The following is a 226021-nucleotide window of genomic DNA, read 5'->3' as shown; positions in this document are numbered from 1 at the left end:
CCGCCTGATCCTGCCCAATGCGACGGTGATCGATGCGCGGCGCCATCCGCTCGGCTGCTGCTTTTCGGGGTGGAAGCAGTATTTCGCCCGCGGCCAGGTGTTCAGTTATGACCTGAGCGAGATCGGGCACTACTATGCCGCCTATGTGCGGCAGATGGCCGCGTTCGATCGCGCGATACCGGGCGCGGTGCACCCTGTGATTTATGAAGCAATGGTGGCCGATACGCCGGGCCAGGTGCGCGCGCTGCTGGGCGCCGTGGGGGTGCCGTTCGAAGAGGGCTGCCTGACGTTCTGGCAAAACCGCCGCGCGGTGCGTACCGCCAGTTCGGAGCAGGTGCGCCAGCCGATCTATACCGATGCGGTGGAGCACTGGAAGCGGTTCGAGCCCTGGCTCGATCCGCTGCGCGCGGCGCTTGGCCCGGTGCTCGACAGTTATCCCGACGTGCCGGCGGGGTGGTGACCCCGCCGGCCGCCGTGCGCATCAGGCGACGCTGAGCGTCACATCGATGTTGCCGCGCGTGGCGTGGCTGTAGGGGCAGATTTCGTCAGCCTTGGCCACCAGCGCTTCGGCTGCGGCACGATCGACACCGGGCAGATGCACGGTCAGGGCCACAGTCAGGCCAAAGCCGCCATCGCTGCGCGGGCCGATGCCGACGGCCGAATCCACCGCGATGTCAGCCGGAACGCGGGGCAGGGCCTTGTCCTGGCTGGCGGCGAACTTCATCGCGCCGATAAAGCAGGCGGCATAGCCGGCGGCGAACAGCTGTTCGGGGTTGTTGCCGGCGCCATTGCCACCCAGTTCCTTGGGCGTGGCCAGCGTGATGTCCAGGCGATTGTTCACGCCGTCTTCGGCAATCGTGGCGCGGCCATCGCGGCCACCAGTGGCCTTGGCATGGGCGGTGTAAAGCGGCTTGATCGACATGACAGAGTTCCTTTCGCGGTTTAATATCGAAAACGATTAAATCGTGTGCGATCTAAATAGGTGAGTCGCGCGGAAAGGTCAAGCACTTGCGATTTGATCGCACGCGATTTATCTTGTCGATATGGAACAGACCCCGTCAGACCCGCTCGATACCGCGCTTTCCGGCCCCCAGGCGGCTGCCGAGCTGGCGGCGCAGATGGCGGCCGGCGGACCACCCTTGGCCACCGGCACGGCTGACAAACCCTTTGCCAACATGCTGTGCTTTTCGGTCTATGCGGCGCAACTGGCGTTCAACCGGCTCTACAAGCAGCTGCTGGCGCCCCACGGCCTCACTTATCTGCAATACCTGGTGCTGGTGGCCCTGGCCCAGGCGGAAGACCGCACCGTGGGCGAACTGGGCGAAGTCCTGTTCCTGGAATCCAACACGCTGACCCCGCTGCTCAAGCGGATGGAGGCTGCCGGGCTGGTGGTGCGCCGGCGCGACGCGGAGGACGAGCGCGTGGTTCGCGTGGCGCTCGCCCCGGCCGGCGCAGCGGTGGTGGCCCAGGTGGAATGCGTGCCGCTCGATGTGCTGTCCGCGCTCGACATGCCCTTGGGCGATTTGCAGCAGATGAAGGCGGCGATCGACCGGCTGGGTAGCGAGCTGCGCAAGTCCACCACCTGAAATCGCCGGCCGGTGTTGGCATGGCCAGAGCCGCACGATCACGCGTGGCTCTGGCCGGAATGCAGATTACGCAGGCAAGCCGCTGATCGCCTTCATTTCCATGAAGTCCTTCAGGCCATAGAGCCCGCCTTCACGGCCATTGCCCGATTGCTTGTATCCGCCGAACGGGGCGCCGGGGGTGGGGCCCCAGTTGTTGATCGCCACCATACCGGCGCGCAGGGCCGGAACCACGTCTGCCGCCTTGGCCGGATCGCCGGTGATGCAGGCCGAAAGGCCATAGCTGGTGTCGTTGGCGATCTCGATCGCCTCGTCCAGGCTGTCATAGGGGATGATCGTGGCCACCGGGCCAAAGATCTCTTCCTTGGCAATGCGCATGTCCGGCGTGACATTGGAAAACAGCGTGGGCGCAATGTAATAGCCACGGTTGACCTCGGCCGGCAGGTCAGGGCCGCCGCATTCCAGCGTGGCGCCTTCGTCGATCGCCGACTGGATCAGGTCGCGGATCTTGTCGTGCTGCGCCTTGTTGACCACCGGGCCGAGGTGGCTGCCTTCCTCCAGTGGGTTGCCGACCTTGGCGGCGGAATACATTGCCTTGACGAACGCGGCGGCCTCGGCCTGGCGTTCACGCGGGACAAGGATGCGCGTGGGGGAGATGCAGCTTTGCCCCGAATTGACCAGCGGGCCAGAGGCGGTCGCCGGCAGCTGGCTGGCAAAATCGGCATCGGGCAGCACGAGGTTGGGCGACTTGCCACCCAGTTCCTGGTGCACGCGCTTGACCGTGTCGGCCGCCGCCTTGGCCACCATGATGCCGGCGCGGGTTGAGCCGGTGAAGCTGACCATGTCGATATCGGGATGGCTGCTGATCGCCGTGCCCACACCGGGGCCATCGCCCTGAACCAGGTTGAACACGCCTGCCGGCACGCCGGCGGCGTCCATGATTTCAGCGAGAATGGCGGCGCAGGTGGGGCATTCTTCCGAAGGCTTGAGCACCATGGTGTTGCCGGCGGCCAGAGCTGGCGCCACTTTGAGCGCGATCTGGTTAAGCGGCCAGTTCCATGGGGTGATCAGGCCGACCACGCCGATCGGCTCGTGGGCCACCTTGAAGGCGCCATTGTCTTCCACGAACTGGAAGTTCTTGAGGGCCGCGATGGTCCCCATGAAGCCACCGACGCCGGCGCCAACCTGGGCCGTGCTGGCAAAGCTCAACGGCGCGCCCATTTCCTCGGCCATGGCGTGGGCCAGATCGGGAATGCGCTTCTTGTATTCCGCAACGACGCGGTCGAGCAGCGCAAGGCGCTCTTCGCGAGTCGTCCGGCTGAAGGTCTTGAAGGCGCGGCGCGCGGCAGCCACGGCAGCGTCAACGTCTGCAGCAGTGCCGAGCGTGATCGCGGCGCAGGGTTCTTCCGTCGCCGGGTTGATCACCTCGTGGCGGCGGCCGCCTTGGCTGTTGACCCATTGGCCATCGATATAATGCTGAAGGCGTTCGCGCATCGCGCTTCTCCAATCAATAAGTTAGGTAAGCTAACTTTTAGGGAGCGCAGGCGGCGATGGCAAGTGGAGGTATTGTGCAGAATGGATAGGGTTTCGCGCCGTGCACCACCAAACGACGATGCACGGCGCCTTATCCGGAAACGCGCGTCTGTTAGACGGTTCGGCGGCCGGTAAACAGCTGCACCAGACCGATGATCAGCGCGAGCACCAGCAGAATGTGGATGACGCCGGCGGTCACCTTGAAGGCGAAGACGCCCAGCGCCCAGAGCACGAGCAGAACGAGAGCGATGGTCAAAAGCATGGCGGGGCTCCTGGAACGGGTGGCGCCCCGCCTGTGGCGGTGGCGCGGATTGGCATCCTTGTGTGGCTGGTAAACGGTGCACCAAAGGGCTGGTTCCCGAATTTGAAAATCGTCGGGAATAGGCGATTCACCGTAGGCTTGGGGCGGGCGCTAACCATTTATTGGTAATATTCCTCCACGCTTCCCAAGTGGTTGGTGCGTGACGCGCCAGATCCACGGGCCGGGGGACACGAGGTTGAGCGAGGAACAGCGCACGGGCTGGATTGTCGGTGCCACGTTCGCGGCACTGCTGGCCCTGTCGGGCGCGCTAATGGCAGCGCTCAATCATTCCATCCATGTGGCCGATGCCTTTACCCGCAAGGATGAGCGCGAGATGGTCGCGCGCTATCTCGATACGCGGGTGCGTACGGTAATCATCGGCCAGACCGGGCAACTGGTGTGGGATGATTCGGTCCAGCATGCCGTGCGGCACACTGATCTGCCATGGATGGACCGCGAACTGGGCGTGTTCCCGTGGACTAACCAGGGCGCCGAAGAGACCATGCTGGTCGAACCCAACGGCACGCTGGTGCGCGGCTGGCGGCACGGCCAGGTGATGCCCGACTATCCCTATGCCAAGGCGCGCTGGCAGGTGGAATCGGTTTTGTCCCAGGCGCGCAGCAACCGCCGCGTCTATGGCCAGGTGGCGCAGTTTCGCCGCGTGGGCGGGGCGCTGTGGCCGTTCGATGCGCGCGGCGCGCCGCTTTCGCGGTGGGGGTCGTCGCTGGTTTGGCATGACGGCCGGCTGATGCTGTTGACCGCCGCGGCCATCGTACCCGATCGGAACTATGCGTTGCTCACGACCGAGCCGCGCTATCTCGTTTCGCTGCGCCTGGTCGATGATCGCGTGCTGCACGCGCTGGCGGCCGATCTGCTGCTGCCCGATTTTCACTTCGTGCGCACGCTGCCGCCGCTGAGCACGGTCAATTCCCTGCCGCGCTTCAGCGCCGATGGCACGCGGGTGGGCTTCTTCGTGTGGACGCCGCAATTGCCCGGGCCAGCCATCTGGCGCGGCACGGCGCCGCTGCTCGCCACCTGGATTTTCCTGTTCCTGGCGGTGTTGGCCGGTGGCGTGATGATCGTGCGGCGTATGCGCGCCACCACGCAGCATCTGCAGTTGAGCGAAGCCCAGGCGCAATACAACGCGCTGCATGATCCCATGTCTGGCCTGGCCAATCGCCTGCACTTTGCCGAACGCCTGCGCGAGGAACTGGCCGATGCCAACCGCCAGCGTCAGGCAGGCGGCCAGGGCGATGTGTTCGTGGGCTATATCGATCTCGATGCGTTCAAGACCGTGAACGACACGATGGGGCACCATGTGGGCGACGAACTGGTCACCCAAGTGGCGCAGCGCCTGCGCGGCGGATTGCTGCAGACTGACCTCATCGCACGGTTTGGCGGCGACGAGTTCGTGGTCCTGCGGCGCACCACGGGCGGGCTGGGTGCGGCCAATGCGCTGGGGCGTCAGATCGTGGGCCTGATGGCCGAGCCGTTCATCATCGCTGGGCACAGCCTGGGCGTGACATGCTCATGCGGGATCAGCTGGGGGCCGGGGCAAACCGACGATGCCGCCGAACTGCTGCGCCGTGCCGACATTGCGCTCTATCGGGCCAAGCAGGGCGGCCGCGCGCGCTATCGCTGCTATACCAACGGCATGGACGCTACCGAGCGGCTGGCGCGCGAACTGGAGCTGGAACTGCGCCGCGCCATCGCCAACGACGAACTGGAGGCGCACTTCCAGCCGATCGTCGATCTCGCCACGTGGCAGATCGAAGGGTTCGAGGCGCTGTTGCGCTGGCCGCACCCCGAGCGCGGCGATATCGGGCCGGGCGTGTTCGTGCCGATTGCCGAACAATCCGGGCTGATGGTGCCGCTGGGCACCTGGATGCTGCGCCGTGTGTTCATGCAGTGCCGGCACTGGCCTGCCGCCGATATCTCGATCAATCTTTCGCCGATCCAGATCATGGCCCAGGGCTTTATCGAAACGATCGCGGCGTTGGTGCAGGAAACCGGCATCTCGCCGCAGCGGGTGATCCTGGAAGTGACCGAGGGCGTAATGCTCGATCGCAGCGATCATGTGGCGCAAACGCTCACGACGCTTCAGGACATGGGCTTCCGCATCGCGCTGGATGATTTCGGCATCGGCTATTCCTCGCTGAGCTACCTGCGCTCGTTCCAGTTCGACCGCATCAAGATCGACCGCTCGTTCGTGCAGAACATCGAAAGCGACCTCGATGCGCAATCGATCCTGGGGGCAATCGTCGCGCTGGGGCAGACCCTGCGCATGAAAGTGGTGGCCGAAGGGGTGGAAACCGAGCTGCAACGCCGCCTGGTCCACGCCGCCGGGTGCGAGTTTGTGCAAGGGCACCTGTTCTGGCCCGCGCTGCCGGCCGATCAGGCCTGCGCTCTTTTGGCCCGCAACGCCGCCCAGCACATGCAGCAGGCGATCTGACACCCAGAATCCTCCCCCACACCGTGGGGGAGAGGTGGCGGACCGCAGGTCCATCGGAGGGGGAGTGCAGACTATGCGCTTTTCTGGGCCAGGGGCCAGTTGCTGGCGTAGAATAGCGGGACCCCGGATCAAGTCCGGGGTGACGAAATTCACATAGGCGCTAGACACTTACAGTCACCCCGGACTTGATCCGGGGTCCCGCTTCCTGATCGCGCCAACCCAAATACCCCGGCCAACAAAAAACCGCCCGAAACGGGCGGCTCTGTTGCTTCGGCGTAGCGTGGAGCGTTCAGCCCTGCGCCTTGTCCACCATGGCCAGTTCGATCGCAGCGGTCTGGGTGACCGGGGCGGCGCTGGCCGGTGCGCCGTGGGGATAGATGAAGCCAAAGGCGGGCGATGGGCGCATGCCGAGCGATTGGGTCGGGCCGTACCACACGCGCACTTCCGACCAGTCACCAGCGGCCGACACGTCAACCGCCATCACGCCGCGTTCGACCATGCCAGGGCGCGACCAGTTGGCATGGTTGATCATCACGTGGCGGGCATCGACCACCTTGCTGACCACGGCGACATGGCCATAGGGCATCGCGTGCGAGGCGCGGAACGCGAGGACGGCACCGGCCTTGGGCTCTTGCCCGCGGGCATAGGTGCCCGCAGCATTGCCCCACCAATCGCGCGCATTGCCCGAAAGCTGAACGTCGGAAACCTGGCGGGCATAGGTCACGCACTGGAGCCGGGCATGGGCCACGTTCGGCAGTGCAGCAAGCGAAGCGAAGGCGGCCAGGGCGGTGAGTGCGGTGCGAAGCATGGCCTGCACCTTAGGGTTTGCGGCGGATTCTGGAACCGGGGGTTCCCACGCTTCACCGCTCGCGACGGGCCGTTTATCCTGCATTCATCCTGGCTGTGGATAACTTTCGCAATGCAGCATGGCGGACACGAAAAACGCCCGGACCGCTTGGGTCCGGGCGTCTGTCTTTCGTGCCTGCCGCATCGCTGCGGCAAGGCCAGCTCGCTTACGAGCTGTAGTACATGTCGAATTCGACGGCCGAAGGCGTGGTTTCCCAACGGAACACTTCGGGCCACTTGAGTTCGATGTAGCTTTCGATCTGGTCCTTGGTGAACACGCCGCCATCGAGCAGGAAGTCGTGGTCAGCGGCCAGCGAGTCCAGCGCTTCGCGCAGCGAACCGCACACGGTCGGCACGGCGGCGAGTTCGGCTGGCGGCAGATCGTAGAGGTTCTTGTCCATGGCTTCGCCCGGGTGGATCTTGTTCTTGATCCCGTCGAGGCCAGCCATCAGCAGCGCGGCATAGGCGAGGTAGGGGTTGGCCATCGCGTCGGGGAAACGGAATTCCACGCGCTTGGCCTTGGCGCCGGCGCCATAGGGGATGCGGCACGAGGCCGAACGGTTGCGGGCCGAATAGGCCAGCAGCACCGGCGCTTCATAACCCGGCACCAGGCGCTTGTAGCTGTTGGTGGTGGGGTTGGTGAACGCGTTCAGCGCCTTGGCGTGCTTGATCACGCCACCGATGAAGTACAGGCACATGTCCGACAGGCCAGCATAGCCATTGCCAGCGAACAGGGGCTTGCCCGAATCCCAGATCGAGATGTGGGTGTGCATGCCCGAGCCGTTGTCCTTCATGATCGGCTTGGGCATGAACGTGGCCGTCTTGCCATAGGCCTGCGCGACCTGCTGCACGACGTACTTGTAGATCTGCATGCGGTCGGCCGTCTGCACCAGGGTGCCGAAGGTCAGGCCCAGTTCGTGCTGCGCGGCGGCCACTTCGTGGTGGTGCTTGTCGCAGGGCAGGCCCATTTCGAGCATGGTCGAAACCATTTCGCCGCGGATGTCGACGCAGCTGTCGACCGGGGCAACGGGGAAGTAGCCACCCTTGGCACGCGGACGGTGCGCCAGGTTGCCGGCTTCGTAGTCCTTGTTCGAGTTGGTCGGCAGCTCGATGTCGTCGATCTTGAAGCCGTTGCCGTCATAGCCGTCATAGAACTTGACGTCGTCGAACAGGAAGAATTCCGCTTCCGGGCCGACATAGACGGTGTCACCGATGCCGGTCGACTTGAGGAACGCTTCGGCGCGCTTGGCGGTCGAACGCGGATCGCGCGAATAGAGTTCGCCGGTCGACGGTTCGACGATGTCGCAGTTGATGATCAGCATCGGCGTGGCCGAGAACGGATCGACATAGACCGAGTCGAGGTCGGGCTTGAGGATCATGTCCGACTCGTTGATGGCCTTCCAGCCTTCGATCGACGAGCCGTCGAACATCAGGCCGTCTTCCAGTTCGTCTTCGCCCAGGACCGACGACACCATGGTGAGGTGCTGCCACTTGCCCTTGGGGTCGGTGAAGCGGAGATCAACCCACTCGATTTCCTCTTCCTTGATACGGGCGAGGATGTCCTTTGCACTTGCCATCGCTGGTCCTTCTGTTTGCCCGCTGGATAAAGACGCGGGCTTCAGGGGTGGTTGGAAAAGGAGGCCGCCCGTCCCAAGGCCACCCCCGCTTCACCCGCCGCACCGCCGGTCTGCCCTCCACCCAGGGTGGAGACCAGGCGCACGCTGCGGCGAAATTCGTTCAGATCGCGTCGTTGTCGCGTTCGCCGGTGCGGATGCGCAGGGCGCTTTCGATGGGGATCACGAAGATCTTGCCATCGCCGATGCGGCCGGTCTGTGCAGCAGCCGCCACGGCTTCCACCACGCGCTCCACCAGGGCGTCGGCCACGACGACCTCGAGCTTCACCTTGGGCAGGAAATCGACGACGTATTCCGCGCCGCGATAGAGCTCGGTATGGCCCTTCTGGCGGCCGAAACCCTTGGCTTCGGTCACGGTGATGCCCGAAACGCCGATTTCGTGCAGCGCTTCCTTCACTTCGTCGAGCTTGAAGGGTTTGATGATCGCTTCGATCTTCTTCACCGGTTCCTGACCCCTGCACCTGATGCCGCGCTGCACCACGAAAGTGTGGGCAGGCGCATGTTCCTCGTGTCCGCAGACCCGATCCTAACAAGAATCGTGCCACTGTTAAGCACAGTGCCCTAGGCCATTGCCGCCCGGTGCGAAAGCGGGAAATTCAGGGGGAAAGAAAGAATGCAACCCAACCCTGTGCAAAATCATGCGGGTTGTTGCGCAGATGCGACGGAAAAGTGCTTAAATAAAAGGCAGGGGCTGCCTGTTTTTTGGGCAGCCCCTGCCTGGGCAGAGCGTGAGATCAGGCGGCGTAAGGCGGCTTGTGCAGGCCTTTGGGGCTGGTGGTGAAAATCTCGCAGCCGTCTTCGGTGATGCCGATCGAATGCTCGAACTGAGCAGACAGCGAACGGTCGCGCGTGACGGCCGTCCAGCCATCGTCGAGGATCTTCACGGCGGGCTTGCCCAGATTGATCATCGGTTCGATCGTGAAGAACATGCCGGGCTTGAGCACCGGGCCAGTGCCGGCGCGCGCGGCGTGCACCACTTCGGGCGCATCGTGGAACAGGCGGCCCAGGCCGTGCCCGCAGAAATCGCGAACCACGCCATAGCGCTGCTTTTCGGCATGGGCCTGGATCGCCGCGCCGATATCGCCCAGCCGCGCACCGGGCTTGGCCTGCTCGATGCCGATCATCAGGCACTCATAGGTAACGTCGACCAGGCGGCGCGCCTTCAACGGCACGTCACCAACCAGATACATCCGGCTGGTATCGCCGTGCCAGCCATCGAGCAGCGGCGTCACGTCGATATTGACGATATCGCCGTCCTTGAAGGTCTTGTCCGACGGAATGCCGTGGCACACCACATGGTTGATCGAGATGCAGCACGAATGCGCATAGCCGCGATAGCCCAGCGTCGCCGGCACCGCGCCAGCGTCCAGCGTCATCTGCCGCACGACATCGTCGATGGCGGCAGTGGTCACGCCGGGCTGCACCAGCGGCGCCACGGCATCAAGGATTTCGGCCGCCAGGCGCCCGGCCTTGCGCATGCCCTCGAACCCGGCGGGCCCATGGAGCTTGATCGTTCCGTCGCGCAGGACGGTTTCGGTGTCGTCTACGGTCACATATTCGGTCATCGCCACGATATAGCGGGGCGCGCGCGAAATTGCGAGGTTGGATCGTGCGGCGCAGGCTGCCCAGCTGGCAGGATATCTTCACACGAAGCCACGAAGGCACGAAGATGGCATTTCGCTACGTGGCTTTGTGCGCGAAGATCGCATGAGGCTGGCAAAGCAGATAGCTGGACCCCGGATCAAGTCCGGGGTGACGAAGAAAAAATCACCATAAAGACTATCGTCACCCCGGACTTGATCCGGGGTCCAGCTTCTTTGTCGGCGCGACAAACCCCGTAGTCGCGAGCCGCACTTTACTGCACAGCAAAAGCCCCGCGCCATTCCGGCTTCACGGCCGCCAGCACCGCCGGCGTGACCGGCAGCGTCACTTCATACGATCCCTCGGCATAAGGCCCGGCTTCATAGGGCGCGATCAGGAAGCCGATGCGGTCGAACGCCTTCTTGCCGCGCGAGCCCAGGATCACCGTCTGCGCCAAGGGATCGACGCAGGCGTCAAAGCCACTGTCGCCGCCCAGGCTGGCATGGCTGCCGCGCTTCTTGGCGCGTTGCGCGTCCAGTGCCTTGCAGAAATCGGCGTGGATCGCGCCGGTGAGCGCGGCGCGGGCGGTGAACAGGTCTAGCGCATTGCGGGCCTGGCCGGCGCGCTTGTCCCACAGGATCGCGGCATAGCCATAGTTGGGATGGGCGCCGCCGCTGTCGTTGCCGACCAGGCTCGACAGGCTGAGCCAATCGGGCAAGTCGGCGACAACCTGCCATTCCTGCCAATGGCCAAAGGCATGGAACGGATACTTGTCGCGCGCCGCTTCCTTCTGCCCCTGCTCGGCATCGTGCTTGAGCGTGGCGCGCTGGGCGGCCTCGTCTGCCGCCAGCCGGGCACGCAGGGCGGGCTGGGCATCGGCCGCAGCAGGCCAGGAATAGCTGAATTCATAGGCATCGGTGCTTTCCTTCACCGCATGCCCGGCGGTGGAAGATTGCGTCGCCTGGGCGCTGGCGTGGCTGGTGGTGGCGCTGGCCGTGGTCGTGGTCGTGTCAGGCGGCGCGGCCTGGCTGGCCGGGGCGGGCGTTGCCGGCTGGCGGTTGCAGGCGGCAAGCATGGCCAGTGTCATCAGGGCAGGCAGCAGGGCAGAGTGGCGGGGGGGTGGCATAAGGGGCATCGCGGGGCATTTTCCTCTCGATCTTGGCGCCGTCCTGCGCCAAGGTCTGGTCCAAGATGACCGACAAGAACGCGTTGATCCAGCCCGATCGCGACCAGAGCGCGATTGCCCTGCACATTGTCGACAAGGCAGGCCTGCCCGATTGGCTGCGCGCCCGCAGCGGCCAGGCGCGTGCCCTGCTGACGGCACAAGCCTTTGCTGGCGCTGCCGGCGAGGTGGCCGTCGTGCCCGAGGGGGATGGCGATGGCTGGATCGCGGTGGCGGGCGTCGCCGATCGCGCCAAGCTTGGCACCTGGTGCCTGGCCCGCGCGGCAGAGCGGCTGCCTGCCGGCACCTATCGCCTGGTCGGCGCGGGCGATGCCGCCCCCGCGCTGCATGGGTGGATCACCGCGCAATACCGGTTCGATCGCTATCGCAGCCAGGGCAGCGAGCCCGGCCCGCGCGTGCTGCTGACCAGCGCGGTGCGCGCCCTGCCGCTGGCCCTGGCCGAAGCGGCGGCGGTCACCATGGTGCGTGATCTGGTCAATACCCCCGCCGAAGACATGGGCCCGGCGCAACTGGAGGCGGAAGCCCGCGCGCTGGCCAAGGCGCACCACGCCACGATCCATGTGATTGCCGGCGATATGCTGGAGCGGGACTATCCGATGGTCCATGCGGTGGGTCGCGCCGCCGCGCGAAGCCATGCCCCGCGCCTGATCGAGCTGGAATGGGGGAACCCCAGCCATCCCCGCGTGGCCGTGGTGGGCAAGGGCGTGTGCTTTGATTCCGGCGGCCTCGATATCAAGCCGGCCTCGGGCATGGCGCTGATGAAAAAGGACATGGGCGGCGCGGCCCATGCCCTGGCGCTGGCCGGGCTGATCATGGGGCAAAACCTGCCGGTGCGGTTGCATCTGCTGGTCCCGGCAGTGGAAAATGCCATTTCCGGCAACGCTTTCCGCCCAGGAGACATTCTGCGCACGCGCCAGGGCTTGAGCGTGGAAGTGACCAACACCGATGCCGAAGGGCGCCTGGTGCTGGGCGACGCGCTGACCCGTGCGAGCGAGGCCAAGCCCGAACTGGTGATCGACTTTGCCACGCTGACCGGCGCGGCGCGGGTGGCACTGGGCCCCGATCTGCCGGCGATGTTTGCCCGGCGCGACGAGACGGCGCAGGCTCTGCTCGCCGCCGGGATCGGGCGCGATGATCCGTGCTGGCAGTTGCCGCTGCACGATGCCTATCGCGAATGGCTGAAATCCGATGTCGCCGATCTGCAGAATTCGCCCAGCAATGGTTTTGCCGGGGCTAGCGTGGCGGCGCTGTTCCTCGATCGCTTTGTCGGCGAGGGAATCGATTGGCTGCATTTCGATACCTTTGCCTGGCGCCCGGTGGGCAAGCCGGGCCGGCCCAAGGGTGGTGAAGCGCTGGGGCTGCGCGCGGCCTGGGGCCTACTGCAGGGGCGCTACGCGGCGGGCTGAACGCGGCGCGGATGGCGCAAAACTTGAATCCCGGGGCAAGGGCGGCTAAGCGCGCGCCTTTGCGAATGTCCGGGAACCCGCCTTGTCTGCCGAATCCGATCTTGCCCTTGTCGTTTCCCCGGCCGTAGCGCCCGAGGGAGAACTGGCTCTTTCCGGCCCTTCGGCCAAGGTCGATCCGCTGCGCCTGCCGGTTCGTGGCGATCTGGCGCATGTCCGCCTGGCTGGCCGCGTCTTCGTGCCGCACTATGCCGTGCCGATGCTGCACCGCGTGGTCGCTGAAACGGCTTTGCTCAAGGCCGGGCGCAGCGATGCCGAGGCCATCGCGCAACTGCCGGCGGGTGAAACCTTTGCCGTGCTCGACATGGCCGGCGGCTGGGCCTGGGGCCAGGCATCGGATGAAGGCGGCCTGGTGGGCTATGTGCCGCTTTCTGCGCTGGAGTTGGTAGCATGACCACGCAGGTTTTCATCGATGGCGCTGCCGGCACGACCGGCCTGGAAATTGCCGAGCGGCTGGCTGGCCGCAGCGAATTTGCGCTGATCACGCTGGACGAAGCCCGCCGCAAGGATGATGGCGCCCGGGCCGAGGCGATCAACGCCGCCGACGTGGTGATCCTGTGCCTGCCCGACGATGCCGCGCGCGCGGCCGTGGCGATGGTCGCCAACGATACCACGCGCGTGATCGATGCCTCCACCGCGCACCGCGTGGCCGAAGGCTGGACTTATGGCCTGCCCGAAGTGGTCGGTCGCGATGCCGTGGCCAATGCGCGCCGCGTATCCAATCCCGGCTGCTATCCCACCGGGTTCATCGCCCTGGTTGCGCCACTGGTGCGCGCTGGCCTGCTGCCGGCCAACTGGCCCTATGTCGTGCATGCGGTGTCGGGCTATTCCGGCGGCGGCAAGGCGCTGATCGCCCGGTTCGAAGACGATACCGACATTGCCTGGCGCGGCTATGGCCTGGCCTTCGGGCACAAGCACGTGCCGGAAATGACTGCCTATGCCGGTCTTTCGGTCGCTCCGCTGTTCAGCCCGGCGGTGGTGCCGGCGCTGCGCGGCATGGTGGTGGAAGTGCCACTGTCATTGCAAGCGATGCCCGGCGCCGGTTCGGCAGAGGCGATGTTCGCGGCGCTGGACGCGTTCTATGCCGGCAGCCCGATCGTCAGCGTCAAGCACGGCGCGCCGGCCGAGGGCGAGTTCCTGATGCGCCGCAGCGCCCAGGCGTGGGACGGCCTCGCGCTGAGCGTGATTGGCAGCAAGGATGGCACCCAGGTGCGCCTCGTCGCCCAGCTCGACAATCTGGGCAAGGGCGCCAGCGGCGCGGCGGTGCAGACGCTCAATCTGATGGCAGGCCTACCGGAAACCGCGGGTCTGTCGCTGTAATTCGCGATCCTCATCCGCAAAAAAAGGCGCCGGAGCGATGCCCCGGCGCCTTTTTTTGCGTCAACGCGCGAAAGATCAGTCTTCCGGCGCGATGGTGACCTTGAGGCCATCGACGACCGGCAGCTGGCACGACAGGCGCGACGTGGCGGTGCGGTGGTCCGAGCTGTCGAGCAGGTCGTTCTCGTCTTCGCTCATCGCCGGCAGCGCGTCGGCGCCATCATCGACATAGACATGGCACGTGGCGCACGAGCAGCACCCGCCGCACAGGGCAAGCAATTCGTCAAAGCCGTTATCGCGGATGGCTTCCATCACGGTAAGGCCGCTATCCACTTCGATGGCCTTTTCGGCACCGGCACGATCGACGACAACAAGCTTCGGCATTGTCTAAAGCTCCTCATGGTGGGCGGGATTCGCATCGATCTCTGTTCGCCCTTCGTCCCGGCTGCTAATGCCCTGGGAAAATATTGGCCAGAAAAATTTGAGCATGTGCGAAGGGATGCAGCGCCGAATGGGACTTTCTAACCAGGCGATCACGGCGGGACTGGATCATCTCGCCGCGCAGAACCCGGCTTTTGCCGCAGCTTTGGCCAAAGTCGGCTATCCCGAACCGCGCATTCGCGAAACCGGCTACCGTACGCTGCTGCGCACCATCGTCGGGCAGCAGGTGAGCGTGGCGGCGGCCGCATCGGTGTGGGCGCGGCTCGAAGCGCTGCTGGGGCCCGACATGCCGCCGGCCGATCTGCTCGCGGCCGATTTCGATGCGCTGCGCAGCTGTGGCCTGTCTCGCCAGAAGCAGGGCTATGCCCGCTCGCTGTGCGAACTGGTGGTATCGGGCGCGCTCGATCTGGCGGCCTTGCCCGATGATGATGAGGCGGCCATTGCCCAACTGGTGCAGATCAAGGGCGTGGGCCGCTGGTCTGCCGAAATCTATTTGCTGTTTGCCGAAGGGCGGCCCGATATCTGGCCAGCAGGAGACCTTGCCGTGCAGGTTGGCCTGGGCAAGTTGCTGGGCCTGCCGGAACGGCCGAGCGAGAAGGAAACGCGCGCTCTGGCCGAGCCCTGGCGCCCGCATCGCGGCGCCCTCGCGCTGTTTACCTGGCATTGCTATGCCAATCCCGCGCTATGACGAAATGCATCTTCGTCACCGGTGGCGCGTCGGGCATCGGCCGGGCCATCGCCATCCGCTTTGCCCGGGAAGGCTGGTTTGTGGCGCTGGCCGATGTCGATAGCGCCGGCATGGCACAGACCGGTGCGCTGCTGCCGGCCGGGCGCTGGTCAGCTCACCTGCTCGACGTGCGCGATGCCGCTGGGTGGGACATTGCCTTGGGCTTGGCCGCAGCGGCAGGGGGCGGCGTGATCCATGTCGTCGCCAACAACGCCGGCGTGCCGCTGGGCGGCGCCCTGGCGCAGTGCGCGGTGGACGAAATCGAACGGGTGATCGCGATCAACCTGACCGGCGCCACGCTGGGCGCACGGGCGGCCTATCCCTGGCTCAAGGCGACCGCGGGGCAGGGCGCCTGCCTGCTCAACACCGCCAGCGCGGCTGCGCTCTATGGCACGCCGGGCACGTCGGTCTATGCCGCCACCAAGGCGGGCCTGCGCGCGCTGACCGAGGCGCTCGACGCCGAATGGGCGGGCGATGGGATTGCCGTGCGCAGCCTCATGCCTGGCTTCATCGCCACGCCGCTGCTCGAACACGCACCCAATGCCGCCACGCCCGGCACGATCACAGACGCAGTGGTGCGCCAGGGGTTGGAGATCGGCACGCCCGATGCCGTGGCTGAGGCGGCGTGGCAGGCGGTGCATGGGCCGCGCCTGCATATGCTGGTCGGCCCCACGGCGCGGCGCCTGGCCTTTGCCGCGCGCTGGCTGCCGGGCACGCTGCGCCGCCGGTTGCGGCGGGGCGGTGGCACGGCTACGGCTTGATCACATGACCGCGCCCCATCTTGCCGCCCATGACCTTGCCTGTCGGCGTGGCGATCGCGTGCTGTTTCGCGGCGTGGGCTTTGCGCTGGAAGCGGGACAGGCGCTGCATCTGGCCGGCGCCAATGGCATCGGTAAATCCAGCTTGATCCGCATCCTGGCGGGCCTGATGCGGCCCTTTGCCGGTAGCGTGGAGCGCGCCGGCGCCGTGGCTCTGGTCGACGAGCGGCTCGCGCTCGATCCGCATCAGCCGCTGGGCCAGGCGCTGGCGTTCTGGCACGCGATCGATGGCACCGTGCCTACGCCGGATGATCCCTTTGGCCTGGCTGATCTGGCCGATGTGCCGGTGCGCTATCTTTCCACCGGGCAGAAGAAGCGCGCCGCGCTGGCGCGCCTGGCTGCAGCGCAGGCGCCGATCTGGCTGCTCGACGAACCGCTCAATGGCCTCGACACGGCCTGGGCGGCCAAGGCCCAAGCCGCGATCGAGGCGCACCGCGCCGCAGGGGGCCTGGTGGTCATCGCCTCGCACCAGCCGCTGGCGCTGGCCGGGGTGCAGACCCTGACCATGGCCGATCACGTCCCCGCGCCGCAAAACGATGATGGCGATGGCGATGGAGACTGGGCATGATCGCGCGCATCTGGCCGATCTTCCGCCGCGATCTGGCGCTGCTGCTGCGCGGCGCGCAGGGACGGGGCGGGGCGGCGCTGCCGCTGCTGTTCTTCCTTGCCGTGGCGATGCTCTATCCCTTTGCGGTGGGGCCGGATGCGCGCCTGCTGGCTCGCACCGGGGCGGGCGTGATCTGGGTCGCGGCGCTGCTGGCCGCGATCCTGCCGCTCGATCGGCTGGTGGAGCCTGACGTGGAGGCCGGGCTGTTCGATCAGTGGGCGTTGCGCGGCCTGTCGGAAGAAGTGCTGCTGATGGTACGGATCGTGGCCCACTGGATCAGCTTTGGCGTGCCGCTGCTGCTAGCCGCGCCGATTGCTGCCGGGCTGCTCTCGCTCGATGCCGGGCAATTGGCCATGGTCGAATGGGGGCTGCTGCTCGGCACGCCGGGGCTTGCCGCGATTGGCGTGACGATCGCCGCGCTCACTGCCGGCCTGCGCGCCGGTGCGGCGCTGGGCGGGCTGTTGGCCATTCCACTGACTGTTCCGCTGCTGATTTTCGGGGCCGGTTCGCTGCAACCGGGGGGCGAGGGCGGCCTGGGCCTGTTGGCCGCATGCAGCCTGGTGGCCTTGGCCGTGGCGCCGTTTGCCGGGGCAGCGGCGATCCGGGCGGCGCGCGAATAGCTTTGCCGGCCCCAAGCGCAATTGGGTTGCCGTTTGCGTCATGGCGCCTTACCTCGCAAGGCATGACTGCTTCCGCGATCGTCCCTGACAGCCTCTCCCTGATCGGCAATACCCCGCTCGTGCGCCTGGCCGGCCCGAGCGAGGCGGCTGGCGCCGAAATCTATGGCAAGTGCGAATTTGCCAACCCCGGTGCCTCGGTCAAGGATCGCGCCGCGTTGTGGATCGTGCGCGATGCCGAGGAACGCGGCGCGCTGCAGCCGGGCGGCACCATCGTCGAAGGTACGGCGGGCAACACCGGCATCGGCCTGGCGCTGGTCGCCAATGCGCTGGGCTACAAAAGCGTGATCGTCATGCCCGAGACGCAGTCGCGCGAAAAGATGGACACGCTGCGCGCGCTGCGGGCAGAGCTTGTGCTGGTGCCGGCCGCACCCTTTTCCAATCCCAACCACTTCGTCCACACCTCGCGCCGCATTGCCGAGGAAACCGAAGGCGCGATCTGGGCGAACCAGTTCGACAACATTGCCAACCGCCGCGCCCATATCGAAAGCACTGCGCCCGAAATCTGGGCGCAGATGGATGGCCGCGTCGATGGGTTCATTTGCGCGGCGGGCACCGGTGGCACGATCGCCGGCACCGGCATGGGCCTCAAGGCCTTTGACGAAAAGATCACCGTGGGCCTTGCCGATCCTCATGGCGCCGCGCTCTACAACTATTACGCCCATGGCGAACTCAAGGCCGAAGGATCTTCTGTCGCCGAAGGCATCGGCCAGGGGCGCATCACCGCCAACCTGGAAGGCGCGCCGATCGATACCCAGTTCCGCATTTCCGACCAGGAAGGGCTTTATTGGGTCGAGCGCCTCTTGGCCGAGGAAGGGCTGTGCCTGGGCCTGTCGAGCGGAATCAACGTGGCAGGCGCAGTGGCGCTGGCCAAGCAACTCGGCCCTGGCGCGCGGGTAGCCACGATCCTGTGCGATACCGGCTTCCGCTATCTCTCGTCGCTCTACAATCCCGAATGGCTGCGCGCCAAGGGGCTGCCCATCTTCCCGTGGCTTGAGCAATAAGCTATAGCCGCGCGATGGCGCTGTTCCGATTGCATCGCGAACGCAAGTTGACTCCGTTCGGGGCCGCATCGGCTGCGCCGATCGCGCCGGTGCATCATGTCCCGCTTTCGCCCCGTGAACTGCGCGCGCAGGCGGTCTATCGCCTGCAAGTGGGGCTGTTTGGCCTGGGCGGGATCATCCTGCTGATCAGCCTGGCCAATGTCGTCATGGAGCGGGTGACCCTGGCCAACCGCGCGGCCGCACTCGATCCCACGGTGGAAGCGAGCGCCACGGCCGCCAACGACCCGCTGGTCGACATGGGCGTGGCCCCCGAACTGCCGGTGGGCGCCGCCCCCGCGCAGCAGAACCCCAGCCAGCAGCACTGATCCGCCGCACTGCGGATTGCCCCCAGGTGGCAAATCCGCCCTGTTCGGGGAAAGCACGGGCCAACCCGCCGATCATTCCCGTTCATTCACGGGAAAGCGCGGGAAAAAGCATCTCCGAAACGGGCGTGATTCGGAAACTGGCGGGATTCCAAGGGCTTCAATGTGAAACATAAAGTGAACATATCTATGGTTAAGCGTAAAATACCATAAAAAACCTCAATCGAATCAGCTTCTGACCGTTCTTTCCCGCAATTTCCCCTTTTCGCCCGGGGCGTCCCGCGATAGCATGGCGCCATCGGGACAAGCTTTCATGTCGCATCCGTGGGGGATGGTTCGGCTGGTGTGCGCACATCAGCCGTCGACGGGGAGCTTTTGTCCGGCGGGCAAGGTGGTGACGGGACGTGGCGGGAGCACCGTCAAACTATTGGGGGCAGGGCTTCTCGCCGCGTGGCGAGAAGAACCGCTTCGTCCTGCCCGCAGACTTCCGCGCCACCGTGAAAGACGCTTCGCAGGGCCAGCGCCTGCTTTGCCTCGATCGCCATCACAAGTTCCCCTGCCTCACCGGTTTCGGGCTGTCCCGCGTGGAAACCTTTCCCGCCCGCATTGCCCGGGAAGAGGAAATGGCCTTCAAGCGCGGCGACGACTTTGACCCTGACACCCGTGCCGCCCAGCTTTATGGTTTCCTGCGTGCCAGCTTTGACGAATCCGGTCGTTTCATCCTGCCCGATCACCTGGGGGAGCAGGCCAGCGTGAACGACGCGCTTTATTTTCATGGCGGCGGGGAATTCTTCACCATCTGGGCACCCGACGTGCTGTTCACGATGGACAGCGGCTGGGACAGCGCCAAGGCGACCTGCCGCGCGCTGATGGCCGAAGCGGCGCAAAAGGCGAAGCGCAAGTGAGCGCGCAATTGCCCACCGACCTGCCGCCCTCGGCAGCTGTGCCGGCGCAGGCCCCGCACATTCCCGTGCTGCTCGATGAAGTGATCGCCGCGCTGGCACCCCAGCCGGGCGAGGTGATCGTCGACGGCACGTTCGGTGCGGGCGGCTATACCCGCGCGATCCTGGCGCAGGGCGCCACCGTCCATGCCTTTGATCGCGATCCCGATGCGATCGCTGCTGGCCGCCTCTGGCCCGAAACCCAGGGTGACGCGCCCACCCTCGTGCTCCATCCGCGCCGTTTTTCGGAAATGGCCACCGCCCTGGCCGAAGCCGGGGTTGGCCAGGTGCAGGGCGTGGTGCTCGATATCGGGGTCAGCTCGATGCAGCTTGACCAGCGCGAGCGTGGCTTTGCCTTTTCCAGCGATGGTCCGCTCGACATGCGCATGTCGCAGGATGGGATGAGTGCGGCCGATTTCCTGAACGAGGCCGACGAGGCCGAGATCGCCGATGTGCTTTATATCTACGGTGAAGAGCGGCAATCGCGCCGCGTCGCGCGCGCGGTGGTGGCCGCGCGCCCGCTGACCACCACTGGGCAATTCGCCGCCGTGGTGCGCAAGGCGCTGGGGTATCGCCCTGGGGCGGCCAAGGACCCGGCCACGCGCAGCTTCCAGGCGGTGCGCATTCACGTGAACGGCGAACTGGATGAGTTGCGCGCCGCGCTTGATGCGGCTGAGCGCCTGCTGGCGCCGGGCGGACGGCTGGCCGTGGTCAGCTTCCACAGCCTGGAAGACCGTATCGTCAAGCAGTTCCTGCGCGAGGCGGCGGGCGCCACGCCTGCGGGCTCGCGCCATCTGCCGCCCCAGGCGCAAGCCTTTGCGGCCGTGTTCGAAAAGCCATCGGCGGCGATCCGCCCTGGCCCTGAAGAAGAGGCGCGCAATCCGCGCGCCAGGTCTGCCACCTTGCGCTGGGCGGTGCGAACCGCTGCCCCAGCGCGCGCGCTTGCGGGGAACCTGTCGGCATGATCCTGTCTGCTCAACGCCTGCGTTCGATCGGTTGGCTCGCCCTGCTTGCAGTGTGCGGCGCACTGGTCATGATCCTGTCGTTCCGGGTCAATGCCCTGCGCAGCCAGGTGCATCGGGCCGAGGGCCAGATCGTGGCGCTCAAGCAGCAGAAGATGTACCTGGAAACCGAGTTCGAAACGCGCGCCAACCAGCAGCAGCTCAAGGCGTGGAACGATCTTGAATTCGGCTATGTCGCCCCGGTTGCCGGGCAATATCTGGAAAATGAACGCCAACTCGCGGTGTTGAGCAAGCCGGCCGAACCTGATGCGCCCGCGCCGATCCGCGTGGCCACGGTGGATGACAGCGTGATTGCCGCTGCCGCGTTCCCGGCGCTGTCGGGCGATCACCCGGCGGTGCGGCCGCTGTCGGAAACGCACGAGGCGGAAAGCGATGATGCTGGCGCCGGCAAGCCGCGCAGCCGCCCGCTCGACCATGCCCAGGCAACCGCCACGCTGGCCGAAAAGCTCGGCACGCTGCATGCGGCCACCAACCATACGGTGGCGGCGCGCGACGAAAAGCGCGAAAAGCACGACAAGACCACAGCCAAGCACACGGCAGGTGTGGAGAAGACCGCGTCCAAGGCTTCCCGCGAGACCGCCGCGCGGACTAAGGCTGGCACCAAGTCTGCCCGGGCAGACGCCAGGGATGGTAAAGGCGGCAAGGACAAGGCGAAGGCCAAGGCCAAGCCGCCGGTCAAGACTGCGCAAAAGAGTGCCCGCGGGGATCGCAAGACAGGAGTGAAGACGAGCCGGTGAACCAGCTTACCGCCTCGGCCGCCATCGCCACCGGCCGCGTCCAGCTGGCCAGCGTGCGCCAGCGTTCGCTGGTCACTGCCAAGGTTCGCGTCCTGGTGGTCGCGGTGGGCTTTGTCTTCCTGACGCTGACGGCGCTGGTGCGCCTGACGCAGCTGGGCCTGTTCGAACAGGCGCCCGATCGCCGCTCGCTGGCCGAGGCATTGCTGCCCCCGCGCGGCGAGATCACCGATCGCAACGGCGTGCCGCTGGCCCGCGCGTTCCCGTCCTATTCGCTGTGGTTCAATCCCAAGGCGCTGGGCGAAAAGGGCAATCCCCTGGTCAAGACGCCCGAGGAAGTGGCCCGCGCCTTGATGCAGATCTTTCCCGATGCCGATTACAAGGATCTGGTTGCCCGGCTGAAATCGGGCAAGGGCAGCTATCTGCGCAAGCGCGTGCTGCCCGAGGAAGCCAACCGCGTGTTCGCGCTGGGCGAACCGGCGCTGGAATTCCCGCGCGAGAATCAGCGCTATTATCCGCAAGGCTCGCTCGCGGCCAACGTGCTGGGCTACGTCGATGAAGAGGGCAAGGGCCACGTCGGGATGGAGCAGGTGCTCGAACCCCGCCTGCTCGATCCGGCGCAGCGCGGCACCCCGGTGGAACTCTCGCTCGATTCGCGCGCCCAGGGTGCGCTGGAAGACGAGCTGCTGCGCGGCATGCAGGAAAGCAACGCCAAGGGCGCGGCCGGCATCGTGCTCGATGTCGATAGCGGCGAAGTGATCGCGCTCGCCTCGCTCCCTTCGTTCAACCCCAATCGGTCAGACCGCGCGTTCAACGACCTGGTGTTCAACCGCGTATCGAACCAGGTGTACGAGCTTGGCTCCACCTTCAAGCCGATCACCATTGCGGCCGCGATCGATGCCGGCGTCGTGACCGATCTGTCGGTGCGCTATCCAACCGCGCCGCTGCACATTGCCGGGCGCACCATTCATGACAGCCACAACTTCGGCGCCTCGCTCAACGTGCCCGAGGCGCTGATCCACTCGTCGAACATCGTCACCGCGCAAGTGGCCGACAAGCTGGGCGGCCCGCTGCTGAGGCAGACGATGATGGCGCTGCACATGAACCAGCGCCCCACGATCGAGCTGCCGGCGCGCGGTTTCCCGCTGTGGCCGCATGGCGAAAACAAGGCTGGCGACTGGAGCCGGATCACCACCATGACGGTCAGCTATGGTCACGGCATCGCCGTCACGCCGCTGCATCTGGCCTGCGCCTATGCCGCGCTGGTCAATGGCGGCATCTGGCGCCCGGCCACGCTGTTCAAGGTCGATCCGGCGCACATTCCCGCCGGCACCCGGGTGTTCAAGGCATCGACCAGCGCGCGCATCCGCCAGTTGCTGCGCATGATCGTGGCCGATGGCACGGGCCGCAAGGCCGATGCCTCGGGCTTCCGCGTGGGCGGCAAGACCGGCTCGGCCGAAAAGCCCGGCAATGGCGGTTATCGCAAGACGTCGCTGGTCGCGACCTTTGCCGCCGCGTTCCCGATGGACAAGCCGCGCTATGTGGTCATCGCCATGCTCGATGAACCGCAAGGCACGGCGGCCACCTCGGGCCAGCGCACGGCGGCCTGGAACGCGGCGCCGATTGTGGGCCGCGTGGTGCCGCGCATCGGGCCGCTGCTGGGCGTGGTGCCCGACGGCAGCCGCGACGTGGATATTTCGGATCTTTCGCCGTTGATCGGCAGTGGAGAAGGTGAATGAAGCTGGGTGTGCTGGCACGGTCTGCCGGCGTGGCGCTGCCCGAGGCAGCCGCTGACATCAACGTAACCGGCTTTGCCATCGACAACCGCAAGGTGGCGCCGGGCACGGTGTTTGGCGCCTTTGCCGGCGCGCAGGTGAATGGTGAAGACTTCATTCCCGCCGCCATCGCCGCTGGCGCCGTCGCGGTGGTCGCCCGGCCCGAAGCGCGCGTGGAAGGCGCCGTGCACATCGCCGACGCCAATCCGCGCCGCCTGTTCGCGCATCTCGCCGCGCCGTTCTTTGCCCCGGTGCCGGAAACCGTGGTGGCTGTGACCGGCACCAACGGCAAGACCTCGACCGTGGAAATGACGCGCCAGCTGTGGCGCATGGCCGGCCATGCCGCCGCTTCGATCGGCACGCTGGGCGTGACCACGGCTGATGAAAGCGTATCGACCGGGCTGACCACGCCCGATATCGTGACGTTCCTGGCCAACATGCATGGCCTGGCCCGCGAAGGGGTGAGCCATGTTGCCTATGAAGCATCAAGCCATGGCCTTTCGCAGTTCCGCAATGAAGGGCTGCGTGTGGTGGCTGGCGGCTTTACCAACCTGAGCCGCGACCATCTCGATTATCACGAGACCATGGACGCCTATTTCACGGCCAAGATGCGCCTGTTTGACGAAGTGGTCGCCGAGGGCGGCACGGCGGTGGTCTGGGCCGACGACGCCTGGAGCGACAAGGCCCTGGCCCATGTCACCGCGCGCGGCCTCAAGGCGCTGACCGTGGGTGAAAAGGGTGAGGCGATCCGCCTGGCTGGCCGCACGCCGACCCAACTGGGCCAGGTGCTGGAACTGGTGCACGATGGCGCCACGCGCAAGGTTACGCTGCCGCTGATTGGCGCCTATCAGGCGGCCAACGCGCTGGTGGCGGCGGGGCTGGTCATCGCCAGCGGCGGCGCGGCGGCGGCAACGCTCGATGCACTGGCCCGCCTGCAGCCGGTGCGCGGGCGGCTGGAACGCGCGGCGATCAACCGCGCCGGGGCGCCGGTCTATGTCGACTATGCCCACACGCCCGACGCGATCGAGGCGGCGATTGCCGCGCTGCGCCCGCATGTCGGCGCGCGGCTGATCACCGTCATCGGTGCGGGCGGCGATCGCGATACCGGCAAGCGCGCGCCGATGGGCGCGGCGGCCTGCGCCGGGTCTGATCTGGTGATCGTGACCGATGACAATCCCCGTGGCGAAGACCCGGCCGCGATCCGCGCTGCCGTGATGGCCGGGTGCGATGGCCGCGCCGTGGAAGTGGCCGATCGCCGCGCCGCGATTGCCCATGCCGTGGGCCAGGCGGGCAAGGGGGATATCGTGCTGGTGGCCGGCAAGGGCCACGAACAGGGACAGATCGTGGGGCGTGGTGAAGCCATGCGGGTGCTGCCGTTCGATGACGTGCAGGTGGCCCGTGAATGCGTGGGAGAGATAACCGGATGACCGCAGCCGCCGCCCTGATCGACTGGCCGCTTGAGGCCGAGGACGACACCCCGCTGGCCCTGTGGACAGCGCAGGAGATCGCGGCGGCAACCGGCGGCAAGGCCTCTGTCGCGTTTGCCGTGGGCGGGGTGGCGTTTGACAGCCGCGAGGTGATGGAGGGCGACCTGTTCCTCGCGCTGCGCGGCGAAAGCGCGGATGGCCACCGCTTTGTCACCGGCGCATTCGGCAAGGGTGCTGCCGCTGCGGTGGTGGAGCATTCGGTGCTGCATCCGCATGTGCTGGTTGACGATACCACCGCCGCGCTCGATGCCCTGGGCCGTGCGGCGCGTGCGCGTCTGGCGCCCGAAGCGCGGGTGATCGGGGTGACCGGATCGGCCGGCAAGACCTCGGTCAAGGAAGCGCTGTTTGCCGCGCTCGATCGCGGCAGCCGGGGGCGGGCGCATCGCTCGGTCAAAAGCTACAACAACCACGTCGGCGTGCCGCTCAGCCTGGCGCGCATGCCCGCGCGCACTCAGTTCGGCGTGTTCGAGATGGGCATGAACCATGCCGGAGAGCTTTCGGCGCTCACCCGGCTGGTGCGCCCGCATGTGGCCATCGTCACCACCATCGCGCCCGCGCACATCGGCCACTTTAGCGGCGAGGAAGCCATCGCCGATGCCAAGGGCGAAATCTTCGAAGGGCTGGAGGCGGGCGGCATCGCGATCATCCCGGCCGACAGCCCGCATTATGAACGCCTGCGCGCCAAGGCGGCCCAGCATGCCGGCGTGATCATCGCCTTCGGCCGTGCGGCCCATGCCGATGTGCGCCTGCTCGATGTGGTGCCGGCGCCTGGCGGTGGCTCGCTCGTCACGGCCGACCTGGGTGGTTTCGGCGAAGGCGGCGGTAAGTTGTGCTATACCGTGGCGCAGCCGGGCGATCACTGGGTGATCAATTCGCTGGCGGTGATGGCCGCCGTGCGCGCCGTGGGTGGAGACCTGGGTGCGGCCGGCCTAGCGCTGGCTGAAATGGCCGGGCTGGCCGGGCGTGGCGCACGCCATCAGGTGGCTGTCGATGGCGGCGATGGCAGCGGCACCGCGCTGGTGATCGACGAAAGCTATAATGCCAATCCTGCCTCGATGGCCGTAACGCTCGCGGGCCTGGGCGCCACGCCTGCGGCGCGGCGCATCGCGGTGCTGGGCGCAATGCGCGAACTGGGCGCCGATGAAGATCGCTATCACGCCGAACTGGCTGGGTCCGTGCTGGCCGCCGGCATTGCCCATGCCGTGCTCGTTGGCCCCGAAATGGCGGCATTGGCCGCCGCATTGGGGAAAAGCGACGGGGCCGCGCTTGCAGCGCCCCTGCAAGTCGATCATGTGCAAACGAGTGCCGAGGCAGCAGACGTGCTGGCGCGGATCGGCATTGCGGGCGGGGACGCCATCCTCGTAAAAGGTTCGAATTCGGTTGGTCTGGGCGCGCTGGTTGACCTGTTGGGGTCAGGGCGCTGGCCTGACAAGGAACGGTGAATGCTCTATCTCCTGGCTCACTGGCTGCATTATGAAGGCCTGACCAATCTCTTTCGCTATCAGTCGTTCCGGGCCGGGGCGTCGCTGCTGACCGCGCTGTTGATCGGGCTGCTGATCGGGCCGCGCTTCATCAACATGCTGCGCATGCGCCAGGGCAAGGGCCAGCCGATCCGCGAGGATGGGCCGCAAAGCCACCTGGCCAAGCGCGGCACGCCGACGATGGGCGGATTGATGATCGTGACGGCGCTGGTGCTGGGCCTGCTGCTGTGGATGGACCTGTCGAGCCGCTATGTCTGGGCCTGTCTGATCGTCACGCTCGGCTTTGGCCTGATCGGCTTCATGGACGATTACGACAAGGTCACCAAATATGCCCACCAGGGCGTGCCGGCCAAGGTGCGCCTGCTGCTGGAATTCGTGATCGCCGGGATCGCCGCGTGGCTGGTGGTGACCGAAACCAATCTCTACGTCCCGGTGTTCAGCAACCTCTATATCCCGCTGGGGCCGTTCTATTTCGTGTTCGCCGCCTTCGTCATCGTGGGCGCGGGCAATGCCGTGAACCTGACCGACGGGCTCGATGGGCTGGCGATCATGCCGGTGATCATCGCCTGCGGCACCTTTGCGATCATCGCCTATCTGGCGGGCCGCGCCGACTATGCCCATTACCTGGGCATTCCCCATGTGCCGGGTGCGGGTGAACTGGCGATCTATTGCGCTGCCGTGATGGGCGCGGGCCTGGCGTTCCTGTGGTTCAACGCGCCGCCGGCGGCGGTGTTCATGGGCGACACCGGCAGCCTGGCGCTGGGCGGCACGCTGGGCGTGATCGCGGTGGCCGCGCACCATGAAATCGTGCTGGCGATCGTCGGCGGGCTGTTCGTGATGGAAGCCGTTTCGGTGATCGTCCAGGTCTTCGTCTACAAGCGCACGGGCAAGCGGGTGTTCCGCATGGCCCCGATCCACCACCATTTCGAGCAGCTCGGCTGGAAGGAATCGACCGTGGTGATCCGCTTCTGGATCGTCTCGATCGTGCTGGCGCTGCTTGGCCTTGCCACGCTGAAGGTGCGATGATCGTCTCGCCTGCCTTTGCTGGAAAAAAGTATGCCGTGCTCGGCCTGGCGCGCTCGGGCATGGCCACGGTGGAATGCCTGCTGGCCAGCGGCGCACTGGTCACCGCGTGGGACGCGCGCGAGGAACCGCGCGCCGCGCTGGAAGGGCGCGTGACCCTGGCTGATCCGCTGGCGATCGATCTGGCCGGTTTTGCCGGGATCGTGGTTTCCCCCGGCGTGCCGCTCAACCGCCATCCGATCGCCGCCCATGCCCGCGCCGCTGGCGTGCCGGTGATCGGCGATATCGAACTGTTTGCCCAGGCGCGCGGCGATCTGCCGCCCCATCGCGTGGTGGCGATTACCGGCACCAACGGCAAGTCCACCACCACGGCGCTGACCCATCATCTGTTGCAGCAGGCGGGCGTGCCCACCTTGATGGGCGGCAATATCGGCAAGCCGATCCTCGAACAGCAGCCGCTACCCGCTGGCGGCGTCTATGTGCTGGAACTGTCGAGCTATCAGATCGATCTGACGCAGCGGCTCGATGCCGATGTGGCGATCCTGCTCAACCTCAGCCCCGATCACCTTGATCGTTACGACGGCTACGATGGTTATGTCGCGTCCAAGGCGCGGCTGTTTGGCATGCAGGCGCCGGGCCACCTCGCGCTGGTGGACATGCGGGCAGAGCTTGACGACGACGTGCTGCGCTTTGCCCCGGAAGGCGCCAACTTCACTTTCATCAACGCGATCGATCTGCCCGGTGATCCGGCGCAGTGGCCATCGCTACAGGGCCCGCACAACCGCGCCAATGCGGCGGCGGCGGTGGGCGCGGCGCGCTATCTTGGACTGGACGAGGCGACGATCGAGGCGGGCCTCGCCAGCTTCGTGGGGCTGCCCCACCGCATGGAACGCGTGGCGCAAAAGGATGGTGTGCTGTTCGTGAACGACAGCAAGGCCACCAATCCGGCTTCCACCGCGCCGGCGCTGGCCGCCTTTCCGCGCATCCACTGGATCGTTGGCGGCCTGCCCAAGGGCGATGATCTTGACGAGTGCGCGCCGCATTTCAGCCATGTCGTGCACGCTTATACCATTGGTGAGGCGGGCCCGCGCTTTGCCGAAATCCTGGAGCCGGTACTGCCGGTGACGCGCGCCGAGATGCTGGGCGATGCCGTGCGTGCCGCCATGGCGCAGGCCGTGCCGGGCGATGTGATCATGCTGTCGCCGGCCTGTGCCAGTTTCGACCAGTTCCGCGATTTCGAGGCGCGCGGCGAATGCTTCCGCCAGATCGTCGCCGCCCTCACGGCAGGGAACTGACCGGCATGGCTTCCGGCGGCCCCGTTCTGCCCCCGGCATCGGGCACCGCGCCTGCCGCCACGGCGGCTTCGGCCTCGGCGATGCAGCGCTTCCGGCGCACGCGGCGCAGCGAACTGGTGATCTGGTGGCGCGAGATCGATCGCGTGCTGCTGGGCCTGATCCTGGTCTTGATGATCGTGGGCGCGATTGCCGTGGCCGCGGCCTCTCCGGCCAGCGCGCATCGCCTCTCCACCCATCAAAAGGCGCTGGGCGATCTCTATTTCTTCTGGCGCCAGCTGGAAATGCAGGGGCTTGGCCTGCTCGGCATGTTTGCAGTGTCGCTGCTGCCCAAGGATACCGCGCGGCGCGCAGCGATCATGCTGGCCGGCGTGATGGTCGTGGCCCTTATCCTGGTGCCGATCATGGGCACCGAGGTAAAGGGCGCCAAACGCTGGGTGCTGGGCATCCAGCCATCCGAATTCCTCAAGCCTGGCTTTGCCATTGCCGTCGCGTGGATCCTGTCGTGGAAAGTGCGCGATCCGCACATGCCGGTGATCCGCCTGTCGATGGTGCCGATGCTGGTGGTGGCGGTGCTGCTGATGGCGCAGCCCGATTTCGGCTCTACCGTGCTGTTTGCCGGGGTGTGGTTCGTGCTCGTGCTGCTGTCGGGCCTACCGCTGGCGCGGGTGGGCTGGGCGATGGGCGGGGCAATCGTGGCGGTGATCCTGGCCTATCTCTTCTATCCCAACGCCACGCACCGCATCGACAACTTCCTGTCGGGCGGGGCAGAGTTCGACCAGGTGGACCTGGCCATGCGCACGCTGGTGGCCGGCGGGTGGAGCGGCACTGGCCTGTGGCTGGGTGCGCGCAAGAACGCGCTGCCCGAGGCGCACACCGACTATATCTTTTCGGTGATTGGGGAAGAGTTCGGCCTGATCTCCTGCGCGATCGTGGTGATCCTCTATTGCGCCATCGTGCTGCGGGTGCTGCTGCGCCTGGTGGACGAGGAAGACCTGTTCACCGTGCTGGCAGCCACCGGCCTGACCGCGCAATTGGCGGGGCAGGCGTTCATCAACATCCTGGTCAACCTGCAACTGTTCCCGTCCAAGGGGATGACGCTGCCACTGATCAGCTATGGCGGTTCGTCCACCATCGCGCTGTTGCTGGGTGTCGGTTTCCTGCTCGCCATCACGCGCCGCAACCCCTATCTGACGCGCGAAACCTTCCATCTGGGCGAATTGACGCGCAAATGACTGCACAACCTCAACCCGGCGTATCGCGCCACTTCGTGCTGGCCGCTGGCGGTACGGGCGGCCACCTGATTCCCGCCTTTGCCCTGGCCACCGAACTGCACGCGCGCGGCCATCACGTGGCGCTGATCACCGATGCGCGCGGCGCCAAGATTCCCGGCAAGCCCGATTTCCTAACTGCTCATGTGCTGCCCGCCGGGCGCCTGGGCAAGAACCCGGTTGCCCTGCTCAAGGGCCTGCGCGCGATCTGGCAGGGCCGCTCGATGGCGCTGCGCTTGTTCGAAAGCTTTGCGCCGTCGTGCGTGATCGGCTTTGGCGGCTACCCGGCGCTGCCCGCCCTGCTGGCGGCGCGTGCGGCGCGCATTCCCACGGTGATCCACGAACAGAACGCCGTGCTGGGCCGGGTTAACCGCTACCTGGCCAAGGGCGTCGATGCCATCGCCACCGCCTATCCCGAGGTGGATCGCCTCGATCCGCGCTGGTGGGGTAAGGTACACCTGGTGGGCAATCCGGTGCGCCCTGAAGTGCTGGCTCTGCGCGGCGAGCCGTTCCCGGAATTTTCCGAAGACAGCCTGTTCCGCGTGCTGGTGACCGGGGGCAGCCAGGGCGCGTCGGTGCTGGCTCAGGTCGTGCCCGATGGCCTGGCCATGCTGCCGCCCGCGCTGCGCCACCGCCTGCAAGTGACGCAGCAGTGCCGCCCCGAAGACCTGGAAGCCGTGCGCGCGCGCTATGCCGCGCATGAAATTCCCGCCGAACTGGGCACCTATTTCGAAGACATGGCGAGCCGGCTCGCCGGCGCCCACCTGTTCGTCGGCCGCGCTGGCGCATCGACCATTGCCGAGCTTACCGCCGTGGGCCGCCCGGCGATCCTGGTGCCGCTGCCGATCGCCACGGACGATCACCAGGCCGCCAACACCCGCGAAATGGTCAAGGCCGGCGGCGCCCGCGCGATCCGCCAGCCCGGCTTCACGCCCAAGGAACTGGCCAAGCAGATTCAGGCCATGGCGATGAATCCTACTGGGCTGGCCAATGCCGCCCATGCCGCGCGGAACTGCGGCTTGCCGCGCGCGGTCGAAGACCTCGCTGATCTGGTCGAAGGGTTTGGCGGTGCGCCGCTGATGGATGTGATCCGGGTTGACGGCAAGGCGGCCGCCCCGGCAACGGCTGGCGGCGAAGCGCTGGCTTTGGAGAATGAAGCATGAAGGGTGTCGGCGTCGAAATCGGCACGATCCATTTCGTCGGCATCGGCGGCATCGGCATGTCGGGCATTGCCGAAGTGATGCACAACATGGGCTATGCCGTGCAGGGGTCAGACATGGCGGAAAGCTATGTCGTTGAAGGGCTGCGCGCACGCGGCATCCCGGTGATGATCGGCCAGTGCACGGAAAACGTCGCCAATGCCCAGGTGGTGGTGACCTCCACTGCGGTGAAGCGCGACAATCCCGAAGTGGTGGCCGCGCTGGAAGCGCGCATTCCCGTGGTGCGCCGCGCGGAAATGCTGGCTGAACTGATGCGCCTGAAAAACACCGTCGCGGTGGCGGGCACGCATGGCAAGACCACGACTACGTCGCTGGTGGCCTGCCTGCTCGATGCTGGCGGCGTCGATCCCACGGTGATCAACGGCGGCATCATCAACTCCTACGGCTCCAACGCCCGCCTGGGTGACAGCGACTGGATGGTGGTGGAGGCCGACGAGAGCGATGGCTCGTTCTTGCGGCTCGATGGCACGATCGCGGTGGTCACCAACATCGATCCCGAGCATCTCGATCACTATGGCTCGTTCGAGAAGGTCAAGCGTGCCTTTGTCGAATTCATCGAGAACGTGCCGTTCTATGGCGCGGCGATGCTGTGCATCGACCATCCCGAAGTGCAGGCGATCATCCCGCAGGTGCGCGATCGCCGCGTGGTGACCTATGGCTTTTCCGCCCAGGCCGACGTGCGCGGCGAAGGCGTGACTCCCGAACCGGGCGGCAACCGCTTCACCGCCGTGCTGCGCCAGCGCGATGGCTCGTTCCAGCGGATCGAAGACATTCACCTGCCGATGCCCGGCCGCCACAACGTGCAGAACGCGCTGGCCGCGATTGCCGTGGCGGTGGAAATGGGCGTGCCGCACGATCTGGTGCGCACGGGCTTTGCCAAGTTCGGCGGGGTCAAGCGCCGCTTTACCAAGGTGGGCGAGGTTGCCGTGCCCGGTGGCGAGGTGGCGGTGATTGATGACTATGGCCATCACCCGGTGGAAATCCGCGCCGTGCTGGCTGCCGCGCGTGAAGGCGTGCGTGGCCGGGTGATCGCCGTGGTCCAGCCGCACCGCTTCACCCGCCTGCGTGACCACATGGAAGATTTCCAGGGCGCGTTCAACGATGCCGACGTGGTCTATGCCGCGCCGGTCTATCCCGCTGGCGAACAGCCGATCGAGGGCGTGGACAGCGCCGCCATGGTCGAAGGCGTCAAGGCGCGCGGCCACCGCAGCGCGCATCTGATCGCCGGGCCGGAAGCCTTGGCCGCCGAACTGGCGCCGCAGCTTCAGGCTGGCGACATGGTCGTGTGCCTGGGGGCTGGCGATATTACCAAGTGGGCGGCCGGCCTGGCGCCGGCGATCGTGGCGTTGCGGGGTGAGGGGTGATGGAAACGTCGCAACACCACCCCCAAACCCCCTCCTCTAAAGAGGAGGGGGCTTCCAATGCCAATCCCCCCCTCCTCTTCAGAGGAGGGGGTCAGGGGGTGGTGGAAGCCACGCCCGAGCTTCGCGGCAAGCTCACCCCCAACGCCCCGCTTGCCCCGCTGGTCTGGTTCAAGTCGGGCGGCACCGCCGACTGGCTCTATGAACCCAAGGACGTGGCCGATCTGCAGGCGTTCCTGGCAGCGCTCGATCCGCAATTGCCGGTCATGGCGCTGGGACTGGGGTCCAACCTCATCGTGCGCGATGGCGGCGTGCCGGGCGTGGTGGTGCGGCTGGGCAAGCCCTTCGCCAAAGTCAGGGCGGTCGATGCCGTCACGCTCGATTGCGGGGGTGGCGCCTCGGGCATCCTGGTGTCGTCCACCGCGCGCGATGCGGGGATTGCTGGGCTGGAATTCCTGCGCTCGATCCCCGGCACAGTCGGCGGCTTCGTGCGCATGAACGGTGGCGCCTATGGCCGCGAGGTCAAGGACATCCTGGTCGATTGCGACGTGGTGATGCGCACTGGCGAACTGGCGCGTCTGTCGGTGGCAGAACTGGGCTATGCCTATCGCCATTCCGAGCTGACCGATGGCAGCATCGTGGTCTCCGCGCGTTTTCGCGGGCAACCGGGAGAGCCCGAGGCGATCCAGGCCGAGATGGACCGCATTTCCGCCGCGCGCGAGGCAAGCCAGCCGCTGCGCAGCAAGACCGGCGGTTCCACGTTCAAGAACCCCGATGGGCACAAGGCCTGGGCGCTGGTCGATGCCGCCGGGTGCCGTGGCCTGACCCTGGGCGGCGCACAGGTGAGCGAAAAGCACACCAACTTCCTGATCAACACCGGTACCGCCACCAGCGCCGAGATCGAGGCGCTGGGCGAAGATGTGCGGGCCCGTGTGAAACAGACACAAGGCGTGGAGTTGCAGTGGGAAATCAAGCGGGTGGGCCGAATCAAGCACGAGAATCTGCCATGACAGATCTGCCCCGGCTTCATGTGGCGATTTTGATGGGCGGCTGGTCGAGCGAGCGACCGGTCTCGCTGACCAGCGGCGAAGGCGTGGCCTGCGCGCTTGAGGCGCGCGGGCACACCGTCACGCGGATCGACATGGGCCGTGACGTGGCGCTGCGCCTGGCAGAGGCCGCGCCCGACGTGGTGTTCAACGCGCTGCACGGCACGCCCGGTGAAGACGGCACGGTGCAGGGCATGATGGACCTGATGGGGCTGACCTATACCCATTCGGGCTTGGCCACCTCGGTCATCGCCATCGACAAGGAACTGACCAAGCAGGCGCTCGTGCCCCACGGCATTCCCATGCCCGGCGGCCGCGTGGTCAAGACCGCAGAACTCTACAGCCACGATCCGCTGCCGCGGCCCTATGTGTTGAAGCCGGTCAACGAAGGATCGTCGGTGGGCGTGGCGATCGTCAGCGCCGAAGGCAACTATGGCAATCCGATCAGCCCGGATGCGCGCGGCCCCTGGCAGGAATTCGACGAACTGCTGGCCGAGCCGTTCATCCGTGGCCGCGAACTGACCACGGCGGTGCTGGGCGACCAGGCGCTGATGGTCACCGAGCTCAAGCCCAAGACCGGCTTTTACGATTTCGATGCCAAGTATACCGACGGGTTGACCGAGCATGTCTGCCCCGCCGAAATCCCCGATGATATCGCCCAGGCGTGCAAGGACATTGCCTTGCGCGCGCACAAGCTGCTGGGCTGCAAGGGCACCAGCCGTTCCGATTTCCGCTGGGACGACGAGCGCGGGGTGGAGGGGCTGTTCCTGCTCGAGGTGAACACCCAGCCGGGCATGACCCCGCTCAGCCTCGTGCCCGAACAGGCGCGCCACCTGGGCATGGACTATCCCGACCTGGTCGAGGCGATCCTGGCCGAGGCGATCAAGGATGCGGCCGCCGCCAAGACCAGGAAGGGGGCTGGCTGACCATGGCGCAGACGATCCGGCGTGGTGGCAAGGGCGTGCGGCGGGTGGCCGCGCAGCGCGGGGCCAAGGCCAAGGTGCAGACGGCGCGCAAGCAGACCGGCTCTGCCATCGGCCATGTCATGCGCGTGCAGCCGTTCAGCGAGGAAACGCTGCACCGGATCCTGTTGACCGTGATCCTGGGCACCGCGGCCGTCGCGGTGTGGACCGTGGCCAATATCGCCGGGGTTCCAGCGCTGATGGAAAGCGAAGTGGCGCGCCTTTCCCATGGCGCGGGTTTCGATGTGAAGCGGGTGGAAGTGCGCGGGGTCAAGCGCATGAACGAGCTGACCATCTATGAAAAGGTGCTGGGCCAGCGCGACCAGGCGATGTCGCGGGTGGACGTGGCGGCCCTGCGCGAAACGCTGCTCGGCCTGCCGTGGGTCAAGGATGCGCGCGTCTCGCGGCAATTGCCCGATACGCTGGTGGTCGACGTGGTGGAGCGCACCCCGCATGGCGTGCTGCGCAAGGGCGACCAGCTGATGCTGATCGACGAAACCGGGCATGAGCTGGAGCCGGTGAGCCCGGCCCGGGCCAAGGGCATGTTCGTGCTGTCGGGCGATGGCGCCGCGGCGCGGGTGCCCGATCTCAACCACCTGCTCGATGCCGCGCCCGCGCTCAAGCCGCAGGTGGCCGAGGCGGAATGGATCGGCAACCGCCGCTGGAACCTGACGTTCAAGACAGGCCAGGTGCTGGCCCTGCCCGAAGGCGCCGACGAATCGGCCGCCGCGCTGCTCGAATTTGCGCGGATGGACGGGGTCAATCGACTGCTCGGCGGCAAGGTGGCGAGCTTTGACATGCGCGCCAAGGACCGCACCTATCTGCTGGTGCCCGGCCATGCTGACGAGCTGGCCCAGGAACAGCGCGACAAGGCCAAGGCCAAGGCCGCCGCCAAGGCGAAGGACTGAACCGCCCGTGGCTGCACCCCGCATCACCAAGGTCTTTGCCGCCGTCAATCTTGGCTCGTTCCGCACCTCGGCGATGATCGCTGGCCTGTCCGAAGCGGGCGAACTGGTCGTGCTCGGCTCGGGCCACCGCGCCTCGCAAGGGATCAAGCGCGGCTATGTGGTCGATATGCTGGCCGCGACCCATTCGGTGCGCGACGCGATCGAGCGCGCCGAAAAGATGGCCAATACTTCGGTCACCCAGGTATTGGTCGGCTGTGCCGGCGCGGGCTTGGCCAGTTCCACCGCGCAGGTCGAGGTGGAGATCGGCGGCCGGCGGATCGAGGATGATGACATCCAGCACCTGCTGGTGGCCGCGCGTGATGTGATCCAGCCCGATGGTCGCACCGTGCTGCATGCCCAGCCGGCGCATTATACGCTCGATGGCGCGCATGGCGTGCCCAATCCCAAAGGGTTGCATGCCGATCGCCTGGCGGTGGATATCCACGTCATGCTCGCCGATGGCGCACCGATCCGCAACATCCGCGAAACGGTGGAGAACGCGCACCTCAAGGTGGATGGCGTGGTGGCAGCGCCGGTCGCGGCCGGGCTTGCCTGCCTGATGCCGGAAGAGCGTGATCTGGGCGTGGCTCTCGTCGATTTCGGTGCCGAGGTGACCACCGTGTCGGTCCATGCCGGGGGCATGCTGCTGGGCATGCAGGTGCTGCCGTTCGGCTCGGGCGATATCACCGATGCCGTCGCCTCGGCCTTTGGCATTCGCCGTTATCAGGCAGAGCGCCTCAAGTGCATGTCGGGTTCGGCCATTGCCAGCCCGGCCGACCATCGCGAGATGATTCCCGTCAATGCCCCCGGCGATCCGGAAGGGGCAGGGCCAGTGGCGCGCCATGCCGATGACAAGAACCGGATTCCCCGTGCCGAGCTGATTTCGGTGATCACCCAGCAACTTGGTCATTTTACCGACGAGTTGGGCCGCTGCCTCAAGGCCATGGGCTTTACCGGCACGCGGGGCCAGCAGGTCGTGCTCACCGGCGGGGGTGCACAGTTGCCGGGGCTGGCCGACTATGCCCAGTCGGCGCTGGGGCGGCCGGTGCGCATCGGCGCGCCGCCGGCCATGCTGGGCCTGCCGCAGGGCCATGCCACGCCCAGTTCGTCCACGCTGGTGGGCCTGGTGCTGCATGCTGCGTCCGATCCGATCGATATCCGCAAGTTGACGATGGCAGCGCAAGGCGGCGGCTCGACCACGCTGTGGGGCTGGGGGCGGCGGATCGTGCGCGCGCTCAAGGAATATTTTTAACGGTTATGGCACCGATCCCGGCCTTTCGTCGCACGAAGCAACCGGATCGGCCGATTTCGGCGCGAAATAGGAGATCGATCTTGTGGAAAAGCGCCGATCGCCTTTGATTCGATGAAACGTTCCGTGCCAAAGCTGGATAATCCGCATTTCGGCCGTTCCGGCCTTCGACCCGTCCCAACCGCCCGACCCGCAAGGGCCAACCCGTAAGGGAGACCGACATGAGCATCAACATCGGACCGCCGGCCATCGACGAGCTTCGGCCCCGTATCACGGTGATCGGGGTGGGCGGCGCAGGCGGCAACGCCATCGCCAACATGATCGGCGCCAATATCGAAGGCGTCGACTTCGTCGTGTGCAACACCGACGCGCAGGCGCTGAACAATTCGATCGCGGAAAACCGCATCCAGCTTGGGCCGGCGATCACGCAGGGCCTTGGTGCCGGTGCCCGCCCCGAAGTGGGCCGCGCCGCCGCCGAAGAAACCCTGCCCGAGCTTGAGCGCATTCTCGATGGCGTGCACATGGTGTTCATCGCCGCTGGCATGGGCGGCGGCACGGGCACCGGCGCTGCGCCGGTGATTGCCGAGGCAGCGCGCCGCAAGGGCGTGCTCACCGTGGGCGTGGTCAGCAAGCCGTTCCTGTTTGAAGGCACGCGCCGCATGCGCTCGGCCGAAACCGGCATCGAGGAACTGCAAAAGCACGTCGATACGCTGATCGTCATTCCCAACCAGAACCTGTTCCTGGTGGCCAAGGCGGAGACGACCTTCAAGGAAGCGTTCCAGCTGGCCGACGAAGTGCTCCAGCAGGGTGTGCGCTCGATCACCGACCTGATGATCATGCCCGGCCTGATCAACCTCGACTTTGCCGACGTGCGCTCGGTCATGGGCGAAATGGGCAAGGCGATGATGGGCACGGGTGAGGGCGAAGGCCCCAACCGCGCGCTCGAAGCGGCCGAACGCGCCATTGCCAATCCGCTGCTCGATGGCGTGTCGATGCAGGGCGCCAAGGGCGTGATCATCTCGATCATCGGCGGCGACGACATGAAGCTGCTGGAAGTGGACGAAGCGGCCAACCACATCCGCGAACTGGTCGATCCCAATGCCAACATCATCTGGGGTTCGGCGTTCAATCCCGATCTCAACGGCAAGATCCGCGTTTCGGTGGTGGCCACCGGCATCGAACAGAGCATGGAGCAGGCCGAACAGGCTGCCCGCCCGGTGAATCTGCCCGGCGGCACGCGTGGCCCGGCCTTTACCCCGGCCGCCGCGCCGCGTCCGGCGATCGCCATGCCCAGTGCGCCACAGGCACCTGCCGCCGCCACGCCGCCGCCTGCGGCCCCGGCCACGCCGCCGGCTGCCCCGGCCCAGGCCTGGGCGCCCGAGCCGGAAGCAACGCCGCCGGCCGATGATCCGCTGGACCTGACGTTCGATCTCGGTGCCGATCCGGCCCAGGACTATACCATCGATCCGGCGCCGGCTGCGCCCACGCCGCGCCTGGGCCTTGGCGCCGGGGCCGAGCCGGAACGCCCGACCCCGCGTGTTGGCGGTGGGGCAGGTGGCAGCACGCTGTTCGAACGCATGGCCAATCTCTCGCGCGGGGCGGCCCGCACGGAAGACGCGGAAGAGAGCGAGGATTCCGCTTCGCTCAGCATCCCGCGCTTCCTGGGTCGCCAGAACAACCAGTGATCGGCGCGGGCGGTCGTCGGTGATGACCGCCCGCTGCCCTGCCATTTTTACGATGCCATCTTCCCGATGCCGTCATCAGGCCGCCACTTTCCCCAGCGAGAGTGGCGGCTTGTTGTTCTGGCTTAAGACGCAATAGACTAAGGCGGCGCCACGATGACATTCCAGACTTTCCCCGCTCGCCCGAATCAGCTTCGTGGCGCCGCGCGCACCGCCTTGGCGCTTGCCCTGCTGGTCGGCGCAACCGCGCCGGTGCTGGCGCAGGATCTTTCGCAGATGCCGCAGCAATCGGTGCTCGATACGCCGGGCAGCCGCACTGCCCGCCCGGTCGCGCGCCCGGTGGCGCCGCTGCCAATGGTATCGAGCCCGGTGGTGCAGCCGCTGCCCACCACCAGCGCCGCCCCGATCGAGACCGGCAGCGTGTCGCGCCCGGTGGTGCAGCCGGTGCCAACCGGCGACGGGCAGACGCTCGATGCCGCGCTTGCCCGCCTGGCGCGCGATCCGCGCAATCCCGATGCGCTGCTCGATGCCGGCAATGCCGCGATGGCGCTGGGTGATGTCGATGCCGCACTCGGCTTCCTGCGCCGCGCTGACGAGGTTTCGCCGGGCAATGGCCGCATCAAGGCGCAGATCGGCAAGGCGGTGCTGCGCCACAACGATCCGGTTGCCGCGATCCGCGCCTTTGATGATGCAGAGCGTGCCGGGGCCGATCAGGCCGCCATGGCCGGCGATCGCGGCCTGGCGCACGATCTGGTGGGCGATAACGCCGTGGCGCAGCGCTATTACCAGCAGGCCCTGGCCCGCGCGCCCGATGCCGAGGTTACCCGCCGCCTGGCCTTGAGCCTGGCCATCGGCGGCGATCGTGCCGGTGCCGAGCGGGTGCTGGCGCCCCAGATCGCGCAGTCCGATCGCGCCGCCTGGCGTGTGCGCACCTTCATCCTCGCCATTGCCGGCCAGCCTGATGAGGCGGTGACGGTCGCCAATGCCTCCATGCCGCCGCAACTGGCCGCCGGCATCGCGCCCTATCTGCGCTATCTGACGCGGCTGACCCCGGCGCAGCAGGCCGCCGCCGCCAATTTCGGGCGCTTCCCGCGTGCCGCCGATATCGGCCGCGATGATCCGCAGATCGTGCAATACGCGCAAAGCCATCCGCGCCAGGCGCCGGTCTTGCTGGCCCAGGCCGCCCCGACCACGCCGGCTGCCGCTACGCCGGTGATCCGCCGTGATCGTCGCGGACGCATTATCCCGACACCTGCGCCAAGCATTCCGGCGCCGACCCGCACTGCGCCGACCCGCACTGCGCCGACCCAACTGGCGCAGAACAGCGTGGCGCAGCCCTTGCCGAGCATTCCCACGGCGACCCGCCCTGCCGCCGCGCCGGTGACATCTGCGCCAGCCCCGGCGCCCAGCTATCCGCCAGCGCCCACGCCCAGCTATTCGCCGGCGCCTGCGCCCACACCGGCCATTGTCCTGCCGCCGGTTCCCGCGGCCCGGCCCGTGCCCAGCGCACCGGCCTATACCCCGCCCGCACCGGTGCAGACGGCCATGGCGCAGCCCGCCGCATCGCCGCTGCCCGCGCCGCAAACCCTGGCGCAAGCGCAACCGCAGCCCCAGCCGACCTCGCCAGCACCGGCCCAACTGGCGCCTACTCCCGCGCCGCAGCCAGTGCCGGCTGGCGCGGCGCCTTCGCCCGATGGCTTTGCCACGCTCTTTGCCGGCTTTACCGCCCCCGCCGAAGAACAGCAGCGCCCCACCGTGGCGGTCGATATCGCCGCGATCCAGGCGGCCAACGAACGTGCGGCGGCCGAACGCGCCGCGATCGAGGCGCGCAAGGCGGCCGAGGCCAAGAAGCTGGCCGACGCCAGGAAGGCCGCTGCCGAAAAGAAGGCGGCCGCTGAAAAGAAGCTGGCCGATGCCAAGAAGGCCGAGGAAGCGCGCAAGGCCAAGGAAGAGGCCAAGCGCCTCGCTGCCAATCCGGCACGCACCTGGGTGCAGGTCCTGACCGGCGGCAACCGCGCCAAGATGGGCAAGGAATGGGCCGGGCTTCAGGCCAAGGCGCCCGAACTGCACGGGCGCAAGGCATACGTCACATCGTGGAACCGGGTCTATCGCCTGGTCACCGGGCCGTTTCCGAGCGATGCCGCTGCGCAGGAATTCGTGGCCAAGCTCAAGGCCAAGGGCGTCGGCGCGTTCCAGTTCGACAGCCCCGCCGGCCAGGCGATGGACAGCGTTTCGGCCAAGTGATTCTGCCGCGCCTGCCCCAAAGCGTGATGCCGGGGTGGGCGTGGCGGCGCTTGTCCACAAGTTTTGCACAGCGTTGTCGAGTTTTGCCCAAGGCTGGGCTAACGGTCGATTGTCGGCGGCCAATCGCTCCGCGATGGAACGAATGGAAACCACGGTCGCTGGTTAAGGCGCTGGCATTCTCGCTGGCATGGGCACCGTGTGAGGGGGCGTGATGATGCGAACCGGCCACGACGACAGCGACCGCGACGACGCCGCGCCGGTAGACATGCTCGCCTCGCTGTTCGAAGCGCGCGGCTGGCCCTGCGAATTCGTGTCGGACGACGAGATCCATGGCGAAGTGCAGGGCTCCTGGGCCACGTACCAGTTGCGCTGCATCTGGCGCCCCGAAGACCATGTGCTGCAAATCCTCTCGCTGCCCGATATCCGCGTGCCCGATGACAAGCGTGGCGCGATGTTCGAGGTCATGGCCCTGATTAACGAGCAGGTCTGGCTGGGGCACTTCGATATCTGGTCCAACGGCAGCGTGCTGCTTTACCGCCACGGGCTGATGCTGGGCGACGACGGCCTGCTCAGCCTGCACCAGGCGCAGGTGGCGATCGAAGCGGCCGTGGACGAATGCGACCGTTTCTATCCCGCCTTCCAGTTCATCCTGTGGGGTGACAAGAGCCCGGCCGATGCGCTGGCCAGCGCGCTGGTCGATGCCGCCGGCGAAGCCTGAATTCGGAGCCATTTGCTGATGACCTATTCCTTCCTCCAGTTCGGCTGTGGCAACATGGGCGGCGCGATGCTGACCGGCTGGCTCGCCAGCGGCATTGCCCCGGCGGCCTTTACCGTGGTCGATCCGCATCTGCCCCAGGCGCCGGCTGGCGTGCGCCTGCTGCGCACCGCGCCGACCGGCGAAGCGCCGCCCCGTTTCGTGCTGCTGGGCTTCAAGCCGCAGGGCCTTGCCGCCGCCACGCCGGCGATTGCGCCGCTGGTGGGGCAGGGCACGATCGTGCTGTCGATCCTGGCGGGGGTTGACCTCGCCACCTTGCGCGCGCGGTTTCCGCAGGCTGGCGCGGTGGTGCGGGTCATGCCCAACCTGGCCGCGGCCCTGGGCAAGTCGCCCATCGCGCTGGTGGGTGATGGCGATGCGGCGATCAATGCCGAAGTCACGCAGCTGATGGCCCCGCTCGGCACGGCCGAATGGCTTTCTGAAGAGGCGGAGATGGACCTGGTTACCGCGCTGGCTGGTTCGGGCCCGGCGTTCATCTATCGCGTCATCGATGCCCTGGCGGCCGGTGCTGCCGATCTCGGCCTGCCGCGTGCGCAGGCCGATCGCCTGGCATTGGCCATGGTCGATGGCGCCGCGGCGCTGGCCGCTGCGTCGGAGCATGGCCCGGGCGAACTGGCCCGCCGCGTTGCCAGTCCGGGTGGCACCACGCAAAAGGGGCTCGACGTGCTCGATGCCGATGATCGGCTTGCCAGCCTGATGCGCGATACGCTGCGCGCGGCCCGCGATCGCAGCGCGGAAATGACCGAGGAAGCCCGCGCCGCCGGCTGATCGGCGGGCACTGCCCGGGAATACATTTTGTCACATTTTCCGGGCACCGGTTTCGCTTGAAAGCGGGGCGCGGAAGGCCGATATTGCCGGCATGGGCGATTTTTGCCCGCAATGGAGAAAGTGCAAGCACATGGCAAACTGGAACGATCCTCGGCCCTCGCAGACGGGCTTCGGCGCGTCTCCGAGCCTGTCGGGCGCCTATGGCCGTGGCGACGTGTTTGACGCCGGCCTGCGCCGCTACATGCTTTCGATCTACAACTACATGGCCTCGGGCGTCTTGCTCTCGGGCATCGTCGCACTGGTGTTCGCCACCAGCGGCATGGCCGCCGCCGTGTTCGGCACCCCGCTGCGCTGGGTTGTCGCACTGGCGCCGCTCGCGTTCGTCATGGTCATGAGCTTTGGCATCAACAAGATTTCCACCGGGACGCTCAAGGCGCTGTTCTGGGCGTTCAGCGTGGCGATGGGTCTGTCGCTGTCGTCGATCTTCTTCGTCTATACTGGCGCATCGATCGCGGCCACGTTCTTTGCCACCGCCGGCGCTTTTGCGGGTCTGAGCCTGTTTGGCTACACCACGCGCAAGAGCCTGTCGGGCATGGGCACGTTCCTGATCATGGGCCTGTTCGGCCTGATCATCGCCTCGGTGATCAATCTGTTCCTGGCCTCGCCGGGCCTCGCTTGGGGCATCAGCTTCCTGGGCGTGCTGATCTTTGCCGGTCTGACGGCGTATGACACGCAGCGCCTCAAGGAACAGTATGCCTATGTGGCGGGTACGGCCATGGCCGAAAAGGTCGTGGTGATGGGCGCGCTGACGCTCTACCTCGACTTCATCAACATGTTCACCTCGCTTTTGCAACTGATGGGCGATCGTCGCTGATCACCCCATTGCCTGCACGGCGGGGAATACGGTAGATTGCGTGCCCGGCAACCTTTTTGGTTGTCGGGCATTTTCCTTTCTGGGAAAGCAGGTTACCAATTTCAGTCAGCTTTCAGAAAGGTTTGGCGCTCCACCAAAGGGCGCCACGCACGTGATCCGGGGTCTATCCATGGTGGGAATGCCGCGCGCCAGCGCCAATAACGTTTCGAAAATTCATGAGGGGGATATGGCCATGTCGCATGCGCGCCACTCTGCGCGGCCCACGCGGGCGCTTGCCTATGCATTGACTGCCGCGCTCGGCCTGGTCCTTGCTGGGTGTGCGGCCAAGGCCCCGCCGCCACCCCCGCCGCCGCCCCCGCCACCGCCGCCCAAGGTCGTGATCGTGCCGGCGCGGCCGATGCCGCCCAATGGCGCCAGCGCCAACCTGACGGTGCCGCCGCTGGCCGCCACCGGCCTGCGGGAATCGGTCAATCGCAACATCACGCCCGCGCAGATGGTTTGGAACCTGCGCTCGGCCTACAACGTTGCCGCGCTCAACTGCACTGGCCCGCGCCATGTCGAGCTGTTGCCGCTCTATCGCACGTTCCTCAAGTCGCAGGCCAAGGGGCTCGACAAGGCCAATCGCACTGTCGACCAGGAATTCAAGGCCAAGTTCGGCAGCAAGTTCATCGCCCCGCGCGAGCAGTACATGACCGCAGTTTACAATCATTACGCCCTTCCGGCGACGATGGGTGATTTTTGCGATGCAACGCTGGCGGTGGCGCGCGATGGCGCCGCTGTGCCCGCTGCCGAACTCGAGGCCTTTGCGGTGCGCAGCCTGCCCAACATCGAAATCGTGTTCGATGCGTTCTATCGCCGATATGACCAGTATCGTACCGATCTGGCTATCTGGCAGGCACAATATGGTGGTGCCCAGCCTGGCTCCACTATCGTGATTCCGACCGTTGCCAGCGACAACTCGACCAGTGGGACACCAACTACGCAGGCCACCGGCGCGCTCTAAAAAATATCACTTTTGCTCTTGGCGCCGCCATGGCTCTGCGCTAATGGCGGCGCTCCCGAAGCACGGGGCGCCTAGGCGGCCCTGCTTTGGACGATACTGGAACGGGGCCGTAGCTCAGCTGGGAGAGCGCGTCGTTCGCAATGACGAGGTCAGGGGTTCGATCCCCCTCGGCTCCACCAGTATAAAATTGAACGGATCGGTTCCATTTCCGGTCCCCATGCTCGCCAGCCTGCTGCCAGCCTGAATTCCGACGCGCCATCAGCCGACGGGCCGGGTGGGCAAAGCGGGCCTTGGCGCAATCGGCGTTTGCTGCAAAGGCGCCGGCTGCGCCCATTCAGGACTGCCGGACGCCAACGCCATGCACTTTCTCGATCAGGCCAAGATCTTCATCCGCTCAGGGCAGGGTGGCCCCGGCGCGGTCAGCTTCCGGCGCGAGAAGTATGTCGAATATGGCGGCCCCGATGGCGGCGATGGCGGCAAGGGTGGCGACATCATTTTCGAGGCGGTGACCGGCCTCAATACGCTGATCGATTTCCGCTATACCCAGCACTTCAAGGCCCAGCGCGGCCACGGCGGCGCGGGCAAGAACCGCACCGGTGCCGGTGGCAACGATCTGGTGATCAAGGTGCCGCTCGGCACCCAGGTGCTGGACGATGACCGCGAGACTGTGCTGGCCGACCTGACTGAAGTGGGCCAGCGCGTCGTCCTGCTGCGCGGCGGCGACGGCGGGCGCGGCAACCTGTCGTTCAAATCCTCGACGAACCGCGCGCCGCGCCAGTGCGGGCCGGGCTGGCCGGGTGACGAGATGTATGTCTGGCTGCGGCTCAAGCTGCTGGCCGATGCCGGGCTGGTGGGCCTGCCCAATGCCGGCAAGTCTACCTTCATCAACCAGATCACCAATACCAAGGCCAAGGTAGGCGATTATGCCTTTACCACCACGCGGCCGCAGTTGGGCGTGGTGCGGCACCGCGCGCGCGAATTCGTGCTGGCCGATATTCCTGGCCTGATCGCGGGTGCGGCCGAAGGCGCGGGCATTGGCGATCGCTTCCTGGGCCATATCGAGCGCTGCCGCGTGCTGATCCACCTGATCGACATTCACGGCACCGATCCGGCAGAGGCGCTGGCGATCGTCGAAGAGGAACTGGCTGCCTATGGCGCCGGGTTGGAAGACAAGCCCCGCGTGGTGGCGCTCAACAAGATCGACCTGGTCGATGCCGAACTGGTCCGCGCCTTTTCGCGCGAGCTGATTGAGGCGGGCGCCGCGCGCGTGTTCCCGATTTCGGGCGCAACGGGCAGCGGCATGGATGATCTGCTCGATGCCGTGCTCGATTACCTGCCGGCCGCCACCACGACCGAGCGGCCGACCGGCGAAGTGGAAGACGAGGCCGACGCCAAGCCGTGGTCGCCGATTTGAGGCTTGTTTTTGCAGCTTTTCATCAGCTGCTTTAGGGCTCCACCACCCCCAAACCCCCTCCTCTAAAGAGGATGGGGCTTCCCGCATTGCTTCTCCCCATCCTCTTTAGAGGAGGGGGCGGGGGGTGGTGTGATGCCATGCGCATCCTGGCGGAAAACACCCCCGCGCCAAAGCGTGTCACAATTCCTTCAAGCGCCCTTCACCTGCCCGATCATTTGGCCTAAGCCGCGCCGATCATGCGCATTGCCCAGCTGTCTCACCTCGCCGATCCTGCCGTGTGCCCGCGCCTTGTCATCAAGGTCGGCTCGGCGCTGCTGGTGGGCAAGGACGGGCAGCCGCGCCGCGATTGGCTGACGGCGTTGGTGGCCGAAATCGCTGCCGCCCGCGCTGCCGGGCAGCAGGTGATCGTGGTGTCTTCGGGCGCGATTGCGCTGGGTGCGCGCAAGCTGGGCCTGGCCAAGGGCGGGCGGGGCAGCTTGGCCGATGCCCAAGCCAGTGCTTCCGTTGGCCAGATCGCGCTGGCGGGCCTGTGGGCCGAACTGCTGGCCAGCCATGGCATCACGGCGGCGCAGATCCTGCTGACGCTGGAAGACTTGGAAGACCGCCGCCGCTATCTCAACGTCACGGCCACGCTGGGGCGGCTGCTGGCGGCTGGCGCGGTGCCGGTGATCAATGAAAACGATTCGGTCGCCACGCAGGAAATCCGCTTTGGCGACAACGATCGTCTCGCCGCGCGCGTGGGCCAGGCAGCTGCGGCGCAGGGCGTGCTGCTCTTGTCGGATATCGACGGGCTGTATGACCGCGATCCGCGCTTGCCCGATGCGGTGCGCATTCCGGTGGTACAGGGCGTCACGCCGGAAATTCATGCCATGGCCACGGGCGGATCGTCGTCCGGCCTGGGATCGGGCGGCATGACATCGAAGCTGCAGGCGGCTGAGATTGCCGAAATGGCCGGCATGGCTCTGGCGATTATCGATGGCCAGCCGGTCTCGCCGATCGCTGCGGCCTTTGACGCCACGCGTGGCACGCTGTTCGTGCCGCGCCGCCGCCACACCGCGCGCAAGGCCTGGCTGGGCGGGCGCCTGCGCATGCGCGGCACGGTGACGGTCGATGCCGGTGCCGCCGCTGCCCTGGCGCGCGGGTCCAGCCTACTCGCTGCCGGCGTCACCGCGATCGACGGCGATTTCGCGCGGGGCGATGCCGTTGCCGTGATCGGCCCCGATGGGCAGACCCTGGCGCGCGGCCTGGCGGAATACGACGCGGCAGAGGCAGCGCGGCTGCTGGGCCATCCCTCGTCGGCGCACGAGGCGATCCTGGGCTATGCGCCGCGCTCCGCGTTGATCCACCGGGACCAGATGGTGCTATTGTGAGGCTGCCGGTGTCGAGGGTCGGCGCATGATGGCGCTTCGCCAAAGACCGGGGGAATTGCTGGCGGTGACCGGTGCCACCGGGTTCGTCGGCCAGGCCGTGCTGGAGCAGGCGGCGCGTGCTGGAATGGACGTGCGCGCGCTGACGCGGCGTCCGCAACCCGCGCGCGAGGGCGTGGAATGGGTCCAGGGCGATCTGCACGATGCCGCCGCGCTCAAGCGGCTGGTGCATCGTGCCGGGGTGGTGCTGCACATTGCCGGGGTGGTGAACGCGCCGGATGAGGCGGGCTTTCACGCCGGCAACGTCACTGGCACGCTCAACGTGGTCAACGCCGCGCTGGCGGGCGGGGTGGAGCGCTTCGTCCACGTCTCGTCGCTCTCTGCGCGCGAGCCGCAGCTGTCGGTCTATGGCGCCAGCAAGCGCAAGGGCGAGATGATCGTGCGCGCCTCGAGCCTGGATTGGACCGTGGTGCGCCCGCCGGCGGTCTATGGCCCGCGCGACACCGAGATGTTCGAGCTGTTCAAGCTGGCGCGCAAGGGCATCGTGCCGCTGCCGCCCGAAGGTCGCGCCTCGATCATCCATGTGAACGACCTGGCGCGCCTGCTGATCGCGCTGGTGCCCGGTGGCGAGGACGTCACCAGCCAGACGTTCGAGCCGGACGATGGCACGCCCGGTGGGTGGAGCCATACCGACCTGGCCCGCGCCATTGGCCTCGCCATGGGCAAGCGAGTCAAGCCGCTGCCGCTGCCGCGCGGCGTGCTGGAATGGGCGGCCAAGGCCGATCGCTGGGCGCGCAAGGACAAGGCCAAGCTCACGCTCGATCGCGTGGGCTATATGTGCCACCCCGACTGGACGGTGAGCGATGGCGCCCGCCCGCCAGCCAGCATGTGGGAGCCGCAGGTGGAAACCACGCTGGGTCTCCACGCCACGGCGGCATGGTACAAGGAAGAGGGCTGGCTGTAGGACGGCAGCCCGGTTGCGTTATGCGGGCTGCAGGGCAGGTTCGGCTGCCTCGCGCTTGCGCAACTGCATCATGCGGCGGCGCACCCGCACCGCGCCGGCATCAGACGCCAGGATCAGCGGCCGCGCCGCCCAGAACTCCTGACCATCGAGGCCGGCTTCGGCAGCCTGGATCATCGGCTCATCCTCTTCGAGAAAGACCTTGAGTGCCATGGCCTTGGCGGCATCGCCCGGTTCGCGCGTATAGAAATAGTGCGAGGTAGTGGCCGTTGCCGGCGTGATGATGTGCGGATTGGCCATCGGCGGGACCAGCGGCTGGCCGCTGTCGCCGCGGGTGAGTTCGATGAACAGCGCCATGGATGCTGGCGCGTGCCAGCGGATGTGCATCTTCTGGTCGGTATTGGTGCCGGGCGGCAGCATAGGCTTGGCCCATTCCGGCGCCTTGGCATCGACCATGTCCCACTTGTTCCAGATGCCGCCGGTATCATCGGTTTCGACGCTGTGCTTGCCGCCGAACAGCGAGCCGTTCACGCCGAAGGTTTCGACATGCAGGAATTCCGCGTGGCTCAGGTCCATCAGGTTATCGGTGATGAATTCATAGCCTGCATCCATCAGCAGGCTTTCACACACCACCTCCGCCCCGTCGGTCACGAACGAAAAATCGGGAATGAGCGCAGGATCGGCAAGCGCGGCATCGCCCGGCCAGAACCACAAGGCACCGTGCCGCGCCACGATCGGGCGCGTGGCCACCTGGGCATCAGGGACCGGCGTGGCAAATGGCGTATGCGCGCAGCGGCCATCGGCGCCAAAGCCCAGGCCGTGATAACCGCATCGCAGCATGTCGCCCACGCGCTTGCCCCGGCTGAGCGGCACGAAGCGATGCGGGCAGCGATCGGCCAGCATGGCATAGCTGCCATCGCCCAGCCGATAGATCGCCCAAGGGGCATCGAGCAGGCGGCGGGCGAGCACGCCATGATCGGGCACCTCGTTTTCCCAAGCCGCCATATACCAGAGGTTGCGCACGTAATCAGACATGGCCAAGCTCTCCCGCTATCGAATTAAATAAACTTGATGGTTTCTTTATGGCAGGGACGATGACGACGCAAGCCGCCCGACCGATTCGCAGCCGCAAGCCCGAAGCCGTGCGCGAGCGCATTCTTGATGCCGCGCAGGCCGAGTTCATGGCGCATGGCTTTGCCGCGGCCAGCACCAACCGCATTCTGGAGCGCTTTGCCGGGTCCAAGCCCACGATGTTCCGGCATTTTCCCACCAAGCGGGCGATGTTTGGCGGGGTGGTGCAGCGCATTGCCGCGCGCTGGCGCAGCGCGATTGATCCGGCCGGGATCACGGCGGATGATCCGCGGGGCTGGCTTCAGGCATTCGGGCTGTTGGCGCTGGCGTGGATCACCAGCGACGAGAATATTTTCGTAGGCCGCATGGCGGTGGCTGAAGGCGCGGAATTTCCCGAGGTGTCGGAACTGTATCGGCGCGAAGCGGTGCAGCCGATCGAGGCTACGCTGGCCGATCGGCTCAGCGCCTGGGCGCAAGCCGGCTTGATCACCACGGCAGACCCGGCGCGCGACGCGCTGGCGTTCCTCGACCTGACCTTAGCCGGCCAGGTCAGCCGGCTGCTCTATGGCGCGCCACGGCCCGATTCTGCCGCCTTGGCCGCGCATGTTGGCTATTGCGTCACGCTGTTCCTGAACGGGCGGATGGCGCGATAGGGCTGCGCTTCTTTGCGCCTTATCCCGTGGTCAGCGTCCGTCCGGCCTCGTGCGGCAGTTTCAGCGCGCTGATCACGCCGCCGAGCGAGAGCACAGCCATGGCAATGAACGCGAAGCGATAGTCCGCGCCCTGGCCGTTCAGCCCAACCGCGCCCGCCAGGGCATCGCCCGCGTGCACGCTCATCGCCGCCGCGGTCACGCCAGCGGCGGCGCCCAGTTGCAGGATGGTGTTGAACAGGCCGTTGGCATCGCCCATCGCGGTGCGGTCCACATCGGCAAAGGCCAGGGTGGAAAGCGACGAGAACTGGAGCGAGCGGGCCAGGCCGTTGACGAACAGCAAGGCCGCCACCAGCACGGCTGGCGAATGCGGGCCGATCGCCGAAAGCGAGAGCAGCGAGGCAGCGCAGATCACGCCGTTGATCACCAGCACGTTGCGATGGCCGAAGCGGCGCAGGATGCGTTCGACCAGCGCCTTCATCGCGATGTCACCGGCAAATAGCGCCACCACGAACAGGCCGGCATGCACCGCGCCATAGCCGAAACCGGCCTGCATCATCAGCGGCAACAGGAACGGCACGGCGCCGATCGCCATGCGGCTGAGCGATCCGCCGCTGACCGCCGCGCGGAACGATGGGATCTTGAGCGCGCCCAGATCCAGCAGCGGATTTGGGCTGCGGCGCAAGTGGGCCATCGTGATCGTCAGCATCGCAAGCCCGGCACACACCAGGCCCAGGCCCAAAGCGTCGATCCGCCGGGCGCTATGCTCCAGGCCGATCTGCAAGGCGAACACGCCAACGGCGGTGAGCGCAAAGCCGGTCCAGTCAAACCGGCGGCGCGGGCCGCGCACGTCGGGGATCAGCCACAGCGCCGCGAGCAGGGCGAGGACGCCCAGCGGCACGTTGAAATAGAAGATCCAGCGCCAGCCCAGGTGCTCGGTAATGAAGCCGCCCACTGGCGGTCCGACCACTGGCGCGAACAGCGCGGGCCAGATCAGCGCCGAAAGCGTGGCGATAAGCTGGTCGCGCGGGGTGTGGCGCATCACCACCAGGCGCCCCACCGGCGTCATCATCGCGCCGCCGATCCCCTGGAGCACGCGCAGGGCCACGAATTCCGGCACCGATTGCGCCTGTCCACACAGCGCCGATGCCACCGTGAAGATCGCGATCGCGGTCACGAAGATGCGGCGCGAGCCAAAGCGATCGGCCAGCCAGCTGCTGGCGGGGATCAGCACGCCGAGCGCGAGCATGTAGGCTGAAATGCCGATGTCGAGCGCGACGGCCGATGTACCGAAGGTGCGCGCCATCGAGGGCAGCGCGGTCGTCAGGATCGTCCCGTCGAGGATTTCCATGAACAGCGCGCCGGTGACCAGCCACATGATCAGGCGGCGGCGCAGCGGGGTGATCGGGGCGATCTCGTCAGTCAAGGGCAGGGCTTTCCGGGCAGGCGGGACTGGCCTGCCTTGACGAAAGCGCGCGCCCGGATCAACCCTGCGGGACCGATCAAATTTTGCACGGAACCATAAGGAAACCGCAGGCTTGGGCGCGGGTCAGAACACCGGTTCGTAGCCGGGGGGCAGCTCGCTGCCGTCGCCGTCATCCGTGCTGCCAGGCACGTGGATGCCGCATTCGGTCTTGTCCCACCCCTTCCAGCGGCCCGAGCGCGGGTCTTCACCTGGTGCCACCTTGCTGGTGCAGGGGGCGCAGCCGATCGAGGGATAGCCTTGCGCCACCAGCGGGTGATGCGGCAGGCCATGGACGGTGAAATAGGCGTCCAGCGCGTCCTTGGTCCAGCTGGCGAGCGGATTGATCTTGAGGCGGCCGGCTGCATCGCTGCTATCCAGCTCGAAGCGGGGCAGGCCAGCGCGGGTGGACGACTGGAAGCCCTTGCGCCCGGTGATCGTGGCATCCAGGCCCGCCATGGCCTTGGCCAGCGGGATCACCTTGCGGATTTCGCAGCAGCCATCCGGGTCCCACGACCAGCGCAGGCCCGCTTCGTCCTTCTTGGCCACAGTGGCGGTATCGGGTTCCAGCACGACCAGGTTGGTTAGCCCGAGTTGCGCCACCAGGGCATCGCGATAGGCCAGCGTTTCGGGAAAATGCTTGTGCGTGTCGAGGAACAGCACCGGGGTTGCCGGATCGACCTGCGCCACCAGATGCAGCAGCACGGCGCTTTCCGCGCCAAAGCTGGAGACCACCGCCACGCGCCCCGCCAGCCCTTCGCCCAGCACGGCCGCCAGCATATCCTGCGTGGAGGCCTCAGCGAACCGCGCGTTGAGCGCGGCTACCTCGGCCGCGGTAAAGCGCGGGCCAAGGTCGAGTGTGTCGGGGGTGCGGGCGGGGCTGGCCATGGCGTCAGGCTTTCGCGGCCGGGTGGCGCGCGGCCCAGATCGGGGCGCGGCAATCGACGGTCTGCTGATAGACTTCCGGCCAGGTGGCAAAGGCGGCTTCGGCCGCCTCGGCGCTGATCGGCTTGTCAGGGGCAAAGGAATCGAACCCGCACCGGCGCATGTGCGAAAGCTGATCGATCAGCACATCGCCCACCGCGCGCAGTTCGCCGGTATAGCCGCGTTCGCGCAACGACCGCGCGGCGGAATAGCCCCGGCCATCGGCAAACGAGGGGAAATTCACCTCGATCAGGGCAATGCGCTCCAGATGCGGCAACAGCGCCAGGGCATCGTCGCCCGGCTCGATGCGCACGGCGGTGGCATTGCTCTGCGCGGCAAAGGCATCCACCGTCACGGCTGGGTCACCCACGGGCTCGTCAGTGCGATAGCGCAGCACGGTCTCAACCATAGATCGCCTCCTTGAACGGGGCCATGCCGATGCGGCGATAGGTATCGAGGAAGCGTTCCGCGCCCTCGCGACGGGCGAGATAGACGTCCGTCACCTTTTCGATGGCATCGACCACGCCGTCTTCGGAAAAGCCCGGGCCGGTGATCGTGCCGAGCGAGGTGTCGGCGCTTTCCGCGCCGCCGAGCAGCAGCTGGTAATTTTCCACGCCCTTGCGATCCACCCCCAGGATGCCGATGTGGCCGGCGTGGTGGTGCCCGCAGGCATTGATGCAGCCGGAAATCTTGAGCTTCAGCTCGCCCAACTCGCGCTGGCGACCGATGTCGGCAAACCGGTCGGTGATCTTCTGCGCCAGCGGCAGCGAGCGGGCATTGGCCAGCGCGCAGTAATCGAGACCAGGGCAGGCGATGATATCGGTGATGAGATCGAGGTTGGGCGTAGCCAGGCCCGCCGCGTCCAGCGCCTGCCACACGCGATAGAGATCGGCCTTCTTCACATGCGGCAGCACGATGTTCTGCGCATGGCTGACGCGCAGTTCATCGAGGCTGTAATCGCGCGCGAGATCGGCCATCAGGCGGATCTGGTCGGCCGTGGCATCGCCCGGAATGCCGCCCACCGGCTTCAAGCTGATCGTGACGATCGCATAGCCGGCCTGCTTGTGGGCATGGACGTTCTGATCGACCCACAGCGCGAAATCGGGATCGCTGCGATCGAGATCGTCAGACAGCCCGCTTTCAAGACCGGGATCGGCGAACATCGCCTTGATCCGCTCCAGCTCGGCCGGCGGCGGTTCAAGGCCCAGGGTGAGGATATGGGCAAATTCTTCCTGCACCTGGCGGCTGTATTCGGCGACGCCGATTTCGTGGACCAGGATCTTGATCCGCGCCTTGTACTTGTTGTCGCGGCGGCCGTGGCGGTTGTAGACGCGCAGCGCCGCTTCGAGGAAGCTGATCATCTGCAGCGCGGGCACGAATTCGGCAATGCACGGCGCGATCATCGGGGTGCGGCCCATGCCACCGCCGGCAAAGAACTTGCAGCCGATTTCGCCGGCCTCGTTCTTGACGATCTGGATGCCGATATCGTGCAGGCGCATCGCCGCGCGGTCGGTCTCGCTGGCGATGATCGCCACCTTGAACTTGCGCGGCAGGTAATCGAATTCCGGGTGGAACGTCGACCACTGGCGCAGCAGTTCGGCATAGGGGCGCGGATCGGCCACTTCATCGGCGGCGGCGCCGGCAAAGTGATCGGCCGTGGTGTTGCGGATGCAGTTGCCGCTGGTCTGGATCGCGTGCAACTGCACCTTGGCCAGATCGGCCAGGATATCGGGCGCATCGGCCAGCTTGATCCAGTTGTACTGGATGTTCTGCCGTGTGGTGAAGTGGCCATAGCCACGGTCATACTTGTCGGCAATGTCGCCCAGCACGCGCATCTGCGCGGAATTGAGCGTGCCATAGGGCACCGCCACGCGCAGCATATAGGCGTGCAGTTGCAGGTAGAGCCCGTTCTTGAGACGCAGCGGCTTGAACTGGTCTTCGGTCAGTTCGCCCGAGAGGCGCCGGGCCACCTGGCCGCGAAATTCGGCCACGCGCGCATCGACCATCGCCTGGTCGTGTTGATCGTATTGATACATGGTCAGATTACCCAGCTGCCGGCCTGCGGATCGGCAGGCTTGAGCGAAAGATCGAGGCGCACAGTGGGCCCCAGCGCGCGGATGCGGTCCTTGATGTGCGCCGGGCGCACGGTGCCATCGGCGGCGACGGCATCGATCACGTGCGTGTCGGTCACCACCTGCTTGGCGTTTTCACGCGCGATAATCGCGTCGGCATCGTGGGTTACCGCCACGGCATTGTCGACATGGCGCGACCAGCCTTCGCCGGTCCACCAGATCACGTCACCCGTGCGCAAGTCGTTACCCGTGATGATCTTGATCTTCTCGCTCATCGGGCTGCCTCCACAACCGCTTGCAATTCCATGATGTCTCCCCGTGCGGTCACTTCGCCGATGACGATCAGTGCCGGACTCTTGATGCGTTCGCGCTCGACCAGGTCGGCCAGCCCCGCCAGCGCGCCCCTTACCACGCGCATCTGCGGGCGCGAGGCATTTTCGATCACTGCCACCGGCATGGTTGGCGCCAGGCCATCGGCCATCAGCTTTTCGGCGATGGCGGCGGCGGTGGCCACGCCCATGTAGATCACCAGGGTGCGGCCAACGCCAGCCAGGCCCGCCCAGTTCTGGTCGGCAAGGCCCTTGCACTGCCCGGCCACGAACGAGACGATCGAGGCATTCTCGCGGTGAGTCAGCGGGATCTGCGCTGAAGCAGCCGCGCCCAGTGCCGCGCTCACCCCAGGCACCACTTGCACCGGCACACCGGCGGCGTGGCAGGCCTCGGCCTCTTCGCCGCCGCGGCCGAAAATGAACGGATCGCCGCCCTTCAGGCGCACGACATCGTGCCCGGCCAGCGCTTCTGCCACGAGCAGGGCGTTGATGTCTTCCTGCCGCATGGTGTGGCGCGCGCGCTGCTTGGCCACCGACACGAAGCGGGCGCCGCGCGGGGCCATGGCCAGCACGGCCGGATCGACCAGGCCATCGTGGACCACGACCTTGGCCTTCATTAGCAGGCGTGCGGCGCGCAGCGTCAGCAGGTCGGGATCGCCGGGGCCGGCGCCGACCAGAAACACGGTTCCGGGGAGGGGGGCATGACTCATGCTGGGGCATGTGGGCGCAGCGGCGCCATCGTGCCAGCGAGAATCGATTGGGCGGGGGCTAGGTCAGCTTTAGCGCGACCATTCTTGCTTCCTCTTCGGCATTTGCAGCGGGGTGCGACGGAATTCGCGTCATGCCCCGTTAAAGGGCCAGGCTCGATGGAGGTCTTATGAAAACACTTGGCTTGGCATCCCTGTTCCTGGCGCTCACCCCGGCGATGCCGGCCTTGGCGCAGGACACCACCCAATCCCCGCCACCTGCTGGCCAGGGCGTGACCCGCGATGCCTTTGTCGCGCGGCAGATGGGGCGGATCATGGCCGCCGATACCGACGGCGATGGCCGCGTGAGCAAGGCGGAACTGACCGCGATGATGGCCGGCCGGGGCGACCCCGACCGGCAGTTCACGCGCATGGACAGCAATGGCGATGGCTATCTCGACAAGGCGGAAATCACCGCTGCCCTGACCGAGCGCTTCAACCGCATGGACCGCAATGGCGATGGCGTGTTGACGCCAGACGAGCGCATGCGGCCCGGTGAAGGCATGCGGGGTGGCGGCATGCGCGGTGGTGCCGGTGGCCAGGAAGGCATGGGCGACCACGGCATGCAGGGTGACGGGCAGCAAAACCCGTCCTGAGGCTGATGCCGCCGTGCCCACCATCTTCGGGACACCGGCCTGCGAGGCCCTGGCTTGAGCGAGGCAGATCCCGACGCCGCATTGCTGGCGCGCATGGCCCAGGGCGAGGATGGCGCGGTGCGCCAGTTCGTCGGGGCCAAGCTGCCGCGCCTGCTGGCCTTGGCCAGCCGCCTGCTGCACGATCGGCACGAGGCCGAGGACGTGGCGCAGGAAGTGTTCGTGCGGGCCTGGCGACAGGCAGGGCGGTGGCGGCCGGGGCAGGCGCGGTTCGATACCTGGCTGCATCTCGTCACGCTCAACCTGTGTCGCGATCGGATGCGGCGGCGGCGCGGCGTGGTGGTGGCAGAGCCGCCCGAGCAGGCCGATACCGCGCCGCTGGCCGATGCGGCGCTGGCCGCGCAAGCCCAATCGCGCGCGGTGGCCGATGCGGTGGCGGCCTTGCCCGAGCGTCAGCGCGAAGCCATCGTGCTGGTCCATTACCAGGAACTGGGCAATATCGAGGCGGCCGCCGTGCTGGGGGTGAGCGTGGAGGCATTGGAAAGCCTGCTGTCGCGCGGCCGCCGCGCGTTGCGGCAGCGCTTTGCGCAAGAGGAAGGGGCCGATCATGACTGAACCGATGAGCCCGGAGCGCTTTGCCGCGCTGGCGCAGGCCTATGGCGGGATCGACCGCTGGCCCGCAGAGCTGCGTACCGCGGGCTGGCACCTGGCTGCAGCCGATCCCGCTTGTGCGCAAGCGCTGGCCCAGGCCGAGGCGCTGGACTTTAAACTGGCTGCCTGGACGGTGGCGCCACCCACGCCGGCCTTGCGCCAGCGCATGGTGGCACGGCGGCGGCGCGGCTGGATCGTGCGGGCGCGGCTGTGGTGGTCGGCGATCGGCGTGGGCACGGTGCTGGCCGGGGCCGTGGCCGGGCTCGGCGCTGCGGTGGTGATCGGGCCAGAGCGCGTGGCGCCACGGCTGGACGCCAGCGTGTTTGAAAGCGCGGGGGAAGAAGGATGAAGGCATCCCCGCGCTTGCGTGTGCTGCTGGCCGGCTCGATCCTGCTCAACGCCTTTCTGCTGGCGGGCGCGGGTGCGGCTTGGTGGAGCATGCACAACCAGCATCCGGCGATCGGCATGGGCGCCTTGCGCGTGCCGGGGGCGGAACTCGCGCCCGAACAGCGCCGTGGCCTGCGCCAGGTGGTGCGCCAGGCGCGCGCAGAGGTGCGCCCGCAGGTGGATGGCAACCGCGCGCTGCGCCGCCAGATCGCCGCGCTGCTGCGCGCGCCGGTGGTGGATCAGCCGGCGCTGCTGGCCCAGCTTGAACGCCTGCGCGCGGGCGATGCCATGGTGCGCGCCCACGTGGAAATGCAGGTGGTGCCCTATGTGGCCGGCCTGCCGCAGGCCGATCGCAACCGTATCGCCGATCGGCTGGAGCCCAAGAGCGGGAAATAAGCTGCGTTACATCGCCAGCGACGGAATCGGCCGGTCGCTGCGTTCAAGCCCGCGACGAAGGAACGGAAAAAAGGGTTTCCGTTTCAAAGGGCTTTGCCATGGTCTCGGAACAACCCCTGTCTCCTGCCGCAATTGCGCTCAACCGCTTTGGCTTGGGCGCTACGCCCGATGCCGCAAGCGCGGCGGCGCTCGCCGATCCGCACGGCTGGTTGATCGCGCAGTTCGATCACTTCGATGTCACGCCGCCGGCCTGGGCCGCGCTGGCCGACGCCCGCGCGCTGCTTTCTGCCTATCAGGAACAGCAGCGGGCCTTGCGCCAGGCCCGTGCCGCAGCGCCGGCCCCAGCACCAGTTCCTGTAGCCACAACCCCGCTGCCGGCTGGCCCGGTCATCGCTGCCACGGTGCCGATGGCGGGAAAGCCGGCGCGCACGCCAGAGCAGAAGCAGGCCCGCCGCGATCTGGGCGAAGATATCCATGCGCTCTATCGCCAGGGCGTGCAGGCGCGGGCGCAAAGCGCGCTGGAAACGCAGGCGCCGTTCGTGGAGCGGCTGGTGCATTTCTGGTCCAACCATTTCTGCGTGTCGGTCGACAACCTGCCGGTCACCGCGCTGGCCGCCTCGTTTGAACGGGACGCCATCCGCCCCCATGTGCTGGGCCGCTTTGAAGACATGCTGCTGGCGGTAGAGCGCCACCCGGCGATGCTGCTCTATCTCAACCAGAACCAGTCGATCGGGCCCAACAGCCCGGCGGCGCTGCGGGCGCGCGCCAAGGGTGGCGCCGATCGTCAGCGCGGCCTCAATGAGAACCTGGCACGCGAGATCATGGAACTGCATACCCTGGGCGTGCGCAGCGGTTATAGCCAGGCTGACGTCACCGAATTTGCCCGCGCGCTGACGGGGTGGACCGTGGGCGGGATCAACGATGATGCGCCGGGCGATTTCGCGTTCCATCCCCAACAGCACGAACCCGGCACCCGCACGATCGTGGGCAAGACCTATGCCCAGAGCGGGGTGGACCAGGCGCGCGCCGTCTTGGTCGATCTGGCCCATGCGCCGGCCACGGCCAGCCATGTCGCCACCAAGCTGGCCCGCCACTTTGCCGGCGACGTGCCGCCCCAGGCGCTGGTCGATCGGCTGGCCGATGCCTTTGCCCGCAGCCGCGGCGATTTGCCCACGCTCTATCGCGCGCTGGTGGCCAGCCCCGAACCGTGGGAGCCGCGCCCACTCAAGGCCAAGACACCGTGGGAGTGGACGATATCGTCGTTGCGCGCGCTGGGGGTGGGAGACATCGGCACGCTGCAGGTGGCCACGATCACCCAGCAACTGGGCCAGCCGGTGTGGAAGCCGGGCTCTCCCGCCGGGTGGGACGATACGGCCGCCAGCTGGATCGCGCCTGATGCGCTGATGCGGCGGGTGGAATTTGCCCAGCGCTTGGCTGGCCCCCGCGCCGCGCAGATCGATGCCCGCCAGCGTGCGCCGCAAGTGCTGCCCGGCGGGCTGTCTGCGGCAACGGCCGAACAGATCGCCCATGCCGAAAGCCCGGCCAGCGCGCTGGCGCTGATGCTCGTCTCGCCCGATTTCCTGCGGAGGTAACCATGCTCCATCGCCGAAACTTTCTTCACCTTGCCGGCGGTGCTGCCGGCAGCCTGCTCGTGGCACCGGGCATGGTCCTGGCTGCAGCCGAGACCGAACGCCGCTTTGTCTTCGTGATCCAGCGTGGTGCGGCCGATGGCCTCAACATCGTCGTGCCCTATGCCGATCCCGGCTATGCCCGGCTGCGTGGCGCGCTGGCGATCGATCCGGCGGCGGCGACGCGGCTGGACGGCACCTTTGCCCTGCATCCCGCGCTCAAGGAAACGGCGGCGATGTATGCCCGTGGCCAGGCGCTGTTTGTGCATGCGGTGGCCTCACCCTATCGCGACCGCTCGCATTTCGATGGGCAGAACGTGCTGGAGACCGGAGGCAGCCAGCCCTACCAGGCACGCGATGGCTGGCTCAATCGCCTGGTGGCCATGCTGCCCCGCGCGAGCGATGCGGCGATCGCGATCGCGTCCACCGTGCCGCCAGCGCTGCGCGGGCCGGTGCAGGTTACATCCTATGCGCCGTCGGGGCTGCCCGGCCCGACCGACGATCTGATGACGCGGGTGGGCGCGCTCTATGCGCCAGACCGGCAATTGCAGGCAGCCTGGAGCGCGGCGCTCGATACCCGCAAGCTCGCCCAGGGCAGCGGCGCGCGGCAAGACCCCGCCTCGCTGGGCAAGCTGACCGCCACGTTCCTGACCAAGCCGCACGGCCCGCGCATCGCCATGCTGGAAACCGAAGGATGGGATACGCACAGCGGGCAGGACGGCCGGCTGGCCACGCAGTTGCGCGGGCTGGATACATTGCTGGCGGCGCTGCGCGACGGGATGGGCCCGGCCTGGGCGCAAACCACCGTGCTGGTCGCCACCGAGTTTGGCCGCACTGCCGCGGCCAATGGCACGGGCGGCACCGATCATGGCACGGCCTCGGTCGCCTGGGTGCTGGGCGGCGGCGTCAAAGGCGGGCGCGTGGTGGCCGATTGGCCGGGGCTGGGCAATGGCCAGCTCTATGAAGGGCGCGATCTGGCACCCACCAGCCAGCTTGACGCGCTGCTGGCCGGCGTTGCCGCCGAAAGCCTCGCGCTCGATCCGGCGCAAGTGGCGCGGCGCCTGTTTCCGCTGGCCGGCGCGCCCCGGCCGATGACTGGCTTGTTGGTCTAAATTTGCGACGAACCGACAGACGGAAACACCGGCCGCCATCGTTCAAGTAATGTCAGGCAAGGATGAACAGCCTGCAGCAACGATAAGTGAGGTCGATATGAAAAAGATCCTGCTGAGCGTGGCGATCGCCACGGCTGCACTCGCCACTGCGGCGCCGGCGATGGCGCGCGATGGTTGTGGTGGCGGATGGTATCGCGCCTATGATGGCCGCTGCTATCCCATGGGGCGCACGGTCGTGGTCGAACGCCCAGTCTTTGGCGGCTATTACGGCCATGGCTATTGGGGTGGTCGTCCCTATTGGGGATACCACCATTACTGGCATCGTGGCTGGGGTCACCGCTGGTGATGATCGCGGCAGGGGCCTTGATGGCCCCTGCCGACTTATACCAACCTGCACGGTTTCCAACCCATGAGGATTGCGCTCCCCCGTTCGCTGGCAAGGAGCGGCCGCAGCGGCGATGTGGGCGCATCGTTGCAAGGTCGCGACAAAGTCCAGCGGACGGGGGAGCGCAACCCTGCGGGCGCCTTCTGGCGACCTTCGGACTGCGTTGCATCCTTGGCATGATGCCCCACATCACGCCGGCGGATGCGCCTTGCCAAAGGCCGCCAGAAGGCGTCCTCATGGGTTGGAAACCGTTCAGGTTGGTATTACTCTTGCCCCGGCTGCGGCGTCTATCGGGTGAGGGCAGCGGTTGATCGAACGGCCGGTGTATCGATCGGATGATCCGGGCAGGGTGCTTCTTTACGCTGACCCAAGGAAGCCACGCCGATGCTCGTTCCCCGCCATGCCCTGCCGCTGGCTTTGCTGATGGCCATGGGCGGCGCGCTGGCCGGATGCCACCATGATGGCACGCCCGATGCAGCGGCGAACGGCACCACCATTGGCGGCGATTATCGCCTGGAAGGCAAGCGCACGTTTCGCGGCATGATCGGCGGCAATGCTACTGTCGCGGCTGGCGCCGATGTCACCATCGCCGGCATGATCGGTGGAGACCTGATCGTGGAGCAGGGAGCCCGCGTGACGGTCAAGGGCCTGGTCGGTGGCCGCATCATCAACAACGGCGGCCAGGTTGACGTGCGCGGCGCCATGGGCGGGGCGTAATTCCGCAATCTTGACGGAACCCGCCGCGCACGGCATAGGCGCGGCCAAGGCGATGGATTTCCGCCGGGCATTTTGCCGAACCGCCTGCCGCGCCAAACGGCGCCAGGGCTGATGATTCCTACCTGAAACCAAGCTGCCCGACCGGGCACATGCAACAGGAGGAATCGTGCGCGCTTTTTTCACCCGTTCGTTCGTCACGCCGGCCCGCATCCGCTTCGTGCTGGCGCTCCTGGCCATGGCGCTTGCCGTGGGCACGGCTTGCGCCGGCTTTCTCTGGTCACTCGATGCGGTCACGCGGCTGCGCTTTGCCGCGCCCTGGCTGCTTTATGGCCTGCCGCTGTGTGGCCTTGCCGTGGCCTGGCTCTATCGCCGCTTTGGCGCGCGGGCAGAGGGCGGCAACAACCTGATCCTCGATGAAATTCACGAGCCCGGCGGCGGGGTGCCGCTGGCCATGGCGCCGCTCGTGCTGATCGGCACAGTGGCCACGCATCTGTTCGGCGGATCGGCCGGGCGCGAAGGCACCGCAGTACAACTGGGTGGCAGCCTGGCCCATGGCCTGGTCGATCGCCTGGGCCTGACCGGCAAGGCCCGGCGCCTGCTGCTGATGGGCGGGGTGGCGGCCGGCTTTGGCGCGGTGTTCGGCACGCCGCTGGCCGGTGCGGTGTTCGCGATCGAGGTGCTGGCGCTGGGCGGGCTCGACCTGGCAGCACTGGTGCCGTGCCTGGTAGCGGCGCTGGTGGGTGATTTCGGCTGCCGGCTGTGGGGCGCGCACCACACGCTCTATCCCCATGTCAGCCTGCCACAGACCGATCCCGCGGGTTTTGCCGCGCTCTTGGCCAAGGCCGCGTTGCTCGGCCTTGCCAGCGGCGTGGTCGCGCGCCTGTTTGCCGAGGCGAACCACGGCGTGGCCGATCTCTACAAGCGTTTCGTTGCCAATCCGCTGGCGCGGCCGGTGATCGGCGGCGTGCTGGTTATCGCCCTGACCTTTGCCTTTGGCACGCAGGACTATCTCGGGCTGGGTGTGCTGTCGGCCCATCCCGGCGCGCCCACGCTGCCGGGCTTTTTCGTGGCTGGCCCTGATCGGTGGAGCTGGCTGATCAAGCTGGTGTTCACCGTCGCCACGCTCAGCGCTGGGTTCAAGGGTGGGGAAGTGACCCCGCTTTTCTTCATCGGCGCCGGTCTGGGCAGTGCGCTGTCGCTCGTGCTCGGCCTGCCGGTGCCACTCGCTGCCGCAGTGGGCATGGTGGCGCTGTTCGGCGCGGCGGCCAACACGCCGGTGGCCTGCGCGGTGATGGGGCTGGAGCTGTTCGGGATCGATGCTGCCCCGGTGCTGATCGTGGCGTGTGTGGCGGGCTATCTCGCCTCGGGCCATGGCGGCATCTATCTGTCGCAGCGGATCGCTCGGCCCAAGTGGCCGCGCCGCAGCGGCGGGGCATCACTGCGGGCGGTGCGGCACGTCTGGCTCTGACGCCGGGCCGGCGCCCAGCACCGCGCGCAGGCCGGCGGTATCGCGCAGGCGCACTTCCTGCTGCGGATAGGGCACTTCCACGCCGTGTTCCTGAAACAGCTGCCACAACGCGCGCAGCACCTGGCTGCGCACGTTGCCGGTGCCATCCTGCGGATCTTCGATCGTCACGTAGATCGCCATGTCGATGCCGCTGGCACCCAGCGCGGTCATCGCCACCGATGGCCCGGGATCGCTCAGCACGCGCGGCGCGGCGCGGGCGGCCTGCAGCATCAGCTTTTCCGCCATGTCGATATCGGTGCCATAGGCCACGCTGACCGGGATGGTCAGCACGATCTGGGTGTTGGAATAGGACCAGTTTTCGACCTGGGTGGTCATGAGGATTTCGTTGGGAATCAGGTATTCGCGGTTGTCACGCGTGGCCACCGACACCGCGCGGATGCCGATCTTGCGCACCTGGCCCACGGTGCTGCCCTTGCCATCGTTGATCGCGATGACGTCTCCGGGCTTGATCGACCGATCCATCAGCAGGATCAGGCCGGCGATCAGGTTGCCGAAGGTCTTTTGCAGGCCAAAGCCGATGGCCAGGCCAAAGGCACCGGAAAATACCGTCAGCGCGGTGAAATTGATCCCGAGAAGGTCGATGCCCATGAAGAACGCCAGCGCCCAGACCATGAGCGAGACGATCTTTTCGCCCAGCACCTGCTGCACCGGATCGAGACTGGTGGCGCGGGCAAAGAAATAGCGGGCCAGCCGGCTGCCCAGCCGGGCCAGCATGAACATGGCAAAGACCACCAGCACCATCTTGCCGGCGTTGAACACCGAGATGTGATAGTGCCCGACGTCAAACCCGAGATCGTCGAGCGACTGGAGGAAATCGCCGACCTGGCGATGCGTCTTGTGGCTGACCCAGCTGCTCATCGTGCCGCTGCCCAAGCAGCCAGCGCCTGTTCCAGATCGGCAATCAGGTCATCGGCGTCTTCCAGCCCGATGGCCAGGCGCACGGCAAAGCGATCGGCCGCGTCCATGTCGGGCCGGGGCCAGGGGCTGGCGGTGCGGATCGCGGCGGGATCGACGGGCGTGGCCAGGCTTTCAAAACCGCCAAAGCTGTAGCCGATGCCGAACAGAGCCAGCGCATCGATCAAGGCATCGCGTGCCTTGGCCGTGCCGCCCTTGAGCACGAAGCTGAACAGCCCGCAGCCGCCGGTGAAATCGCGGCACCAGTGATCGTGGCCGGGCGATCCCGGCAGCATCGGGCACAGCACGCGCGCCACTTCGGGCCGGGTGTCGAGCCATTGCGCCACGCGCAGCGCGGCAGCGGTCGCGGTATCGAGGCGCAGCGCCATGGTGCGCAGGCCGCGCAGCATGATCGCGGCATCGTCTGGCGAAACCACCAGGCCCAGGTTCTGGCTGCGCAGGCGCAGCTTGCCATACCAGTGCGCGCCGGCCGTGGCGCTGCCCATCACCACGTCGGAATGGCCGCTGACGTGTTTGGTCAGCGACATGATGCTGATATCCGCGCCATGGGCCAAGGGCGCAAAGCCGAGCGGCGAAGCCCAGGTATTGTCCACCAGCACGGCCAGACCGTGTGCCTTGGCCGCGCCGATCAGCGCGGGCATGTCTGGCACTTCCATGGTCAGGCTGCCCGGCGCTTCCAGCAACACGGCCTTGGCGCCAGGACACAGCGCGGCAAAGGCGGCGGTGTCCATGGGATCGAACCAGATCGTCTTCACGCCGAAATCGGCCAGCAGGCCGCGCGCCATGGCGCGGCTGGGCTCATAGGCATTGTCGGTGAGCAGCAGCGTGTCGCCCGGCCGCAGCACGGTGAGCAGCGCGCCGCATATCGCGCTGACGCCCGAGGGATAAAGCACGGTGCCGCCGCCCTCTGCGCCCGGTTCCAGCCCGGTCAATGCTTCGGCCAGGGCCCATTGCGTGGGCGCACCGCGCCGGCCGTAATAGAAATGCCCGTCGGCGTTGCCGGGGTGGCCGCGGAGGGCAGCCATATCGGGATAGAGGTGCGTGCTGGCGCGCCACACCGGCGGGTTGACGACCGCGCCGGGCTGGCCGGGCGTGCCGGTCCATTCCGGCCGGCGCCCGGCGGCAACGATGCGGGTGGCGGTCTTGAGCGGCTTGTCGGAAGGGGCAGTCATGCCCGCGTGCAAAGCACAGATGCGCCGTTTCCGAAAGCCCGCAAACAGATGCGCCGCGCCCGGCAGATCAATCCAACGCGATCAATCTACGCGGTCAATCTACCAGGCAGGTGGCCGGGCCGGTTTCCTTGGGCGTGGCGGGATCGGCGCCCCACTCACTCCAACTGCCATCATAAAGCGCCACGTCGGTCTTGCCGAGCAGGTGCAGGGCAAAGATCACGACATTGGCCGTCATCCCCGAACCGCAGCTGGCGATCACCGGGCGATCGAGATCAACACCCGCATCGGCAAATGCGGCGCGCAGGCCATCGGCCTTTTTCCAGGTGCCGTCAGCAGCGAACAGGCTGGCATAGGGCACGTTGCGCGCGCCGGGAATGTGGCCGCTCGCGAGCGCCGGGTTGGTTTCCTTGACGTCGCCGGTAAAGCGGCCGGCGCCGCGCGCATCGACCAGTTGTTCGGCATGGCTGGAAAGGTTGTCGAGCACTTGCGCCTTGGAACGCAGCGCGCTCAAGTCGCTCCACGCGGTGAAATGGCGGTGGCGCAGGGTTTCGCGCCCTTGGGCGCAGGGGCGCCCTTCGGCCTTCCACTTGGCGATCCCGCCATCGAGCAGCGCCACGTTCTGTGCGCCGAACAGCGTCAGCAGGAACCAGGCACGGGTGGACGATTTGATCGGGCTGTCATCGTAGAGCACGATGCGGCTGCCATCGCCCAGGCCCAGGCTTTGCATGCGGCTGGCGAACTTTTCCGCCGGGGGCAGCGTGTTGGGCAGGCCAGTGGCGTTGTCCACCAAGTTGCCCAGATCCATGAAGACAGTGCCGGGAATGTGGCACGCCTCATACTCCAGCGCGGCATCGCGCTTGTGTTCGGGCAAAAAGCAACTGGCATCGACGATGCGCAGATCGCTCGCACCCATCTCGTTGGCGAGCCATTGGGTGGAGACCAGCGGTTCCATGAATTTCTCCTGCCTGCGTGCGACCCGTCTGGCGCGGGTTGATTTTGGACGCTGAACTTAATCCTGCGGGGCGATGGCGTCGATTGCAAAAATAGCCAATCGACGCCCCGTTTCGTTTCACTTTTCGCCGCAGCCTGTCACAGCGCAGGCAGGGGCATGGGCCGCTGATCGAGCGTTTCGAATACGCGTGGCCCCTGATCGAGGCGGAAGGGTTGCAGCCGCGCGGCCGGATCGCCCGGCGTCGCCGGCTGGCCGACCAGGAACGCGGCATGGGCATGGGCCGCGCCGCCATCGTTTTCCTGGGTGGCCCAGACGCCGGCGCGCACGATCGGCACGAACAACTGCGCGGCGCCGGCGCGAATCGTCAGGATGGTGGACAGCGGCAGGCGCATTTCGGCCGGCACCGTCACGCTCTGACCCGGCTCGAGCCGGGCAATCGTGCGCAGCGGCGGCAGTTCCGGCCCGGCCAGACCCAACTGCTCGTCCATCGGGCGCGAGGCATGGGCCGAAGTCATGTCTCCCGACAGGGCGAGGTCGGTCAGCGCGTGGGGCGCATGGTTGGTCAGCACCAGCCGGCATGACAGCGTGGCATTGACCAGCGTGGCGCTGAGGCGGTCAGCGTGAAGCGCCACATCCAGCCCGCGCGGCAGGCCAGTAGCGGCAAGATCGCTGGGCGGCATTTCCACCGGCGCCGCCGGCGCGGGACGCGGCGCTGGGCGATAAGGCGCGGGCGGCGGCGCAACCGGCACTGGTGCCTCGATTACCGGTTCGGGCGCCGTGGTGTCGGCCGCGCGGCGCCGGCGCCGGGCAAACAGCACGATCACCACGGCCAGCGCGGCGATCCCGGCGGCCCAGGGCCACCAGGCGTTTTCGCTGCTGCTTGCGCCGGTGTCCGGTGCGGGCGTGTCGCTGGCAAGCGGCGCCGGTTCGCTGGTGGTGCTGGCATCGGGCAGCGGGGTTGCTGGCGGCAGATCGGGCGTCGGGCTGGCTGCGGGAGACGGCGTGGCACTGGGCGTTGCGGTGTCCTGCGGCAGGGGGACGAGGCGGGGGGCTGGTGCTGGCGCTGCCGCTGCCGCGGGGGTTTCTGCGCGTGTGGCAGGCCGGCGCGTGGGCGTGGCCGCGGCGCGGCTGGGCTTGGCCTGTGGCAAGGTGATGACTGTGGGCGCGGTGGTTGGCGCTGTGGGCAGCAGGTTCGATCCCGCCGGGGCCGCCGGCTTGATCACCGGGGCAGAGCTGGGAGAATTGAGCGTGGGCAGCGTGGGCGCGGGCACGGCCGGGGTAATCGGCTGGGTGGTGGCCGGTTGGCCCGTAGCCGCCGCCGTTTGGGCCTGGGCCTGTGCCGGGACCAAAGCAGCCGGTGCCGCGATGAGCAGGGCCGATGCCGATAGGGCCGACGCCAGCAGGGCGGCGCGCGGTGATCCGGTTGCCGATGAACGTGAGAGGAAAATGCCGCGCATGGCCTGGCCTGAACTGCCTCGTTTCATGATGTGTCGCACTGGCCGGATACGGCCGGATGGCGTTGAATAGTGCCTGAACGGGAGGGCGCAAGCCGCCGGGTTGCGTCATCGCCGGGTTTCGGTGCATGGCGCGCGCAACAGAAAGGATTTTCCCGCCATGTCAGATCCCCATCGTCCGGCTTCCGGCCATCCGGCCCCGCTGCACCTGGGCCAGACCAGCGCCCTGCCGGCATCGCCCGAGGAAGCGGTGCTGGACTATGTGCCCAATCCGCGTAGCGGCACGCTCTATCTCGTGCGCTTTGCCGCGCCGGAATTCACCTCGCTGTGCCCGGTCACCGGCCAGCCCGATTTTGCCCACCTGGTGATCGACTATGCGCCGGGCGAAACCATCGTCGAATCCAAGTCGCTCAAGCTCTTCCTCGGCGCGTTCCGCAACCATAACGGCTTTCATGAAGACGTGACCGTGGGCATTGGCCAGCGCCTGTTCGACGAGATGAAGCCGCAGTGGCTGCGCATCGGCGGTTACTGGTATCCGCGCGGCGGCATTCCGATCGATGTGTTCTGGCAATCCGGCCCGCCACCCGCAGCCCTGTGGCTGCCCGACCAGGGCGTGCCGGGCTATCGCGGGCGCGGCTGAAGACACAGGCGCCTTGCCACGGATGGACGCAAAAGGGGCGATTCGGCCCCTTTTGTTTTGCATGACTGTCACGCGCGGGACCCGTTAACCATCAAAATGTCAGGTTGAAGTGGTTTTATCCGCACGGATACAGCAGGTTGCGACAATCATTTACCATTGCTTAGGATGCTTTTGCCAAAAACGCGGCAGGGGGCCGGAAACAGGAGACTTGGATATGACCTTTTTCCGCCAGCTGATTACCGACACCGAAGGCGCCACCGCCATCGAATATGGCCTGATTGCCGCCCTCATCTCCGTTGCCGCGATCACCGCCATGGGGACGCTCGGCAACTCGCTGTCCAACACGTTCAATTTCGTGTCGAACGACATGAACAACGCCTCTGACGGTCACCTCTAAGGCGCCAGCGGAACGGCCGTGATCGGCCGGGCCAGGCCTGTGCACGGTTTGGGGTAACCGTGCACAGGCTGTGCTGGCTTCGCGGCTGAGAACCCCTTTTCAAAAAATTAAGGCTATTACTGACCGAAAGTTAGTGTTTCGGCCGGTTCAGCTACGCAAAAATGCGTAGGCCATTTACCATTGGTTAGGGGGAGTTTGCCAAAAGAGCAGCGGGGTTACTCAAACAGGAGACTTGGACATGACCTTCTTCCGCAAGCTCATCAAGGACACCGAAGGCGCCACCGCCATCGAATACGGCCTGATCGCTGCTCTCATCGCTGTTGCCGCCATCACCGCCATGGGCGCGCTGGGCAACTCGCTTGGCAACACTTTCAACCTCGTGTCGAACGACATGAACAACGCTTCGGACGGCAAGCTCTAAGGCTTGATCCTGGCGCGATCGCCCGGGCCACGCCGATGCGGCGGCCGGGGCGGTCCCCAGGTCTGCGACGGTCGCCAGCGATCGGGGCGCAGACCATCCACGGTAGAGGGAAAGGGGGGCGGAAACGGCCCCCTTTCTTTTTGTGTCACGGGCAGGGATCGGGCAGCACGGCGTGCACCGCCTCGATCGCGGCCAGTGCTTCGGGCGGCAGCGTCACATCGGCACTGGCCACGGCCAGCGCCAGCTGTTCCGGCGTGGTGGCGCCAATGATGTTCGCTGCCACGAACGGGCGGCTGTTGACATAGGCCAGCGCCAGGGTGGCGGGATCGAGGCCAAAGGCATGGGCGATGGCGACATAGCGCGCGATCGCAGCGTTGGCATTGAGCGTGTCGTAGCGGGTGAACTGGTTGGCCACGTCGCGCCGCGATCCAGGGGGAATCACCCCGCCCAGATACTTGCCGGTGAGATTGCCCGCTGCCAGCGGCGAATAGGCCAGCAGCGGCACGTTTTCGCGCAGCGCCACTTCGGCCAGGCTGCCTTCGAACAGGCGATTGACCAGGTTGTAGGCATTCTGGATCGAGGCCACGCGCGGCAGGCCCTTGTCCCGCGAGAGACGAAGATACTCACCCACACCCCATGCCGTTTCATTCGACACCCCGATGTGGCGCACTTTGCCGGCCTTGACCAGTTCCCCCAGCGTATCGAGCGTTTCCTCCAGCGGGGTCAGATCCTCTCGGTCCTGCACCTGCGCCAGCCCGCGCGCGCCGAACATCGGCACATGGCGTTCGGGCCAGTGCACCTGGTAGAGATCGATATGGTCGGTGCGCAGGCGTGCCAGGCTGCCGTCGATCGCCGAGAGGATATTGCGGCGATCGAGCTTGTTGTCGCCGCCACGGAACTTGCGCACCATGTCGCGCGCCGGGCCAGCCACCTTGGTGGCAAGGATCACCTTCTCGCGCTTGCCGGGCTGGGCCAGCCAGGTGCCGATATATTCCTCGGTGCGGCCGATCGTGTCGTTGTGGAACGGCGTGACCGGATAGGCTTCGGCCGTGTCGATGAAATTGACACCATGATCGATCGCGTAATCGAGCTGCGCGTGCGCCTCTGCTTCCGTGTTCTGCGACCCATACGTCATCGTGCCCAGGCAGATCAGGCTGACATCAAGGCCGGTCGTGCCAAGTTTGCGGGTTTGCAAGGGATTGCTCCATTCGTTGCGGCTTGCGCCTTCTTGCCGATGAATTGCGCAAATGCACATGAGGATTTTTCATCGGCCGAATGGCCAATGGGCAAGGACCAAAATGCCTTGCAAATGGAAGCAATGGAGCCAGATAAAACCGCCGCACGAGGAGCCATGCCGCACAAACGCCGGCGCCGGCCCGCGTCTGCAGCAGGCGCACCACGATGCGGCGCCACAGCCGATGGAGAGGCACAGGCCATGGCCGCTTTGCAACCCAGTCTCGAACCTGATCCCGATCACGCCGCACGGGTGTTGAATGCGGTGCAATCCTCGCGCGCGGCGGTTTCGGCGGTGGCGGCATCGTGGTGCCGATCGGCACTGCACCATGGGCTTGATCCTGCCGCGCCGCGCAGCGTGGCAGAGCGGCTGGGCGGGGCCGAACTCAAGGCCCTGCGCGCCGGCAATGGCGAATTGCTGGCCGTGGCGGCGCCTGTGCTCGATCGGCTGTTTGGCAGCGTGGGCCTGGCAGGCGCCTGCGTGCTGATTGCCGATACTGGCGGTGTCGTGCTGGATTGGCGGGCGGGTGATGCTGACGCCAGCCGGTTCGAGGAACTGGGCCTGGCGCCCGGGGCATCTTGGGCCGAGGCCGCCCAGGGCACCAATGGCATCGGCACCTGCCTGGTGGAGGGTCGCGCCGTGACGATCCACCGCGACGAACACTTTGCCAGCCGCAACGTGGGCGTAAGCTGCATGGATGCGCCGATTTTCGATGCCGAGGGGCGGCTTATCGCCGCGCTCGACATCTCATCGGCGCGCGGCGACCATGATCGCGCGATGGCCGCGCTGATCGCCGCGCTGGTGCAGGACGCCGCCCGCCATATCGAGCGCGACCTGTTCTGTCGCCGCTATGCCGATGCCCGCATCGTGCTGGCCGGCACCGATCCGACCGCCCGCGGGCATGCCCTGCTGGCGGTGGACCGCGACGATCTGGTTATCGGTGCCACACGGGCAGCGCGGCAGCATTTCCGCCTGGGTTCGGGCACGGCGATCTGCCCGCGTCCTCTGGGTGAGTTCCTCGGCGATGGCCAGCCCGCCAGCTTTGACGACGGCGATCGCGCGGTGCTGCGCCAGGCGCTGGCACGGGCCGGCGGCAACGTGAGCAGCGCCGCGCGCCTGCTCGGCATCGGCCGCGCCACGTTCTATCGCCGAATGGAGCGAGTCGGCCTGTCGCTGCGCCACTGACGAATCATGTCTCGCGTCGCTGTCGAATGCAGTTCCACCGCGTTGCGCTGGCCATTTTGTGTGCGGTGGACGCTGCCTTGTGCATTTTTTTGGGGCGTCGCCGCGCGCAATGCAATTTGTGCAACTGCCCGACGCGGGACAAATTGCCATATCGTGCCGTGCGCCTGGGCTGACTAGACGATCGCCATGATCCGCACCCGCCTTGTTGCCGTCGCGCTTGCTGCGCTTGCCGTTTCTGCCTGTGGCGGGGACAAGACACACGATGCACGCCTGGCCAAGGCGGGCGCCAACCCATCGCTGGCGGCGCTGATGAAGGTGGCCGATCCGCAGATCGGGGATCGCAAGGCCGCTGCGTGCAAGGCCTGCCATACGTTTGATGCCGGCGCGCCGGATATGGCCGGGCCCAACCTGCATGGCGTCTATGGCCAGCAAATGGGCCGAAACCGCCCCAGCTTCGGCTATTCCGCCGCGTTGCGCGATGCCGGCGGCAAGTGGGACGATGCCACGCTCGATGCCTGGCTGAAGAACCCGCAGGCGGTGGTGCCGCACACCGCGATGATGTTCGGTGGCATTTCCGACCCGCTCAACCGGGCAGACGTGATTGCCTATCTGCGGTCTCAGGGGCGCTAACGCACTCTTTGCACGACAGCACGGCTGTATGCACCCAGCATTTCTCGTCGCCCCGTGCTCGACACGGGGCTTGGCTACTTTGCGATCTCGCCTTGGCGCGCTGCCGAGGGATACCATTGATCCCAGAGATCTAGCCAATCGGGATTGTTTGCCTCGATCAACGCGAATTTCCATTCCCGACGCCATTTTTTAACCAGTTTCTCACGGGCAATGGCGGGTTCGATTTCCTCGTGGCGCTCGGCGTAGACCAGCTTTGTCTTGTCAAAGTCTCTTACGTGGATCGAGCCACGACCATCGCGATGCTGCAAAACGCGTCGGATCAAATCCGACGTGACGCCAACATAAATTCCGCCTCGATAGCGGTTCGCCATGATATAGACCCAGCCGCCCTTTTCCATTTTGCCAGCATGCCAAACGCAAGGCGGCAAGGAAAGCCAAGCCCCGTGTCAAGCACGGGGGGACGGGAGCCCGTCTTCAAACCCTGCGCCCAGCATCCCCCACACCCAACCCTCTCCCCCGAAAGGGAGAGGGCTTTTTGTGCGGCGTTTACTTGCCGGGATGCAGGCGGATGGCGGCGCCGCCGCCCGGCGCCAGCCACAGGTCGAGGGTGTCGCCCTTTTTCACGGTCTTGGTGTCATAGGCGATCTTGTGGCGCGCGTCGGTTTCATAGGTCGCGCCTTCGCCGTCCTTGTAGATCGTGGCGGTGTAGGTCTTGCCCGGATCGAGCATGTCGAAATGCAGCGTCACGGTGCGCGCGGTGGCATCGTTGACGCCGCCGGCGTACCAGTCGTCGCTCTTGCGGTCCTTGCGCGCAAAGATCGCGTATTCGCCCACTTCGCCTGCGATCAGGTGGCTTTCCGACCAATCGGCCGGCACCTGGCGGATGAAGGCCAGTTCCTTGGGATGGGCGGCCAGCGTTTCGATGAAATCGGCCGCCATCTGGATCGGCGAATAGATCGCCAGGTACAGGCCAAGCTGCTTGGCCAGGGTGGACGCCAGCGGCGCATGCTTGGCGCCTTCCAGGCTCAGTACGCCCGGCGTGAAGTCCATCGGGCCTGAGAGCATGCGGGTATAGACCAGCGTCGGCTCATGGCTCGGCCCGTTGGCGAACTGGCCCCAGGCGTTGTATTCCATGCCGCGCGCGCCTTCGCGGTCGATCCAGTTGGGATAGGTGCGGCGCAGGCCGGTATCCTTCACGGGTTCGTGGGCATCGATGGCGATGTGATACTTGGCGGCCGTTTCCACCACCTTCAGATGGTGTTCCACCTGCCGCTGGCCATCATGATAGGCCATGGCATAGGTATCGGGCGTGGCACCGGGCGCGCGGATGCCGCCAGCGTCGGCGACATAGCCGGTCTTGACCGAATGGACGCCGAGTGCGGCATACATCTTCATCGCATCGTCAAGCTGGGCTTCGTAATTGGCGATGTTGCCGCCGGTTTCGTGGTGGCCGATCAGTTCCACGCCCTTCTTGCGGGCATAGTCGGTAACGGCCTTGATATCGAAATCGGGCGTCGCCTGGGTATAGCTGAAATCCTTGCCATTGCCGAACCAGTTGCCGTTCCAGCCCTTGTCCCAGCCTTCGACCAGCACGCCGCCAAAGCCGTTCTTGGCGGCGAAATCGATGTATTGCTTGGTGCGGGCCGTGGTGGCGCCGTGGTTGGGCCCTTCCGCCCAGGTCCAGTCGCCGCGGATCATGCCCCACCAGATGCCGATGTACTTCATCGGCTTGACCCAGCTGACATCGCCCAGCTTGTTGGGCTCGTTGAGGTTCAGCTCCAGATCGTTTTCAACCAGGCCGGCGGCGTTATCGGCAATGCGGATCGTGCGCCAGGGGGTGTTGAACGGCAGGTCACGTGTGACTTTGGGCCCGCCCGGATTGGGCGACAGGGTGGAGCGGAAGCTGGTGCCGTCGATCCGCTTGAACCACATCGCCGAATAATCGACCAGCGCGGCTTCGTGGAACGCCAGGTGCGTGCCATCGGCCAGCTTCATGGTGATCGGGGTGTGCGCAGTCGAAACGCCATCGATCGGGGTCTTTTGATAGACCTGTTCATAGCGATTCCACTCGCCACCGGGAATCCACCAGGCCGTGCCGTTCTGCGCCAGGTTGAACTCGGTCAGCTCGTCGGCGATCTTCATCGTCGTCATCGCGGCTTGCGTCGGCAGTTCATAGCGCAGGCCAAAGCCGTCGTTGAACAGGCGGAAGCGCACGTTCATTTCTCGGCCGCCCCATTCGGGCACCTGCTTGAACTTGACCAGCAGCTCGGTGTGGTTGTCGGTGACGTAACGGCGCTCGCCCCAGGGCTGTTCCCAGGTGCTGGGCGCGGGCTTGCTGGCTTCGCTGCCGATGATGTGGTTGCCGCGCACCATGGTGGGGCCGTCGGTGAGGATGAAGCCGAGCGACGACGCGCCGATCAGGAGCTTGCCCTTGCGCGACAGGCTGTAGGTGGGGCGGCCATCGCCATCGATCGCCACAGTCAGCACCAGGCTGCCATCGGGCGAGGCGGCGGTGATCGGGCCATCGTTGACGGCGCCGGGGACAGTGGCGATTTGGGCCAGCGCCGGAAGCGGGGCGCACGCGAGGGTCAGCGCCAGCGGCGCTGCAAGACGGGTGAGAACGGACATTGGGGGTCAGATCCTCTCTTCGATAATCAGGGCGGCAAAGCCGGGCAGATAGCCCAGGCTCGCATCGTTTTCGGCGACCAGCACGGTGCCCTCCTGGGCCAAATCCTGCGGCCAGGCGACGGGCTGGTTGCCCATGTTGATCACCACCAGCAGCGAATGCCCGGCAAACTGGCGCCGCGCCACGAGCAGGCTGGCATCGGCGTGCAGCACGGCAAAGCTGCCGTGGCGCAGGGCGGGGCTTTGCCGGCGCAGGTGCAGCAGGCGGGTAGTGAGCGCCAGCAGCGATGCCGGATCAGCTTCTTGCCGATCGACTGCGCGCGCGAGGTTCTCCTCGCCCAAAGGCAGCCAGGGGGCAGGGCCGGCGGTAAAGCCGCCCATCGCGCTTTGCGCCTGCCAGGGCAGCGGCGTGCGGGCGCCATCGCGCGACAGCGTCAGCGGCCAGTTGGCGATCGCTTCGGGATCTTGCAACTGCTCGAACGGGATATCCACTTGCGTGAGGCCCAGTTCTTCACCCTGATAGACGATGATGTTGCCGCGCAGGGCGGCAAACAGCACGGCCTTCATCCGGGCATAGGCATCGCGTGCCTCGGGCGTGGCCCAGCGCGACAGGGCGCGCGGCGCATCGTGGTTTTCAAAGGCCCAGCTCGGCCAGCCGATGCCGGGTTCATCCGGCCACTTGGCCAGCACATCGCGCACCATCACCGGCGTGATCTGCGGGGCATAGAGGAAATCAAAGCCATAGGCGCTGTTGAGGCGCGCCGATCCGGCAGTGTATTCCTTCATCTCGGTTTCGGCGAGATCACCGCCCACCTCGGCCACGGTGAACACCGCGCCATAGCTGTTGCACAGGCTGCGCAACCGCTCGATGAACGTGATGATGCCAGGGTGCGACTGGTTGTAGATCTTGAGCTGGTAATCGAACGGGCGGGTGCGGCGGCGGCCATCGTCGGGCGCGGGCGGATTGTCGCGCAGCGTGGGGTCGTGCATCAGGAAGTTGAGCGCATCGATGCGGAAGCCATCGACCCCGCGATCGAGCCAGAACTTCATCACCCCCAGCAGCGCTTCCTGCACGGCAGGGTTGTGCGCGTTGATCTGCGGCTGCTCGGCCAGGAAATTGTGCAGGTAATACTGGCAACGCCGTGCGTCCCAGCGCCAGGCCGGGCCGCCGAACACCGACTGCCAGTTCGACGGCGGCGAGCCATCGGGCTTGGGATCGGCCCAGACATACCAATCGGCGTGCGGATTGTCGCGGCTCTGGCGGCTTTCCACAAACCACGGGTGCAGGTCAGACGTGTGGGCATAGACCTGGTCGATCGTGACCTTGAGGCCCAGTTCGTGCGCGCGTGCCACCAGGGCATCGAAATCGTCGAGCGTGCCGAACACCGGATCGACATCGCAATAGTCCGACACGTCATAGCCGAAATCGCGCATCGGTGACTTGAAGAACGGCGAGATCCAGATGGCATCGGCGCCCAGCCGCGCGACGTGCTCGAGCCGGGCGGTGATGCCGGCCAGATCGCCCACCCCATCGCCATTGGAATCGGCAAAGCTGCGCGGATAGATCTGGTAGATCGCCGCGCCGTGCCACCAGGGCAGGTCTTGGGCGGAAGACGGGGGCGTATGCTGGGTCATTGGCCTTGCTTGGAAGAAGAAGAGGAAAGGACGCGGCAGACAGCGCTGCCGTATGCGGGCAAGTCAAGCACGATCGAGCCGGGCGCGGCCACCGTGGCCGGGCATTGGCCAAGCAGGCTTTCCAGCCGCCGGGCACTGGTGCCGATCGTGCTGGCCGCCTTGATCGGCTGGCCAGAGGTGTTGAATGCGATGAGATATTCCGCGCCCGTTACAGGATCGAACCGCGAGACGCTGAACAGGCCGGGCTTTTCACCATAGCTGCGCGTCAACTGTGCCCCCCGCGCCAGGGCCGGGTGTGCGGCGCGCAGCGCGTTGAGCCGGGCGATCAGCGTGTAGAGCGGATGCGCGGGGTTGAAATTGTCCTGCGCCGTGGTGCGCGTGGTGCCCAGCAGCGGCTGATCGTTGTAGCTGGCCACCTTGCTGGCGAACATGTCCTGGCGGGCGGCCTGGTCGTTGCCGTGGCCGATCATGCCCTGTTCGTCGCCATAGTAGACCACCGGGCTGCCGCGCAGCGTCAGCAGCATGGTGTGGGCCAGCGCGGTGCGGGCCAGCAGTTCGTCCTGGCCGATGCCGGGGCGATCATGCTCGACCAGCCAGGCAAAGCGGCCGATATCGTGGTTGTCGATGAAGGTCGGCTGGGCAAGCGCCGCCTTGTCACCGCCTTCATAGAGCACGTCGCCGTCGAACAGGTCGGCCAGGACATCGGTGCCCTTGTCCTGCGCCAGCACCGCGCGCACCGCCGCGTGGAAGGCAAAGTCGAGCACGTGAGGATAGCCGTCGCGCCGGGTGAAGCGGGCGATATAGCCGTTGTCAGGGTTTTCCCGCGCCACTTCGCCAAAGATGGTGAAGTTGGGAATGCCTTCGCCCCGTGCGACCGCTTCCATTGCCGGAATAAACACTTGCCAGAAGCCGGGATCGACATGGCGCGCGGTATCGATGCGGAAACCATCGACATGGAACTTGCGAATCCAGTCACCGTAGATGGCGATCATCCCGGCGCGCACGCGCGGGTTTTCGGTGAACACATCGTCCAGCCCGCTGAAATCGCCGAAGCGGCTGTTTTCGCCGCTGAACGTGCTGTCACCGCGATTGTGGTAATAGCGCGGATCGTTGAGCCAATCGGGCACCTTCACATGTTCTTCCCCCTTGGGAATGAACGGGGTGTAGGCATAGGATGGATCGGTCAACGCCTTGAAATTGGCGGGGCTGGAATCGCTGTCACCGGCAAAGCCGGGATTGATCGCCGGGCCAGCCAAACCGCCCTTGCGGCTGTAGGGATAGTTGGCCTTGTCGCGATAGGGGGCGGCCGCGCCAGCCGGCACTTCGCGATACTGGATCACGTCGGCGGTGTGGTTGACGACGATATCCATATAGACCTTGAGGCCGCGCGCGTGCGCCGCATTCACCAGCGCGGCAAATTCGGCATTGGTGCCGAAGTGCGGATCAACCTGGGTGAAATCGGTGATCCAATAGCCGTGATAGCCTGCGCTTTCCTGCCCCGGCGCGCCCTGGACGGCCTTGTTCTTGAAGATCGGGCCAACCCACAGCGCGGTAAAGCCCATGCCCTTGATATAGTCGAGCTTGGCGATCAGGCCCTTGATGTCGCCACCATGGTAGAAGCCCTTGTCCGCCGGATCGAAGCCCGACTGCAGGCGCCCGCCGGCAATGCCGCCGGCGTCGTTGGCGGTGTCGCCATTGGCAAAGCGATCGGGCAGCACGAAATAGATCGATTCCCCTGCTGCGGGCCGTGCCGCCACGGCCGACGCCGTCGGAACAGCGGCTGGAACGGGCGTTGGGGCGGCCATGGCTGGGGCGAGTGCGGTGGTGACCAGAGCCGCGGCAAGGGCACTGGCAAGGCGGGCTTTCATGCGACAAGTCCTTTGGGGGAAGGCGCCGCGCAATGGCGGGCGATATAGTCGGCGTGGGTGGGATAGGCCGCCACTTCGCGGGAAAACAGCGCGTGCAGCGTATCGAGCCAGCCGGCCAGGTCCGCTTCGGAAACCGCCTCTGCCAGGGCGTGGCTGGTGGCCGGGATGATGCCCTGGCCAACCAGGACCTGGAGCCAGCCCACTTCGCTGAACAGGTCAGACTGATCGCGGAACAGGTGGCCCGCGCTTTGGAACAGGGCGATCTTTTCTGCCAGGCTGGCGGGTAGGGGCAGGTTGCGACAGGCCTGCCAGAACGGCTCTTTGCGTTCGTTGGCCCAGTAATGCAGCACGATGAAATCGCGGATGCGCGCCATCTCATCGGCAAACTGGCGGTTGAACGTGTCGCGCACCGCTGTGGCAGGGCGGCAGGTCGGGCCGAACGTCATGATCCGGGCGATCATCGACTGGATCAGATGGATCGAGGTGGATTCCAGCGGCTCGAGAAAGCCGCTCGCCAGCCCCATGGCAATGACATTGTGCGACCAGGCTTGCTGGCGGCAGCCGGTGGTGAAGCGGATCACGCGCGGATCAGCGAGCGGTGCGCCATCGAGATTGGCAAGCAGGCCAGCCGTCGCTTCATCGTCTGACAGGAACGCATCGCAATAGACGCGGCCATTGCCGGTGCGGTGCTGCAACGGAATGCGCCATTGCCAGCCAACTGCATGGGCAGTGGAACGGGTATAGGGGGTGAGCGGCGCAGCGCTGGCGCAGGGCACGGCAACCGCGCGGTTGGCCGGCAACAGGTGCGACCAATCATCGAACCCCACGCCCAGCGTGTCGCCGATGAGCAAGGCGCGCAGGCCCGAGCAATCGATGAACAGATCGCCAGCGATCATGCGGCCATCGGCCAGGCGCACGGCCGTGACATCGCCGCTGGCGCCGTCGCGATCGACCGCCACGATCAGGCCTTCCTCGCGGATCACGCCCTTGGCCTGGGCATAGCGGCGCAGATAGGCGGCATAGAGGCCGGCATCGAAATGGAAGGCGTGCGGCATCTGCGGCACGTTGCGGTTGGTGACCGGCGCGCCATCGTGCATCTTGCCGGCGCGGGCGGCCAGATCGTTGACGCTGTAATCGCCCAGCGGACGGGCAAGGCCAAGCCGGTGCGCGCGCGACCAGAAATGGCGGAAGGCGCCCAGGCCAATATCGCGGCCGACATCGCCAAAGGCGTGAAGATAGCTATGCCCGGGGCGCAGCCAGCCGGCAAATTCGATGCCCAGTTTGAACGTGGCGCCGGTGGCACGGATGAAATCGGTCTCGTCGATGCCCAGCGCCTGGTTGAACATGCGGATCTGGGGAATGGTGGCCTCGCCCACGCCGATCGTACCGATCGCGTCGCTTTCCACCAGAGTAATGCGGGTGTTCTCGCCCAGGAAATGGCCCAATGCGGCCGCGCACATCCAGCCTGCCGTGCCACCGCCAACAATGGTGATCGACCGTGCTACTTGGCTGTCCATGGCCCTGTGCCCCCCGCAGGAAAGGATCGGGCGCGCAAACAACGCCCTGCAATCCAATGCAATCGTGTCATGGCGGCGGCGGGCGGTCCAGCCTGGACCGCCCGCCGCCTGAGGGAACTTACAGCTTGTAGCTGACCGTCAGGTAGAAATCGCGACCATAGCGCTGGTAGTCGATCACCTGGCGCGGATCGTTGTTCTGGTAGGTGATGAACGGACGATCGGTGAGGTTCTTGGCCTGGAACATGACCGCGAGACCTGCCAGCGAAGAACCGGGCTGGAATTCATACCCGATCTGCGCGTCGAGAATGCCTTCCGACTTGGCGGTGCGATAGGTCGGGTTGGCCGACAGACCGGCCACTTCAGCCAGGAAGCTGGAGCGGAAGCGGTAGTTGGCGCGTGCCTGGAAACCGGCCTTTTCATAATAGACCGAACCGTTGGCCACCCAATCCGACAGGCCGGGCAGGGTGATCGGGTCGTTGGGATTGTTGGCAAAGACGATGCGGCTGTCGGTGTAGCTGACCGAGCCGAACACGCCGAACCCGTCGAGGGCCGGGGTGAACAAGGCGAAGGGCAGCGATACGGTGGCTTCGGCGCCCTTGACGTTGCCCTTGCCGGTGTTGCCGGGCGCGGTGACCGGACCCACCGTGGTGGCGATCTGGTCACGGATGCTGGCCGGCAGGCTCGCAACCACCGACTTGAAGTCATAGGCATACGAGTTGTTGGGATCGACGAAGTCGGTCAGGCGCTTGTAGTAGAGCGCTGCCGAGACATAGCCGCCCTTGGCAAAGTAATGCTCGGCCGAAAGATCGAGGTTGGCCGACTTGTAGGGACGCAGCAGGGCGTTGCCGCCGTTCGAACTGAAGAACGGACGGGTCGGATCGGTCGACCCGATGTTCGTCGGGTTGATCGAGAATTCCTGGTTCACGCGCTCCTGATCCAGGCGCGGACGCACCATGGTGAGCGAGCCGGCGAGCTTCAGGTAGGTGGCCGGAGCGAGTTCCAGCGCAAAGTTGGCGCTGGGCAGCACGTTCCAGTACTTGGCGCCGCCGTGGGCAGGCGTGACGATCACGTTGCCGGTGGTGGCATCGAAGTTCGACAGCGAACCGTTGCTGCTCTGGTCGGTGTAGATACCCTGGACGCCGACGGTGCCCGACAGGCGCTTGCCGCCCACGTCACCATCCAGCTTGATCATGGCATAGCCGGTCCAGACCTTTTCGGTCACCGAGTTGTCGCGCACCAGCGAGACCGGACGGTTGTCGTAAACCGAATTGTACGCGTTGTTGTACAGGTACATCGGATCGAGCGCGAGCATGCGCGGCACGCCGAGGTAGGCGAGCGGAACCGTGCCGATGATCGCGGCCTGCGGGATCGGGGCAAAGGTGGTGGTGCCGCTGCCCGGGGTGCAGCCGGTGCCGCCGCCCTTGGGGCACAGGAAGTACGACGTGAACGCCGAGGTCTTCTTGCGATAGCTGTAGTTGGCGCCAACTTCCCAGCCCTTGAGCAGGCCACCTTGGGCAAATTCGCCATCAAGGCTGGCGCGCAGCGAGGCGAGATCGTCCTTGAAGCTGGGCTTGTTGAGGAAGCCTGCCTGGACCACGGCCGTGGTGCCGTTATAGCCCCAGCCGCGCGGATCGGTGATGCCGAAGTTGGCGGCGTTGCCATAATCGAGCGTGGGCACGATATCGAACGTGCCGTTGCCGTTCTGCGAGATGTGCAGCGTGTCGCGCGCGCCGGCGTTGATGTACCCGGTGCCCGAATAGTTTTCGAGCAGGAAGTCGGTGCGCTTGGCGTGGCTGTAGCTGGCGTCCACCGTCAGGTGCATCGTGTCGCCCAGGCCGATCACGTTGTTCCAGCCGATCGACAGGTTGTCTGCCTTGCGCTGGTTGTAATCGTTGCGCATCACGGCCTTGACGTTGCTGATCGTCGCGTCGGTGACGAAGCCGTTGTTCACCTTGTAGCCCGGCTGGATCACCGTGGTGTCACCACCGCCCAGGCCCGACCAATCGGGGAAGATCGGGAATTCGATGCCGCGCAGGTGCTGCGTTTCCTTGAAGTGCGAATAGAGCACGTCGAGCGTCGAATGCCAGTTGTCGTTCGGCTGGTATTCCAGCGTGGCAACGGCGCCATAGCGGTCCAGCATGTTGGACTGCACATAGGGCTTGGCACCGCCCAGCATCAGGGTCTTGCCATCGGCCAGGGTGGGGAAGCCCCAGGCGTTGTAGCGTTCATCCTGCGAGGGGGCCGAGGTGGCCGAAACGCCGATGGCGATGCCAAAGGTGTCATCGGCAAACTTGTCGACATAGGTGGCCGAGGCGCGATAGCCGTAGCGCTTCCCGTCCGGGTTGAGCTTCTGCATGCCGTTCATCTGGCCGCGCAGCTGGACCGCGATGACGCGGTTGGCCTGGGCCAGCGGGCGCAGCATGCGCAGGTCGACCGTGCCGGAAATGCCCGCCGCGATCAGCGAGGGATCGGCGGCCTTGTGAACCACCACGTTCTTGAAGAATTCCGAGGGATACTGGTCGTATTCGACGCCGCGGTTGTCCCCCACGGTGACCTGTTCGCGGCCGTTGAGCAGCGTGGTCGAGAAATCCGGGCCAAGGCCGCGGATCGACAGGCGCTGGTCGCGCCCTTCGAGGCGTTGTGCGGTCACGCCGGGCAGGCGGGCCAGCGAGTCCGCGATCGACACGTCGGGCAGCTTGCCGATGTCTTCGGCCGAAACCGCTTCGACGATGGCGATGGAGTTGCGCTTGATCGAGGCCGAGGCATTGAGCGAGGCGCGGATGCCCGAAACCACGATGGCGCCCTGTTCGGGCGTGGCATCGGCAGCGGCCTGAGGAGCCTGCGGTGCCGGGGTTTCCTGGGCGAGGGCCGGGCTGCTGCCGGCCAGAACGGTCGCCAGCGCGACCAGCGAGCAGCGCAAGCCGCCCGCAGAAACTGCGTGATGTGCCATGATACCTTCCACTCCCCCAGCCGGCCTGCAGCCGGCTACGAACCTTGTTGGCGTGCCCATCGCCAAGGCGGCGATCGGCTGAATGCGCGACACCCGCCAGGTGCGTCATCCCGTCATGCGGGGATGTGACACCTGGTTCCACCGGATCTCGCTTGGTTTCAAATTACGCCGAAGCGGGCCGCGAGCGAATATGGCATACGTATACCATGCATTGTGTATGTCTTCGCGAATGCGAAAAAATCCATTGTATTACATGCGTATAGATCGATGCATCATGCATTTGGATAGGCATTTTATCCGGGATCGTTGCATAATTTTTTTCTTATGCATAAGAATGGTAGCGATAATGCAGTCGCGAATCTCGGCTGAAGGGAGAGTCGGCCATGGGGCGCAAGCCATCCAACAAGCCCACCAGCTTTGAAATTGCCTATCTTGCCGGGGTGTCGCAGCCCACGGTCAGCCGTGCCCTGCGTGGCAGCAAGTCCGTCAGCAAGGCCACGCGCGAAAAGATCGAGGCGATCGCCCGGCAGTTGAACTACACGGTCGACAAGAACGCATCCTCCCTGCGCACGCAGCGCTCCAACACGCTGGCGCTGCTGTTCTTCGAAGACCCGACGCCCGATGAATCCAATATCAATCCGTTCTTCCTGTCGATGCTGGGATCGATCACGCGGCATTGCGCGGCCAAGGGACTGGATCTGCTGGTATCGTTCCAGAAGCTGGAGGATGACTGGCACCGCCGCTATCAGGAAAGCCACAGGGCCGATGGGCTGATCCTGCTCGGCTATGGCGACTACACCCTGTATGAAAGCCGCCTGCGCCAGCTGGTCAAGGCGGGCACGCATTTCGTGCGCTGGGGGTCGGTCGATCAGGGCACGATCGGTGCCACGGTGGGATCGGACAATTTCGGCGCGGGGCGCCTGGCGGGCGAGCATCTGATTGCGCGCGGCCGGCGGCGCATTGCCTTCCTGGGCCAGGCAGACAGCCATTATCCCGAATTCGAGCAGCGCCACGCCGGCCTGCTGCGTGCGCTGGCTGCTGCCGGGCTGTCGCAAGACCCGGAATTGGTGGTCGATGCGATCAGTTCAGAGGAATCGGGCCATGGCGCGGCGCGCGTGCTGCTCTCGCGCGGGGTGCCGTTTGATGCGATCTTTGCCGCAAGCGACCTGATCGCGATCGGAGCGCAGCGCGTGCTGGCCGATGCCGGGCTAGCGGTGCCTGGCGACGTGGCGCTGGTCGGCTTTGACGACATTCCTGCCGCCGGTTTTGCCAATCCGCCGCTCACCACCGTGGTCCAGGATATCCGCCTGGCGGGCGAGGCGCTGGTGGAATCGGTGCTGGCCCAGATCGAAGAACGCATTCCGCCGCCCGCGATCCTGCCCACCCGTCTGGTGGTGCGGGCGAGCACCGGGGGATAGGGTTGGTCAAGGTCCGGCACCACCCCCCGACCCCCTCCTCTGAACAGGAGGGGGAGAACGCGTCGAAAAGCTCCATCCTCTTTAGAGGAGGGGGTTGGGGGTGGTGGAAGCCTTGAGCAAAGCCATCAACGCATAGCATTCGTATGCATCTCGCCCCGCCGCCAACTCTGGCGCATCGCGCCTGTCTAGAAAATAGAGAGAGGACGCCATGAACACGCCGCAAAAGCCCGCGCAGACGTTCTGGGGGCTGTGGAACACGAGCTTTGGCTTTTTCGGCATCCAGCTGGCCTTTGCGCTGCAGAATGCCAATGTCAGCCGCATTTTCCAGGCGCTGGGCAGCAAGGTGGACGATCTGGCGTTCCTGTGGATCGCCGGGCCGGTAACCGGCCTGGTGGTGCAGCCGCTGATCGGGCACTGGTCCGATCGCACCTGGGGCCGCTTTGGCCGGCGCCGGCCCTATTTCGTGGCCGGGGCGGTGCTGGCGGCGCTGGCGCTGCTGGGCCTGCCCAATACGCCCTTGCTGATTGCCGCGGCGCTGTTCCTCTGGCTGCTCGACGCCTCCCTCAACGTGGCGATGGAGCCATTCCGCGCCTTTGTGGGAGACATGACCCCGCCGCACCAGCGCGCGCAGGGGTTTGCCCTGCAAACCTGGTTCATCGGCGCTGGCGCGGTGCTGGGCAGCCTGGCCCCGGCGGCCTTCAACGCCCTGGGCATTGCCAATACCGCACCCGAAGGCGTGATCCCCCCCTCGGTGCGCTACAGCTTTTACCTGGGTGCATTCGCGATGGTGGCGGCCGTGGCCTGGACGGCGTTGCGTGTGCGCGAATACAGCCCGGCGGAAATGGCCGCGTTTGACGACGAACCCGAAGCAGCCGCAGGGCACGAGCCGCTGGTCTATCCGGCGCGCGGGCCCTTGTGGATGCTGGGCGGCGCGGCGCTGCTGGGCGTGGTCCTGTCACTGGGGCTGGACAAGCAACTGCTGGTGCTGGGCGGCGGCCTGGTGGCGTTCGGGCTGTTGCAGGTGGTCGTGCGGGCGCGGGCCAGCACCGGTACCCTGGCCCAGGTGATCAGCGATCTGGCACAGATGCCGCGTGCCATGCGGCAACTGGCCCTGGCCCAGTTCTTTACCTGGGTGGCGCTGTTCATCCTGTGGATCTACACCACGCCTGTCGTCACGCGCGAGGTGTTCCACGCTACCGATACCAGCGGCGCCGCGTATAATGCCGGGGCCGACTGGGTGGGCGTGATGTTTGCGTTCTACAATGGCGTGGCCGCGCTGGCAGCATTCGCTCTGCCGGTGCTGGCGCGGCGGATCGGCAATGTGCGCACGCATATGGTGGGCCTGGGCGCAGGCGCCGTGGCATTCCTGCTGCTGCTGGTGATCCGCGATGCCCATCTGTTGCTGCTGCCGATGGCGCTGGTCGGCGTGGCCTGGGCCTCGATCCTGGGGATGCCTTACGTGATCCTCACGCGGGTTTTGCCGCCGCGCAAATTCGGCATCTACATCGGCCTGTTCAACCTGTTCATCGTGATCCCGCAACTGATCGTGGCCACAGCCATGGGCGGTGTGATGCGCAGCTTTTTCCCCGATCAGCCGAAGTGGACGATGCTGGTGGCGGCGGTCGTCATGGCTGGCGCGGTGATCGCCATGGCGCGTGTGGAAGAGCAGGACTGATCAGGCGCGCAGCGCGGTCTCGAGCGGGGCCGCCAGGCGCTGGTGATCGCCCCAGTTGGTCGCCAGCGCCCTGACGCCCTCGGGCCGCACCAGCACCTGGGCGGTCCACAGGTTGTTGCTGCCATCGTGCCACAGGCTGCCGTCTGCCCGCACGACCCAGCCCAGCGCATAGCTGCCACCGAACGGCGGCGTGTGCAGACGCTGCCAGGTTTCACTGCGTAGCATGACGGCGCGGGTGCGGTGTGCGTCGAGAAAGGCTAGCATGGCGGCGATGGGCGCATGCAGCCGTGCGGCGGGCCCGGCCACGGCGGGATTGTCCGTCGGTGGCACGCCTGGCGGATGGGGTACGCCATGTTCTCCTGGCCACCACGCGTGGCCCACCGGCTGGTCGAGCAGCCCGGGCGTGCCGGGCGCGCCAAAGCCGGCGCCAGCCATGCCCAGTGGCCCGAGCAGGCGCTGCTGCAATAAGACTTCCCACGGCGCGCCGCACGCCGCCTCCAGCATGGCGGCGGCGGCCACATAATTGCGGTTGGAATAGATGAACCGGGCGCCCGGCGGTGCCTCTGGCGCGCGCGCCATGGTCATGCGGGTCAGCGCGAGGCGGCTGGCGCGGGGATCGGCTTCTTCGGCCGGAAAGGCGTCCATCTCGGTATCAACGTCAAGCCGGGCAAAGCCGCTGGTGTGCGACAGCAGATGCAGCAGAGTAACCCCGCGCCAGGGTGCTGCGCCGGCATCGGCCAGGCCCAGCCGCGCCACGAGTTGCTCGTCCCAGGCCAACTCGCCCGCTTCCACCGCCAGTGCGATCAGCGTGGCGGTGACGGGCTTGGTGATCGAGCCCCAGTGCCAAAAGTCACCCGGCGCCACCGCCACATCGCTGCCCAGCATGCGGCGCCCGGCACAGGCCTCTCCACCGTCAGCCAGCTTTTCCCGCCAGCCCGCTGCCAGGGCCGGCACGTCCAGCCGGCGGCGAAAGCGCGCGGCGGCATTCATGCTGCGTGGAAACGAAGGCGCGGCGGCCAGCGCGCGGCCAGACCAGGCGCTAGACCAAGCAAGCCCAGCCAAAAGCCCGATCACCCCGCGCCGCGCCACGATCATTCCGCTGCCAAGGCCGGGCCGAACCGCGCGCGGTTACCCCAGGGCATAGCCGTTCCACGCCTTGATCGGGCGGATCACGAAGCTGGTGTGCATCGTGCTGACGCCGGGTAGGCGTGCGAGGCAATCGCGGTGCAGACGGTCATAATCGGCCATGTCATGCGCGGCGATGCGCAGGCGGTAATCCGCCACGCCCGAGATCAGATAGCATTCGAGGATTTCGGTGGAATCGAGCGTGGCCCGTTCGAACCGCTCCATCGCTTCGCGGCTCTGGCTTTCCAGCGTGATATCGATCAGGGCATGCAGATTGAGGCCGATCTTGCCGGCATCGACCCGCGCGCCATAGCCGGTGATCGCACCGCTCTCTTCCAGCGCGCGCATGCGGCGGTGACAGGCAGAGCTGGAAAGCCCCACCCGATCGGCCAGTTGTGCCAGCGAACTTTGCGAATCTGCCTGCAACGCGGCCAGCAGCTTGCGATCTATGCGGTCCATCAACGCCGTCTAACGCAAAATCTTCGCGGATAAAGTCAGATTCGCGGGAAGCCTTGGCTCGTTTCGGATCAACGCGAATAATCCGCTGGCGGGGGGCCGTGCCGCTTGCTGCGCGATGCCATCAGCGTGATTGCCTGGTCGAGCGTTTCGCCATCGATCGCACCATCGACCATGATCGTCTCGCCCGTCAGGTTGTTGCGCACGGCCACGGCCGGGGTGCCCTGCACGGTGGCGCGTTCGGCAGCATCGCCTTCGGCGGCGACGCGGCCCAAGGTTTCATCGCTGCGCAGGCAGGCATCAAGTTTGGCGCCATCGGCCGCGCCATCCTGCTTGGCCAGGGCAACAACGGCCGGGCGCCCACCTTCCAGGCCGCGGCCATTGCCGCCGGTGCGGGCAAAGTAATCGTTGAGAAAGCGATAGAATGCGGCCGCGCCGCCCTGGTCGGCCACGCACAGCGCGGCCATGCTGCCCAGCACCGCCGGTGCGCCGTGGAAGGGCAGGGGCAGCATGCGGATCGCCAGGTTGGCCTTGCCCTTGGCGCGTTCGATCGCGGCATCGGGCACGCCGGCAAACTGCTTGCAATAGGGGCATTCCGGATCGGACCAGACCACCACGCTGATCGGCGCCTGCGCCGGCCCGGCCAAGCGGTCCTGCGCCAGCAGCGCGCCCACATCGGGCACGGTGCGCCACGGCGCGGGAATATCGGGTGTCTGCACGGCGGCCTGCGCCATGGCCGGCGCGGCCAGCAGGGGGGCAGAGGCCGTGATCGTTGCCGCCAGGGCGATCGCCCAGAACTGTGCGCGCATTCCTGTTCCTTGTCCTTTGCAAACTTTGGCCGTGCTGTTGCGCAATCCGGTGCGGGCGGCAAGCCTTGCCGTGCGGGCAGTGCACGCTTTGCATTTCGCGGCGGCTGGCTGTAGGGCAGCTGAATATATCCCGCCAAATACAGCCTGCGGGCTGCGGAGTTGCCATGGCCCGCCTTGTGCTTCGTCTTCTTGCCCTGTGTTGCCTTGTTGCGGCCGCCTTCCTGCCGGCTGCAGCGCCGGCCGCGGAAAATTCCGGTGGCCGCGGGCCGCTGGTGCTGGCAGCGGCCAGCCTGCAGGAATCGATGAATGCGGCGGCCGACCGCTGGGCAGCGCTGGGCCATGCGCGCCCGGTGCTTTCGTTCGCGGCCTCTTCGGCCCTGGCCCGCCAGATCGAGGCGCACGCCCCGGCAGACCTGTTCGTGTCGGCCGATGAAGACTGGATGGATGATGTCGCCCGTGCCGGTCTTGTCGCCCGGCGCACGCGCGCCCGGCTGGTGACCAATGCCCTGGTTATCGTGGCGCCGGCCGGCAGCCCGCTGCGGCTTTATCCGGCGCCCGGCTTTGCGCTGATGCAGGCGCTGGCCGGTGGCAAACTGGCGATGGGCGATCCTGCTGCCGTGCCGGCTGGCCGCTATGGCAAGGCCGCGCTGGAGCGGTTGGGCGTGTGGAACCAGGTGCAGGGCCAGGTGGCGCGCGCGGAAAATGTGCGGGCGGCCATGGCGCTGGTGGCCCATGGCGCCGCGCCGCTGGGCGTGGTCTATGCCACCGATGCGCGGGCGGAACCGGGGGTGAAAGTGGTCGGCGTGTTCCCGGCCGGCAGCCACGCGCCGATCACTTATCCAGTGGCGCGGCTGACCGCGTCCACCCATCCCGACGCCGAAGGGTTCCGCCGCTTCCTGCTCTCGGCCGAAGGCAAGGCGATCTTCCGCCGCTTCGGCTTTGTGACGCACTGAGCCGCGCGTGCTGCTTTCGGCGCAGGAATGGGGCGTGGTCGCACTGTCGGCCAAGGTGAGCGGGGTGGCGATCCTGGGCGTGCTGCCGCTGGCGTTCGCGCTGGCCTGGGCGCTGGCACGCGGGCGGTTTCGCGGGCGTGTGCTGCTTGATGCGCTGGTGCATCTGCCCCTGGTGCTGCCGCCGGTGGTCATCGGCTGGATGCTGCTGGTGGCGTTCGCCCCGGCCGGCCCGATGGGTGCTTGGCTGTGGCGCCTGTTTGGCGTGACGCTGCTGTTCCGCTGGACCGGCGCGGCGCTGGCTGCCGCGATCATGGCGCTGCCGCTGATGGTGCGGGCGATCCGCCTGTCGCTCGAGGCGGTCGATCCCCGCCTGGAACAGGCCGCGCGCACGCTCGGCGCCGGGCCATGGGCCACGTTCTGGCGCGTGACGCTGCCGCTGTGCGCGCCGGGCATCGTGGCCGGCGCGGTGCTGGGCTTTGCCCGCTCGCTGGGCGAATTCGGCGCGACCATCACCTTTGTGTCCAACATCCCCGGCGAAACCCAGACGCTGCCGCTGGCCATCTATGCCGCCCTGCAGGTGCCCGGCAGCGACGCCACGGTCTGGCGCTTGGCCGGGGTGGCGGTGCTGCTGTCGGTGCTGGCACTGGTTGCGTCGGAACTGCTGGCACGTCGGCAGGGTGGAAAGGGCGCGCATGTCCTTTGACCCGGCCCCATCCTTTGACATCGATGTGGTGCTGGCGCGGGGGCAGCGCGAATTTCCCGTGCGGGTGGCAGGTGGCGGCGGCATCACCGCGCTGGTCGGGCCATCGGGGCAGGGCAAGACCAGCACGCTCGATGCCGTGGCGGGCCTGCTGCGCCCGCTTTCGGGCCATATCGCGGTGGGCGGCACAGTGCTGTTCGACGCGGCGCGGGGGATAGACCTGCCGCCCGAACGACGCGCGGCTGGTTATGTGTTTCAGGATTTGCGCCTGTTTCCGCACCTGAGCGTGGCGGACAACCTGCTGTTCGGCTGGCGCCAGGCCGCGCCCGAACGGCGCACCCTGGCGCTGGACGAAGTGGCCGGTTTTCTCGACATCGCGCCTTTGCTCGCGCGCCGGCCGCACACGCTGTCGGGCGGAGAAGCGCAGCGCGTGGCGATCGGCCGCGCGCTGCTGTCGGGCCCGCGCTTTCTCTTGATGGACGAGCCGCTGACCGCGCTCGATCCGGCGCGGCGCGAGGGCGTGATCGCGCTGATCGCCCGCATCCGCGATGCCTTTGCCCTGCCGGTCCTGCTGGTATCGCACCAGCAGGACGAGGTGGCCCGGCTCGCCGATGCGGTGGTGGGAATCTAGCTAGATTTCCAGCTGGCTGCCCAGTTCGATCACGCGGTTGGTGGGCAGGCGGAAGAACTGCATCGGGCTTTCCGAATTGCGCACCATCCAGGCAAACAGCTTTTCCCGCCAGATCGCCATGCCCGGCCGCTTGGACGCGATCAGCGTCTGCCGCGCCAGGAAATAGCTGGTTTCCATCGGCTTGAATGGACCGGCCGCGCGCGTTTCGGCGGCGAGTTCGGCGGGAATGTCGGCCTCGTCCATGAAGCCGGTGCGGATGATCATGCGGTAGAAGCCATGGCCCATGTCTTCCACCTCGCGCCGCTTGTGATCGGGCACGTGCGGCACCCCGGCGGTCATCACGGTCAGAACCACGACGCGTTCGTGCAGGATGTGGTTGTGCTTGAGATTGTGCAGCAGCGCCGGCGGAATGCCTTCAACGGTAGAGGCCATGAACACTGCCGTGCCCTTGACCCGGCGCACGCGTTCGCACACCGAACCCAGGAACAGCTCGAACGGCATGGCATCTTCGGCGAGGCGTTCGCGTACGATGCGCCGGCCGGTGGCCCAGGTGGTGAGCGCGGTGAACGTGATCGCTGCGACCATCAGCGGGAACCAGCCACCATCAGGGATCTTGGTGGCGTTCGATGCGAAATAGGCGCCATCGATCACCAGGAACGTGCCGGTAACGATCCCGGCCACCAGTGGATGCCATTTCCACACGGCAAAGGTCAGCACGCCCAGCATGCAGGCGGTAATGAACATCGTCCCGGTCACCGCGATGCCATAGGCCGAAGCCAGGTTGCTCGACGTGCGGAACGCCAGCACCAGCAGGATGACCATGACCAGCAAGACCCAGTTGACGAACGGCACATAGACCTGGCCGGCCGCGCTGGCGCTCGTATGCAGGATGCGGATGCGCGGCAGGAAGCCCAGCTGCACGGCCTGCTGCGAAACCGAAAACGCGCCCGAGATCACCGCCTGGCTGGCGATCACCGTGGCCAGCGTCGCCAGGATGACCAGCGGCAGGCGCGCCCAATCCGGCGCCATCAGGAAGAACGGATTTTCCACCAGGGCCGGGTTGCGCAGCAACAGCGCCGATTGCCCGGCATAGTTGATGAGCAGGCACGGAAACGCCACCCACAGCCACGCCACCATGATCGCGCGGCGGCCGAAATGGCCCATATCGGCATAAAGCGCCTCTGCCCCGGTCACGGCCAGCACGACAGAGCCCAGCGCCAGGAATGCCAGCAGCGGATCGAGCGTGAAGAACTTGACGGCGTACCAGGGATTGGCTGCCAGCAAGATTTCCGGCGCGCGAGCAATGCCGTTCAGGCCGAGCAGCGCAATGACCAGGAAATAGACCAGCATCACCGGGCCAAACAGCTTGCCCACCGCCGCCGTCCCGCGCGACTGGATGGCAAACAGGCCGATAAGGATCGCGATCGAGATCGGCAGCACCACCTCGGCAAAGGCCGGGTGCACCACGGTCAGCCCTTCGACTGCCGACAGCACCGACACCGCCGGCGTGATGATCGCGTCGCCATAGAACAGCGCCGTCGCCACGATGCCCAGCACCACGGTGAAGGCGGTCCATCGCCCCGGCTTGAGCTGGCGCCCGATCAGCGCGAGCAGCGCCAGGCTGCCGCCTTCGCCCTTGTTGTCGGCGCGCAGGATCACGAAGACGTACTTGACCGTGACGATCAGCGTCATCGTCCAGAACATCAGCGAAAGCACGCCGAAGATATGATCGGCATCCACCGCCAAACGGTGGTGGCCGATGAAGCTTTCCTTCAGCGAATAGAGCGGCGAAGTGCCGATATCGCCGAACACCACGCCGATCGCGCCCACGGCGAGGGGCACAAGGCCCTGCGCCTCGTGTCCCTCATGATGATCGACTCCGGCGGTGTCAGGGGCGGGGGAAGCGTCAGCAGCGGCAGCGGCAGGCGTGGATTCGGGCGCGCCCGGATAGGACATGGCGGTCATGCCGGCGCCGCTACGCCCGGCAATATCCCGATGCGACGAAATTTATGCATTCTTTACGCGACCGCCCGCCCATCTCGTCGCGCCGGCATGACACGGTGCGACAGCCTTGGCTCTCGACAGAGGGGGCCCTGCTGCGGCATCCCGGTGGCATGACACTGGCCCTTGCCCATCGTATCGCACCTGCGCCCGGCGCTGACGGGGACGGTGGGCTGGTTGCCGGCCTGCTGGCCACCGCGGCGCTGATTGGGCTGGCCAGCCTGGTTGGCATGACGCTGCTGGCGCGGGGGGATGTGGCTGATATCGGCCTGCTCTATCTGGTGCCGGTCATGTTTGCCGCGATCCGCCTCGGTCTGCGGCCGGGGCTCGCGGCGGGGCTGCTGTCATCGCTGTGTTATAACTATTTCTTTATTCCGCCGCGTTTCACGCTGGCGGTGGCCGATCCCTCGCATCTCATCACGCTGGTCATCCTGCTGGGTGTAGCGTTGGTGGGCAGCCACATGGCCGCGCGCCTGCGCCACCAGGCCTCGCTAGCGCAGGCGCAGGCCGGGCGCGACGCGTTGCTGGCCGGGTTTGCCGGGCGCTTGATGGGGGTGACGCGACGCGACGCGCTGTGGGCCTTGCTGGCCGAGGAAGTGGCCCGCCAGTTTGGCCTGCGCGTGCTGGTGGCGGCAGCCGATGCCCAGGGCATCGCCACGCTGGTGGCCGCGCACCCCGCGCACGATCGCCTCGACCTGCTGGAGGCGGCCGCCGCGCAATGGTGCCTTGATAGCGGGCGCTCGGCGGGGCCGGGCGGGCAAGTGCCCACCGCGTCGGAATGGTTGTTCCTGCCGGTGCCGGGCAGCCAGGGCCCGCTGGCCGTGGTCGGGGTGGGCAATCCCGATGGCGAGTTGCCGCTGCACGGCGGGCAGACTCCGCTGCTGGAAAGCCTCTTGGCCCAGGCCGGCCTTGCCCTGGCGCGGATTGCCCTGGAAGAGGAAAAGCTGGCCCTGGGCCGCGTACAAGAGCGCGAGCGGCTGCGCAGTGCTCTGCTGTCGTCGATTGGGCATGATCTGCGCACCCCGCTCACCACCGTGCTCGGCACGCTGCGCGCGCTGCGCCCACTGACGCCAGAGCAGGCGGCCGCCCTGGCCAGCGCCCGTGGCGAGGCCGAGCGGCTGGATCGCTTCGTCGCCAACCTGATCGAGATGGTGCGCCTGGAAATCGGCGCGTTGCAGCGCGATCCCGAGCCGGTTGACCTGGCCGAGGCCTGTGACGCGGCGCTCGACCATCTCGCGCCCGGTGGCCTGGTCGGCCCGCTGGAACTAGCCGTGCCCGAAGACCTGCCGCTGGTCTTGGCCGATCCACGCCTGCTGCACCATTGCCTGATCAATCTGATCGACAATGCCGTGCGCCATGGCGGCAAGGGCGGCATTCGGATAGAGGCGCTGGCCGATCCGCAGGGCGGGGTGGAACTGGCGGTCTGCGATCGTGGGCCTGGCCTGCCGCCGGGCGAAGAGGAGCGCATTTTCGGCATGTTCACGCGGCTTGAAGGATCAGACCGGCAAGGCGGCACGGGGCTGGGGCTTGCCATCGTCAAGGGCTTTGCCGAGGCGATGGGCCTTGCCGTGACGGCAGCCAATCGCGCTGGCGGCGGTGCGCGCTTCGCCCTGCATGTGCCGCCCGCGTTGGTGCGGCCTGTGGCCGTTCCGGCATGAGCGGCACGACAGAGCCGGCTGGCCCCGGCGTGCTCATCGTCGATGATGATCCGGCGATCCGCGCGCTGTTGCGCCAGACGCTGGCCCAGGCCGGTTATGGCGTAAGCGAGGCAGCCACGGCGACCCAGGCCCTGGCCCAGCGCGCCGCACAGGCGCCCGATCTGGCCCTGCTCGATCTCGGGCTGCCCGATCGCGATGGCCTGGAAATCCTGCCGCAACTGGTGGCGGCGGGCCTTGCCGTGGTGGTGCTGTCCGCGCGCGATGCCACCGCGGAAAAGGTTGCCGCGCTCGATCTGGGCGCCAGCGATTATGTCACCAAGCCGTTCGATCCCGAAGAAATCCTGGCGCGCGTGCGCACCGCGCTGCGCCATCGCGCGCGGCTGGCGGGTGCGCCCGGCGGTCAGGCACTGCTGCGCTTTGCCGATGTGGAGATCGACCTCGCCGCGCGGCAGGTGCGCAAGGCTGGCGCCGAGGTGCACCTTGCCCCCAAGGAATATGCGTTCCTGGCCGAACTGGCGGGCAATGCCGGCCGCGTGGTGACCCATGCGCAATTGCTGCGCACGATCTGGGGGCCGGGGCATGAGACAGACGTGGAATACCTGCGCGTGGCGGCGCGCGGCATCCGGCGCAAATTGGAAAGCGATCGCCCGCCCGGCCACTCCGCGCTGCGCAACGAACCAGGCATCGGCTATCGCCTCGATCTGGCGCGCGGCTAACCCGAACCTGCGCCACCCCCACGCAGGTTTACGTGGCCCCGGCTTAAACGCCATTTGAGCACGCCGATGATAGCGCCTGTCCCGGTCAATTCCGCTACCAGGACCGGGGAAAGATTGCATGTTCAAAAGGCGCGTTGTCGTTCCACTCGAAACCCGTTTCGCGCAGGCGGTGTTCGAGCAGGCGGCCGATGGCTTCCTGCTGATGCAGAATGGCCGGTTTACCCTGTGCAACGCTGCCGCGGAGCGCGTCTATCAGCGCCCCCGGCACGATATCATCGGCGCCTCGCCCGACATGCTGGCCGCGCCCTGCCAGATGGATGGCCGCCCCACGGCCGAGCACGTGGTGGAACGGATTGCCGAGGCGCAGCGCAACGGCTTTGCCCGCTTCGAATGGCTCAACCTCGACGGCAAGGGTCAGCCGTTGCGCATGCTGGTGACGCTGACGCCATTGATCATCGATGGCGGCGATGCCTTGATGATCCAGGTGCAAAGCCAGGCCGAAACTTCTGCCGTGGTCGATGCCCTGCGTGAGGGGCTGGAGCGGCTGGCCGGTGGCGATCTCGATTGCCGGCTGACCCGCGCGTTCCGCCACGATTACGAATGCCTGCGCACCGCGTTCAATTCGGCGGTCGATGCGATGGCCGGGGCCATGCGCTCGGTCGGCGGGATTGCCGAACAGGTGGCCAATGGCTCGGCCGAAATTCTCGCCGGGTCCGAAGATCTTTCCACCCGTACCGAACAGCAGGCCGCCGCCGTGGAAGAGGCCGCGGCCGCGCTGCGCCAGATCAACGAAAGCGTGCAGAAATCGGTGCAAGAGGCGGGCAACGCCAGCACCATGGTGCAAACGACGCTGGATGAGGCCCGCCAATCGGGCGACGTGGTGGGCCGCGCGATCGAGGCGATGGCGACGATTGAGAAATCGTCCCAGGAAATTGCCGAGATCGTGGGCGTGATCGATGCGATTGCGTTCCAGACCAACCTGTTGGCGCTCAACGCCGGGGTCGAGGCGGCGCGTGCCGGCGACGCGGGCAAGGGCTTTGCCGTGGTGGCGAGCGAGGTGCGCGCCCTGGCGCAGCGGGCGGGCGATGCCGCGCGCGATATCCGCGCCCGCATCGGCAGTTCCACCGAACAGGTTTCCAACGGCGTCGCGCTCGTCACCGCCACGGGTGACGCGCTGGAGCGGATTGCGGCCAGCGTCGGCGAAATCAACGACGTGATGCAGCGGATCAACGGCACGTCGAGCAACCAGGCGACAACCCTGGGTCAGATCAATGCCACCGTGCGCGATGTCGATTCGATCACCCAGCAGAACGCCGCCATGGCCGAGGAGGCCACGGCCACAGCCCGCAATCTGGCCGACCAGGCCAACGTGATGGCACGCGAACTGGCCAAGTTCCGCTTTGCCGGCAACCAGGCCACGGCCCGCGCTACGCCCGCGCCGCGCCCGGCAGTTGCGCTGCGACCGGCGCCGCTGCAACCGGTGGCAACGGAAGCAAAACCCCGGCTGGCGCCGGCTGTGGCGGCGGTTGCATCAGTGCCGCCTGTGCCAGTCCCAGCGCCCACGCCCCGGCCGCGGCCATCGGCTGCTCCGCGCAGTTCCGGCAATGCGGCTGTGGCCGAGGATGACTGGTCCGAATTTTGAGCCTGCCGCGTGGCGGATCGGTTCGGATGACGGCCTTAAAGCCAGCGGCATCCGTTAGTTTTCGCCACGCGACAGCGCCGCCGCAGGGATCGGCGTATGCGCCGCCGGATCGCGTGCAGAGCGGGGAGACGCGCTGCCTTCCACCAGGCCATCAAGCGCGCGCACGGCGTCGGTCACGAGCGGGACATCGGCCTTGCCGGCCACGCGCCAGGCATCGCCCTGCGCATCGCGACGCGGGCCATCGGGCAGGAGCCAGGCGGCATCGAGTGCGCCCAGCGCGGCCAGTACCTGCACCTTGGCAAGATAGGCGCCGGCCACCCCATCGTTGTAGGCGCTGCGCGCCTGGAGCAGTTCGCGCGCGAGTTGCAGCACGTCGAGCGTGGTGAACATGCCCGCCCGCTCTTGCAGCACGGCGCCATCATAGGCGTTTTGCGCGGAGGCCACCGCCTTGGCGAGGGTGTCGATCGCGGCGGTCTGGGCCTGCCAATCGTTCCATGCGCCGGCAAGGGCCGCACGATTTTCGCGCAAGGTGGCGTCCATCAGGCGCCAATCGGCGTCATTGGCCGCTTGCGCGGCATGCACGCGCGCGGCGCGCTCGCCACTGTCAAACAGGGGGCCAGACAGCGTGACCACGCCCTTGATCTCGGTCTGGCGCAAGGTATCGGAATAGTTGGAAAAGCCGGCCGAGTAGGGCAGCAGCGCTGCCGTCCCCTGGAAATCGAAGCGCGGGCGGCGCTCCGCTCTGGCCGCTTCCACGCTGGCGCGCGAGGCGCGCTCGCGCTCCTGCGCGGCGTGGATCAGCGGGTTATGCGTTTCGGCATAGGCATAGGCTTCTTCCAGATCGGCCACCGGCAATTGCAGCGGCGGTGGCGGCGCAAGATCGCCCGGCCGGGTGCCGACCATGCGCAGGAATGCAGCCTCGGCCGTGCCGGCGTCGCGCTGCGCGGCAAGCAGTTGCACGCGGCCCAGTTCCACCCTGGTTTCCACCTGCTGGATATCGGTGGCGGTCACCTCGTGTGCGGCCAGGCGCGCGCGATTGTCGGTCAATTCGCGGGTCAGCGCGGCCAGGTTGTCTGCAGCGATGGCCACGGCCGTGCGGGTGCGGCGCAGGCCGACAAAGGCATCGGCCGCATCGAGCAGGGCCTGCTGTTCAGCCGATTGCAGCACGGCCTGCTGATAGGCGGCCTGGGCGCGTGCGCCGCGTTCGTTGGCAAACGACCGGCCAAAGCTGAACAAGGGTTGGGTCAACACGGCCGTGGCGGTAGATGTCCAACCGCTGCGGCCCAGAAACACGCCCTTGGCAATTTCGAACCGGTCGCGCGTCCAGCCATAGGTCAGGGCATAGTCCAGCTTGGGGCCATAGGCGGCGCGTGCCTGTGCCACGCCCCAGGCGCTGCTCTGCGTGCTGCTGCGCTGGGCCAGCAGGGCCGGCGATGTCCAATAGGCATAGCGCAGGGCATCGGTCAGCGTGGAAACCGGCCGGCCTGACAGCGCGCCCTCGGCGATGTCTGCCGGGGTTTCGGGCGGCAGGCCGGCAGTGCGATCGATATTGACCGCCTCCTGCGCCCGAGCGGTGGGCATAAGCAGGGCCAGCGCGGCCGTGGCGCAGGCCCAGTGCAGGTTTAGGTGCAGGTTTAGGCGCAGGCGTGACCGGCGCACGCAGACGGGACGCAGATGGCGCAGGGCAGGGCGCATGGCGGAAATCCCCCTCAATTGTCGCGGAAAGCGCGCATGAACTGGTCACGCAGCGGCTTGGTGACATAGGACAGCAGCGACCGGTTGCCGGTCTCGATATAGGTTTCGGCGGGCATCCCGCTGCGCAGCGCCAGCCCCTCGCGCGCCACGGCCGCCTGGTCCACCGCAATGCGCACGGTGTAATAGGCCTGGCGCGTTTCCTGGTTGTCTGTCCGATCGGTGGCGACATAGATCACCCGGCCGGGAATTTCCGGGGTCGCCGCGCGGTTGAACGCGGAAAACCGCACCCGCGCCGCCTGGCCCACGCGCACCTGGTCGATGTCGGTGGGGCTGACCGAGGCTTCGACGACCATGACATCGTGATCGGGTACGATTTCCATGATCGGCTCGGCTGGCCGTACGACATCGCCGATCGCGGCAAAGGCAATCTTTTCGATCGTGCCGGAATAGGGCGCGCGGATTTCGCTGCGGTCCTTCTGGTCCGATGCGCTGACCTTGCGCAGCTGCTGCTGGTTGAGCGCGGTATTGACCTGGGCCAGATCGGTGCCGGCCTGGACGCGGCGGGTCTGCACCGTCTGGATCGATTGCTCCTGCGCTTCGGTAATGCGGGCGCGGGTCTGGGCGATCTGCGCCTGCAACTGCGCCACTTGCCCGTCGATATCCACGGCCGTGCGTTCCAGCTGGTTCAGGCGGTTGATCGTGACCAGCTGCTTGTCCCACAGGTCGCGCACGCCCTGGCGTTCCGGCTCGATCAGGTGGCGTTGCTGGCGCAGGGCATCGATCTGCGCCTGAAGCCCGGTGATCTGCTGGTTGTATTGCGCCACGCGCGCGGCGAGCTGGGCGCGCAACTGACCTTCTTCGGTCTGGCGCATGGCGAACAGGTGCTGTTCGTCGGCCATGGCCTTGGCCGCACTGGGGTTGCCCGCTCGCAACAGGTCGGCCGGAAAGACCACCTGGCCCAGGCCCAGCCGCTCTGCTTCCAGCCTGGCTTTCTGCGCCAGCAGCTGTTCCACGGTGAGGTTGGAATAGGTGGCATCAGCGCCGGTCACCCGGTCATCCAGCCTCATCAGCAGCTCACCCTGGCGCACATGTTGGCCATTGATCACCGCGATCGTGGTGATGACGCCGCCTGTGGGATGGGCAATGCGCTTGACCCTGCTTTCCACGCCCACCTGGCCACCGCCGATCACCGCGCCACCGATAGGCACGATCGCAGCCAGGGCGAACAGCAGGGCCATCAGCCCGGCGAGGGCAAACACCAGCCGCACCAGCAGGCGTGGGGCAAGGGGGCGCGGCGCGCTGGGCTGGTCGATCCACAGTGCCGGCAGCAATTGCCGCATGGCCTCGGGAGAGAGCGGGGCGTTCATCGTGCGGCCTCCTGCGCCAGTCGGCCCGGCGCCGGGGCACTGGCCGTGGCGGTGCTGTCGTTTGCCTGCAGAGTGCGCTGCATCACGGCGTCGCGTTCGCCGAAATCGACAAGGCGGCCATTCTGCATCACCGCGACATGGCTGATCGGGCCGAGCGTGGCCGGGCGATGGGTGATCATGATCACGATGCCACCCCGCTGGCGCATGTCCATCACGGCGCGGTTGAGCGCGGCATCACCCACGGCATCAAGGTTGGAATTCGCCTCGTCCAGAATCAGCAGATGCGGGTTGCCATAAAGCGCGCGGGCCAGGCCCACCCGCTGGCGCTGCCCGGCGGAAAGCTCGCTGCCCCCGGCGGACACCGGCGTGTCATAGCCATCGGGAAGGGCCAGGATCGCCTCGTGCAGGCTGGCGGCGCGCGCCGCGGCCATCACCCCGTCGGACGTTGCGGCCGGATCGAACCGGGCGATGTTCTGGCCCACCGTGCCATCGATCAGATCGACCGTTTGCGGCACATAGCCAAAGGCACTGCCCAGCGCTTCGGCATCCCACTGGTCTGGCGTGGCGCCATCCAGCCGCACCTCACCACGCTGCGGTTTCCAGATGCCCAGGATGCCACGCACCAGTGTCGTCTTGCCCGCGGCACTCGGGCCGATCACGGCCAGGGCCTGACCAGGTTGCAGCGACAGCGACACGCCCTGGACGGTGAAGCGCTGCGTGCCCGGTGGCGCCACCCACAGATCGCGCAGGGCAAGTTCTCCGCGCGGGCGATCGAGTGTTACCTGCCGTTCTGGCGGGCGGCGGAACGTGGTGATCGCCTGGACGATCCGGCTCCAACCGCTGCGTGCGGCCACCAGCCCTTTCCAGTTGGCAATCGCGGAATCGACCGGTGCCAGGGCGCGGCCCGAGAGCACCGAGGATGCCAGGATCACGCCGCCGCTGGCCTTGTCATCGATCACCAGCAGTGCGCCCACGGTCAGGATGATCGATTGCAGCAGCATGCGGAACGTGCGGCTGGCCCCACCCAGGCGCGAAACGGTGCGCGCCAGTGCCGATTGCGCGGCAATGAACTGGCTTTCCCAACCAGAGGTGCGCGCCACCAGACGATCCTGCATGCCCATGGCAAAGGCGGATTCGGCAAACCGGATTTCGGACAGCGTGGCGGCGCTACGCTGCCCGGTGATCATCGCCAACTCGCGCGAGGCGGTTTGCGTGCGGCGGTTGGACAGCAGCGCCAGCACCGCCATCACCATGACGCCGGCCAGCGCGGTCAGCCCCAGCCACCAGTGCAGTGCGGCCAGCACCACCAGGAACATCACCACCCAGGGCAGGTCGATCAGCGCAACCGGGCCGGCGCCAGCCAGAAACGTGTGCACCGCGTCCAGGTCGCGGGCAAACTGCAGCCCATCGCCCTTGTCCGGCCCCGCGCGCAGCGGGCGGGCGACCGTGGCATAGTGGACAGCACCGAACAGATCATCGTGCACGCCATTGGCAACGCCCAGTAGCGCCTCTGCCCGAATTGCCTCGAAAACCGCTTGAAATACGTAGATCAGCACCAGCATGACAAACAGCCCCACCAAGGTGGGAATGCTTCGGCTGGGCAGAACCGAATCGTAAACCAGCATCATGTAGCCCGACCCGGCAAAGACCAGGACGTTCAACAGCAGGCTGGCCACGGCGACCAATCCAAGATTTCCGCGATATCTGCGCAGGAACAGGCGCAGCATTTGCCGATCCACGTTGTAACACCCCCACAAGGCCCTTGTTGCCTTGCGGGTATAGCAGTGTGGCATCAGGCCATTCCGGCAGATGCTTCCGGCTCGGAACTATAACGCTGTGATCAGGCCCGTTACGTGGCGTTTCAGGCGGCTTCTGCCGCCGTGCAGGCGCGGGCGCCAACGATCAGCATCTCACACCAGACCCCGCGCGGATCGAACATGAGATCGACTGCTTCGAGCCCCGGCTGCGCGCGCAGCAGGTGCGATCCCGTGCCTTGGTGGGCCGGTGGGCTGACCAGCGGCCCACCCGATTCCTTCCACAGCAGGTAGAGCCGGTCACCATCGGGTGCCAGAAACCAGCGCAGATCGACCCAGCCGGCGGGATCGGACAGCGCGCCGTGCTTGATCGCATTGGTGCACAGCTCGTGCACCGCCATGATCAGCGGAATGCAGCTTGGCTCGGGCACTGTGCAGGGAGTGCCGCTCAGGCGGATGCGTGATCCCTGGCCGAAGGGGCCGATAGTGCGCTCGATCAGTTCGGGAAGATGCCCTTCGGCTTCGGTGCCGATGCGCAGCAGGTCGCTGGCTTTGGCCAGGCTGTCCAGGCGGTGGGAAAACTCGCGGAAGAAATCGAGCGGGTTTTCGGCACGTGGCCCACGCGCCGACAGGGCCTGGATTATCGACAGCAGGTTGCGGCAACGGTGGCGCAATTCGCGGTTGAAGGTGTCCTGCTGGCGGTTGACGGCGTCAAGTTCGCGCACCGTGGTGCGCGCCACTATCGCCATGCCCATGACCAGGACCACGCAGGCGGCGCCCACCAGCAGCGACACGAGCGGCCGACCGTGCCAGGCGATGCCCATGATCGATCCGGCAAACAGCCACTGCGCCACGGCAAACGAGCCGAACACGGCCAGCATGGCAAAGCCCTGTTCCAGCAGCAGGGCGGCGATCAGCACCGTGGGCCAGAACGCGAGGAACGGCATCACCGCAGGTTGCGGCTCTATCACCAGGCGCAGGAGCGACGGCACGAACACCAGAAGGGCGCACAGGATCGCCTGTTGCAGTGCGCTGCGCTGCCGGATCAGCGCGGCGCGCATCATGCCGGAAACCCCGGTCAGAACTTTCATCTGCGCCCCTTTGACCCTGGCCGCGCCGGGCGAATCCCTGCGGCGGATCTTTGTAAAACAGTGTTAACGCCATTGCCGGCGAACCGCAGCCCTTTTTCCGTTTGCGCCGGGCCAATTGGCCCAAATAACTAGGGCTGGCGGGGGCGGGACAGCCTTAATGCGGCCTCGATCTCCAGCAGGCTGCAGAGCAAGGCGCGCTCTTCTAGGCCAAGCGCCTGGCTGCGTTGCAGCGTGGTGCGGCACAGTGCGAGCAGGCTGGCGGGATGCCGCGCTAGCGTGGCGCGGAATGCGTCCAGCGAGGGCGGGGTGGTGGGCAGATCTGCTGGCAGCCCGGCCGGAACGATCAAGGCGTCTTCGGGGGCGGCGGCGGCGCGCACGCGCCACAGGACGGCAACCGCGCGGTCCACCATCGCGCGCACCAGATCGCCTGCCGCCTCTCCCGATGCGCGGGCTTTGAGTTTCTGGCGATAGCGGCGTTGCCGTTCGGCATTGGTCAGGGCCATGACCCTGCCTAGACGGGGTTTGGCAAGGCTTGAAAAGCCCGGTCAGCCCCTTGCGTAACCATCCCTATCGATGGCTCCTGCACCCACTATCCCGCGCTTTTGCCGCTTTTGACATGCGTCAAGGAGGCGGCGCGCGGCTGGGCTATCTTGCACAGGTGCCCCGATCCGTCACCGGACCAGGGCGGATGGGCATGGAGGATGCAGCGATGACCAACCCTGAAAGTATGGCACTGCGGCGCGGGATCGCCGGCACGCTGCTGTTCGATGGTGAACTCGCCAGCCGCGGTTTCGAACTCAATGCCATGTGCTTTTCATTCAACGACACGGCCAATCGCGCCGCATTCCTGGCCGACGAAGACGCGTACTGCCGGCGCTATAACCTTACGCCCGAACAGCGCGATGCGGTGGCGCGGCGCGATGTGCTGGCGATGATCGAGGCAGGTGGCAATGTCTATTACCTGGCCAAGCTGGCGGGCATTTTTGGCCTCAACGTGCAAGATCTCGGCGCCTTGCAAACCGGCATGAGCGTGGCCGAATTCAAGCAATACCTGCTCGACCAGGGCGAGGCCGCGGGCTGCGCCCCGGCCAGCAATGACGTGGGAGTGGCGGCATGAGCGCGCAGATCATCGGTGGTTATTTCAGCAGCCACGTTCCCGGCATCGGCGGCGCGATTGCGCGCGGCGCCCAGGCAGAGCCCTATTGGAAGCCGTTCTTCGATGGCTATCCACCGGTGCGAACGTGGCTGGCGCAGGCGCGCCCGGACGTGGCCATTGTGTTCTACAACGATCATGGGCTCAACTTCTTCCTCGATGCCATGCCCACGTTCGCGGTGGGCGCGGCGGCGGCCTATCCCAACGAGGATGAAGGCTGGGGCCTGCCGGTTTACAAGACTTTCCAAGGCGATCCCGGCCTTTCCTGGCACATTATCGAGGAACTGGTCGGCAGCGGGTTCGACATCACGATGTGCCAGAAGATGAAGGTCGACCACGCCCTGTCGATCCCGTTCGAGCTCGCCTATCCCGACGTGGCGGCCTGGCCGGTGAAGATCGTGCCGATTGCGATCAACACCGTGCAATACCCGCTACCCTCGCCGCAGCGCTGCTATGATCTGGGCCGTGCCGTCCACCGTGCGTTGCAATCCTGGCAGGATGACACACGCGTGGTGGTGATCGGATCGGGCGGCTTGTCGCATCAGCTGGATGGCGCGCGCGCCGGGTTCATCAATGCCGACTATGACCGCTTCTGCCTCGATCACCTGGCCAACGATCCCGAGGCGCTGTTGCGCCATTCAACGGAAGAGGTTGCCGCGATCGCCGGCACGCAAGGGGTGGAGATCGTCAACTGGATCGCCGCACGTGGCGCGCTGGGCCAGGGGCCGCATGCCGAAGTGACGCGGAATTATCACATCCCGATCAGCAATACGGCCGCAGCAACGCTGGTATTGACCCCGACCTGACAGCTTGGCAGGTTTGGCCCGTGCCCGTGGCATACGGGCCGATAGGCCGGCGCGTCTTCCTGGGGGGGAGGGCGCGCCGGTTCTCTTTGGCAGCCCTCGTGGTGGTCTACGGCCTTAGTCTGCCATATCGTTGACGGCCATCAGGGCCAGCTCGGTGCGGTTGTCGATGCCCAGCTTCTGGTACATGGCGTGAAGGTAAACCTTCACGGTGCCTTCGCCGATATTCAGTTCCGCGCCGATATCGCGATTGCGCATGCCGCGCGCCACCAGGCGGGCGATGCGCCGCTCGCGTGGGTTCAGGCGATCGAGCGGCCCGGTGCCCTCGGGATGAAGCGACAGGTCAAGCGCGCGCTGCAGAAGGTCTGCCGAAATGGCCCGTTCGCCTTCCTCCACCTTGGCCAGCACATCGATCAGTTCATCGCCGGCGCCATCCTTGGAGACGATGCCCTCGACGCCCGCGCGCATCACCGCCAGCAGATTGCGATCGGTCAGCTCGGCAGTCAGCAGCACGACCCGCCGCCGATCGCCCCGGGCCCGCAGCGTTTCGAGCACCTGGACCCCGTTCATGCCGGGCATGTTGATATCCAGCACGACGATTTCGGGATCGTGGGTGGCGATCGCGTCCAGCGTTTCCTCGCCGCTGGCCGTGGCGGCGACCACTTTGAAGCGGCTATCGCGCAGCACGGCGGCAACGCCAGCGCGGATAAAGCCGTGGTCGTCAGCAACAAGGATCGTGGTCATGCCTTCAGGCCTGTCATGCATTGATGCGGGTGGGCACTTCGATATCGAGGCGGGCGCCCGGGCGCAGATGGTTGTTGGAATGTTCGGCGATGCGCACACGGCCACCCAGTGCCGCCACGCGCTCGGTGATCGAGCGCGGCTGGCACAACTGGCCCGCCCCTGGAAAGCCAACCCCGTCGTCTGCAATCGTAACGGTCAGGGTGGACCCGTCGTGGTGGAGCGAAATCATCACTTCGCTGCACTGGCCATGTCGGGCGGCATTGGCAACAGCCTCGCGCACCATTTGTCGCAACTCATAGGCAAGATGGATCGGCACCGGCAGCGGGCCGGTCTGTCCGTCAAAGCGGATCTGGACGCGCCAGTGGGCCGACATTTCCTCGACCAGGCTGCGCAATTCCTCGGTCACGTCGGCAGCGCGATCACCGTCCTCGCCGCGGCGCAGTCGGTCGATCATTACGCGCAACTGCGCCTGCTCGCGGCGCAGCGCTTCCTTCATCGCTACGATTTCGCCCTCAGGGTCCTTGCCGTCGCGCAGGCGGCGACGCAGCGCCTCGAGCCGGAACATCGTGCCGGCCAGGAACTGTACGACGCTGTCGTGAAGGTCGCGCGCCAAGGCATTGCGCACTTCGGCCACGGCCGAGCTCTTGGCCAGGGTGGCCATTTCCTCGCGGTCGAGCGCCAGGCCGATCTCGCGCACCAGGGCGCTCATCCACGGCAGGTCGTCCACCGCCATGGCGGGAATGCCCCAGACCAGCAGTTGCCCCTGGCTGGAAACAGAACTGAACGTGGCAAGAATGCCTTCGTTGACGCCACAGATCTCGGCCAGCGGAATGGCGGCAGTGCTGCGCTCGATTACCAACTGGTGCTCCGCCGGCAGGCCGATGCGGCGCGCGCGCTGGCGATCGAACAGGGTGGGGGGGGCAGGCATGGCCAGGGCCGTGGACAGGGCGCTCGGGCCCTGGCGCTCGCTCGTGACGCGGCCATCGTCCTCGATCAGCAGATCGATCCAGGGCTCGTCACCCCAGGCCACCGCAAGGGCCGCGCCGCGTGCCCCCATGGTGAGGCAGGCCTGGCGCAAGGCGCTGGCCAACACGCGGTTGCGGCGCGCGCCGGGAGGGCCGGCTGGTTCGGGCAGGGTCACCACGCGCCGCCCGCGCTGGCGGCTGGCCAGCCACAGCATCAGCATCGACACCACGACCATGCAGATCAGCCCACGCACGAAGCGCAGCGGATCGGGGGCGGCCCCGCCAAGCGTCAGCATCCCGGCCGGCACGATCGCGGCAAAGAACAGGCCCATGCCGGTCGTCGCCACGCCGATCGTGCCCCAGCGCACCAGGGCAACCAGCAGCAGAAACGTGCCGAACACCAGAAACGGCCCGGTCAGCACGCCTTGCGGGCGCTCGGTAAAATAGATCGCGCCGGCAAATGCCACGAAATCGATCACCTGCGCGGCCGGGGCCAGGCGGCAATCATACCACCAATCCGTCCAGGCCGCGCAGGCGAGGATGATGACCCAGAAGACATAGCCACCAGCCAGTATCCGGGTGATGCCGGGATTGCGCAGCGCCACATCGGGAGAGAACACGATGCCGGCCATGAACATCGCGGCCATCGTCAGCCGGCACAACGCCAATACCTTGCCGCTGCGCCGCGCGTACATGTGACGGATCTCCAAGCCTGCTGTCTCCCTATGGAAAAGGATATGTGGCGCCCATCGCGGATATGCAATCGGATTGCGCTCCCGGCGGGTGGGCTTTTACGTTAACCATTGTTACAGGGGGCTATGCCATCGACCATGCTTGCCGGTTCATGAATACCGATACGGGGCACCGACTTGACCCGGCGCTGATTCGCAGCTTGTGGGTTGCGGGCTGGCATGCACCTGGCGCTGCGGATAGGATGGGAGGCAAGTCATGACCGGATCGCCTTCCTCTTCCTCGCCGCTTGATGCGTTGACGGCCAAGCAGCGCGAGGTGCTGAACCTTCTGATCCAGCACAAGACCTCGAAGGAGATATCCCGGATACTGGGTATCTCGCCCTATACGGTCGATCAGCGCATCCTGCTGGCACGGGGCAAGCTGGGCGTCACCTCGCGCAGCGAAGTAGCTCAGGCATATAGGCTTTTGCTGGAAGAAACCGGGTCTGCCGGGGTATCCGTAAAACCCGTATATGGTTCGCAGGATGTCGCCAAGGTCATCATTCCGACGCACAAGGACAGCGAAGGACAAGACGAGCCCGAAGCCCCGGTAGACGAAGGTGGCGATGATGGGGATCATCCCACCACGCAAGCGTCCGCCACCATGGACCAAGGGTATCATCGTGTCCTTCCGGAGATGTTCGACGGACCTTACGGGACGCTGATGCGACTGGGGGCAATGGCCCTTATCGCGATGGTCCTGATCCTCACCGTCCTGGGTGGGCTGACGATGTTCTCGCAGTTGTCCAGGATCGTGGATCGTTAACCTGTCGGATCTCCTCCGCATCAACATGGGGACGGCACCGGTGGTGTCGTGTGGAGGCAGATGACGATGACCAATACCAAGCACAACAATACGGTTCGGGCCGCAGTGGCTGGCGCGATGACGCCGGCGGTGGCGCAACTGCGCGTAACCCGCGATCTGCACGAGGCGGAAGCAGCGCTGGACGAGGCGTTGATCCGCCAGGCCAACCTGCTTTCTTCGATGGTGTCTGCGCGGCGTGAGGCGGGGCTGCCGCCGTTCCTCGGGCAGGATGCGCTGATGCGCCTGCTCAAGAGCCAGCAGGCGATGGTCGATGCGGGTGGCGAATTGGCGCGCGTGCACGGCCGGCTCAGTGCCATTGCGGCCGAAACCATGGGCGGCAATGACGAATGCCCCAAGACCGCGACGCTGGTCGATCCGGCCGATGCGTCCGGTGGGGTGATGGCGCCCCTGGCGCACGCAGCCTGACCTTGTCTCCGGCATGGGTATGGAGGATGTGACGGCCGATGCTCTCGCTCTGGCTACCTCGCATTCTCCTGGCCTGCGCCGTTCTGTTCGCCGCCCGCAAGGGCGGCGAACCTGAACAGTCGGTGGCGGCGATCCTGCTCGCGACATTCGCGCTCGACGTTGCCAACCACGCAATCTTCGGAGATCCCGCATGGTTTGCGGTCAATCCCGGTCACCTGGTGATCGATCTTTGGGCGTTCATCGTCCTGCTGTGGGTGGCCTTGCGCGCCAACCGCGCCTGGCCATTGGCCGTCAGCGCGGCGCAGGCGCTGGTCGTGCTCGGCCACGCCGCCAAGTTGTGGGAGCTGGCCATGGTGCGCAAGGCGTACTGGGTGATGACGCAGGTTCCCTTCTCGTTGCAACTGCTGTTGCTGATCTTTGGCACGGCCGCGCACATGCACCGCGCGCGCCGGCTGGGCGACTATCATGGCTGGCGGCTGACCTGATCGCTGCAGCCATGCTGACTCCAGCGGGGAGGGCGGCATGACGGTGCGATCGATGCGAGCCGCCGCGCGCCGAAGTGATGGAGTGCAGGGCATGACCTTTCGAAACGAGCAGATCATGGCAGCAGCACCCACTGCCGGTGTGCCGCGCCCGGCCATCCCGGCGCCAGCGCTGGCGATGGCTCGCGAAGTCTATGCCGCGCGGCGGCGGCGCGAACGGTTCCTGGCGGCAGACCTGTTTGGCGAGCCAACCTGGGATATCCTGCTCGACCTGTTCATCGCCGCGGCAGAGGCGCGCCGCGTGCCCACGACCAGCGCCTGTATCGGCGCCAACGTTCCGCCCACCACGGCGCTGCGCTGGCTGCGCATCCTGGAAGCGCGCGGCCTGGTGGAGCGCGAGGACGATGGTCGCGATGGCCGGCGCACGTTCGTGTGCCTGACCGCGCGCGGCCTGGCGGCGATGACCGATCTCATGCTCAACTGGCAGGCAGCGATGGGTGCAGTCGCGCAGTCCACGCTCGCAACTGACCAGCCACGCCCGGCGCCGGCCTTTTCCTTTGAAATGACTGCTGACTGAAGGCCAGGCTGATGTCTGGCAGGCGTGTAGCAAAGCCCGGCTGCTTGCAGCCGGGCTTTGCTGTCTCAGCGCTAGGCCCTATTCATCCAGCTCCCAGCGGATCGAGCCGAGGTAGATGCCCGTGGTGGCCGCACCACTAGCATCGGTAGCGACGGCGAACCGCGCACGGCTGGCGATGCGTGCGCAGGCCGTAGCGTCCAGCAGATCGTGCCCGCTGCTGGCGGTGATCGCGCAATCGGCGACGCGCCCGTCGCGGCCGATCGTTAGCCGAAACCGGGTTACGCCGGTCCAGCCCTCGCGCACCGCCTGGCCAGGATAATCGTTGCGCGTGACCCAGTCGCCGGGATTGCCCTTGGGTGTGGCGCGCTGTGGGGTGGCCTGGGGCTGCGGTTCGGGCGGCGGCGGGAAGAAGGGCTCGGTTGGCCGGATCACCACGGGTCCGTCGTCGATCTGCGGCAGCGTACTCGGGCCAGTTTGGGGCAGCGGATTGGCCGGGGCCAGCTTGTCGATGACCGGCGGCGTGGTGTCGATATGCGTGGGCGCGGTTGGCGGCGGCTTGCGCACGGGCGTCGTGGTTGGTTTGGGCGGCGGGGGTGGCACATAGGTCCAGTTGTTCCCCTGCAGGGTGTGGTGGATCACCGCCGTAATCGCGCCGCCCGCGAACGTGGTGAGGAGTGCGGCGCCCACCCCCAGATGGAGCAGGCCGACCGCAAGGCCGATGCGCAGCGAAGGACGACGGGCAGTCTGATCGACGTAAGCCATGCGTTTCTCCTCTCAGCCATGTACCGGCGGCCTGATTGTGCCTGCCGGGCAACGCCTGCGCGCTCCAAGCGCGTGGGGCGGGCGTTGCAAGGGTGATGGTATCACATGTCAGGACGTGACAAAGTGAAATCTCAACTGCGCTGGTAGTAATTGCACCGTGGCGCCTGCCTTGACCGGATCGGCCCTTTGGCGTAGGGGCGCACTCGTTCCGGTATGCATTTGCGTGCTGCCGGCCAGTTAAAGAGCTGAACATTGCCGGTGCGCATGGGGCTGCAAGTGGCGGTAATCCGCCATGGGTGGCCCTTTTCCCTTTGGGTTGGATCTTGCCGAATCGGCAAGGGCGCCTGCCGGGATGCCAGCCGTCAAAGTAACCCGGTGCCGTTGGCCTGGGTGGAGTGTTTTCGGCTCATTCGATGCGTCATGCGCTGCGGCCTCGTGCTGCGCAGTGCCGACCCATTGCATGAGGCGTCTTTCCTTCACCTGTTCCGGCGTTGCCATAACCAAGGTGAAGAGTACTTCATGCCTACGATCAACCAGCTGATCCGCAAGGGTCGCGTCCCGCAGAAGGCCAAGAGCAAGGTCCCTGCGATGGAGCAGAACCCGCAGAAGCGCGGCGTTTGCACCCGCGTCTACACGACCACCCCGAAGAAGCCGAACTCGGCTCTCCGCAAGGTCGCCAAGATCCGTCTGACCAACAGCCGCGAAGTCATTTCGTACATTCCCGGCGAAGGCCACAACCTGCAGGAACACTCCGTGGTGCTGATCCGCGGCGGCCGTGTACGCGACCTTCCCGGCGTGCGCTACCACGTGCTGCGCGGCGTGCTCGACACGCAGGGCGTCAAGGACCGCAAGCAGAGCCGTTCGAAGTACGGCGCCAAGCGTCCGAAGTAATGGTGGCCGCAAGCGCGGCTGGTGGGGGCAGGTGATGCTCCGCCAGGCTGCCTTGCCGGAATGAGCGGCTGGCCTTGAAGCTGGCCCGATCAGAAGGAATTCAACATGTCACGTCGTCGTCGTCCGGAAAAGCGGGTCATCCTGCCCGATCCGAAGTTCGGTGATCAGGTTCTGTCGAAGTTCATGAACAACCTCATGCTCGATGGTAAGAAGTCGGTTGCCGAAAGCATCGTCTATGGCGCTCTCGACACCATGCAGACCCGTGCCAAGGCTGACCCGGTTCAGCTGTTCCACGATGCGCTGAACAACGTGAAGCCGCACATCGAAGTGCGTTCGCGCCGCGTTGGTGGTGCCACCTACCAGGTTCCCGTGGAAGTGCGCCCCGAGCGCGCCCAGGCCCTGGCGATTCGCTGGCTGATCACGGCCGCCCGCAACCGTTCGGAAACCACCATGTCGGCCCGCCTGTCGGCTGAACTGCTGGATGCCGCCAACAACCGTGGCAACGCCGTGAAGAAGCGCGAAGACACCCACCGCATGGCCGACGCCAACCGCGCGTTCAGCCACTACCGCTGGTAAGCTTCCGAAAAACTGGTCACGTGGCCGTCTTCAAACGGTCACAGCAGTAACCATATGGGGTGGGCTGGAGCAATCCGGCCCTTCCCGAACCCAAGGAACACACCATGGCCCGCAGCCATCCGCTCGAGCGTTACCGCAACATCGGTATCATGGCGCACATCGACGCCGGCAAGACGACGACGACCGAGCGCATCCTTTACTACACCGGCAAGTCCTACAAGATCGGCGAAGTGCACGACGGCGCTGCGACGATGGACTGGATGGAACAGGAACAGGAACGCGGCATCACGATCACGTCGGCCGCGACGACCTGCTTCTGGAACGACCACCGCATCAACATCATCGACACCCCCGGCCACGTCGACTTCACCATCGAAGTCGAACGTTCGCTGCGCGTGCTCGACGGTGCGGTTGCGTGCTTCGACGGCGTTGCCGGCGTTGAGCCGCAGTCGGAAACCGTGTGGCGCCAGGCTGACAAGTACGGCGTGCCGCGCATGTGCTTCATCAACAAGCTCGACCGCACCGGCGCCAACTTCAAGTACTGCGTGCAGTCGATCATCGACCGCCTCGGTGCCAAGCCTGCCGTGCTCTACATTCCGATCGGTCTCGAAGCCGATCTGAAGGGCCTGGTCGACCTGGTCAATAACCGCGCGATCATCTGGAAGGACGAATCGCTCGGCGCCGAATTCTTCTACGAAGAAATCCCGGCTGACCTGGCTGACGAAGCCGCGATCTACCGTTCGGAACTGATCGAACTCGCCGTCGAACAGGACGACGAGGCGATGGAAGCCTATCTCGAAGGCAACGAGCCCGACGCCGAAACGCTCAAGAAGCTGATCCGCAAGGGCACGCTGAACCACTCGTTCGTGCCGGTGTGCTGCGGCTCGGCGTTCAAGAACAAGGGCGTGCAGCCCCTGCTCGACGCCGTGGTCGACTACCTGCCTTCGCCGCTCGACATCGAAGACGTCCAGGGCGTCAAGGTCGACAGCGACGAAAAGGACAGCCGTCCGCCCAAGGACGACGCGCCGTTCTCGGCGCTGGCGTTCAAGGTCATGAACGATCCGTTCGTCGGCTCGCTCACCTTCATCCGCATCTATTCGGGTACGCTCACCAAGGGCACCTACCTGAACTCGGTGAAGCAGAAGAAGGAAAAGGTCGGCCGCATGCTCGAAATGCATGCCAACGACCGCAAGGACGTGGACGAAGCCTTCGCTGGCGACATCATCGCGCTGGCCGGCATGAAGGAAACCACCACGGGCGACACGCTCTGCGCCGAACGCGCGCCGATCGTGCTCGAACGCATGGAATTCCCCGAGCCGGTTATCGAACTGTCGGTGGAGCCCAAGACCAAGGCCGACCAGGAAAAGATGGGCATCGCGCTCAATCGCCTGTCTGCCGAAGATCCCTCGTTCCGCGTCTCGACCGATCACGAATCGGGCCAGACGATCATCAAGGGCATGGGCGAACTGCACCTCGACATCATCGTCGATCGCATGCGTCGCGAATTCAAGGTGGAAGCCAACGTGGGCGCGCCCCAGGTGGCCTACCGCGAATACCTCGCCAAGCCGGTGGACCTCGACTACACGCACAAGAAGCAGTCGGGTGGTACCGGTCAGTTCGGCCGCGTGAAGGTCAAGATCACGCCGGGCGAACGCGGCTCGGGCATCATCTTCAAGGATGAAATCAAGGGCGGTAATATTCCCAAGGAATATATCCCCGCGATTGAAAAGGGCATGCGCGAAACGGCAGCCACCGGTTCGCTGGTTGGCTTCCCGATCATCGACTTCGAAATCCTGCTCTACGACGGTGCTTACCACGACGTCGACTCGTCGGCCCTGGCCTTCGAAATCGCCGGTCGCGGTGCCATGCGTGAAGCGGCTCAGAAGTCGGGCATCAAGCTGCTCGAGCCGATCATGAGCGTCGAGGTCGTGACCCCTGAGGAATTTATGGGTGACGTGATCGGCGACTTGAACTCGCGTCGTGGCCAGATCCAGGGTACCGACAGCCGGGGCAATGCCCAGGTCGTCGACGCCATGGTACCGCTCGCGAACATGTTCGGCTACGTGAACCAGCTGCGTTCTTTCACGCAGGGTCGCGCGCAGTACACCATGCAGTTCTCTCACTATGACGAAGTTCCGGCGAATGTCGCGGCTGAGGTCAAGGAGAAGCTTGCCTGATCACTCTGATCAGGCTAGGGGCGGCGCCTGATTCCGTCGGGTGCCGTACCCCGCAGAATTCACAGACAAGCGAATAGAAGGTTTGAACAATGGCCAAGGCTAAGTTTGAGCGGAACAAGCCGCACTGCAACATCGGCACCATCGGTCACGTTGACCATGGCAAGACCACGCTGACCGCAGCGATCACCAAGGTCCTCGCCGAAACCGGCGGCGCGACGTTCACGGACTACGCGAACATCGACAAGGCTCCTGAAGAGCGCGAACGCGGCATCACCATCTCGACCGCACACGTCGAGTATGAAACTGCCAACCGTCACTACGCGCACGTCGACTGCCCGGGTCACGCTGACTATGTGAAGAACATGATCACCGGTGCCGCCCAGATGGACGGCGCGATCCTGGTCGTGAACGCTGCTGACGGCCCGATGCCGCAGACCCGCGAGCACATCCTGCTCGCCCGCCAGGTCGGCGTGCCGGCTCTGGTCGTGTACATGAACAAGGTCGACCAGGTTGACGACGAGGAAATCCTCGAACTCGTCGAACTGGAAGTTCGTGAACTGCTCTCGTCGTACGATTTCCCGGGCGACGATATTCCGATCGTCAAGGGTTCGGCTCTGGCCGCTCTCGAAGGTCGCGACGACAACATCGGCAAGAACTCGATCACCGAGCTGATGGCCGCTGTCGACAGCTACATCCCGCAGCCGCCGCGTCCGACCGACAAGCCGTTCCTGATGCCCGTCGAAGACGTGTTCTCGATCTCGGGTCGCGGCACCGTGGTGACCGGCCGTATCGAAACCGGCATCGTCAAGGTGGGTGAAGAAGTCGAAATCATCGGCCTCAAGGACACCCAGAAGACCACCGTCACCGGCGTGGAAATGTTCCGCAAGCTGCTCGACCAGGGCGAAGCTGGCGACAACGTTGGCGCCCTGATCCGTGGCATCAAGCGTGAAGAAGTCGAGCGTGGCCAGGTTCTCGCCAAGCCGGGTTCGGTGACGCCGCACACCGAATTCGCCGCCGAAGTCTACGTGCTGTCGAAGGACGAAGGTGGCCGTCACACGCCGTTCTTCGCCAACTACCGCCCGCAGTTCTACTTCCGCACCACCGACGTCACCGGTGAAGTGGTTCTCCCCGAAGGCACCGAAATGGTGATGCCGGGCGACAACCTCACCCTGTCGGTCAAGCTGATCGCGCCGATCGCCATGGACGAAGGTCTTCGCTTCGCCATTCGCGAAGGCGGCCGGACCGTCGGTTCGGGGGTTGTCAGCAAGATCACGAAGTAATATAGGCGCCGGACCGGCGGGAGATTCGCTCTCCCGCCGGACGGTCTTTTTGATCAGTCGCCCCGCTTTCTCCCCATCCATCGGGAGGGGATCAGAGGGTAGGGCGGCTGGTTTTTGTTTTCGCTCTTTCGCATCGGTAAACGGACATGGAAGCCCAGAACATCCGCATTCGCCTTAAGGCCTTCGATCATCGCGTACTGGACCAGGCCACTGGTGAAATCGCGGACACCGCCCGCCGCACCGGCGCCCTGATTCGTGGTCCCATTCCGCTGCCGACCCGCATCGAGAAGTTCTGCGTCAACCGCGGTCCGCACATCGACAAGAAGTCGCGCGAACAGTTTGAAGTCCGCACCTACAAGCGCCTGCTTGACATCGTGCAGCCCAACGCTGCCACTGTCGACGCGCTGATGAAGCTGGACCTCGCTGCCGGCGTGAACGTCGAGATCAAGCTGGCCTGATGCCAGCGCCCTGGCCCCGCCCCCACATGTGTGGCGGGCAGGGCGGCTTGACCGAGCCTCATCGGTTTCCAGTTTTGGGTCACTTGTGATCCATCATCTCTTCCGGCCCTGAGGCTGGCTTGGCGGAAAATTCGTTCTGCCGCGACAAAAGGGATACCTCCGGCCTCCTGCCGCTGCCTTCGGGTGCGGCGCCAAGGGTCGGGAAAGCGTCCCCCGTTCGCTCCTGTTCAGGCAGGGGCACTCAGCCCGGACGGGGCATGCTTCTTGTACGGGCTGAACACGCCTTTGGGGGATGGGCCCTCGAAGGCCTCTGTGAGGAGTATGAGATCATGCGCACCGGCGTGATCGCGAAGAAGGTGGGTATGACCCGCCTGTTCCAGGAAGATGGTCGGCACGTGCCGGTCACCGTCCTTTCGCTTGAAGATTGCCAGGTGGTTTCGGTCCGCACTGCCGAACGTGACGGTTACGTCGCGCTTCAGCTGGGTGCTGGCGAAGCCAAGCAGAAGAACGTTGCCAAGCCGCAGCGCGAGCACTTCGCCAAGGCAGAAGTGCCGCTGAAGATGCAGGTCGCCGAGTTCCGCGTCGCTGATGACGCGCTGCTCGATGTCGGTGCCAGCATCGCCGCTTCGCACTTCGTTGCTGGCCAGTACGTGGACATCACCGGCCACACCCAGGGCAAGGGCTTTGCCGGCGCCATGAAGCGTTGGGGTTTCGGCGGTATGCGCGCCACGCACGGCGTGTCGATCTCGCACCGTGCTCACGGTTCGACCGGTAACCGCCAGGATCCGGGTCGTGTCTTCAAGAACAAGAAGATGGCCGGCCACATGGGCGACCGTCAGCGCACCCAGCAGAACCTCGAAATCGTTCGCACCGACGATGCGCGCGGCCTGATCTTCGTCAAGGGCTCGGTCCCTGGCGCGAAGAACGGCTGGCTGCTCGTTCGTGACGCGGTCAAGGTCGATCGCCACGCGCAGGCGCCCTATCCCGCCGGTCTCAAGGCCGCCAACACCAACGAACAGGCCGCTCCCGAAGCCGCCGATGGCCAGGAGGGCTAAGTCGTGAAGGTTCAAGTCCTCAATCTGGACGGTTCGGCCGCCGGCGACGTGGAACTCGCAGATGACGTGTTCGGTCTCGAACCGCGCGCCGACATCCTGCACCGCGTTGTGACCTGGCAGCTGGAAAACCGTCGTGGCACGGCCCGTGGCGCTCGCGAGCGTTCGGACGTTGCCCGCACCGGCAAGAAGTTCGGCCGTCAGAAGGGTGGTGGTACCGCTCGTCACGGCGACCGCAAGGCCCCGATCTTCATCGGCGGTGGCAAGGCCCATGGTCCGCGCGTTCGTGACTTCAGCGTTTCGCTGAACAAGAAGGTGCGCGCTCTCGGTCTCAAGATGGCGCTCTCGTCCAAGGCCCAGAACGGCCTGGTCGTGATCGACAGCCTGGAACTGACCGACGCCAAGACCAAGGCGCTGGCCGGTACACTGGCCAAGGCCGGCTTCGGCAAGAAGGTGCTCGTCGTGGATGGTGAGCAGGTCAACGAGGGCTTTGCCCGCGCGGCCCGCAACATCGTCGGCGTCAACGTGCTCCCCGCCATCGGCGCCAACGTCTACGACATCCTGAAGCATGATACGCTGGTGCTGACGCGCGCCGCGGTCGAGAAGCTGGAGGCGCGTTTCAATGGCTAAGGACGCAATCGACACGCGTCACTATGACGTGATCGTGGCTCCCCACATCACCGAAAAGGCGACGCTGCTGAGCGAAAACAATGCCGTGGTCTTCAAGGTTGCCGAAAAGGCGACCAAGCCGGAGATCAAGGCGGCGGTGGAAGCCCTCTTCAATGTCGCGGTCACCAAGGTGAACACGCTGACCCAGAAGGGGAAGACCAAGCGCTGGAAGGGCAAGCCCTACAAGCGCACCGACGTCAAGAAGGCCGTCGTGACCCTGGCCGCAGGCCAGTCGATCGACGTCACCAGCGGTATCTGAGGCGAAGGCATAGACCATGGCACTCAAGAGCTATAACCCGACCAGCCCCGCACGCCGCGGCCTGGTCCTCGTCGACAAGTCGGCTCTGTGGAAGGGCAAGCCTGTCAAGGCTTTGACCGAAGGCAAGAGCAAGACCGGCGGCCGCAACAACAAGGGCCACGTGACCAGCCGCGGTATCGCGGGCGGCCACAAGCAGAAGTACCGCTTCATCGACTTCAAGCGTCGTAAGTGGGACATGCCGGCCACTGTCGAGCGTCTGGAATACGATCCCAACCGCACCGCGTTCATCGCCCTCGTCACGTACGAAGACGGTGAGCAGGCCTACATCCTGGCGCCGCAGCGCCTGGCCGTGGGCGACGTGGTGGTTGCCGGTGAAAAGACCGACGTGAAGCCTGGCAATGCGATGCTCCTGTCGCAGATGCCGGTTGGTACCATCATCCACAACGTGGAAATGAAGCCTGGCAAGGGCGGTCAGATCGCCCGTTCGGCCGGTACCTACGTCCAGCTCGTCGGTCGTGACCGCGGCATGGTGATCGTTCGCCTGAACTCGGGCGAGCAGCGCTACCTGCGTGGCGACTGCATGGGCACCGTCGGCGCCGTGTCGAACCCCGACAACTCGAACCAGAATCTTGCCAAGGCCGGTCGTAACCGCTGGCTTGGCCGTCGTCCGTTGACGCGCGGTGTGGCAAAGAACCCGGTCGACCACCCGCACGGTGGTGGTGAAGGCCGCACCTCGGGTGGCCGTCATCCGGTCACTCCGTGGGGCAAGCCGACCAAGGGCGCCCGCACCCGTCACAACAAGAAGACGGACAAGTTCATCATTCGTTCGCGCCACGCGAAGAAGAAGAGGTAAGACCCCATGGCACGTTCCGTCTGGAAGGGCCCCTTCGTCGACCTGCACCTCCTGAAGAAGGCCGAAGTGGCCCAGGATGCTGGCAGCCGCGCTGGCCCCATCAAGACCTGGTCGCGTCGTTCGACCATCATCCCGCAGTTCGTTGGTCTGACGTTCAACGTCTACAACGGGCAGAAGTTCATCCCCGTCTCCGTGAGCGAAGAGATGGTCGGCCACAAGCTTGGTGAATTTGCGCCGACGCGCAACTTCCCCGGCCACGCCGCTGACAAGAAGGGTAAGCGCTGATGAGCAAGTCTGCTGCTCCCCGCCGGGTCGGTGACAAGGAAGCTCTGGCCGTCAACACGAACATTCGTGGTTCGGCCCAGAAGCTCAACCTGGTTGCTGCCCTGATCCGCGGCATGAAGGCTGAAGACGCCCTCAATGTCCTGTCCTTCTCGAAGAAGGCCATGGCGGTTGACGCCCGCAAGGTGCTCGCTTCGGCGATCGCCAACGCGGAAAACAACCACAACCTGGACGTCGACGCGCTCGTCGTGGCGGAAGCCTCGGTTGGCAAGTCGATCACGATGAAGCGCTTCCACACCCGTGGTCGTGGCAAGTCGACCCGCATCCTGAAGCCGTTCTCGCGCCTTCGGATCGTCGTCCGTGAAGTCGAGGAGGCCTGAGCCATGGGTCACAAGTCGAACCCCATCGGTCTGCGTCTGCAGATCAACCGCACCTGGGACAGCCGCTGGTACGCCGAAGGGCGCAACTACCAGCAGCTGCTGAAGGAAGACCTTCAGATCCGCAAGTTCATCGTCGAGAGCCTGCCGCAGGCAGCGATCTCGAAGGTGGTGATCGAGCGTCCGGCCAAGCTGTGCCGCATCTCGATCTACGCGGCCCGTCCGGGTGTGATCATCGGCAAGAAGGGTGCGGACATTGAAAAGCTCCGCGCCAAGCTTGCCAAGCTGACCAACAGCGACGTGAAGCTGAACATCGTTGAAATCCGCAAGCCGGAAATCGATGCCAAGCTCGTTGCCCAGGGCATTGCCGACCAGCTCGTCCGTCGCGTGGCGTTCCGCCGTGCGATGAAGCGCGCTGTTCAGTCCGCGCTGCGTCTTGGTGCCGAAGGCATCAAGATCACCTGCGGTGGCCGTCTCGGCGGGGCGGAAATCGCCCGCGTCGAATGGTACCGTGAAGGTCGCGTTCCGCTGCACACCCTGCGCGCGCACATCGACTACGCCGAAGCCGAAGCCCACACCGCCTACGGCGTGATCGGCATCAAGACCTGGATCTTCAAGGGCGAGATCCTGGGTCATGACCCGCTGGCGCAGGACCGCCTGATGCTTGAGGCACAGACCTCTGGCGTCCGTCCGGCGCGCTGAGGCTTGAGGATAGGCTAGCACCATGCTGCAACCCAAGAAGACCAAGTTCCGCAAGGCGTTCAAGGGCCGTCTCCACGGCAACGCCAAGGGCGGCACCGACCTCAACTTCGGCTCCTATGGCCTCAAGGCCATGGAACCGGAGCGGGTCACCGCTCGTCAGATCGAAGCGGCTCGCCGCGCGATCACCCGCCACATCAAGCGCCAGGGCCGTCTCTGGATCCGCATCTTCCCTGACCTTCCGGTGACCAAGAAGCCGGCAGAAGTCCGTCAGGGTAAGGGCAAGGGTTCGGTGGAATACTGGGCTGCCCGCGTGAAGCCCGGCAAGATCCTGTTCGAGCTCGACGGCGTCGCCGGCCCCCTGGCCGCCGAAGCTTTCAGCCGCGCTGCGATGAAGCTGCCGATCAAGACCAAGGTTGTGGCTCGCCTCGGCGATACCTCGCACCTTGGTGGCGAGTAAGGAGTAGGAATGATGGCTAAGTTCGAAGACCTCCGCGTCAAGAGCGACGACCAGCTTACTGCTGACCTCGCCGAGCTGAAGCGCGAACAGTTCAACCTGCGCTTCCAGGCGGCGACCAGCCAGCTGGAGCGTCCGGCGCGCATCAAGGAAGTGCGCCGCGACATCGCGCGGATCAAGACCTTGCAGGGCGAGCGTGCTCGCACTGCCAAGGCTTAAGGAGACACACGATGCCCAAGCGTATCCTGATCGGGACCGTGGTTTCCGACAAGACCGACAAGACCGTGGTCGTGAAGGTCGAGCGCAAGGTGAAGCACCCGCTGTACGGGAAGATCATCCGTCGCTCGAAGAAGTATCACGCCCACGATGAGGCGAATGCCTTCAAGACCGGCGAGACGGTGCGGATCGAAGAGACCTCGCCCTACTCCAAGCTCAAGACCTGGAAGGTTATCGACCGGGTTCTGGCTGGTAAGACCGCCGCGATCGAAGCGGACGTTTGACAAAACGTCCGTTCTCGGTCTTAGGGAGCGTCACGTTTTTGGAACTGCCGGACTGGTTCCGGCAAGCCAGTGAGAAGGAACCGGATCAATGATCCAGATGCAATCCAATCTCGACGTCGCGGACAACAGCGGCGCTAAGCGCGTCCAGTGCATCAAGGTGCTGGGCGGGTCTAAGCGTCGTACCGCAAGCGTCGGCGACATCATCGTGGTGTCGGTGAAGGAGGCGCAGCCCCGCGCCCGTGTCAAGAAGGGCGACGTCCATCGCGCGGTTATCGTGCGCACCAAGAAGGACGTTCGTCGTCCCGATGGCAGCGTGATCCGCTTCGACGGCAACGCCGCCGTGCTCGTCGGCAAGAACGAAGAGCCCATCGGCACCCGTATCTTCGGCCCCGTGGTGCGCGAACTGCGCGGCAAGGGCTTCATGAAGATCATCTCTCTTGCCCCGGAGGTGCTGTAATGGCTGCCGCCAAGATCAAGAAGGGCGATAACGTCGTCGTTCGCACGGGCAAGGACAAGGGCCGTACCGGCACCGTCCTCCAGGTTCTTCCCAAGGAAGACAAGGTCATCGTGGCCGGCGTGAACGTCGCTGCCCGTCACCGCAAGCCCAGCCAGCAGAACCCGCAGGGTGGCATCGATCGCTTTGAAGCGCCGATGCACATCTCGAAGGTTGCCGTGGCCGACAAGGATGGCAAGCCCACCCGCGTCCGCTTCGAAACCCGCGATGGCAAGAAGGTTCGCGTGGCCGTCAAGTCCGGGGAGGCCATCGATGGCTGACAAGTACACTCCGCGCCTCAAGGGCAAGTACGACGCTGAAATCGCAGCCGCGATGAAGGCGAAGTTCGGCTACAAGAACGACATGGAAATTCCGCGGATCGACAAGATCACGCTGAACATGGGCGTTGGCGAAGCGAGCCAGGACAAGAAGAAGGTCCAGACCGCTGCAGCCGAAATGGAACTGATCGCTGGCCAGAAGCCGGTGATCACCAAGGCCAAGAAGTCGATCGCGCAGTTCAAGCTGCGCGAAGGCATGCCGATCGGTTGCAAGGTTACCCTGCGCCGTGAACGCATGTACGAATTCCTTGACCGCCTGATCACCATCGCAATGCCCCGCATTCGCGACTTCCGGGGCCTGAACCCGAAGTCGTTTGACGGCCGTGGCAACTATGCGATGGGTCTCAAGGAACAGATCATTTTCCCTGAGATCAGCTACGATCAGATCGACAAGGTGCGCGGTCTCGACATCATCGTGACCACCACCGCCAAGACCGACGACGAGGCACGTGAATTGCTTCGCCTGTTCGGTTTCCCGTTCCCGCAGGAAGCCGCCGAACAGGCGCAGGCCGCCTGAAGCCAGTCATAGGAAAGAGCTTAAGTCCATGGCGAAACTGAGTTCGATCAACAAGAACGAGCGTCGTAAGAAGCTCGTTGAAAAGTTTGCGGCCAAGTACGCTGCGCTCAAGGCCCAGGCCGACGATGAATCGCTCGAAGAAACCGAGCGCCTCATTGCCCGTCTGAAGATGGCCGAGCTGCCGCGTAACGCGAATCCCACGCGTGTCCGCAACCGTTGCAACACCACCGGCCGCCCGCGTGGCTACTACCGCAAGTTCGGTCTCTGCCGCATCGAACTGCGCGATCTCGCCAACAAGGGGCTCATCCCCGGCGTGACGAAGTCGAGCTGGTAAGGAGCCTCTACGATGGCATTGACCGACCCCCTGGGTGACATGCTCACCCGCATCCGCAATGGCCAGCAGGCGAAGAAGGACTCGGTCCTCTCGCCCGCTTCCAAGCTGCGTGCACACGTTCTCGAAGTTCTTCAGCGCGAAGGTTATATCCGTGGCTTCAGCGAAGACGCCACTGGCGTTCACCCGCAGCTGCGCATCGAGCTGAAGTACTTCGAAGGCCAGCCCGCGATCAAGCATGTGGCCCGCGTCTCCAAGCCTGGCCGTCGCGTCTACTCGGGTTCCAAGGAACTCCCGGTTGTGCGCAATGGCCTGGGCATCACCATCGTCTCGACGCCGAAGGGCGTGCTTTCGGATGCCGAAGCACGTGCTGCCAACGTCGGTGGCGAAGTGCTGGCGGAGGTGTTCTGATGAGCCGCATCGGCAAAAGGCCGGTGGCGATCCCGAGTGGCGTCACCGCTGACATCGCGAACGGCGTGCTGACCGTGAAGGGCCCCAAGGGCACTCTCACGCTCTCGCTCGTCGACGAGATCAACTATGCCGTCGAAGACGGTGCGATCTCGGTGCAGCCTGCCAACGATACCAAGCGCGCTCGCGCGTTCTGGGGCATGCAGCGCACGCTCGTTTCCAACCTCGTTACCGGCGTGACCGAAGGCTATACCAAGGTCCTTCTGATCACCGGCGTCGGCTACCGTGCCAATTCTCAGGGCAAGAACCTGAAGTTGCAGCTCGGCTACAGCCACGACGTCGATTTCGCCGTGCCGGAAGGCATCGAGATCAAGACCCCGGATAACACCACGGTCGAAATCTCGGGTATCGACAAGCAGAAGGTCGGCCAGGTTGCGGCCGAAATTCGCCGCTGGCGCAAGCCCGAACCCTACAAGGGCAAGGGTATCAAGTACCGTGGCGAGTTCATCTTCCGCAAGGAAGGGAAGAAGAAGTAATGGCCAAGCTGTCTCTCTTCGATCGCCGCCGTCGCCGCGTCCGCACTGCCCTCAAGGCACGTGCTGGCGGTCGTCCGCGTCTCTCCGTGCATCGCACGGGCCGTCACATCTACGCGCAGATCATCGACGATGCTGCCGGCCGTACCCTGGCCGCCGCTTCCTCGCTGGTGAAGGGCGAGAAGTCGATCGGCGCCAATGTCGACGCTGCTGTCCTGGTGGGCAAGCAGATCGCCGAACGGGCCAAGGAAGCCGGTGTCACCACCGTCGTCTTCGACCGTGGCGGTTACCTGTTCCATGGCCGCGTCAAGGCGCTGGCTGATGCTGCCCGTGAAGGCGGCCTGGAGTTCTGATCATGGCTGACGAAACCAACCTGCAGGGCGATGCCGCTGCCCCCGTCGAACAGACCGGTGGCGAGCAGCGCGAAGGTCGCGGTCGCGGTCGTGGCCGTGGCGGCGAGCGTGGCGAACGCGGTGAACGTGGCGGCCGTGGCCGTCGCGACGACCGTCGTGGCCGCAACAACAATGACGAGGACCAGGGTGAAGAGCTGATCGAAAAGCTCGTTCACATCAACCGCGTCTCCAAGACCGTGAAGGGCGGCAAGCGCTTCGGCTTTGCGGCTCTGGTCGTGGTCGGCGATGGCAAGGGTCGCGTTGGCTTCGGTCACGGCAAGGCCCGCGAAGTGCCGGAAGCCATCACCAAGGCCACTGCTTCTGCCAAGAAGAAGATGGTTCGCGTTCCGCTCAAGGAAGGCCGCACCCTTCACCACGACGGCAAGGGCCGTTTCGGTGCAGGCAAGGTCAATGTGCGTTCGGCCCCGGCCGGTACGGGCATCATCGCGGGCGGCCCGATGCGCGCCGTCTTCGAAAGCCTGGGCGTGCACGACGTGGTGACCAAGTCGGTCGGCACTTCGAACCCGTACAACATGATCCGCGCCACCTTCGACGCGCTGCAGGACCAGACTTCGCCGAAGTCTGTTGCCCAGCGTCGCGGCAAGAAGGTCGCTGATCTGCTCGGTCGTGGTGGTGCTTCGCAGGTCGAAGCCGAAGCCGCTGCCGAAGCCATCGCGGAGTAATCGGTCATGGCTACGATCAAGATCAAGCAGATCGGTTCGCCGATTCGTCGCCCGGAACATCAGAAGAAGATTCTGATCGGCCTGGGCTTGGGCAAGATGAACCGCGTGGTTGAAGTGGAAGATACCGCTGAAACCCGTGGCGCCATTGCCAAGCTGCCGCACATGGTGGCCGTGGTCGACTGACCATAGCCCTCTGAGCAGAGCTTTCAGAAAAGCCCCGCGCATCGTCTGGTGCGCGGGGCTTTTCGTTTGGCGTTCCGGGGGAAGGGGCTTCGACAAGCTCAGCCCGAACGGCAATCGCACCAAATTCCCACCCCGTTCGCCCTGAGCCTGTCGAAGGGCGCTAGCGCTAGCGAGCTGCAATCCGATCAAGACTCGTCCTCAGGGGGTGACAAGCTGGCCCCAACCCACTAAGGGCGCCTCTTCCTATCAGCGCGACTCAAAGCGAAAGCGAGTGCATCTCATGAAGCTTAACCAGATTTCCGACAATGGCGGCGCCCGCAAGGGCCGCATGCGCGTGGGCCGTGGCATCGGCTCGGGCAAGGGCAAGACCGCTGGCCGCGGCCAGAAGGGTGCCAAGGCGCGCTCGGGCGTTTCGATCAACGGGTTTGAAGGCGGCCAGATGCCGCTGCACATGCGCATCCCGAAGCGCGGCTTCAACAACATCTTCGCCAAGGACTATGCCGAAGTGAACCTTGGCATGATCCAGAAGTTCATCGACGCTGGCAAGCTCGACGTGTCGGGCGTGGTCGATCACGCCGCGCTCAAGGCTGCTGGTCTTGCCCGTGGCGGCAAGCACGGCGTGCGCCTGCTCGCCAAGGGCGAACTGACCACCAAGGTCAGCTTCAAGGTTGCTGGCGCCTCCAAGGGTGCCGTGGCCGCGGTGGAAAAGCTGGGTGGCGCGGTTGAAGTGGCCGTGACCAAGGCTGCCGCCGAAGCCTGAGACCTTTTAATTATCGCGTAAAACGGGCGCGGGGGTTATTGCATCCCTGCGCCCGTCCTATATGGCCCGTACAGTATTGAACGCACCATATTGACGCGCAGCCCGCCGGGCGAGGCCTGACATATCCGAAAGCGAATTTCGGGATCGGGCGTCGGCCAGAGCGGGCCACAGCAAGGCTTGATACCCGACCATGGCATCCCGCGCCGATAACATCGCCAGCAATCTCAACCTGTCGAACTTCTCGAAGGCGACCGAACTGAAGAACCGCATCTGGTTCACGGTCGGTGCGCTGATCGTGTTCCGCTTCTTGAGCTTCGTGCCGTTGCCCGGCGTGAACCCGCTGATCCTCGAAACGCTCTACAATCAGACGCGCGGCGGGATCCTGGATATCTTCAACGCCTTTTCCGGCGGTTCGCTCCAGCGCATGAGCCTCATCGCTCTGGGCGTGATGCCCTACATCACGGCCTCGATCGTGGTGCAGCTGGCCGCCTCGCTTCACCCCGCGCTCGCCGCCCTCAAGAAGGAAGGCGAAAGCGGCCGCAAGAAGCTCAACCAGTACACCCGCTATGGCGCCGTGTTCCTTACCGCGGTGCAGGGCTATGCCATCGCTACCGGGCTTGAAGCCTATGGTGCGTCGAGCGGCATCCAGGCGGTTGTGCTGCCCGGCTTCCTGTTCCGCGTTACCGCTGTGATCAGCCTGATCGGTGGCACCATGTTCCTGCTGTGGCTGGGTGAACAGATCACCGCGCGCGGCATCGGCAATGGCACCTCGCTGATCATCATGGCCGGTATCGTCGCGCAGATGCCCAAGTTCGTCGGCAACCTGTTCGAACAGGGTCGCTCGGGTCAGCTCAATGGCTTCGTGATTGCGGGCGTGATCGCGCTGATCCTCGGCGTCGTCGTGCTGATCTGCTTCTTCGAACGCGCCACGCGCCGCTTGCTGATCCAGTATCCCAAGCGCGCGACGCAGCGCGGCATGATGGCCGCCGATCGCAGCCACCTGCCGCTCAAGCTCAACACCGCCGGCGTGATCCCGCCGATCTTTGCCAGCTCGCTGCTGCTGCTGCCGCTGACCATTACCCAGTTCGCCGGCAAGTCGATCTCGCCCGATACGACCTCGGGCAAGATCATCATCGGCCTCAACCAGTACCTGGGCCACGGCAAGCCGCTGTATATGCTGCTCTATGCCCTGGGCATCGTGTTCTTCAGCTTTTTCTACACCGCCGTGGTGTTCAACCCGGAAGAAACGGCTGAGAACCTCAAGCGCAATGGCGGCTTCATCCCCGGCATCCGCCCCGGCAAGAACACCGAGAAGTATCTCGACTATGTGCTGACGCGCATCACCGTGCTGGGCGCGGCCTATATCACCTTCGTCTGCGTCATTCCGGAATGGATCATGTCCGAGACAGGGATGGGCACGCTGTTCTTCGGTGGCACCAGCTTGCTGATTGTGGTCAACGTCACGGTTGATACGATCACCCAGATCCAGTCGCACCTGCTGGCGCACCAGTATGGCGACCTGATCAAAAAGGCCAAGCTGAAGGGCCGACTGCGCTGATCGCGCAGGTGTCGAAGAGGGGGACTGCCAAAGTGAATATCATTCTTCTCGGCCCGCCGGGCGCTGGCAAGGGCACCCAGGCCCAACGCCTGGTCGAACGCCATGGCCTCAAGCAGCTTTCCACCGGCGATATGCTGCGCGCCGCCGTCAAGGCCGGCACGCCGGTTGGCCTCAAGGCCAAGGCCGTGATGGAAGCGGGCCAGCTGGTCTCTGACGAGATCGTCTCGGCGCTGATCGGTGACGAACTCGATGCTATGGGCGCCGGTACCGGGGCTATCTTCGATGGTTATCCGCGCACTGCCGCGCAGGCCGAATCGCTTGATGCGATCCTCGCCAGCCGTGGCCGCAAGCTGGATCACGTGATCGAGTTGGATGTGAACGAAGACGCCTTGGTCGAGCGGATTACCGGCCGCTATACCTGCGCCACCTGTGGCAAGGGCTATCACGACACGTTCGAGCAGCCCAAGGTTGCTGGCACCTGCGACAAGTGCGGTGGCCACGAATTCAAGCGCCGTCCTGACGACAACGAGGAAACCGTGCGCACGCGCATGGCCGAGTATCGTGCTAAGACGGCGCCGATTTTGCCGATCTATGAAGCGCGCGGCATCGTGGCGCGCGTGGACGGCATGGCGGACATGGATGCCGTGACCGCCTCGATCGAGGCGATTCTGGCTTAAAGCACCCAGGCTTTCCGACTATCGTGGGAAGCTTGGCAACGTTGCGGCGAAAAGGAGTGTGCCCAGTGCGATCACGGCTTTCAAGCAGGGTCGCGGGGCTGCTTTTCGCCGCCTTGGCGGGCAACGCGGCTTCGGCCGTGCCCGCCAAGGCCGAGATTGTTGCGCGCGATGACAACGGCTTTGTCATTCGCCAGACAGTCGACGTTGGCGCTTCTACAGCCGAGGCCTGGCGCACACTGGTCAAGCCGGCGACCTGGTGGTTGAGCGAGCACACCTTTTCCGGGGAAGCGGCGAACCTGACGCTCGATCCGGTGCCGGGCGGCTGTTTCTGTGAAAAGCTGCCGGCGAGCAAGCAAGGCGGGGCAGGGGCCCTGGCCGGCGGCGTCCAGCACATGCGCGTGGTCTATGTCGAGCCAGGGCGCGCGCTGCGCATGACCGGCGCGCTGGGGCCGTTGCAAAGCGAGGCCGTGCTCGGCTCCATGACGATCACGCTGAAGGCGGGTGATCGCGGTACGCGCATTCTCATCGAATATGTCGTGGGCGGTTACATGCGCTATCGCATGGATCAGATCGCACCGGCGGTCGATCGCATGCTGGGGCAGCAGATCGCCGGCCTGGCCGACAAGCTGGGCGGCGCGCTGGCCGGCGATGGCGCCGTGCCGATCATTACCCCCAAGGCCCCGGCTGACCGTTCTGACAACGGCGACTCGGCGCCGGTCTCGCGCAACGCACCGCAGGGCCCGTCGCTCGACCCCGATGGCGCGCCGGTCAGCAGCCGTCCGCTCGGCACCCTGCGTGGTCTGCCCAGCTTGCCGCCGGGGCCGGCGCGTAGCCGCACGACGGCGCCGGCGGTCTCCGACGATGATGGTTTGGTCGTTTCCGACGACACCCCCGCGCCAGCAGCGGCCAGGGCCCCTTCGGCCAAGCCGGCTGTGGCCAAGGCCGCACCAGGCAAGGCGGCAGCGGCCAAGTCCGCCAAAAAGCCGGCGCCGGCCAGGGCCACTCCGGCCAAGCCCGCGCCCGCCAAGCCCAAGCCTGCGGCCCAGCCAACTGCGGCGCCGCCGCGTGATGAGGCGACCGCGCAAAAGGACGCGCAGGCCGCATTCGACGCTGCCATGGGGCCGGGCAGCGATCACTGACAAGACGTGCCGGCACGGCACGGGCGGGATCACGCCCGCACGCGAATCGTGCTTTGCGACGCGGCGCTTGTGGCGTATAAGGATGGTGTCACCAAAGCTGGTCCCCGTGCTCATGGAGGGCCGCACGTTCACCCGTCTGCGTGGGGAACGTGCCCTTTGTGGTTGACCTTTCCCTGCAAAAAGCTTAAGCGCGCCTTTCACTCGAACGAGAAGGGTCATTTGAAGTCCGGGGCAAGTGCTTGCGCGGGCTGCAATTTGGCGTTTTTCGGTGGGTGTTGTCGCGATGAGATAGGGCGCCAATTTCGATTCGGCGCTCTGTGGAGCAAACGGAGAAACAAGTGGCTCGTATTGCCGGGGTCAATATCCCCACCAACAAGCGCGTGATCGTGGCGCTGACCTACATTCATGGCATTGGCTCGTTCAAGGCCCGCCAGATCGCCGACAAGCTCGGCATCGATCACGCCCGTCGCGTTCAGGATCTGTCGGACGCCGAAGTGCTCCAGATCCGTGAAGCGATCGACGCTGAACACACCGTGGAAGGCGATCTGCGTCGCGAAACCGCGATGAACATCAAGCGCCTGATGGACCTGGCCTGCTACCGTGGCCTGCGCCACCGCAAGGGTCTTCCGGTTCGTGGCCAGCGCACGCACACCAATGCGCGCACCCGCAAGGGCAAGGCCAAGCCGATCGCCGGCAAGAAGAAGTAAGATCAGGCCTTTGAGGCTTTAGATCTTCCCAACGGTTTCTCGACAGGAATTCAGCACATGGCACGCGAACCTCAGCGCATTAAGCGCCGCGAGCGCAAGAACATCACCAGCGGTGTTGCGCACGTTAACGCCAGCTTCAACAACACCATGATCACCATCACCGATGCCCAGGGCAACGCCATTTCGTGGTCGTCTGCCGGCATGATGGGCTTCAAGGGCAGCCGCAAGTCGACCCCGTACGCCGCTCAGGTGGCTGCGGACGACGCCGGCAAGAAGGCCGCCGAACACGGCGTGCGCACCCTTGAAGTGGAAGTGAAGGGTCCGGGTTCGGGCCGCGAAAGCGCCCTGCGCGCTCTGCAGGCGGTGGGTTTCACCATCACTGCGATCCGCGATGTGACCCCGATCCCGCACAACGGCGTGCGTCCTTCCAAGCGCCGTCGCGTCTGACCTGCCTTTTGGCGAGTGGCGCGCGAGGTACCACGCGCGCCACACCCGCCCAATATCTTGACCGGTTGCGGCTTCCTTCTGGCCGACTGCCGGCGCTCTCGAAAAACCCTAGGGGAATTCCATGACTGTCAACATCAAGAACTGGCAGGAACTGAAGAAGCCCAACAATCTCGACATCAAGCCCGGTCACGATCCGAAGCGTCGCGCGACTTTCGTTGCCGAACCGCTTGAGCGTGGCTTTGGTCTTACCCTCGGCAATGCGCTGCGCCGGGTGCTGCTCTCTTCGCTTCAGGGGGCTGCGGTTACGTCGATCAAGATCGAGAACGTGCTGCACGAATTCTCGTCGCTTGCCGGCGTGCGTGAAGACGTCACCGACATCGTGCTCAACGTCAAGCAGATCGCGCTCAAGATGCAGGGCGAAGGCCCCAAGCGTCTTCAGCTTTCCGCGATCGGGCCGGGCGAAGTCAAGGCCGGCGATATCGCCGTGACCGGCGACATTGAGGTGATGAACAAGGATCTGGTGATCTGCCATCTGGATGAAGGCGCGACCTTCAACATGGAACTCACCTGCGACACCGGCAAGGGCTATGTCCCGGCCGTGTCGAACCGCCCGGTGGATGCACCGATCGGTCTGATCCCGGTGGACTCGCTTTACTCGCCCGTGCGTCAGGTGTCCTACAAGGTGGACAACGCCCGCATCGGTCAGGAGCTTGACTACGACAAGCTCAGCCTTTCGGTCGAAACCGATGGCACCGTCACCCCGGAAGACGCCGTGGCTTATGCTGCGCGCATCCTTCAGGACCAGCTGGCGCTGTTCGTCCACTTCGACGATCAGGTGCCGACCGGCCACGTGCCGTCGCTGGCCGGCGTTGCCGCCCATGCGCCGGAAGAAAGCGACGCCAACCAGCTCAACCGCTACCTCCTCAAGAAGGTGGACGAGCTGGAACTGTCGGTGCGTTCGGCCAACTGCCTGAAGAACGACAACATCATCTATATCGGCGACCTGGTCCAGAAGACCGAGGCCGAGATGCTCCGCACGCCGAACTTCGGCCGCAAGTCGCTCAACGAGATCAAGGAAGTGCTCTCGTCGATGGGTCTGCGCCTCGGCATGGACATCCCTGGCTGGCCGCCGGAAAACATTGAGGAAATGGCCAAGAAGCTCGAGCAGGAACTGCTCGGCTGATTGGGTGGGCAGGGCCGGCACGGAACGCTTTTCCGTACCGGCCTGGCCGCAGCACAGCGCTGCAACCTCGCATCAAAGGGAACGGGCTGCCCCTCAAGTCGGCCTGGATCGGGGTACCTCACACGGCCCCCCTACAAACGGAGAATGAGTTATGCGTCATAAGCTGGGCCAGCGTAAGCTGGGTCGTACCTCGTCGCACCGTATTGCGCTGCTGCGCAATCTGGCCGCCGCGCTGATCAAGCACGAGCAGATCACCACCACCACGCCCAAGGCGAAGGAACTGCGTCCCTACGTCGAAAAGCTGATCACGCTGGCCAAGCATGGTGGCCTGTCGAACCGCCGCCTTGCCCACGCCCGTCTGCTTGACGAAGCGCAGGAAAAGAAGCTGTTCGAAGTTCTGGCCGCGCGCTACGCCGACCGTGAAGGTGGCTATACTCGCATCATCAAGGCCGGCTACCGCGCCTCGGACGCTGCCCCGATCGCCGTGATCGAACTGGTGGACCGTGACACGTCGGCCAAGGGCCTCGATTCGGGTCCGGTGCTGACTGCCGACGAAGACGAACTCGAAAACGCCTGATCGGGCGGGGCATCGCGCCCTACCATCGGACGAACCGGATCACGGGCGGGGCCGCAAGGCTCCGCCCGTTTTTCGTGCGTTGTGATAGGCTTGCCCGCCCGCTGGCTCCGGCATAGAACGGCCCCATGATCGTATGGCGTCTGGTCAAGGCCGGGGAACACGCGTTGGACGGGGCAGGAACGCTGCGCTTTGGCGGGCGCTATTGTTCGCCCGGGCACCGCATCGTGCATTTTGCCAGCGAGGCGGGCCTCGCCGTGCTGGTACAGCAACGCTATCTGGCAGAGCCCGCTGAAACTTGTGAAACGCCGTTCGATCTGGGCTGGACCGAGATTGCCGCCATGCCCGAACGCTTGCCGGATGGGCTTGACCGCGCCGCCACGATCGCGTTTGTCGATGCCTGGGCAGGCGCAGCGCGGTCGCTGCTGCTGGCCGTGCGATCGGCCGTGCTGCCAGAGGCCGACGTCATCCTGATGAACGCCGATCATCCCGCAGCAGGCACAGTGCCACCTCTGACAGTGCGGCCGTTCCGCTTTGCCCAGTGCCTGCATCGCCCGCCGATGCTGGGCCGCTATTCCTGATCGTTGCAAAGTCTGTTGCACTGGGGCGATCCTGCGGTAGTTTCTGGCGAAACCACCCCCCGTCTTGTCAGGATATCGCAATGAAGAACCGCTTGTGGCTGGCCATGGCCGCCCCGCTTGCGCTTGCCACCCCGGTTGCGTTTGCCCAGACGCCGCCCACCCTTGCCAAGGACCAGGCCATGCCGTCACTGCCGCCCTATCCCGCCAGCCCGCAAGTGCCGCTGGTGGAGGACCATTTCGGTGAAAAGGTGTCCGATCCCTGGCGCTGGCTGGAAGCCGACGTGCGCACCGATGCCAAGGTGGCGGCCTGGGTCCAGGCGCAAAGCGCCTATACCGCAGCCTATCTCAAGCAGCTGCCCGAACGCGCGGCGCTGGAAAAGCGGATGAAGGCGCTGATCGATTACGAACGGTTTGGCCTGCCGCAGCGCCGTGGCGCTTCGGTCTTCTACAGCTGGAACAGCGGCTTGATGAACCAGTCTCAGCTGCTGGTGCGCCCTGCCGATGCGCCGGTGGGCACCAAGGGGCGCGTGCTGCTCGATCCCAATACCTGGGCCAAGGATGGCGCCACCGCGCTCGATGCCTGGGCGCCATCGGATGACGGGCGCCTGCTGGCCTATTCGGTGCAGGATGGCGGTTCGGATTGGCGGACGGTGAAGTTTGTTGGCGTGGTCGATGGCAAGCCGCTGGCCGACGAACTCAAGTGGGTGAAGTTTTCCAGCCTGGCCTGGCTGGGCAACGATGCGCTGCTCTATTCCCGCTTTGCCGAACCCAAGGCGGGCCAGGCCTTCCAGGCGCTGAACTATAACCAGACTGTGTGGCTCCACCGCCTGGGCACGCCGCAAAGCGCCGATCAGCCGGTGTTCGCGACGCCCGATCTGCCCAAGCGCGGCCACGGCGCCAGCGTTTCGAGCGATGGGCGCTGGGTGGTGATCACCAGCAGCGAGGGCACCGATCCGATCAACACCGTGCACGTTGCGCGCGTCACCAACGGCAAAATCGGCCCGGTTACCGCACTGATCCCCGATCTCAAGGCGCAGTGGGATTTCGTCGATGGCGTGGGCGATCAGCTGTGGTTCGTTTCGGGCGACGGCGCCCCGCTCAAGAAGATCGTGCGGGTCGATCTTTCGGGCAGCACGCCGCGCTTCGATACCGTGGTGCCCGAAAGCAAGGACAACCTCGAATCCGTCGGCATTGCCGGCAACCGCCTGTTCGCCAGCTATATCCACGATGCCAAGAGCCAGGTCCTGGCGTTCGATCTTGATGGCAAGCCGGCCGGTGCAGTCAGCCTGCCCGGCATCGGCAGCGCCTCGGGCCTGAGCGGCCAGGCCGGCGATCGCCATGCCTATCTCTCGTTCAGCAGCTTTACCCAGCCTGCCACGGTGCTGGCGCTCGATCCCGCCACGGCGAAAACCACCCCGTGGGAGCCGGTGCACCTGACCTTCGATCCCGCCGATTTCCGGGTGGAGCAGGTGTTCTATCCCAGCAAGGATGGCACCAAGGTGCCGATGTTCATCGTGCGCCGCAAGGATGCCCAGGGGCCGCTGCCCACGCTGCTCTATGGCTATGGCGGCTTCAATGTGGCGCTTACCCCATGGTTTTCCGCCGGTTTCATTACCTGGATCGACAGCGGCGGCGCCTTTGCCCTGGCCAACCTGCGCGGCGGCGGCGAATATGGCGATGCGTGGCACGATGCCGGCCGGCGCGACAAGAAGCAGAACGTCTTCGACGATTTCATTGCCGCGGGCGAATGGCTGATCGCCAATGGCGTGACGCCGCGCCACGGCCTGGCGATCGAGGGTGGCTCCAACGGTGGCCTGCTGATCGGCGCGGTGACCAACCAGCGGCCCGATCTGTTTGCGGCGGCCAGCCCTGCCGTGGGCGTGATGGACATGCTGCGCTTCGACCAGTTCACCGCCGGGCGCTATTGGGTGGATGACTATGGCTATCCCGAAAAGGAAGCCGATTGGCGCGTGCTGCGCCGCTATTCCCCCTATCACAACGTGCGCTCGGGCGTGGACTATCCCGCCATCCTCGTAACCACGGCCGACACCGACGATCGCGTCGTGCCGGGGCACAGCTTCAAATATACTGCGGCGCTGCAGACCGCCGCGATCGGGCCCAAGCCGCACCTGATCCGCATCGAGACGCGCGCCGGCCATGGTTCGGGCAAGCCGATCGACAAGCAGATCGAGGAAACTGCCGATGTGCAGGCGTTCCTGGCCCATTTCACCGGGCTGACGCCGCGCCCCTGAAGTCTATCTTTGACGGTGCAATCTCTGGCGCCCGCGCTGTGCCGGTGCTAGAGATTCTCGAACAATGACAAGGTTTGGGACAGGATGGCGCAAGGCGCTGCTGGCGGGAACGCTGGCCGGGCTGGTGGCGGGTGGTGGCCAAGCCACCGCCGCCGCTGCGCCTGCCCCTGCGCCCTTGGCCGATGGCGCCGTGGAAGGCGCGGTTGACGTTGTCCGCAGTGAGCATGCCGGCACCTCCAGCCAAACCCCGCTAACCCCCGCCATGGCCCCGGGGGCCAGCCTGATCCTGCCCCGTGAACTCTATCCCCTGGCGCGGCGCGACGCGGTGGTCGACAAGCCGTTTGGCCAGGCCGTGGCCGATCCGTGGCGCTGGCTCGAAGCCGATCTGCGCACCAGCCCGGAGGTGGCAGACTGGGTGGCGCGCGAAAGCCGCCTGAGCGGCGCGTTCCTCAAGGCTTTGCCGGGCCGCGCCGATTTTGCCGCGCGCATCCGCAGCTTGCTCGATTATCCGCGCGTGTCCTTGCCGCGCAAGGCAGGGCACAGCTACTTCTACTTGCGCAACACCGGCCTGCAGAACCAGTCTCTGCTCTATGTGCAGGACGGCGAGCGCGGCACGCCGCGCCTGCTGATCGATCCCAATGGCTGGTCGGGCGATGGGACAGAAGCGCTGGACCTGTGGGTGCCTTCGCGCAGCGGGCGCTTTCTGGCGTTCGGCCGCCAGCGCGATGGCAGTGATTGGCGCACGCTGGGCGTGGTCGACGCGCGCAATGGCCACATGCTCGATGATCGCCTGGAGTGGGCCAACGATACGCTGATCGGGTGGCTGGGCGACGAGGGCTTCCTCTATTCGCGCTATCCCGCGCCGGCCCAGGGGCAGGCCTATCGCGCGGTGCTGGCGGGCAAGGCGGTGTGGTTTCACCGCGTGGGCACGCCGCAAGCGGCCGATGAACTGATCTTTGCCACGCCCGATCATCCCGAATGGGGGCACAAGGCCTTTGTCACCTCGGACGGCCGCTGGGCGGTCATCACCACCGAGGCCAGCACCGATGCCCGGCGCATGGTGCACCTGGTCGATCTGCGCGGCGATGGCTGGCGCCGCGGCGATTGGCGCGTGCTGCCGCTCGTTACCGATTTCGCTCATGAATGGAAGCCGATCGAGGGGCTGGGCGATCGGTTGTGGTTCATCACCAATTCCGGTGCGCCCAATGGCATGGTCGCCGAACTTGATCTGACCGGCGCCGCGCCGCGCTGGCGGGTGATTGTGCCCGAACGCAGCCAGAGCCTGTCCGGCGGCAATGTGGTGGGGGACCGGTTGATCCTGTCCTATCAGCACGATGGCGCCACCACCGCCGTGGTCACCGATCTGCGCGGCAAGCCGGCGCGGGCGATCACACTCAATGGCATCGGCGTCGCGTCGGGCTTTGCCGGGCGGCCGGGTGACAACGAGACGTTCTACCAGTTTTCCAGCTTCAACCTGCCGCCCACGATCTTTCGCCTTAATCTGAAAACCGGGCAGGCGACACCGTTTGCCCAGCCGCGCCTGGCGTTCGATCCGGCAGACTATGTGGTGGAACAGCGCCGCTATCGCTCCAAGGATGGCACGATGGTGCCGCTCTATCTGGTGCGCAGCCGCCGCGCCGCCGTGGCGGGCCAGGCGCTGCCCACGCTGCTCTATGGCTATGGCGGGTTCGATGTCGCTCTCACGCCGGGGTGGTCGCCGGTGCGTATGGCGTGGATTGCCGCCGGTGGCGCCTTTGCCCTCGCCAATATTCGCGGCGGCGGCGAATTTGGCGAGGCCTGGCACGATGGCGGCCGGCTCGGGGCCAAGCAGAACAGCTTCGACGATTTTATCGCGGCGGGCGAATATCTTATCGCCCAGGGCATCACGCCCAAGGGTGGCCTGGCAATCCAGGGCAGCTCGAACGGCGGCCTGCTGGTGGGCGCGGTGGTCAATCAGCGGCCCGATCTGTTTGCCGCGGCCAACCCCGATGTCGGGGTGATGGACATGCTGCGCTTTGACCAGTTCACGGCCGGCCGGTTCTGGATGGATGACTATGGCAATCCTGGCCGTGCTGCCGATTGGCAGGTGCTGCGCGCCTATTCGCCCTATCACAATATTCGCGAGGGCGTGCGCTATCCCGCTATCCTGGTGACCACGGCCGATACCGATGATCGCGTCGTGCCCGCGCACAGCTTCAAATATGCCGCCGCGCTGCAGGCGGCCGATATCGGCCCGCTGCCGCATCTGTTGCGGGTGGAGCAGGGCGCGGGCCATGGCGGCGGCAAGAGCGTGGACAAGGTGATCGCTGGCGGCGCCGATGTGCTGGCGTTCCTGGCGGCCTATACCGGCTTGTCACCCCAACCGCTGGTGCCATCGCCGCCGGCGCCATAGGTTCCCCTTGCAGGGCGGGCAGTGGCTGACTATCCGCAAAGGTGGGACCACAACGGGATCGACCACAATGACCATGTTCGATGATCGCGAGCGCGCGTTCGAAGCCAAGTTCGCCCACGACGAGGAAATGCTGTTCCGCGTGCATGCCCGTCGCAACCGTTTGCTGGGGCAGTGGGCTGCCGAGCGCATGAAGCTGACCCAGGCCGAGGCGGAAGCCTATGCCAAGTCCGTGGTTCATACCGATTTCGAGGAAGCCGGTGACGAAGACGTGGTGCGCAAGCTGCTGGGCGATCTGATCGCTGCTGGCGTCGATGTCAGCGAGGAAGAAATCCGCACCGCACTCGATGCCAAGGCCGTTGACGCGCGCCGCCAGCTGATGGGCGAAGTCTGATGGCGATGGCCGCTGCCGAGATTGAAGCGATGATCCGCGCCGCTCTGCCCGATGCAGACGTGACCATCACTGATCTCGCTGGGGATGGCGATCACTATGCCGCCCATGTCGTTTCGCCCGCCTTTGCCGGGATGAGCCGTGTGGCGCAGCACAAGGCGGTCTATGCCGCACTCGGTGGCCGCATGGGCGGCGTGCTTCATGCCTTGCAACTGACCACCGCTGCCCCCAAATAAGGGGCCGAAAGGAATTCATCCCACCATGTCTACCGAGCAGCGCATCGACGAAATCGTCAAGGGCAACGACGTTGTCCTGTTCATGAAGGGTACGCCGCTGTTCCCGCAATGCGGCTTTTCCAGCCGTGCCGTGGCGATCCTCGAACACCTCGGCGTGGAATATGCCAGCGTCGATGTCTTGCAGGACATGGAAATCCGCCAGGGCATTAAGTCCTATTCCGATTGGCCCACGATTCCCCAGCTCTATGTGAAGGGTGAGTTCGTTGGCGGTTCGGACATCATGATGGAAATGTACGAAGCGGGCGAACTGGCCCAACTGATGGAAGAGGCCGAGGTAAAGCCGGCCTGAAGGTGCCGCTCCCGGCATGCGATGGCCGGGGCGCAACCTGCTGAACAACGCGGTTTCCCGATCGGGAGGCCGCGTTTTTTCGTTGTATCATGCGGTGTTGGGAACCCCGGGGGAGGCGGAGCCGGGGAGACTTGGGGTGTCCGGCTCCGCCTCTCGAAGAAAGAAGTCTTCGGGGTATGCAAAACAAAGCACAGACCGTGCCAGTTTCCGGAAGGGCCATCTTTCAGGGGATGCCCGCGGCCCTCGCACGACGACGCGCCGGCCAATTGTAATATATGCCGACGGTTCTTGCGGGCACTTGGCAAGGCTCACCAGCAACCGCATGGTGGCACGATGTCCGATCCGCACCATGCCTCTGAACCGACCGACACAGCCCTGGGAGAACCAGCCGCCACGCTGATCGTGTTTCGCAAGGGCGTGGCAGGCGCGCCGGCGCAGATCCTGCTGGTGGAGCGTTCGGCCCAGTTGCGTTTTGCCGGCGGCGCCACGGTGTTTCCCGGTGGCAAGGTGGATGCGGCCGATCATGCCTTGGTCGCGCAAGGGCCTGGCTGGGCATCCGGGCTGGATGCAGATGATGCCGCCGCGCGCGTGGCCGCCGTGCGTGAAACGCTGGAAGAAACCGGATTGCTCGTGGGCCTGGCGCCTGCCCGGCCGGATGCCGCCGCGCTCGATGCGTCGGGCGCGCAGCAGGCCCGGGCGATCTTGGCGCAGGCTGGGAGCATGGCGCCAGTGCTGGCGCACTTTGGCTGGCAGCTGGATCCCGCCGCCCTGGTGCCATGGGCGCGCTGGTGGCCGCGAGGGAAGCCGGGGCGCGTGTTCGACACGCGGTTCTATCTGGCTGACCTTGGCAGTGGCATGGTCGACCTTGCGGTGGATCGTACCGAAAACTGCCATCTGTTCTGGGCCAGCGCGGCAGAGGCGCTGGCCGCCGCCGCGCGGGGTGACCTTCGCGTCATCTTTCCCACCCGGCGCAATCTTGAACGCCTGGCCCTGTTCGACGATTTCGCCACGGCCAGCCAGCATGCCGCGGCCCATCCCGTGGTGCCGATCGTGCCGCAAACCGTTATGCGCGATGGGGAGCCGTGGCTGGCCATTCCCGATGGCCATGGCTATCCCGTGCTGGGGGAACCCTTGGCCGAGGCGCACCGCGCCTGACTGGCGCCCGGCGCACTTGCATCCACATTCGAGAATATCCGGCGGCGTCAAATCGCCAAATCGGATAAGGGCATTTCCTGAGGGCAATACGTATACCCCCCGATGCCCCGGCGCAGGCGGCAGTAATCTGGCGGGCGTAAAACCTAGGTGGAGGTAATCCCCCATGCCCGTTTTACAGCCGCGTCATAGCATCCTGCCCGATCCGCCACCGGCCGATGATGCCCCGGTGCCACGGCTCGTGTCCGGTGAGGAAGATCCTGTTTTTTCACCCGTTCATGCGTTGCAGCAAGAACTGTTGCCGCTGGCGCAGGGCAATGCTCAGGCAGCGGGCACGCTTTATCCGCTGTGGCTGCGGGTGGCGATCATTGGTGGCTCTTCGGCGTTCGCCTGGGCACTGATTATCTGGGGCATGTTGCGCCTTCACTAGGTGATTCGCCGTCGCTGCGTCAGCTAACGAACCATCTCGGCTGTATCGCTCGCTGACGGCATCTGCGGGCTGTTCCTATCATCCCTGCCATGGACGCCGGATATGCGGCGTCGCCCGGTGTGGGGACCAGCTCAGGTGAATCATCAACACAATGTCGCTGCGCGACCCGAGGGTGTCCGCAATTCCGCCGGCACCTGGCATGGGCCGGCGCTTGCTTTCACCCCCGATCTTTCCGCGGCGCCGCGTGCAGCGCTGGCGCGCTGGCGCCACCCTGCGTCCGATCCGCGTATCGCGCGAGCAGAGGCGTGGACGCGCGCGATCGACGTGATCATGGCCTTTGGCGCACTTGTCGTGTTTCTTCCGCTCATGCTCGCCATCGCCGCGCTGGTGCGGTTTTCGGATGGCGGCCCGGTGTTGTTCCGTCATCGCCGGGTGGGAGCAGGGGGGCGTCACTTCGCCTGCCTCAAGTTTCGCTCGATGTGCGTGGATGCCGATGCGCGGCTGCGCCATGTCCTGGAAACCGATCCTGCCGCGCGTTCCGAATGGGAAGCGACGCACAAACTGCAAAACGATCCCCGGATCACGGCGGTTGGGCGGCTGCTGCGCAAGAGCAGCCTGGATGAACTGCCCCAGCTCATCAACGTTCTGCGTGGGGATATGAGCCTGGTGGGGCCGCGGCCGATCGTTGATGCCGAAGTCGTGCGCTATGGGCGCCATTTTGCCGCCTATTGCGCGGTGCGGCCGGGGGTAACCGGCCTGTGGCAGGTGGCGCGCCGCCACGATACCACCTATCGCCGCCGCGTGGCCTGTGACCGGCTCTATCGCCGGGCCCGCTCGTTGCGGCTCTATTTCCGCATCCTGATCCTGACAGTGCCGAGCGTAATTCTGGCGCGCGGCGCGTATTGACGGATTGGGCAAGCTGATCGTTTAATGGAAAACGCAAACGGGAGAAGCGCCTGCTGGTGCTTCTCCCGTCACGCGTAAGTAAACGACAGCAACCAAGAACGCTTGGTGAATTATGTTCTGATCAAAAGATGATCAGCGCCAGCCCGATCCAGAAAACCTGGCTCAACGCCAAGCCGATCAGCAGTCCCTTGGCGGCGGCGGTGCCTTCGCCAGCAGGGGCATCATGGAACGAGACGAAACCATCTTCGCGGAAAGACTGAGTAGACATCCTGCAACCCTTTTAACCAGTGTTCTTGGCCTTGGCGGCAGCAACCGCTGTTACCAAATTCAAACGCGTTTCAGGGCCAGCTTGTTCCCGCTTCGCTCCTGTTGACACGGCCGTTGATAAGGGCGTTTTTCCCGTCCCGCCTGACCGTCCTGCATAGGCTTTTCATAGCAGCGATTGGTTGTAAACCCGTGAATACCACCGTTTTTACACACGATTGCAGCGCAACAGGTCCGCTGTTGCGTCGCACGGGGCGGCCGTAGGTATGATGGCTTTGGTTCTTGCTGCGCTGCACCCGGTCTGCGTTGCACTGCAACGTTGATGATGGTTTGACAGCGCAGCCAAGGCGGATGGCGTGCGCGCGTGCCGACACGTCGGCTTTGCTGTCGTTAAACTGAAACAAAAACAGCGGTCTGACGGGAGGCTCGGAGGGTTGTTGAGATCGCATCAGTTGCGCTGGGCCGAGGCACAGGTGCGACCGGCTGCAAAACTCCGCGCCGTAACGCCGGTGGTATCGATTTTGCCGGTGCGAAGATGCCGAAATGGCACCATGGCGTGGCAAACCCGTAGCAGGCGAAGAGCCGATTTCTTGCACTGCAAAAATGCAATTTTTTCGATGAATTGCGCCGACGTGGCGATTTTGCCCGGCTCCCGCCCCACAATCGACGCGGCTTAGTCTCTCGGTAACGGAGCCAACGCGCGTGGACCGTCTGCATCGCGGTCTTACGACGTAGGGGAAATCCACCAGGGGGACCGCGTCAGAGCATGCTGCGAATCCATGTTGCCATCGCCACCGTTGGCCGCGCCAGCCTGGCGCGCCAGACGATCGATCTTCTTGCCGGGCAATCGCGGCAGCCCGATGGCGTAATCGTCGTCGGCGCGGCGCCAACCGATCTTGCCGGTATCGCGGATAGCCCGCTGACGCCCGAACTGGCCGTGGCCGAACGTGGCCTGTGCCGCCAGCGCAACCACGCGCTCGATTTGCTCGCAGGCCGGGCCGACGTGGTGATCTTCTTCGATGATGATTTCGTAGCCGCGCCCGATTACCTGGCGGCGGTCGAACGCCTGTTTCTCGCCCACCCCGATGTGGCTGGGATTACCGGCAATCTGGTAGGCGATGGTGTGCGCCACGGCGGCTATAGCATTGCCCAGGCCCAGGCGATGATCGCCGCGCATACCCTGCTGCTCGATCCGGCGATCATCCCGCGCGAGGCTCTCTATGGCTGCAACATGGCGCTACGCATGGCCCATGTCGGCAATCTGCGCTTTGACGAGGCACTGCCGCTGTATGGCTGGCAGGAGGACATCGATTTCACCATGCGCCTGTCCCGGCACGGGCGGCTGGTATCCACCGGGCTGGTTTCGGGCGTGCACCTGGGGGTGAAGGGCGGGCGCACCTCGGGCCGGCGCCTGGGCTATTCGCAGGTGGCCAACATCGTCTACCTGCGCCGCAAGGGCACCATGCCCGGCCCGCTCGGGCGCAAGCTGCTGTGGCGCAATGTCCTGGCCAACCTGCTGCGTGCGCCGTTTCCCGAGCCCCATGTCGATCGCTGGGGACGCCTGCGCGGCAATGCCCTGGCGCTGGCGGACCTGTGGCGCGGGCGGATTGATCCGCGCAAGATCGAAAGCATGTGATCCGGTGCGAACGATCGCATTCAATGGCAAGTTTCGCGCCGGCAAGCACAATGGGGTGTGGCGCGTTTCGGATCGGCTGATCCGCGAGGTGGACAGCCTGCTGGCCGCCATGTCCTCCGCTGCCCGCCCCGATGTGCGGCTGATCGTGCCCGCCGGGTGCCCGGCGGCCGATCCCTATGAGGCCATCCGGGTGGAGGAAGACGTGCATGGCCCCAGCCAAAGCTGGGAGCAGCGCCGCCTGCCGGCGCTGGCGCGGGGCAGCCTGCTGGTCAACCTCGCCAACCTGGCGCCGGTGCTGCATCGGCCCAAGGTTACCATGCTGCACGATGCGCAGTTCTGCCGGCCAGACTGTTCCTATCCCTGGCGCCAGCGCATGGGCTATCGCCTCTTGGCGCCGCTCATGGCCCGGTCCAGCAACCTGGTGCTCACCGTGTCTGACTATTCGCGCCGCGATCTGGCCGGATATGGCGTGATCGGCGCCGGGCGCGTGGAAATCGTCCACAACGGCGCTGATCATATCCTTGAGGTCGCGCCCGATCTTGCGGCCCTGCCGCGCCTGGGCCTGGCGCCGGGCGAATACCTGCTGATGTTCGGCAGCGTAAAGGCCTACAAGAACAATGCCGTGGTATTCGAAGCCGTCGAACTGGCCAATGCCGCGCATCGTGCCGGGCAGGGTTGGCCACCGCGCCGGCTGGTCATCGTTGGGCCTGGCCGCGATGTCTTGCTGGCGGCGGGCCTGCGCCCCCCCGCTGATGCCGTATTCGCTGGGGGCTGCGACGATGCGGCGTTGCGCGCGCTGTATGAAGGCGCCCAGGCGCTGCTTTTCCCCTCGCGGACAGAGGGGTTTGGCCTGCCGCCGGTTGAGGCCATGTTGTGCCGCTGCCCGGTCATTGCCGCGCCCTGTGGCGCCGTGCCCGAAGTGTGCGGCGCGGCGGCCTTGATGGCCGATCCCGATGATCCCACGGCCTGGCTGGATCAGATCGCCGCGTTGGAACAGGCCGACACGCGCGCCACGATGGTGGCGGCCGGGCTGGCCCGTGCTGGCCGTTATACCTGGGCAGGCGCGGGGCGCACGTTGCTCGATCTGTTGATCGCCTGCGCGGCATGAGGCCGGCGATGAACGAGGCTTTTTCTCCCCCCGTCCACCGCGGCCTGCCTATGCGGATCGCGGCGTGGTGGCGCGGGGGCAGCTTCACGGCGGTGATTGCCATGGCCGCGCGGGCAAGCAGCCAGTTGGCGCTGCTCGGCGTAACGCTGGTGGCCACGCGCACCCTGGCACCGGCCGATTTCGGCGTGTTCGCGATTGCCGCTGCGTTCCTCACGCTCTCGCGTACCATGCTCTACACCGGGCCGTTCGAATACGTGCTCAAGGCGCCCGAGGCAGACAGCGCCACCGTCGCCAGCGCGGGCCTTGTCGCCAACGTCATCGTCGCGCTGGGCTGGGTACTCCTGCTGTGCGGCTGCGGCTTGGGCGCGCCGTTCGTGTTTCGCGGTTCGGGCGTGGCCCTGCTGCTGTTCTGCCTTGCCCCGTCCAACCTGCTGGCGGCTCTGGCCGGCTGGGAAGAGGCCATGCTGCTGCGCGGCCAGCAGGTGCGCCGCTATTACGCGATTACCGTGATCACGGAAATTGCCGCTGGCCTGGGCGCTGCCGTCTTGCTGCTGATGGGTTGGGGCCTGTGGGCGCTGGTGGCGCAGGTCTATGCCCGGCTGGCGATCTTCATCGTCGCCTATCGTGCCGTTCTGGTGCTTCCCCGCCTGGCCAGGCCTTCCGCGCAGGAAACCTGGCGCGTGCTGGCGTGGTCTTGGAGCCGGTATAGTTCTGTCATGGTCGGTTTCCTGGCCAACTACAGCGGAGACCTGCTGCTGGGCGCGGTGTTTTCGCCGGCGGCCTCGGGCCTTTATCGCGCCGGGAATCGCGTGGTTTCCGCGCTCGCCGATATGTTCGTGCAGCCGGCCGGGCTGCTGGTCACCACCGGCCTTGCGGCAGAGCGGGCGCGGGGCAGGGCAGGCGATGGCAGCTGGTTGCGGCTGTCTGGGCTGTTCGGCGCGCTGTGCTGGCCGGCGCTGGCAGGGCTTGCCGTTGTCGCTGACGAGATTGCCCCGGTCATGCTGGGGCCGGCCTGGGCCGGTGCAGGGCCGATCATCGCGGTGTTCTGCGTGGCGCGCATGGCGGCCTTGCCGATTGCGGTGGCCTCGGCCGTGCTGGTGATCGAGGATCGGCAGCATCGGGTGCTGTGGGTACAGTCCGTGGCGGCGGTTGCCACGGCCATGCTCACGCTGGCGCTGGCCAGCCACGGTCCGATCGCGGCGGCCCTGGCCACCACGCTGGTCGCGCTGGGCTGGGCGCTAGCCCTGGGCGTGGCGGCCTGGCAGGCGCGAGCCGTGGCTGGTACGGCACTGGGCGATCTGGCGCGGCTGGTGCTGTGGCCCACGCTCGCCACGCTCGGCCTAGCCTGGGGCGCGCGCCTAGTGGCGCTGCACTGGCACCTCAACCCCGGGCAGACCCTGGCCGTGGTCATTCCCATTGGTCTTGCTGGCTGGGCGCTCTCGCTCCATGCGGTGCGGCGGCCCCTGCGCGCTGGCCTCGCCGCGCTTTCTGACCGCCAAGCCTGAGGCGACGAAGGCAAAATTCGAATGCCCGGATCGCTTATTTGAGAACATGCTGGCGTTTGCACAAGCAGAACAGCTGGACCCCGGATCAAGTCCGGGGTGACGAAAAATATAAATGAAGTAAAAACTTATCGTCACCCCGGACTTGATCCGGGGTCCAGCTTAATAACGTGCACCATGCCTGCAATCACTGCACAACGGCAGCCAACCACCAGTTTTAGTCGTTCCCCAACCGCTGATTTTGCCTACGCGCCTTCATTCACGCCGTGGCGATCCACGCGGCGGCGGCCTGCATTACTGGGTCAGTCCCGGCGGCGATCGTGGCGGCGGTTTGCGGTACCAGATGATCGGGCATGATGCCGGCGTCGGGCTGCGGCGTGGGTGGGAAATAACCGATCAGCGGCAGGTCGAACTCGATGCCGCTGCCTGGCAGGCGCGTGAAGAAGAAGCCCCCGCCATTGATGCCACGGCGGTTGCCGCCGGTCGGCTCGCCAAACAGGGTGATCTTGCCGCTGGCGCGCGCCGCGCTGATAAATCCGAACGTGGCTGAACTGTTGGCCGGGCCGATCAGCGCGGCCACCGGCACGGCCAACCGCTTGGCATCGGGCCGGACCGGTTGCGGCGCATGGGTTTGCGGCAAGCTGATCCAGCCGTGGCCCAGGTCGGCCCCGCCTTCGCCAATGTGGCGATAGCTGTCGTCCCACGTCGAAACATGATCGGCGAGGCTGGCGGGCACGGTGCGAAATCGCACGCGGCTGCTGAATGGCCAGTTCATGACATCGCGATCGACCAGGCGCGCCAGGATCTGATCGCCGCAATCATCCCCGCCTTCGTTGCGACGGATATCGATGATCAGGCCGCGGGCGTGCGCGGCATCGTCAAGCCGGTCTGCCAGCCAGCTGCGCCAATTCCATTTGCTGTTCCACATCCCCCAGTCGGGCATGGTCAGCACGGCAATGCCATCACTGCGCACCTGATAGCTCCAGCGCGGCTCGTCGCTGCTGGCGGGTAAGCGGATCATGGTGGCGCGCCGGGCAGCAAGGCCGATCGCGGGCACCTCGATCCGGGTGCGGCGCCCATCGGGCAGGATGGCGTCGAGCGCGTGGCGCCCGGTTGCGGGTGGCAGCAGCAGGCCCTGGAACACGTCGAAGGTTTCGATAGTGGCGTCGCCACGAACACCGAGCAAAGAGCGGCGCTTGGCATCGTTGTGCCCATCGGCGCGGACATAGGGCATCAGCCGGGCCAGGATCTGCCCGCTCGGCACCCCGTTCACCGCAGTGATCTGCGTGCCATGCGGCAACGCCCCGGTGCCTGTGTGATCGGCGGTGACGACCATCGCCGCGCCGATCCATTCGAAGTGAAACGGCAGCCGCGTCGGCCGGTCGAACAGCGCCTTGGCCACGGCATCTGACTGGTTGAAGAAATTGGCATAGCTGTGCCCGCCGCGCAGCGTCGCCAGCAGTCGTGACAGAGCGAGATAGCACCGATCGTGGTTGCCCGCGTTGAGGCCCGCGCCATAATCCTGCGCGAAGCGGTCAAGGTTCCGGGCGAGTTCTGCGGGCGAAAGATAGCGGTCGCGGCCGGGATGGATTGCCAATGCCGCGCGCAACACGGCCATATCGGCTTCCAGGGGGGCTTGCGCCGCGTGTGCAGATGGTGCGGGGCACAGGGGCAGGGACGCCAAGCCCGCTAGCACGCTGCGGCGCTCCATCATATGCTTCCCCCTCAGCCAGTCATGCTCCTGCATCGGGTGTATCGGATTTTTACGGGGCTGTCTGTGGCGGTATTTGCCCTGGCGGCACGCCCATTTGGGCAGGCGCGATCAGGGCACCGCTGGTTTTGTGGGCGCAGGCGACTGCCCCACGATAAAGCGCGCGACAAGGCGGCGCGTGGTGGCGACCGGAACCCCTGCTTTATCGGTAACGACCGCCAATTTCCCGCTTCCGGCCAGGGTTTTGCAAGCGGCCCTGGCGAGCGGCGGAGAGAGGATTTCGGTTGCCAGCGGCTGTGTCCTGGGGGCGGCCACGCATGCGCCGGGCGTGCCGTCTGCCGCCACGAACTGGGCGACCGCCACACGCGCGCGATCCGCTATTCCGGCTGGCAAGCCGGCGACGTAAACGTCCAGATCGACCTGATCTGGGCTCTTGGCGTTGGTCAAGTTGTCGATCGTATAGCTGATCCAGGTGCGATAGACCCCATAGACTGGCTGACCTTCGGCATCGCGCGCTGGTTCAAAGCGCGCGCGCCGTTTGATCAACGCGCATGTCACGGCTGCGGGGGGCTTCTCGGCAAAGCCAGGCCCATGCACAAAGCCGATCATGCGGCAGGATTCGGTTAGGCCAGCGGGGTTGACCACCACCTCCATGTTGACCATCGCGCTTTGCAGGGCCTGTGTCATGCGGCTCGGATAATCGTCGGCCGTGACAACTCTTTCGCCGTGGATCAGATCTGGCGCAGCAAGGCCAAGCGCAAGTGCAGCAAGCAAAACGGGCATCCACGCTCTCCACTGGAACCATGCCCAGTGTTATGCCGTTATGGCGCCCTTGCCAACGGCGCCTATTCGCCCAGCAATTGCTTGCGCAGACGGGTCTCCACCAGTTTCGCCTCAAGGATGCGGCCGATCACATAGAGCACGGCGAAGAAACTGGCAAAGACATAGGCCGATGTCGGGGAGTAGCGATCGCCCTTGCGGTCGGGCTTCTTGCCGTCCTTGTCAGGCGCGGGGGCGCCCAGGGCCTTGTCGATGGGATTCATCGGCAGGACGCGGTCCTTGCTGGCGTCTTTCTTTTTGTCGGCCTTGGCCTTTTCCGCCGCTTCGGCCGCCGGTTTCTGCCAATGACCAACCGCGATGGTCAGTTGGGCAAAGGCCAGGAACAGCAGAGGTGCCAGGAAGCACAGCAGGAGCGCGCGGCTGATCAGGTGATAGCGCAGCACCAGGCCGGCGCTGCCTTGTTCCACCTGCAGCACGCCGTTTTCGAACACGGCCAGTTTGTCTTGCGCGGCGGGATCAACCTTGTTGAAGCGCAGGGCATCGGCGGCGCGCTGCTGGCTGGTGCCGGGTTGGCGCAACAGCGGTTGCAGCTTGGCAAAGGCTTCGTCGCCGGTCTGGCCGGCGGGCAGGTCCAGGCTGCCGCGCACATGCCAGATCCAATCGATGAAGCGCAGGTTCACAGGTGTTTTCCGGTGGGCGTCATGGGGTGCGGTGCCGGCGAAGGAGGCGGTGCTGCTGCTCATCCCCACGTTACTCGGCCGGAACGGCGGTGGTGGTGGCGGGGCGGGCGAACTTCGCCTTGATCGTGCGCCAGCCATCGGTGAACGGGTAGGTCATCTGTTCGCGAATGCTCATGCGGCGGCCGCCTTCCATGCCCAGCAGTTCGGCTTCACCATCGACGCAGGTGCCGAACATGCGATCGATGAAGATATAAGTATTGGTAAAGTTGCTGCGGCTGGCCTCAAAGTCCTGAGAATGGTGCAGGCTGTGATGTTCGGTAGTGTGGAACAGGAAGCGCCACCAGCGCGGCGAATTGAACCGCACGTTGATGTGCTGATAGCTTCCCACCGCCATGCCGATGGCTCCGGCCAAAAGGAACGCGCGCGGCACGAAATCGAAGAAGCCACCCACGCCCAATCCGATCAGGAACAGCTCGACCGGATTGCCCACCGCGCCCTTGTTGATGTTGAGCTGGGTGATGTAGTGGTGCACCGAATGGGGCAGCCACAGCGGATACCAGTTGTGCATGCCACGGTGCATCCAGTATTGCCCGAAATCGAAAATGAACGAAATCAGGAAAGCCTGCACCAGTATCGGTAGCGTGATGAACCAGTTAAACTTGTCCCAGTGCAAGGAATCCTGGATCGCGCCGACCATTACGTCCGAACCGATGAAGCCATCGACCAGGCGCAATACAGTGTAACCCAGGCCAACATAGAACAAGTCGGTGGTGACTTCCTTCCACGTCAGTTGCCAGCTTTCGTGGCGGGGAAAGAAGAACTCCATCGCCATCAGCAAGACACGGAAGCCGATGCCGATGCCGATCGCGGTGGATGCCTTGGCGATCGAGTTCGGCGCATAGTACCAGAACAGGATCATCGCGAAGAGCACGGTAGGCTGAAACCAGGTGAAGAACAGGCGCTTGAACGGGCCGCCTTCCACCCGCGGGACGTTTTCCCAGCCCACCGTCACCGGTGCCTGGGTGCCTATCCGCCGCTTGCCGACCAGAACGCCTTCCATAAGCCTGACCTCGTAATACTTAGGTACCCGGTCTAGTAATACTAATTGAAGACATGGTAATACGGATCGAATGCTTCGTCTATACCATATTGCACCTGCTTATTGACTAAATCACCCGGTAAAACCGGCATTTCGGCCGATTTGCGGCCCAGGCGATGGTGCGATGCACCGCGAGGCGCGGGTGGCCGCAGCGGCGCTGGCGACAAGCCAGCCCGATTCGCGACAGGAAATGAACTTGCCTCCACGGCGTTTCCCGCCCAGACCGACGCCCCCCGGAGGGACAGAGAAAGGGCAAGGCGATCATGCCAAGGTTGCAGGACAAGACATGTGTGGTCACCGGCGCTGCCAGCGGCATTGGCCTGGCCATCGCCAGGCAGTTTCACGCCGAGGGGGCACAGGTGATCCTGACCGATTGCGACACCGCTGCCGGCAGTGCTGCGGCCGCTGCGATCGGCTGCCGGTTCGCCGCGCTCGATGTGCGAGACGAGGGCGATTGGGCCACGCTCGCCACGCAGGCGCCAGTGATCGATGTGTTGGTCAACAATGCCGGGGTCACCGGGTTCGAGCATGGCGCCGTGGCGCATGATCCCGAACACGCCAGCCTGGCCGACTGGCGGGACGTCCACGCCGTCAACCTTGATGGCACGTTCCTGGGCTGTCGCTATGCGATTGGCGCGATGAAGGGGCAGGGCAAGGGCTCGATCATCAATATCTCGTCGCGTTCGGGCCTGGTCGGCATCCCTTTTGCCGCCGCCTATGCCGCTTCAAAGGCGGCGGTGCGCAATCACACCAAGTCGGTGGCGCTCTATTGCGCGCAGGCCGGCTGGCAGATCCGCTGCAATTCGATCCACCCCGGCGCGATCCTGACCCCGCTGTGGGAGCCGATGCTGGGCACCGGCCCCGATCGCGACGCGCGCATGCGGGCGCTGGTCGCCGATACCCCGCTCAAGCGCTTTGGCACGCCCGAGGAAGTGGCAGCGCTCGCCGTGATGCTCGCCAGCGACGAGGCAACCTATGTGACCGGCGCGGAATTCAACATCGATGGCGGCCTTCTCGCCGGATCGGCGGCGACACCGGGGTGAGGTGGCAATGGGCGATCGGGATGGATACCACCCCGATCAATGCCCCGTGCCTCACCCGTCGACCTGTTCGCTCCACGCCAGCCACTGCGCTTCCACGCGGGCGAGTTCGGCTTCCAGGTCTTCGCGCAGCTTGCCCATGGCGCCCAGGTTCATGCCCTTGAGCTGCCCGGTTGCCTTGGCCGGATCGGCGAGGGCGGCATCGATGTCGGCGATGCGGGCCTGCAGCTTGGCCATGTCCTTTTCGGCCTTGGCAATCTGCTTGCCCAGCTCGCGCCGCGCCTGCCATGCCGCCTGGGTGGCAGCCTTCTCCGCCTCGGTCTTGGGGCTCGCGGCCGGCTTGGCAGCGGCATCGGCCTTGGGCTGGTTCCGGCCCAGCACGAAGTCGATGTAATCCTCCATGCTGCCATCATAGGGCACGGCGGCCCCGTCATCGACGAGCACCAGGCGGTCTGCGGTCAATTCCACCATGTGGCGGTCGTGGCTGATCAGGATGACCGCACCCTGATAGGCGTTGAGCGCCTGGACCAGCGCCTCGCGCGCATCGACATCAAGGTGGTTGGTCGGTTCGTCGAGGATCAGCAGGTGCGGCGCATCGCGGGTGACGAGCGCCAGGGCGAGCCGCGCGCGTTCCCCGCCTGAAAGGCGCGAAACTTCGGTCGTCGCCTTATTGCCGGAAAAGCCGAACCGACCCAGCTGCGCGCGCACGGCGGCCTGGGTCTTGCCCTCCATGGCGCGGGTCATGTGCAGCAGCGGGGTATCGCTGCCGGCCAGTTCTTCCACCTGGTATTGCGTGAAATAGCCGATGGCGAGCTTGCCCGAGGTGGTCATGCCGCCTTCCATCGCCGGCAGTTGCCCGGCGAGCAGGCGCGCCAGCGTGGTCTTGCCGTTGCCGTTGCGGCCGAGCAGGGCAATGCGATCATCGGGATCGATGCGCAGGTTCAACCGCTTGAGGATCGGCTGGCCGGGGGCATAGCCCACCGCCGCCATGTCCAGCGTGATGAGCGGCGGGCGCAGTTCATCGGGGCTCGGGAAATCGAACGTCAGGCTGGGGTCTTCCAGCATGGCCACCACCGGCTGCATCTTGGCCAGCATCTTGGCGCGCGATTGTGCCTGCTTGGCGGTGGAGGCGCGGGCGCTGTTGCGGCGGACATAGTCTTCCAGCTTGGCGCGCTGGCTGGCCTGGGCGGCCTGGGCCGCGGCGGCCTGCGCCGCGCGTTCGGCACGCTGCCGCTCGAAACTGTCATAGCCGCCGGGATAGAGCGTGACCTTGCCGCCCTGCAGATGCAGGATATTGTCCACCACGTTGTTGAGCAGGTCGCGCTCGTGGCTGATCACGATCAGCGTGCCGGGATAGCTGCGCAGGAAATTCTCCAGCCATAGCGTCGCTTCCAGGTCGAGGTGGTTGGACGGTTCGTCGAGCAGCAGCACGTCGGGCTGGGAAAACAGCAGCGAGGCCAAGGCCACGCGCATCTTCCAGCCGCCCGAAAAGCTGTCGAGCGGGCTGGCCTGCATCGCTTCGTCAAAACCCAGGCCGATCAGGATGCGCGCCGCCCGTGCCGGGGCGGTATAGGCGTCGATGGCGATCAGCCGCTCGTGCACGTCGGCCAGGCGGTCGGGGTCGGTGCAGGTGTCTGCCTCGATCAACAGCGCGGCGCGCTCGGTATCGGCGGCGAGGACGGATTCAAACGGCGTTGCCGTGCCGGCGGGCGCTTCCTGCGCGATATAGCCCAGGCGTGCGCGGCGCGGCATGTCCACGCTGCCTTCGTCGGGCTCGATCTCGCCGATCAGCACTTTCATCAGCGTGGATTTGCCCGCGCCGTTGCGCCCGATCAGGCCGACGCGGGCGCCAGTGGGAACGGTGGCCGAGGCGCGATCGATGATGGTGCGGCCGCCCAGGCGCACGGTGATGCCGGAAATGGTGAGCATGCCCGTGCGCCTAGCCGGCTGCGCCCGTCAGAACAAGCCGCGATAGGCCCCGCCATCCAGCGTCAGGCACTGGCCCGAGATATAGCCGGCCTGCGCCGCGCACAGAAAGGCGCAGGCGTCGCCGAATTCGTGGGGCTGGCCTACCCGGCCCGAGGGACCACGCGCACCGATGGGGGCATAGGCCTGTTCCAGCGTGATGCCCTCCTGCGCCACCTGCTGCTGCGCCAGCGAGGCTAGGCGATCGGTGTCGAATGGACCGGGCAGCAGGTTGTTGACCGTCACGTTGTCGGCCACGCAATCGAACTGCAAGACCTTGGCCATGGCCATCAGCCCGGCGCGCGCCGAAACCGACAGGCCCATTTCCGGCGCCGGCATCAGCACCTGGGCCGAGGTGATGTTGACGATGCGGCCAAACGTGCGCGCGCGCATGCCGCCCACCACCGCCTTGATCAGCGCCAGCGGGCTCAGCATGTTGGCATGCAGCGCGGCCAGGAAGTCGGCTTCGTCCAGCATGTCGAGCTTGCCGGGGCGCGGGCCGTGGTTGTTGTTGACCAGGATATCGGGATCGGGGCAGGCCGCGAGCAGCGCGGCGCGCCCTTCTGCCGTGTCGAGATCGCCCACCACCGCCATAACGCTGGCGCCGGTTTCGCGGGCGATCCGCGCTTGCGCCGCCTCAAGCCGGGCGGCGTCACGCCCGTTGATCCACACTTGCGCCCCTTCGCGCGCCAGCGCCGTGGCGCAGGCTAGGCCCAACCCCTTGGATGACGCGCAAACCATCGCCTTGCGCCCGTTGATGCCCAGATCCATCGCCAGTTCCTTGTGCCGGGGCGGGGGCTTTGTCGCGCCCGCCACTGTGGTCGCCGATATGCCAGCGGGTCTATCGCAAACAGCGTGGGGAACAAGCCGGGGCGATGATGCGTTCGCACAGCAGCCCAACCGCCCCATCCTTGCGCCGAAATGCGGGATACGGCTGCGGCGATCCGCCCTTCGCCCGTCATTCGATTGCCACACGGTGATATTTTGCTAATCGCCAGCCGGTGTTCTGCGTGAAACCATCCCATCCTGGCCGCGGGGTAGCAGCCCTGGCCCTTGCGCTGGCCTGTGCGGCCTGCGCCGTGCCCGCGCCGCGCGTGGTCGATCCCGGCCTGGCCCCGGCAGACGACGTGCGCGCCGACGCCACCCCATGGTGGACCCAGGCGGGTGACCCGGTGCTGGCCCAGGTCATTGCCCAGGGCCTGGCGCATGATGCGCGTCTGGCTTGCGATGCCTGGCAATTGCAGGCGCAGGCCGATCGCCTGGCCGCGCGCCGCCGCCACCTTGGTGGCCGGCTCTCTGGCATGATGGCGGTAGAGCGCGTGGCCGATGGCGTGGCACCCGGCGCCTATGCCCATGCCGCGCTGGTCAATCGCCGCGCTGCTGCCATGGCGGAGGCCTATCTTGCCGTGCGCCTGGCCCAGGCGCGCCTCGCCGCGCGGCGCAGCGCTGCCGCGCCTTGGCAGGACAACACCGAAATTGCCCGCTTTCGCCGCGAGGCCGGGCTGGTTTCGGCGATCGACGGCGCGCTGGGTGGCGTGATGGTCGATCTCGATGCCGATGCCGTGACCCAGGCCGAAACCGATGTGTCGCAGGCCATGGCGCACCTGGCCGAGGAAACCGGCCTTGCAGGCGATGCGCTGGTTGCCCTGATGGGGCAGGGCGGCACCGTGCCGGCGTTCACCGATATTGCCACGCCCGATACCCGCCGCGCTGGCGTGATGCTGGTGCGCCAGGAGCAGGGCCAGGCGGTGGTTGCCGGCACGACCTCGGTCGATCAGGCGCGCGCGGCCCTGGCCAGCGCCACGGCGGCCAATGCCGAAGACATCGATAGCGCGGCCAAGGCGTTGGAGGCGGCGCGCCAACTTGCCCAGGCGAGTGCACGCACCCTGGCGCAGGCCGATCGCACCGTGCGCGATGCCCGCGCCGGCTATCGCGCCGGCGCTGAACCCTTTGCCACGCTCTATGTGGCCGAAGCCTCTGCGCTGGCTGCTGGTGAGGCCGATGCCACGGCGCGGGCCGGGCTGGCGCGCGCGCAGGTGCGGCTGTGGACAGCCCATGGCCTGGGCTGGACCGCCGCCGATCTTGCCCCGGCGGCTCCGGCCCAGGCGCCGTCGCAATGCTCGGCAACGCCATGACCGACGGCGATCTCGATGCCTTTCTCGGCGCCCGCCCGCGCGCCGGGCTGGCGCGCTGGGGTATGGTCCTGGCGCTGCTGGTGGCCGGTGTGGCGGCGTTCTGGCTGCTGCTGCGCTTTGTCGATGGGCCGGACATGCCCTATTACAGTGTGCCACTGGAACGCGGCAGCCTGACCCCGGTGATGAGCGCGAGCGGAACCCTGCACGCGGAGGACGAAGTGATCCTGCGCGCCCCCGAAGGCGGCGTGGTGCACAGCCTGCTCGGGCCGGGCGATGGCGTGGTCCGCACCGGCCAGCCCATCGCCGTGCTCGATACCGCGCCGCTTCAGGCCGCGCTTGCCAGTGCCGAGGCCACCAGCGCGGCGGCCGAAGGCACGCTGCTGGCGGCCCAGTCTGATCTCGATGGCGCCCGTGCCCGGCTGGATCGTTATGAGGGCGTGTGGCGCAAGTCTGGCGGCCGGGTGCCTTCGGTCAACGAAATGGACGGCGCCCGCGCCGAACTTTCGCGCACGGCAGCGGCTCTTGCCAGCGCCACGGCGGCCCTGGCCAAGGCGCGCAACGATGAAGTCCTGGCGCGCCGGCAACTGGCCGATGGCACGATCCGCGCGCCGTTCGATGGCGTGGTGGTCTCGCGCGCGGTGGCGCCGGGGCAACTCGTGGCGCCGGGCACGCCACTTCTGTCGCTCGCCACCGGGCTCGATCGCCTGGTGGTGACGGTGCCGCTGCCGATGGCAGACGCCCAGCGGCTGGCCACCAATGCCCGCGCCCACGTGCTGTTGGCCGGCATGGCCGACAAGGTGCGCACCGCGCGGCTGGTGCGGATCGATCCCACCGACGATACACGTGGCCTTGATCGCCTGGCGGTCTTCGCGCTCGATCCGCCGGCCGCTGGCGATGGCGCCATGGTGCAGTTGCGCCCGGGCATGGCCGCCACCGTGGAAATCGACCTGCCTGCGCGCGAAAAGGTGCTGCTCGTGCCCAATGCCGCGCTGGGCTTTACGCCCGATGGCGTGCCGCCGCGCCGCAGCACGGTCTATATCCTGTCAGACGACAACGAACCGCGCCAGGTGGCGGTGGCCACGGGCGCCAGTGACGGCAAGCGCACCGAGATCTTGGCGAGCGGGCTGGAGCCCGGTGTTCAGGTGATCATCGGGCGGCGCGCTGGCCCGTCCAAGCCGTGACAGGACGAAACCCAGGCGGGGCAGGCCGTGGAACGCGCTGGCTTTCCTCCGAAACCGAACGACGGGGGCTGCGTTAGGCAGGCATGATCGATCCTTCCAACCCTTCTGATACCGCTGCCGGCGCGGCTGTGTCGCGCCGCGGTTTTGCCACGATGGCGCTTACCCTGGCAGGCCTGGCGGCGCTGCCGGCGCGGCTTTTGGCCCAGGGCGCGGCGGGCAATTTCGGCCCGGCCCAGCCATTTTCATGGGATATTCTGGTGGCCCGCGCTCAGGCGTCCGCGCGCCGCCCCTATGCGGCCCGCACCGCCTCGCGCCGGGCCGCGCCGACATTCGATGATGCCGCGCGGCTGACCTATGGCGAGGCACAAAGCCTGCCGGGCCACGTGCGGCTGTTTCCCACCCGGCTGGAAACCGCGCCCTTTGCCGTGGGCATCAACGTGGTCTCGGCCGGGCAGGCGCGCCCGCTGATCAACACGCAAGGATTGTTCGGCGCGGCGCAGAATGTCGATCCCGCCGGCTTTCGCGTGATGCATGCCGATGGCCATGGCGATTGGCTGGCGTTCCTGGGCGCATCCTATTTCCGCGCGGCGGGCGAGAAAGACCAGTACGGCCTTTCGGCGCGGGGCATTGCCGTCGATACCGGCACAATGCCCGGGGCGGAGGAATTTCCCGAATTTACCGCGTTCTGGATCGAGGATCTGGGCGGGCCGGAAGGGCGCCAGCGCCTGGTGATCCATGCCCTGCTTGAAGGGCCGTCGCTGACTGGTGCCTATGCCTTCGATACCCGCCAGACTGAGGCGGGCGTGGTGCAGGAAGTGAAATCCGCCCTGTTCCTGCGCAAGGACGTGGCGCGGCTTGGCATCGCGCCGATGACCAGCATGTTCTGCTTTGACGAGGCGACCAAGATGGATCGCCGCGACTGGCGGCCCGAAGTGCACGATTCCGACGGCTTGGCCATCTGGATGGCCGATGGTGAGCGCATCTGGCGCCCGCTGGAAAACCCGCCAGAGCCGCGCACCAACACCTTTCGCGCCAACTCCCTGCGTGGCTTTGCCCTGGTCCAGCGGGATCAGGCGTTCGATCACTATCAGGATGACCTGGCCTTCTACGATCGCCGGCCATCTTTGTGGGTAGAGCCGCAGGGTGATTGGGGCGCGGGTGCGGTTGTGCTCTATGCCTTTTCGACGATCTCGGAAAACGTCGACAATGTGGCGGCTTTCTGGCTCAGCGATCGGCCGGCCAAGGCCGGCCAGCGCCAGGATTTTGCCTATCGGCTGACCTGGACCAACCGCGATCTGGCCGCCAATGCCAATGCCCGCTGCATCAAGGTGTTTGCCGGGCCGGGCGGCGTGCCGGGCGGTGATCCGATCCCCGGTGCCACGCGCTATGTCCTCGATTTCCAGGGCGATTCTCTTGAAGGCCTTAACCGCAGCAGCGGTGTCACGGCCGAACTGGACTTGCCGCCAGAGGCCGTGCTGCACCAGGCGGTCGGCCCGGTCGCCGGGCGGGACAAGCAATGGCGCGTGACGCTCGATATCAAGACGCAGGGGCTCGCCGCGCGTGAATTTCGCTTGTTCTTGAAGCGCGGCGGCGGCGCGCTCAGCGAAACCGTGATCAAGGCGATCCAGCCATGACGGACCGCGCTGCGCCAGGTGGCCAGCCGCCGCTGCTCCCGGCCGAAGCGCCGCTCGACATGCCGGTGCAGCGCCTGTTCGGCAATGCCCCGGCACGGCGCGAAGTGGAAACGCGCCCTCACGGCCTGCTGGTCAAGCGCTGGCTGCTCATCGCGCTGACGGCGGTGTTGGGCCTTGCTGCGTCGAGCGAGGTGCGCGTCGCCTTTTCGCGCGATGGCCTCAATGCCATCGAGGTGGCGCTGCTCGTGTTCTTCGTGCCGCTGTTCAGCTGGGTGGCGTTCGGCTTTGTCAGTTCGACAATCGGCTTCATCCAGCTGATCAGCGGTGCGCATCCCGGCTTTGTGCCGGTGCCATCGCCCGCTGCCAGCCTGGCCCATCGCACCGCCGTGCTGATGCCGGTCTACAACGAAGACGTCGACGCGGTGTTCGCGCGGGTAGAGGCCATGGCCTATGCCATCGATCGGTCGGGCGGGGCGCCGTGGATCGATTTCTTCGTGCTCAGCGATTCCAGTGCGTTGCATGGCAAACGCGAAGAGGCCGCATGGGCCGAACTGGCCGCGCGGGCGCCGATCGCCATCTATTATCGCCGCCGCGAGGAAAATACCGCGCGCAAGCCCGGCAACATTGCCGAATGGGTCCGCCGCTTTGGCGCGGCTTATGAAAACATGCTCGTGCTCGATGCCGACAGCGTGATGACCGGCGCCGCCATCGTTGGCCTGGCCTCGCTGATGGAGGCACGGCCCTCGATCGGCCTGCTCCAGACCGTGCCGATGATCACCAATGCGCGCACGCTGTTTCAGCGCTGGATGCAGTTTGCCAGCGAGGCCTATGGCCCGATCGCATCGGCCGGGCTGTTGTGGTGGAGCGGGGCAGAGGCCAATTTCTGGGGCCACAACGCGATCGTGCGCACCCGCGCCTTTGCCGGAAGCTGTGGGCTGCCCGATCTGCCGGGCAAGCCGCCGTTCGGTGGGCATATCCTCAGCCACGATATGGTCGAATCCGCGCTATTGCGGCGGCGCGGCTGGGCCGTGCACATGGTGATGATCGGTGGCAGCTATGAAGAATATCCCCCCACCATTGTCGACCATGCGCTGCGCGATCGCCGCTGGATGCAGGGCAATCTGCAGCATTTGCGGCTAATCGGCGCCTCGGGCCTGGCCAGCACCAGTCGCCTGCACCTGTTGATTGGCGCGTCTGCCTATCTCACCTCGCCGGGCTGGCTACTGCTGCTGCTCGCCACGATCGCCCAGGTCGCCATGGCGCGCATTGGCGGCGGAATCGAAGGCAATGTCTTGATGACCGTGCCGCCGGGCGTTCTGGCGCTTACCGTGCTGCTGCTGTTCGGGCCAAAGGTTATGGGCCTGGTGTGGATCCTGGCCGATGCACGCCGCTGCACGGCTTTTGGCGGGCCGTGGCGCGCGCTCCGCTCCGTCCTGGTCGAACTGGTGCTGTCCACCCTGTTTGCGCCGGTGTCGATGCTCTTGCAGATCAAGGCATTACTTGGCCTGCTGCTTGGCATTCCCTCGCAGTGGAACGCGCAGAACCGCGATGCCCAGGCCATTGCCGTGCGCGCGATCCTGCCGGCAATGCGCGACCATATCCTGCTCGGCCTGGCGTTTGCCGCCACCGTCTGGCTCGATCCCGTCACCGCGCTGTGGCTCTCGCCGATCACGCTGGGCCTGTTGACCGCCCCCTGGCTGGTCAGCCTCACCTCGCGTGAGGATCTGGGCGAAGCCGCCGCCCGTCGCGGCCTGTTCCGCGTCCCCGCCCGCACCATGCGCGTCGGCCGCGCCGAAGTGCCCGATCCCGCCGCCGAGGCCGCGCCCGGCGGCATGGGATCAACGCAAGCGCAGCCGGCGCCGGCGAAGGCGCTGGGTGCCTGAGGGGCGGGGTAGTGTTGTGGGTGTTTGGGGCGGCGAAGGGGCTGTGTGCGGTGCGCTGAAGTCAAAACGTATCAGCAAGCAATCACTACGTCAGAAGTTTAACGATTAGTCGTAGCTACATTGCGCAAGAAAGATGGCTGGACGCCGGATCAAGTCCGGGGTGATGTAGATTTCAAGCCATAAATCGACTTACCGTCACCCCGGACTTGATCCGGGGTCCAGCTGTTCTGCTTGTGCAAAACGCCAGCATGTCCTCAAATAAGCGCAAGCTGTCGTTTGAATTTGTTCGGCAATCCAACGCGCGATGGTGCAGTGCGACTGGTGTCTGCCAATCGGTCAGTTGACCGCGCCTGCTTCTGCTCCTTTGGTGGCAATCGGCGGGCACAGCGCTCCTCCGGCTGCGCCGTTATTCCGCCCGCTAAGCCGATACCCCTCACTCCGCCGGCTGCGTCGAAAATGCCGGCTCGGGCATGGCGCTGCCCAGCGCCATCGCGGGGGAAAGTTGCAATGGCGGCAGCCGCCGCACCGGGCCGCGCCATGGGGTCAGGCGGGGCACGATCGGGCGCAGGGCCAAGGCGGCGCCGGTCAGGATGGCAAAGTCCGTTCCCGGGTCGCAGGTGGGAGAGGACAGCGAGGCGACCACGGCATCGACCACCGCTGCCCACGCGCAGGCCGCGCCGGTGGACAGCGCCATGTCGGGCGAGGGGACATAGGTGGACAGCCGCGTCGGTTTGAACGCGCTGATCATGTGCACGATCATCGCCGTCGCGCCGATCAGGCCGGTGCAGCCGAGCACGGCGGTTGCCAGGCTGGACGAGCGGAAGCTGCCCGGCCCGATGCCGATGCCATGCGTGGCGACAAAGGCATGCCAGCCCTGCCAGGCCCAGAAGCCGCGCTGTTCGCCAGACAGCGACTGGCCCTTGTCCACCGTCATGTGGCGCAGCAGTTCCGTCGCATCGTTGACCAGCACCGGGTGGGCGATCATCAGCCCGGTGATCAACACGATCATGGCCAGGCCCGCGCCGGCAATGATCAGGGCGCGATCGGCCGGCATCGCGCCTGGCAATAGCAAGCTGCGCCCCAGCACCAGCGCGCCATAGATGCCCAGGCCGACATAGGCCGTGGTTGCCGTGCTGCACAGCAGCGCCGCTGCCAGCACAAAGGCCGCCAGCCCGGTGAAGCGGGTATCCACGCGGCGCAGCCAGCATTCGAACAGGAACACGAACCAGTTGATCCCAAACCAGGCAAAGCCCGATGCCTCGGGCCATAGCCCGGCCATGCGCACGAACCCGCGATAGCTATGATCGAGCTGGGCATAAGACCCGTTGCGGAACAGGGCGAGCACGGTGTCCACCGGAGTGCCCTTGGCCGCCACGCTGAGAAAGCCGATCAGGCCGTGCACCAGCCCGGCGATCGCCATGGTGCGCACGAACACGCGGCGCCCGCGCTCCTTGCTGCACACCACGTGCGCGGCAATCGCGGTCAGCAGGGTGCCAACCAGATAGACCGTGGTGGTGATGTTTTGGGTGGAAAAGCTCAATGGGCGGGTGGAATAGATATAGGCGCGCATGGAGATATAGCGTGCTTCCACCTTGCCGCGCATCGGCGTCACGTCGATCTGCCCGGCAAACAGGCGCGGGCCGATAAATGCCAGCACCGCGCCATAGAGGATGAACGTCGCCAGCCAGATATTGGCCCGCGCCGCCTGGCCCACCGCCATGCCATTCCCGGCACCGGGCACCAGCAGGCGCAGCGCCATGAACACCAGGGCAAACTGCACCGGCGGGATCGACGACCCGCCCAGCATCGGCAGCACGATCGCGGCCGAGCCGCCAAACAGCGTCGAAACCAGCAGGAATGCGAACATCGCCTCGATCGATCCGGCAAGGAACAGGCTCAGGCCCAACAGCACCTGGATCGCGCCGATGAAGGTCAATTGCATCGCAGGCTCCGCACAAGCAGGACGATAGAAATGGAAGGGAACGGCGCCATCATGGCCGGATGAAATCGGGCGCGCAGCGCACCGCCTTGGCAAAGCTGGCAGGGTTGCCGCGCCACACCTGCGCGGCTGGAATATCCTGGGTCACCACTGCGCCGGCTGCGACCACGGCATGATCGCCGATGGTCACGCCCGGCAGTACGATCACCCCGCGCCCCAGCCACACATTGCGGCCCAGCCGGATCGGCGCCACGCGCACGCCATCGCCCTGGTGCACCGGGTGGTGGTTGGTGTCGCACAGCACGCAATCGGGGCCGATGCGGCAATGCGGGCCGATCTCGATCGCGCTGTGGCAGATCAATTGCACCCCGGCGTTAAGAAAGGCGCGATCCGCCAGCGTGACCAGCGCGCCGCGCGCCACCTCGATGCGCACCGGCGCCATGTCACCACGCAGGTTGACCCGCGCGCCGATGCGAATTTGGCCCTTGCCGATCAGGCGCGGGCGATGGCCGTGCACGAAAAAGCGGTGCCCGGGCACTATGCCGCGCCGCCGCAATGCCAGTCGCGTGGCAAGCGTGGCCAGCCGATTGCGCGGCTGGAGGGCGGCGAGCCAGCGCGCCAGTCGGCCGCTGAGGCCAACCACGGGCGGCGCATCGACCGCAACGCGCGGCGTAGTTTGCCAGTCTAGTGGGCCTGCCGCAGGGGGGAGTGGCAAGGCCGGGGCGTCATGATCGGTCGAAGCGGGGGCGAGATGCGTGGCCATGGCTATCCCCTGGTCAGAAAGTGGCAGACGATTTTGCGAGCACGAAGACGGTGGGCCGCCGCGCCCTATTCCAGCGCATGCAACAGCCCCTGGTCGAACCGGTCGGGCGCAAAGCGGCGGGCATCGGCCATGGCGGCGGCTGGATCGAAATGCGGCAACCATGCTTCCATCGCCTTCACCCCGGCGATGAGCGATTCCACGCTTTGGCTGGCAAAGAACTGGCCTGTCAGGTCTTGCGTCACGCTGTCGAGCGCGCCGCCGCCGGCATAGGCGAGCACGGGCCGGCCCGAGGCGATCACCTCCACCGGCACGATGCCGAAATCCTCTTCCGCCGGAAAGACCAGGGCGCGGCACTGCGCATAGGCGCGGCGCAGCGCGGGGAAGGGCAAGCGTGGCAGCATGGTGATGTTGGGCCCGGCGCGGCGGCGCATAGCCGCGGCGAGCGGCCCATCGCCCACCATCACCAGCGGCAGACCCAGTGCGTTGAACGCATCGATCGCCAGGTCGGGCCGCTTGTAGGGCACCATCTGCCCTACCCAGAGATAGGCCGGCCCCACTGCATCGGCGCGATCGAACAGGTCGATCTCTACCGGCGGGTGCACCACATCGGCCTCGCGCCGCCACGCCTTGGCAATGCGCCGCTGGATAAAGCGCGAATTGGCCACGATGCGATCCACCCGCGCGGCGGAGCTGGCATCCCATGCACGCAGGCGGTGGCACAGCAGCGGCATCATCGCCCGGCTGACCATCCCGGCGGCATTGCGATAATCGTGATAGTGGTCCCACAGATAGCGCATGGGCGAATGAACGTAGCTGAGGTGCAAGGCATCGGGCGCGGTGATCACGCCCTTGGCCGGCCCGCTTTCGCTGCTGATCACCAGATCATAGCCGCGCAGGTCCAACTGCTCGAGCGCCATGGGCATGAGCGGCAGATAGCTTTGATAATGGCGCCGTGCGCCGGGCAGATGCTGGATGAAGCTGGTTGTTACCTTGTGGCGGCGGATCGTGTCCGAAACGGCTGCCGGGTTATATACGTGGGTAAAGATATCGGCCTGGGGAAACAGGCGCAGCAGGCGTTCCAGCACGCGCTCCCCGCCGCGCATCGTCACCAGCCAGTAATGCACGATGGCCACGCGAGCAAAGCGGCGGCGTGGGTCTGCGCTTGGATGGACCGCCGGGATCGCCGCGCGCTCTGGAGTGGCGGGCAGCACCAGCCGCGCACCATGGTCCTCGCGCCGTCGCGCCGTTTCCGGTACATGCAGTGGCAAAGCCGGCACGTCGGCCGTGCCGACTTTGCCCGGTGCGGTAACAGCCACCGCTGTGTCCGCAGGCGCAGTGGATCGGCCCGCCACGCGCCGCCGCTCAGGCATAATAGCTCTCATAGCTGCGGTAGAATGCGGTCTCGCCATAGTCGAAACGCGGCTGCTTGCGCATGTCCACGCGAGTGAGGGCGACGCCGGCCAATTGCACGCGATCGATCGGCAGCAGGCGCAGCGCGGCGCGCAGGGCCTGCTCCGGCGTCTTGCGCCAGCGCACCACGAAGACGGAGGCATCGGCCTTGCCCAGCAAGAGGCGGGCGTCAGCGATGGGCAGCACAGGCGCGGTATCGATGATCACCGCATCGAACCGCTCGCGCGCTGTGGCAAGCAGGCGATCCATTTCCACCCCGGTCATCAGTTCGGCGCGGTCCCCCGCCTCGGCGCAGAGCGGCAGGATCGAGAGACCCGTGCCAGGATCGACAACCAGCGCATCGTCGAGGCGGGCCGTGCCGTGCAGCACTTCCATCAGGCCAGGGCGCCCTTCGCCGCCGCGCAGGAACCGGCTGACGCCCTGGTGACGCAGATCGCCGTCGATCAGCAGGATGCGGTCACCTGCCGCCGCCATCGAGCGCGCCAGGCAGATCGACGTAGTGGTCTTGCCTTCCTCGGGCAGGGCAGAGGTGATGGCGATGATCCGCGCTTCGGTGGTGTTCATCGCGATCGAGGCGCGCAGCGAGCGGAAGCTTTCGGCAAAGACCGAACGCGGATCTTCCAGCAGGGCGCTGGCCGGCACCCGCTCCCCGCGTCGCGCCACCGATTGCAGCGTGGGAATGGCGCACAGATAGCGCACGCCCATGCGCTCTTCGATATCCTCACCCGTGGTCAGGCCGGTGAAGGTCATTTCCGCCAGGAACGCGGCGGCGATGCCAAGCCCGGTGCCCAGCGCCAGGGCCAGTACGCCATTGATCAGTATGTGCGGGCTGTTGGGGTGGCGCGGAATATCGGCGCGGTGCAGCATGTCGGCGTCGGCCTGCTCGGTGCCTTCGCGCGCGGTCAGTTCCTTGAAGCGGTTGAGATAGCTTTCATAAAGCGCGTTGGAGGTTTCGGCGCGCTTCTGCAGATCGTCGAGCCCCACTTGCGCCGCGTTGTTCTGCGCCAGTGCCCCGCGCGAGGCATCGAGCGAACCGGCAAGCGACGACAGCCGTTGCTGCGATACCCGGGCCTTGGCTTCGAGGCTGGCCATCACGCGTTGGGTTTCGGCGGCGATTTGCCGGTTCACGGCATCAAGTTGCGCCTTGGAGCGCAGCACTTCAGGATGCTGTGGGCCATAGCGTGATGACATGGCGGCAAATTCGGCGGCAAGGCTGGCTTGCTGTGCGCGCATCTGGCCGATCACCGGCGAGAGCGAGGCTTCGCCCACGCCGCCGCTGCCACCGGCCTGCAACTGGCGCTGCGCCGCTTCCAGGCGTGCGGCATCCTCGCTCGCCTGTGCACGGGCAGCGGTCACTTCCTGGTTGTACGACGAGATTTCCTGCTCGGTCAGCGTGCCCTGCGTGGTGCTGAGCAGGTTATGCGCGATGCGATAGCGTTGCACCGTCGCACTATCGGCCAGCGCCTGTTGGCGCAGCTGTTCCAGCCGGTTGGCGATCACCCCGGTGGTTTCCCGCGCGCCGCTGCGCTTGTTCTCCAGCGCGCCCAGCGTGTATTGCTCGGCAAAGGCGTTGGCGATGCGCGCAGCCTCCTGCGGGTCGCTGCTTTCAAACGTGATGGCGATGCCATAGGTCGTGCCGATGCGCTGCGCCGCCACGTTCTTGGCCAGGTAGGCAATGGCTGCCTCGCGCGCGCTTTGCTGGGCGCTAGCAGATTTGGTGTTGGCGGCTTTCCCTTCGTCTGGCGATGGGGCAAAGCGCGGATCGTGCGCCAGGCCCAGGGCATCGGCAACAGCGGCCGTGTTGGCTTCCGAGGTGATTACCGAAACCTGCGTATCGACAAAGCTCTCGCTGGGAATGGCGGGCTGGTCGGTGCGGTCGTTCGTGCTGGTCGGCGCGACCGGCTGCAACTTGCTGTTGAGCGTGACTTCGGCGCGGGCCTGATAGGTGCGCGGTTGCAACGCCGTGATCACCATGCCGATCGCCAGCACGCCCAGCAAAACGCCCAGGAACACGCCGATGCGCCGGCGGAACATGGCCATCAGCCGCCGCAGATCGATGCGGTCGGTTGCCGCTGCGTTGTTGGCCCGCGGCTCGGCCGGCGTGGCCGGCACGATGCCGGCTGGCGCGCGATAAAAGTCGATTGCGGTGTTCACCATTGCCCCCTTCGGCCAAGTCAAGCTCTGCACCCGGCGCGCATGGCGGCGGCGCCATTGGCACCCCAGGCCTTGCCCGCTCCCGGTATGACCTCAGCCTGTGGCGGTTCGCCCGCGCAAGGAAGGCCAAGCATATCCGCAGCGGAGCAATAGCGCGGCACCGCTTGGCACCCCTTGCAGCCGGCTGATCCGGGCCCAGGAGAGGGGTGCGGCGGGTGGCGCAGGCCGGGTGGCAATCGCGCCGTCGGCTATCGGTAAATCCGCGTATGGCACCGGAAAAATGCGTAGGATTTGCCCGCATATACGGCGCGCTGGCCGGTTCCGCCCGACGGCCATCGATTAGGCATGGCCAAGCCCGCCGCCCGGCCTAACCGGCGATTCCGATCGTTCCGGAAAGCCTCCAAGTCGGAGTTTTCATCCCGGGCCGCTGCATTGTCTTCGCAAGGGCGCGGCATAGAACAACCGGGAAACGAACGCACACGGAGGGTGTAACGTGATTCCCCATATCGATCATGGTCTCTCGCGCCATGCTGCCATGGCCCGGGCGGCCCGGCCCGCCATGCTGGCGGCCGTGCTGGGCTTCGCCCTGTTGTTGCCGGGGTGCGCGGGCACCACGGCGCAGCCGCTATCGGCGGTGGACCGCGCCACTGGGCTGGCGGGCTATCGGGTGGGCGCAGGTGACAAGCTGCGCATCACCGTGTTCAACGAGCCGACACTGACCGGCGAATACAACGTCACCTCCACCGGGGCCGTGGCCTTTCCCCTCATCGGCGTGGTCCAGGCGGGAAACCACACCATCGACGACGTAACGCACGAGATTACCGGTCGGCTGGCGGGCGCTTATGTCAACGATCCGCGCGTCAGTGTGGAAGTGCTCAACTACCGCCCGTTCTATATTCTGGGAGAGGTGAACAAGCCGGGAGAATATCCCTATGCCTCGGGCATGACGGTGGAGCAGGCCATCGCCAAGGCCGGCGGATTTACCTATCGCGCCAACGAAAAGACGGCATTCCTGCGGCGGCAGACCACCTCGGCCGAACACAGCGTATCGCTGCGCAGCGGTGCGCCAGTGGCGGTTTTGCCCGGCGACACGATCCGCGTCGGTGAGCGCTATTTCTGAAGCGGCCCAACTGACCACCACTCCGTGCCACCCCGGCTGGCCGGATCGTCGCGCTGGCGCTAGGGCCAGGGCAGACGATCCGGGGCGGCCTCGCGCTGGACGACGGCTGTGGAGTGCAGCGCGGGGCAGGGGCTACTTCTTCGCGCCGACCACGGCCCCGACGATGGAAATGTCGCCGGGTGATACGCTGGCGCCGGCATAAGGATCAGGATTGTGGCCCTTGATCGCGAACGTATAGCCCATCTCTGCCGCTGATGGCCCGAAGAAGGCACCGTTGAATGCACCGCTGGCAAAGTAGTTGGTGCCGCTGGTGAACGTACCGGCAAACTGGTCTTTCGCGATCGTGCCGCTGCCGCTGTAGACGCCTGCGCTGCCTTCGGTGGGATTCCCGACCGCGCGGAGGGACAGGCCAGTGCTGACCGTGCCCTGGGCGAAATCGGCCGTGAACGTTGCCGTCCCGGTAAGGTCGCTCAGTGTGGCCGGGGCATAGTTGTATGCCAGCATCGTGCCCGAAACGGTGGTGGCATAGGTGGCCGAACCGCTGGTGGGCATGCCCTTGCTGCCCGACATTTCGCCAAATACGTAATAGCGGATGTCGGTCTGGTCGGCGCTCGCGTCGACGTGGGTCCATTTGCCAAAGCTGGTGTAGCTCAGGCTGACAGGGGCGGTTGCCGTATTGCCCGGCTGCGCGTTGCCATACAGCGTCAGGCTGTCGCCACCTTTGTTGAAACTGGTAGTATAGTCGCTCGACGGCATCTTGTCGGCGGCGGTGAAGCTGGCTGATGTGCTGCCCGCCTGCACGGTATAGGTTCCCGTCGCGGCGTCATAGGCGATTGTCGTGGCTGCGTTGACGCTTGCCGTGGTGGCGGGCGTCACTGCCAGTGGCTTGCTGAACTGGCTGCCGAATTGGCCGCTGCTCAGGCTGCCGGTGTAGGTTTGCGTGGCCGTTGCGGCGGAAAACGTGCCCGATGTGCTCTGCGGAAAAGGCTTGCTCGCTGATACGGAATTGACCGGGCCATCACCGCCGCAGGCTGCGAGCAATCCGCATGCCAGTGGAACAGCCATGCGAATGGTGCGAATTGTATATGCCATCGTTTCGATCGGTCCCGCAAAAGTTGTCTTGCGTGCCGCTGTTACAATAGATTTCCTGACGCGTATCCAAATATTTAGGATCATATTGGGGGAATAGTCTGCCCCCGCCGGATCGGCCGTCACGCGGTCAGCGCGCCGGTTCCGGCGGGGATCGACCAGCGGCTGGATCAGCCCAGAATGCCGGGCAGGTCCAACCCCTTTTCGCGGGCGCAATCCTGGGCGATGGCATAGCCGGCATCAGCATGGCGCATCACGCCGGTGGCCGGGTCGTTCCACAGCACGCGTTCCAGGCGGCGCGCTGCCTCTGGCGTGCCGTCAGCCAAGATCACCATGCCCGAATGCTGGGAATAGCCCATGCCCACGCCGCCGCCATGGTGCAGCGACACCCAGGTGGCGCCGCTGGCGGTGTTGAGCAGGGCATTGAGCAGCGGCCAATCCGACACGGCATCTGATCCATCGAGCATGGCCTCGGTCTCGCGGTTGGGGCTGGCGACCGATCCGCTGTCGAGGTGATCGCGCCCGATCACCACCGGCGCCTTGAGTTCGCCCTTGGCGACCATCTCGTTGAACGCCAGGCCCAGGCGGTGGCGGTCCCCCAGGCCCACCCAGCAGATCCGCGCCGGCAGGCCCTGGAAGTGGATACGCTCGCGCGCCATGTCCAGCCAGTTGTGCAGATGGGCGTTGTCGGGCAGCAACTCCTTCACCTTCTGGTCGGTCTTGTAGATGTCTTCCGGGTCACCAGAAAGCGCCGCCCAGCGGAACGGGCCAATCCCCCGGCAGAACAGCGGGCGGATGTAGGCCGGCACAAACCCGGGGAAATCAAACGCGTTTTCAACGCCTTCATCAAAGGCGACCTGGCGGATGTTGTTGCCATAGTCGGTGGTGGGCACGCCGCGCGCCTGAAATTCCAGCAAGGCGCGCACATGGGTGGCCATGCTGACGCGGGCGGCTCTGGTAACGCTTTCCGGCTCGCGCTCGCGCTTGTCGATCCATTCCGCCACGGTCCATCCGGCGGGCAGATAGCCGTTGATGGGATCGTGCGCGCTGGTCTGGTCGGTCAACAGGTCGGGCAGGATGCCGGCGTCGAGCATCTGCGGCAGGATTTCGGCGGCGTTGCCGATCAGGCCCACCGACACCGGCTTCTTGTCGGCGCAGGACTGGCGGATGATGGCCATCGCTTCGTCGAGGGTTTCGGCGGCGTGATCGAGGTATCCGGTGCGCAGGCGCATCTCGATCCGGCTGCGCTGGCATTCAATCGCCAGGCACGATGCGCCAGCCATAACCGCGGCTAGCGGCTGCGCGCCACCCATGCCGCCCAGGCCCGCAGTGAGCAGCCACTTGCCGGAAAGATCGCCACCATGGTGTTGACGGCCCATCTCGACGAAGGTTTCGTACGTGCCCTGGACGATGCCCTGGGTGCCGATATAGATCCACGAGCCGGCGGTCATCTGGCCATACATGGCCAGGCCCTTGCGATCGAGCTCGTTGAAATGCTCCCAATTGGCCCATTCCGGCACCAGGTTGGAATTGGCGATCAGCACGCGCGGCGCATCGGCATGGGTGCGGAACACGCCCACCGGCTTGCCTGATTGCACCAGCAGGGTCTGATCATCGTCCAGGCGGCGCAGGGTTTCGACGATCTTGTCATAGCTTTCCCAATCGCGCGCGGCGCGGCCGATCCCGCCATAGACCACCAATTCCTCGGGCCGTTCGGCCACATCGGGATGCAGGTTGTTCATCAGCATGCGCAGCGGCGCTTCGGTCAGCCATGACTTGGCGGTCAGGTCCGTGCCCGTGGCGGGGCGGATCACGCGGCTGTTGTCCAAACGGGTCATCGTCATTCTCCAGCAAAGGCAAGGCAGGCGCTGAGCACGCGCTTCAGGATGGGTTGCAGGTGGGCAAGGCGCCGTGGATCGGGGCGGGGCGGCCAGTTTTCCGCCGTGGGCTCCGCCGGTTCCGCCAAATAGCCGCGCATCGCCAGTTCCATCTGCACGGCGTGGATGCCGCGCGCGGGATCGCCATGGTGGCGCGTGGTCCAGCCGCCTTTGAAGCGGCCGTTGACCACGTGGCTTTCGCCGCTGGCGGCGCAGACGGTGGCAACGGCTGATTCCAGCTCTGGCGCGCAAGAGCGGCCATCGTTGGTGCCGATGTTGAACAGCGGCAGTTCCCCGGGAAACAGGCGGGGCACGCGGCTGCGGATCGAATGCGCATCATAGAGCACCACGCGCGGGTGAATGGAACGAAGCCGTTCCATTTCGGTCGCCAACGCGGCGTGATAGGGCGCGTGCCAGGTTTCGCGGCGGTGGGCGATTTCGCCCTCCGCCAGCGGGGCATGGATCAGCGGTTCGCCATCGAACGTGGTTTCCGGGCACAGGCCGGTGGTGGCCATGCCGGGATAGAGCGATGCACCCGAAGGATCGCGGTTGGCATCGATCACGCTGCGCGAAATGCCCGTCGCCACCAGCGTGGCGTCGAGATCGCGGGCAAAGTCATAGACTTCGCCGATCCACCAATCGGTATCGCGCCGGGCCAGCCATTCCGAGCCGAAGGCGCACCCGGCCAGATTGGTGCCGCCGTGGGGAAAGGCCACGATCAGCGGTGCGGCGCCGCGCTGGATGGTGAGCCAGTCCATCAGCCCAGCACCGGCAGTTGCAGCGGGCACGCCGCCAGCACGGCACCGCGCTCGACCATGCCACGCGCGACGGCAATGTCGGGTGCAAAATGGCGGTCTTCGACCAGAGCAGGCACCACGCCGCGCAACATCGCGCGCACCGCCTCCAGCTCGTCGCTTGACCGCAACGGCGCGTGAAATTCGATGCCCTGCACGGCGGCGAGCAGTTCGAGGCCGAGGATCGCATCGAGGTTGCCCGCCATGTCGAGCAGGCGCCGCGCGCCGTGGGCGGCCATCGACACGTGGTCTTCCTGGTTGGCCGACGTGGGAATGGAATCGACGCTGCACGGCGCGGCGCGCTGCTTGTTTTCCGAAACCAGGGCTGCGGCCGTGACCTGCGGGATCATGAAGCCGGAATGCAGCCCCGGCAGCGGGGTGAGGAACGCGGGCAGGCCCGACAGCGCGGGATCGACCAGCATGGCCAGGCGCCGCTCCGACAGCGAGCCGATTTCGGCCAGCGCCAGGGCGATCATGTCGGCGGCAAAGGCCACTGGCTCGGCATGGAAGTTACCGCCCGACAGCGCTTCATCGGCATCGGGGAAAATCAACGGATTGTCGGTGACGCCGTTGGCCTCGATTTCCAGCGTGCGCGCGGCCTGGCGCAGCACGTCGAGCGCGGCGCCCATCACTTGGGGCTGGCAGCGCAGGCAATAGGGGTCCTGCACGCGCGGATCATCCACTGCGTGGCTGGCGCGGATGGCGCTGCCGGCCATCAGCGCGCGCAAGGTGGCGGCAGTTTCGATCTGCCCGCCATGGCCGCGCAGGGCATGGATGCGATGATCGAACGGGGTATCCGTTCCGCGCGCCGCCTCGGTCGACAGGGCGCCGGTGACAAGGCCGGTGGCGAGCAGGCGTTCGGCCGCAAACAGCCCGGCCAGCGCATTGGCCGTGGAAAACTGCGTGCCGTTGAGCAGCGCCAGGCCTTCCTTGGGCCCCAGCGCGATGGGGGCGAGGCCATGATCGGCCAGGGCCTGCGCGGCGGGCAGAGCCACGCCGTTCACGAAAATCTCGCCAACGCCCAGCATCGTGGCGGTCATGTGCGAAAGCGGGGCAAGATCGCCGCTGGCACCCACCGAACCCTGGCACGGCACCACCGGTACCAGGCCGCGCGCCAGCATGTCTGCCAGCAAGCGCACGGTGGCCACCTGCACGCCCGAGGCGCCCTGCGCCAGGCTGGCGAGCTTGAGTGCCATCATCAGCCGCACTACAGGGACGGGCGAGGGGGCGCCGGTGCCGGCGGCATGGCTGAGCACGATATTGCGTTGCAGGGCCGCCAAGTCTTCATCGGCGATGCGCACGCTGGCAAGTTTGCCAAAGCCGGTGTTGATGCCATAGACGGCATCGCCCTTGGCCAGGATGCGCGCGACGGCCGCGGCGCTGGCCGCGATCGCGCCCCAGGCATCATCATGCAGCACGACATCGGCGCCACCGTGGATCGCGCGCCAATCGGCCAGCGTGGCGGCGCCAGGGGTGAGGACGATTTGGGTCATTTTCCACTCCAGATGCGGGCATGGAGCGGCGCTGCGCCCATCCCGTGAACAAGATCGGCCGGGCGCGCGATATTCCAGATTGCCAGGTCGGCGCGTTGGCCAGGCACAAGCTGGCCCAGCGTGCCGGCCAGGCCCAGCGCGCGGGCGGCATGAACCGTGGCGCCGGCCAGGCATTCATCCACTGTCAGGCCGAACAGCGTGGCGCCCATGTTCATCGCTAGCAGCAGCGCGGTGAGCGGCGACGTGCCGGGGTTGCAATCCGTGGCGATGGCCATGGGCACGCCGGCGGCGCGCAGCGCGGCGATCGGCGGCTTGATGGTTTCGCGCATGAAATAGAACGCGCCGGGCAGCAGCACCGCCACGGTGCCAGCTTGCGCCATTGCGGCAATGCCCGCCTGGTCGAGATGTTCGAGATGATCGGCGCAGAGCGCGCCGTGGCTGGCGGCCAGTGCCGCGCCGCCAAGGTTGGAAAGCTGTTCGGCGTGCAGGCGCACCGGCAGGCCGAGCGCGCGGGCCGCGCGGAACAGGCGATCGACCTGTGCCGGCGAAAAGGCAATGCCTTCGCAAAAGGCATCGACCGCATCGACCAGCCCCTCTGCCGCCAGCGTGGGCAGCCAATCGTCGGCCAGTTGCGCGATATAGCCATCGGCATTGCCGGCCCATTCGGGCGGCAGCGCGTGGGCACCCAGGAACGTGGTGACGATGCGCACCGGCCGCACCTGGCCCAGTTGCCGCGCAGCCAGTAGCATCGCGCGTTCTGCCTCGAGCGTCAGGCCGTAGCCTGATTTGATTTCGACGCTGGTAGCCCCTTGTGCCAGCAGCGCATCTAGGCGCGGCAGCGCGGCCCGAACCAGATCATCGACACTGGCGCCGCGCGTGGCGCGCACCGTGGCCATGATCCCGCCGCCGGCGCGGGCGATATCCTGGTAGGTGGCGCCGGCCAGCCGGGCTTCCCATTCGTCGGAACGGTTGCCGGCAAAAACCAGGTGGGTGTGCGCATCGATCAGGCCGGGGGTGATCCAGCGGCCCTGGCAATCGACCGTTGCGTCTGCCTCCAGCGCCGGCGCTGCCGCGGCCGGCCCGGCATAGACGATAACCCCGTCACGTGCGGCGATCAGACCGTTTTCAATGCGCCCCAGCGCGTCAGCGTCGGGGCCTTGCCCCGCCATCGTGACAAGGTGCGCATTGGTCCAGATCGTGTCACAGCGCATGCTGGGTTGGTCCTTGCCGGGGTGCAATAATGTATATACATAATCACGCAAGGAGCGTGGCGATGCAAGCGGATTCTCAAACCCTGTTCTTCGATGCGGCCTGGCTGGGCACAGGGTGGGCGCGCGATGTGCGGGTGACCCTGGCGGGTGGGCAGATTGCCGCGATCGTGGCGGATCAGGCCCCGCGCGGCGCAGAGACGCGGCACGGCTGGGCCATGCCCGGCCTGCCCAATTTGCATAGCCACGCCTTTCAGCGCGCCATGGCTGGCCTGGCCGAACGTGCCGGGCCGGACGCAGACAGTTTCTGGACCTGGCGCGAGGCGATGTATCGCTTCGTCGGGCAGGTAACGCCCGAAGACCTGCTGGCCATTGCCGCGCAGGCGCAGGTGGAAATGCTGGAAACCGGCTTTACCCGCGTGGGTGAGTTTCACTATCTGCACCACGATGTGGCGGGGCAGCCCTATGCCGATCGGGCGCAGATGGCCGCCGCCGTGGTTGCCGCCGCGCAGGAGACCGGCATAGGCCTGACGCTGCTGCCCGTGCTCTATAGCCATTCCGGGTTTGGCGGGCAGCCGCCCAGCGCCGGGCAGGCGCGGTTCATCACCGACCTTGATGGCTTTGCCCGCCTGGTGGAGGCAGCGCGCGGCCATGCTGCGGCCTTGCCCGATGCGGTGGTGGGCGTGGCGCCGCACAGCCTGCGCGCGGTCACGCTCGACCAGTTGGCGCAGGTGACCGCGTTGGCCGAGGGTGGGCCGATCCACATCCACATTGCCGAACAGGTAAAGGAAGTGGACGATTGCCTGGCGTGGAGCGGGCAGCGCCCGGTGGAATTGCTGCTCGACCGCGCCGGCGTCGACGCGCAGTGGTGCCTGGTCCACGCTACGCACATGACGCCGGCTGAAACGCTGGCCTTGGCGCGCAGCGGCGCGGTGGCGGGGCTATGCCCGATTACCGAGGCAAACCTGGGCGATGGGCTGTTTCCCGCTGGCGCGTTTCTGGCGGCCGGTGGCGGGATCGGCGTGGGCAGCGATTCCAACGTGCGGATCGATGCGGCCGAGGAATTGCGCCTGCTGGAATATGGCCAGCGCCTGGACCAGCGCGGCCGGGCCGTGCTGGCGCAAGGGCCGGGCGCCTCGACCGGGGAAACGCTGCTGCGCGCCTGCCTTGCCGGCGGGGCGCAAGCGCTGGGACAGACACATACCGGCCTGGCGGTGGGCTCGCCTGCCGATTTCGTTACGCTTGATTCCGCCCATCCCGCTCTGGCTGGCCACAGGCCGGAAAGTGCAATTGACGCCTGGATTTTTGCCGGCGGCAGCAGCCTGGTCGATGGCGTGTGGCGCAGGGGTCGGCAGGTGGTGCAGGGCGGACGCCACATTGCCCGGGCCGCGATTGCAGCGCGCTATCGCGCCACGATGACCGCGCTGCTGCGCGGGTAAAGCCCGGTCAGCGGCCTGCGCGCGGGGTGACGCGCGCCAGGCGGGTGACCGGGCGCGCGATGTTGTCGTGGCTATCCAGGAACAGCACGTCGCGCTTGCCGGTGCGGCGCACCAGCCGTGTTTGCTGCGCAGCCGGGCCCTGCCAATCGAGCACGTAGAGCGTGGCGTCAGGATCGCTTTTCCAGCCGCGTTCGGTGTTGAGATCGCCTTCGCGCACATGGCCGTGCAGGCGCAGCCGATAGCGCGTGCCATGATCTTCAAAGCGGATCGGACGGCCATCGGGGCCGAGGCCGGCGAACACCGCATAGGCCGGATGCGCAGGGCTGCTTGGATGGGCCGGCGCGGCGTGCGCGGCGAGGGGCGTTGCGACGAGCACGGCAAACGCGATGGCGGCGGGGCGAAGGAACATGGCGGCGATAGTATCCGGCATTGGAAATGACCGCCGCAGCATGATGCGATCCTTCGCCGGCCGCAATATCCAGTGCTAGAAGGGTGGCTCCCTGAGTAGGATTCGAACCTACGGCCGCTCGATTAACAGTCGAGAGCTCTACCGCTGAGCTATCAGGGAACAGGCCCGGCATGGCCGGGACAAGGCGGTGTTCTGCCATACAGCAGAAGAAGATGGCTCCCTGAGTAGGATTCGAACCTACGGCCGCTCGATTAACAGTCGAGAGCTCTACCGCTGAGCTATCAGGGAGCAGTCCCGGTTGCCCAGGACAGGTGCGCGCTAATAGCACTCATTTCGTGCATGGCAACCCGCCGCCGGGCAAATTTTTCCACAGCGCGCGCTGTGCGATCAGCTCATGAACTGTTCGGCAAAGATGCGTTCGTCCAGGCTGCGGCCGCGATCGAACAGCAGGGTGAGCTGATGCTCGCGCCAGGCGCTTACGCGCACTTCACTGATATCGCGCACCTCTTTCTGGTCAGCCACGACAAGCACCGGCCGCTTGACCGATTCGAGCACGCGAAACACGATTTCGGCGGTATCGGGCAAAATCGCCCCGCGCCAGCGTCGGGGGCGGAACGGGCTGATCGGGGTGAGCGCCAGGATATTGGCGCCCAGCGGCAGGATCGGGCCATTGGCGGACAGGTTATAGGCGGTGGAGCCGGCCGGCGTTGCCACCAGCACGCCATCGCACGACAGTTCGGGAATGCGGGTCTTACCGTTGACCACCACTTCCAGCTTGGCGGTCTGGCGGGTTTCGCGCAGCAGCGACACTTCGTTGATGGCATAGCAGCTTTGCGTTTCGCCGCTGGCGGTGGTCGCGTCCATACGCAGCGGGCTGATCGCCACGGGACGGGCGCGGGCGATGCGCTCTTCCAGCGTGCGGCTGCTCTTGTGCTTGTTCATCAGGAAGCCAACGGTGCCCAGGTTCAGGCCATAGGCGGGCAGCACGCGATCGAAATCGAGCATGTAGTGCAGCACCTGCAGCATGTAGCCATCGCCGCCCAGCACGACGACCGCCTCTGCCTCGGCGAACGGCACCCAATCGCGGCTTTTCTTGAGCACGGCTGCTTCTGCCTGGGCCCGATCGGTGGGAGACGCCAGCAGCGCGAGCTTTTCATATGTGGCACTGTTTGCCGAACCGATCGCAGCCATTGTCACCCGTTCCCGGCCGCAGGAATCGCGGCGCATGTCGCTTTCGCCGCAGTGGCGCGGCAAAGCTGGGGGCGTGATATGGGGCGCCCCATAATGGCGCAACGCGAAAATGTCCCAGGTGTGCCCGGGGGCAGACAGCCGGCGCGTGGCTCTGCTAGGGCGAGGGGAAGATGACCATGCCTGCCAGCCCCGATTTGCCGCCTGTTCTCCCTGCCATCGCCCCTGGGCAGGACGGCTTGATGCAGGACGGCTTAACCGGGCTGGCCACGGCCGCGCAGGCGCGCGACTGGCTTGATCGGGCGGGCGCGCAGGGATCGGTGCAGGCCATGCTGATCGGCCTCAACCGGTTCCAGGCGGTGAACCTGGCATTCGGCCATGGCGGCGGCGATCGCGTGCTGGCCGAAGTGGCGCGGCGCATTGCGCATTTCGCCGCCGAGGAACTGGCGCCGGGCGAGGGCGGCGATGGGCCGCCACTGGTGGCGCGGGTTTCGGGCGGGGAATTTCTCGTCGCTTCAGCCAGCCGCCTCAGCCGCGAACGCTGGCAGGTTCTGGCCCAAGGGCTGGGACGCAGCATTGCCCGGCCGCTGGCGCTGGGCGGCGATGCTGTGCGGCTGCTGCCGCGCATCGCGTTGCTGCGCGGCCAGGCGCTGGAAGGCGGCAGCGCGCTGCTCGATCGGCTGGACCAGGCCCTGGCGCAACTCATGGTCGGTGGCGCGCGGCGCCTGGCCTGGGCCGATGGCCGCCACCGCGCGCGCGGGCGCAGCGTGGCCCGGCTGGAGGCCGACCTCATCGGCGCGCTGCATCGCCAGGAAATCGCCGTGCTCTATCAGCCGCAGTTTCGCGTGGGCGATGGTATGCTGGCCGGGGCCGAGGCACTGGCGCGGTGGGAGCATCCTGGCCTGGGGCGGATCGGCGCGGAAACGCTGTTTGCCGTGGCCGAGCGCGCCGACCAGATGGCGCCGCTATCGCATGCGATTGCCAGTACGGCGCTGGCCGGGGCCCATGACTGGCCAGCGCCGCTGCGCCTGTCGCTCAACGTTACGGCCGAGGATTTTGCCTTGCCCGATTTCGCGCCAGCCCTTTTGGCGCGCTCCGATGCGGCCGGCTTTGCCCCCGATCGGTTGACGATCGAGATTACCGAACAGACCCTGATTGCCGATTTCGATGCATGTGCGGCGGCGCTGCGCACGCTGGCGGCACGCGGCGTGGCGGTGGCGCTCGATGATTTCGGCACCGGCTTTTCCAACTTCCGCACGCTCAAGGCGCTGCCGCTCGATACGCTCAAGCTCGATCGCTCGTTGGTGCGCGATGTGGCGCACGATGGCCGCGATCGCGCGATCCTGGCCGCGATGGTCGCCATGGCCCGGGCGCTGTCACTCAGCGTCGTGGCCGAAGGAGTGGAAAACGATGCGCAGCTGGCCGTGCTGGCGCAAGAGGGTGTCGACCTGTTCCAGGGCTTCCTGCGGGCCGGGCCGCTGGATGGCGCGGCCATGGCGCGCCTGGCGTCCGGGGCGCCGTAACAGCGCCCCGGCACAACCGATCAGAAGCGCGTGACGAGCGCGGCAACGACCTGGTGGCGACGCACCGAAATGCCGGTGTTCTGGCCTTCGATGTAGGTGTGGCCATAGTCGGAATAGCGATATTCAACGCGGGCCACGATCGGCTGGCTCACGGCCACTTCCACGCCGCCGCCCAGACGGAAACCGCCGTTGTTGAAGCCATAGCCGGTGTTGCCATAGTCAAGGTGCAGGCGGGCGTTGGTGTAGCCGCCCTTGGCATAGACCGAAACCTGCGGGTTGACGGCATAGGCCGCACGCACGCCGGCATAGAGGTCACGGCCGGCCTTGAGCGCCACGGTGCCATCGCTTTCCTTGACGGTCGAACCATCGGCTTCCAGTTCAACGCCCACGCTGCCCTGGCCCATGGCATAGTCATAGCCGGCGACGACGCCATAGACGAAGCCGTCCTTGCTGCCCTTGTCGCCCTGAACGGCCAGGGTCACGTGATCGTAACCACCAACAACGCCAACGGTGAAGCCGCTGTGATTGGCAACTTCCTGAGCCATCGCGGGGGCGGCGCAAGCAAAAGCAGCCGTGGCGGCGCCAAGGGCAAAGATCTTCTTCATTGTGGTATCGTCCTGCAATGTGATTTTTTGGTGCTGACAACATCACCGGGATGTGATCGCCCCGTGCCGATAGTTTTTGTCTGGCAGGATGGTCAACGCATGGTCATGATATGCAGGGATTTGTAACACTATGTGTGGCATAAAAGCCGCATGAACACGATTGTCGCCGGGTTTGCTGGCTCGGTGGTTGGAAAATCTGCATTTTTCTCGCGCCGCTGCGGTCTCGGCAGCGGACGCGGAAATCAACGCGGTCGTCAACGCTATCAGGCAGCCTTCTTTGCCGCCCGCCGCGCGATGGTGGAAAGCCCCTTGGTCAGTTGCACCAGGCCGTTCAACCGCCCTTGCGCATCGCCCCAGGCGCGCTGGATCACCAGCTTGTTGTCAGGGCGCAGCTTGGCCGTGCCCTTGAGCCGCTCGACATAGGCGATCAGCCCCATGGGATCGGGGAAATCGTCGTTGTGGAACGAGACGAGCACACCCTTTGGCCCCACGTCGATCTTGGCGATGCGCGCCTCGATCGCCTGGCGCTTAACCTCGATCAGCTTCAAGAGGTTCTGTGTGGGCGGGGGCAGCGGGCCGAAACGGTCGATCATTTCGGCGGCCAGTGCTTCGACGGCATCGGCGCCTTCGGCATCGTTCATGCGACGATAGAGTGCCATGCGCACGGCCAGATCGGGCACGTAGTCTTCCGGGATCATGATAGGCGCATCGAGCGTGATCTGCGGGCTGAGTGCGTCGCGTTCGCGCGCCATGCCGATATCGCCGGCCTTGGCCGCCAGGATCGCATCTTCCAGCATCGACTGGTAAAGCTCGAATCCCACTTCCTTGATATGGCCGGATTGTTCGTCACCCAGCAGGTTGCCGGCGCCGCGCAGGTCGAGATCGTGGCTGGCCAGCTGGAACCCGGCGCCCAGCGAATCCAGATCGCCCAGCACTTTCAGGCGCTTTTCTGCCACTTCCGACAGGGCCTGGTCTTCGGGATAGGTGAGATAGGCATAGGCGCGCAGCTTGCCGCGGCCGACGCGGCCACGCAGCTGATAGAGCTGCGCCAGGCCAAAGCGATCGGCGCGGTGCAGCACGATGGTATTGGCACTGGGAATGTCGATGCCGCTTTCGATGATCGTGGTCGAGAGCAGCACTTCGTACTTCTTTTCGTAGAAGGCGCTCATGCGGTCTTCCACCTCGGTCGGGCTCATCTGCCCGTGCGCGGTGACAAAGCGGATTTCCGGCACGTTGAGGCGCAGCCAGTCTTCCACTTCGGCCATGTCGGCAATGCGCGGCACGACGATGAAGCTCTGCCCGCCGCGCTGGTGTTCGCGCATCAAGGCCTCGCGCATGGTCACATCGTCCCATGGCATCACATAAGTGCGCACCGCCAGGCGATCGACCGGCGGGGTCTGGATAGTGGACAATTCGCGCAGGCCCGACATCGCCATCTGCAGGGTGCGCGGGATCGGCGTGGCGGTGAGCGTGAGGACGTGGACGTCGGTCTTGAGCTCCTTGAGCTTTTCCTTGTGCGTCACGCCAAAGCGCTGTTCCTCGTCGACGATGACCAGGCCCAGGCGCTTGAATTCCACCGACTTGGACAAAAGCGCGTGGGTGCCCACGACGATATCGACCGTGCCGGCGGTGAGCCCAGCGCGGGTTTCGGCCGCTTCCTTGGCCGGCACCAGGCGCGAGAGGCGCCCGATCTGGATGGGAAAGCCGGAAAAGCGTTCGACGAAATTGGCATAATGCTGGCGCGCCAGCAGCGTGGTGGGGGCGATTACCGCCACCTGGTGCCCGGCCATGGCGGCCACGAACGCGGCACGTAGCGCCACCTCGGTCTTGCCAAAGCCAACATCGCCGCAGACCAGGCGGTCCATCGGCTTGCCTTCCGCCATGTCGCCCAGCACGTCGTCGATGGCGCGGTCCTGGTCCTCGGTCTCTTCCCAGGGGAAGCGATCGACGAACGGGCCATAACTGGCGGGATCGACCGCCAGGACATCGGCCTGTCGCAGCGCGCGCAGCGCGGCCGTCGCCATGAGCTGCCCGGCCATTTCCAGGATGCGCTCGCGCATGCGCGCCTTGCGCCGTTGCCAGCCTTCGCCGCCCAGCTTGTCGAGCGCGACGTTCTCGCTTTCGGCGCCATAGCGCGAGAGCACGTCGAGGTTTTCGACCGGGATATAGAGCTTGTCACCGCCGGCATAAGTCAGCTGCACGCAATCGTGCGGGCTCTTGCCCACGGTGATCGCTTCCAGCCCTTCATAGCGGCCGATGCCATGGTCCATGTGGACGACAAGGTCACCCGGAATCAGCGCGGAAAGCTCGGCCAGGAAGGCATCGGCGTCCTTGCGCTTCTTCTTGCGGCGCACCAGGCGGTCGCCCAGGATGTCCTGCTCGGTCAGCAGTTCCAGGGTATCGTTGGCAAAGCCCTGTTCCAGCGGCAGGACCACGGCCACCGGGCGGCCGCTGGCAGCCAGGCCCAGCGCTTCCTGCCAGGTGTCGGCCAGGGCCGGGGCCTGCTTGCCCGCCTCGGCCAGCAGCGAGGCCAGCCGCGCGCGCGATCCGGTGGTATAGGCCGCGACGATCGGCTTGCGCCCGCGCGTGCCCAGCGCAGCGAGATGCTTGGCCGCCGCTTCATAGATATTGACGCCCTGGGCGCGATCGGGGGTAAAATCGCGCGCGCTGGCAAAGCCGAAGTCGATGACACTGGCGCTTTCCGGCTCGGCAAAGATGGTGGCGCGGTGCACTGGCCAGCCGGCCAGCGCGCGATCGAGTTCATCGCGCGTCAGATAGAGCGCGTCGGGCTTCAACGGGCGATAGGTGCCCGATTGGCGCGCCGCTGCCTCTGTCCGGGCGGCATAGTAATCGGCAATGTCGTCCAGCCGGCTTTCGGCGGCTTTGGCGGCGCCAGCATCGAGCACGACCAGATCGCCTTCGGCCAAGTGATCGAACAGCGTGACCATGCGCTCTTCGAACAGCGGCAGCCAATGCTCCATGCCGGCCAGGCGCCGGCCTTCGCTGACCGCCTGGTACAGCGCATCGCTGGTGGCATTGGCGCCAAAGATTTCGCGATAGCGGCTGCGGAACCGCTTGATCGACGTTTCATCGAGCAGCGCCTCGCTTGCCGGAAGCAGCAGATGGGTTTCCACCGGCTGCACCGAACGCTGCGTGCTGGGGTCGAACAGGCGCAGCGTTTCGAGCTCGTCGCCAAAGAAATCGAGGCGCAGCCCGTGATCGAGCCCGGTGGGATAGATATCGAAGACCGAACCACGCACCGCATATTCGCCGGCATCGACCACGGTATCGGTGCGCGAATAGCCCTGGCGTTGCAGCAGGGCGATCAGGCTTTCACGGCCTATTTCCACGCCCGGCGTCAACAGGCGGGTGGATTCGCGGATGCGGAACGGGGAAAGCGTGCGCTGGAGCACGGCATTGATCGTGGTGACCAGCAGCTGCGGCCGCGCGTCGCGCTTGTGCTGCAGCTTTTGCAGCGCCGCCAGCCGCCGCGCGCTGATCGACAGGGCGGGAGAGGCACGATCGAACGGCAGGCAATCCCACGCCGGGAAATCGATCACGTCCAGCTCGGGTGCAAAGAAACCCGCGCTTTCCACCACCGCGCGCAGGGCGGCATCGTCAGGCGTGATGAACACGCAGCGGCCCTGGGCTTTCGCAGCCGCTGCGGCGCGGGCCAGGTCGGCCATGACCAGCGGCTGGGCACCGCGCGCCACGCTGGCAAGCGTCAGCGGGCTGCGGGCGGAAAGAATGCGGGTCAGGTCTGGCATGGGCGGTTCTTTAAAGCGTGCGTTGCGTGCGCGCCCTTCGACAAGCTCAGGGCGAACGGAGGTTGGTATGCGGGGCGGGGACAAGCTCAGCCCGAACGGACAAAACACGAAGCATTGCAATAACGTTCCGTTCGCCCTGAGCTTGTCGAAGGGCGGGAAACACAACCCCTCAGCGCGGAATCTCCACGTAGTCCAGCTGGCGCATGCGGTCCATCAGCGGCCCGGCATATTCTTCCGGCACCGACAGCGTGCCCAGCGCCCAGCCCAGGATATCGACGTCTTCCTCGTCCATCAGGGTTTCGAACCACACAGCCTCGGCCTCGCCCCACTGGCTGTGGAAACGGTCAAAGAAGCAGCCGATCATGTAATCGGCCTCGCGCGTGCCGCGGTGCCAGGCACGGAATTTCATGCGGCGCAGGCGCGCGTCGTCCAGCTGCGGGGAGTCGGGAGTCGCGGTCGTTTCGGTCATGACGGCTGCGGGTAAGCCAGCTTGCCCCATGGCGCAACGGCCCGATGGTGATTATGGAGCCGCCATGCGCCCTGATCTGCTCAATCCCCTGTTTGCCGAGGCCACCAGCCTGAAGGGCGTGGGTGCCGGCCTTGCCCGCCCGCTCGACAAGCTGGGGCTGACGCGGGTGCGCGACTTTCTCTATCACCTGCCCGATCGTTTCGTGCAGCGGCGCGCCGTGGCCACGCTGGACGAGGCCGCACTGGGCGAGCAGATCATCGTGGCGCTGACCGTGCGCGAGCATCGCCAGCCGGCCGGGCGCGGGCCGTTTCGGGTGATCGCCGAAGACAGCGTGGGCAACCATGTGTCGATCACCTATTTCGGGCGCGCGGCCTATACCGCGAAAAAGGCGCTGCCGGTGGGCGAGAAGCGCTGGGTGGCCGGGCGGCTCGACCAGTATGGCCAGACCTGGCAGATCGTGCACCCCGACCACGTCAGCGAAGACAGCGCCGGCTTGCAGGGCCACCTGACCGAAGCGGTCTATCCCCTGTCCGAAGGATTGACGCAGGGGCGCATTGCCAGCCTGGTGCACCAGGCGCTGGGCCAGGCGCCGCGCCTGCCCGAATGGATCGAGCCGGGCTTGCTGGCGCGCGAGGAGTGGCCGGCCTGGCACGAAGCACTGGCCCGCACCCACCAGGCGCCCGACAAGCGCGCCAAGGACCGGCTGGCCTATGACGAGCTGTTTGCCAATGCCCTGGCGCTGATGCTGGTGCGCGCGGCCAACCGCAGCCGGGCGGGCCAGCCGCTGCACGGCGATGGCCACTTGCGCGCCAAGCTCAACCTGCCGTTTACGCTGACCGGCGCGCAAAGCCGGGCCATTGCCGAAATCGAAAGCGACATGGCCCAAGGCAGCCCGATGCTGCGCCTGCTGCAGGGCGATGTCGGCTCGGGCAAGACGGCGGTGGCGCTGCACGCCATGCTGGTGGCGGTGGAAGCCGGCGGGCAGGCGGCCTTGCTGGCGCCGACCGAAATCCTGGCGCGCCAGCATGCCGATACGCTGGCCAAGATGGCGCGCGGGACGGGCGTGAACATCGCGCTGCTCACCGGGCGCGACAAGGGCCGCGCGCGCGAAGCGCTGCTGATGAACCTGCTCGATGGCGGGATCGACATTCTGGTGGGCACCCACGCGATCTTTCAGGACAGCGTCGCCTATCGCAACCTGGCGCTGGTGGTGATCGACGAGCAGCACCGCTTTGGCGTGGGACAGCGCCTGATGCTGACGCAAAAGGCGCGGCGCACCCCGCACTGCCTGGCGATGACCGCCACGCCGATCCCGCGCACGCTGACCCTGGCGCAATATGGCGAGATGGAAGTCTCGCGGCTGGACGAGATGCCGCCCGGTCGCCAGGCGATCGACACGCGCGTGGTGGCGCAGGAGCGGCTGGCCGACGTGATCGACGGGATCGGCCGCCACATTGCCGCCGGGCACCAGGCCTATTGGGTGTGCCCCATGGTGCGCGAGGCAGAGAACGAGGATCTCGCCGCCGCCGAAGCGCGCCACGCCATGTTGGCCGAGCGCTTTGGCGAGCGCGTGGTCATGGTCCATGGCCAGATGCGGTCCGAGGCCAAGGACGCGGCCATGGAGCGGTTTGCCAGCGGCGAGGCGAGCCTCTTGGTCGCGACAACCGTGATCGAAGTGGGGGTGGATGTGCCCAACGCCACGCTGATGGTGATCGAGCAGGCCGAACGCTTTGGCCTGGCGCAGCTGCACCAGCTGCGTGGGCGCGTCGGGCGGGGCAGCCAGAAATCCACCTGCCTGCTGCTGCGCGGCGACATGGTGAGCAAGGTGGGGCGCGAGCGGCTGGCGCTGATGCGCGAAACGCAGGACGGGTTCCTGCTGGCTGAAGAAGATCTGCGTTTGCGCGGCGGGGGCGAGCTGCTGGGCACCCGGCAATCTGGCGACACCCCGTTTCGCGTCGCCGATTTCGAGCAGATCGCCAACCTGCTGCCCATCGCGCACGATGATGCGCGGCTGTTGATGGAGCGCGATGGCGGGCTGTCTTCCCCGCGTGGAGAAGCGGCGCGGGTGCTGCTCTATCTGTTCGAGCGCGATTGGGGCGTGCAGTTGCTGCGCGGCGGCTGAACCGCACTGGATCGCGGCTTTCGCAAGGATTCCCGAGCATTCCAAGCTGTTGCTGGCCGGCAACACTCTGCGGCCATCGCCCGGCTGGCGGGTGGTGATCGGCAACACGGCTTGACAGTCTGCGCATACGAATCCTATTTATCGTATAAATAAGACTTCACTGCTTTCTGGGAGGGGCTTTCATGCATCTCGATTTCCGTCGTGTTCTGTGTGCAACCAGCGTGCTGGCGCTGGCCGTGGGTTCCAACGCCGCGTTTGCGCAATCGGCTGACAGCGTTGCCGCGCCGCAGGCCGCTGCTGAGGCCGCGTCCGATCAGGCGATCGTCGTCACCGGTCTGCGCGCCTCGTTGCGCGATGCGCTCAATGCCAAGCGCAACACCGCCGTGGTGGCCGAAACCATCAGTTCCAAGGACATCGGCGTTCTGCCCGATGTGACCATCGCCGATTCGCTGGGCCGCCTGCCGGGCGTGACCGCCACGCGCGATCGCGGCAATGCCAGCCAGGCCGCAGTGCGCGGCCTTGGCCCGCGCCTGGTGCTGGGCCTGATCAACGGCCGCGAAGTGGCCTCGTCAGAGCCCGACCGCAACGTGCGCTGGGAAATCTACCCGTCCGAAATCGTCTCGTCGGTGGCGGTGTACAAGGGCCAGAGCGCCAACTTCATCGCAGGTGGCGTGGCCGCGACGATCGACATCCAGACGATCAAGCCGCTGGACTATCACGGCCCGGCGCTGACCGTGCGCGGCGGGGCGATCTATAACGATGGCGGCAAGGACATCCCCGGCTATTCCGGCCTCGGTGCGCGTGGCAGCGCGCAATATGTCGGCAAGCTGACCGACAATCTCGGCCTGGTGCTGGGCGGCACCTACCAGCGGCAGAAGAACGGCTTTGAAAGCTTCCAGGGCTGGGGCTATAACACGCCCGACACCGGCACCCCGCCGACCGATGCCAGCGGCAACAAGATCAACGCCCCCTGGGGTGCGCAGTCCGAAGTCAAGGGCCTGACGGAAACGCGCTGGAGCACCACCGCCGCGTTGCAGTGGAAGCCGGGTTCCTATTGGGACATCACGCTCGACGGCCTCTATTCCAACATCAAGATCAACGAAAACCAGGCGCAACAGTGGTACGGCCGGTCCAACGGCTGGGGCGACTGGGGCGGCAATTTCGGGCAGCCGGGCGATATCTATCAGCCGGGCAACTATACCCTGGCCGGCAACACCGTCACGGGTGCCACGCTCAACAACTATTCCTCGGTCACCAATGTCTTTGGCAAATACACCGAAGACAAGACGCTGTTCGTCTCGGGCCTCAACGCCAAGTATGACGACGGCACGTGGTCGGTGAAGACCGACGTTTCCTATTCCAGCGCCAAGCGCAACAACCTCTATCGCTCGGTTGCGACGGAATTCTATCCGTCGAGCACGACCTTTGCCACCGGCGCAGGCCAGGTGCCGTCGCTCTCGGTCAGCGGTGCCAATGTCGGCGACACGTCTGCCCAGACGGTGCAGAGCTATTACCCCGGTCTCTATGACGGGCCGCAGCGCCTGCATGATGACCTGGGCGCCGGGCAGATCGACATTCGCCGCGCCGTCAACAGTGGCTGGCTGGCGGGCGTGGGCGTGGGCCTGCGCTATTCCAACCGCGTCAAGAGCCTCGCCTATGGCAGCGGCAGCGTGGGCACGATCGGCGGTGGCAACGTCACCCTCAACGCCGCTGACCTGACCGCATTCAATGTGCGCAATTTCAGCGTGCCGACCATGGTCTATGGCAATTTCGACACGATTGCCGCGCAGTCGGTGGTCTATACCCCAGGTGCCGATGATCCGACCAAGGGCTGGCGCGTGCGCGAGGACGACATGGAAGGCTATGTCATGGCCGACCTTGGCGGCAACGGCTTTTCGGGCAACGTTGGCGTGCGTTTCGTCGATGTGGTCACGCACAGCACCGCGGCCGGTTCGAGCACGTCGTGGGATCCGACCGCCAACAACGGCAGCGGCGCCAATGTCACCACGATTTTCCCGATCCAGGGCAACAGCCACTATTTCCGCGCGCTGCCCAGCATCAACCTGAACTTCGAGTTGACCGATACGCTCAAGCTGCGCGTTGCCGCCGCGCGCGTCATCTCGCGTCCGCCGCTCGATGAACTGCGCGCCAACCGCATCCTGTCGGTCTATCCGCCGCAGCTGACCGGCAGCGCCGGCAACCCCACCTTGCGCCCGTTCATGGCGACGCAGGGTGACATCTCGGCGGAATGGTACTTCCACAAGGATGCGCTGCTGGCCGTGGCCGGCTATTACAAGGATGTTGATACCAACATCGGCTATACCCAGACCACCCAGAACATCGGTGGCGCCGATTACCTGATCACCGGCCCGGCCAACGGCAAGGGCGGCTATATCGCCGGCGTGGAAACCACGTTGCAGATGCCGTTCTACTTCATCCCCGGCCTCGACAAGTTCGGTATCTATGCCAACGCCGCCTTCGTGAAGTCCGACCTCAAGGAACTGGCGCCCAAGGCCAATCCGTTCCCGGCGGTGGGGCTGGCCGATTTCACCGGCGAGTTCGACCTGTGGTATTCGGATCATGGCATCGATGCGCGCCTGGCGCTCAAGCATCATAGCCCGTTCACGGTGATCTATGGCTGGGATGCCTCGCAGCTGACGCGGCTGGACAGCGAAACCACGCTGGGTGCCAGCATCGGCTACAGCATCACCAAGAACATCTCGGTGCGGGTCCAGGCCAACAACCTGACCAACCAGGTGGCGCGCTTCTACTGGAACAACGATCCCAACCAGATCGCCCGCTATGAAAAGTATGGCCGCAGCTATCTCGCTGATGTGACCGTGCGCTATTGATCGTTTCAGGGCGGTTCGATCCTCTCCCCGAACCGCCCTCAACCTGCCAGGGCGCCGCAGCGATGCGGCGCCCTTTTTCTTGGCGCTGCGCCGGTGCCATGCAACAAGCGGGCATGACCCGTCGCATCGTGCGTATCCTGCTTGGCCTGCTCTATTTTGCTGCAGGTGTGCTGCACCTGGCGCTGCCCGCGCCGTTCCTCAAGATCACGCCTGCCTGGGTGCCACTGGCGCCGCTGGTGATCACGCTGACCGGGCTGGCCGAACTGGCCGGCAGCGTGGCGCTGGTGCAGGGCCATAGCCCCGCCTTGCGCCGCGCCGCGGGCTGGGGCCTGGCGGCCTATGCGCTGTGCGTGTGGCCGGCCAATGTGAACCATATGCTGATGGACCTGGCGCGGCCCGATCATGGCCTGGGCCTGGCGTATCACATCCCGCGCATGCTGGCGCAGCCGCTGCTGATCTGGGCCGCGCTGTGGGCCAGCGGGGTGGTGGGCCGCCACTACGCTCCCGTAAAGCGCTGACAAAAAAGCCCCCTCCTCTTCAGAGGAGGGGGTTGGGGGTGGTGAGAGGCTTAGCGCTGGGGCTTGTACGTTTTCCCCAACCAGTCGAACGCGGGCAGCGCCTCGTGGTGGCGGATGTCGAACATCGCGGCGTTTTCCCAGCTCGATCCCGTGCCCCAGCGTGTCTTGCAGCGGGTGGAAACCCAGTCCGGCGCCCAATAGACAACGCCGTTGCCGCCATTGTTTACCACGGTCTGCGTCAGGTCTTGCAGGTACTTGAGCTGACCCTTGGGGCTGACCGGGTAGCCCGGGATGGCGCTGTCCGAGCCGAGCAGGTTGGTCGTGTCGTCGGCATGGTCGTCGGAAAAGGCATAGGCGGTTTCCACCACCCACACTTGCGCGCCATAGCGGCGGTGGGCGGCGTCGATCACCTTGCCCAGGCCGGAAAGGTTGTAGGTCGACCACTTGGAATAATAGCTGATGCCGATGATGTCATAGTCGAGCACGCCGGCTGCGGTGGCGGCGTCGAACCAGGGGATGACGTTTTCGGGCTGGGCGATGTGCAGCATCACCTGGATCGGCTTGCCATGGGCCTTGGCACTTTCGCGCACGGCGCTGATCCCGGCGTTGAGCAGGCGGGCGTTGCGCGTCCAGTCGATCGGCTGGTCCTTGACGCCGCCTTGCACGGCCGCGTTGGTCTCGTTGCCCACCTGGACCATTTCCGGCAGCTGCCCGGCCGCCGCCAGCTTGTCCAGCACCTCGCGCGTATAGTCGTGCAGCGCCTTGACCTGGGCATCGGTGGGCAGGTTCGCCCAGGCGGCCGGGGCGGGCTGCTTGTCGCCATCGGCCCAATCGTCGGAATAGTGGAAGTCTAGCAGCACGTTGAGGCCAGCGGCATGGGCGCGCGTGATCGTCTTCAGCACATCGTCATAGGTGCTGTACTGCGTCCATGTCGGAGTGTGCCACAGCCGCACCCGCATGACATTGCCGCCATGCTGCTTGAGCACCACGAAGGGATCGGCCGGCTTGCCGTGCTCAATGAAGCGGGCGCCGCAGGCTTCCATCTCGTTGGTAAAAGACAGGTCTGCCCCGAGATAGAGCGGCGGGGTGGGCGCGGCCAGCGCCGGGGTGGACAGCGTAAGGGCAAGGGCGGTCATCGCGGCGCTGCGGGCGTGGCGCAGGAGGGTCATGGAAAGAGGGGCCTTTCGCATCAGGCGTGAAAGAACAGGTCGAGGCTGGCGGGCGCAAGGCCAGCGGCCGTGACAGTCAGCCGTGCCGCGCCGGCGGCGCCGGCGCTTTGCACCAGGGCCTGGGCCAGGCCATTGAACGCGCGCCGGGCATCGCCCTTGTCGGGTTCAGTGGAGGTAGGATTGCCGTTGCCCAGCCCGATGATCCGCGCCGCGCCACTCAGGGAAAAGCCGAGCGCGGTATCGGCGGTAGGCACCAGGTTCCCCGCTGCGTCGATCACCTCGACCCGCACGGCGGCAGTATCCCCGCCATCGGCGGCCAGGCGGGTGCGATCGGCCGAAAGGCGCAGCGCGGCGGGGCGGCCTGCCGTCACCCGGCTGTCGCGAGCGGCCAGACGGTCCTGGTTATAGCCGCGCGCCTCGATCCGGCCGGGGGCATAGGGCACCATCCAGGCAAGGTGGCCGTTCTGCGGCATCGCCTTGCGGCCCAGCGAGCGGCCATTGAGCAGCAGTTCCACCTCGGCGCAGTTGCCGTGGACCCACACCTCGATCGGCTGTCCTTCGCGGCCGGCCCAGTTCCAGTGCGGCAAGAGGTGCACCAGCGGCGCGTCCCGGCGCCACCAGGCGCGGTAGTAGTAATAGTTGTCCTTGGGGAAACCGCACAGGTCCATCGCCCCGAAATAGCTCGAAACGCTGGGGAACTGGGCATAGGGCGTGGGCTCGCCGCGATAGTCGAAGCCGGTCCAGATAAAGCCGCCGGCAATGCCGGGTTCGGCCGCCACGATCTGCCACCATTCCTCGGCCGTGCTGGCCCACCACGGATGCTCGGTATCATAGGCGCGCACCACGTGGGCGGCGGCATCGTTGGCATAGGCGCCGCGCGTGGCCACGGTGCTGGCGGTCTCGGTGCCGATCACCGGCTTGCCGGGGTGGCGCTGGCGCCACGCCGGGATCTTGTCGGTGCGATAGTTGAAACCCACCACATCGACGGCATCGGCCGCGCCGCCGTCCCAGCCCTTGTCCATCGCCTGGGTGGTCAGCCGCGTGGGATCGAGCTGCTTGCAGCGCGCCACCAGCTGCGCCGAAATGCGGCGGCCCCGCTCGGTGCCCTGGTGGCCTTCCTCGTTGCCCACCGACCACAGGATGATCGCCGGGTGGTTGCGCGAGGACAGGATCATGCGATCGAGTTCGTCCATCGCCTCGGGATTGGTGGTGTTGAGGCGGGTTTCGGCAACCATCATCATGCCGGTCGCATCGCAGATATCGAGCAATGCCTGTGCCGGCGGATTGTGCGCACTGCGCCAGGCGTTGGCGCCCATGCTTTGCGTCTGCGCGACGCGCCAGGCATGCAGCGCGTCGGGAATGGCCGTGCCCACGCCGGCGTGATCCTGGTGGTTGCACACGCCCAGCAGCTTGACCGGCTTGCCGTTGACCGCAAAGCCGTGCGTGCCATCGAAGGACAGCGTGCGAATGCCAAAGCGGGTCTGGGTGCGGTCAACCTCCTGGCCATCGACCAGCACGCTGGTTTCCAGGGTATAGAGCCGCGGCGTTTCGGGTGACCACAATTGCGGCGCGGGCAGGGCCAGCGCTTGGTCCAGCGTGGTCTGCGCGCCTGGCGCCAGCGTGGCGGCCGGTTGCGCGGCGATGGCTGCCACTTCGCGGCCATCGGGGGCCAGCACACGGTGGCGCAGTTGCGCCGTGCCCGCCACCTCGGCCGCATTGGCCAGCGTAGTGGCGATGGCAACCTGCGCGCCCGTGCCGCCAATCGTGCTGCGCACGCAAGTGCCCCATTGGGGCACGTGGATCGGCGCGGCGCTGACCAGGTCGACATGGCGATAGATGCCCGCGCCCTCGTAGAACCAGCCTTCACCCAGGCTGGCATCGACGCGCAGCGTCAACTGGTTGGGGCCGCCATCGTAATCGAGGAAATCGGCGATATCGACGCGGAACGGGGCATAGCCCGAGGCGCTGCCGCCCGCTTCATAGCCGTTGACGAAGACCTTGCAGTCACGAAACACGCCGTCGAATTCCAGCCATATGGCGCGGCCCCGCTCCACCAGACCGCCGCCTGCGCCAACCGGCAGCTTGCAGCGGTACCAGCCCACGCTGTTCTGCGGAAAATCGCGGCCGATGGAGCGAAAGCCATGGGCGGCGGCCATGTCTTCCTTGTCCTTGGGCACCGGCGCCTTGGGCGGGGCATAGGGCAGTTCCACCGCCCAATCATGCGGCACGCGCACGCTGGTCCAGGCGCTGTCATCGAAATCGGGCTGGGTGGCGGGCGAGACATCGAAGCCGGGCTTGGCATAGGTGCGCTGATAGCGGCCGAAATCGAAATCGCGGTCCATGTCAGCGGCATGGCCCAGGGCAAAGCGCCAGCCATCGGCCAGGCGCACGCGCCGCCGGGGCGACGCAGCCGCGTCAGCGGCCGGCGTGGTGAGAGCCGTCTTGGCCGTTGCAGCCAGTGCAGGCGCGGCGCTGGTGGCAAGGCCGGCGAGGCCCAGGGCAAGGGCCGTGCGGCGGTCGGTCGAAGGTGAGATGGTCATGGCTTAGAACTCGAAATCAGGGCCGGTGGTCACGGTGCCGAGCAGCAGGGCATCGGCCACCAGCGAGAGCGGCCGGGCATCGGCATCGCTTTCCCGCCGCGCGATCAGATCGGCAAAGCGGCGATAGATCCGGGCATATTCATCGTTGGCGGATGCCTGGCGCAGCGTGCCGTCGATTTCCAGGCGATGCCCGCCATCGCGCAGCACCAGTTCGCCATCGGGCGTGCTGACCACGATATCCCATTGCTGGTGGCCGGGGTGCAGGATCGACAGATCGGCAATGATCGGTGCACCGGTGCTGCAGCGCATGTCCACCTGCGCATCGGTCGGCGCGCTGCGATTGGCCGGTACGTCCATCCGCGCGCCTTCCACGCAAATGCCCGAGGGCAGGATTTCGGTCAGGATCGAAAAGGCGTTGATTGCCGGATCGAACACGCCAAAGCCGCCTTTGGACAGCAACCAGTCCTGCCCGGGGTGCCATTTGCGCACGTCTTCGCGCCAGGTGATGTGCACCGCACTGATTCTGCGGGTGGCGAGCCAGGCGCGTGCGGCCTCGACCACTTCGCTCTCGCGCGAATGCCACGCGGCATAGAGCGTGACGCCGGCGCGCGCAGCCAGTTGCTCCAGCGCCTGGGCCTGGGTCGGGGCGGCGGCCGGCGGCTTTTCCAGCAGCACGTCGAGCCCGGCGGCAATCGCCGCGCGTGCCAGCGGCACGCGCACGGCGGGCGGCGTGCACAGCGCCACGGCATCGAGCTTCCCCGCTTCGCCGGCCAGCATTTCCGCCAGGCCAGCATAGCCGCGCACCCCGTCAAGCCGGTGAACCGGATCGGCCACCGCGACCAGATCGAACCGGGAATTGCCCGCAATCGCGGGGAGGTGCTGGTCGCAGGCGATCTTGCCCAGGCCCACCAGGCCAAGGCGGATCGGAGGGTGTGACATTCCAGGTTCCTCGCAAGCTTATGGGGTGGCTCTTTACATTTATCATATATATATGGTTAGAGAGGTCAATGGGCGGGGATTGCAGAACAAAAGCCTGCATCCTGCCCCGGCCGAAGGCACGAAAAGGAGCGGCTTCAAGTGGGCAATGAGCAGACGGAACAGGGCAACGCCGCAGGCAGCGACGCCGGGAAGAGCGGCTTTCGCGCCTTGCGTTCGCGGGCGTGGTTCAACAATCCCGAATCGGCCGACATGACCGCGCTCTACCTGGAACGCTACCTCAACTACGGCCTGACCATCGAGGAACTGCAATCCGATCGGCCGATCATCGGCATCGCCCAGACCGGCAGCGATCTTTCCCCGTGCAACCGCCACCACCTCGTGCTCGCCAGCCGCGTGCGCGACGGCATTCGCGAGGCGGGCGGCATTCCCATTGAATTTCCGCTGCACCCGATCCAGGAAACCGGCAAGCGGCCCACCGCCGGCCTCGATCGCAACCTGGCCTATCTGGGCCTGGTAGAAGTGCTGTTCGGCTATCCGCTCGATGGCGTGGTGCTGACGATCGGCTGCGACAAGACCACGCCAGCGGCCTTGATGGCGGCGGCCACCGTCAACATTCCCGCGATTGCGCTCTCGGTCGGGCCAATGCTCAATGGCTGGCACGAGGGCAAGCGGACGGGCAGCGGCACGATCGTGTGGAAAGCGCGCGAAATGCTTTCCAAGGGCGAGATCGATTTCAAGGGCTTCATCGAACTGGTGGCAAGTTCTGCGCCCTCGACCGGCTATTGCAACACCATGGGCACCGCCACCACGATGAATTCGCTGGCCGAGGCATTGGGCATGAGCCTGCCCGGCTCGGCCGCGATCCCCGCGCCGCATCGCGATCGCCAGGAATGCGCCTATTACACCGGCAAGCAGATCGTCGAGATGGTTGCAGCTGATCGCAAGCCGTCAGACATTCTCACCCGCAGTGCCTTTCTCAACGCCATCCGCGTCAATTCCGCGATCGGCGGATCGACCAATGCGCCGATCCATCTCAATGCCATTGCTCGCCACGTGGGCGTCGAACTCACGCTGGAAGACTGGGAAAGCCATGGCGCCGACATTCCCCTGCTGGTGAACCTGCAACCCTCGGGCGAATATCTGGGCGAAGACTATTTCCGCGCCGGCGGGGTGCCGGCGGTAATGGGCGAACTGGCCCGCGCCGGCTTGCTCGATGGCGCGGCATTGACCGCCAATGGCAAGAGCGTGGCCGACAACGTGGCCCACGTGAAGATTGCCGACGAGGATGTGATCCGCCCGTTCGATCGCCCGCTCAAGCCGGCGGCGGGTCTTACCGTGCTGGGCGGCAACCTGTTCGATGCCGCTGTCATGAAGAAAAGCGTGATCAGCGACCAGTTCCGCGCGCGCTATCTGTCGAACCCCGATGATCCCGAGGCATTCGAAGGCCAGGTCTTTGTGTTTGATGGGCCCGAAGACTATCACGCGCGGATCGATGATCCCGCGCTCGGCATCGACGAGCGTTCGATCCTGGTGATCCGTGGTGCCGGGCCGATCGGCTATCCGGGCGGGGCCGAGGTGGTCAACATGCGCCCGCCCGCCGCGCTGATCCGCGCCGGGATCGATGCGCTGCCATGCCTGGGTGACGGGCGCCAATCGGGCACCAGCGGCAGCCCCTCGATCCTCAACGCCAGCCCCGAGGCGGCGGTGGGCGGCGGCCTGGCGCTGCTGCGCGATGGCGATCGCATCCGCGTCGATCTGAAAACCCGCAGCGTCAACCTGCTGGTCAGCGATGCCGAGCTGGCCACGCGCCGCGCTGCGCTGGCGGCAGAGCCATTCCGTTTCCCCGAAGACCAGACGCCGTGGCAGGCGATCAGCCGCAAGATCACTGGCCAGTTTGCCGGCGGCGCGGTGATCGAGGATGCCGTGCGGTTCCAGAAGGTAGCCCAGGTCTATGGAGTGCCGCGTGACAGCCATTGACCAAGGCCCTGATCAAGCCACCGATCAAGCCACCATCCAGGTCGTGCCGGTGGACCGCCCTGGTGCGATTCACGGGCACGACCTGCTGGGCGAGGGGCTGATCTGGTCCGATCGGCAGCAGGCGCTGTTCTGGGTCGATATCATCGGCCAGCGCATCAACCGGCTGGACCTGGACAGCGGCATCGTGGCCGAATGGGACGTGCCCGACATGATCGGCTGGGTACTGGAACGCGAAGGCGGCCCCGGCTTCATCGCCGGGCTGCGCAGCGGCTTTGCCACGATCACGCTCGACCCGTTTTCTTGCGTGCCGATCGGCGCGCCCGAGCCCGATCTGCCGCGCAACCGCATGAACGATGCCATGGTCTGCCCGCAGGGCTGCATCTGGGCCGGCACGATGAACATGGACGGGGAAACCCCGACCGGCAATTTCTACCGGCTCGATCACGATCTGTCGTGGACGCGGGTGGATAGCGGCTATCGCATCGCCAACGGGCCGGTGCTGTCGGCCGATGGGCAGTGGCTCTATCACACCGACAGCGCGCTGGGCCGCGTCTATCGCTTTGCCTTCCACGGCAACGGCACGCTGGGCCCGCGCGAGGTGTTCCTCGATTTTCCCGAAAGCTGGGGTTCGCCCGACGGCATGACGATCGACAGCGACGGGGGCCTGTGGATCGCGCAATGGGGGGCAGGCAGCGTCAGCCGCTTCCTGGCTGACGGCACCCGCACCCATTGTGTTGCGCTGCCCGCCAGCCAGATCACCAACCTTGCTTTTGCCGGGCAAAGCCGCGATCGCCTGTTCGTCAGCTCTGCCGCCGATGGGGTGGACGAGCCGGCCGGCGGCGCCCTGTTCGAGATCGTCGGCAGCGGCTTTCGCGGCTGCCCCACGCCCCGGTTCGGGGGCTGAGCGGCGGCGATGTGGGTGTCAGGCCAGCGCTTCCTCGTTCAGGCGAATGGCATCGAGCGCGTCCTCGATGATCACGCGCATGCGGGCTTGCGCGGTCTGCCCATCGCGCGCCAGGATCGCCTCCATCACCGCCTCGTGCGCGGCAAGATCGGCGCTGCGCCCGACAATGCGGTTGGTATAGCGGATCGAGGTCTTGAGCGCGGTCGACACCACGTCGCGGAACTGGCCGAAGAACGGATTGCCCGACGCCTTGAGAATGGCGACGTGGAAGGCAACGTCGGCTTCCAGCACATCATCCTGCCCGGCATCGGCGGCGCGCATGCGGGCAAAGCCGGCACGGATCAGCGCCAGCCCATCCTCGGTCGCCTCGCGCGCGGCGAGTGCCGCCGCAGCCGGCTCGATCGCCACGCGCAGCTGGCCGAAATGGGTAAGCAGGTCGATCGAAAAGCGGCGCTCCAGCATCCAGCGCAGCACATCGGGATCGAACAGGTTCCACTGGCTGTCAGGCTGAATGATCGTGCCCTGGCGCGGGCGCGCGCTGACCAGGCCCTTGGCGGTGAGCATCTTGACCGCCTCACGCGTGACCGAGCGGCTTACTCCGTGCGTTTCAGACAGCTCCGCCTCGGTCGGAAACGGCCGATCGGCATAGGCGCCGCCCACGATCAGCAGGCCCAGGCGATCGAGCAGACCGTAGGTGAGATTGCGGCCGAGCGCGTCGCGTGCTTCGAGCGGTTGGAATGCCACGGATATCCCTTCACGATGGGGTGCTTTTTTAATCATATAAATAGACGCGGATCAGGATTGGCAAGGCCAAATCCCGCGCAAACGACAAGAGAGGGCGGGAAATGAGCCTATCGACACTCGATGCCATGGTGGTGGCGGCCTATGCCGTGTTCATCTTTGCGCTGGCCCAATGGGTCAGCCGCAAGAAAGCCGGGCATGAAACCGACACGACCGACTACTTCTTGGCGTCCAAATCGCTGCCGTGGTGGGCGATCGGCGCCTCGCTGATCGCGGCCAATATCTCGGCCGAGCAGATCGTCGGGATGGCCGGGTCGGGCTATGCCATTGGCCTTGCCATCGCCTCGTACGAATGGATGGCAGCAGCCACGCTGCTGCTGGTGGCCAAGTATTTCCTGCCGATCTTCCTCGCAAACGGCATCTACACCATGCCGCAGTTCCTCGAACAGCGCTTTGGCCCGACGATCCGCACGGTCATGGCGGTGTTCTGGCTGGTGCTCTATGTCTTCGTGAACCTCACCTCGATCATCTGGCTCGGCTCGGTGGCGGTGATGCAGGTGGCCGGCGTCAACCAGGACGTGGCGCTGGCGGGGCTGGGCATCTTCGCGCTGCTCTATCAGCTGCGTGGCGGGCTCAAGGCCGTGGCGCTGACCGATATCGTCCAGGTCACGCTGCTGGTGCTGGGCGGGCTGGTGATCGCCTGGCTCACCCTGGGGCAGATCGGCCAGCTCTATGGCGATGGGCCGGGTATCCTCTCAGGCTTCAAGGCGCTGGTGCAGCAGGCGCCCGATCATTTCCACATGATCCTTTCGGCCAATGATCCGCACTACAAGGATCTGCCGGGCCTGTCGGTGATCATCGGCGGGATGTGGATCGCCAACCTGTCGTACTGGGGATGCAACCAGTACATCATCCAGCGCGCGCTGGCCGCCAAGAGCCTGCCCGAAGCGCAGCGCGGCATGGTCTTTGCCGGTTTCCTCAAGCTGATCATGCCGATCATCATCGTGCTGCCCGGCATTGCCGCGGTGCTGCTGGCGCCCAACCTCGTCAAGCCCGACGAAGCCTATCCGGCGATGATGCGCATGCTGCCGCCGGGCCTGCTGGGCCTGGTCTTCGCCGCGCTGGTCGCCGCGATCATCGCCTCGACCGCCAGCAAGATCAATTCGATCGCCACGATCTTCACGCTCGATATCTATGCCCGCTTTGCCAAGGGGCAGCAGAGCGAGAAGAAGCTGGTGACGGTGGGCCGCGTCGCGGCGGCCCTGGCGGTGGTGATCGCCATTCTCACCGCGCGGCCGCTGCTCGGCGGGCTCGACCAGGCGTTCCAGTACATCCAGGAGTTCTCGGGCTTCGTCACGCCGGGGATCACGGTGATCTTCCTGCTCGGCCTGTTCTGGCCCCGCGCGACAGAGGCGGGCGCGCTGACCGGCGCGGTGGCCTCGGTGCTGCTCAGCCTGGTGTTCCGCTTTGGCGGGATTGCTGCGCTCGAGGCAGTGCCGTTCATGAACCGCATGGCGATCATCTTCGTGATTTCGCTGCTCTTGGCCATGGGGGTTTCGCTCGCGCGCCCGCAGGTGCAACAAGGCGAGGGCATCCGCAAGGAAGCGCACCTGTTCCGCACCAGCGCCGGCTTCAACGCCGCCGCCGTGGCGATCCTGGCGATCCTGGTGGCCCTCTATGCCTATTGGTGGTGATTTGACCGTGAACGACCGTTTCCTTGCCATCGATTGGGGCACCACCAATCGCCGTGTCTATCTGCTCGATCGCGCGGGTAGCGTGTTGGAGACCTTTCGCGACGATCGCGGCGTGCTGGCGGTTGGGCCGGGCGGCTTTGCCGATGAAGTGGCCGCGATCCGCGCGCGGATGGGCGATTGGCCGGTGGTTGCCGCCGGCATGGTCGGCTCGCAGCGCGGCTGGGCGCTGGTGCCCTATCTGCCATGCCCGGCGGGCGCGGATCAGATTGCCGGCGCGCTGCATGAAGTGGCGCCGCGCACGTGGATCGTCCCGGGCCTGTCTGACCCGCGCGGCGATGTGATGCGCGGCGAGGAAGTGCAACTGCTCGGCGCCGTACACGCCGGGCTCGCGCCCGCCGACGCGCTGCTGTGCCAGCCCGGCACGCACTGCAAGTGGGCGCGCATGGTTGATGGCGCGGTGGCCAGCTTTTCCACCAGCATGACCGGCGAAATGTTTGCCCTGCTCAAGCAGCACAGCCTCTTGGCCGAGTTTCTCGGCGGCCCGGTGGCCGACGGCCCGGCGTTCCGCGCCGGGGTAGCAGCCAGCGCCGACCCGGCCTTGCTGACGGCGCTGTTCGGCGTGCGGGCAGCGGCCCTGCTGGGCCTGCGCGCGGTGGAAGACAGCGCCGCGCACGCCTCCGGCCTGCTCATCGGCAGCGATGTGCGCGGGGCAGGCGTGACCGCGGGCAGCGATGTCTATCTCCTCGCCGATCCGATGCTCGGCGCGCTTTACACCGCAGCCATTGCCCAATGCGGCGGCCGCGCCCACCTTGTTGACAGCCATGCCGCGTTCGTTGCCGGCATCGCCCAGATCTGGAGCCTTGTTCGTGACCGCTGACCACACCGCCGCCGATCGTTTCGCCCAGGCCATGCGCCACTGCCCGCTCGTGGCGATCCTGCGCGGGGTGCGCCCGGACGAGATCGAGGCCATGGCCGACGTTCTGGTCGAGGCCGGCTTTGCCATGATCGAAGTGCCGCTCAATTCGCCCGATCCGCTGGTGTCGATTGAAAAGATCGCCCACCGCTATGGCAGCAACGTGCTGGTTGGGGCGGGCACTGTGCTCAATGTGGACCAGGTGGATGCGGTGCGCGATGCCGGCGGTACGCTGGTGGTTTCGCCCAACGTCAACCCGGCGGTGATCGCGCGCAGCGTGGCGCACGACATGGTGTCGCTGCCCGGCTATGCCACGCCGACCGAGGCCTTTGCCGCGCTCGACGCCGGCGCCCACGGTCTCAAGCTGTTTCCCGCTGAGGCCGCGAGCCCCGCCGTGCTCAAGGCGCAACTGGCAGTGATCCCGCGCCATGTGCCGGTGTTGGCCGTGGGCGGCGTCACGCCGGAAAACCTGTCAGACTGGATGGCGGCGGGTGCGGCCGGTGGCGGCCTGGGCTCGGCGCTCTACAAGGCCGGGCGCAGCGCGGAAGACGTGGCCAAGGCAGCCAAGGCCTTTGTGCGCGAAGTGCACCGCCTGATCGACTGAGCGATCCTCGGTCTTATCTGAACCAACTCGTCACCCCGGACTTGATCCGGTGTGACGATGGTTTGAGGTTGTAACCTACCGTCCACCCGCACAAAAAAACGGCAGCGCGGTGTGTGAACCGCGCTGCCGGCAAGGTGGAAACGACGCGTCTTAGAACTTGTAGCCGACCGTGGCAAACACTTGGCGCGGCGGAATGTATTCCACGCTGGTGGTGCCCGAACCATAAGGATCGGCGAACTTGTTGCTGACCCCGGCCTTGTCGGTGATGTTGGTGCCCGTGACCGAGAAGGTGAAGGGCGAGGCATCGGGCTGATACTGGATCATCAGGTTGCCGATGGTGTAGGACGGCACCGTGTCGAACTGCGGCACATTGAAGATGCGCGAGTTGAACTTGCCGCGATAGATCACTTCGCCGCGCAGCATCAGCTCGCCCGGGCCAACCGGCGCGGTATAGGTCGCGGCAAAGCTGCCCTGCACACCCGGCAGCTTGGGGATCTTCTTGCCGTTGGTATTGGTGGACGCGGCGATCACCGCGGCAATCACGCGCGGATCGTAATACCACCCGGCGGGATAACCCAGCGCAGCATAGGTCGTGGCGCGGATATCCTGCGCGGTCTGCTTGTCGATCGTGTAATAGTCGCCGTGGAACTTGCCTTCGGCCAGCGCCAGGGTACCGTCAAAGCGCAGTTGCTTGGTCGGCGCCCAGGTGGTTTCAAACTCCACGCCATAGGTCTGCGCACGCGGAATGTTGGCCGTGCCGCCGGCAAAGGGCACCGGGTCTTCGGCAGTGAACTGGAAATCCTTGTACCAGTAGTAATAGCCCGCCACGTTGAGGCGCAGGGTCTTGTCGAAGAACTCGTTCTTCGAACCCACTTCGGCCGCCCAGACGGTTTCCTTGGCGTAGGTGCTCTTCACGAAGATCGAATTGCCCGCGAACGTGACGCCGCTGGGCTTGTAGCCCTTTGACCCGGTCACATAGAGCATGTTGGTGGGCGTGACCTGGTATTGCACGCTGACCTTGCCGGTCAGTGCATCGCTGGTCGCGATGCGTTCGGGCACGGTGGCGAAATACTGCACCGGCTGGGCCGAGATCTTGTCCCAGCTGTAGCGCGCGCCGGCGATCAGATCGAGTGCGTCGGTGGCATGGAAGATCGCCTGGCCATATCCCGCCCAAGAGGTGTGCTGGTAGGGGCTGTCGGTCTGGAACGACACGGCCTGGCCGGTGGCCGGATCGATGGAAAAGCCGCCCGTGGTGTATTCCATGATGTTCTGCAGCGCGTGCTGGCGCAGGTAGAACCCGCCGACGACCCATTCGAGCGATTTGTTGGGCGTGGACGAGGCGGAGACTTCCTGCGTCCAGGTGCTGCTCATGTCCTGCCACCGGACGATGTTGTCGTGATAGTTGGCATAGATGAAGCGGTCGTTGTCACCCGACTGGTTCTTGTTGAGATACTGGTAGGCCGTCACCGACTTGAGCACGACCTTGTCATCGATCGTCTGCGCGATCGAGAGATAGGCCATGCGCGTCTTGGTCACATACTTGCCGCCGAAATCCTGGCTGACCACGCGGGGATCGGCATTGGGATCGGCGATGTAGGTGGTGCTGCCGGCGGCCGGATCGGTGCTGCACAGCAGGCACTTTTGCAGCGCCGCATTGTGGCTGGCATCGAACGACTGGGCCGAAAGCGTCACGCTGGTATCGGGGCTGGGCTGCCACAGCAGGGAGACGTGGCCGCCGATATTGTTGGCATCGTCGAGCGGATACTTCGCATAGCCGGGCACGCCCACGGCATAGCCATAGCCATCATGGCGCAGGTATTGCACCGTGCCGCGCAGGGCGAGCGTTTCGGCAATCGGCACGTTCAACGTGCCCATGGCGCGCACATAGTTGTAGTTGCCATAGCTGAGCTGTGCTTCGCCGGTATATTCGCCGAGCACGGGCTTGCGCGTGATCACGTTGACCGCGCCGCCGGTAGACGTCTGGCCGAACACCGTGCCTTGCGGGCCGCGCAGCACTTCCACGTGATCCACATCGAGCAGATCCTGGTTCAGCGCCACGACGTGGGCGATATAGACCCCGTCGATATGAAACGCGACGCCGGGCTGCGAATTGGGGTTCTGCGCGGTTTCATAGCCAACCCCGCGAATGGCGATGACGCGTTCGTTGCCCTCGCTCTTGGTCACGGTGAGGCCGGGAACGAAGCCGTTGAGATCGGCAAGCTCGGTTGCGTTGCGCTGGCGCAGCGCGTCGGCCGAAACGGTGCTGATCGCGATCGGTGCGGTTTGCAGGTTCACTTCCCGCTTTTCACCGTTGACCACGATGGTGCCGAGCGGGCTGCCATCGGCGTCGACCATCGGATCGGCAGCCGGAGCAGGCGCCGTTTCGGCGGCGGGTGCGCTGGCCGCATCGGCGGCGCGGGCAGAGGTGGCGGCAAGCGCCAGTAGCGATGCAGTGGCAGTGAGCAGGACGGATGACGGGCGCATGGGTTTCCCCCCTCGAGAAATGCTTTTCATCGCTTTCAGACAGCCTCCCGGCTGTATGTTCTCCCTGAACCTGGCCTTCGTTGTGGCCGGCCTTTTTGTCGTGCCCCAGCATCGGTGTTCAACCGCCCTGCGGTCTTGCGTGGCAACGCACGAATAGTTGACCGATCCGCGATGCAGCAAGCCCCATGTTGCGATGCAAGGTGCCCAAAGGACCGATGATGTCGGATGACGCGGGCGGTGCCGGTCCAAATCTCTTGCGCGCCAGGTCAAGACATGGCGCAGTGCATGATGGCACATGCGTTTTCGTCAGATGCTTTCGCGCCGCTGCAAAGGAACCAAGCCTTGTCCGTGATCACGCCTTCCGCCCCCGTGCTATCCCCCATCACCAGCCGCGCCGCCTGGCGTGGCGACCGGCTGAGCCAGGGACAGGACTGGGTCTTTGAACTGTCGGCTGCGCAGATCGCCGAACTGGAAACGCTGGGCGCGCGCTTCATGGCCGACGATCCCGATCTGCGCACGGTGCAGGCGGAGGATTATCCGCTGGTGGAAACCGCCCAGGCTTGCGAGGAATGGCGCCAAGAGGTCGATTTCGGGCGCGGCTTCGTGCTGGTGCGGGGCCTGCGTGCAGAACTCTATTCCGATGCGCTGTCCTGTGCGATCTATTACATTCTTGGCCTGCACATGGGCGATCCCATCCGCCAGAACGAGATGGGTGACCTGATCGACCATGTCTATGCCACGTCTGACAAGACGATGGACGATCCCACCGCGCTCTCGTCCAAGGTGCGCGACAAGCTGGTCTATCACTCTGACAGCTCAGATATCGTGGCCCTGATGTGCTTGCGCGGAGCGCGGGAAGGGGGGCTTTCGTGCCTGGTTTCGGGCGCGGAAATCTACAACGAGATCCTGCGCCGCCGCCCCGATCTGGCGCCCCTTTTGTTCGAGCCGTTCCACTGGGACTGGCGCCGCCAGGATCATGAAGCCCCGGCCGATACCTATACCTCGCCGATCGTCAGCCTGGAGGATGGCGTGTTCAGCATGTATGCCGGCTCGCTCTATATCCTTACCGCGCAGGAATATCCCGGCGTGCCGCAGTTGACCGCCGACCAGATCGAGGTGCTGCGCCTGTTCGACGAGATCACCTATGAAGACGGCATGGCGATCGAGATGGATTTCCGGCCCGGCGATATCCAGTGGCTGTCAAACTATGCCGCGCTGCACGCCCGCACCACGTTCTGGGATTGGCCCGAACCGCAGCGCAAGCGCCACCTGCTGCGCCTGTGGCTGTCGAGCAAGGGCGCGCGCCCGGTGGTCGAAGGCTTTGGCAAGAACGGCGTGGTGCAGCACCGTGCCGCCCCGCGCGATGGCGCGGCCGAACATCCCGATGCGCATTTCGATGTGCGCGGCATGGCAGTGCCGCGGCTGATTTCCTGAACCAATTTTTGGCGCACAAAAACAGCCCGGTGGAGCGATCCGCCGGGCTGTTTTGTTGGCAGGTCAGAGATCGAAAACCAGACAAACAGGCATTGCCTAACCGTCACCCCGGACTTGATCCGGGGTCCCGCTTCTTTTCTCGGCCTAAGACAGAAAAGCGGGATCCCGGGTCAAGCCCGGGATGACGGGGTCTCTATAGGTTTGGCACGGTGCAAGACCCCCGCCGCCACTGCCACTGGCACGCATGACGCGCCCAGCAGCCATATCGCGCCGGCATAGCTGCCGGTCCACTGCGCCAGCACCCCGGCCAGGCCCGGCCCCAGCGCAGCAAGGCCGGCAAGCGTCCAGCATAGCGCGAGGCCGGCGGTGCCGGTTTCGTGCCCGAACCATTCCATGAGCAGTACCGTGACCGCCATGGCGACAAGGGCCGAACCCACGCCGAACAGCGGCACGAACCCCCAGTTGACCATCAGCGCACCGCCTTGTGCCAGGGCGCCCATGCCCAGCGCCGTCGCCAACAGCGACAGCGCCAGCAGCCGCACCGCGCGGACATGGCGCAGGGCAAAGCCGGCAAGGCCGGTACCCAGCGCGCCAAGCAGGCCTTGCAGCGCAAGCACCCGCGCCACGCCGCCCGCGGTCCACCCCAGCGCCGGCGAAAGATGCGCCGGCGCAACGCTGAGCGCGGTCATGATCACGGCTTGCGAAAGGACCATGGCACTGGCGAGCATGGCAAAGCGCGGGCCCAGCAACGGTCGCCACCAGCCAGCCGCGCGCGGGGCATTGGGCAAGGCAGGCGCCGGCGGATCGCGCAGCACGGCGAGCAGCAGCAGCGCCAGGCCCAGCGCCAGGCCGCAAGTGCCACGCCAATAGCCCAGGCCATCGGTGATCAGTTCCTGGCCCAGCGCCGGCCCGGCGGCATTGCCGAGCGCGCCGATCATCAGATAGAGGCCCAGCACGCGATTGGTGCGCGGCCCTGACCAGCCCGCGATCATCGCATAGGCCGGGGTATTGGCCAGTAGGGAAAAACCCGCACCCACCAGCGCCATGGCCGGCAGCAGCAGGGCAAGGCCGCTGGCAAGGCCCGCCAGCGCGAGGCCGGCGGCCATGACCAGCGCGCCGCCGGTCATCGTCAGGCGCCCGCCGATCCGCGTGATCAGCCACACCGGCAGCGTGGCCCCGGCGCTGGCCCCCACGATCACCGTGGTAAAGGCTGCGCCCAGCGCGGCGGGTCCCAGGTGCAGGGCCTGGCCCGTGGCAAACAGCGCCAGCCCCATGCCGGCAAAGACGATGCCCTGGCCGAGGAAGAGCGCCAGCGACACGGCCAGCGCCACCACGCCTTCACGCGCGGTGAAGGCGTGGTGGCCGGCGCTCATTCCGGCTTTTCGCCCAGGATCTGCACGCGATAGCCCGAGCGGACTTGCGGGAAATAGTCCCAGATCGCCGAATGCTGCGCACAGCGGTTGTCCCAGAACGCGATCGAATGCGGCTGCCAGCGAAAGCGGCACTGGAACATCGGATGCTGCACGTGTTCATAGAGGTAGTTCAGGATCGCGCGGCTCTCGATCGCGGGCACGCCCTCGATATGGGTGGTGAAGCCACGGTTCACATAGATGCACTTCTTGCCCGTCACCGGGTGGGTGCGGATCACGGGATGGCTGTGGCGCGGCAGCTTCATGCCTTCGGGCGTGATCCCGCCAAAGCCGACCACGGCATCGTGCACGGCGGTCAGCCCCGAAAGATAGGCCTTCATCCGGTCTGACAGCGCGTCATAGGCTGCATACATGTTGGAAAACACCGTATCGCCGCCCACGGGCGGCATGGTGTGGAGATAGAGGATCGAGCCCATCGGCGGCGCTTCGTCGCAGCTCATGTCGGAATGCCAGTCTTCGCCGGCCACGAACGTGCTGTTTTCATCGGCGTGGATAATCGTCACTTCGGGGTGGCCGGGCACCTGCCAGGGCGCGGTGCTGGGCGCGATGTGCACGCCGCCGAAATAGTTGGCCAGGCGGATATGGTCTTCGTGGCCGATCGGCTGATCGCGGAAGAACAGCACCAGCCGATCGGCCATGGCGGCTTTCAACTCGGCCACCTGCGCGTCGGGCAGGGGCCGGGTCAGATCGAGGCCAGAGACTTCCCCGCCGATCGCCGGGGTTACATCGCGTACCGTTATCGTTTCATAGGCCATGGGAATGCTTGCCTTTGTCAAAGGATCGGCCAGGCCATGCGCAGCGGCAGGCCCGACCGGGAAACCAGCGCTTGCGCAGCGTCTTGCGCCTGCGCCAGCAGTTGTTCTTCATCGATAGTGGTGCAGCGCCCAGCGTCGACCACGCGGCGGCCATCGACCCACACGCTGTGCACGCCGCGCCCATCGGCAGACCACACCAGTTGTTGCACCGGGTTGTGCAGCGGCATCCATTCCGGGCGGCGGGTATCGTGCAGCACCAGGTCTGCCCGTGCGCCCACGGCCAGCGTGCCCACCTGCCCTTCCAGGCCCATGGCGCGCGCGCCGTTGGCGGTGAGCATTTCCAGCGCGCTTTCGGCCGGGAACAGCGCAGTGTCGCCGCGCGCATCCTTCCACAGGCCGGCCATCAGGCGGGCAGAGGGCATCAGATCATGCCGATCGCCGCCATCGGTGCCGATCGCGATGTTGACGCCAGCGGCGGCCATTTCGGGAAACAGCCCGCGCGTGGTGGCCTGATAGCCGCCTTTGAGCGAGGCTTCGGGGCAATGCACCACATGCGTGCCGCTTTGTGCCAGCAGGGCCACTTCGCGTTCGTCGACATGCACCATGTGGACCAGCGCCAGGTGATCACCCAACACGCCAAGGTCTGCCAGCCATTCCACCGGGCGCTTGCCGGTGTTGGCCAGATACCATTCCGGGTCACCGGCGGCGGGCGCCATGTGCGCGCAAATGCGCAGGTTTTTCTCGCGCGCGATGGCCGTGGCCGCCTGCCACAGCTCGGCAGTATTGGTCATGTGCCCGACCAGCAGCGGCCAGGCGGCGATCAGGCGTCCGTCATCGGGCCAGGCAGCCAGATCGGCGCCAAACGCGTCGAGCGCGGCCTGGGTCAGCGCGGCCTGGTCCTCGCCAGGAGCAAACGCCCGGTCCATGCACCAGCGGCCGATGCGTCCGCGAATGCCTGTGCCCTCCAGCGCCTGGGCCACGGCATCGAACGCGATCAGCGTGCCGGCTTCGAGGAACGTGGTCGTGCCGGTCTTGAGCATGGCCAGCACGGCCAGCCGCGCGGCGATTGCCTGTTCCTGCGGGGTATGCCCTTGATAGAGCGGGATCACCCATTGGTTGAGCCCTTCGTCAAAGGGCAGCGCCTCGGGCAGGAAATTGCGGATCAGGGTTTCGGTCAGATGCACGTGGGCATTGACGAAGCCGGGCGTGGCAACAAAACCGCGCGCATCGATCACCTCGCGCAGCGCAACCATGCCGGCCACCTCTGCGCTTGGCCCCACCGCCACGATGCGGCCCTGTGCCATGGCAACCGCGCCATCGCGGATCACGCGGCGCTGCGCATCCATCGTCACCAGCATCGCGCCGGTGACCAAGGTATCGACCGCCTGCATCCTAGCCGAACCGGAAGGCAGAGATATCGGCCATCATCACGTTGTCGGTAAAGTCGCGCTGGCCCGGCGCATCGGCGGCGGCACCTGCTGCCACCATCAGCGGGATCAGGTGTTCTTCGCGCGGGTGGCTTTGCCGGCCGGCCGGCGCGCTGGCCCACTGGCGCAAGGCTTGCCAGCGCTGTTCGGGCGGACTTTCGATCGCCTGGGTAAGCCAGGCATCGAACGTGGCCGAAGGCTGTGTGGCGGCGGGCGAAAAGAACGCGCGCATGTTGTGAAAGCTCATGCCCGAACCCACGATCAGCACGCCCTCGTCGCGCAGTGCGGAGAGGGCACGGCCGCAGCGCAGGTGCTCCTCGGGATCGAGGTCGCGCTTGAGCGACAGCGGCACCACCGGAATATCCGCCTCGGGCGTGACCAGCAGGAACGGGATGAACACCCCGTGGTCGAACCCGCGCGTGGCATCGGTGCGTGCCGGCAGCCCTTCGGCCTCGATCAGCGCCACGATCCGCTCGGCAAGCGCAGGTGCGCCCGGCGCAGGAAACTTCAGTTCATAGGTGTGCGGCGGAAAGCCATAGTAATCATAGATCATGCCCGGTGCGGGCGCGGAAGCGACGGTAAACGCATCTTCCTCCCAATGCCCGGATATCACCACGATGTTCTTGGGTTTTTCCGGCAGGCTCGCGATCAGGCCCTTGAGATAGCCGGCGGTCTTGTCCCAGGCATCGGCCGGCCCACCCATCGCGCGCCAGTCCATGAAAAAGCAGGGGCCGCCGCCATGGGGAATGAACAGGCTGGGCATTCGGGTGGCGGAATCGGGCATGAGGTCGCTTGGCTCCTTGGGCATCGGCAGTATCGTGGCATCGTCGTTCCGGGCTTTGCCCCAAAAGGTCCGCTCGGTGATGGCACGGTCATCGGCCTCGACCTAGCGGGGCAGGGGTTCTCCGTCTTGACGGCCCGCGCAAGCAATTTTGCAAGGCGCGCGTGTTGCCAGGCCAAGTGCATGATAAACAGGTCTTGGTGGCGCTGCCAAATTGATGCCGGGCGCCCTCGTTGTTGCGAGCGGGCCTCCATGCTTGGCAAGCGCGCCAGCGTGGGGTCTGATAGCTGCGCCACTCACTATCCGGGACTCGCCGCGCACCATGCCTTCCGCGCCCACCCATCAGGCAGCCAAGGTTGCCATCGCCGCCACTATCGCCAACACCTTGTGCATGACCGCGGCGATTTCCGCCACGATCGGCGTGTTCCTGGTGCCGATCGCGCAGGATTTCGGCTGGCCGCGTGCCGGTGTTTCGGGCGTGCTCGGGCTGATTTCGGTGATCAGCGCAATCAGCTATCCGCTGATCGGCCGGGCGATGGACCGGTTTGGCGCGCGCTGGCTGCTGCTGGCGGGCAACCTGGGCCTCGCGGTGGGCATCCTGCTGGTGTCGCGCGCCGATGGCACGATGCTCGATTTCTACTGGCGGTTTGCCGTGGTCGGGCTGTTCGGCACGATGGCGGCCACAGGCATGGTCAGCAAGGTGGTGTCGAACTGGTTCGATGCGCGGCGCGGGCTGATGCTGGGGGTTACCGCGGGCGTGGGCAATGGCCTGGGCGCCACGATCATGCCGATCGTGGCCGGCGTGGTCCTGTCCAGCCACGGCTGGCGCATGGGCTATGTCGTGATCGGGCTGATCGTGGCGCTGGCCGCGCCGTTCATCGCGCTGTGGATGCGCGATGCGCCACCCGCTGCGGCCGGTGATAGCCATGCCATGTCCCCGCTCGCCAGCGGCATGAGCCTGGGCCAGGCCGCGCGCACCGGTGCATTCTGGCTAATGCTGGTGGCCGTGGCGGCCGGCGCCGGCGGGATGACCGCGATGTTCACCCATGTCGTGCCGATCCTCATGGGCCATGGCGTGTCGCTGGCGCAGGCCACCGGCGTGGTAGTGGTCTTTGCCCTGGTCACGGCGGGCTGGCAGGTGGTGACCGGCGGCCTGCTCGATCGCTTTCGCACCCCGCGCCTGATCCTGCCGATGTATGCCAGCGCCATGGCCGGCATGGTGATCCTGCAGTTTTCCACCGGCAGCCTGGCGATCATCACTGCCGGCGCACTGCTCGGCATCGGCATGGGGGCGGAATATGCCGCGTTGTCGTATTTCGTGTCGCGCTATTTCGGGCTGCGCCACTTCGGCACGATCGTCGGTGCATTCTATGCTGTCGTTGCCTTTATCCAAGGGGTGGCGCCTATGCTGATGGATATGAGCTTTGACCGCAGCGGCTCTTATGTCGCGGCCACGCTTGCCATCGTCGGCGCGTTGGCGCTGGGCATGGTGCTGCTCGCGCTCTTGCCGCATCCCGATCGCTTTGCTGCCAGCGCGCCAGGCGCGCGCCCGGCCGCAGACAGCGCCACGGGCGATCTGGTGCTCGCCTGATGGCAGTCGTCGTTTTCGGATCGATCAACCGCGATCTGGTCATGCGCGTGCCGCACCTGCCGCTTGCCGGGGAAACGGTTGCGGCCACCAGCTATGACCTGCTGCCCGGTGGCAAGGGTGCCAACCAGGCAGTCGCCGCCGCGCGGCAGGGCGTGCCCACGGTGATGCTGGGCGCGGTGGGCGATGATGCCCATGGCGTGGCGATGCTCGATGCCCTGGCTCAGGCCGGCGTGGGCACCGGCGCGGTGGCGCGGCTGCCTGGCCCAACCGGGCTTGCGCATGTCTTCGTGTCTGACGCGGGCGAGAACCAGATCGTGATCGTGGCGGGCGCCAATGCCGCGCTTCCTGCCCCGTCAGACTTTCCCGCCGGTGCTGCCCTGGCCGTGGCCCAGGCCGAAGTGCCGGCTGAGGCCGTGGCCAGCTTTCTGACCCTGGCGCGCGAGGCTGGCGCACGCACGCTCTACAACGCCGCGCCGGCCACGGCCGAAGGGCGCGCGATCCTGCCGCTGGCCGATATTCTGGTGGTCAACGAAACCGAACTGGCGTTTTTCCTGGGCGAAGGCGTGCCGGAGGGAGACATCGCCTTGGCGGGGGCCGCGCGCCGGCTGATGGCGCGCGCGGGGCAATGGGTGATCGTCACGCTGGGCGGGGCCGGCGTGCTGGCTGAAGGGCCGGACGGCACGATCCGCCTGCCTGCGCGTGCAGTGTCGGTGGTGGATACGACCGGCGCGGGTGATACGTTCTGCGGCGTGCTGGCCGCGCGGCTGGCGGAAGGTGAAACCATGGCCCACGCGCTGGCTGTGGCGGTGGTTGCGGCCGGAATCTCGGTGCAGCGCCTGGGTGCTGCCGCCTCGATGCCCACGCGGGCAGAGGTGGACGCGGGCCTGGCCGGATAGGGCGCGCAAGGGCGGGGGCTTCGACAAGCTCAGCCCGAACGGTATTCATAAACCTGCTTCCCCGTTCGCCCTGAGCCTGTCGAAGGGCGCTGGCACGTCACCCAAACCCACATGCGAGAAAGCGCCGGAAAGCCAAGGCTCTCCGGCGCTTCCTGTGCGACCCTTGGCAGGGCTTACTGTGGGTCTTTGGCCACGCCCTTGGCGGGGAACATGTCGCGGTTGATCCGCGCGTGCACGCCCAGCGTGCCGTCCACCACCTGGGTCACGCCGAAATCGGCGGCCACGCTCATCAGCGAATAGGCATCGTTCTTCGACAAGCCGACCTGTTCACTCAGCAAGTGGAGCATGTCGAGCGAGGCATTCTTCATCGCCGCATCCAGGTCTTCGCCAAAGCCGTGGACGATCCAGTGCTTGGGCGTTTCCAGCAGCGGCGAGGGGAAATCGAAATCCTTGCGCAGGATGATCTGGAACAGGCAGTTGAGCGAGCTTTCGATCGCCGTGCCGGAAATCTCGCCGTCACCCTGGCTGACATGCGGATCGCCGATGGAAAACAGCCCGCCCTTGACCTGGCACTTGTAATACATCGTCGCGCCGGCGCCGATGCGCCAGTTGTCGATATTGCCGCCGTGCAGGCCAGGGGGAATCGTGCTGACCGGCTCGTTCACCGCCGGGGCCACGCCGGCCGTGCCCAGGTGCGGGCGGGCCGGGATGGTCACACCCGGCAAGGCGGGCTGGCGATCGCACACCGGGCAATTGGTGATCGTGCCAGGCACCAGGTACTTGCCCGGAAAATCATAGGCATATAGCGCGCTGGCGGTTTGCGTGGTGGGATCGAGCTGGTAGATCGTCACCCGCTCCTTTTCGTCGAACTCCTGATAGAGGTGGCCCCAGTTGGCCGCGAGATTGGAGCCATAGTTGTTGCGCGGCACCATCTGGAGATAGCGCACCTCCAGCATGTCTCCCGGCTCGGCGCCTTCGACAAAGATCGGCCCGGTCATGATGTGCACGCCCGGCGCACGGGTGGTGGGATCGATCTGGGTGAAGATCTGCTCCACGCCTTCGTCGAACATCAGTTCGGGCGCATCGCCGGCATGGTGGGTGATCGCTTCGGCATGCACCAGATCGCCGCTCTTGATCGTCAGGGCCGGCTTGATCGTGGGCGAGAAATAGCCCCAGTGCACGGTCTCGGGCGTGGCTTTCAGATAGTGCAGGGCGCCGGGCGCCGTAGCCGTCCGCTGCTGACCGTGGGTGCAGACCAAACTCATGCGTGTGCCTCGTTTCGATGGGTATCAGGACGCCTTGGTTGTCGGGCCAATGCTGCGCTGCGGTCTTGTTTGCGCGCGCCCTATGACTTGGCCGCGCCGCGCACGGATCAACAATCGGTGCGCGCAGGTCCAAGCCGGGCGGGGCCGCGCCTTGCCACAAGGTGGCTATTGACCCTGCTGGCCAAGGAAAGGCGCTGCCAATGCCCAACACCCTGATTTTCGTCGATATGCCTGCCGATGACCCGGCCGCCGCAGCCCGATTCTATGCCGAGGTGTTCGGCTGGCAGAACGATGAAAAGCCGGCCGGGGTCTATCACCGCATGGTGCCGGGCGGGCAGTTCAAGAACCCCGATGGCAGCGACAGCGCGATCGGCAACTTGCACCTGGGCATCTTTGCCGCAGCCAATGCCCGGCCGCACCCAGAACCCGCCGGTGTTGCCCCGCGCGATCTGGCGAGCGACGGGCGCAAGCCGCGCATCTGGATCTTGATCAGCGACGATGACAGTGCCGATCGCATCCTGGCCGCGGCGGAGGAACGCGGCGCCACGATCCTGTGGCGCAACCACTATTGGTCCACTTTCAACGGCTATAACCACGCGTTCCAGGATCCGTGGGGCAACGAAATCCTGCTGTGGGGCAAGGCAGGGACCGATCCGCAGGTGCCCGCAGACTTTACCCGCGAATGAAGGCGGCGGCGGGGGTGCCAATCCCCCGCCAATTGTGTTCCTCATTATTGTTGCGGCGCAGCATGGCTTGGCGCAGACTGCGCAGCACCCCACGCTCAACAATTCGTGCTGCCCGGCTCAAGACCAGCGGCCTGCGACACCGCTAAACAGAGCTTCGATCCAGCCCGTTTCAGGAGTTTGCGCCCGTGACCCTCGTTACCGACAGCTTCATCCGCTCGCTTGAGAGTTCGGCCACCGACCTCGCCGAGGCGGAGACCCTGCCGCCCGAGTGCTATACCAGCGCGGCATTCTATGCGTTCGAGAAAGAGGCGCTCTACAACCACGAATGGCTGTGCGTGGGCCGCGCCGATTGGGTGGCCAAGCCGGGCGACTATTTCTCCACCCGCGTGATTGGCGAGCCGATCCTGGTATCGCGCACGCTGGATGGGGAAATCCGCGCGATGTCGGCCGTGTGCCAGCACCGCGCGATGCTGGTGGCCGAAGGGCACGGCAATGCGCGCGGTTTCCTGTGCCCCTATCACCACTGGAGCTACAACCTCGATGGCAAGCTGGTCGCCGCCCCGGCGATGAGCAAGACCTGCAATTTCGACAAGGCGCAATACAGCCTGCCGACGTTCAAGGTGGAACTGTGGAACGGCTTCATCTTCATCAACTTTGATGCCGATGCCGCCCCGCTGGCGCCGCGCCTGACGGCGGTGGCCGAGGCCATTGCCGGCTATGACCTGGCCGGGGCCGAAGGGCCGCGCCCCGATCCGGCGCCGACCTTGCCGTGGAACTGGAAGGTCATGTTCGAAAATAACAACGATGGCTATCATGCCAGCCGGCTGCACCACGGCCCGCTGCACGATTTCGTGCCATCGGGCCTGGCGGTGTTTCCCGATAGCGACCCGGCCGATGGCGGCTTCCTGCGCTTCAACGGCACGCTCCACGCCGATGCCAGCTTCAACGCCACGCAAAAGGCGGTGCTGCCGGTGTTCCCCGGCCTGTCTGACGAAGCGCGCATGCGCATGACCTTTGCCAACATCCCGCCCACGCTCAGCCTGGTGATGATGAGCGACATGGTGATCTATCTGATCCTGCGGCCCAATGGCCCGGAATCGCTGGAGATGGACACCGGCTTCCTGTTTGCGCCGGGCGCGATGGCCGACCCCGCCTTCGACCACAAGCTCGACATGAATATCCGCGCCTCGGGCCATATCATCGCGCAGGACCTGCATGTCGATGAACTGGTGCAGCAGGGCCTGCGCTCGCGCTTTGCCCCGCGCGGGCGCTATTCCTGGCAGGAAGGCGCGCAAGGCCAGTTCAACAAGTGGCTGGTGCACCGCTATCGCGCCACCCACCAGCGCCTGGCAGCCCGGGAAATGACCCAGGCCTGACCCGATCCGGGGCACGTTTTGTTTGCGGTGCAGCATTGCGTGTCATCACAGATGGCGTAAGGTGGTTGCCAGGCCGGCAACCATAAGCCGCGCCGCCATCAGGGTCGATCAACCTAGGGGGCAAGCCGTTGCGCTTTACCACCAATGCCTACCCGCGCGAGCAGCGCCACGACGCGTGGCGTTTTGCGCTGCAGCGTGTCAGCCTCGAAGTGCTTGGCACCGCTGAGGAACTCTATGGTGAGCTGGTAAGCTTCACCAGCGGCCAGGGCATCCAGTTCGTGCGCGTGACCGGCAATGGCCAGCGCCTGGCGATCGATATGGCCCAGGATGCGCCCAGTTTCTGGCTGGTGCTGCTGCTCGAAGGGCGGCTGAGCGCGACCCAGGGCACCACCGCGATCGAACTGTCCGAAGGGGACATTCTCTATGGTGGTGGCTCTGCCCGCACGCAGATCGATCTGAACGGCGAACACCGCTTTCTGCTGGTCAAGGTGCCGCACGCGCTGCCTGCGCTGCGCTCGCGCTCGGCCCTGCCATCGCAGATCAGCAACCTGATTGCCGACGAGGCGATCGGCCGCATGCTCTCGGCGCTGCTGCGCTCGGTCGCCGATACCATCGTCGATGTGTCGGACGACCAGATCCGCCCGGTCGAACTGGCGCTCCCCGAATTCATCGCCGCCACGCTGCTCGACAAGGCGCCGGTCAAGGAACTGGGCGGCGCGGCCGGCGCACGCGCAGCGATCCTCGAAAGGGTGTTCCAGTCGATCGAAATGCGCCTGTCCGATCCCAATCTGTCGATCCACCAGATTGCAGCAGAGCACCGCATTTCCCCGCGCTATCTGCAGAAACTGTTCGAAAGCGCCGGCGAAAGTTTTAGCCAGTTCGTGAAATTCCGCCGGCTGGAACGCTGCCGGCTGGACCTTGGCAGCCCGCTGCACGCGCAGCGCTCCATTTCCGAAATCCTCTTTCAGTGGGGGTTCAACGACAGCGCCAGCTTCAGCCGCGCATTCCGCGAACGCTATGGCATGAGCCCGCGCGAATACCGCAAGGTCGGCGCCCTGCCGGACGAGGCGATCGAGGCGCCCCGGCGCGGGCGGCCCAGCGCGCAAAAGGATGCCCGGCCCGAAGAACGCGAGGAAACGCCAGCCGCCATGGCGCTTGATCCGGCGGTTGAGGCCGATGGCCTGGTCGAGGACGTGCAAGTCGATGCCGCGCCCGGCGTGCGCCACCATGTGCTGCCGGTGCGTCCCGATACGATCCACTGGGGCTATTTCAGCAAGCACCTGAAACCCGCGCTGGAAGTCTGCTCGGGCGATTATGTCACCGTCGAAACGCTGACCCACCACGCCAACGATGACGCCGAACGCATGATCCATGGGGATCCGGCGGCAGAGGCAGTCTATCGCTGGACCGCCGAGGGCAAGGTGGTGGATCGGCGCGGGGCAGGACCGCTCGATGCCTCGGTCCTGGGGCGCGGGCCGGGTGAGGGCTTTGGCGTGCATATCTGCACCGGCCCGATCGCCATTTCCGGGGCCGAGCCGGGCGACGTGGTGCAGGTGCGCATCCTCGATATCGATCCGCGTCCCAGCCGCAACCCGCGCTTTGCCGGCCGCGCATTCGGCAGCAACGTGGCGGCCTATTGGGGATTTCACTATGCCGAACTGATCACGGAGCCGAAGCCGCGCGAAGTGATCACCATCTACGAGATCGAGAAGGGCGCCGGGCTGCCGCTGGCGCACGCGGTCTACAACTATCGCTGGACCCCGCAGACAGACCCCTCGGGCGTGATCCACCCGATGTATGATTACCCCGGCGTGCCGGTGGACCCGGAAACGATCGAGAAGAACTTCAATGTTCTGCGCGATATCGAGATACCGGTGCGGCCGCATTTCGGCGTGGTGGCGCTGGCGCCGGCCCATGCCGATTTGGTCGATTCGGTGCCGCCGGCCAATTTCGGTGGCAATATCGACAACTGGCGCCTGGGGCCGGGCGCCAGCGTGTTCCTGCCCGTGGCAGTGCCTGGCGGCCTCTTGTCGCTGGGCGATCCCCACGCCAGCCAGGGCGATGGCGAACTGTGCGGCACGGCGATCGAATGCTCGATGACCGCCGTGATCCAGGTGGTCCTGCACAAGGCCAAGGGCGCACCGGCCCACGTGCGCGAGCTGGATTATCCGATGATCGAGACGCCCAGCGAATATGTGATCCTGGGCTTTTCCAACCCCGATTACCTGCGCGATCTGGGCGGCAAGGCGCAGAGCGAGGTTTACAAGCGATCATCGATCGATGCGGCAATGCGCGACGCCTTCCGCAAGGCGCGGCGCTTTCTGATGACCATCCGCGACCTGACCGAGGACGAGGCGATCTCGCTGCTCTCGGTCGGCGTGGATTTCGGGATCAGCCAGGTCGCCAATGGCAATTGGGGCGTGCATGCGGTGATCCGCAAGGCGCTGTTCACCAGCTGATCGCGGGTTGCGTTGCGCTTCAAGGAAGCGGGACCCCGGATCAAGTCCGGGGTGACGTCGAAAGACATTCTTTCAGGCATCGTCTCCCCGGACTTGATCCGGGGTCCCGCTATTTGCCGTCACAACGTTGCGATACCCGCTCGATCAGGGGGTCAGCACCGGCTCCGCCGCGATGGCCAGCGTATAGCCCTGCCAGCGATCGAACTGCCCAGCCAGGTGACCCAGTTCGTGTTCGGCATAGTGCAGCGCGTCGTCACCCAGCAGCAGCACCAGCGGTGGCTCGGGCTCATCCAGCGCGGCCAGGATTGCTTGCGCGGCTAGCGTGGGGCAGCCCGGCTCGTTGCCGTGCTTGTCCTGCAGGATCTGGCGCGCAAGATGGGCCGTGCCGGCATAATCGGCGATGACCGGATCGGCGCCGGGCAGGCGTTCGGCGGAAAAGGCGGTGCGCAATCCGCCGGGCGCCACATTGGTCACCTTGATGCCGAGCGGCGCCACTTCCTGCGCCAGGGTGCGGCCGATGCATTCCAGCGCAAACTTGGTGGCGCCATAGATCGCCGTGCCATGCCGGGCCGCCAGGCCCGAAACCGAGGTGATGTTGACGATGTGCCCGGCGCGGCGGGCGCGCATGGCGGGAAGCGCGGCCTTGATCACCGCCATCGGGCCGAACACGTTGACATCGAACAGCGCGCGCGCATCGGCCAGGCTGGTTTCCTCCACCGCGCCGGTAAAGCCGCGCCCAGCGTTGTTGACCACGTAATCAAGCGGGCCAACCAGTCCTTGCGCGGTGCGGATCACCACCTGCACGGCGGCTTCGTCGGTCACGTCCAGCTTCATCGCATGGGCGCGGCCGGGGGCAAGGGCAGTGAACATTTCCGCGTCGGCCTGCGCGCGCACTGTGCCTACCACGGCATCGCCACGCCCCAGCGCGGCGCGGGCCAGGGCCAGACCCAGGCCCGAACTGACGCCGGTGATGAACCAGTTTGCCATGCGCATTCCTTCTGTTGGTTTGCGCCAAGGCTAGTTGGATGTGGCGGGCGCGTCTTGCCGTGGCGCGCATGGATTTGTGCGCCAGCGCCGGAGTTCATGCGCTGCACAAACCTTCGTGCGCGTGGTGACAAGATACGCGGGCCAAGCCGCCCTAGCTTGCCCGTGATCCCAACCCGCGCCACACATCCTGTTCATCACTGCAAAATCACGGACCAGCCATGACCGAACCCACTACCACGGTTGCGCATTTCGGCCTTCCTTCCGACAGCGGCGGGCGCGACATTGGCATTTTCATGCCGATGGCCAACGGCGGCTGGATCATTTCGAAGAATTCGCCGCGGCTCGACGGCTCCTATGGCTATAATCTGGAAGTGGCCAAGCTGGCCGATGCCATGGGGCTGGACTTCATCATGGCGATGGCCAAGTTCAAGGGCTATGGCGGCGAGATTCAGCACTGGGAATCCTCGCTCGACAGCCCGCTGATGATGGCCGGCCTGGCCCAGGCGACCAGCCGGGTAAAGGTCTGGGCGACGATCCACACCCTGCTGCAAAACCCGGCGGTGGCGGCCAAGATGATTGCCACGCTCGATCAGATCAGCGGGGGCCGCGCCGGGCTCAACGTGGTGACCGGCGCCTACAAGGGCGAATTTGCCCAGATGGGCGCCTGGCCCGAAGGCGTTGACCATGACGAGCGCTATGTCCTGGCCACCGAGTGGATCGAGAACATCAAGCGGCTGTGGAGCGAAGACCGGGTCACCGCCCATGGCAAGTATTTCACGCTGGACGATTGCACGTCGTGGCCCAAGCCGCAGCAGCGCCCGTTCCTGGTTTGCGCCGGCACGTCCAAGGCCGGCGTGCGCTTTACCGCCGAGCACATGGACGCGCTGTTCCTGGCGGGCAACAACCTGGACGAACTGATTGCCAACACGCACAAGGCCAAGGCCGGCGCGCTGGAACTGGGCCACGCCATCCGCACCTATTCGATGATGATCCTGGTCATTGGCGAAACCGATGCAGAGGCCGAGGCCATGGTGCAATCCTATCGCGATGGGCTGGATGAAGAGACGCTGTGGGGCATGATGCGCGCCTATGGCATGCTCGACGCGGAAATCGGCAAGGAGAACGATTTCACCCGCAAGGCGCGATCGGCGCTGATGGCCCCGCATGTGGCTGGCTCCCCCGAGACGGTGCTCGCGCAGCTGACCGAAATCTTTGAAAAGACTGCGCTTGACGGGCTGATGCTGATCTTCCCCGATTACCTGACGATGCTGCCGGTCTTTGCCGAAAAGATCCTGCCCGTTCTGCGCGCGCGCTTTCCCGGCAAGATCAAGGAGGCGATCGATGCCTGAGGCGGCGGCCCAGACCGTGATCGATCCGGCCACCGCCTTGCCGCACGTGGCCCAGCCCGGCGCGATGATCGCGCCGGCGCGCACCGCGCTGGTGGTGGTCGATGTGCAGGTCGATTTCGCCGCGCCGCACGGCGTGGTCGCCGGTTATGGCGCAGACATGACCGAATCCGACAAGGCGGTCGACCGGATCGAGGAACTGGTCGCCGCTGCCCGCGCGGCCGGCGTCACCGTAGCCTTCATGCGGGTGATGACCCGGCCGGAAAGCGACAGCCAGGCGCTGAAAACCTGGATGGCCAGGCGTGGCTCTCCTGGCGGCGAGGCGATCTGCCGGATCGGCAGCGGCGGCGAGGATTACTGGCGCGTGGCGCCCCGGCCAGGCGATATCGAGATTGCCAAGCTGGCCTATTCCAGCTTCCACGGCACCGACCTTGATATGCAATTGCGTGCGCGCGGTATCGATACCCTGGTGATGACCGGGCTGACGACCGACTGCTGCGTCGATTCCACCACGCGCGATGCGTTTCATCACAACTACCACACCTTTGTGGTGTCTGATGCCTGCGCTGCGGCCGAGCCTGATCTGCATGTGCACGCGCTCAAGGCTATGGCGCAGCATTGCTCGCTGCTGACGACCAGCGCCGCCGTGGTTGAGGCATGGCGCGCATGAGCGCTGACGGGGACGGCCCCATCGCCGCCGATTTCGTGATCCGCAACGCGTGGATCGTGACGATGGATGCCAACCGCCAGATCTGGCGCGATGGCGCGTTGGCCGTGGCGGGGGATCGCATCGTGGCGGTTGGCCCGACCGCGCAGGTCATGGCGCAGGTTGCCGCACGCGACGTGATCGATGGCAGCCGTTTCGTGCTGACGCCGGGGCTGGTCAATTGCCATGTGCACATCACCGGCGAGCCGATCACGCGCGGCTACGTGCCCGATTATACCGATTGGCGCACCAACGTGTTCGATTGGCTGATCCCCACCTATCTGGCGCAGACCCCGGCCGAGGAACAGCTTGCCGCCACGCTGGCCTCGGTGGAAATGCTCAAGAACGGGGTGACCACGTTCATCGAGGCCGGCACGATCCTGGATCTGCCCGCCGTGATGGAGGCGGTCGATGCCGTGGGCATTCGCGGCCGGCTGGGGCAATGGATTCAGGATCGCGCCTTTGCGCCCACGGACGATCAGCCCACGCTGACACGCGATGCGATTGCCCGGCTCGAGGCGCAACTCGATCGCTGGCCGGTGGCCGATGACAAGCGCCTGGCGGCCTGGGGCTGCCTGGTAGGGCACAACACCGCCACCGACGACCTGTGGCGCGCGGCAACGGCCATGGTGCGCGAACGCGGTCTGGGCATTACTTCGCACATGAGCGCCGACCCGGCCGATCCCGACTATTACCTCGCCACCACCGGCAAGCGCGCCTTGCTCCATCTGGAAGAGCTGGGCGCATTGGGCGATCACCTGTCGCTCACGCACATGATCCACCTCGATCACGCGGAAGTGGCCGCCGTGGCGCGCAGCGGCATGCGGGTGACGCATTGCCCGCTCACCGCGATGAAGGGCGGCTATGGCGCCACCAGCCACGGCCTGTTTCCCGAAATGCAGGCGGCGGGCGTGCCGATCCAGCTGGGCACCGATGGCAACAACAATGGCAATATCGCCGATCTGATGCGCGCGATGTATCTGCTCGCCGGCCTGTTCAAGGATGCGCGGCGCGATGGCGATCTGTTCCCCGCGCATGCCGTGCTGGAATGCGCCACGCTGCATGGTGCGGCGGCGGCGGGCCTGGCGGGATCGGTCGGCGCCCTGGTGCCGGGCATGAAGGCCGATTTCGTGGCGCACGATCGCAACCGCCCGGAATGGACGCCGCTGCTCAACGTGATCAACCAGCTCGTCTGGTCGGCCGATGGACGCGGCGTGCACAGCGTGTGGGTGGACGGGCAGCGCCTGGTCGACAATTATCGGATGACGAACGTGGATGAAGAAGCGCTCTATGCCCAGATTCAGGAGGCCGCGCCGGGCCTGATCGCGCGGGCCGGCAAGACGATCCCTTGCGCCTGGCCGGTGGCTTGACCATGTCGGGTCGGGCAACCCAGCCGGGCACGGGTATCACCAAGGGCACCAAGCCGATGCGTATCGTCATTCTGGGCGCGTTTGCCGCGCTCTATTTCCTGCTGATGGCTTCCACGTTCAATTCGCTGGGCCAGGTTCTGCCGATGATCGTCGCTGATCTGCACTTTACCTGGGCGCAGGCGGGGATGGGCTTTACCGTTCTGGGGATTGCCTGCGGGGCGGCCTCGATGCTGCCGGCGGCTGTCATCCGCCGCCATGGCGTGGCGGTTACGCTGCTGATCGGCATGGTGCAGCTTATTGCCGGATTTGCCGCGCTGGCTTGGATGCAGGGCGTGTGGATGTATCTGCTCGCCACGCTGCTCTTGGGGCTAGGCTTCTGCTTTTGCGGTTCGATCGCGGCGGTCGATGCCATTGGTAATGCCTTTGACCGCAAGCGCTCCACGGCCATCGGCCTCTATTTTACCGCTGGCAACCTGGGGGCGGTGGCCGGGCCGATCACCTTCTTCGCGATCCATTCGGCCACCGGCAGCTGGCGCCTCTATTGGCTGGCCTGTGCCGCCGGCGCACTGGTGCTCGGGCTGTTCGCGGCGGCGGTGTGCGGCCGCTATGAACGCCGCGTCGGCGTGGTCCATGGCCCGGCCGATGAAGCGCCGCCTCCACCCGAAGGCTGGACGGCGCGCGCCGCGCTGGCTTCATGGCAGTTCTGGATCGTGGTGCTGGCCTATACTGCGTGCCTGTTGATCAACACCACCGTGCACAGCTTTGCCTATCAGCACATGCTCGAACACCGCGTGGCACCGGCCGTGGCCACGGGGTTCATTTCGGCGGCGGCCTTTGTGGCGGCCGTGGCAGCGGCGCTCGCCGGTTTTGCCGGTCAGCGGGTTGATGCCCGCGCGCTTACCGTGGTGGCGCTGGTGGGATCGGCATTCTCCTCGCTCGCGCTGATCCTGCCGCTGGGCACCGCCGCGCTGGGCTTTTTTGCAGTAACCTTTGGCATCGGCATCGGGGTTTCCACCGTGGGCACGGCCCTGTTGCTGCGCGGCTGGTTCGGCGGGCGCGCCGCGCTGGAGCTTTATTCGGTGATGACCGTGGTTTCCACCTCTGCCGCAATCGGGCCCAGCATTGGTGGGCACTTGCACGATACGATGGGCAGCTTCGTGCCCAACTTTGCCGGGCAGGCGCTGATCGGCCTTGTCGTTGCGTTGGTGGTGGGGCTGGCCCGCCGCCCGGTGCCGCGCACTGCAGCGGGGGATGCGGTGCTGGCGTGATGATGCAGAAGCGGGACCCCGGATCAAGTCCGGGGCGACGAAAAGTCACACAGGTCAAGAATATACGTCACCCCGGACTTGATCCGGGGTCCCGCTTTTTCCTAAGCGCCGTGCTCGATGATCGTTTCCATCGCCACGTAAGTTGATGTGCTCGCCACGTTGGGCAGGCTCGAAATCCGCTCTCCCAGCACGCGGCGATAGGCCAGGATATCCGCCGTGCGGATCTTGAGCAGATAATCGAAATGGCTGGCGATCATGTGGCATTCCTCCACCTCCTCCACCTGGAGGACGGCGCGGCGGAACGCGTCGAGCGCCTTTTCGCGGGTGTCTGACAGCTTCACCTGGGTAAACGCGATATGCGCCAGGCCCAGCTTGTGCGGATCGACCACGGCGCGAAAGCCACGGATCACCCCATCGGCCATCAGCCGCTTGAGCCGGGCCTGGCATGGCGTCTTGCTCAAGCCCACGCGGCGCGCGAGTTCGTTGATGCTCAGCCGCCCGTCGACACGCAGCTCTTCCACGATCCTGAGGTCGATGCGATCAAGCGGCGACGGCTCTGTCATCGGGCTGCTCAGGGCCGGGTTGAGCCGCGCACGACCAGGCGCACCGGCACGCGCCGCGCCGTCGCCGTCTCGCCCGAAATCATCGCCAGCAGGCGATCGACCAGCAGCGAGCCGGCCACTTCGAAATCGGATTCCACGGTGGTGAGCGGCGGGGTGGACCAGGCACCGGCACGCACGCCATCGAACCCGACGATGCCGATCTGATCGGGCACGACCAGCCCGCGCCCGGCCAGTTCCTTGAGCGCGCCCAGCGCAATCTCGTCGCTGACGCCAAAGATCGCATCGAACGGGCGGCCGCTTTCGATCAAGGCCACGGCAGCGCGGCGGCCTTGCTCTTCGCGCGGCAGGCCACGCTCGATGCGCTGGAGCACTGGTTCCAGCCCGGCGCTTTCCATCGCCGCGGCATAGCCGTCATAGCGTTCCTTGAACTGCCGCTGTGGCGAGGTTTCCGAACCCAGGCACACGATATGGCGATAGCCGCGCACCAGCATGTGGCGCGTGGCCAGCGTTGCCCCGGCGTGGTTGTCACTGCGCACCCAGGGGAAATCGTCCTGCGTCGCGCCCCAGCACACCCAGTGGCTGCCCTGCGGCAGCGCGCCGAAATAGTCCCACGCTGCGGTGTTTTCGCTGGTGCCGATCACGATCATGCCGTCGGCCTTGCGGCGTTCCTGGTAATGGCCCCAGAAATTTTCCGGGCTGTCCTGAAACGCCACCAGCACCTCGAACCCGCGCGCGGCGGCGGCGGCGCAGGTGCTGCCCAGCAGGGCATAGTAGAAGGGATTGAGATCCTTGCGATCCTGCCCCGGGCGGCAGACCATGACCACGGCCAGCGTGCCGGTCTTGCCCCGGCGCAGGCGCGCGGCGTTCTCGTCCACCTGATAGTTGAGCTTGCGCGCCGCTTCCATCACCCGCTGGCGGGTCGGCGCGCTGATCGACGGGTCACCGGCCAGCGCGCGGCTGACGGTGGACTGGCTGACGCCGGCCGCTTCGGCAACGTCGAAACTGGTTACACGGGTGAGGCGCTTTTCGGCCATGGATCAAGGTCTCTTTCGCGTGCAACGGTCAGCGGAAGCTGTCCTTGGCCGCGCGCAGGGCGGCAAAGGTGGCAACGGCATCGCCGCCGCCCCAGCGGGATTGCAGGACGGGATCGTCTGCGCGCAGGAAGGGGTTGGTGGCCAGCTCGCGCGCCAGCGGCGTGGGCACGGTTGGCAGGCCCTGCGCGCGCCGCGCCGTGACGTCCTGCGCATAGTCGGCCAGCGCGGCATTGTCGGGATCGGCATGCACGGCAAAGCGGGCGTTGCTGGCGGTATATTCGTGGGCGCAGTAAACCAACGTTTCGGCCGGCAGCGCCTTGAGGCGGGCAAGGCTGGCCCAGAACTGCGGCGGGGTGCCTTCGAACATGCGCCCGCAGCCCAGCGCGAACAGCGCGTCACCGACAAAGGCCAGGCCGGCATCGGGCAGGTGATAGGCGACATGGCCCAGCGTGTGCCCACCCACGGCCAGCACCTGCACCACATGATCGCCCAGGCGCACGGTGTCGCCGCCATCGACGGCGCGGTCGACGCCCGCGATCTTGGTGGTTTCCTGCGCCGGCGCGCTGATCGTGCAGCCAGTGGCGGCCTTGATCGCCGCGTTGCCGCCGGCATGATCGGCATGCCAGTGGGTGTTCCAGATCTGCGTGATCTGCCACCCGCGCGCGGCCGCCTCGGCCAGATAGCGATCGGCATCGGGAGTATCGATGCACACGGTTTCGCCGCTCGCGCTGTCATGCACGAGGTAGCCATAGTTGTCAGACAGGCAGGGAAACTGGTGAACTTCGATCATCGCCCTCGCTCCTCGCGTTCCCTCATAGCGGAAATGCTGCAAAGCAAAAGACGGCAAACGGCGGTTAACCGGCGTGGTGACACTGCTCAGTCGATGCGGGCCAGGCGCGCGACATGGGCAAAGGCCTGGCGCGCCCCGGCGATCGCCTCGGCTTCCTGCCCGGCATCGAGCGGCACGGCATCGAGTGCGTCGGTAAAATCGCGCCAATGCGCCGCCGGGCCGGCGCCCCACGGCGCCAGGTGCCGCGCGCCGAAGGCGTCTGACAGGCCGATGCGCATAACCAGCTTGCGCAGCACTGCGGCGCCCAGGTTCGATCCTTCCGCCACATAGAGCCAGCCGAGCGCGGCGCCGAGCGTGGGCTGCAGCGGGGCGGGCGGCGGGGCAGACGCATCAAGGCCCAGATCGGCCATGTCCTGGATGACCAGCGGCAGCCGGCAGCGGTCTGCCAGGCCGGGCAAGGCAGCCTGCAGCGCGGCGTCGTCATAGAGCGGCGCGACCGTGCGGTGAAAGCCCAGTTGCATGGCCAGGAAGCTGGCATAGCCTTCGCGGCTGGCAAAACTTTCCCGTGCCATCAGCGCCGCATCCAGCGCCGCATGCACATCGCGCGTCGCCTCGCGCAGGCGCTGGGCGCGGCCGGGATCGGGCTGGGTGGGTGAGGGCATGCGCGTGGCCAATTCTCGAGATCTAGGTGGGATGTTTTTGCGCCATGCTCCGCTCGTCCTGAGCTTGTCGAAGGACGCGAGGCGCAGCGCTGACGTGTAAACAGCCCTTCGACATGCTCAGGGCGAACGGAATGCGGGGTGGCCATGGGATGACGCATCGAATGTAGGCCGAGCGCCTGGAAAACGCCACCGCATGAAAAAACCCGCCCGGCGTGGTGCCAGGCGGGCCTTTTCGGTTTCTCGGTTGGCAGGGGCCGCATGGCCCCCGCCAGGCCGGGATCAGCCGCGAGCCTTGAGGGCTTCGCCGAGGATGTCGCCGAGCGAAGCGCCCGAGTCCGACGAACCGTACTGTTCCACCGCTTCCTTTTCTTCGGCCAGCTGACGGGCCTTGATAGAGAAGTTGGGCTTCTTGGAACGGTCGAAGCCGGTGACCATGGCATCGATCTTCTGGCCAACCTGGAAGCGGTCGGGACGCTGTTCGTCACGATCGCGGCCCAGGTCCGAACGCTTGATGAAGCCGGTCGCGCCGTCTTCGCCAGCCTGCACTTCGAGGCCGCCATCGCGGACTTCGAGGACAGTGACGGTGACGACTTCGCCGCGACGCAGCGAGCCCGAGGTGGCAACGCCGCCAGCAGCCGGAGCGCCCTTTTCGAGCTGCTTCATGCCGAGCGAGATGCGCTCCTTGTCGACATCGACGTCGAGGACCACGGCCTTGACCTGCTCACCCTTGCGGTGAAGGGCAAGGGCGTCTTCACCCGAGATGCCCCAGGCGATGTCGGACATGTGAACCATGCCGTCCACGTCGCCATCCAGGCCGATGAACAGACCGAATTCGGTGGCGTTCTTGACTTCGCCTTCCACGATCGAACCGACCGGGTGCTTTTCGGCAAAGCCTTCCCAGGGGTTCTGCTGCGCCTGCTTGAGGCCCAGGCTGATGCGGCGCTTGTCGCTGTCGACTTCCAGCACCATGACGTCGACTTCCTGGCTCGTCGAAACGATCTTGCCGGGGTGGACGTTCTTCTTGGTCCAGGACATTTCGGAAACGTGGACCAGGCCTTCGATGCCCGGTTCCAGCTCCACGAAGGCGCCGTATTCGGTGATGTTGGTGACGGTGCCGCGCAGCTTGGCGCCAACCGGGTACTTGGCGGCAACGCCATCCCACGGATCGCTTTCCAGCTGCTTCATGCCCAGCGAGATGCGCTGCGTGTCCTGGTTGATGCGAATGATCTGGACGCGCACGGTGTCGCCGATGGCGATCACTTCGCTCGGGTGGTTGACGCGCTTGTAGCTCATGTCGGTGACATGGAGCAGGCCGTCGATGCCGCCGAGGTCAACGAACGCACCGTAGTCGGTGATGTTCTTGACGACGCCGTCGATGATCTGGCCTTCCTTGAGGTTCTGGATCAGGCCCGAGCGCTGTTCAGCGCGGGTTTCTTCCAGAACGGCGCGGCGCGAAACCACGATGTTGCCACGGCGGCGATCCATCTTGAGGATCTGGAACGGCTGCGGCATGTCCATCAGCGGGGTCACGTCGCGCACGGGGCGGATGTCGACCTGCGAGCCGGGCAGGAAGGCTACGGCGCCGTCGAGGTCGACGGTGAAGCCACCCTTCACGCGGCCGAAGATCACGCCTTCAACGCGCTTGCCTTCGCCGAATTCGGATTCGAGCTTGTCCCAGGCGGCTTCGCGGCGGGCGCGGTCGCGGCTGAGCATGGCTTCGCCTTCGGCGTTCTCGACGCGGTCGACGAACACTTCGACTTCGTCGCCGACCTTGAGGCCGTGCGGCTGGCCGGGAGCGGCGAATTCGCGCAGGGCCACGCGGCCTTCGCTCTTCAGGCCCACGTCGATGACGGCCTTGTCGTTTTCGATGGCGGTTACGGTGCCCTTGACGACGCGGCCTTCAAAGCCACCGGTGGCGCCAGCGCCAAGCGATTCGTCAAGCAGCGCGGCGAAATCGTCGCGCGTCGGGTTGGTCGACATGAAAAAGTCTTCCTGATATCGATGTTTCCGGCCAGGCGGTTGGTTCCGCCGGTCTTTTCTCCATCACCTGCCCCATGCAGGATAATGGGCCAAAAGGGCCGATCCGCCCATGCGGGCCGGATGCCCGCGCAGGCATTCTTGTCCCTGTCGGGAAAGAACCTGGCGCGCTTAGGCCTGCCCCCAGTGAAATGCAAGCAAAACCGCGTGTTTTGCAAATGCCCGCTTTGCGCAAGGTCAAGGTGATCGGCGCGCGGGCAGACTAGGGATCGAGCATCCAATCCGCACGACGGGAGTTGCCGCAATGACTGCCATCCAAACACCGCCCCCCATGGCTGCCCTGGCCCGCGCCGCCACCGTTGTCACCCGCCACGGCGTGACCTTAAGCGTGCGGCAGGCCTTTGCCGAAGACGAAGATGCGCTGGCCGCGTTTTTCGATGCCGTGCTGCCCGAAGACCGCCGCTTTCGCTTTCTTGCAGCTGCCGGCCATCTCGATCACCAGCGCCTGTTGCCGATGACGCGGGTGGACCATTGGCGCACCGAAAGCTTCCTGGCGTTCGACCAGGCAAGCGGCGATCTGGTGGCGTCGGGCATGCTGGCCTGCGATGCGGCGATGGAAACCGGTGAAGTGGCGGTTTCGGTGCGCGGCGATTTTCGCGGGCAGGGCGTGGGCTGGGCCATGCTCGACCTTCTGGCCCACGAAGGCGAACGGCGCGGGCTGGACCGCGTGATCGCGATCGAGGACCGCGCCAACCAGGCCGCGATCGACCTGGAAAAGGACTATGGCTTCATCGCCCATGGTGTTGAGGGCGATCCGCACCTCGTCATGCTGGAAAAGCGGCTGGGGTAAGAGCCCGATCCGAAAGTTGTTGAGCGATACCAGTATGTTGTGATTCACGCCGTCCTTGCGAGAAGATGGTGTGACCAATGGCATGGACTGATAT

213 protein-coding genes, 3 tRNA genes and 1 riboswitch (1 of these 217 cut by a window edge) are annotated in these 226021 nt (G+C 66.0%); of the genes, 138 read left to right on the top strand and 78 right to left on the bottom strand.

Annotated features, from left to right (window positions below):
- Positions 1-460 carry the final stretch of a tetratricopeptide repeat-containing sulfotransferase family protein gene (locus C8K14_RS04880; RefSeq protein ID WP_107715885.1) on the top strand. The gene continues 1646 nt to the left of window position 1, outside the view, so only the last 460 of its 2106 coding nucleotides appear in the window; its start codon lies off the left edge, out of view; its stop codon occupies positions 458-460.
- Between the two features lie 21 nt (positions 461-481).
- On the opposite strand, the gene C8K14_RS04875 is transcribed toward C8K14_RS04880, so the two are convergent.
- A complete protein-coding gene (locus tag C8K14_RS04875) occupies positions 482-922 on the bottom strand; it encodes an organic hydroperoxide resistance protein (protein WP_107715884.1) in 441 nt (146 codons plus the stop codon).
- Positions 923-1118: 196 nt separating this feature from the next.
- Here C8K14_RS04875 and C8K14_RS04870 point away from each other — a divergent pair, with 196 nt between their 5' ends.
- A complete protein-coding gene (locus C8K14_RS04870; RefSeq protein WP_107716013.1) occupies positions 1119-1586 on the top strand; it encodes a MarR family winged helix-turn-helix transcriptional regulator in 468 nt (155 codons plus the stop codon).
- Between the two features lie 66 nt (positions 1587-1652).
- Here the strand turns inward: C8K14_RS04870 and C8K14_RS04865 are convergent, their stop codons facing one another.
- Positions 1653-3077 (bottom strand): aldehyde dehydrogenase family protein, encoded by a 1425-nt coding sequence (locus C8K14_RS04865; RefSeq protein WP_107715883.1) that lies wholly within the window; start codon positions 3075-3077, stop codon positions 1653-1655.
- Between the two features lie 151 nt (positions 3078-3228).
- Positions 3229-3378 carry a lmo0937 family membrane protein gene (locus C8K14_RS04860; RefSeq protein WP_022676155.1) on the bottom strand — a complete coding sequence of 50 codons (150 nt, stop codon included), beginning with the start codon at positions 3376-3378 and terminating at the stop codon, positions 3229-3231.
- A gap of 199 nt (positions 3379-3577) precedes the next feature.
- On the opposite strand from C8K14_RS04860, the gene C8K14_RS04855 reads away from it, so the two are divergent.
- On the top strand, positions 3578-5869 hold the full coding sequence (locus tag C8K14_RS04855; RefSeq protein WP_054130602.1) for a bifunctional diguanylate cyclase/phosphodiesterase: 2292 nt from the start codon (positions 3578-3580) through the stop codon (positions 5867-5869).
- A 289-nt stretch (positions 5870-6158) separates the two neighbouring features.
- On the opposite strand, the gene C8K14_RS04850 is transcribed toward C8K14_RS04855, so the two are convergent.
- The 5 genes from C8K14_RS04850 to C8K14_RS04830 all read right to left on the bottom strand — a co-directional run bounded on the left by C8K14_RS04850 (position 6159) and on the right by C8K14_RS04830 (position 11017).
- On the bottom strand, positions 6159-6677 hold the full coding sequence (locus tag C8K14_RS04850) for a CHAP domain-containing protein (RefSeq protein WP_107715882.1): 519 nt from the start codon (positions 6675-6677) through the stop codon (positions 6159-6161).
- A 205-nt stretch (positions 6678-6882) separates the two neighbouring features.
- Positions 6883-8292, bottom strand: coding sequence for a type I glutamate--ammonia ligase (gene glnA / locus C8K14_RS04845; RefSeq protein WP_022676152.1), 1410 nt, complete (start codon positions 8290-8292; stop codon positions 6883-6885).
- 160 nt (positions 8293-8452) lie between these two features.
- Positions 8453-8791 carry a P-II family nitrogen regulator gene (locus tag C8K14_RS04840; RefSeq protein WP_022676151.1) on the bottom strand — a complete coding sequence of 113 codons (339 nt, stop codon included), beginning with the start codon at positions 8789-8791 and terminating at the stop codon, positions 8453-8455.
- Between the two features lie 292 nt (positions 8792-9083).
- The gene (gene map / locus C8K14_RS04835; RefSeq protein WP_054130601.1) at positions 9084-9914 is read right to left on the bottom strand and encodes a type I methionyl aminopeptidase; all 831 of its coding nucleotides are present in this window, start codon (positions 9912-9914) and stop codon (positions 9084-9086) included.
- A gap of 290 nt (positions 9915-10204) precedes the next feature.
- Positions 10205-11017 carry a PdaC/SigV domain-containing protein gene (locus tag C8K14_RS04830; protein WP_233250907.1) on the bottom strand — a complete coding sequence of 271 codons (813 nt, stop codon included), beginning with the start codon at positions 11015-11017 and terminating at the stop codon, positions 10205-10207.
- A 104-nt stretch (positions 11018-11121) separates the two neighbouring features.
- On the opposite strand from C8K14_RS04830, the gene C8K14_RS04825 reads away from it, so the two are divergent.
- The 3 genes from C8K14_RS04825 to argC all read left to right on the top strand — a co-directional run bounded on the left by C8K14_RS04825 (position 11122) and on the right by argC (position 13896).
- Positions 11122-12519, top strand: coding sequence for a M17 family metallopeptidase (locus C8K14_RS04825; protein ID WP_107716012.1), 1398 nt, complete (start codon positions 11122-11124; stop codon positions 12517-12519).
- Positions 12520-12601: 82 nt separating this feature from the next.
- Positions 12602-12970, top strand: a complete 369-nt coding sequence (locus tag C8K14_RS04820) for a hypothetical protein (RefSeq protein ID WP_107715880.1) — start codon at positions 12602-12604, stop codon at positions 12968-12970.
- Positions 12967-13896: an N-acetyl-gamma-glutamyl-phosphate reductase gene (argC, locus tag C8K14_RS04815; RefSeq protein WP_054130597.1), complete on the top strand. Its 930-nt coding sequence runs from the start codon at positions 12967-12969 to the stop codon at positions 13894-13896. The genes C8K14_RS04820 and argC overlap by 4 nt, the downstream gene beginning before the upstream one ends.
- 75 nt (positions 13897-13971) lie before the next feature.
- Here argC and C8K14_RS04810 read toward each other — a convergent pair whose 3' ends face one another.
- Entirely contained in the window at positions 13972-14277 is a 306-nt protein-coding gene (locus tag C8K14_RS04810) for a 2Fe-2S iron-sulfur cluster-binding protein (protein WP_107715879.1), read from the bottom strand.
- Between the two features lie 127 nt (positions 14278-14404).
- On the opposite strand from C8K14_RS04810, the gene C8K14_RS04805 reads away from it, so the two are divergent.
- The 31 genes from C8K14_RS04805 to C8K14_RS04655 all read left to right on the top strand — a co-directional run bounded on the left by C8K14_RS04805 (position 14405) and on the right by C8K14_RS04655 (position 47431).
- Positions 14405-15022 (top strand): DNA-3-methyladenine glycosylase, encoded by a 618-nt coding sequence (locus C8K14_RS04805; RefSeq protein ID WP_107716011.1) that lies wholly within the window; start codon positions 14405-14407, stop codon positions 15020-15022.
- A complete protein-coding gene (locus tag C8K14_RS04800) occupies positions 15019-15822 on the top strand; it encodes an SDR family oxidoreductase (RefSeq protein ID WP_107715878.1) in 804 nt (267 codons plus the stop codon). Before C8K14_RS04805 ends, C8K14_RS04800 begins: the two co-directional genes overlap by 4 nt.
- Before the next feature lie 4 nt (positions 15823-15826).
- Positions 15827-16447: a heme ABC exporter ATP-binding protein CcmA gene (gene ccmA, locus C8K14_RS04795; protein WP_107715877.1), complete on the top strand. Its 621-nt coding sequence runs from the start codon at positions 15827-15829 to the stop codon at positions 16445-16447.
- A complete protein-coding gene (gene ccmB, locus C8K14_RS04790; RefSeq protein ID WP_107715876.1) occupies positions 16444-17106 on the top strand; it encodes a heme exporter protein CcmB in 663 nt (220 codons plus the stop codon). Before ccmA ends, ccmB begins: the two co-directional genes overlap by 4 nt.
- Before the next feature lie 62 nt (positions 17107-17168).
- Entirely contained in the window at positions 17169-18167 is a 999-nt protein-coding gene (locus tag C8K14_RS04785; RefSeq protein ID WP_022676166.1) for a cysteine synthase A, read from the top strand.
- A gap of 47 nt (positions 18168-18214) precedes the next feature.
- The gene (locus C8K14_RS04780) at positions 18215-18532 is read left to right on the top strand and encodes a hypothetical protein (protein ID WP_233250906.1); all 318 of its coding nucleotides are present in this window, start codon (positions 18215-18217) and stop codon (positions 18530-18532) included.
- A gap of 401 nt (positions 18533-18933) precedes the next feature.
- Positions 18934-19434 carry a division/cell wall cluster transcriptional repressor MraZ gene (locus C8K14_RS04775; RefSeq protein ID WP_107715875.1) on the top strand — a complete coding sequence of 167 codons (501 nt, stop codon included), beginning with the start codon at positions 18934-18936 and terminating at the stop codon, positions 19432-19434.
- Entirely contained in the window at positions 19431-20435 is a 1005-nt protein-coding gene (gene rsmH, locus C8K14_RS04770) for a 16S rRNA (cytosine(1402)-N(4))-methyltransferase RsmH (RefSeq protein WP_233250905.1), read from the top strand. The genes C8K14_RS04775 and rsmH overlap by 4 nt, the downstream gene beginning before the upstream one ends.
- Positions 20432-21229: a hypothetical protein gene (locus C8K14_RS22995; protein ID WP_233250904.1), complete on the top strand. Its 798-nt coding sequence runs from the start codon at positions 20432-20434 to the stop codon at positions 21227-21229. The genes rsmH and C8K14_RS22995 overlap by 4 nt, the downstream gene beginning before the upstream one ends.
- Positions 21226-22965, top strand: coding sequence for a penicillin-binding protein 2 (locus C8K14_RS04760; protein ID WP_107715874.1), 1740 nt, complete (start codon positions 21226-21228; stop codon positions 22963-22965). The genes C8K14_RS22995 and C8K14_RS04760 overlap by 4 nt, the downstream gene beginning before the upstream one ends.
- Entirely contained in the window at positions 22962-24428 is a 1467-nt protein-coding gene (locus C8K14_RS04755) for a UDP-N-acetylmuramoyl-L-alanyl-D-glutamate--2,6-diaminopimelate ligase (protein WP_107715873.1), read from the top strand. The genes C8K14_RS04760 and C8K14_RS04755 overlap by 4 nt, the downstream gene beginning before the upstream one ends.
- Positions 24425-25930 carry a UDP-N-acetylmuramoyl-tripeptide--D-alanyl-D-alanine ligase gene (murF, locus tag C8K14_RS04750; RefSeq protein ID WP_107715872.1) on the top strand — a complete coding sequence of 502 codons (1506 nt, stop codon included), beginning with the start codon at positions 24425-24427 and terminating at the stop codon, positions 25928-25930. The genes C8K14_RS04755 and murF overlap by 4 nt, the downstream gene beginning before the upstream one ends.
- Positions 25931-26995 carry a phospho-N-acetylmuramoyl-pentapeptide-transferase gene (gene mraY / locus C8K14_RS04745; protein ID WP_107715871.1) on the top strand — a complete coding sequence of 355 codons (1065 nt, stop codon included), beginning with the start codon at positions 25931-25933 and terminating at the stop codon, positions 26993-26995.
- Positions 26992-28287, top strand: a complete 1296-nt coding sequence (gene murD, locus C8K14_RS04740; protein ID WP_107715870.1) for a UDP-N-acetylmuramoyl-L-alanine--D-glutamate ligase — start codon at positions 26992-26994, stop codon at positions 28285-28287. The genes mraY and murD overlap by 4 nt, the downstream gene beginning before the upstream one ends.
- Positions 28288-28367: 80 nt before the next feature.
- Positions 28368-29519 (top strand): FtsW/RodA/SpoVE family cell cycle protein, encoded by a 1152-nt coding sequence (locus C8K14_RS04735; RefSeq protein ID WP_028657776.1) that lies wholly within the window; start codon positions 28368-28370, stop codon positions 29517-29519.
- The gene (murG, locus tag C8K14_RS04730) at positions 29516-30718 is read left to right on the top strand and encodes an undecaprenyldiphospho-muramoylpentapeptide beta-N-acetylglucosaminyltransferase (RefSeq protein ID WP_107715869.1); all 1203 of its coding nucleotides are present in this window, start codon (positions 29516-29518) and stop codon (positions 30716-30718) included. Before C8K14_RS04735 ends, murG begins: the two co-directional genes overlap by 4 nt.
- Positions 30715-32139 carry a UDP-N-acetylmuramate--L-alanine ligase gene (murC, locus tag C8K14_RS04725; RefSeq protein WP_022675972.1) on the top strand — a complete coding sequence of 475 codons (1425 nt, stop codon included), beginning with the start codon at positions 30715-30717 and terminating at the stop codon, positions 32137-32139. Before murG ends, murC begins: the two co-directional genes overlap by 4 nt.
- A 101-nt stretch (positions 32140-32240) precedes the next feature.
- Positions 32241-33146, top strand: coding sequence for a UDP-N-acetylmuramate dehydrogenase (gene murB, locus C8K14_RS04720; RefSeq protein ID WP_233250903.1), 906 nt, complete (start codon positions 32241-32243; stop codon positions 33144-33146).
- Positions 33143-34108, top strand: coding sequence for a D-alanine--D-alanine ligase (locus C8K14_RS04715; protein WP_107715867.1), 966 nt, complete (start codon positions 33143-33145; stop codon positions 34106-34108). Before murB ends, C8K14_RS04715 begins: the two co-directional genes overlap by 4 nt.
- 2 nt (positions 34109-34110) lie before the next feature.
- Complete coding sequence (locus C8K14_RS04710; protein WP_054130586.1) at positions 34111-35052, top strand: cell division protein FtsQ/DivIB; 942 nt, start codon at positions 34111-34113, stop codon at positions 35050-35052.
- A 7-nt stretch (positions 35053-35059) separates the two neighbouring features.
- Complete coding sequence (gene ftsA / locus C8K14_RS04705; protein WP_022675976.1) at positions 35060-36343, top strand: cell division protein FtsA; 1284 nt, start codon at positions 35060-35062, stop codon at positions 36341-36343.
- A 218-nt stretch (positions 36344-36561) separates the two neighbouring features.
- Positions 36562-38025, top strand: coding sequence for a cell division protein FtsZ (ftsZ, locus tag C8K14_RS04700; protein WP_062786380.1), 1464 nt, complete (start codon positions 36562-36564; stop codon positions 38023-38025).
- A gap of 153 nt (positions 38026-38178) precedes the next feature.
- On the top strand, positions 38179-40266 hold the full coding sequence (locus C8K14_RS04695; protein WP_107715866.1) for an SPOR domain-containing protein: 2088 nt from the start codon (positions 38179-38181) through the stop codon (positions 40264-40266).
- A gap of 214 nt (positions 40267-40480) precedes the next feature.
- Positions 40481-40984 (top strand): YbjN domain-containing protein, encoded by a 504-nt coding sequence (locus C8K14_RS04690; protein WP_028658410.1) that lies wholly within the window; start codon positions 40481-40483, stop codon positions 40982-40984.
- A gap of 18 nt (positions 40985-41002) precedes the next feature.
- Complete coding sequence (locus tag C8K14_RS04685; RefSeq protein ID WP_107715865.1) at positions 41003-41809, top strand: pyrroline-5-carboxylate reductase; 807 nt, start codon at positions 41003-41005, stop codon at positions 41807-41809.
- A gap of 130 nt (positions 41810-41939) precedes the next feature.
- A complete protein-coding gene (locus C8K14_RS04680) occupies positions 41940-42683 on the top strand; it encodes a Bax inhibitor-1/YccA family protein (protein WP_022678353.1) in 744 nt (247 codons plus the stop codon).
- 232 nt (positions 42684-42915) lie between these two features.
- Positions 42916-43686, top strand: a complete 771-nt coding sequence (locus C8K14_RS04675; RefSeq protein WP_133726760.1) for a hypothetical protein — start codon at positions 42916-42918, stop codon at positions 43684-43686.
- Between the two features lie 103 nt (positions 43687-43789).
- Positions 43790-43865: transfer RNA gene (locus C8K14_RS04670), tRNA-Ala, on the top strand.
- A 179-nt stretch (positions 43866-44044) separates the two neighbouring features.
- Positions 44045-45100 carry a GTPase ObgE gene (obgE, locus tag C8K14_RS04665; RefSeq protein WP_028658298.1) on the top strand — a complete coding sequence of 352 codons (1056 nt, stop codon included), beginning with the start codon at positions 44045-44047 and terminating at the stop codon, positions 45098-45100.
- A 236-nt stretch (positions 45101-45336) separates the two neighbouring features.
- Entirely contained in the window at positions 45337-46470 is a 1134-nt protein-coding gene (gene proB, locus C8K14_RS04660; protein ID WP_107715864.1) for a glutamate 5-kinase, read from the top strand.
- Between the two features lie 25 nt (positions 46471-46495).
- Complete coding sequence (locus C8K14_RS04655) at positions 46496-47431, top strand: NAD(P)-dependent oxidoreductase (RefSeq protein ID WP_107715863.1); 936 nt, start codon at positions 46496-46498, stop codon at positions 47429-47431.
- Positions 47432-47449: 18 nt separating this feature from the next.
- On the opposite strand, the gene C8K14_RS04650 is transcribed toward C8K14_RS04655, so the two are convergent.
- A complete protein-coding gene (locus tag C8K14_RS04650) occupies positions 47450-48463 on the bottom strand; it encodes an aromatic ring-hydroxylating dioxygenase subunit alpha (RefSeq protein WP_107715862.1) in 1014 nt (337 codons plus the stop codon).
- Between the two features lie 59 nt (positions 48464-48522).
- Between C8K14_RS04650 and C8K14_RS04645 the strand changes: the two genes are divergently transcribed.
- Entirely contained in the window at positions 48523-49152 is a 630-nt protein-coding gene (locus C8K14_RS04645) for a TetR/AcrR family transcriptional regulator (RefSeq protein WP_158271865.1), read from the top strand.
- 19 nt (positions 49153-49171) lie between these two features.
- On the opposite strand, the gene C8K14_RS04640 is transcribed toward C8K14_RS04645, so the two are convergent.
- The 6 genes from C8K14_RS04640 to cobA all read right to left on the bottom strand — a co-directional run bounded on the left by C8K14_RS04640 (position 49172) and on the right by cobA (position 54646).
- A complete protein-coding gene (locus C8K14_RS04640) occupies positions 49172-50575 on the bottom strand; it encodes an MFS transporter (protein ID WP_199223689.1) in 1404 nt (467 codons plus the stop codon).
- A 123-nt stretch (positions 50576-50698) separates the two neighbouring features.
- Positions 50699-51499: a phosphoadenylyl-sulfate reductase gene (locus C8K14_RS04635; protein ID WP_107715860.1), complete on the bottom strand. Its 801-nt coding sequence runs from the start codon at positions 51497-51499 to the stop codon at positions 50699-50701.
- 4 nt (positions 51500-51503) lie between these two features.
- A complete protein-coding gene (locus tag C8K14_RS04630; protein ID WP_107715859.1) occupies positions 51504-51944 on the bottom strand; it encodes a DUF934 domain-containing protein in 441 nt (146 codons plus the stop codon).
- Positions 51937-53571, bottom strand: a complete 1635-nt coding sequence (locus C8K14_RS04625; protein WP_107715858.1) for a nitrite/sulfite reductase — start codon at positions 53569-53571, stop codon at positions 51937-51939. Before C8K14_RS04625 ends, C8K14_RS04630 begins: the two co-directional genes overlap by 8 nt.
- A gap of 2 nt (positions 53572-53573) precedes the next feature.
- Positions 53574-53870, bottom strand: a complete 297-nt coding sequence (locus tag C8K14_RS04620; RefSeq protein ID WP_107716008.1) for a DUF2849 domain-containing protein — start codon at positions 53868-53870, stop codon at positions 53574-53576.
- Between the two features lie 8 nt (positions 53871-53878).
- A complete protein-coding gene (gene cobA / locus C8K14_RS04615; RefSeq protein ID WP_107715857.1) occupies positions 53879-54646 on the bottom strand; it encodes a uroporphyrinogen-III C-methyltransferase in 768 nt (255 codons plus the stop codon).
- Between the two features lie 167 nt (positions 54647-54813).
- Here cobA and C8K14_RS04610 point away from each other — a divergent pair, with 167 nt between their 5' ends.
- The 9 genes from C8K14_RS04610 (at position 54814) to C8K14_RS04570 (ending at position 62019) form a co-directional block, all read left to right on the top strand.
- On the top strand, positions 54814-55278 hold the full coding sequence (locus tag C8K14_RS04610) for an EF-hand domain-containing protein (RefSeq protein WP_054130574.1): 465 nt from the start codon (positions 54814-54816) through the stop codon (positions 55276-55278).
- 54 nt (positions 55279-55332) lie between these two features.
- On the top strand, positions 55333-55890 hold the full coding sequence (locus tag C8K14_RS04605; protein ID WP_107715856.1) for an RNA polymerase sigma factor: 558 nt from the start codon (positions 55333-55335) through the stop codon (positions 55888-55890).
- Entirely contained in the window at positions 55883-56275 is a 393-nt protein-coding gene (locus C8K14_RS04600) for a hypothetical protein (protein ID WP_133726759.1), read from the top strand. The genes C8K14_RS04605 and C8K14_RS04600 overlap by 8 nt, the downstream gene beginning before the upstream one ends.
- Entirely contained in the window at positions 56272-56709 is a 438-nt protein-coding gene (locus C8K14_RS04595) for a periplasmic heavy metal sensor (RefSeq protein WP_054130572.1), read from the top strand. The genes C8K14_RS04600 and C8K14_RS04595 overlap by 4 nt, the downstream gene beginning before the upstream one ends.
- 98 nt (positions 56710-56807) lie before the next feature.
- Positions 56808-58301 (top strand): DUF1800 family protein, encoded by a 1494-nt coding sequence (locus C8K14_RS04590; protein WP_107715855.1) that lies wholly within the window; start codon positions 56808-56810, stop codon positions 58299-58301.
- Positions 58302-58303: 2 nt separating this feature from the next.
- Positions 58304-59449, top strand: coding sequence for a DUF1501 domain-containing protein (locus C8K14_RS04585; protein WP_022677933.1), 1146 nt, complete (start codon positions 58304-58306; stop codon positions 59447-59449).
- Positions 59450-59546: 97 nt separating this feature from the next.
- On the top strand, positions 59547-59795 hold the full coding sequence (locus C8K14_RS04580; protein ID WP_022677932.1) for a GCG_CRPN prefix-to-repeats domain-containing protein: 249 nt from the start codon (positions 59547-59549) through the stop codon (positions 59793-59795).
- 423 nt (positions 59796-60218) lie between these two features.
- Positions 60219-60551: a hypothetical protein gene (locus C8K14_RS04575; RefSeq protein WP_107715854.1), complete on the top strand. Its 333-nt coding sequence runs from the start codon at positions 60219-60221 to the stop codon at positions 60549-60551.
- Between the two features lie 39 nt (positions 60552-60590).
- Positions 60591-60679, top strand: a riboswitch (Fluoride riboswitch).
- 38 nt (positions 60680-60717) lie between these two features.
- Complete coding sequence (locus tag C8K14_RS04570; protein ID WP_233250902.1) at positions 60718-62019, top strand: chloride channel protein; 1302 nt, start codon at positions 60718-60720, stop codon at positions 62017-62019.
- Here the strand turns inward: C8K14_RS04570 and C8K14_RS04565 are convergent.
- From C8K14_RS04565 to C8K14_RS04550, 4 genes are all read right to left on the bottom strand, one after another.
- A complete protein-coding gene (locus C8K14_RS04565; protein ID WP_054130568.1) occupies positions 61987-62937 on the bottom strand; it encodes a mechanosensitive ion channel family protein in 951 nt (316 codons plus the stop codon). The two genes, C8K14_RS04570 and C8K14_RS04565, sit on opposite strands and share 33 nt — an antisense overlap.
- Positions 62934-64166, bottom strand: a complete 1233-nt coding sequence (gene metC / locus C8K14_RS04560) for a cystathionine beta-lyase (RefSeq protein WP_107715853.1) — start codon at positions 64164-64166, stop codon at positions 62934-62936. Before metC ends, C8K14_RS04565 begins: the two co-directional genes overlap by 4 nt.
- Positions 64167-64260: 94 nt before the next feature.
- Entirely contained in the window at positions 64261-65118 is an 858-nt protein-coding gene (gene sseA, locus C8K14_RS04555) for a 3-mercaptopyruvate sulfurtransferase (RefSeq protein WP_107715852.1), read from the bottom strand.
- 137 nt (positions 65119-65255) lie between these two features.
- On the bottom strand, positions 65256-66602 hold the full coding sequence (locus C8K14_RS04550; protein ID WP_133726935.1) for a hypothetical protein: 1347 nt from the start codon (positions 66600-66602) through the stop codon (positions 65256-65258).
- A 130-nt stretch (positions 66603-66732) separates the two neighbouring features.
- Between C8K14_RS04550 and queF the strand changes: the two genes are divergently transcribed.
- The 3 genes from queF to C8K14_RS04535 all read left to right on the top strand — a co-directional run bounded on the left by queF (position 66733) and on the right by C8K14_RS04535 (position 68030).
- Positions 66733-67212 carry a preQ(1) synthase gene (gene queF / locus C8K14_RS04545; protein ID WP_028658479.1) on the top strand — a complete coding sequence of 160 codons (480 nt, stop codon included), beginning with the start codon at positions 66733-66735 and terminating at the stop codon, positions 67210-67212.
- Between the two features lie 214 nt (positions 67213-67426).
- Positions 67427-67609 (top strand): Flp family type IVb pilin, encoded by a 183-nt coding sequence (locus tag C8K14_RS04540; protein ID WP_022678626.1) that lies wholly within the window; start codon positions 67427-67429, stop codon positions 67607-67609.
- Between the two features lie 238 nt (positions 67610-67847).
- Positions 67848-68030, top strand: coding sequence for a Flp family type IVb pilin (locus tag C8K14_RS04535; protein WP_054130878.1), 183 nt, complete (start codon positions 67848-67850; stop codon positions 68028-68030).
- A gap of 145 nt (positions 68031-68175) precedes the next feature.
- Here C8K14_RS04535 and C8K14_RS04530 read toward each other — a convergent pair whose 3' ends face one another.
- Complete coding sequence (locus C8K14_RS04530; RefSeq protein ID WP_028658478.1) at positions 68176-69225, bottom strand: aldo/keto reductase; 1050 nt, start codon at positions 69223-69225, stop codon at positions 68176-68178.
- Between the two features lie 240 nt (positions 69226-69465).
- On the opposite strand from C8K14_RS04530, the gene C8K14_RS04525 reads away from it, so the two are divergent.
- On the top strand, positions 69466-70449 hold the full coding sequence (locus C8K14_RS04525; RefSeq protein ID WP_107715850.1) for a GAF domain-containing protein: 984 nt from the start codon (positions 69466-69468) through the stop codon (positions 70447-70449).
- Positions 70450-70635: 186 nt separating this feature from the next.
- Positions 70636-71079, top strand: coding sequence for a cytochrome c family protein (locus C8K14_RS04520; RefSeq protein WP_107715849.1), 444 nt, complete (start codon positions 70636-70638; stop codon positions 71077-71079).
- 74 nt (positions 71080-71153) lie between these two features.
- Here C8K14_RS04520 and C8K14_RS04515 read toward each other — a convergent pair whose 3' ends face one another.
- The 6 genes from C8K14_RS04515 to C8K14_RS04490 all read right to left on the bottom strand — a co-directional run bounded on the left by C8K14_RS04515 (position 71154) and on the right by C8K14_RS04490 (position 81674).
- Entirely contained in the window at positions 71154-71477 is a 324-nt protein-coding gene (locus tag C8K14_RS04515; protein WP_107715848.1) for a GIY-YIG nuclease family protein, read from the bottom strand.
- 148 nt (positions 71478-71625) lie between these two features.
- Positions 71626-73707, bottom strand: coding sequence for a glycoside hydrolase family 97 protein (locus tag C8K14_RS04510; RefSeq protein ID WP_107715847.1), 2082 nt, complete (start codon positions 73705-73707; stop codon positions 71626-71628).
- Positions 73708-73713: 6 nt separating this feature from the next.
- The gene (locus tag C8K14_RS04505) at positions 73714-75339 is read right to left on the bottom strand and encodes an alpha-amylase family glycosyl hydrolase (protein ID WP_107715846.1); all 1626 of its coding nucleotides are present in this window, start codon (positions 75337-75339) and stop codon (positions 73714-73716) included.
- Positions 75336-77207 (bottom strand): alpha-amylase family glycosyl hydrolase, encoded by a 1872-nt coding sequence (locus C8K14_RS04500; protein ID WP_107715845.1) that lies wholly within the window; start codon positions 77205-77207, stop codon positions 75336-75338. The genes C8K14_RS04505 and C8K14_RS04500 overlap by 4 nt, the downstream gene beginning before the upstream one ends.
- A complete protein-coding gene (locus C8K14_RS04495; protein WP_107715844.1) occupies positions 77204-78724 on the bottom strand; it encodes a tryptophan halogenase family protein in 1521 nt (506 codons plus the stop codon). Before C8K14_RS04495 ends, C8K14_RS04500 begins: the two co-directional genes overlap by 4 nt.
- A 118-nt stretch (positions 78725-78842) precedes the next feature.
- Positions 78843-81674: a TonB-dependent receptor gene (locus tag C8K14_RS04490; RefSeq protein ID WP_107715843.1), complete on the bottom strand. Its 2832-nt coding sequence runs from the start codon at positions 81672-81674 to the stop codon at positions 78843-78845.
- Positions 81675-82057: 383 nt separating this feature from the next.
- Here C8K14_RS04490 and C8K14_RS04485 point away from each other — a divergent pair, with 383 nt between their 5' ends.
- Both C8K14_RS04485 and C8K14_RS04480 read left to right on the top strand, forming a co-directional pair.
- The gene (locus tag C8K14_RS04485; protein WP_022678614.1) at positions 82058-83092 is read left to right on the top strand and encodes a LacI family DNA-binding transcriptional regulator; all 1035 of its coding nucleotides are present in this window, start codon (positions 82058-82060) and stop codon (positions 83090-83092) included.
- A gap of 208 nt (positions 83093-83300) precedes the next feature.
- Positions 83301-84767 (top strand): MFS transporter, encoded by a 1467-nt coding sequence (locus C8K14_RS04480; protein ID WP_107715842.1) that lies wholly within the window; start codon positions 83301-83303, stop codon positions 84765-84767.
- On the opposite strand, the gene C8K14_RS04475 is transcribed toward C8K14_RS04480, so the two are convergent.
- From C8K14_RS04475 to C8K14_RS04465, 3 genes are all read right to left on the bottom strand, one after another.
- Complete coding sequence (locus tag C8K14_RS04475; RefSeq protein ID WP_107715841.1) at positions 84768-85862, bottom strand: serine hydrolase; 1095 nt, start codon at positions 85860-85862, stop codon at positions 84768-84770. It abuts the gene before it with no gap.
- Positions 85863-85895: 33 nt separating this feature from the next.
- Positions 85896-86351, bottom strand: coding sequence for an Lrp/AsnC family transcriptional regulator (locus C8K14_RS04470; protein WP_022678610.1), 456 nt, complete (start codon positions 86349-86351; stop codon positions 85896-85898).
- Positions 86352-86419: 68 nt separating this feature from the next.
- Positions 86420-87157, bottom strand: coding sequence for a thioredoxin domain-containing protein (locus C8K14_RS04465; RefSeq protein ID WP_107715840.1), 738 nt, complete (start codon positions 87155-87157; stop codon positions 86420-86422).
- Between the two features lie 164 nt (positions 87158-87321).
- On the opposite strand from C8K14_RS04465, the gene modA reads away from it, so the two are divergent.
- Genes modA through C8K14_RS04450 form a run of 3 tightly spaced genes read left to right on the top strand, consistent with a single transcriptional unit; the run spans position 87322 to position 89441 of the window.
- Positions 87322-88110: a molybdate ABC transporter substrate-binding protein gene (gene modA / locus C8K14_RS04460; RefSeq protein ID WP_107715839.1), complete on the top strand. Its 789-nt coding sequence runs from the start codon at positions 87322-87324 to the stop codon at positions 88108-88110.
- 10 nt (positions 88111-88120) lie between these two features.
- Complete coding sequence (gene modB, locus C8K14_RS04455) at positions 88121-88813, top strand: molybdate ABC transporter permease subunit (protein WP_107716006.1); 693 nt, start codon at positions 88121-88123, stop codon at positions 88811-88813.
- The gene (locus C8K14_RS04450; RefSeq protein ID WP_107715838.1) at positions 88803-89441 is read left to right on the top strand and encodes an ATP-binding cassette domain-containing protein; all 639 of its coding nucleotides are present in this window, start codon (positions 88803-88805) and stop codon (positions 89439-89441) included. Before modB ends, C8K14_RS04450 begins: the two co-directional genes overlap by 11 nt.
- Here the strand turns inward: C8K14_RS04450 and C8K14_RS04445 are convergent, their stop codons facing one another.
- Complete coding sequence (locus C8K14_RS04445) at positions 89442-91406, bottom strand: potassium transporter Kup (RefSeq protein ID WP_022678605.1); 1965 nt, start codon at positions 91404-91406, stop codon at positions 89442-89444. It lies immediately after the preceding gene.
- A 149-nt stretch (positions 91407-91555) separates the two neighbouring features.
- Here C8K14_RS04445 and C8K14_RS04440 point away from each other — a divergent pair, with 149 nt between their 5' ends.
- The 3 genes from C8K14_RS04440 to C8K14_RS04430 all read left to right on the top strand — a co-directional run bounded on the left by C8K14_RS04440 (position 91556) and on the right by C8K14_RS04430 (position 95458).
- Positions 91556-93100 carry a DUF4118 domain-containing protein gene (locus C8K14_RS04440; protein WP_107715837.1) on the top strand — a complete coding sequence of 515 codons (1545 nt, stop codon included), beginning with the start codon at positions 91556-91558 and terminating at the stop codon, positions 93098-93100.
- Positions 93097-93816: a response regulator gene (locus C8K14_RS04435; RefSeq protein WP_107715836.1), complete on the top strand. Its 720-nt coding sequence runs from the start codon at positions 93097-93099 to the stop codon at positions 93814-93816. The genes C8K14_RS04440 and C8K14_RS04435 overlap by 4 nt, the downstream gene beginning before the upstream one ends.
- 118 nt (positions 93817-93934) lie before the next feature.
- On the top strand, positions 93935-95458 hold the full coding sequence (locus tag C8K14_RS04430; RefSeq protein ID WP_107715835.1) for a methyl-accepting chemotaxis protein: 1524 nt from the start codon (positions 93935-93937) through the stop codon (positions 95456-95458).
- Positions 95459-95512: 54 nt separating this feature from the next.
- Here the strand turns inward: C8K14_RS04430 and C8K14_RS04425 are convergent, their stop codons facing one another.
- The 5 genes from C8K14_RS04425 to C8K14_RS04405 form a co-directional block, all read right to left on the bottom strand.
- A complete protein-coding gene (locus C8K14_RS04425; protein ID WP_107715834.1) occupies positions 95513-97153 on the bottom strand; it encodes a TolC family protein in 1641 nt (546 codons plus the stop codon).
- A 14-nt stretch (positions 97154-97167) separates the two neighbouring features.
- Positions 97168-98520 (bottom strand): HlyD family type I secretion periplasmic adaptor subunit, encoded by a 1353-nt coding sequence (locus tag C8K14_RS04420; protein ID WP_107715833.1) that lies wholly within the window; start codon positions 98518-98520, stop codon positions 97168-97170.
- Complete coding sequence (locus C8K14_RS04415; protein ID WP_255420048.1) at positions 98517-100247, bottom strand: type I secretion system permease/ATPase; 1731 nt, start codon at positions 100245-100247, stop codon at positions 98517-98519. Before C8K14_RS04415 ends, C8K14_RS04420 begins: the two co-directional genes overlap by 4 nt.
- Before the next feature lie 134 nt (positions 100248-100381).
- Positions 100382-101365, bottom strand: a complete 984-nt coding sequence (locus tag C8K14_RS04410; RefSeq protein WP_022674795.1) for a sensor histidine kinase — start codon at positions 101363-101365, stop codon at positions 100382-100384.
- Between the two features lie 128 nt (positions 101366-101493).
- Positions 101494-101868 (bottom strand): hypothetical protein, encoded by a 375-nt coding sequence (locus C8K14_RS04405; protein WP_054130546.1) that lies wholly within the window; start codon positions 101866-101868, stop codon positions 101494-101496.
- Positions 101869-101981: 113 nt separating this feature from the next.
- Here C8K14_RS04405 and C8K14_RS04400 point away from each other — a divergent pair, with 113 nt between their 5' ends.
- Both C8K14_RS04400 and C8K14_RS04395 read left to right on the top strand, forming a co-directional pair.
- Positions 101982-102482, top strand: coding sequence for a protocatechuate 4,5-dioxygenase subunit alpha (locus tag C8K14_RS04400; RefSeq protein WP_233250900.1), 501 nt, complete (start codon positions 101982-101984; stop codon positions 102480-102482).
- A complete protein-coding gene (locus tag C8K14_RS04395) occupies positions 102479-103324 on the top strand; it encodes a class III extradiol dioxygenase family protein (RefSeq protein ID WP_022674798.1) in 846 nt (281 codons plus the stop codon). Before C8K14_RS04400 ends, C8K14_RS04395 begins: the two co-directional genes overlap by 4 nt.
- Positions 103325-103438: 114 nt before the next feature.
- Here C8K14_RS04395 and C8K14_RS04390 read toward each other — a convergent pair whose 3' ends face one another.
- Together C8K14_RS04390 and C8K14_RS04385 are read right to left on the bottom strand one after the other, a co-directional pair.
- Positions 103439-104065: a response regulator transcription factor gene (locus C8K14_RS04390; protein ID WP_022674799.1), complete on the bottom strand. Its 627-nt coding sequence runs from the start codon at positions 104063-104065 to the stop codon at positions 103439-103441.
- A gap of 13 nt (positions 104066-104078) precedes the next feature.
- Complete coding sequence (locus C8K14_RS04385; protein WP_054130544.1) at positions 104079-105725, bottom strand: sensor histidine kinase; 1647 nt, start codon at positions 105723-105725, stop codon at positions 104079-104081.
- 253 nt (positions 105726-105978) lie between these two features.
- Here C8K14_RS04385 and C8K14_RS23190 point away from each other — a divergent pair, with 253 nt between their 5' ends.
- The 4 genes from C8K14_RS23190 (at position 105979) to C8K14_RS04365 (ending at position 108051) form a co-directional block, all read left to right on the top strand.
- Complete coding sequence (locus tag C8K14_RS23190) at positions 105979-106527, top strand: helix-turn-helix transcriptional regulator (RefSeq protein ID WP_107715831.1); 549 nt, start codon at positions 105979-105981, stop codon at positions 106525-106527.
- Positions 106528-106593: 66 nt separating this feature from the next.
- Positions 106594-106992, top strand: a complete 399-nt coding sequence (locus C8K14_RS04375) for a hypothetical protein (protein WP_231627512.1) — start codon at positions 106594-106596, stop codon at positions 106990-106992.
- 38 nt (positions 106993-107030) lie between these two features.
- A complete protein-coding gene (locus C8K14_RS04370) occupies positions 107031-107477 on the top strand; it encodes a hypothetical protein (RefSeq protein WP_022675070.1) in 447 nt (148 codons plus the stop codon).
- Positions 107478-107568: 91 nt separating this feature from the next.
- Positions 107569-108051, top strand: a complete 483-nt coding sequence (locus tag C8K14_RS04365; RefSeq protein ID WP_233250899.1) for a MarR family winged helix-turn-helix transcriptional regulator — start codon at positions 107569-107571, stop codon at positions 108049-108051.
- A gap of 78 nt (positions 108052-108129) precedes the next feature.
- On the opposite strand, the gene C8K14_RS04360 is transcribed toward C8K14_RS04365, so the two are convergent.
- The gene (locus C8K14_RS04360) at positions 108130-108813 is read right to left on the bottom strand and encodes an energy transducer TonB (RefSeq protein WP_054130542.1); all 684 of its coding nucleotides are present in this window, start codon (positions 108811-108813) and stop codon (positions 108130-108132) included.
- Positions 108814-109332: 519 nt separating this feature from the next.
- Here C8K14_RS04360 and rpsL point away from each other — a divergent pair.
- The 41 genes from rpsL (at position 109333) to C8K14_RS04160 (ending at position 138952) form a co-directional block, all read left to right on the top strand.
- Complete coding sequence (rpsL, locus tag C8K14_RS04355; protein ID WP_022675067.1) at positions 109333-109704, top strand: 30S ribosomal protein S12; 372 nt, start codon at positions 109333-109335, stop codon at positions 109702-109704.
- Positions 109705-109809: 105 nt separating this feature from the next.
- A complete protein-coding gene (gene rpsG / locus C8K14_RS04350; protein ID WP_022675066.1) occupies positions 109810-110280 on the top strand; it encodes a 30S ribosomal protein S7 in 471 nt (156 codons plus the stop codon).
- Positions 110281-110384: 104 nt separating this feature from the next.
- Positions 110385-112457, top strand: coding sequence for an elongation factor G (gene fusA, locus C8K14_RS04345; protein ID WP_028657518.1), 2073 nt, complete (start codon positions 110385-110387; stop codon positions 112455-112457).
- Positions 112458-112546: 89 nt separating this feature from the next.
- Complete coding sequence (gene tuf, locus C8K14_RS04340; protein WP_022675064.1) at positions 112547-113737, top strand: elongation factor Tu; 1191 nt, start codon at positions 112547-112549, stop codon at positions 113735-113737.
- A 146-nt stretch (positions 113738-113883) separates the two neighbouring features.
- Positions 113884-114195: a 30S ribosomal protein S10 gene (gene rpsJ / locus C8K14_RS04335; RefSeq protein WP_011444906.1), complete on the top strand. Its 312-nt coding sequence runs from the start codon at positions 113884-113886 to the stop codon at positions 114193-114195.
- A 329-nt stretch (positions 114196-114524) separates the two neighbouring features.
- The gene (gene rplC, locus C8K14_RS04330; protein ID WP_022675063.1) at positions 114525-115250 is read left to right on the top strand and encodes a 50S ribosomal protein L3; all 726 of its coding nucleotides are present in this window, start codon (positions 114525-114527) and stop codon (positions 115248-115250) included.
- Positions 115251-115253: 3 nt separating this feature from the next.
- Positions 115254-115877, top strand: coding sequence for a 50S ribosomal protein L4 (rplD, locus tag C8K14_RS04325; protein ID WP_022675062.1), 624 nt, complete (start codon positions 115254-115256; stop codon positions 115875-115877).
- Positions 115870-116175 carry a 50S ribosomal protein L23 gene (locus C8K14_RS04320; protein ID WP_107715830.1) on the top strand — a complete coding sequence of 102 codons (306 nt, stop codon included), beginning with the start codon at positions 115870-115872 and terminating at the stop codon, positions 116173-116175. Before rplD ends, C8K14_RS04320 begins: the two co-directional genes overlap by 8 nt.
- A 16-nt stretch (positions 116176-116191) precedes the next feature.
- Positions 116192-117028 (top strand): 50S ribosomal protein L2, encoded by an 837-nt coding sequence (rplB, locus tag C8K14_RS04315; RefSeq protein WP_022675060.1) that lies wholly within the window; start codon positions 116192-116194, stop codon positions 117026-117028.
- Between the two features lie 6 nt (positions 117029-117034).
- Positions 117035-117313 (top strand): 30S ribosomal protein S19, encoded by a 279-nt coding sequence (gene rpsS / locus C8K14_RS04310; RefSeq protein ID WP_022675059.1) that lies wholly within the window; start codon positions 117035-117037, stop codon positions 117311-117313.
- Positions 117313-117690, top strand: a complete 378-nt coding sequence (gene rplV / locus C8K14_RS04305) for a 50S ribosomal protein L22 (protein ID WP_022675058.1) — start codon at positions 117313-117315, stop codon at positions 117688-117690. The genes rpsS and rplV overlap by 1 nt, the downstream gene beginning before the upstream one ends.
- Positions 117691-117693: 3 nt before the next feature.
- Positions 117694-118389, top strand: a complete 696-nt coding sequence (rpsC, locus tag C8K14_RS04300; RefSeq protein ID WP_022675057.1) for a 30S ribosomal protein S3 — start codon at positions 117694-117696, stop codon at positions 118387-118389.
- A gap of 22 nt (positions 118390-118411) precedes the next feature.
- Positions 118412-118846: a 50S ribosomal protein L16 gene (rplP, locus tag C8K14_RS04295; protein WP_022675056.1), complete on the top strand. Its 435-nt coding sequence runs from the start codon at positions 118412-118414 to the stop codon at positions 118844-118846.
- 9 nt (positions 118847-118855) lie between these two features.
- Positions 118856-119062 (top strand): 50S ribosomal protein L29, encoded by a 207-nt coding sequence (rpmC, locus tag C8K14_RS04290; RefSeq protein ID WP_022675055.1) that lies wholly within the window; start codon positions 118856-118858, stop codon positions 119060-119062.
- An 11-nt stretch (positions 119063-119073) separates the two neighbouring features.
- On the top strand, positions 119074-119343 hold the full coding sequence (gene rpsQ / locus C8K14_RS04285) for a 30S ribosomal protein S17 (protein WP_022675054.1): 270 nt from the start codon (positions 119074-119076) through the stop codon (positions 119341-119343).
- 88 nt (positions 119344-119431) lie between these two features.
- Entirely contained in the window at positions 119432-119800 is a 369-nt protein-coding gene (gene rplN / locus C8K14_RS04280; protein ID WP_022675053.1) for a 50S ribosomal protein L14, read from the top strand.
- Positions 119800-120117: a 50S ribosomal protein L24 gene (gene rplX, locus C8K14_RS04275; RefSeq protein ID WP_022675052.1), complete on the top strand. Its 318-nt coding sequence runs from the start codon at positions 119800-119802 to the stop codon at positions 120115-120117. Before rplN ends, rplX begins: the two co-directional genes overlap by 1 nt.
- Entirely contained in the window at positions 120110-120691 is a 582-nt protein-coding gene (gene rplE / locus C8K14_RS04270) for a 50S ribosomal protein L5 (protein WP_022675051.1), read from the top strand. The genes rplX and rplE overlap by 8 nt, the downstream gene beginning before the upstream one ends.
- 28 nt (positions 120692-120719) lie before the next feature.
- The gene (gene rpsN / locus C8K14_RS04265) at positions 120720-121025 is read left to right on the top strand and encodes a 30S ribosomal protein S14 (protein ID WP_022675050.1); all 306 of its coding nucleotides are present in this window, start codon (positions 120720-120722) and stop codon (positions 121023-121025) included.
- Between the two features lie 12 nt (positions 121026-121037).
- On the top strand, positions 121038-121433 hold the full coding sequence (rpsH, locus tag C8K14_RS04260; RefSeq protein WP_022675049.1) for a 30S ribosomal protein S8: 396 nt from the start codon (positions 121038-121040) through the stop codon (positions 121431-121433).
- Entirely contained in the window at positions 121433-121966 is a 534-nt protein-coding gene (rplF, locus tag C8K14_RS04255) for a 50S ribosomal protein L6 (RefSeq protein ID WP_054130540.1), read from the top strand. Before rpsH ends, rplF begins: the two co-directional genes overlap by 1 nt.
- Positions 121966-122316, top strand: a complete 351-nt coding sequence (gene rplR / locus C8K14_RS04250; RefSeq protein ID WP_022675047.1) for a 50S ribosomal protein L18 — start codon at positions 121966-121968, stop codon at positions 122314-122316. The genes rplF and rplR overlap by 1 nt, the downstream gene beginning before the upstream one ends.
- Before the next feature lie 2 nt (positions 122317-122318).
- Positions 122319-123038, top strand: a complete 720-nt coding sequence (gene rpsE / locus C8K14_RS04245) for a 30S ribosomal protein S5 (protein ID WP_022675046.1) — start codon at positions 122319-122321, stop codon at positions 123036-123038.
- Between the two features lie 6 nt (positions 123039-123044).
- Positions 123045-123221 carry a 50S ribosomal protein L30 gene (gene rpmD / locus C8K14_RS04240; RefSeq protein WP_022675045.1) on the top strand — a complete coding sequence of 59 codons (177 nt, stop codon included), beginning with the start codon at positions 123045-123047 and terminating at the stop codon, positions 123219-123221.
- A gap of 280 nt (positions 123222-123501) precedes the next feature.
- Positions 123502-123981: a 50S ribosomal protein L15 gene (gene rplO / locus C8K14_RS04235; RefSeq protein ID WP_054130539.1), complete on the top strand. Its 480-nt coding sequence runs from the start codon at positions 123502-123504 to the stop codon at positions 123979-123981.
- Positions 123982-124171: 190 nt separating this feature from the next.
- Complete coding sequence (gene secY / locus C8K14_RS04230) at positions 124172-125539, top strand: preprotein translocase subunit SecY (protein ID WP_022675043.1); 1368 nt, start codon at positions 124172-124174, stop codon at positions 125537-125539.
- Positions 125540-125571: 32 nt separating this feature from the next.
- Entirely contained in the window at positions 125572-126216 is a 645-nt protein-coding gene (locus C8K14_RS04225; RefSeq protein WP_022675042.1) for an adenylate kinase, read from the top strand.
- Between the two features lie 113 nt (positions 126217-126329).
- Positions 126330-127355: an SRPBCC domain-containing protein gene (locus tag C8K14_RS04220; RefSeq protein ID WP_199223688.1), complete on the top strand. Its 1026-nt coding sequence runs from the start codon at positions 126330-126332 to the stop codon at positions 127353-127355.
- Positions 127356-127693: 338 nt separating this feature from the next.
- Entirely contained in the window at positions 127694-128062 is a 369-nt protein-coding gene (gene rpsM, locus C8K14_RS04215; protein WP_022675075.1) for a 30S ribosomal protein S13, read from the top strand.
- A gap of 57 nt (positions 128063-128119) precedes the next feature.
- Positions 128120-128509: a 30S ribosomal protein S11 gene (rpsK, locus tag C8K14_RS04210; RefSeq protein ID WP_008065643.1), complete on the top strand. Its 390-nt coding sequence runs from the start codon at positions 128120-128122 to the stop codon at positions 128507-128509.
- 121 nt (positions 128510-128630) lie between these two features.
- The gene (locus tag C8K14_RS04205) at positions 128631-129692 is read left to right on the top strand and encodes a DNA-directed RNA polymerase subunit alpha (RefSeq protein WP_022675076.1); all 1062 of its coding nucleotides are present in this window, start codon (positions 128631-128633) and stop codon (positions 129690-129692) included.
- 151 nt (positions 129693-129843) lie between these two features.
- The gene (rplQ, locus tag C8K14_RS04200; protein ID WP_022675077.1) at positions 129844-130269 is read left to right on the top strand and encodes a 50S ribosomal protein L17; all 426 of its coding nucleotides are present in this window, start codon (positions 129844-129846) and stop codon (positions 130267-130269) included.
- Positions 130270-130394: 125 nt separating this feature from the next.
- Positions 130395-130847 (top strand): RES family NAD+ phosphorylase, encoded by a 453-nt coding sequence (locus tag C8K14_RS04195; protein WP_107715829.1) that lies wholly within the window; start codon positions 130395-130397, stop codon positions 130845-130847.
- 80 nt (positions 130848-130927) lie between these two features.
- Positions 130928-133099 (top strand): prolyl oligopeptidase family protein, encoded by a 2172-nt coding sequence (locus C8K14_RS04190; protein ID WP_233250898.1) that lies wholly within the window; start codon positions 130928-130930, stop codon positions 133097-133099.
- A gap of 64 nt (positions 133100-133163) precedes the next feature.
- Entirely contained in the window at positions 133164-135491 is a 2328-nt protein-coding gene (locus C8K14_RS04185; RefSeq protein WP_233250897.1) for a prolyl oligopeptidase family protein, read from the top strand.
- A gap of 67 nt (positions 135492-135558) precedes the next feature.
- Positions 135559-135882: a DUF1476 domain-containing protein gene (locus C8K14_RS04180; RefSeq protein WP_022675081.1), complete on the top strand. Its 324-nt coding sequence runs from the start codon at positions 135559-135561 to the stop codon at positions 135880-135882.
- The gene (locus C8K14_RS04175) at positions 135882-136115 is read left to right on the top strand and encodes a BolA/IbaG family iron-sulfur metabolism protein (RefSeq protein ID WP_022675082.1); all 234 of its coding nucleotides are present in this window, start codon (positions 135882-135884) and stop codon (positions 136113-136115) included. The genes C8K14_RS04180 and C8K14_RS04175 overlap by 1 nt, the downstream gene beginning before the upstream one ends.
- A gap of 25 nt (positions 136116-136140) precedes the next feature.
- Entirely contained in the window at positions 136141-136464 is a 324-nt protein-coding gene (gene grxD / locus C8K14_RS04170; RefSeq protein ID WP_022675083.1) for a Grx4 family monothiol glutaredoxin, read from the top strand.
- A gap of 333 nt (positions 136465-136797) precedes the next feature.
- On the top strand, positions 136798-137619 hold the full coding sequence (locus C8K14_RS04165; RefSeq protein WP_199223687.1) for an NUDIX domain-containing protein: 822 nt from the start codon (positions 136798-136800) through the stop codon (positions 137617-137619).
- A gap of 163 nt (positions 137620-137782) precedes the next feature.
- The gene (locus C8K14_RS22330; RefSeq protein WP_133726934.1) at positions 137783-138046 is read left to right on the top strand and encodes a hypothetical protein; all 264 of its coding nucleotides are present in this window, start codon (positions 137783-137785) and stop codon (positions 138044-138046) included.
- Between the two features lie 135 nt (positions 138047-138181).
- Entirely contained in the window at positions 138182-138952 is a 771-nt protein-coding gene (locus C8K14_RS04160; protein WP_231627511.1) for a sugar transferase, read from the top strand.
- A 121-nt stretch (positions 138953-139073) separates the two neighbouring features.
- On the opposite strand, the gene C8K14_RS22565 is transcribed toward C8K14_RS04160, so the two are convergent.
- A complete protein-coding gene (locus C8K14_RS22565; RefSeq protein ID WP_022675087.1) occupies positions 139074-139220 on the bottom strand; it encodes a hypothetical protein in 147 nt (48 codons plus the stop codon).
- A 762-nt stretch (positions 139221-139982) separates the two neighbouring features.
- Between C8K14_RS22565 and C8K14_RS04155 the strand changes: the two genes are divergently transcribed.
- From C8K14_RS04155 to C8K14_RS04145, 3 genes are read left to right on the top strand one after another with little or no spacing between them, the layout of a single operon-like run.
- Positions 139983-140852 carry a glycosyltransferase family 2 protein gene (locus tag C8K14_RS04155; RefSeq protein WP_107715828.1) on the top strand — a complete coding sequence of 290 codons (870 nt, stop codon included), beginning with the start codon at positions 139983-139985 and terminating at the stop codon, positions 140850-140852.
- A gap of 4 nt (positions 140853-140856) precedes the next feature.
- Positions 140857-141960, top strand: coding sequence for a glycosyltransferase family 1 protein (locus C8K14_RS04150; RefSeq protein WP_107715827.1), 1104 nt, complete (start codon positions 140857-140859; stop codon positions 141958-141960).
- An 8-nt stretch (positions 141961-141968) separates the two neighbouring features.
- Positions 141969-143465 carry an oligosaccharide flippase family protein gene (locus C8K14_RS04145; protein WP_158271864.1) on the top strand — a complete coding sequence of 499 codons (1497 nt, stop codon included), beginning with the start codon at positions 141969-141971 and terminating at the stop codon, positions 143463-143465.
- 256 nt (positions 143466-143721) lie between these two features.
- Here C8K14_RS04145 and C8K14_RS04140 read toward each other — a convergent pair whose 3' ends face one another.
- From C8K14_RS04140 to C8K14_RS04125, 4 genes are all read right to left on the bottom strand, one after another.
- Entirely contained in the window at positions 143722-145080 is a 1359-nt protein-coding gene (locus tag C8K14_RS04140) for a S41 family peptidase (protein ID WP_199223686.1), read from the bottom strand.
- 204 nt (positions 145081-145284) lie between these two features.
- Positions 145285-145956, bottom strand: a complete 672-nt coding sequence (locus tag C8K14_RS04135; RefSeq protein WP_107715825.1) for a hypothetical protein — start codon at positions 145954-145956, stop codon at positions 145285-145287.
- 62 nt (positions 145957-146018) lie between these two features.
- Positions 146019-146633, bottom strand: coding sequence for a hypothetical protein (locus tag C8K14_RS04130; protein WP_107715824.1), 615 nt, complete (start codon positions 146631-146633; stop codon positions 146019-146021).
- 70 nt (positions 146634-146703) lie between these two features.
- Entirely contained in the window at positions 146704-147693 is a 990-nt protein-coding gene (locus C8K14_RS04125) for a sterol desaturase family protein (protein WP_107715823.1), read from the bottom strand.
- A gap of 302 nt (positions 147694-147995) precedes the next feature.
- Here C8K14_RS04125 and C8K14_RS04120 point away from each other — a divergent pair, with 302 nt between their 5' ends.
- Positions 147996-148775, top strand: coding sequence for an SDR family oxidoreductase (locus tag C8K14_RS04120; RefSeq protein WP_028657433.1), 780 nt, complete (start codon positions 147996-147998; stop codon positions 148773-148775).
- A gap of 51 nt (positions 148776-148826) precedes the next feature.
- Here the strand turns inward: C8K14_RS04120 and C8K14_RS04115 are convergent, their stop codons facing one another.
- A complete protein-coding gene (locus tag C8K14_RS04115; RefSeq protein ID WP_107715822.1) occupies positions 148827-150701 on the bottom strand; it encodes an ABC-F family ATP-binding cassette domain-containing protein in 1875 nt (624 codons plus the stop codon).
- 27 nt (positions 150702-150728) lie between these two features.
- Positions 150729-151553 carry an SDR family oxidoreductase gene (locus C8K14_RS04110; RefSeq protein ID WP_233253931.1) on the bottom strand — a complete coding sequence of 275 codons (825 nt, stop codon included), beginning with the start codon at positions 151551-151553 and terminating at the stop codon, positions 150729-150731.
- A gap of 194 nt (positions 151554-151747) precedes the next feature.
- On the opposite strand from C8K14_RS04110, the gene C8K14_RS04105 reads away from it, so the two are divergent.
- From C8K14_RS04105 to mdoH, 4 genes are all read left to right on the top strand, one after another.
- Positions 151748-152872: a hypothetical protein gene (locus C8K14_RS04105; protein ID WP_133726757.1), complete on the top strand. Its 1125-nt coding sequence runs from the start codon at positions 151748-151750 to the stop codon at positions 152870-152872.
- On the top strand, positions 152854-154053 hold the full coding sequence (locus C8K14_RS04100; protein WP_107715820.1) for an efflux RND transporter periplasmic adaptor subunit: 1200 nt from the start codon (positions 152854-152856) through the stop codon (positions 154051-154053). Before C8K14_RS04105 ends, C8K14_RS04100 begins: the two co-directional genes overlap by 19 nt.
- Before the next feature lie 83 nt (positions 154054-154136).
- Complete coding sequence (locus tag C8K14_RS04095; RefSeq protein WP_233250896.1) at positions 154137-155687, top strand: glucan biosynthesis protein; 1551 nt, start codon at positions 154137-154139, stop codon at positions 155685-155687.
- Positions 155684-157570 (top strand): glucans biosynthesis glucosyltransferase MdoH, encoded by a 1887-nt coding sequence (gene mdoH / locus C8K14_RS04090; RefSeq protein ID WP_107715819.1) that lies wholly within the window; start codon positions 155684-155686, stop codon positions 157568-157570. The genes C8K14_RS04095 and mdoH overlap by 4 nt, the downstream gene beginning before the upstream one ends.
- Positions 157571-158003: 433 nt before the next feature.
- On the opposite strand, the gene C8K14_RS04085 is transcribed toward mdoH, so the two are convergent.
- The 4 genes from C8K14_RS04085 to C8K14_RS04065 all read right to left on the bottom strand — a co-directional run bounded on the left by C8K14_RS04085 (position 158004) and on the right by C8K14_RS04065 (position 163839).
- Complete coding sequence (locus C8K14_RS04085) at positions 158004-159512, bottom strand: hypothetical protein (RefSeq protein WP_107715818.1); 1509 nt, start codon at positions 159510-159512, stop codon at positions 158004-158006.
- A gap of 49 nt (positions 159513-159561) precedes the next feature.
- Positions 159562-160272, bottom strand: coding sequence for a DapH/DapD/GlmU-related protein (locus C8K14_RS23185; RefSeq protein ID WP_304593148.1), 711 nt, complete (start codon positions 160270-160272; stop codon positions 159562-159564).
- A gap of 65 nt (positions 160273-160337) precedes the next feature.
- On the bottom strand, positions 160338-161375 hold the full coding sequence (locus C8K14_RS04070) for a glycosyltransferase (protein WP_107715996.1): 1038 nt from the start codon (positions 161373-161375) through the stop codon (positions 160338-160340).
- 259 nt (positions 161376-161634) lie between these two features.
- Positions 161635-163839 carry a polysaccharide biosynthesis tyrosine autokinase gene (locus C8K14_RS04065; RefSeq protein WP_107715816.1) on the bottom strand — a complete coding sequence of 735 codons (2205 nt, stop codon included), beginning with the start codon at positions 163837-163839 and terminating at the stop codon, positions 161635-161637.
- A 490-nt stretch (positions 163840-164329) separates the two neighbouring features.
- On the opposite strand from C8K14_RS04065, the gene C8K14_RS04060 reads away from it, so the two are divergent.
- On the top strand, positions 164330-164956 hold the full coding sequence (locus C8K14_RS04060) for a polysaccharide biosynthesis/export family protein (RefSeq protein ID WP_233250895.1): 627 nt from the start codon (positions 164330-164332) through the stop codon (positions 164954-164956).
- Between the two features lie 132 nt (positions 164957-165088).
- Here the strand turns inward: C8K14_RS04060 and C8K14_RS04055 are convergent, their stop codons facing one another.
- The 5 genes from C8K14_RS04055 to hutI form a co-directional block, all read right to left on the bottom strand.
- Positions 165089-166021 carry a transferrin-binding protein-like solute binding protein gene (locus C8K14_RS04055; protein WP_158274714.1) on the bottom strand — a complete coding sequence of 311 codons (933 nt, stop codon included), beginning with the start codon at positions 166019-166021 and terminating at the stop codon, positions 165089-165091.
- Between the two features lie 194 nt (positions 166022-166215).
- Positions 166216-167883, bottom strand: a complete 1668-nt coding sequence (gene hutU / locus C8K14_RS04050; protein ID WP_107715814.1) for a urocanate hydratase — start codon at positions 167881-167883, stop codon at positions 166216-166218.
- Between the two features lie 2 nt (positions 167884-167885).
- Positions 167886-168680, bottom strand: a complete 795-nt coding sequence (gene hutG, locus C8K14_RS04045; RefSeq protein WP_107715813.1) for an N-formylglutamate deformylase — start codon at positions 168678-168680, stop codon at positions 167886-167888.
- Positions 168680-170209, bottom strand: a complete 1530-nt coding sequence (gene hutH, locus C8K14_RS04040) for a histidine ammonia-lyase (RefSeq protein ID WP_107715812.1) — start codon at positions 170207-170209, stop codon at positions 168680-168682. The genes hutG and hutH overlap by 1 nt, the downstream gene beginning before the upstream one ends.
- Entirely contained in the window at positions 170206-171420 is a 1215-nt protein-coding gene (gene hutI / locus C8K14_RS04035) for an imidazolonepropionase (RefSeq protein WP_107715811.1), read from the bottom strand. The genes hutH and hutI overlap by 4 nt, the downstream gene beginning before the upstream one ends.
- A 62-nt stretch (positions 171421-171482) precedes the next feature.
- On the opposite strand from hutI, the gene C8K14_RS04030 reads away from it, so the two are divergent.
- Positions 171483-172856, top strand: coding sequence for a formimidoylglutamate deiminase (locus C8K14_RS04030; RefSeq protein WP_107715810.1), 1374 nt, complete (start codon positions 171483-171485; stop codon positions 172854-172856).
- A gap of 7 nt (positions 172857-172863) precedes the next feature.
- On the opposite strand, the gene C8K14_RS04025 is transcribed toward C8K14_RS04030, so the two are convergent.
- From C8K14_RS04025 to C8K14_RS04010, 4 genes are all read right to left on the bottom strand, one after another.
- The gene (locus C8K14_RS04025; protein ID WP_133726756.1) at positions 172864-173265 is read right to left on the bottom strand and encodes a hypothetical protein; all 402 of its coding nucleotides are present in this window, start codon (positions 173263-173265) and stop codon (positions 172864-172866) included.
- Between the two features lie 84 nt (positions 173266-173349).
- Positions 173350-173424: transfer RNA gene (locus C8K14_RS04020), tRNA-Asn, on the bottom strand.
- Between the two features lie 54 nt (positions 173425-173478).
- A tRNA-Asn gene (locus tag C8K14_RS04015) sits at positions 173479-173553 on the bottom strand.
- Between the two features lie 99 nt (positions 173554-173652).
- Positions 173653-174456, bottom strand: a complete 804-nt coding sequence (locus C8K14_RS04010) for an NAD kinase (RefSeq protein WP_043609077.1) — start codon at positions 174454-174456, stop codon at positions 173653-173655.
- Positions 174457-174626: 170 nt separating this feature from the next.
- On the opposite strand from C8K14_RS04010, the gene C8K14_RS04005 reads away from it, so the two are divergent.
- Positions 174627-175976: a bifunctional diguanylate cyclase/phosphodiesterase gene (locus C8K14_RS04005; protein ID WP_107715808.1), complete on the top strand. Its 1350-nt coding sequence runs from the start codon at positions 174627-174629 to the stop codon at positions 175974-175976.
- Positions 175977-175996: 20 nt separating this feature from the next.
- On the opposite strand, the gene C8K14_RS04000 is transcribed toward C8K14_RS04005, so the two are convergent.
- A complete protein-coding gene (locus C8K14_RS04000; RefSeq protein WP_231627546.1) occupies positions 175997-176521 on the bottom strand; it encodes an outer membrane protein in 525 nt (174 codons plus the stop codon).
- On the opposite strand from C8K14_RS04000, the gene C8K14_RS22980 reads away from it, so the two are divergent.
- Positions 176459-176707, top strand: coding sequence for a hypothetical protein (locus C8K14_RS22980; RefSeq protein ID WP_233250926.1), 249 nt, complete (start codon positions 176459-176461; stop codon positions 176705-176707). The genes C8K14_RS04000 and C8K14_RS22980 overlap by 63 nt on opposite strands.
- Before the next feature lie 137 nt (positions 176708-176844).
- On the opposite strand, the gene mfd is transcribed toward C8K14_RS22980, so the two are convergent.
- Positions 176845-180348, bottom strand: coding sequence for a transcription-repair coupling factor (gene mfd, locus C8K14_RS03995; RefSeq protein WP_107715807.1), 3504 nt, complete (start codon positions 180346-180348; stop codon positions 176845-176847).
- Positions 180349-180517: 169 nt separating this feature from the next.
- Positions 180518-180817 carry a succinate dehydrogenase assembly factor 2 gene (locus C8K14_RS03990; RefSeq protein ID WP_062785435.1) on the bottom strand — a complete coding sequence of 100 codons (300 nt, stop codon included), beginning with the start codon at positions 180815-180817 and terminating at the stop codon, positions 180518-180520.
- A gap of 64 nt (positions 180818-180881) precedes the next feature.
- Between C8K14_RS03990 and recG the strand changes: the two genes are divergently transcribed.
- From recG to C8K14_RS03975, 3 genes are all read left to right on the top strand, one after another.
- Positions 180882-182939, top strand: a complete 2058-nt coding sequence (recG, locus tag C8K14_RS03985; RefSeq protein WP_107715995.1) for an ATP-dependent DNA helicase RecG — start codon at positions 180882-180884, stop codon at positions 182937-182939.
- 182 nt (positions 182940-183121) lie between these two features.
- Positions 183122-185791: a TonB-dependent receptor gene (locus C8K14_RS03980; RefSeq protein WP_054130511.1), complete on the top strand. Its 2670-nt coding sequence runs from the start codon at positions 183122-183124 to the stop codon at positions 185789-185791.
- 113 nt (positions 185792-185904) lie between these two features.
- A complete protein-coding gene (locus C8K14_RS03975) occupies positions 185905-186309 on the top strand; it encodes a hypothetical protein (RefSeq protein ID WP_107715806.1) in 405 nt (134 codons plus the stop codon).
- A 50-nt stretch (positions 186310-186359) separates the two neighbouring features.
- Here C8K14_RS03975 and C8K14_RS03970 read toward each other — a convergent pair whose 3' ends face one another.
- Genes C8K14_RS03970 through C8K14_RS03960 form a run of 3 tightly spaced genes read right to left on the bottom strand, consistent with a single transcriptional unit; the run spans position 186360 to position 190957 of the window.
- A complete protein-coding gene (locus tag C8K14_RS03970) occupies positions 186360-187478 on the bottom strand; it encodes a glycosyl hydrolase 53 family protein (RefSeq protein WP_233250894.1) in 1119 nt (372 codons plus the stop codon).
- Between the two features lie 20 nt (positions 187479-187498).
- Positions 187499-190018, bottom strand: coding sequence for a beta-galactosidase GalA (gene galA / locus C8K14_RS03965; RefSeq protein WP_107715805.1), 2520 nt, complete (start codon positions 190016-190018; stop codon positions 187499-187501).
- A gap of 3 nt (positions 190019-190021) precedes the next feature.
- On the bottom strand, positions 190022-190957 hold the full coding sequence (locus tag C8K14_RS03960; protein WP_107715804.1) for a Gfo/Idh/MocA family protein: 936 nt from the start codon (positions 190955-190957) through the stop codon (positions 190022-190024).
- Between the two features lie 249 nt (positions 190958-191206).
- On the opposite strand from C8K14_RS03960, the gene C8K14_RS03955 reads away from it, so the two are divergent.
- Together C8K14_RS03955 and C8K14_RS03950 are read left to right on the top strand one after the other, a co-directional pair.
- A complete protein-coding gene (locus C8K14_RS03955; RefSeq protein ID WP_233250923.1) occupies positions 191207-192934 on the top strand; it encodes an IlvD/Edd family dehydratase in 1728 nt (575 codons plus the stop codon).
- Entirely contained in the window at positions 192921-193838 is a 918-nt protein-coding gene (locus C8K14_RS03950) for an SMP-30/gluconolactonase/LRE family protein (RefSeq protein ID WP_233250893.1), read from the top strand. Before C8K14_RS03955 ends, C8K14_RS03950 begins: the two co-directional genes overlap by 14 nt.
- An 18-nt stretch (positions 193839-193856) precedes the next feature.
- Here the strand turns inward: C8K14_RS03950 and C8K14_RS03945 are convergent, their stop codons facing one another.
- Positions 193857-194618 carry an FCD domain-containing protein gene (locus tag C8K14_RS03945; protein WP_199223685.1) on the bottom strand — a complete coding sequence of 254 codons (762 nt, stop codon included), beginning with the start codon at positions 194616-194618 and terminating at the stop codon, positions 193857-193859.
- A 65-nt stretch (positions 194619-194683) separates the two neighbouring features.
- On the opposite strand from C8K14_RS03945, the gene C8K14_RS03940 reads away from it, so the two are divergent.
- The 3 genes from C8K14_RS03940 to C8K14_RS03930 are packed head-to-tail and all read left to right on the top strand — an operon-like array spanning position 194684 to position 197790.
- A complete protein-coding gene (locus C8K14_RS03940; protein WP_107715801.1) occupies positions 194684-196273 on the top strand; it encodes a sodium/sugar symporter in 1590 nt (529 codons plus the stop codon).
- Positions 196257-197150, top strand: coding sequence for a 2-dehydro-3-deoxygalactonokinase (locus C8K14_RS03935; protein WP_107715800.1), 894 nt, complete (start codon positions 196257-196259; stop codon positions 197148-197150). The genes C8K14_RS03940 and C8K14_RS03935 overlap by 17 nt, the downstream gene beginning before the upstream one ends.
- A 31-nt stretch (positions 197151-197181) precedes the next feature.
- Positions 197182-197790 (top strand): 2-dehydro-3-deoxy-6-phosphogalactonate aldolase, encoded by a 609-nt coding sequence (locus C8K14_RS03930; RefSeq protein ID WP_028657614.1) that lies wholly within the window; start codon positions 197182-197184, stop codon positions 197788-197790.
- 150 nt (positions 197791-197940) lie between these two features.
- On the opposite strand, the gene C8K14_RS03925 is transcribed toward C8K14_RS03930, so the two are convergent.
- The gene (locus C8K14_RS03925; RefSeq protein ID WP_107715799.1) at positions 197941-200274 is read right to left on the bottom strand and encodes a TonB-dependent receptor; all 2334 of its coding nucleotides are present in this window, start codon (positions 200272-200274) and stop codon (positions 197941-197943) included.
- A gap of 348 nt (positions 200275-200622) precedes the next feature.
- Between C8K14_RS03925 and C8K14_RS03920 the strand changes: the two genes are divergently transcribed.
- Positions 200623-201708, top strand: a complete 1086-nt coding sequence (locus C8K14_RS03920; protein WP_233250892.1) for a TauD/TfdA family dioxygenase — start codon at positions 200623-200625, stop codon at positions 201706-201708.
- A 170-nt stretch (positions 201709-201878) separates the two neighbouring features.
- Here C8K14_RS03920 and C8K14_RS03915 read toward each other — a convergent pair whose 3' ends face one another.
- Genes C8K14_RS03915 through C8K14_RS03900 form a run of 4 tightly spaced genes read right to left on the bottom strand, consistent with a single transcriptional unit; the run spans position 201879 to position 206104 of the window.
- Complete coding sequence (locus C8K14_RS03915) at positions 201879-203081, bottom strand: MFS transporter (protein ID WP_107715798.1); 1203 nt, start codon at positions 203079-203081, stop codon at positions 201879-201881.
- Positions 203078-203893, bottom strand: a complete 816-nt coding sequence (locus tag C8K14_RS03910) for a TauD/TfdA family dioxygenase (RefSeq protein ID WP_107715797.1) — start codon at positions 203891-203893, stop codon at positions 203078-203080. Before C8K14_RS03910 ends, C8K14_RS03915 begins: the two co-directional genes overlap by 4 nt.
- 17 nt (positions 203894-203910) lie before the next feature.
- Positions 203911-205284 carry an amidohydrolase family protein gene (locus C8K14_RS03905; RefSeq protein WP_107715796.1) on the bottom strand — a complete coding sequence of 458 codons (1374 nt, stop codon included), beginning with the start codon at positions 205282-205284 and terminating at the stop codon, positions 203911-203913.
- Between the two features lies 1 nt (position 205285).
- A complete protein-coding gene (locus C8K14_RS03900; RefSeq protein ID WP_233250891.1) occupies positions 205286-206104 on the bottom strand; it encodes a class III extradiol ring-cleavage dioxygenase in 819 nt (272 codons plus the stop codon).
- 388 nt (positions 206105-206492) lie between these two features.
- On the opposite strand from C8K14_RS03900, the gene C8K14_RS03895 reads away from it, so the two are divergent.
- The gene (locus C8K14_RS03895; RefSeq protein ID WP_158273582.1) at positions 206493-207692 is read left to right on the top strand and encodes an MFS transporter; all 1200 of its coding nucleotides are present in this window, start codon (positions 206493-206495) and stop codon (positions 207690-207692) included.
- Positions 207692-208588, top strand: coding sequence for a ribokinase (locus tag C8K14_RS03890; RefSeq protein WP_233250890.1), 897 nt, complete (start codon positions 207692-207694; stop codon positions 208586-208588). The genes C8K14_RS03895 and C8K14_RS03890 overlap by 1 nt, the downstream gene beginning before the upstream one ends.
- A gap of 173 nt (positions 208589-208761) precedes the next feature.
- Here the strand turns inward: C8K14_RS03890 and C8K14_RS03885 are convergent, their stop codons facing one another.
- On the bottom strand, positions 208762-209853 hold the full coding sequence (locus C8K14_RS03885; protein WP_107715792.1) for an acetamidase/formamidase family protein: 1092 nt from the start codon (positions 209851-209853) through the stop codon (positions 208762-208764).
- 200 nt (positions 209854-210053) lie between these two features.
- Here C8K14_RS03885 and C8K14_RS03880 point away from each other — a divergent pair, with 200 nt between their 5' ends.
- From C8K14_RS03880 to C8K14_RS03870, 3 genes are all read left to right on the top strand, one after another.
- Positions 210054-210539 carry a VOC family protein gene (locus tag C8K14_RS03880; RefSeq protein ID WP_107715791.1) on the top strand — a complete coding sequence of 162 codons (486 nt, stop codon included), beginning with the start codon at positions 210054-210056 and terminating at the stop codon, positions 210537-210539.
- A 185-nt stretch (positions 210540-210724) separates the two neighbouring features.
- The gene (locus C8K14_RS03875; RefSeq protein ID WP_107715790.1) at positions 210725-211915 is read left to right on the top strand and encodes an aromatic ring-hydroxylating dioxygenase subunit alpha; all 1191 of its coding nucleotides are present in this window, start codon (positions 210725-210727) and stop codon (positions 211913-211915) included.
- A gap of 128 nt (positions 211916-212043) precedes the next feature.
- A complete protein-coding gene (locus C8K14_RS03870) occupies positions 212044-214374 on the top strand; it encodes an acetamidase/formamidase family protein (protein ID WP_107715789.1) in 2331 nt (776 codons plus the stop codon).
- 144 nt (positions 214375-214518) lie between these two features.
- Here C8K14_RS03870 and C8K14_RS03865 read toward each other — a convergent pair whose 3' ends face one another.
- Positions 214519-215361 carry an oxidoreductase gene (locus C8K14_RS03865; protein ID WP_107715992.1) on the bottom strand — a complete coding sequence of 281 codons (843 nt, stop codon included), beginning with the start codon at positions 215359-215361 and terminating at the stop codon, positions 214519-214521.
- A 218-nt stretch (positions 215362-215579) separates the two neighbouring features.
- Here C8K14_RS03865 and C8K14_RS03860 point away from each other — a divergent pair, with 218 nt between their 5' ends.
- Genes C8K14_RS03860 through C8K14_RS03845 form a run of 4 tightly spaced genes read left to right on the top strand, consistent with a single transcriptional unit; the run spans position 215580 to position 220051 of the window.
- Positions 215580-216710 carry an LLM class flavin-dependent oxidoreductase gene (locus C8K14_RS03860; RefSeq protein WP_107715788.1) on the top strand — a complete coding sequence of 377 codons (1131 nt, stop codon included), beginning with the start codon at positions 215580-215582 and terminating at the stop codon, positions 216708-216710.
- Positions 216703-217377 carry a cysteine hydrolase family protein gene (locus C8K14_RS03855; protein WP_107715787.1) on the top strand — a complete coding sequence of 225 codons (675 nt, stop codon included), beginning with the start codon at positions 216703-216705 and terminating at the stop codon, positions 217375-217377. Before C8K14_RS03860 ends, C8K14_RS03855 begins: the two co-directional genes overlap by 8 nt.
- Complete coding sequence (locus tag C8K14_RS03850) at positions 217374-218783, top strand: amidohydrolase family protein (protein WP_369974035.1); 1410 nt, start codon at positions 217374-217376, stop codon at positions 218781-218783. Before C8K14_RS03855 ends, C8K14_RS03850 begins: the two co-directional genes overlap by 4 nt.
- 2 nt (positions 218784-218785) lie before the next feature.
- Positions 218786-220051 (top strand): CynX/NimT family MFS transporter, encoded by a 1266-nt coding sequence (locus tag C8K14_RS03845; RefSeq protein ID WP_107715785.1) that lies wholly within the window; start codon positions 218786-218788, stop codon positions 220049-220051.
- A gap of 101 nt (positions 220052-220152) precedes the next feature.
- Here the strand turns inward: C8K14_RS03845 and C8K14_RS03840 are convergent, their stop codons facing one another.
- The 5 genes from C8K14_RS03840 to rpsA all read right to left on the bottom strand — a co-directional run bounded on the left by C8K14_RS03840 (position 220153) and on the right by rpsA (position 225080).
- Entirely contained in the window at positions 220153-220614 is a 462-nt protein-coding gene (locus C8K14_RS03840; RefSeq protein ID WP_107715784.1) for an Lrp/AsnC family transcriptional regulator, read from the bottom strand.
- An 8-nt stretch (positions 220615-220622) separates the two neighbouring features.
- A complete protein-coding gene (locus tag C8K14_RS03835) occupies positions 220623-221648 on the bottom strand; it encodes a LacI family DNA-binding transcriptional regulator (protein WP_022676426.1) in 1026 nt (341 codons plus the stop codon).
- 28 nt (positions 221649-221676) lie between these two features.
- Entirely contained in the window at positions 221677-222438 is a 762-nt protein-coding gene (gene gloB, locus C8K14_RS03830; RefSeq protein ID WP_107715783.1) for a hydroxyacylglutathione hydrolase, read from the bottom strand.
- Positions 222439-222524: 86 nt separating this feature from the next.
- On the bottom strand, positions 222525-223100 hold the full coding sequence (locus C8K14_RS03825; RefSeq protein ID WP_054130854.1) for a biliverdin-producing heme oxygenase: 576 nt from the start codon (positions 223098-223100) through the stop codon (positions 222525-222527).
- Positions 223101-223379: 279 nt separating this feature from the next.
- A complete protein-coding gene (gene rpsA / locus C8K14_RS03820; protein WP_054130489.1) occupies positions 223380-225080 on the bottom strand; it encodes a 30S ribosomal protein S1 in 1701 nt (566 codons plus the stop codon).
- Positions 225081-225408: 328 nt separating this feature from the next.
- Between rpsA and C8K14_RS03815 the strand changes: the two genes are divergently transcribed.
- Positions 225409-225927, top strand: a complete 519-nt coding sequence (locus C8K14_RS03815) for a GNAT family N-acetyltransferase (RefSeq protein ID WP_233250889.1) — start codon at positions 225409-225411, stop codon at positions 225925-225927.
- The last annotated feature ends 94 nt before the right edge of the window (positions 225928-226021 follow it).

Source organism: Novosphingobium sp. GV079 (assembly GCF_003058045.1).
GTDB lineage: Bacteria > Pseudomonadota > Alphaproteobacteria > Sphingomonadales > Sphingomonadaceae > Novosphingobium > Novosphingobium capsulatum.
This window is presented reverse-complemented; position numbering and strand designations above follow the sequence as displayed.

What these genes read in the sequence shown, in the direction of transcription:
- C8K14_RS04085 (WP_107715818.1), bottom strand. Translation starts at nt 159,512, where the DNA reads ATGCAATTGACCTTCATCGGCGCGATCCAGGTGCTGTTGGGCCTGAGC.
- C8K14_RS04710 (WP_054130586.1), top strand. Translation starts at nt 34,111, where the DNA reads ATGGCGCAGACGATCCGGCGTGGTGGCAAGGGCGTGCGGCGGGTGGCC.
- rplB (WP_022675060.1), top strand. Translation starts at nt 116,192, where the DNA reads ATGGCACTCAAGAGCTATAACCCGACCAGCCCCGCACGCCGCGGCCTG.
- C8K14_RS04135 (WP_107715825.1), bottom strand. Translation starts at nt 145,956, where the DNA reads ATGCCCGTTTTGCTTGCTGCACTTGCGCTTGGCCTTGCTGCGCCAGAT.
- C8K14_RS04595 (WP_054130572.1), top strand. Translation starts at nt 56,272, where the DNA reads ATGAAGGCATCCCCGCGCTTGCGTGTGCTGCTGGCCGGCTCGATCCTG.
- C8K14_RS03930 (WP_028657614.1), top strand. Translation starts at nt 197,182, where the DNA reads ATGCGCCACTGCCCGCTCGTGGCGATCCTGCGCGGGGTGCGCCCGGAC.
- proB (WP_107715864.1), top strand. Translation starts at nt 45,337, where the DNA reads ATGCGCATTGCCCAGCTGTCTCACCTCGCCGATCCTGCCGTGTGCCCG.
- C8K14_RS03835 (WP_022676426.1), bottom strand. Translation starts at nt 221,648, where the DNA reads ATGGCCGAAAAGCGCCTCACCCGTGTAACCAGTTTCGACGTTGCCGAA.
- C8K14_RS04805 (WP_107716011.1), top strand. Translation starts at nt 14,405, where the DNA reads ATGGGACTTTCTAACCAGGCGATCACGGCGGGACTGGATCATCTCGCC.
- C8K14_RS03900 (WP_233250891.1), bottom strand. Translation starts at nt 206,104, where the DNA reads ATGCCCGATTCCGCCACCCGAATGCCCAGCCTGTTCATTCCCCATGGC.
- C8K14_RS04475 (WP_107715841.1), bottom strand. Translation starts at nt 85,862, where the DNA reads ATGATCGTGGCGCGGCGCGGGGTGATCGGGCTTTTGGCTGGGCTTGCT.
- C8K14_RS23190 (WP_107715831.1), top strand. Translation starts at nt 105,979, where the DNA reads ATGACCGGATCGCCTTCCTCTTCCTCGCCGCTTGATGCGTTGACGGCC.
- rplO (WP_054130539.1), top strand. Translation starts at nt 123,502, where the DNA reads ATGAAGCTTAACCAGATTTCCGACAATGGCGGCGCCCGCAAGGGCCGC.
- C8K14_RS04480 (WP_107715842.1), top strand. Translation starts at nt 83,301, where the DNA reads ATGAACACGCCGCAAAAGCCCGCGCAGACGTTCTGGGGGCTGTGGAAC.
- C8K14_RS04450 (WP_107715838.1), top strand. Translation starts at nt 88,803, where the DNA reads ATGTCCTTTGACCCGGCCCCATCCTTTGACATCGATGTGGTGCTGGCG.
- C8K14_RS03895 (WP_158273582.1), top strand. Translation starts at nt 206,493, where the DNA reads ATGACCGCGGCGATTTCCGCCACGATCGGCGTGTTCCTGGTGCCGATC.
- C8K14_RS03970 (WP_233250894.1), bottom strand. Translation starts at nt 187,478, where the DNA reads ATGACCCTCCTGCGCCACGCCCGCAGCGCCGCGATGACCGCCCTTGCC.
- ftsZ (WP_062786380.1), top strand. Translation starts at nt 36,562, where the DNA reads ATGAGCATCAACATCGGACCGCCGGCCATCGACGAGCTTCGGCCCCGT.
- C8K14_RS04490 (WP_107715843.1), bottom strand. Translation starts at nt 81,674, where the DNA reads ATGGCACATCACGCAGTTTCTGCGGGCGGCTTGCGCTGCTCGCTGGTC.
- glnA (WP_022676152.1), bottom strand. Translation starts at nt 8,292, where the DNA reads ATGGCAAGTGCAAAGGACATCCTCGCCCGTATCAAGGAAGAGGAAATC.
- grxD (WP_022675083.1), top strand. Translation starts at nt 136,141, where the DNA reads ATGTCTACCGAGCAGCGCATCGACGAAATCGTCAAGGGCAACGACGTT.
- C8K14_RS03815 (WP_233250889.1), top strand. Translation starts at nt 225,409, where the DNA reads ATGGCTGCCCTGGCCCGCGCCGCCACCGTTGTCACCCGCCACGGCGTG.
- queF (WP_028658479.1), top strand. Translation starts at nt 66,733, where the DNA reads ATGTCAGATCCCCATCGTCCGGCTTCCGGCCATCCGGCCCCGCTGCAC.
- C8K14_RS04185 (WP_233250897.1), top strand. Translation starts at nt 133,164, where the DNA reads ATGACAAGGTTTGGGACAGGATGGCGCAAGGCGCTGCTGGCGGGAACG.
- C8K14_RS04030 (WP_107715810.1), top strand. Translation starts at nt 171,483, where the DNA reads ATGCAAGCGGATTCTCAAACCCTGTTCTTCGATGCGGCCTGGCTGGGC.
- rpsH (WP_022675049.1), top strand. Translation starts at nt 121,038, where the DNA reads ATGGCATTGACCGACCCCCTGGGTGACATGCTCACCCGCATCCGCAAT.
- C8K14_RS22995 (WP_233250904.1), top strand. Translation starts at nt 20,432, where the DNA reads ATGATCCTGTCTGCTCAACGCCTGCGTTCGATCGGTTGGCTCGCCCTG.
- metC (WP_107715853.1), bottom strand. Translation starts at nt 64,166, where the DNA reads ATGACTGCCCCTTCCGACAAGCCGCTCAAGACCGCCACCCGCATCGTT.
- C8K14_RS03990 (WP_062785435.1), bottom strand. Translation starts at nt 180,817, where the DNA reads ATGACCGAAACGACCGCGACTCCCGACTCCCCGCAGCTGGACGACGCG.
- rplP (WP_022675056.1), top strand. Translation starts at nt 118,412, where the DNA reads ATGCTGCAACCCAAGAAGACCAAGTTCCGCAAGGCGTTCAAGGGCCGT.
- C8K14_RS04635 (WP_107715860.1), bottom strand. Translation starts at nt 51,499, where the DNA reads ATGGCCAGCCCCGCCCGCACCCCCGACACACTCGACCTTGGCCCGCGC.
- ccmB (WP_107715876.1), top strand. Translation starts at nt 16,444, where the DNA reads ATGATCGCGCGCATCTGGCCGATCTTCCGCCGCGATCTGGCGCTGCTG.
- rplX (WP_022675052.1), top strand. Translation starts at nt 119,800, where the DNA reads ATGGCTGCCGCCAAGATCAAGAAGGGCGATAACGTCGTCGTTCGCACG.
- C8K14_RS04685 (WP_107715865.1), top strand. Translation starts at nt 41,003, where the DNA reads ATGACCTATTCCTTCCTCCAGTTCGGCTGTGGCAACATGGGCGGCGCG.
- C8K14_RS04145 (WP_158271864.1), top strand. Translation starts at nt 141,969, where the DNA reads ATGAACGAGGCTTTTTCTCCCCCCGTCCACCGCGGCCTGCCTATGCGG.
- C8K14_RS04370 (WP_022675070.1), top strand. Translation starts at nt 107,031, where the DNA reads ATGCTCTCGCTCTGGCTACCTCGCATTCTCCTGGCCTGCGCCGTTCTG.
- C8K14_RS03860 (WP_107715788.1), top strand. Translation starts at nt 215,580, where the DNA reads ATGACCGAACCCACTACCACGGTTGCGCATTTCGGCCTTCCTTCCGAC.
- C8K14_RS04195 (WP_107715829.1), top strand. Translation starts at nt 130,395, where the DNA reads ATGATCGTATGGCGTCTGGTCAAGGCCGGGGAACACGCGTTGGACGGG.
- C8K14_RS04390 (WP_022674799.1), bottom strand. Translation starts at nt 104,065, where the DNA reads ATGACCACGATCCTTGTTGCTGACGACCACGGCTTTATCCGCGCTGGC.
- C8K14_RS04155 (WP_107715828.1), top strand. Translation starts at nt 139,983, where the DNA reads ATGCTGCGAATCCATGTTGCCATCGCCACCGTTGGCCGCGCCAGCCTG.
- C8K14_RS04550 (WP_133726935.1), bottom strand. Translation starts at nt 66,602, where the DNA reads ATGAAACGAGGCAGTTCAGGCCAGGCCATGCGCGGCATTTTCCTCTCA.
- C8K14_RS04755 (WP_107715873.1), top strand. Translation starts at nt 22,962, where the DNA reads ATGAAGCTGGGTGTGCTGGCACGGTCTGCCGGCGTGGCGCTGCCCGAG.
- C8K14_RS04680 (WP_022678353.1), top strand. Translation starts at nt 41,940, where the DNA reads ATGGCAAACTGGAACGATCCTCGGCCCTCGCAGACGGGCTTCGGCGCG.
- C8K14_RS22330 (WP_133726934.1), top strand. Translation starts at nt 137,783, where the DNA reads ATGCCCGTTTTACAGCCGCGTCATAGCATCCTGCCCGATCCGCCACCG.
- C8K14_RS04470 (WP_022678610.1), bottom strand. Translation starts at nt 86,351, where the DNA reads ATGGACCGCATAGATCGCAAGCTGCTGGCCGCGTTGCAGGCAGATTCG.
- rpsC (WP_022675057.1), top strand. Translation starts at nt 117,694, where the DNA reads ATGGGTCACAAGTCGAACCCCATCGGTCTGCGTCTGCAGATCAACCGC.
- murF (WP_107715872.1), top strand. Translation starts at nt 24,425, where the DNA reads ATGACCGCAGCCGCCGCCCTGATCGACTGGCCGCTTGAGGCCGAGGAC.
- ccmA (WP_107715877.1), top strand. Translation starts at nt 15,827, where the DNA reads ATGACCGCGCCCCATCTTGCCGCCCATGACCTTGCCTGTCGGCGTGGC.
- mdoH (WP_107715819.1), top strand. Translation starts at nt 155,684, where the DNA reads ATGACGGACCGCGCTGCGCCAGGTGGCCAGCCGCCGCTGCTCCCGGCC.
- C8K14_RS04515 (WP_107715848.1), bottom strand. Translation starts at nt 71,477, where the DNA reads ATGGAAAAGGGCGGCTGGGTCTATATCATGGCGAACCGCTATCGAGGC.
- rpsA (WP_054130489.1), bottom strand. Translation starts at nt 225,080, where the DNA reads ATGTCGACCAACCCGACGCGCGACGATTTCGCCGCGCTGCTTGACGAA.
- hutG (WP_107715813.1), bottom strand. Translation starts at nt 168,680, where the DNA reads ATGGACTGGCTCACCATCCAGCGCGGCGCCGCACCGCTGATCGTGGCC.
- rpsE (WP_022675046.1), top strand. Translation starts at nt 122,319, where the DNA reads ATGGCTGACGAAACCAACCTGCAGGGCGATGCCGCTGCCCCCGTCGAA.
- C8K14_RS04445 (WP_022678605.1), bottom strand. Translation starts at nt 91,406, where the DNA reads ATGACCGCCATGTCCTATCCGGGCGCGCCCGAATCCACGCCTGCCGCT.
- murD (WP_107715870.1), top strand. Translation starts at nt 26,992, where the DNA reads ATGATCGTCTCGCCTGCCTTTGCTGGAAAAAAGTATGCCGTGCTCGGC.
- C8K14_RS04575 (WP_107715854.1), top strand. Translation starts at nt 60,219, where the DNA reads ATGCTCGTTCCCCGCCATGCCCTGCCGCTGGCTTTGCTGATGGCCATG.
- C8K14_RS04435 (WP_107715836.1), top strand. Translation starts at nt 93,097, where the DNA reads ATGAGCGGCACGACAGAGCCGGCTGGCCCCGGCGTGCTCATCGTCGAT.
- C8K14_RS04585 (WP_022677933.1), top strand. Translation starts at nt 58,304, where the DNA reads ATGCTCCATCGCCGAAACTTTCTTCACCTTGCCGGCGGTGCTGCCGGC.
- C8K14_RS04430 (WP_107715835.1), top strand. Translation starts at nt 93,935, where the DNA reads ATGTTCAAAAGGCGCGTTGTCGTTCCACTCGAAACCCGTTTCGCGCAG.
- C8K14_RS04100 (WP_107715820.1), top strand. Translation starts at nt 152,854, where the DNA reads ATGCTCGGCAACGCCATGACCGACGGCGATCTCGATGCCTTTCTCGGC.
- C8K14_RS04850 (WP_107715882.1), bottom strand. Translation starts at nt 6,677, where the DNA reads ATGCTTCGCACCGCACTCACCGCCCTGGCCGCCTTCGCTTCGCTTGCT.
- C8K14_RS04005 (WP_107715808.1), top strand. Translation starts at nt 174,627, where the DNA reads ATGACCATGCCTGCCAGCCCCGATTTGCCGCCTGTTCTCCCTGCCATC.
- C8K14_RS04590 (WP_107715855.1), top strand. Translation starts at nt 56,808, where the DNA reads ATGGTCTCGGAACAACCCCTGTCTCCTGCCGCAATTGCGCTCAACCGC.
- C8K14_RS04675 (WP_133726760.1), top strand. Translation starts at nt 42,916, where the DNA reads ATGTCGCATGCGCGCCACTCTGCGCGGCCCACGCGGGCGCTTGCCTAT.
- C8K14_RS04400 (WP_233250900.1), top strand. Translation starts at nt 101,982, where the DNA reads ATGCGTCAAGGAGGCGGCGCGCGGCTGGGCTATCTTGCACAGGTGCCC.
- C8K14_RS04520 (WP_107715849.1), top strand. Translation starts at nt 70,636, where the DNA reads ATGATCCGCACCCGCCTTGTTGCCGTCGCGCTTGCTGCGCTTGCCGTT.
- recG (WP_107715995.1), top strand. Translation starts at nt 180,882, where the DNA reads ATGCGCCCTGATCTGCTCAATCCCCTGTTTGCCGAGGCCACCAGCCTG.
- C8K14_RS03940 (WP_107715801.1), top strand. Translation starts at nt 194,684, where the DNA reads ATGAGCCTATCGACACTCGATGCCATGGTGGTGGCGGCCTATGCCGTG.
- C8K14_RS03840 (WP_107715784.1), bottom strand. Translation starts at nt 220,614, where the DNA reads ATGACAGAGCCGTCGCCGCTTGATCGCATCGACCTCAGGATCGTGGAA.
- C8K14_RS04825 (WP_107716012.1), top strand. Translation starts at nt 11,122, where the DNA reads ATGACCGACAAGAACGCGTTGATCCAGCCCGATCGCGACCAGAGCGCG.
- argC (WP_054130597.1), top strand. Translation starts at nt 12,967, where the DNA reads ATGACCACGCAGGTTTTCATCGATGGCGCTGCCGGCACGACCGGCCTG.
- rpmD (WP_022675045.1), top strand. Translation starts at nt 123,045, where the DNA reads ATGGCTACGATCAAGATCAAGCAGATCGGTTCGCCGATTCGTCGCCCG.
- C8K14_RS04495 (WP_107715844.1), bottom strand. Translation starts at nt 78,724, where the DNA reads ATGGACAGCCAAGTAGCACGGTCGATCACCATTGTTGGCGGTGGCACG.
- secY (WP_022675043.1), top strand. Translation starts at nt 124,172, where the DNA reads ATGGCATCCCGCGCCGATAACATCGCCAGCAATCTCAACCTGTCGAAC.
- galA (WP_107715805.1), bottom strand. Translation starts at nt 190,018, where the DNA reads ATGACCATCTCACCTTCGACCGACCGCCGCACGGCCCTTGCCCTGGGC.
- C8K14_RS03980 (WP_054130511.1), top strand. Translation starts at nt 183,122, where the DNA reads ATGCATCTCGATTTCCGTCGTGTTCTGTGTGCAACCAGCGTGCTGGCG.
- C8K14_RS04405 (WP_054130546.1), bottom strand. Translation starts at nt 101,868, where the DNA reads ATGGCCCTGACCAATGCCGAACGGCAACGCCGCTATCGCCAGAAACTC.
- C8K14_RS03915 (WP_107715798.1), bottom strand. Translation starts at nt 203,081, where the DNA reads ATGAGCGCCGGCCACCACGCCTTCACCGCGCGTGAAGGCGTGGTGGCG.
- C8K14_RS03955 (WP_233250923.1), top strand. Translation starts at nt 191,207, where the DNA reads ATGACCGCGCTCTACCTGGAACGCTACCTCAACTACGGCCTGACCATC.
- C8K14_RS03925 (WP_107715799.1), bottom strand. Translation starts at nt 200,274, where the DNA reads ATGCGCCCGTCATCCGTCCTGCTCACTGCCACTGCATCGCTACTGGCG.
- C8K14_RS04645 (WP_158271865.1), top strand. Translation starts at nt 48,523, where the DNA reads ATGACGACGCAAGCCGCCCGACCGATTCGCAGCCGCAAGCCCGAAGCC.
- mraY (WP_107715871.1), top strand. Translation starts at nt 25,931, where the DNA reads ATGCTCTATCTCCTGGCTCACTGGCTGCATTATGAAGGCCTGACCAAT.
- C8K14_RS04505 (WP_107715846.1), bottom strand. Translation starts at nt 75,339, where the DNA reads ATGACCCAGCATACGCCCCCGTCTTCCGCCCAAGACCTGCCCTGGTGG.
- C8K14_RS04360 (WP_054130542.1), bottom strand. Translation starts at nt 108,813, where the DNA reads ATGGCTTACGTCGATCAGACTGCCCGTCGTCCTTCGCTGCGCATCGGC.
- rplC (WP_022675063.1), top strand. Translation starts at nt 114,525, where the DNA reads ATGCGCACCGGCGTGATCGCGAAGAAGGTGGGTATGACCCGCCTGTTC.
- C8K14_RS04175 (WP_022675082.1), top strand. Translation starts at nt 135,882, where the DNA reads ATGGCGATGGCCGCTGCCGAGATTGAAGCGATGATCCGCGCCGCTCTG.
- C8K14_RS04395 (WP_022674798.1), top strand. Translation starts at nt 102,479, where the DNA reads ATGAGCGCGCAGATCATCGGTGGTTATTTCAGCAGCCACGTTCCCGGC.
- C8K14_RS03825 (WP_054130854.1), bottom strand. Translation starts at nt 223,100, where the DNA reads ATGCCCTCACCCACCCAGCCCGATCCCGGCCGCGCCCAGCGCCTGCGC.
- C8K14_RS04320 (WP_107715830.1), top strand. Translation starts at nt 115,870, where the DNA reads ATGGCTAAGGACGCAATCGACACGCGTCACTATGACGTGATCGTGGCT.
- C8K14_RS04095 (WP_233250896.1), top strand. Translation starts at nt 154,137, where the DNA reads ATGATCGATCCTTCCAACCCTTCTGATACCGCTGCCGGCGCGGCTGTG.
- C8K14_RS04010 (WP_043609077.1), bottom strand. Translation starts at nt 174,456, where the DNA reads ATGGCTGCGATCGGTTCGGCAAACAGTGCCACATATGAAAAGCTCGCG.
- rpsQ (WP_022675054.1), top strand. Translation starts at nt 119,074, where the DNA reads ATGCCCAAGCGTATCCTGATCGGGACCGTGGTTTCCGACAAGACCGAC.
- C8K14_RS04525 (WP_107715850.1), top strand. Translation starts at nt 69,466, where the DNA reads ATGGCCGCTTTGCAACCCAGTCTCGAACCTGATCCCGATCACGCCGCA.
- C8K14_RS04540 (WP_022678626.1), top strand. Translation starts at nt 67,427, where the DNA reads ATGACCTTTTTCCGCCAGCTGATTACCGACACCGAAGGCGCCACCGCC.
- C8K14_RS04385 (WP_054130544.1), bottom strand. Translation starts at nt 105,725, where the DNA reads ATGTACGCGCGGCGCAGCGGCAAGGTATTGGCGTTGTGCCGGCTGACG.
- C8K14_RS04415 (WP_255420048.1), bottom strand. Translation starts at nt 100,247, where the DNA reads ATGCTGCGCCTGTTCCTGCGCAGATATCGCGGAAATCTTGGATTGGTC.
- C8K14_RS04600 (WP_133726759.1), top strand. Translation starts at nt 55,883, where the DNA reads ATGACTGAACCGATGAGCCCGGAGCGCTTTGCCGCGCTGGCGCAGGCC.
- hutH (WP_107715812.1), bottom strand. Translation starts at nt 170,209, where the DNA reads ATGACCCAAATCGTCCTCACCCCTGGCGCCGCCACGCTGGCCGATTGG.
- rpsK (WP_008065643.1), top strand. Translation starts at nt 128,120, where the DNA reads ATGGCACGCGAACCTCAGCGCATTAAGCGCCGCGAGCGCAAGAACATC.
- C8K14_RS04650 (WP_107715862.1), bottom strand. Translation starts at nt 48,463, where the DNA reads ATGTCTGATTACGTGCGCAACCTCTGGTATATGGCGGCTTGGGAAAAC.
- C8K14_RS04180 (WP_022675081.1), top strand. Translation starts at nt 135,559, where the DNA reads ATGACCATGTTCGATGATCGCGAGCGCGCGTTCGAAGCCAAGTTCGCC.
- C8K14_RS04420 (WP_107715833.1), bottom strand. Translation starts at nt 98,520, where the DNA reads ATGAACGCCCCGCTCTCTCCCGAGGCCATGCGGCAATTGCTGCCGGCA.
- C8K14_RS04410 (WP_022674795.1), bottom strand. Translation starts at nt 101,365, where the DNA reads ATGAAAGTTCTGACCGGGGTTTCCGGCATGATGCGCGCCGCGCTGATC.
- rpsG (WP_022675066.1), top strand. Translation starts at nt 109,810, where the DNA reads ATGTCACGTCGTCGTCGTCCGGAAAAGCGGGTCATCCTGCCCGATCCG.
- C8K14_RS04055 (WP_158274714.1), bottom strand. Translation starts at nt 166,021, where the DNA reads ATGGCTGTTCCACTGGCATGCGGATTGCTCGCAGCCTGCGGCGGTGAT.
- map (WP_054130601.1), bottom strand. Translation starts at nt 9,914, where the DNA reads ATGACCGAATATGTGACCGTAGACGACACCGAAACCGTCCTGCGCGAC.
- modA (WP_107715839.1), top strand. Translation starts at nt 87,322, where the DNA reads ATGGCCCGCCTTGTGCTTCGTCTTCTTGCCCTGTGTTGCCTTGTTGCG.
- C8K14_RS04510 (WP_107715847.1), bottom strand. Translation starts at nt 73,707, where the DNA reads ATGTCCGTTCTCACCCGTCTTGCAGCGCCGCTGGCGCTGACCCTCGCG.
- C8K14_RS03880 (WP_107715791.1), top strand. Translation starts at nt 210,054, where the DNA reads ATGCCCAACACCCTGATTTTCGTCGATATGCCTGCCGATGACCCGGCC.
- C8K14_RS04500 (WP_107715845.1), bottom strand. Translation starts at nt 77,207, where the DNA reads ATGAAAGCCCGCCTTGCCAGTGCCCTTGCCGCGGCTCTGGTCACCACC.
- C8K14_RS03905 (WP_107715796.1), bottom strand. Translation starts at nt 205,284, where the DNA reads ATGCAGGCGGTCGATACCTTGGTCACCGGCGCGATGCTGGTGACGATG.
- fusA (WP_028657518.1), top strand. Translation starts at nt 110,385, where the DNA reads ATGGCCCGCAGCCATCCGCTCGAGCGTTACCGCAACATCGGTATCATG.
- C8K14_RS03845 (WP_107715785.1), top strand. Translation starts at nt 218,786, where the DNA reads ATGTCGGGTCGGGCAACCCAGCCGGGCACGGGTATCACCAAGGGCACC.
- C8K14_RS04875 (WP_107715884.1), bottom strand. Translation starts at nt 922, where the DNA reads ATGTCGATCAAGCCGCTTTACACCGCCCATGCCAAGGCCACTGGTGGC.
- C8K14_RS04465 (WP_107715840.1), bottom strand. Translation starts at nt 87,157, where the DNA reads ATGCGCGCACAGTTCTGGGCGATCGCCCTGGCGGCAACGATCACGGCC.
- C8K14_RS04715 (WP_107715867.1), top strand. Translation starts at nt 33,143, where the DNA reads ATGACAGATCTGCCCCGGCTTCATGTGGCGATTTTGATGGGCGGCTGG.
- C8K14_RS03960 (WP_107715804.1), bottom strand. Translation starts at nt 190,957, where the DNA reads ATGTCACACCCTCCGATCCGCCTTGGCCTGGTGGGCCTGGGCAAGATC.
- C8K14_RS03890 (WP_233250890.1), top strand. Translation starts at nt 207,692, where the DNA reads ATGGCAGTCGTCGTTTTCGGATCGATCAACCGCGATCTGGTCATGCGC.
- C8K14_RS04000 (WP_231627546.1), bottom strand. Translation starts at nt 176,521, where the DNA reads ATGGCTCAGGAAGTTGCCAATCACAGCGGCTTCACCGTTGGCGTTGTT.
- C8K14_RS04375 (WP_231627512.1), top strand. Translation starts at nt 106,594, where the DNA reads ATGACCAATACCAAGCACAACAATACGGTTCGGGCCGCAGTGGCTGGC.
- C8K14_RS04865 (WP_107715883.1), bottom strand. Translation starts at nt 3,077, where the DNA reads ATGCGCGAACGCCTTCAGCATTATATCGATGGCCAATGGGTCAACAGC.
- rplQ (WP_022675077.1), top strand. Translation starts at nt 129,844, where the DNA reads ATGCGTCATAAGCTGGGCCAGCGTAAGCTGGGTCGTACCTCGTCGCAC.
- C8K14_RS04625 (WP_107715858.1), bottom strand. Translation starts at nt 53,571, where the DNA reads ATGTATCAATACGATCAACACGACCAGGCGATGGTCGATGCGCGCGTG.
- rpsL (WP_022675067.1), top strand. Translation starts at nt 109,333, where the DNA reads ATGCCTACGATCAACCAGCTGATCCGCAAGGGTCGCGTCCCGCAGAAG.
- C8K14_RS04190 (WP_233250898.1), top strand. Translation starts at nt 130,928, where the DNA reads ATGAAGAACCGCTTGTGGCTGGCCATGGCCGCCCCGCTTGCGCTTGCC.
- C8K14_RS04695 (WP_107715866.1), top strand. Translation starts at nt 38,179, where the DNA reads ATGACATTCCAGACTTTCCCCGCTCGCCCGAATCAGCTTCGTGGCGCC.
- C8K14_RS03975 (WP_107715806.1), top strand. Translation starts at nt 185,905, where the DNA reads ATGACCCGTCGCATCGTGCGTATCCTGCTTGGCCTGCTCTATTTTGCT.
- rpsN (WP_022675050.1), top strand. Translation starts at nt 120,720, where the DNA reads ATGGCGAAACTGAGTTCGATCAACAAGAACGAGCGTCGTAAGAAGCTC.
- C8K14_RS04165 (WP_199223687.1), top strand. Translation starts at nt 136,798, where the DNA reads ATGTCCGATCCGCACCATGCCTCTGAACCGACCGACACAGCCCTGGGA.
- C8K14_RS04025 (WP_133726756.1), bottom strand. Translation starts at nt 173,265, where the DNA reads ATGTTCCTTCGCCCCGCCGCCATCGCGTTTGCCGTGCTCGTCGCAACG.
- C8K14_RS04440 (WP_107715837.1), top strand. Translation starts at nt 91,556, where the DNA reads ATGACACTGGCCCTTGCCCATCGTATCGCACCTGCGCCCGGCGCTGAC.
- hutI (WP_107715811.1), bottom strand. Translation starts at nt 171,420, where the DNA reads ATGCGCTGTGACACGATCTGGACCAATGCGCACCTTGTCACGATGGCG.
- C8K14_RS04125 (WP_107715823.1), bottom strand. Translation starts at nt 147,693, where the DNA reads ATGGAAGGCGTTCTGGTCGGCAAGCGGCGGATAGGCACCCAGGCACCG.
- C8K14_RS04205 (WP_022675076.1), top strand. Translation starts at nt 128,631, where the DNA reads ATGACTGTCAACATCAAGAACTGGCAGGAACTGAAGAAGCCCAACAAT.
- C8K14_RS04425 (WP_107715834.1), bottom strand. Translation starts at nt 97,153, where the DNA reads ATGCGCCCTGCCCTGCGCCATCTGCGTCCCGTCTGCGTGCGCCGGTCA.
- C8K14_RS04810 (WP_107715879.1), bottom strand. Translation starts at nt 14,277, where the DNA reads ATGCCGAAGCTTGTTGTCGTCGATCGTGCCGGTGCCGAAAAGGCCATC.
- C8K14_RS04860 (WP_022676155.1), bottom strand. Translation starts at nt 3,378, where the DNA reads ATGCTTTTGACCATCGCTCTCGTTCTGCTCGTGCTCTGGGCGCTGGGC.
- C8K14_RS04070 (WP_107715996.1), bottom strand. Translation starts at nt 161,375, where the DNA reads ATGCGCGGCGGGGAGCGCGTGCTGGAACGCCTGCTGCGCCTGTTTCCC.
- rplR (WP_022675047.1), top strand. Translation starts at nt 121,966, where the DNA reads ATGGCCAAGCTGTCTCTCTTCGATCGCCGCCGTCGCCGCGTCCGCACT.
- gloB (WP_107715783.1), bottom strand. Translation starts at nt 222,438, where the DNA reads ATGATCGAAGTTCACCAGTTTCCCTGCCTGTCTGACAACTATGGCTAC.
- C8K14_RS04690 (WP_028658410.1), top strand. Translation starts at nt 40,481, where the DNA reads ATGCGAACCGGCCACGACGACAGCGACCGCGACGACGCCGCGCCGGTA.
- C8K14_RS04065 (WP_107715816.1), bottom strand. Translation starts at nt 163,839, where the DNA reads ATGGTGAACACCGCAATCGACTTTTATCGCGCGCCAGCCGGCATCGTG.
- C8K14_RS04735 (WP_028657776.1), top strand. Translation starts at nt 28,368, where the DNA reads ATGCAGCGCTTCCGGCGCACGCGGCGCAGCGAACTGGTGATCTGGTGG.
- murC (WP_022675972.1), top strand. Translation starts at nt 30,715, where the DNA reads ATGAAGGGTGTCGGCGTCGAAATCGGCACGATCCATTTCGTCGGCATC.
- C8K14_RS04655 (WP_107715863.1), top strand. Translation starts at nt 46,496, where the DNA reads ATGATGGCGCTTCGCCAAAGACCGGGGGAATTGCTGGCGGTGACCGGT.
- cobA (WP_107715857.1), bottom strand. Translation starts at nt 54,646, where the DNA reads ATGAGTCATGCCCCCCTCCCCGGAACCGTGTTTCTGGTCGGCGCCGGC.
- obgE (WP_028658298.1), top strand. Translation starts at nt 44,045, where the DNA reads ATGCACTTTCTCGATCAGGCCAAGATCTTCATCCGCTCAGGGCAGGGT.
- rplV (WP_022675058.1), top strand. Translation starts at nt 117,313, where the DNA reads ATGAGCAAGTCTGCTGCTCCCCGCCGGGTCGGTGACAAGGAAGCTCTG.
- rpsS (WP_022675059.1), top strand. Translation starts at nt 117,035, where the DNA reads ATGGCACGTTCCGTCTGGAAGGGCCCCTTCGTCGACCTGCACCTCCTG.
- rpsJ (WP_011444906.1), top strand. Translation starts at nt 113,884, where the DNA reads ATGGAAGCCCAGAACATCCGCATTCGCCTTAAGGCCTTCGATCATCGC.
- C8K14_RS04115 (WP_107715822.1), bottom strand. Translation starts at nt 150,701, where the DNA reads ATGCTCACCATTTCCGGCATCACCGTGCGCCTGGGCGGCCGCACCATC.
- sseA (WP_107715852.1), bottom strand. Translation starts at nt 65,118, where the DNA reads ATGGAACCGCTGGTCTCCACCCAATGGCTCGCCAACGAGATGGGTGCG.
- rplE (WP_022675051.1), top strand. Translation starts at nt 120,110, where the DNA reads ATGGCTGACAAGTACACTCCGCGCCTCAAGGGCAAGTACGACGCTGAA.
- C8K14_RS03935 (WP_107715800.1), top strand. Translation starts at nt 196,257, where the DNA reads ATGCCTATTGGTGGTGATTTGACCGTGAACGACCGTTTCCTTGCCATC.
- C8K14_RS23185 (WP_304593148.1), bottom strand. Translation starts at nt 160,272, where the DNA reads ATGGCCACGCATCTCGCCCCCGCTTCGACCGATCATGACGCCCCGGCC.
- rplN (WP_022675053.1), top strand. Translation starts at nt 119,432, where the DNA reads ATGATCCAGATGCAATCCAATCTCGACGTCGCGGACAACAGCGGCGCT.
- C8K14_RS03910 (WP_107715797.1), bottom strand. Translation starts at nt 203,893, where the DNA reads ATGGCCTATGAAACGATAACGGTACGCGATGTAACCCCGGCGATCGGC.
- rplF (WP_054130540.1), top strand. Translation starts at nt 121,433, where the DNA reads ATGAGCCGCATCGGCAAAAGGCCGGTGGCGATCCCGAGTGGCGTCACC.
- C8K14_RS04140 (WP_199223686.1), bottom strand. Translation starts at nt 145,080, where the DNA reads ATGGCCGTGTTGCGCGCGGCATTGGCAATCCATCCCGGCCGCGACCGC.
- C8K14_RS04580 (WP_022677932.1), top strand. Translation starts at nt 59,547, where the DNA reads ATGAAAAAGATCCTGCTGAGCGTGGCGATCGCCACGGCTGCACTCGCC.
- C8K14_RS03885 (WP_107715792.1), bottom strand. Translation starts at nt 209,853, where the DNA reads ATGAGTTTGGTCTGCACCCACGGTCAGCAGCGGACGGCTACGGCGCCC.
- C8K14_RS04630 (WP_107715859.1), bottom strand. Translation starts at nt 51,944, where the DNA reads ATGGTTGAGACCGTGCTGCGCTATCGCACTGACGAGCCCGTGGGTGAC.
- C8K14_RS04800 (WP_107715878.1), top strand. Translation starts at nt 15,019, where the DNA reads ATGACGAAATGCATCTTCGTCACCGGTGGCGCGTCGGGCATCGGCCGG.
- C8K14_RS03850 (WP_369974035.1), top strand. Translation starts at nt 217,374, where the DNA reads ATGAGCGCTGACGGGGACGGCCCCATCGCCGCCGATTTCGTGATCCGC.
- murG (WP_107715869.1), top strand. Translation starts at nt 29,516, where the DNA reads ATGACTGCACAACCTCAACCCGGCGTATCGCGCCACTTCGTGCTGGCC.
- C8K14_RS04535 (WP_054130878.1), top strand. Translation starts at nt 67,848, where the DNA reads ATGACCTTCTTCCGCAAGCTCATCAAGGACACCGAAGGCGCCACCGCC.
- C8K14_RS03945 (WP_199223685.1), bottom strand. Translation starts at nt 194,618, where the DNA reads ATGATTAAAAAAGCACCCCATCGTGAAGGGATATCCGTGGCATTCCAA.
- rpmC (WP_022675055.1), top strand. Translation starts at nt 118,856, where the DNA reads ATGATGGCTAAGTTCGAAGACCTCCGCGTCAAGAGCGACGACCAGCTT.
- mfd (WP_107715807.1), bottom strand. Translation starts at nt 180,348, where the DNA reads ATGCCAGACCTGACCCGCATTCTTTCCGCCCGCAGCCCGCTGACGCTT.
- hutU (WP_107715814.1), bottom strand. Translation starts at nt 167,883, where the DNA reads ATGACCCGTTTGGACAACAGCCGCGTGATCCGCCCCGCCACGGGCACG.
- C8K14_RS04830 (WP_233250907.1), bottom strand. Translation starts at nt 11,017, where the DNA reads ATGACACTGGCCATGCTTGCCGCCTGCAACCGCCAGCCGGCAACGCCC.
- C8K14_RS04365 (WP_233250899.1), top strand. Translation starts at nt 107,569, where the DNA reads ATGACCTTTCGAAACGAGCAGATCATGGCAGCAGCACCCACTGCCGGT.
- C8K14_RS04870 (WP_107716013.1), top strand. Translation starts at nt 1,119, where the DNA reads ATGGCGGCCGGCGGACCACCCTTGGCCACCGGCACGGCTGACAAACCC.
- C8K14_RS04120 (WP_028657433.1), top strand. Translation starts at nt 147,996, where the DNA reads ATGCCAAGGTTGCAGGACAAGACATGTGTGGTCACCGGCGCTGCCAGC.
- tuf (WP_022675064.1), top strand. Translation starts at nt 112,547, where the DNA reads ATGGCCAAGGCTAAGTTTGAGCGGAACAAGCCGCACTGCAACATCGGC.
- C8K14_RS03865 (WP_107715992.1), bottom strand. Translation starts at nt 215,361, where the DNA reads ATGGCAAACTGGTTCATCACCGGCGTCAGTTCGGGCCTGGGTCTGGCC.
- C8K14_RS04565 (WP_054130568.1), bottom strand. Translation starts at nt 62,937, where the DNA reads ATGAGCAGCTGGGTCAGCCACAAGACGCATCGCCAGGTCGGCGATTTC.
- C8K14_RS22565 (WP_022675087.1), bottom strand. Translation starts at nt 139,220, where the DNA reads ATGTCTACTCAGTCTTTCCGCGAAGATGGTTTCGTCTCGTTCCATGAT.
- C8K14_RS04610 (WP_054130574.1), top strand. Translation starts at nt 54,814, where the DNA reads ATGAAAACACTTGGCTTGGCATCCCTGTTCCTGGCGCTCACCCCGGCG.
- C8K14_RS04485 (WP_022678614.1), top strand. Translation starts at nt 82,058, where the DNA reads ATGGGGCGCAAGCCATCCAACAAGCCCACCAGCTTTGAAATTGCCTAT.
- C8K14_RS04785 (WP_022676166.1), top strand. Translation starts at nt 17,169, where the DNA reads ATGACTGCTTCCGCGATCGTCCCTGACAGCCTCTCCCTGATCGGCAAT.
- C8K14_RS03855 (WP_107715787.1), top strand. Translation starts at nt 216,703, where the DNA reads ATGCCTGAGGCGGCGGCCCAGACCGTGATCGATCCGGCCACCGCCTTG.